General features: G+C 63.7%; 224 protein-coding genes, 2 tRNA genes, 2 pseudogenes and 2 riboswitches (1 of these 230 cut by a window edge). Of the genes and pseudogenes, 112 read left to right on the top strand and 116 right to left on the bottom strand.

Annotated features, from left to right (window positions below; translation table 11 throughout):
* The 3 genes from FN835_RS05570 to cysS all read right to left on the bottom strand — a co-directional run.
* Positions 1 to 717 (bottom strand): squalene/phytoene synthase family protein (locus FN835_RS05570; protein ID WP_142662226.1); only part of this gene is annotated, 717 nt, incomplete at its 3' end.
* Positions 714 to 2333 carry a citramalate synthase gene (cimA, locus tag FN835_RS05575; protein WP_142662227.1) on the bottom strand — a complete coding sequence of 540 codons (1620 nt, stop codon included), beginning with the start codon at positions 2331 to 2333 and terminating at the stop codon, positions 714 to 716. The genes FN835_RS05570 and cimA, both read right to left, overlap by 4 nt.
* Entirely contained in the window at positions 2330 to 3751 is a 1422-nt protein-coding gene (cysS, locus tag FN835_RS05580; RefSeq protein ID WP_142662228.1) for a cysteine--tRNA ligase, read from the bottom strand. The genes cimA and cysS overlap by 4 nt, the downstream gene beginning before the upstream one ends.
* A gap of 167 nt (positions 3752 to 3918) precedes the next feature.
* Between cysS and FN835_RS05585 the strand changes: the two genes are divergently transcribed.
* Positions 3919 to 4260 (top strand): MmcQ/YjbR family DNA-binding protein, encoded by a 342-nt coding sequence (locus FN835_RS05585; protein ID WP_142662229.1) that lies wholly within the window; start codon positions 3919 to 3921, stop codon positions 4258 to 4260.
* A gap of 89 nt (positions 4261 to 4349) precedes the next feature.
* On the opposite strand, the gene FN835_RS05590 is transcribed toward FN835_RS05585, so the two are convergent.
* The 5 genes from FN835_RS05590 to FN835_RS05610 all read right to left on the bottom strand — a co-directional run bounded on the left by FN835_RS05590 (position 4350) and on the right by FN835_RS05610 (position 9340).
* The gene (locus tag FN835_RS05590; RefSeq protein ID WP_142662230.1) at positions 4350 to 4808 is read right to left on the bottom strand and encodes a pore-forming ESAT-6 family protein; all 459 of its coding nucleotides are present in this window, start codon (positions 4806 to 4808) and stop codon (positions 4350 to 4352) included.
* Positions 4809 to 4915: 107 nt separating this feature from the next.
* Complete coding sequence (locus FN835_RS05595; protein WP_142662543.1) at positions 4916 to 6013, bottom strand: ABC transporter ATP-binding protein; 1098 nt, start codon at positions 6011 to 6013, stop codon at positions 4916 to 4918.
* Positions 6014 to 6063: 50 nt separating this feature from the next.
* Entirely contained in the window at positions 6064 to 6870 is an 807-nt protein-coding gene (locus tag FN835_RS05600; RefSeq protein ID WP_142662231.1) for an ABC transporter permease, read from the bottom strand.
* Positions 6867 to 7736 carry an ABC transporter permease gene (locus FN835_RS05605; protein ID WP_142662232.1) on the bottom strand — a complete coding sequence of 290 codons (870 nt, stop codon included), beginning with the start codon at positions 7734 to 7736 and terminating at the stop codon, positions 6867 to 6869. Before FN835_RS05605 ends, FN835_RS05600 begins: the two co-directional genes overlap by 4 nt.
* A 143-nt stretch (positions 7737 to 7879) precedes the next feature.
* Positions 7880 to 9340, bottom strand: a complete 1461-nt coding sequence (locus FN835_RS05610) for a DNA recombination protein RmuC (RefSeq protein WP_142662233.1) — start codon at positions 9338 to 9340, stop codon at positions 7880 to 7882.
* Between the two features lie 141 nt (positions 9341 to 9481).
* Here FN835_RS05610 and FN835_RS05615 point away from each other — a divergent pair, with 141 nt between their 5' ends.
* A complete protein-coding gene (locus tag FN835_RS05615; RefSeq protein WP_142662234.1) occupies positions 9482 to 10030 on the top strand; it encodes an NADPH-dependent FMN reductase in 549 nt (182 codons plus the stop codon).
* Positions 10031 to 10047: 17 nt separating this feature from the next.
* Here the strand turns inward: FN835_RS05615 and FN835_RS05620 are convergent, their stop codons facing one another.
* The 3 genes from FN835_RS05620 to dnaG form a co-directional block, all read right to left on the bottom strand.
* Complete coding sequence (locus tag FN835_RS05620) at positions 10048 to 10401, bottom strand: hypothetical protein (RefSeq protein ID WP_142662235.1); 354 nt, start codon at positions 10399 to 10401, stop codon at positions 10048 to 10050.
* On the bottom strand, positions 10398 to 12386 hold the full coding sequence (gene rpoD, locus FN835_RS05625) for an RNA polymerase sigma factor RpoD (protein ID WP_142662236.1): 1989 nt from the start codon (positions 12384 to 12386) through the stop codon (positions 10398 to 10400). Before rpoD ends, FN835_RS05620 begins: the two co-directional genes overlap by 4 nt.
* A gap of 157 nt (positions 12387 to 12543) precedes the next feature.
* Positions 12544 to 14463, bottom strand: coding sequence for a DNA primase (gene dnaG, locus FN835_RS05630; RefSeq protein WP_142662237.1), 1920 nt, complete (start codon positions 14461 to 14463; stop codon positions 12544 to 12546).
* Between the two features lie 184 nt (positions 14464 to 14647).
* Here dnaG and FN835_RS05635 point away from each other — a divergent pair, with 184 nt between their 5' ends.
* Together FN835_RS05635 and FN835_RS05640 are read left to right on the top strand one after the other, a co-directional pair.
* Entirely contained in the window at positions 14648 to 15001 is a 354-nt protein-coding gene (locus tag FN835_RS05635; protein WP_142662238.1) for a hypothetical protein, read from the top strand.
* A 22-nt stretch (positions 15002 to 15023) separates the two neighbouring features.
* The gene (locus FN835_RS05640; protein WP_142662239.1) at positions 15024 to 16187 is read left to right on the top strand and encodes an alpha-hydroxy acid oxidase; all 1164 of its coding nucleotides are present in this window, start codon (positions 15024 to 15026) and stop codon (positions 16185 to 16187) included.
* 39 nt (positions 16188 to 16226) lie between these two features.
* Here FN835_RS05640 and FN835_RS05645 read toward each other — a convergent pair whose 3' ends face one another.
* Positions 16227 to 17273, bottom strand: coding sequence for an acyltransferase family protein (locus FN835_RS05645; RefSeq protein ID WP_142662240.1), 1047 nt, complete (start codon positions 17271 to 17273; stop codon positions 16227 to 16229).
* A 177-nt stretch (positions 17274 to 17450) separates the two neighbouring features.
* On the opposite strand from FN835_RS05645, the gene FN835_RS05650 reads away from it, so the two are divergent.
* The 3 genes from FN835_RS05650 (at position 17451) to gluQRS (ending at position 20349) form a co-directional block, all read left to right on the top strand.
* On the top strand, positions 17451 to 18077 hold the full coding sequence (locus FN835_RS05650; protein WP_142662241.1) for a 50S ribosomal protein L25/general stress protein Ctc: 627 nt from the start codon (positions 17451 to 17453) through the stop codon (positions 18075 to 18077).
* A gap of 107 nt (positions 18078 to 18184) precedes the next feature.
* On the top strand, positions 18185 to 19522 hold the full coding sequence (trmFO, locus tag FN835_RS05655) for a methylenetetrahydrofolate--tRNA-(uracil(54)-C(5))-methyltransferase (FADH(2)-oxidizing) TrmFO (protein ID WP_142662242.1): 1338 nt from the start codon (positions 18185 to 18187) through the stop codon (positions 19520 to 19522).
* Complete coding sequence (gene gluQRS, locus FN835_RS05660) at positions 19504 to 20349, top strand: tRNA glutamyl-Q(34) synthetase GluQRS (RefSeq protein WP_142662243.1); 846 nt, start codon at positions 19504 to 19506, stop codon at positions 20347 to 20349. Before trmFO ends, gluQRS begins: the two co-directional genes overlap by 19 nt.
* Here the strand turns inward: gluQRS and hisI are convergent.
* Positions 20338 to 20697, bottom strand: coding sequence for a phosphoribosyl-AMP cyclohydrolase (gene hisI / locus FN835_RS05665; RefSeq protein ID WP_142662244.1), 360 nt, complete (start codon positions 20695 to 20697; stop codon positions 20338 to 20340). The genes gluQRS and hisI overlap by 12 nt on opposite strands.
* A 66-nt stretch (positions 20698 to 20763) precedes the next feature.
* Here hisI and FN835_RS05670 point away from each other — a divergent pair, with 66 nt between their 5' ends.
* Positions 20764 to 21201 (top strand): iron-sulfur cluster assembly scaffold protein, encoded by a 438-nt coding sequence (locus FN835_RS05670; protein WP_142662245.1) that lies wholly within the window; start codon positions 20764 to 20766, stop codon positions 21199 to 21201.
* Positions 21202 to 21624: 423 nt separating this feature from the next.
* On the opposite strand, the gene recG is transcribed toward FN835_RS05670, so the two are convergent.
* The 4 genes from recG to sciP all read right to left on the bottom strand — a co-directional run bounded on the left by recG (position 21625) and on the right by sciP (position 27310).
* Entirely contained in the window at positions 21625 to 23730 is a 2106-nt protein-coding gene (recG, locus tag FN835_RS05675; RefSeq protein ID WP_142662246.1) for an ATP-dependent DNA helicase RecG, read from the bottom strand.
* Positions 23709 to 26132, bottom strand: coding sequence for an NAD-dependent DNA ligase LigA (ligA, locus tag FN835_RS05680; RefSeq protein ID WP_185958597.1), 2424 nt, complete (start codon positions 26130 to 26132; stop codon positions 23709 to 23711). Before ligA ends, recG begins: the two co-directional genes overlap by 22 nt.
* Positions 26133 to 26227: 95 nt before the next feature.
* The gene (ctrA, locus tag FN835_RS05685) at positions 26228 to 26944 is read right to left on the bottom strand and encodes a response regulator transcription factor CtrA (RefSeq protein ID WP_142662248.1); all 717 of its coding nucleotides are present in this window, start codon (positions 26942 to 26944) and stop codon (positions 26228 to 26230) included.
* Between the two features lie 90 nt (positions 26945 to 27034).
* Positions 27035 to 27310 carry a CtrA inhibitor SciP gene (gene sciP, locus FN835_RS05690; RefSeq protein WP_142662544.1) on the bottom strand — a complete coding sequence of 92 codons (276 nt, stop codon included), beginning with the start codon at positions 27308 to 27310 and terminating at the stop codon, positions 27035 to 27037.
* 168 nt (positions 27311 to 27478) lie between these two features.
* Here sciP and mnmA point away from each other — a divergent pair, with 168 nt between their 5' ends.
* The gene (mnmA, locus tag FN835_RS05695; RefSeq protein WP_425467454.1) at positions 27479 to 28648 is read left to right on the top strand and encodes a tRNA 2-thiouridine(34) synthase MnmA; all 1170 of its coding nucleotides are present in this window, start codon (positions 27479 to 27481) and stop codon (positions 28646 to 28648) included.
* Here mnmA and FN835_RS05700 read toward each other — a convergent pair.
* On the bottom strand, positions 28628 to 29038 hold the full coding sequence (locus tag FN835_RS05700) for a SufE family protein (protein ID WP_142662249.1): 411 nt from the start codon (positions 29036 to 29038) through the stop codon (positions 28628 to 28630). The two genes, mnmA and FN835_RS05700, sit on opposite strands and share 21 nt — an antisense overlap.
* Before the next feature lie 126 nt (positions 29039 to 29164).
* On the opposite strand from FN835_RS05700, the gene FN835_RS05705 reads away from it, so the two are divergent.
* Positions 29165 to 29671, top strand: a complete 507-nt coding sequence (locus tag FN835_RS05705; RefSeq protein WP_142662250.1) for a hypothetical protein — start codon at positions 29165 to 29167, stop codon at positions 29669 to 29671.
* A 70-nt stretch (positions 29672 to 29741) separates the two neighbouring features.
* On the opposite strand, the gene FN835_RS05710 is transcribed toward FN835_RS05705, so the two are convergent.
* The 4 genes from FN835_RS05710 to miaB all read right to left on the bottom strand — a co-directional run bounded on the left by FN835_RS05710 (position 29742) and on the right by miaB (position 32575).
* Entirely contained in the window at positions 29742 to 30290 is a 549-nt protein-coding gene (locus FN835_RS05710; RefSeq protein WP_185958598.1) for a GNAT family N-acetyltransferase, read from the bottom strand.
* Between the two features lie 108 nt (positions 30291 to 30398).
* Complete coding sequence (rpmA, locus tag FN835_RS05715; protein WP_142662251.1) at positions 30399 to 30671, bottom strand: 50S ribosomal protein L27; 273 nt, start codon at positions 30669 to 30671, stop codon at positions 30399 to 30401.
* Between the two features lie 12 nt (positions 30672 to 30683).
* Positions 30684 to 31067: a 50S ribosomal protein L21 gene (gene rplU / locus FN835_RS05720; RefSeq protein ID WP_142662252.1), complete on the bottom strand. Its 384-nt coding sequence runs from the start codon at positions 31065 to 31067 to the stop codon at positions 30684 to 30686.
* A 179-nt stretch (positions 31068 to 31246) separates the two neighbouring features.
* Positions 31247 to 32575 carry a tRNA (N6-isopentenyl adenosine(37)-C2)-methylthiotransferase MiaB gene (gene miaB, locus FN835_RS05725; RefSeq protein WP_142662253.1) on the bottom strand — a complete coding sequence of 443 codons (1329 nt, stop codon included), beginning with the start codon at positions 32573 to 32575 and terminating at the stop codon, positions 31247 to 31249.
* A 66-nt stretch (positions 32576 to 32641) separates the two neighbouring features.
* Here miaB and FN835_RS05730 point away from each other — a divergent pair, with 66 nt between their 5' ends.
* Entirely contained in the window at positions 32642 to 32971 is a 330-nt protein-coding gene (locus FN835_RS05730; RefSeq protein ID WP_142662547.1) for a TfoX/Sxy family protein, read from the top strand.
* Here FN835_RS05730 and FN835_RS05735 read toward each other — a convergent pair.
* Positions 32959 to 33396, bottom strand: a complete 438-nt coding sequence (locus tag FN835_RS05735; protein ID WP_142662254.1) for a DUF2380 domain-containing protein — start codon at positions 33394 to 33396, stop codon at positions 32959 to 32961. The two genes, FN835_RS05730 and FN835_RS05735, sit on opposite strands and share 13 nt — an antisense overlap.
* A gap of 166 nt (positions 33397 to 33562) precedes the next feature.
* Here FN835_RS05735 and FN835_RS05740 point away from each other — a divergent pair, with 166 nt between their 5' ends.
* A complete protein-coding gene (locus FN835_RS05740; protein ID WP_142662255.1) occupies positions 33563 to 34924 on the top strand; it encodes an aminotransferase in 1362 nt (453 codons plus the stop codon).
* Positions 34925 to 34939: 15 nt separating this feature from the next.
* Here the strand turns inward: FN835_RS05740 and FN835_RS05745 are convergent, their stop codons facing one another.
* Entirely contained in the window at positions 34940 to 35209 is a 270-nt protein-coding gene (locus tag FN835_RS05745; protein ID WP_142662256.1) for a DUF3572 domain-containing protein, read from the bottom strand.
* 88 nt (positions 35210 to 35297) lie between these two features.
* Here FN835_RS05745 and FN835_RS05750 point away from each other — a divergent pair, with 88 nt between their 5' ends.
* From FN835_RS05750 to FN835_RS05760, 3 genes are all read left to right on the top strand, one after another.
* The gene (locus tag FN835_RS05750) at positions 35298 to 36677 is read left to right on the top strand and encodes a diguanylate cyclase (protein WP_142662257.1); all 1380 of its coding nucleotides are present in this window, start codon (positions 35298 to 35300) and stop codon (positions 36675 to 36677) included.
* Between the two features lie 80 nt (positions 36678 to 36757).
* Positions 36758 to 37159 (top strand): DUF983 domain-containing protein, encoded by a 402-nt coding sequence (locus FN835_RS05755; protein WP_142662258.1) that lies wholly within the window; start codon positions 36758 to 36760, stop codon positions 37157 to 37159.
* Positions 37156 to 37821 (top strand): NUDIX hydrolase, encoded by a 666-nt coding sequence (locus FN835_RS05760; RefSeq protein ID WP_246098659.1) that lies wholly within the window; start codon positions 37156 to 37158, stop codon positions 37819 to 37821. The genes FN835_RS05755 and FN835_RS05760 overlap by 4 nt, the downstream gene beginning before the upstream one ends.
* Here FN835_RS05760 and FN835_RS05765 read toward each other — a convergent pair.
* The 7 genes from FN835_RS05765 to FN835_RS05795 all read right to left on the bottom strand — a co-directional run bounded on the left by FN835_RS05765 (position 37818) and on the right by FN835_RS05795 (position 43610).
* The gene (locus tag FN835_RS05765) at positions 37818 to 38588 is read right to left on the bottom strand and encodes an enoyl-CoA hydratase-related protein (RefSeq protein WP_142662260.1); all 771 of its coding nucleotides are present in this window, start codon (positions 38586 to 38588) and stop codon (positions 37818 to 37820) included. The genes FN835_RS05760 and FN835_RS05765 overlap by 4 nt on opposite strands.
* Before the next feature lie 62 nt (positions 38589 to 38650).
* The gene (locus tag FN835_RS05770) at positions 38651 to 39112 is read right to left on the bottom strand and encodes a cytochrome c-type biogenesis protein (protein ID WP_142662261.1); all 462 of its coding nucleotides are present in this window, start codon (positions 39110 to 39112) and stop codon (positions 38651 to 38653) included.
* Between the two features lie 4 nt (positions 39113 to 39116).
* Positions 39117 to 41078 carry a heme lyase CcmF/NrfE family subunit gene (locus FN835_RS05775; protein WP_142662262.1) on the bottom strand — a complete coding sequence of 654 codons (1962 nt, stop codon included), beginning with the start codon at positions 41076 to 41078 and terminating at the stop codon, positions 39117 to 39119.
* A gap of 79 nt (positions 41079 to 41157) precedes the next feature.
* Entirely contained in the window at positions 41158 to 41658 is a 501-nt protein-coding gene (locus tag FN835_RS05780) for a holin family protein (RefSeq protein WP_185958599.1), read from the bottom strand.
* The gene (locus FN835_RS05785; RefSeq protein WP_142662263.1) at positions 41649 to 42260 is read right to left on the bottom strand and encodes a holin-associated N-acetylmuramidase; all 612 of its coding nucleotides are present in this window, start codon (positions 42258 to 42260) and stop codon (positions 41649 to 41651) included. Before FN835_RS05785 ends, FN835_RS05780 begins: the two co-directional genes overlap by 10 nt.
* Before the next feature lie 75 nt (positions 42261 to 42335).
* Positions 42336 to 42779 carry a cytochrome c maturation protein CcmE gene (gene ccmE, locus FN835_RS05790; RefSeq protein WP_142662264.1) on the bottom strand — a complete coding sequence of 148 codons (444 nt, stop codon included), beginning with the start codon at positions 42777 to 42779 and terminating at the stop codon, positions 42336 to 42338.
* Positions 42780 to 42797: 18 nt separating this feature from the next.
* Positions 42798 to 43610 carry a glutamate racemase gene (locus tag FN835_RS05795; protein ID WP_142662265.1) on the bottom strand — a complete coding sequence of 271 codons (813 nt, stop codon included), beginning with the start codon at positions 43608 to 43610 and terminating at the stop codon, positions 42798 to 42800.
* Between the two features lie 12 nt (positions 43611 to 43622).
* Here FN835_RS05795 and FN835_RS21870 point away from each other — a divergent pair.
* A pseudogene (locus FN835_RS21870) lies at positions 43623 to 43691 on the top strand (hypothetical protein); the annotation flags it as partial.
* Here FN835_RS21870 and FN835_RS05800 read toward each other — a convergent pair.
* Complete coding sequence (locus tag FN835_RS05800) at positions 43664 to 47062, bottom strand: indolepyruvate ferredoxin oxidoreductase family protein (protein WP_142662266.1); 3399 nt, start codon at positions 47060 to 47062, stop codon at positions 43664 to 43666. The pseudogene FN835_RS21870 and the gene FN835_RS05800 overlap by 28 nt on opposite strands.
* Positions 47063 to 47223: 161 nt before the next feature.
* Here FN835_RS05800 and FN835_RS05805 point away from each other — a divergent pair, with 161 nt between their 5' ends.
* The 3 genes from FN835_RS05805 (at position 47224) to FN835_RS05815 (ending at position 51551) form a co-directional block, all read left to right on the top strand.
* Complete coding sequence (locus FN835_RS05805; RefSeq protein ID WP_142662267.1) at positions 47224 to 48144, top strand: LysR family transcriptional regulator; 921 nt, start codon at positions 47224 to 47226, stop codon at positions 48142 to 48144.
* Between the two features lie 335 nt (positions 48145 to 48479).
* Positions 48480 to 50651: a phosphoribosylformylglycinamidine synthase subunit PurL gene (gene purL / locus FN835_RS05810; RefSeq protein WP_142662268.1), complete on the top strand. Its 2172-nt coding sequence runs from the start codon at positions 48480 to 48482 to the stop codon at positions 50649 to 50651.
* Positions 50652 to 50729: 78 nt separating this feature from the next.
* Positions 50730 to 51551, top strand: a complete 822-nt coding sequence (locus FN835_RS05815) for a GNAT family N-acetyltransferase (RefSeq protein ID WP_142662269.1) — start codon at positions 50730 to 50732, stop codon at positions 51549 to 51551.
* Here the strand turns inward: FN835_RS05815 and FN835_RS05820 are convergent.
* The 6 genes from FN835_RS05820 to alr form a co-directional block, all read right to left on the bottom strand.
* Complete coding sequence (locus FN835_RS05820; RefSeq protein ID WP_142662270.1) at positions 51548 to 52456, bottom strand: CBS domain-containing protein; 909 nt, start codon at positions 52454 to 52456, stop codon at positions 51548 to 51550. The two genes, FN835_RS05815 and FN835_RS05820, sit on opposite strands and share 4 nt — an antisense overlap.
* Positions 52453 to 52968: an rRNA maturation RNase YbeY gene (gene ybeY, locus FN835_RS05825; protein WP_142662271.1), complete on the bottom strand. Its 516-nt coding sequence runs from the start codon at positions 52966 to 52968 to the stop codon at positions 52453 to 52455. Before ybeY ends, FN835_RS05820 begins: the two co-directional genes overlap by 4 nt.
* Positions 52961 to 54055: a PhoH family protein gene (locus tag FN835_RS05830; protein WP_142662272.1), complete on the bottom strand. Its 1095-nt coding sequence runs from the start codon at positions 54053 to 54055 to the stop codon at positions 52961 to 52963. The genes ybeY and FN835_RS05830 overlap by 8 nt, the downstream gene beginning before the upstream one ends.
* A 117-nt stretch (positions 54056 to 54172) precedes the next feature.
* Positions 54173 to 54904 carry an ABC transporter ATP-binding protein gene (locus FN835_RS05835; protein WP_142662273.1) on the bottom strand — a complete coding sequence of 244 codons (732 nt, stop codon included), beginning with the start codon at positions 54902 to 54904 and terminating at the stop codon, positions 54173 to 54175.
* Positions 54901 to 55662, bottom strand: coding sequence for an MlaE family ABC transporter permease (locus tag FN835_RS05840; protein WP_142662274.1), 762 nt, complete (start codon positions 55660 to 55662; stop codon positions 54901 to 54903). The genes FN835_RS05835 and FN835_RS05840 overlap by 4 nt, the downstream gene beginning before the upstream one ends.
* Positions 55659 to 56678 carry an alanine racemase gene (gene alr / locus FN835_RS05845; protein ID WP_142662275.1) on the bottom strand — a complete coding sequence of 340 codons (1020 nt, stop codon included), beginning with the start codon at positions 56676 to 56678 and terminating at the stop codon, positions 55659 to 55661. The genes FN835_RS05840 and alr overlap by 4 nt, the downstream gene beginning before the upstream one ends.
* Before the next feature lie 156 nt (positions 56679 to 56834).
* Between alr and FN835_RS05850 the strand changes: the two genes are divergently transcribed.
* The 8 genes from FN835_RS05850 to FN835_RS05880 all read left to right on the top strand — a co-directional run bounded on the left by FN835_RS05850 (position 56835) and on the right by FN835_RS05880 (position 63265).
* Positions 56835 to 58367 carry an acyl-CoA carboxylase subunit beta gene (locus tag FN835_RS05850; RefSeq protein WP_142662276.1) on the top strand — a complete coding sequence of 511 codons (1533 nt, stop codon included), beginning with the start codon at positions 56835 to 56837 and terminating at the stop codon, positions 58365 to 58367.
* A 10-nt stretch (positions 58368 to 58377) separates the two neighbouring features.
* Complete coding sequence (locus tag FN835_RS05855; protein WP_142662277.1) at positions 58378 to 59031, top strand: DUF6497 family protein; 654 nt, start codon at positions 58378 to 58380, stop codon at positions 59029 to 59031.
* Between the two features lie 181 nt (positions 59032 to 59212).
* Positions 59213 to 59350: a hypothetical protein gene (locus FN835_RS21185; RefSeq protein ID WP_185958600.1), complete on the top strand. Its 138-nt coding sequence runs from the start codon at positions 59213 to 59215 to the stop codon at positions 59348 to 59350.
* Between the two features lie 93 nt (positions 59351 to 59443).
* Positions 59444 to 59857: a hypothetical protein gene (locus tag FN835_RS05860; RefSeq protein WP_142662278.1), complete on the top strand. Its 414-nt coding sequence runs from the start codon at positions 59444 to 59446 to the stop codon at positions 59855 to 59857.
* A 130-nt stretch (positions 59858 to 59987) separates the two neighbouring features.
* Positions 59988 to 60233 (top strand): hypothetical protein, encoded by a 246-nt coding sequence (locus tag FN835_RS05865; RefSeq protein WP_142662279.1) that lies wholly within the window; start codon positions 59988 to 59990, stop codon positions 60231 to 60233.
* Positions 60234 to 60299: 66 nt separating this feature from the next.
* Positions 60300 to 60512, top strand: a complete 213-nt coding sequence (locus tag FN835_RS05870; RefSeq protein WP_142662280.1) for a YMGG-like glycine zipper-containing protein — start codon at positions 60300 to 60302, stop codon at positions 60510 to 60512.
* Between the two features lie 96 nt (positions 60513 to 60608).
* The gene (locus FN835_RS05875; protein WP_142662281.1) at positions 60609 to 62606 is read left to right on the top strand and encodes an acetyl-CoA carboxylase biotin carboxylase subunit; all 1998 of its coding nucleotides are present in this window, start codon (positions 60609 to 60611) and stop codon (positions 62604 to 62606) included.
* A complete protein-coding gene (locus tag FN835_RS05880; RefSeq protein ID WP_142662282.1) occupies positions 62603 to 63265 on the top strand; it encodes a hypothetical protein in 663 nt (220 codons plus the stop codon). The genes FN835_RS05875 and FN835_RS05880 overlap by 4 nt, the downstream gene beginning before the upstream one ends.
* Here FN835_RS05880 and FN835_RS05885 read toward each other — a convergent pair.
* Together FN835_RS05885 and FN835_RS05890 are read right to left on the bottom strand one after the other, a co-directional pair.
* Complete coding sequence (locus tag FN835_RS05885; protein ID WP_142662283.1) at positions 63231 to 63416, bottom strand: hypothetical protein; 186 nt, start codon at positions 63414 to 63416, stop codon at positions 63231 to 63233. The two genes, FN835_RS05880 and FN835_RS05885, sit on opposite strands and share 35 nt — an antisense overlap.
* Before the next feature lie 99 nt (positions 63417 to 63515).
* The gene (locus FN835_RS05890) at positions 63516 to 64031 is read right to left on the bottom strand and encodes a DUF4174 domain-containing protein (RefSeq protein WP_142662284.1); all 516 of its coding nucleotides are present in this window, start codon (positions 64029 to 64031) and stop codon (positions 63516 to 63518) included.
* Positions 64032 to 64088: 57 nt separating this feature from the next.
* Here FN835_RS05890 and scpA point away from each other — a divergent pair, with 57 nt between their 5' ends.
* The 5 genes from scpA (at position 64089) to FN835_RS05915 (ending at position 69598) form a co-directional block, all read left to right on the top strand.
* Positions 64089 to 66233, top strand: coding sequence for a methylmalonyl-CoA mutase (scpA, locus tag FN835_RS05895; RefSeq protein WP_142662285.1), 2145 nt, complete (start codon positions 64089 to 64091; stop codon positions 66231 to 66233).
* Between the two features lie 97 nt (positions 66234 to 66330).
* Positions 66331 to 66819 (top strand): GNAT family N-acetyltransferase, encoded by a 489-nt coding sequence (locus FN835_RS05900; RefSeq protein WP_142662286.1) that lies wholly within the window; start codon positions 66331 to 66333, stop codon positions 66817 to 66819.
* Between the two features lie 54 nt (positions 66820 to 66873).
* Positions 66874 to 67698 carry a glycosyl transferase gene (locus FN835_RS05905; RefSeq protein ID WP_142662287.1) on the top strand — a complete coding sequence of 275 codons (825 nt, stop codon included), beginning with the start codon at positions 66874 to 66876 and terminating at the stop codon, positions 67696 to 67698.
* Positions 67686 to 68219: a hypothetical protein gene (locus FN835_RS05910; protein WP_142662288.1), complete on the top strand. Its 534-nt coding sequence runs from the start codon at positions 67686 to 67688 to the stop codon at positions 68217 to 68219. Before FN835_RS05905 ends, FN835_RS05910 begins: the two co-directional genes overlap by 13 nt.
* Positions 68220 to 68281: 62 nt before the next feature.
* Positions 68282 to 69598 (top strand): homoserine dehydrogenase, encoded by a 1317-nt coding sequence (locus FN835_RS05915; protein WP_142662289.1) that lies wholly within the window; start codon positions 68282 to 68284, stop codon positions 69596 to 69598.
* A gap of 30 nt (positions 69599 to 69628) precedes the next feature.
* Here FN835_RS05915 and FN835_RS05920 read toward each other — a convergent pair whose 3' ends face one another.
* Positions 69629 to 70279 (bottom strand): GntR family transcriptional regulator, encoded by a 651-nt coding sequence (locus tag FN835_RS05920; RefSeq protein ID WP_142662290.1) that lies wholly within the window; start codon positions 70277 to 70279, stop codon positions 69629 to 69631.
* Between the two features lie 31 nt (positions 70280 to 70310).
* A complete protein-coding gene (locus tag FN835_RS05925; protein WP_185958601.1) occupies positions 70311 to 71009 on the bottom strand; it encodes a M48 family metallopeptidase in 699 nt (232 codons plus the stop codon).
* Between the two features lie 140 nt (positions 71010 to 71149).
* Between FN835_RS05925 and FN835_RS05930 the strand changes: the two genes are divergently transcribed.
* A complete protein-coding gene (locus tag FN835_RS05930; protein WP_142662291.1) occupies positions 71150 to 71473 on the top strand; it encodes an FYDLN acid domain-containing protein in 324 nt (107 codons plus the stop codon).
* A 141-nt stretch (positions 71474 to 71614) separates the two neighbouring features.
* Here the strand turns inward: FN835_RS05930 and FN835_RS05935 are convergent, their stop codons facing one another.
* The 5 genes from FN835_RS05935 to FN835_RS05955 all read right to left on the bottom strand — a co-directional run bounded on the left by FN835_RS05935 (position 71615) and on the right by FN835_RS05955 (position 76838).
* Positions 71615 to 72124: a CarD family transcriptional regulator gene (locus FN835_RS05935; RefSeq protein ID WP_142662292.1), complete on the bottom strand. Its 510-nt coding sequence runs from the start codon at positions 72122 to 72124 to the stop codon at positions 71615 to 71617.
* Positions 72125 to 72460: 336 nt separating this feature from the next.
* Complete coding sequence (fdxA, locus tag FN835_RS05940; RefSeq protein ID WP_142662293.1) at positions 72461 to 72799, bottom strand: ferredoxin FdxA; 339 nt, start codon at positions 72797 to 72799, stop codon at positions 72461 to 72463.
* Positions 72800 to 72974: 175 nt separating this feature from the next.
* Entirely contained in the window at positions 72975 to 73250 is a 276-nt protein-coding gene (locus tag FN835_RS05945) for an RNA-binding S4 domain-containing protein (RefSeq protein ID WP_142662294.1), read from the bottom strand.
* Positions 73247 to 76216, bottom strand: coding sequence for a helicase-related protein (locus FN835_RS05950; protein WP_142662295.1), 2970 nt, complete (start codon positions 76214 to 76216; stop codon positions 73247 to 73249). Before FN835_RS05950 ends, FN835_RS05945 begins: the two co-directional genes overlap by 4 nt.
* Position 76217: 1 nt before the next feature.
* A complete protein-coding gene (locus FN835_RS05955) occupies positions 76218 to 76838 on the bottom strand; it encodes a tetratricopeptide repeat protein (protein ID WP_246098660.1) in 621 nt (206 codons plus the stop codon).
* Between the two features lie 187 nt (positions 76839 to 77025).
* Between FN835_RS05955 and FN835_RS05960 the strand changes: the two genes are divergently transcribed.
* The 8 genes from FN835_RS05960 to pdxA (FN835_RS05995) all read left to right on the top strand — a co-directional run bounded on the left by FN835_RS05960 (position 77026) and on the right by pdxA (FN835_RS05995) (position 85882).
* Entirely contained in the window at positions 77026 to 77310 is a 285-nt protein-coding gene (locus FN835_RS05960) for an SCP2 sterol-binding domain-containing protein (protein WP_142662297.1), read from the top strand.
* 5 nt (positions 77311 to 77315) lie between these two features.
* Positions 77316 to 78266 (top strand): alpha/beta fold hydrolase, encoded by a 951-nt coding sequence (locus FN835_RS05965; protein WP_142662298.1) that lies wholly within the window; start codon positions 77316 to 77318, stop codon positions 78264 to 78266.
* Between the two features lie 57 nt (positions 78267 to 78323).
* Positions 78324 to 80183 (top strand): M3 family oligoendopeptidase, encoded by a 1860-nt coding sequence (locus FN835_RS05970; protein ID WP_142662299.1) that lies wholly within the window; start codon positions 78324 to 78326, stop codon positions 80181 to 80183.
* Positions 80180 to 80680, top strand: coding sequence for a GNAT family N-acetyltransferase (locus FN835_RS05975; RefSeq protein WP_142662300.1), 501 nt, complete (start codon positions 80180 to 80182; stop codon positions 80678 to 80680). The genes FN835_RS05970 and FN835_RS05975 overlap by 4 nt, the downstream gene beginning before the upstream one ends.
* A gap of 27 nt (positions 80681 to 80707) precedes the next feature.
* On the top strand, positions 80708 to 81886 hold the full coding sequence (locus FN835_RS05980) for a dipeptidase (RefSeq protein ID WP_142662301.1): 1179 nt from the start codon (positions 80708 to 80710) through the stop codon (positions 81884 to 81886).
* Between the two features lie 9 nt (positions 81887 to 81895).
* Complete coding sequence (locus FN835_RS05985; RefSeq protein WP_142662302.1) at positions 81896 to 82555, top strand: glutathione S-transferase family protein; 660 nt, start codon at positions 81896 to 81898, stop codon at positions 82553 to 82555.
* Between the two features lie 102 nt (positions 82556 to 82657).
* Positions 82658 to 84628: a DNA topoisomerase IV subunit B gene (gene parE, locus FN835_RS05990; RefSeq protein WP_142662303.1), complete on the top strand. Its 1971-nt coding sequence runs from the start codon at positions 82658 to 82660 to the stop codon at positions 84626 to 84628.
* 300 nt (positions 84629 to 84928) lie between these two features.
* Positions 84929 to 85882, top strand: a complete 954-nt coding sequence (gene pdxA / locus FN835_RS05995; protein WP_142662304.1) for a 4-hydroxythreonine-4-phosphate dehydrogenase PdxA — start codon at positions 84929 to 84931, stop codon at positions 85880 to 85882.
* Positions 85883 to 86027: 145 nt separating this feature from the next.
* Here the strand turns inward: pdxA (FN835_RS05995) and FN835_RS06000 are convergent, their stop codons facing one another.
* The 3 genes from FN835_RS06000 to FN835_RS06010 form a co-directional block, all read right to left on the bottom strand.
* Positions 86028 to 87068 carry a four-carbon acid sugar kinase family protein gene (locus tag FN835_RS06000; protein WP_221930398.1) on the bottom strand — a complete coding sequence of 347 codons (1041 nt, stop codon included), beginning with the start codon at positions 87066 to 87068 and terminating at the stop codon, positions 86028 to 86030.
* Positions 87069 to 87221: 153 nt separating this feature from the next.
* On the bottom strand, positions 87222 to 87893 hold the full coding sequence (locus FN835_RS06005; RefSeq protein ID WP_142662306.1) for an ABC transporter ATP-binding protein: 672 nt from the start codon (positions 87891 to 87893) through the stop codon (positions 87222 to 87224).
* The gene (locus FN835_RS06010; protein WP_142662307.1) at positions 87886 to 89187 is read right to left on the bottom strand and encodes an ABC transporter permease; all 1302 of its coding nucleotides are present in this window, start codon (positions 89185 to 89187) and stop codon (positions 87886 to 87888) included. Before FN835_RS06010 ends, FN835_RS06005 begins: the two co-directional genes overlap by 8 nt.
* Positions 89188 to 89264: 77 nt before the next feature.
* Here FN835_RS06010 and FN835_RS06015 point away from each other — a divergent pair, with 77 nt between their 5' ends.
* Positions 89265 to 89699 (top strand): GNAT family N-acetyltransferase, encoded by a 435-nt coding sequence (locus FN835_RS06015; protein WP_221930399.1) that lies wholly within the window; start codon positions 89265 to 89267, stop codon positions 89697 to 89699.
* A 2-nt stretch (positions 89700 to 89701) separates the two neighbouring features.
* Here the strand turns inward: FN835_RS06015 and FN835_RS06020 are convergent, their stop codons facing one another.
* Both FN835_RS06020 and FN835_RS06025 read right to left on the bottom strand, forming a co-directional pair.
* Positions 89702 to 90154 carry an Lrp/AsnC family transcriptional regulator gene (locus FN835_RS06020; protein ID WP_142662308.1) on the bottom strand — a complete coding sequence of 151 codons (453 nt, stop codon included), beginning with the start codon at positions 90152 to 90154 and terminating at the stop codon, positions 89702 to 89704.
* Positions 90151 to 90606: an Lrp/AsnC family transcriptional regulator gene (locus FN835_RS06025; protein ID WP_142662309.1), complete on the bottom strand. Its 456-nt coding sequence runs from the start codon at positions 90604 to 90606 to the stop codon at positions 90151 to 90153. The genes FN835_RS06020 and FN835_RS06025 overlap by 4 nt, the downstream gene beginning before the upstream one ends.
* A gap of 127 nt (positions 90607 to 90733) precedes the next feature.
* Here FN835_RS06025 and ilvC point away from each other — a divergent pair, with 127 nt between their 5' ends.
* Together ilvC and FN835_RS06035 are read left to right on the top strand one after the other, a co-directional pair.
* Entirely contained in the window at positions 90734 to 91756 is a 1023-nt protein-coding gene (gene ilvC, locus FN835_RS06030; protein WP_142662310.1) for a ketol-acid reductoisomerase, read from the top strand.
* 265 nt (positions 91757 to 92021) lie between these two features.
* Entirely contained in the window at positions 92022 to 92312 is a 291-nt protein-coding gene (locus tag FN835_RS06035) for a hypothetical protein (RefSeq protein ID WP_142662311.1), read from the top strand.
* 147 nt (positions 92313 to 92459) lie between these two features.
* Here the strand turns inward: FN835_RS06035 and FN835_RS06040 are convergent, their stop codons facing one another.
* Together FN835_RS06040 and dnaE are read right to left on the bottom strand one after the other, a co-directional pair.
* Positions 92460 to 92861 carry a hypothetical protein gene (locus tag FN835_RS06040; RefSeq protein ID WP_142662312.1) on the bottom strand — a complete coding sequence of 134 codons (402 nt, stop codon included), beginning with the start codon at positions 92859 to 92861 and terminating at the stop codon, positions 92460 to 92462.
* A gap of 127 nt (positions 92862 to 92988) precedes the next feature.
* Entirely contained in the window at positions 92989 to 96462 is a 3474-nt protein-coding gene (gene dnaE, locus FN835_RS06045) for a DNA polymerase III subunit alpha (protein WP_142662313.1), read from the bottom strand.
* Between the two features lie 94 nt (positions 96463 to 96556).
* On the opposite strand from dnaE, the gene FN835_RS06050 reads away from it, so the two are divergent.
* The 4 genes from FN835_RS06050 to FN835_RS06065 are packed head-to-tail and all read left to right on the top strand — an operon-like array spanning position 96557 to position 101107.
* Positions 96557 to 98068 carry an ABC transporter ATP-binding protein gene (locus FN835_RS06050; RefSeq protein ID WP_142662314.1) on the top strand — a complete coding sequence of 504 codons (1512 nt, stop codon included), beginning with the start codon at positions 96557 to 96559 and terminating at the stop codon, positions 98066 to 98068.
* Positions 98055 to 99125, top strand: a complete 1071-nt coding sequence (locus FN835_RS06055) for an ABC transporter permease (protein WP_142662315.1) — start codon at positions 98055 to 98057, stop codon at positions 99123 to 99125. The genes FN835_RS06050 and FN835_RS06055 overlap by 14 nt, the downstream gene beginning before the upstream one ends.
* On the top strand, positions 99122 to 100009 hold the full coding sequence (locus FN835_RS06060) for an ABC transporter permease (RefSeq protein WP_142662316.1): 888 nt from the start codon (positions 99122 to 99124) through the stop codon (positions 100007 to 100009). The genes FN835_RS06055 and FN835_RS06060 overlap by 4 nt, the downstream gene beginning before the upstream one ends.
* A 21-nt stretch (positions 100010 to 100030) precedes the next feature.
* Complete coding sequence (locus tag FN835_RS06065) at positions 100031 to 101107, top strand: BMP family ABC transporter substrate-binding protein (protein ID WP_142662317.1); 1077 nt, start codon at positions 100031 to 100033, stop codon at positions 101105 to 101107.
* A gap of 60 nt (positions 101108 to 101167) precedes the next feature.
* Here the strand turns inward: FN835_RS06065 and dps are convergent, their stop codons facing one another.
* From dps to FN835_RS06090, 5 genes are all read right to left on the bottom strand, one after another.
* Positions 101168 to 101641, bottom strand: coding sequence for a DNA starvation/stationary phase protection protein Dps (dps, locus tag FN835_RS06070; RefSeq protein ID WP_142662318.1), 474 nt, complete (start codon positions 101639 to 101641; stop codon positions 101168 to 101170).
* A 150-nt stretch (positions 101642 to 101791) separates the two neighbouring features.
* Complete coding sequence (locus FN835_RS06075) at positions 101792 to 102025, bottom strand: acyl carrier protein (RefSeq protein ID WP_028720942.1); 234 nt, start codon at positions 102023 to 102025, stop codon at positions 101792 to 101794.
* Positions 102026 to 102161: 136 nt separating this feature from the next.
* The gene (gene fabG, locus FN835_RS06080; RefSeq protein WP_142662319.1) at positions 102162 to 102899 is read right to left on the bottom strand and encodes a 3-oxoacyl-ACP reductase FabG; all 738 of its coding nucleotides are present in this window, start codon (positions 102897 to 102899) and stop codon (positions 102162 to 102164) included.
* A gap of 58 nt (positions 102900 to 102957) precedes the next feature.
* Positions 102958 to 103884, bottom strand: coding sequence for an ACP S-malonyltransferase (gene fabD, locus FN835_RS06085; RefSeq protein ID WP_142662320.1), 927 nt, complete (start codon positions 103882 to 103884; stop codon positions 102958 to 102960).
* 73 nt (positions 103885 to 103957) lie between these two features.
* Complete coding sequence (locus FN835_RS06090) at positions 103958 to 105298, bottom strand: ATP-binding protein (protein ID WP_142662321.1); 1341 nt, start codon at positions 105296 to 105298, stop codon at positions 103958 to 103960.
* 55 nt (positions 105299 to 105353) lie between these two features.
* Here FN835_RS06090 and FN835_RS06095 point away from each other — a divergent pair, with 55 nt between their 5' ends.
* Complete coding sequence (locus FN835_RS06095) at positions 105354 to 106220, top strand: MBL fold metallo-hydrolase (protein ID WP_142662322.1); 867 nt, start codon at positions 105354 to 105356, stop codon at positions 106218 to 106220.
* Positions 106221 to 106320: 100 nt separating this feature from the next.
* Positions 106321 to 106395, top strand: a tRNA-Asn gene (locus FN835_RS06100).
* Positions 106396 to 106632: 237 nt separating this feature from the next.
* Here the strand turns inward: FN835_RS06100 and FN835_RS06105 are convergent.
* A complete protein-coding gene (locus FN835_RS06105) occupies positions 106633 to 107934 on the bottom strand; it encodes an NCS2 family permease (protein ID WP_142662323.1) in 1302 nt (433 codons plus the stop codon).
* Positions 107935 to 108153: 219 nt separating this feature from the next.
* Between FN835_RS06105 and puuE the strand changes: the two genes are divergently transcribed.
* Positions 108154 to 109560 carry an allantoinase PuuE gene (gene puuE / locus FN835_RS06110; protein WP_142662324.1) on the top strand — a complete coding sequence of 469 codons (1407 nt, stop codon included), beginning with the start codon at positions 108154 to 108156 and terminating at the stop codon, positions 109558 to 109560.
* Between the two features lie 11 nt (positions 109561 to 109571).
* Positions 109572 to 110393, top strand: a complete 822-nt coding sequence (locus FN835_RS06115) for a bifunctional allantoicase/(S)-ureidoglycine aminohydrolase (RefSeq protein ID WP_142662551.1) — start codon at positions 109572 to 109574, stop codon at positions 110391 to 110393.
* Here FN835_RS06115 and alkB read toward each other — a convergent pair.
* Complete coding sequence (gene alkB / locus FN835_RS06120) at positions 110390 to 111013, bottom strand: DNA oxidative demethylase AlkB (RefSeq protein ID WP_142662325.1); 624 nt, start codon at positions 111011 to 111013, stop codon at positions 110390 to 110392. The genes FN835_RS06115 and alkB overlap by 4 nt on opposite strands.
* A gap of 90 nt (positions 111014 to 111103) precedes the next feature.
* On the opposite strand from alkB, the gene FN835_RS06125 reads away from it, so the two are divergent.
* Positions 111104 to 111715, top strand: coding sequence for a DsbA family protein (locus tag FN835_RS06125; RefSeq protein ID WP_142662326.1), 612 nt, complete (start codon positions 111104 to 111106; stop codon positions 111713 to 111715).
* Positions 111716 to 111721: 6 nt separating this feature from the next.
* On the opposite strand, the gene FN835_RS06130 is transcribed toward FN835_RS06125, so the two are convergent.
* Together FN835_RS06130 and trpB are read right to left on the bottom strand one after the other, a co-directional pair.
* Complete coding sequence (locus FN835_RS06130; protein ID WP_142662327.1) at positions 111722 to 112075, bottom strand: hypothetical protein; 354 nt, start codon at positions 112073 to 112075, stop codon at positions 111722 to 111724.
* Between the two features lie 117 nt (positions 112076 to 112192).
* Complete coding sequence (trpB, locus tag FN835_RS06135; protein ID WP_142662328.1) at positions 112193 to 113425, bottom strand: tryptophan synthase subunit beta; 1233 nt, start codon at positions 113423 to 113425, stop codon at positions 112193 to 112195.
* Between the two features lie 144 nt (positions 113426 to 113569).
* Here trpB and FN835_RS06140 point away from each other — a divergent pair, with 144 nt between their 5' ends.
* The 5 genes from FN835_RS06140 (at position 113570) to FN835_RS06160 (ending at position 117884) form a co-directional block, all read left to right on the top strand.
* Positions 113570 to 114274 carry an SDR family oxidoreductase gene (locus FN835_RS06140; RefSeq protein WP_142662329.1) on the top strand — a complete coding sequence of 235 codons (705 nt, stop codon included), beginning with the start codon at positions 113570 to 113572 and terminating at the stop codon, positions 114272 to 114274.
* Between the two features lie 28 nt (positions 114275 to 114302).
* A riboswitch (cobalamin riboswitch) is annotated at positions 114303 to 114495 on the top strand.
* Between the two features lie 161 nt (positions 114496 to 114656).
* Positions 114657 to 115658, top strand: coding sequence for an ABC transporter substrate-binding protein (locus tag FN835_RS06145; protein WP_142662330.1), 1002 nt, complete (start codon positions 114657 to 114659; stop codon positions 115656 to 115658).
* Complete coding sequence (locus FN835_RS06150; RefSeq protein WP_142662331.1) at positions 115655 to 116701, top strand: FecCD family ABC transporter permease; 1047 nt, start codon at positions 115655 to 115657, stop codon at positions 116699 to 116701. The genes FN835_RS06145 and FN835_RS06150 overlap by 4 nt, the downstream gene beginning before the upstream one ends.
* Positions 116698 to 117471, top strand: a complete 774-nt coding sequence (locus FN835_RS06155; RefSeq protein ID WP_142662332.1) for an ABC transporter ATP-binding protein — start codon at positions 116698 to 116700, stop codon at positions 117469 to 117471. The genes FN835_RS06150 and FN835_RS06155 overlap by 4 nt, the downstream gene beginning before the upstream one ends.
* Positions 117468 to 117884: a pseudoazurin gene (locus FN835_RS06160; RefSeq protein ID WP_142662333.1), complete on the top strand. Its 417-nt coding sequence runs from the start codon at positions 117468 to 117470 to the stop codon at positions 117882 to 117884. The genes FN835_RS06155 and FN835_RS06160 overlap by 4 nt, the downstream gene beginning before the upstream one ends.
* A gap of 28 nt (positions 117885 to 117912) precedes the next feature.
* Here the strand turns inward: FN835_RS06160 and FN835_RS06165 are convergent, their stop codons facing one another.
* Positions 117913 to 119658: a calcium-binding protein gene (locus tag FN835_RS06165; RefSeq protein WP_142662334.1), complete on the bottom strand. Its 1746-nt coding sequence runs from the start codon at positions 119656 to 119658 to the stop codon at positions 117913 to 117915.
* Positions 119659 to 120137: 479 nt separating this feature from the next.
* Between FN835_RS06165 and FN835_RS06170 the strand changes: the two genes are divergently transcribed.
* Genes FN835_RS06170 through FN835_RS06185 form a run of 4 tightly spaced genes read left to right on the top strand, consistent with a single transcriptional unit; the run spans position 120138 to position 124235 of the window.
* A complete protein-coding gene (locus tag FN835_RS06170; RefSeq protein ID WP_142662335.1) occupies positions 120138 to 120596 on the top strand; it encodes a (2Fe-2S)-binding protein in 459 nt (152 codons plus the stop codon).
* A 3-nt stretch (positions 120597 to 120599) separates the two neighbouring features.
* The gene (locus FN835_RS06175) at positions 120600 to 122741 is read left to right on the top strand and encodes a xanthine dehydrogenase family protein molybdopterin-binding subunit (protein WP_142662336.1); all 2142 of its coding nucleotides are present in this window, start codon (positions 120600 to 120602) and stop codon (positions 122739 to 122741) included.
* Positions 122738 to 123331 carry an Isoquinoline 1-oxidoreductase subunit gene (locus tag FN835_RS06180; protein WP_142662337.1) on the top strand — a complete coding sequence of 198 codons (594 nt, stop codon included), beginning with the start codon at positions 122738 to 122740 and terminating at the stop codon, positions 123329 to 123331. Before FN835_RS06175 ends, FN835_RS06180 begins: the two co-directional genes overlap by 4 nt.
* Before the next feature lie 4 nt (positions 123332 to 123335).
* Positions 123336 to 124235 (top strand): XdhC family protein, encoded by a 900-nt coding sequence (locus FN835_RS06185; RefSeq protein ID WP_142662338.1) that lies wholly within the window; start codon positions 123336 to 123338, stop codon positions 124233 to 124235.
* Between the two features lie 86 nt (positions 124236 to 124321).
* On the opposite strand, the gene FN835_RS06190 is transcribed toward FN835_RS06185, so the two are convergent.
* The gene (locus FN835_RS06190) at positions 124322 to 126508 is read right to left on the bottom strand and encodes a heavy metal translocating P-type ATPase (RefSeq protein WP_142662339.1); all 2187 of its coding nucleotides are present in this window, start codon (positions 126506 to 126508) and stop codon (positions 124322 to 124324) included.
* A 75-nt stretch (positions 126509 to 126583) separates the two neighbouring features.
* Here FN835_RS06190 and FN835_RS06195 point away from each other — a divergent pair, with 75 nt between their 5' ends.
* Positions 126584 to 127009 carry a MerR family transcriptional regulator gene (locus FN835_RS06195; protein ID WP_142662340.1) on the top strand — a complete coding sequence of 142 codons (426 nt, stop codon included), beginning with the start codon at positions 126584 to 126586 and terminating at the stop codon, positions 127007 to 127009.
* Here FN835_RS06195 and FN835_RS06200 read toward each other — a convergent pair.
* The gene (locus FN835_RS06200; RefSeq protein WP_142662341.1) at positions 126991 to 127839 is read right to left on the bottom strand and encodes a LysR family transcriptional regulator; all 849 of its coding nucleotides are present in this window, start codon (positions 127837 to 127839) and stop codon (positions 126991 to 126993) included. The genes FN835_RS06195 and FN835_RS06200 overlap by 19 nt on opposite strands.
* Before the next feature lie 110 nt (positions 127840 to 127949).
* Here FN835_RS06200 and FN835_RS06205 point away from each other — a divergent pair, with 110 nt between their 5' ends.
* Both FN835_RS06205 and FN835_RS06210 read left to right on the top strand, forming a co-directional pair.
* Positions 127950 to 129320: an amidohydrolase family protein gene (locus FN835_RS06205; RefSeq protein ID WP_142662342.1), complete on the top strand. Its 1371-nt coding sequence runs from the start codon at positions 127950 to 127952 to the stop codon at positions 129318 to 129320.
* Positions 129321 to 129342: 22 nt separating this feature from the next.
* Entirely contained in the window at positions 129343 to 129765 is a 423-nt protein-coding gene (locus FN835_RS06210) for a nuclear transport factor 2 family protein (RefSeq protein ID WP_142662343.1), read from the top strand.
* Between the two features lie 3 nt (positions 129766 to 129768).
* Here the strand turns inward: FN835_RS06210 and FN835_RS06215 are convergent, their stop codons facing one another.
* Both FN835_RS06215 and FN835_RS06220 read right to left on the bottom strand, forming a co-directional pair.
* A complete protein-coding gene (locus FN835_RS06215) occupies positions 129769 to 131361 on the bottom strand; it encodes a GMC family oxidoreductase (protein ID WP_142662344.1) in 1593 nt (530 codons plus the stop codon).
* Positions 131362 to 131456: 95 nt separating this feature from the next.
* Positions 131457 to 132761: an MFS transporter gene (locus FN835_RS06220; protein WP_142662345.1), complete on the bottom strand. Its 1305-nt coding sequence runs from the start codon at positions 132759 to 132761 to the stop codon at positions 131457 to 131459.
* Positions 132762 to 132991: 230 nt separating this feature from the next.
* Here FN835_RS06220 and FN835_RS06225 point away from each other — a divergent pair, with 230 nt between their 5' ends.
* Complete coding sequence (locus FN835_RS06225; protein ID WP_142662346.1) at positions 132992 to 134242, top strand: Hsp70 family protein; 1251 nt, start codon at positions 132992 to 132994, stop codon at positions 134240 to 134242.
* Here FN835_RS06225 and FN835_RS06230 read toward each other — a convergent pair.
* Positions 134230 to 134874, bottom strand: coding sequence for a TenA family protein (locus FN835_RS06230; protein ID WP_142662347.1), 645 nt, complete (start codon positions 134872 to 134874; stop codon positions 134230 to 134232). The genes FN835_RS06225 and FN835_RS06230 overlap by 13 nt on opposite strands.
* Before the next feature lie 37 nt (positions 134875 to 134911).
* Positions 134912 to 135020, bottom strand: a riboswitch (TPP riboswitch).
* Positions 135021 to 135138: 118 nt separating this feature from the next.
* Between FN835_RS06230 and FN835_RS06235 the strand changes: the two genes are divergently transcribed.
* The 4 genes from FN835_RS06235 (at position 135139) to FN835_RS06250 (ending at position 143156) form a co-directional block, all read left to right on the top strand.
* Positions 135139 to 136308, top strand: a complete 1170-nt coding sequence (locus FN835_RS06235) for an AI-2E family transporter (protein WP_142662348.1) — start codon at positions 135139 to 135141, stop codon at positions 136306 to 136308.
* A gap of 115 nt (positions 136309 to 136423) precedes the next feature.
* A complete protein-coding gene (locus tag FN835_RS06240) occupies positions 136424 to 139750 on the top strand; it encodes a transglutaminase family protein (protein ID WP_142662349.1) in 3327 nt (1108 codons plus the stop codon).
* A gap of 17 nt (positions 139751 to 139767) precedes the next feature.
* A complete protein-coding gene (locus FN835_RS06245) occupies positions 139768 to 142167 on the top strand; it encodes a circularly permuted type 2 ATP-grasp protein (RefSeq protein ID WP_246098661.1) in 2400 nt (799 codons plus the stop codon).
* The gene (locus FN835_RS06250) at positions 142164 to 143156 is read left to right on the top strand and encodes a transglutaminase-like domain-containing protein (RefSeq protein WP_142662350.1); all 993 of its coding nucleotides are present in this window, start codon (positions 142164 to 142166) and stop codon (positions 143154 to 143156) included. Before FN835_RS06245 ends, FN835_RS06250 begins: the two co-directional genes overlap by 4 nt.
* A gap of 49 nt (positions 143157 to 143205) precedes the next feature.
* On the opposite strand, the gene hflC is transcribed toward FN835_RS06250, so the two are convergent.
* From hflC to rpiA, 4 genes are all read right to left on the bottom strand, one after another.
* Positions 143206 to 144303, bottom strand: coding sequence for a protease modulator HflC (hflC, locus tag FN835_RS06255; protein ID WP_142662351.1), 1098 nt, complete (start codon positions 144301 to 144303; stop codon positions 143206 to 143208).
* Positions 144303 to 145517 carry an FtsH protease activity modulator HflK gene (gene hflK / locus FN835_RS06260; protein WP_142662352.1) on the bottom strand — a complete coding sequence of 405 codons (1215 nt, stop codon included), beginning with the start codon at positions 145515 to 145517 and terminating at the stop codon, positions 144303 to 144305. Before hflK ends, hflC begins: the two co-directional genes overlap by 1 nt.
* Before the next feature lie 67 nt (positions 145518 to 145584).
* A complete protein-coding gene (gene gorA, locus FN835_RS06265; protein WP_142662353.1) occupies positions 145585 to 146982 on the bottom strand; it encodes a glutathione-disulfide reductase in 1398 nt (465 codons plus the stop codon).
* Complete coding sequence (gene rpiA / locus FN835_RS06270; RefSeq protein ID WP_142662354.1) at positions 146979 to 147704, bottom strand: ribose-5-phosphate isomerase RpiA; 726 nt, start codon at positions 147702 to 147704, stop codon at positions 146979 to 146981. The genes gorA and rpiA overlap by 4 nt, the downstream gene beginning before the upstream one ends.
* Before the next feature lie 163 nt (positions 147705 to 147867).
* Here rpiA and FN835_RS06275 point away from each other — a divergent pair, with 163 nt between their 5' ends.
* From FN835_RS06275 to FN835_RS06285, 3 genes are read left to right on the top strand one after another with little or no spacing between them, the layout of a single operon-like run.
* Positions 147868 to 149010: a bifunctional 2-C-methyl-D-erythritol 4-phosphate cytidylyltransferase/2-C-methyl-D-erythritol 2,4-cyclodiphosphate synthase gene (locus FN835_RS06275; RefSeq protein ID WP_142662355.1), complete on the top strand. Its 1143-nt coding sequence runs from the start codon at positions 147868 to 147870 to the stop codon at positions 149008 to 149010.
* Between the two features lie 4 nt (positions 149011 to 149014).
* Positions 149015 to 149506 (top strand): phosphatidylglycerophosphatase A family protein, encoded by a 492-nt coding sequence (locus FN835_RS06280; protein ID WP_142662356.1) that lies wholly within the window; start codon positions 149015 to 149017, stop codon positions 149504 to 149506.
* Positions 149506 to 149976 carry a CinA family protein gene (locus FN835_RS06285; protein WP_142662357.1) on the top strand — a complete coding sequence of 157 codons (471 nt, stop codon included), beginning with the start codon at positions 149506 to 149508 and terminating at the stop codon, positions 149974 to 149976. The genes FN835_RS06280 and FN835_RS06285 overlap by 1 nt, the downstream gene beginning before the upstream one ends.
* Here the strand turns inward: FN835_RS06285 and FN835_RS06290 are convergent.
* The 10 genes from FN835_RS06290 to FN835_RS06335 form a co-directional block, all read right to left on the bottom strand.
* Positions 149973 to 151004 carry a threonine aldolase family protein gene (locus tag FN835_RS06290; RefSeq protein WP_142662358.1) on the bottom strand — a complete coding sequence of 344 codons (1032 nt, stop codon included), beginning with the start codon at positions 151002 to 151004 and terminating at the stop codon, positions 149973 to 149975. The genes FN835_RS06285 and FN835_RS06290 overlap by 4 nt on opposite strands.
* Positions 151001 to 151441, bottom strand: a complete 441-nt coding sequence (locus tag FN835_RS06295; protein ID WP_142662359.1) for a YcgN family cysteine cluster protein — start codon at positions 151439 to 151441, stop codon at positions 151001 to 151003. The genes FN835_RS06290 and FN835_RS06295 overlap by 4 nt, the downstream gene beginning before the upstream one ends.
* Positions 151441 to 152370: a bifunctional riboflavin kinase/FAD synthetase gene (locus tag FN835_RS06300; protein ID WP_142662360.1), complete on the bottom strand. Its 930-nt coding sequence runs from the start codon at positions 152368 to 152370 to the stop codon at positions 151441 to 151443. Before FN835_RS06300 ends, FN835_RS06295 begins: the two co-directional genes overlap by 1 nt.
* Before the next feature lie 24 nt (positions 152371 to 152394).
* Positions 152395 to 152838, bottom strand: coding sequence for a MaoC family dehydratase (locus FN835_RS06305; protein WP_142662553.1), 444 nt, complete (start codon positions 152836 to 152838; stop codon positions 152395 to 152397).
* A gap of 92 nt (positions 152839 to 152930) precedes the next feature.
* Positions 152931 to 153800, bottom strand: coding sequence for a TIGR01459 family HAD-type hydrolase (locus FN835_RS06310; RefSeq protein ID WP_142662361.1), 870 nt, complete (start codon positions 153798 to 153800; stop codon positions 152931 to 152933).
* Between the two features lie 9 nt (positions 153801 to 153809).
* Positions 153810 to 154730 (bottom strand): manganese-dependent inorganic pyrophosphatase, encoded by a 921-nt coding sequence (locus FN835_RS06315; protein ID WP_142662362.1) that lies wholly within the window; start codon positions 154728 to 154730, stop codon positions 153810 to 153812.
* Positions 154731 to 154793: 63 nt separating this feature from the next.
* Positions 154794 to 155432, bottom strand: a complete 639-nt coding sequence (locus FN835_RS06320; RefSeq protein WP_142662363.1) for a DUF1345 domain-containing protein — start codon at positions 155430 to 155432, stop codon at positions 154794 to 154796.
* A complete protein-coding gene (locus tag FN835_RS06325) occupies positions 155429 to 155716 on the bottom strand; it encodes a nuclear transport factor 2 family protein (protein WP_246098662.1) in 288 nt (95 codons plus the stop codon). The genes FN835_RS06320 and FN835_RS06325 overlap by 4 nt, the downstream gene beginning before the upstream one ends.
* Positions 155717 to 155753: 37 nt before the next feature.
* Positions 155754 to 156782 (bottom strand): TraB/GumN family protein, encoded by a 1029-nt coding sequence (locus FN835_RS06330; RefSeq protein WP_142662364.1) that lies wholly within the window; start codon positions 156780 to 156782, stop codon positions 155754 to 155756.
* A gap of 57 nt (positions 156783 to 156839) precedes the next feature.
* Positions 156840 to 158138 (bottom strand): glycosyltransferase family 4 protein, encoded by a 1299-nt coding sequence (locus FN835_RS06335; protein WP_142662365.1) that lies wholly within the window; start codon positions 158136 to 158138, stop codon positions 156840 to 156842.
* A 194-nt stretch (positions 158139 to 158332) separates the two neighbouring features.
* Here FN835_RS06335 and FN835_RS06340 point away from each other — a divergent pair, with 194 nt between their 5' ends.
* Complete coding sequence (locus FN835_RS06340) at positions 158333 to 158620, top strand: co-chaperone GroES (RefSeq protein ID WP_142662366.1); 288 nt, start codon at positions 158333 to 158335, stop codon at positions 158618 to 158620.
* 38 nt (positions 158621 to 158658) lie between these two features.
* Positions 158659 to 160296 carry a chaperonin GroEL gene (gene groL / locus FN835_RS06345; protein WP_142662367.1) on the top strand — a complete coding sequence of 546 codons (1638 nt, stop codon included), beginning with the start codon at positions 158659 to 158661 and terminating at the stop codon, positions 160294 to 160296.
* Between the two features lie 113 nt (positions 160297 to 160409).
* On the opposite strand, the gene FN835_RS06350 is transcribed toward groL, so the two are convergent.
* The 3 genes from FN835_RS06350 to FN835_RS06360 form a co-directional block, all read right to left on the bottom strand.
* A complete protein-coding gene (locus FN835_RS06350; protein WP_142662368.1) occupies positions 160410 to 160790 on the bottom strand; it encodes a DUF1801 domain-containing protein in 381 nt (126 codons plus the stop codon).
* A 63-nt stretch (positions 160791 to 160853) separates the two neighbouring features.
* Positions 160854 to 162677, bottom strand: a complete 1824-nt coding sequence (locus tag FN835_RS06355) for an ABC-F family ATP-binding cassette domain-containing protein (RefSeq protein WP_142662369.1) — start codon at positions 162675 to 162677, stop codon at positions 160854 to 160856.
* 42 nt (positions 162678 to 162719) lie between these two features.
* Positions 162720 to 163688 (bottom strand): serine hydrolase domain-containing protein, encoded by a 969-nt coding sequence (locus FN835_RS06360; protein ID WP_142662370.1) that lies wholly within the window; start codon positions 163686 to 163688, stop codon positions 162720 to 162722.
* 133 nt (positions 163689 to 163821) lie between these two features.
* Here FN835_RS06360 and FN835_RS06365 point away from each other — a divergent pair, with 133 nt between their 5' ends.
* The 4 genes from FN835_RS06365 (at position 163822) to recR (ending at position 166897) form a co-directional block, all read left to right on the top strand.
* Positions 163822 to 164112 (top strand): DUF2218 domain-containing protein, encoded by a 291-nt coding sequence (locus FN835_RS06365; RefSeq protein ID WP_142662371.1) that lies wholly within the window; start codon positions 163822 to 163824, stop codon positions 164110 to 164112.
* A gap of 61 nt (positions 164113 to 164173) precedes the next feature.
* Complete coding sequence (locus tag FN835_RS06370) at positions 164174 to 165949, top strand: DNA polymerase III subunit gamma/tau (RefSeq protein WP_142662372.1); 1776 nt, start codon at positions 164174 to 164176, stop codon at positions 165947 to 165949.
* A 3-nt stretch (positions 165950 to 165952) separates the two neighbouring features.
* A complete protein-coding gene (locus FN835_RS06375; RefSeq protein WP_142662373.1) occupies positions 165953 to 166297 on the top strand; it encodes a YbaB/EbfC family nucleoid-associated protein in 345 nt (114 codons plus the stop codon).
* A complete protein-coding gene (gene recR / locus FN835_RS06380; RefSeq protein ID WP_142662374.1) occupies positions 166298 to 166897 on the top strand; it encodes a recombination mediator RecR in 600 nt (199 codons plus the stop codon).
* Between the two features lie 87 nt (positions 166898 to 166984).
* Here recR and FN835_RS06385 read toward each other — a convergent pair whose 3' ends face one another.
* The 4 genes from FN835_RS06385 to FN835_RS06400 form a co-directional block, all read right to left on the bottom strand.
* On the bottom strand, positions 166985 to 167431 hold the full coding sequence (locus FN835_RS06385; RefSeq protein WP_142662375.1) for an Hsp20 family protein: 447 nt from the start codon (positions 167429 to 167431) through the stop codon (positions 166985 to 166987).
* Positions 167432 to 167521: 90 nt separating this feature from the next.
* Positions 167522 to 168802: a glycolate oxidase subunit GlcF gene (gene glcF, locus FN835_RS06390; RefSeq protein ID WP_142662376.1), complete on the bottom strand. Its 1281-nt coding sequence runs from the start codon at positions 168800 to 168802 to the stop codon at positions 167522 to 167524.
* Entirely contained in the window at positions 168772 to 169812 is a 1041-nt protein-coding gene (locus FN835_RS06395; protein ID WP_142662377.1) for an FAD-binding protein, read from the bottom strand. The genes glcF and FN835_RS06395 overlap by 31 nt, the downstream gene beginning before the upstream one ends.
* The gene (locus FN835_RS06400) at positions 169802 to 171247 is read right to left on the bottom strand and encodes an FAD-linked oxidase C-terminal domain-containing protein (protein WP_142662378.1); all 1446 of its coding nucleotides are present in this window, start codon (positions 171245 to 171247) and stop codon (positions 169802 to 169804) included. The genes FN835_RS06395 and FN835_RS06400 overlap by 11 nt, the downstream gene beginning before the upstream one ends.
* Positions 171248 to 171365: 118 nt before the next feature.
* Here FN835_RS06400 and FN835_RS06405 point away from each other — a divergent pair, with 118 nt between their 5' ends.
* Positions 171366 to 172067: a DUF599 domain-containing protein gene (locus tag FN835_RS06405; protein ID WP_142662379.1), complete on the top strand. Its 702-nt coding sequence runs from the start codon at positions 171366 to 171368 to the stop codon at positions 172065 to 172067.
* On the opposite strand, the gene FN835_RS06410 is transcribed toward FN835_RS06405, so the two are convergent.
* The 4 genes from FN835_RS06410 to FN835_RS06425 all read right to left on the bottom strand — a co-directional run bounded on the left by FN835_RS06410 (position 172029) and on the right by FN835_RS06425 (position 174995).
* Positions 172029 to 173231 carry an MFS transporter gene (locus FN835_RS06410; protein WP_142662380.1) on the bottom strand — a complete coding sequence of 401 codons (1203 nt, stop codon included), beginning with the start codon at positions 173229 to 173231 and terminating at the stop codon, positions 172029 to 172031. The genes FN835_RS06405 and FN835_RS06410 overlap by 39 nt on opposite strands.
* A gap of 171 nt (positions 173232 to 173402) precedes the next feature.
* Complete coding sequence (locus FN835_RS06415) at positions 173403 to 174059, bottom strand: glutathione S-transferase family protein (RefSeq protein ID WP_142662381.1); 657 nt, start codon at positions 174057 to 174059, stop codon at positions 173403 to 173405.
* A gap of 19 nt (positions 174060 to 174078) precedes the next feature.
* Positions 174079 to 174516 carry a lysozyme inhibitor LprI family protein gene (locus FN835_RS06420; RefSeq protein WP_246098663.1) on the bottom strand — a complete coding sequence of 146 codons (438 nt, stop codon included), beginning with the start codon at positions 174514 to 174516 and terminating at the stop codon, positions 174079 to 174081.
* Entirely contained in the window at positions 174513 to 174995 is a 483-nt protein-coding gene (locus tag FN835_RS06425; RefSeq protein WP_142662382.1) for a lysozyme inhibitor LprI family protein, read from the bottom strand. The genes FN835_RS06420 and FN835_RS06425 overlap by 4 nt, the downstream gene beginning before the upstream one ends.
* A 154-nt stretch (positions 174996 to 175149) precedes the next feature.
* Between FN835_RS06425 and FN835_RS06430 the strand changes: the two genes are divergently transcribed.
* Together FN835_RS06430 and cbiB are read left to right on the top strand one after the other, a co-directional pair.
* A complete protein-coding gene (locus tag FN835_RS06430; RefSeq protein ID WP_142662383.1) occupies positions 175150 to 175695 on the top strand; it encodes a histidine phosphatase family protein in 546 nt (181 codons plus the stop codon).
* On the top strand, positions 175668 to 176621 hold the full coding sequence (gene cbiB, locus FN835_RS06435; RefSeq protein ID WP_425467458.1) for an adenosylcobinamide-phosphate synthase CbiB: 954 nt from the start codon (positions 175668 to 175670) through the stop codon (positions 176619 to 176621). The genes FN835_RS06430 and cbiB overlap by 28 nt, the downstream gene beginning before the upstream one ends.
* Here cbiB and hemC read toward each other — a convergent pair.
* Positions 176618 to 177559, bottom strand: a complete 942-nt coding sequence (hemC, locus tag FN835_RS06440) for a hydroxymethylbilane synthase (RefSeq protein ID WP_142662384.1) — start codon at positions 177557 to 177559, stop codon at positions 176618 to 176620. The two genes, cbiB and hemC, sit on opposite strands and share 4 nt — an antisense overlap.
* A gap of 75 nt (positions 177560 to 177634) precedes the next feature.
* Between hemC and hemE the strand changes: the two genes are divergently transcribed.
* Together hemE and FN835_RS06450 are read left to right on the top strand one after the other, a co-directional pair.
* Positions 177635 to 178663 carry a uroporphyrinogen decarboxylase gene (gene hemE / locus FN835_RS06445; RefSeq protein WP_142662556.1) on the top strand — a complete coding sequence of 343 codons (1029 nt, stop codon included), beginning with the start codon at positions 177635 to 177637 and terminating at the stop codon, positions 178661 to 178663.
* Between the two features lie 3 nt (positions 178664 to 178666).
* Positions 178667 to 179539 carry a DMT family transporter gene (locus tag FN835_RS06450; protein WP_142662385.1) on the top strand — a complete coding sequence of 291 codons (873 nt, stop codon included), beginning with the start codon at positions 178667 to 178669 and terminating at the stop codon, positions 179537 to 179539.
* Here FN835_RS06450 and FN835_RS06455 read toward each other — a convergent pair.
* Positions 179529 to 180119: a LysE family translocator gene (locus tag FN835_RS06455; RefSeq protein WP_142662386.1), complete on the bottom strand. Its 591-nt coding sequence runs from the start codon at positions 180117 to 180119 to the stop codon at positions 179529 to 179531. The two genes, FN835_RS06450 and FN835_RS06455, sit on opposite strands and share 11 nt — an antisense overlap.
* A gap of 81 nt (positions 180120 to 180200) precedes the next feature.
* Between FN835_RS06455 and FN835_RS06460 the strand changes: the two genes are divergently transcribed.
* Both FN835_RS06460 and FN835_RS06465 read left to right on the top strand, forming a co-directional pair.
* Positions 180201 to 180662 (top strand): Lrp/AsnC family transcriptional regulator, encoded by a 462-nt coding sequence (locus tag FN835_RS06460; protein ID WP_142662387.1) that lies wholly within the window; start codon positions 180201 to 180203, stop codon positions 180660 to 180662.
* Between the two features lie 79 nt (positions 180663 to 180741).
* On the top strand, positions 180742 to 182271 hold the full coding sequence (locus FN835_RS06465) for an ATP-dependent DNA helicase (RefSeq protein ID WP_142662388.1): 1530 nt from the start codon (positions 180742 to 180744) through the stop codon (positions 182269 to 182271).
* A gap of 69 nt (positions 182272 to 182340) precedes the next feature.
* On the opposite strand, the gene FN835_RS06470 is transcribed toward FN835_RS06465, so the two are convergent.
* Together FN835_RS06470 and FN835_RS06475 are read right to left on the bottom strand one after the other, a co-directional pair.
* Complete coding sequence (locus tag FN835_RS06470) at positions 182341 to 183162, bottom strand: EcsC family protein (protein WP_142662389.1); 822 nt, start codon at positions 183160 to 183162, stop codon at positions 182341 to 182343.
* Between the two features lie 107 nt (positions 183163 to 183269).
* Positions 183270 to 183860, bottom strand: coding sequence for a GNAT family N-acetyltransferase (locus FN835_RS06475; RefSeq protein ID WP_142662390.1), 591 nt, complete (start codon positions 183858 to 183860; stop codon positions 183270 to 183272).
* 232 nt (positions 183861 to 184092) lie between these two features.
* Here FN835_RS06475 and FN835_RS06480 point away from each other — a divergent pair, with 232 nt between their 5' ends.
* The 8 genes from FN835_RS06480 to FN835_RS06515 all read left to right on the top strand — a co-directional run bounded on the left by FN835_RS06480 (position 184093) and on the right by FN835_RS06515 (position 188979).
* Positions 184093 to 184686, top strand: coding sequence for a flavin reductase family protein (locus tag FN835_RS06480; RefSeq protein WP_142662391.1), 594 nt, complete (start codon positions 184093 to 184095; stop codon positions 184684 to 184686).
* The gene (locus FN835_RS06485; RefSeq protein ID WP_142662392.1) at positions 184686 to 185231 is read left to right on the top strand and encodes an adenine phosphoribosyltransferase; all 546 of its coding nucleotides are present in this window, start codon (positions 184686 to 184688) and stop codon (positions 185229 to 185231) included. Before FN835_RS06480 ends, FN835_RS06485 begins: the two co-directional genes overlap by 1 nt.
* Before the next feature lie 38 nt (positions 185232 to 185269).
* Complete coding sequence (gene ispH / locus FN835_RS06490; protein WP_142662393.1) at positions 185270 to 186220, top strand: 4-hydroxy-3-methylbut-2-enyl diphosphate reductase; 951 nt, start codon at positions 185270 to 185272, stop codon at positions 186218 to 186220.
* Positions 186221 to 186289: 69 nt separating this feature from the next.
* On the top strand, positions 186290 to 186616 hold the full coding sequence (locus FN835_RS06495) for a DUF1330 domain-containing protein (RefSeq protein WP_142662394.1): 327 nt from the start codon (positions 186290 to 186292) through the stop codon (positions 186614 to 186616).
* A 66-nt stretch (positions 186617 to 186682) separates the two neighbouring features.
* Positions 186683 to 187288, top strand: coding sequence for a glutathione S-transferase family protein (locus FN835_RS06500; RefSeq protein ID WP_142662395.1), 606 nt, complete (start codon positions 186683 to 186685; stop codon positions 187286 to 187288).
* On the top strand, positions 187285 to 187887 hold the full coding sequence (locus FN835_RS06505; RefSeq protein WP_142662396.1) for a LysE family translocator: 603 nt from the start codon (positions 187285 to 187287) through the stop codon (positions 187885 to 187887). Before FN835_RS06500 ends, FN835_RS06505 begins: the two co-directional genes overlap by 4 nt.
* Positions 187884 to 188360 carry a ribonuclease HI gene (gene rnhA, locus FN835_RS06510; protein WP_142662397.1) on the top strand — a complete coding sequence of 159 codons (477 nt, stop codon included), beginning with the start codon at positions 187884 to 187886 and terminating at the stop codon, positions 188358 to 188360. The genes FN835_RS06505 and rnhA overlap by 4 nt, the downstream gene beginning before the upstream one ends.
* Positions 188350 to 188979, top strand: a complete 630-nt coding sequence (locus FN835_RS06515; protein WP_142662398.1) for a trimeric intracellular cation channel family protein — start codon at positions 188350 to 188352, stop codon at positions 188977 to 188979. The genes rnhA and FN835_RS06515 overlap by 11 nt, the downstream gene beginning before the upstream one ends.
* Here FN835_RS06515 and FN835_RS06520 read toward each other — a convergent pair.
* Positions 188976 to 189299 carry a VOC family protein gene (locus FN835_RS06520; protein ID WP_142662399.1) on the bottom strand — a complete coding sequence of 108 codons (324 nt, stop codon included), beginning with the start codon at positions 189297 to 189299 and terminating at the stop codon, positions 188976 to 188978. The genes FN835_RS06515 and FN835_RS06520 overlap by 4 nt on opposite strands.
* 11 nt (positions 189300 to 189310) lie before the next feature.
* Complete coding sequence (locus FN835_RS06525) at positions 189311 to 189712, bottom strand: group III truncated hemoglobin (protein ID WP_142662557.1); 402 nt, start codon at positions 189710 to 189712, stop codon at positions 189311 to 189313.
* A gap of 224 nt (positions 189713 to 189936) precedes the next feature.
* On the opposite strand from FN835_RS06525, the gene ileS reads away from it, so the two are divergent.
* Positions 189937 to 192849: an isoleucine--tRNA ligase gene (ileS, locus tag FN835_RS06530; RefSeq protein ID WP_142662400.1), complete on the top strand. Its 2913-nt coding sequence runs from the start codon at positions 189937 to 189939 to the stop codon at positions 192847 to 192849.
* 38 nt (positions 192850 to 192887) lie between these two features.
* Here ileS and FN835_RS06535 read toward each other — a convergent pair whose 3' ends face one another.
* The 5 genes and pseudogenes from FN835_RS06535 to FN835_RS21875 form a co-directional block, all read right to left on the bottom strand.
* On the bottom strand, positions 192888 to 193892 hold the full coding sequence (locus tag FN835_RS06535; RefSeq protein ID WP_142662401.1) for a hypothetical protein: 1005 nt from the start codon (positions 193890 to 193892) through the stop codon (positions 192888 to 192890).
* A gap of 889 nt (positions 193893 to 194781) precedes the next feature.
* A complete protein-coding gene (locus FN835_RS06540) occupies positions 194782 to 195624 on the bottom strand; it encodes an ATP-binding protein (protein WP_142662402.1) in 843 nt (280 codons plus the stop codon).
* A complete protein-coding gene (gene tatC, locus FN835_RS06545; protein ID WP_142662403.1) occupies positions 195617 to 196498 on the bottom strand; it encodes a twin-arginine translocase subunit TatC in 882 nt (293 codons plus the stop codon). Before tatC ends, FN835_RS06540 begins: the two co-directional genes overlap by 8 nt.
* A gap of 21 nt (positions 196499 to 196519) precedes the next feature.
* The gene (tatB, locus tag FN835_RS06550; protein WP_142662404.1) at positions 196520 to 197029 is read right to left on the bottom strand and encodes a Sec-independent protein translocase protein TatB; all 510 of its coding nucleotides are present in this window, start codon (positions 197027 to 197029) and stop codon (positions 196520 to 196522) included.
* A 160-nt stretch (positions 197030 to 197189) separates the two neighbouring features.
* Positions 197190 to 197360, bottom strand: a pseudogene (locus FN835_RS21875) (twin-arginine translocase TatA/TatE family subunit); the annotation flags it as partial.
* 136 nt (positions 197361 to 197496) lie between these two features.
* Between FN835_RS21875 and FN835_RS06560 the strand changes: the two are divergent.
* A complete protein-coding gene (locus FN835_RS06560; protein ID WP_142662406.1) occupies positions 197497 to 198114 on the top strand; it encodes a MarC family protein in 618 nt (205 codons plus the stop codon).
* Positions 198115 to 198690 (top strand): retropepsin-like aspartic protease family protein, encoded by a 576-nt coding sequence (locus FN835_RS06565; protein ID WP_142662407.1) that lies wholly within the window; start codon positions 198115 to 198117, stop codon positions 198688 to 198690.
* 78 nt (positions 198691 to 198768) lie between these two features.
* Here the strand turns inward: FN835_RS06565 and FN835_RS06570 are convergent, their stop codons facing one another.
* Complete coding sequence (locus tag FN835_RS06570) at positions 198769 to 199218, bottom strand: DNA polymerase III subunit chi (RefSeq protein WP_142662408.1); 450 nt, start codon at positions 199216 to 199218, stop codon at positions 198769 to 198771.
* Entirely contained in the window at positions 199218 to 200696 is a 1479-nt protein-coding gene (locus FN835_RS06575) for a leucyl aminopeptidase (RefSeq protein WP_142662409.1), read from the bottom strand. Before FN835_RS06575 ends, FN835_RS06570 begins: the two co-directional genes overlap by 1 nt.
* A gap of 132 nt (positions 200697 to 200828) precedes the next feature.
* Here FN835_RS06575 and lptF point away from each other — a divergent pair, with 132 nt between their 5' ends.
* The 6 genes from lptF to rsmA all read left to right on the top strand — a co-directional run bounded on the left by lptF (position 200829) and on the right by rsmA (position 208685).
* Positions 200829 to 201959 (top strand): LPS export ABC transporter permease LptF, encoded by a 1131-nt coding sequence (lptF, locus tag FN835_RS06580; protein WP_142662410.1) that lies wholly within the window; start codon positions 200829 to 200831, stop codon positions 201957 to 201959.
* Positions 201956 to 203077 carry an LPS export ABC transporter permease LptG gene (gene lptG, locus FN835_RS06585; RefSeq protein ID WP_142662411.1) on the top strand — a complete coding sequence of 374 codons (1122 nt, stop codon included), beginning with the start codon at positions 201956 to 201958 and terminating at the stop codon, positions 203075 to 203077. The genes lptF and lptG overlap by 4 nt, the downstream gene beginning before the upstream one ends.
* Positions 203077 to 205473, top strand: coding sequence for an LPS-assembly protein LptD (locus tag FN835_RS06590; RefSeq protein ID WP_142662412.1), 2397 nt, complete (start codon positions 203077 to 203079; stop codon positions 205471 to 205473). The genes lptG and FN835_RS06590 overlap by 1 nt, the downstream gene beginning before the upstream one ends.
* A gap of 31 nt (positions 205474 to 205504) precedes the next feature.
* Positions 205505 to 206806 carry a peptidylprolyl isomerase gene (locus FN835_RS06595; protein WP_142662413.1) on the top strand — a complete coding sequence of 434 codons (1302 nt, stop codon included), beginning with the start codon at positions 205505 to 205507 and terminating at the stop codon, positions 206804 to 206806.
* A 71-nt stretch (positions 206807 to 206877) separates the two neighbouring features.
* Positions 206878 to 207840, top strand: coding sequence for a 4-hydroxythreonine-4-phosphate dehydrogenase PdxA (pdxA, locus tag FN835_RS06600; protein ID WP_185958603.1), 963 nt, complete (start codon positions 206878 to 206880; stop codon positions 207838 to 207840).
* Positions 207837 to 208685, top strand: a complete 849-nt coding sequence (gene rsmA / locus FN835_RS06605) for a 16S rRNA (adenine(1518)-N(6)/adenine(1519)-N(6))-dimethyltransferase RsmA (RefSeq protein WP_142662415.1) — start codon at positions 207837 to 207839, stop codon at positions 208683 to 208685. Before pdxA (FN835_RS06600) ends, rsmA begins: the two co-directional genes overlap by 4 nt.
* Before the next feature lie 4 nt (positions 208686 to 208689).
* Here the strand turns inward: rsmA and FN835_RS06610 are convergent, their stop codons facing one another.
* From FN835_RS06610 to FN835_RS06625, 4 genes are all read right to left on the bottom strand, one after another.
* On the bottom strand, positions 208690 to 209562 hold the full coding sequence (locus tag FN835_RS06610) for a DUF4167 domain-containing protein (RefSeq protein ID WP_142662416.1): 873 nt from the start codon (positions 209560 to 209562) through the stop codon (positions 208690 to 208692).
* 232 nt (positions 209563 to 209794) lie between these two features.
* On the bottom strand, positions 209795 to 210655 hold the full coding sequence (prmC, locus tag FN835_RS06615; RefSeq protein WP_142662417.1) for a peptide chain release factor N(5)-glutamine methyltransferase: 861 nt from the start codon (positions 210653 to 210655) through the stop codon (positions 209795 to 209797).
* Positions 210652 to 211707: a peptide chain release factor 1 gene (gene prfA / locus FN835_RS06620; RefSeq protein WP_142662418.1), complete on the bottom strand. Its 1056-nt coding sequence runs from the start codon at positions 211705 to 211707 to the stop codon at positions 210652 to 210654. Before prfA ends, prmC begins: the two co-directional genes overlap by 4 nt.
* Positions 211708 to 211801: 94 nt before the next feature.
* On the bottom strand, positions 211802 to 212386 hold the full coding sequence (locus FN835_RS06625; protein WP_142662419.1) for a YceI family protein: 585 nt from the start codon (positions 212384 to 212386) through the stop codon (positions 211802 to 211804).
* Between the two features lie 296 nt (positions 212387 to 212682).
* Between FN835_RS06625 and rpsF the strand changes: the two genes are divergently transcribed.
* The 4 genes from rpsF to FN835_RS06645 all read left to right on the top strand — a co-directional run bounded on the left by rpsF (position 212683) and on the right by FN835_RS06645 (position 214909).
* Entirely contained in the window at positions 212683 to 213117 is a 435-nt protein-coding gene (gene rpsF / locus FN835_RS06630; protein WP_142662420.1) for a 30S ribosomal protein S6, read from the top strand.
* Positions 213118 to 213135: 18 nt separating this feature from the next.
* Positions 213136 to 213363 (top strand): 30S ribosomal protein S18, encoded by a 228-nt coding sequence (gene rpsR / locus FN835_RS06635; protein WP_020949472.1) that lies wholly within the window; start codon positions 213136 to 213138, stop codon positions 213361 to 213363.
* A gap of 12 nt (positions 213364 to 213375) precedes the next feature.
* Complete coding sequence (gene rplI / locus FN835_RS06640; RefSeq protein ID WP_142662421.1) at positions 213376 to 213957, top strand: 50S ribosomal protein L9; 582 nt, start codon at positions 213376 to 213378, stop codon at positions 213955 to 213957.
* Between the two features lie 133 nt (positions 213958 to 214090).
* Positions 214091 to 214909 carry a hypothetical protein gene (locus tag FN835_RS06645; RefSeq protein WP_142662422.1) on the top strand — a complete coding sequence of 273 codons (819 nt, stop codon included), beginning with the start codon at positions 214091 to 214093 and terminating at the stop codon, positions 214907 to 214909.
* A gap of 4 nt (positions 214910 to 214913) precedes the next feature.
* Here the strand turns inward: FN835_RS06645 and FN835_RS06650 are convergent, their stop codons facing one another.
* Positions 214914 to 215273 (bottom strand): winged helix-turn-helix transcriptional regulator, encoded by a 360-nt coding sequence (locus FN835_RS06650; RefSeq protein ID WP_142662423.1) that lies wholly within the window; start codon positions 215271 to 215273, stop codon positions 214914 to 214916.
* A gap of 108 nt (positions 215274 to 215381) precedes the next feature.
* Between FN835_RS06650 and FN835_RS06655 the strand changes: the two genes are divergently transcribed.
* Entirely contained in the window at positions 215382 to 216101 is a 720-nt protein-coding gene (locus FN835_RS06655; RefSeq protein ID WP_142662424.1) for a glutathione S-transferase family protein, read from the top strand.
* Positions 216102 to 216158: 57 nt separating this feature from the next.
* Here FN835_RS06655 and FN835_RS06660 read toward each other — a convergent pair.
* Positions 216159 to 216234 (bottom strand) — tRNA-Ala (locus FN835_RS06660).
* Between the two features lie 389 nt (positions 216235 to 216623).
* On the opposite strand from FN835_RS06660, the gene tig reads away from it, so the two are divergent.
* The gene (tig, locus tag FN835_RS06665) at positions 216624 to 217958 is read left to right on the top strand and encodes a trigger factor (RefSeq protein ID WP_142662425.1); all 1335 of its coding nucleotides are present in this window, start codon (positions 216624 to 216626) and stop codon (positions 217956 to 217958) included.
* Between the two features lie 140 nt (positions 217959 to 218098).
* Here the strand turns inward: tig and FN835_RS06670 are convergent, their stop codons facing one another.
* Together FN835_RS06670 and FN835_RS06675 are read right to left on the bottom strand one after the other, a co-directional pair.
* Positions 218099 to 219274, bottom strand: a complete 1176-nt coding sequence (locus FN835_RS06670) for a calcium-binding protein (protein WP_185958604.1) — start codon at positions 219272 to 219274, stop codon at positions 218099 to 218101.
* A 380-nt stretch (positions 219275 to 219654) separates the two neighbouring features.
* Positions 219655 to 221175, bottom strand: coding sequence for an NAD(P)H-hydrate dehydratase (locus FN835_RS06675; RefSeq protein ID WP_142662427.1), 1521 nt, complete (start codon positions 221173 to 221175; stop codon positions 219655 to 219657).
* A gap of 153 nt (positions 221176 to 221328) precedes the next feature.
* Between FN835_RS06675 and FN835_RS06680 the strand changes: the two genes are divergently transcribed.
* Positions 221329 to 221667, top strand: a complete 339-nt coding sequence (locus tag FN835_RS06680; RefSeq protein WP_036760069.1) for a P-II family nitrogen regulator — start codon at positions 221329 to 221331, stop codon at positions 221665 to 221667.
* Positions 221668 to 221741: 74 nt separating this feature from the next.
* Entirely contained in the window at positions 221742 to 223148 is a 1407-nt protein-coding gene (gene glnA, locus FN835_RS06685) for a type I glutamate--ammonia ligase (protein ID WP_142662428.1), read from the top strand.
* A 49-nt stretch (positions 223149 to 223197) separates the two neighbouring features.
* On the opposite strand, the gene FN835_RS06690 is transcribed toward glnA, so the two are convergent.
* Positions 223198 to 224247 carry an alkene reductase gene (locus FN835_RS06690; RefSeq protein ID WP_142662429.1) on the bottom strand — a complete coding sequence of 350 codons (1050 nt, stop codon included), beginning with the start codon at positions 224245 to 224247 and terminating at the stop codon, positions 223198 to 223200.
* A gap of 129 nt (positions 224248 to 224376) precedes the next feature.
* Here FN835_RS06690 and purB point away from each other — a divergent pair, with 129 nt between their 5' ends.
* Positions 224377 to 225091 carry the 5' portion of an adenylosuccinate lyase gene (gene purB, locus FN835_RS06695; protein ID WP_142662430.1) on the top strand. 602 nt of this gene lie beyond the right edge of the window, so 715 of the gene's 1317 nt are visible here — the first part of the coding sequence; the start codon lies at positions 224377 to 224379; the stop codon falls past the right edge of the window.

Consider the following 225091-nt stretch of genomic DNA (forward strand, 5'->3'; position numbering starts at 1 on the left):
CTTGCGGAATTCCGAGGGTTGCACGGCATTCAGCGCCTCGATCCCCTTGGGCGCGGCAGCAAGGATCGGCTTGACGCCTGCGCCTGCGAACAGGATCGGGGCGACGCGCCGCGGAACCTGGCGGCGATGCGCCTTTGCCTCGGCCAGCTTGGCGCGTGCCATGCTGGCAAGCGTGGCCAGCGCTTCGGGCGAGGGATCCCAAAGCCCCAGCGCCAAGCCCTGAAGTGCCGGCAGACCCGCCAGCCAATTGGCAATCCCCGCCCCTTCGGCCTGCGCCTGAATGGCGGGCGTCGCCGCCTTCGGCCCATCATCAAGGGCCTCGGCGGCGAATAGCGCCAGCGGCACGGCAGTTGCCCGCACATATGCCGCGACGGCTTCCGGCCCGTCATGCGGCTCGCGCGCCGTGTCGCGGCGGCGGGGTTCGGCCAGCGCGGCAAAAGCCGCGGCACGTGGACCCCAGGCCTCGGCCAAAGGCGTCAGCAATTCATGCGATTGCGGCTTGCCCTGACCCAGATCCTCCAGCCGTTCGATCCACCATTGCAGCCGCATTTCTGCGATCAGCGGCTCGTTCGAGGCCAAGGGCGCGCGGGCAAGCTCAAGGTTCAGCGCGTAAAGCGTCAGCAGCTTCGGCCGCGCATCTGCAGGGGCCAGCAGGCAGATGCCGAAGCGGTCGGGATCGTGTTCGCGCAAGGTGTCGGCGCAAAGATCAAGGCTCATGCCGGGGTCACCTTGTCGCGGATCAGCTTCCAGCGGATCGCTTCGACCAGCGCCTCGAAACTGGCATCGACGATGTTCGGTGATACGCCCACGGTGGACCAGCGATGGCCCTGATGATCGGCGCTTTCGATATTGACGCGCGTGGTCGCCTCGACCCCCGCGCCGGTAATGCGGACGCGGAAATCGGTCAGGTGCATGTCGCTGATCGCCGTCTGATAAGGACCAAGATCCTTGGCCAGCGCCCGCCACAGCGCGTTGACCGGGCCCAGATCATCACCGTCCGGGCCGATGCTTTCGCTGACCGACAGCATCCGCTGCCCACCGATCTGCACCACGACCACCGCCTCGGACACCGAGATGCGGCGGCCGGCGGCATTCTTGCGCCGCTCGATCGTGACGCGGTAGCGGTCCACGTCGAAGAAATGCTGCATCCGGCCCAGTTCGGTCAGGGCCAGCAGCTCAAAGCTAGCCTGCGCGCCGTCATAGGCATAGCCCGCCTCCTCGCGCATTTTCACCAGATCAAGGATGCGCGACAGGGCCGGGTCGTCACGTTCAACGGCAATCCCGGCCTCGGCCAGCCTGGCGCGCAGGTTCGACTGGCCCGCCTGGTTCGACATCGGGATGATGCGTTCATTGCCGACCACGCCGGGGTCGATATGTTCGTAGGTGGCGGGGTTTTTCAGGATCGCGCTGGCATGAAGCCCAGCCTTGTGGGCAAAGGCCGACGTCCCGGCATAGGGCGCAGCGCGGGACGGCGCTCGGTTCAGGATTTCGTCCAACCGGCGCGAGATGCGGGTCAGCCCCGCCAGCGCGTCGCGGGTCAGACCGATTTCCAGCGTCGAGGCATAGGGCTTTTTCAGCACCAGCGTCGGCAGCAGCGTCGTCAGGCTGGCATTGCCGCAGCGTTCGCCCAGACCGTTCAGCGTGCCCTGGATCTGGCGCGCGCCCGCATCCACAGCGGCCAGCGTGCAGGCGACCGCATTGCCGGTGTCATCATGGCAATGGATGCCCAGATGATCGCCCGGAATACCTGCCGCGATGACCGCCCGCGTCACTTGGCCCACGCGACCCGGCAAGGTGCCGCCATTGGTGTCGCACAGCACGATCCACCGCGCGCCCGCATCCAGCGCGGCCCGCAGGCAGGCAACGGCATAAGCCGAATCATCGGCATAGCCGTCAAAGAAATGCTCGGCATCAAACAGCGCCTCGCGGCCTGACGCGACCAGATGTGCGATCGAGGCGCGGATGTTTTCAAGGTTTTCGTCCAGCGTGATCCCCAGCGCCTCACGCACGTGAAAGGGATGGGTCTTGCCGACCAGACAGACCGAGGACGTGCCCGCATTCATCACCGCCGCCAGCACTTCGTCGTTTTCCGCCGACCGCCCGCTGCGCTTGGTCATGCCGAACGCCGTCATCGTGGCGCGGGTCGCGGGTGCGGTTGCGAAGAATTCGCTGTCCGTCGGATTGGCACCGGGCCATCCGCCTTCGATGTAATCGACACCAAGCTGGTCCAGCATCAGCGCAATCTCGACCTTTTCGGCGGCCGAAAACTGAACACCCTGCGTCTGCTGCCCGTCGCGCAGCGTCGTGTCATAGATATAAAGCCGTTCGGTCACAGCAAAGCCCCCAGGGCGGCGGCATCAAGGCGCGGGCCCGCAAGCAATTCGATGCCGGTTTTCGACATCCGCACCTCGACCCCGGCATCGGTCAACGCGGTTTTCAACGCGTCCACGCCGGAAAAGTCCTTGCTGGCCATCGCCGCCGCGCGCAGGTCAGTCAGCTTTGCAGTCAGGCTTTCCAGCGCATCCTTGACCGAGAAGTTCACATTCTCGATGCGGCCCAGATCGTGGCGCATCCAATCGCCCATATCCGGCAGCAACAGCCCCATGAACTGCGCCGAGGCCAGCAGCCGTGCCGGATCGTCCTTAAGGCTGTAAAGCACGGCGATCGCGCCTGCGGTGTTCAGGTCATCGGCCAATGCCTCGATCACGCGCGGATCGGGGGTCGAAGGTGTGACGCCCTTGGTCAGCACCCGCCAGTCCCACAAGGTATCCTCGGCGGTTTGCGCCTTGTCCGAGGTCCAGTCCATCGGCTTGCGGTAATGTGTGGACAGCAGGACAAACCGAATGACCTCTCCCGGAACGCGCTTTTCCAGAAGGTCGCGGACGGTGAAGAAATTGCCCAGCGATTTGGACATCTTCTTGCCTTCGACCTGCAGCATTTCATTATGCAGCCAGATACGGGCGAATTCGCCATGCGGATGGGCGCAGCAGCTTTGCGCGATCTCATTCTCATGGTGCGGAAATTGCAGGTCGATGCCGCCCGCGTGGATGTCGAAACTGTCGCCCAGCAGTTCATGCGACATGGCCGAGCACTCGATATGCCAGCCGGGCCGCCCCCGGCCCCAAGGGCTGTCCCAGCCGGGAAGCTCGGCATCCGAGGGCTTCCACAGCACGAAATCCATCGGGTCTTCCTTGAAGGGCGCGACCTCGACCCGCGCACCCGCGATCATGTCATCGACCGAGCGGCCCGAAAGACGGCCGTATTCCGCGAAAGAGCGCACGCGGAACAGCACATGGCCGTCCTTCGCATAGGCATGGCCGCCGTCGATCAGGCTTTCGATCATCGCGATCATCTGCGGGATGTAGTCGGTGGCGCGCGGCTCATGGTCCGGGCGCAGCGCCCCCAGCGCATCCATGTCGGCGTGATACCAGGCGATCGTTTCGGCGGTGCGTTCGCGGATCAGATCCTCAAGCGAGCCGGGGACGCCTGCTTTCTGGCGCTGCAGGGCGGTCGCGTTGATCTTGTCATCGACATCGGTGAAATTGCGCACATAGGTCACGCGATCCGCGCCATAGACGTGGTGCAAAAGCCGCACCAGCATGTCGATCACCACCACGGGACGGGCATTGCCCAGATGGGCGCGGTCATAGACCGTCGGGCCGCACAGATAGATGCGCAGGTTTTCGGGGTCGATGGGCTGGAAAACCTGTTTCCCGCGCGTCTTGGTATTCGTCAGTCTGATCTCGACCATGGCTTCCCTCGGACTTTGCCCCTGATGCGGGCGCATTGGTCACGAAGGAACGCCCGCCTGAATTTTCAGCCGGTAATGATGCAGCGGATGGTGGCGGCGTCGAACTTCATGCATCCGCCATAAACCATCGCCTTGCCTCTGCCAAGAGACGCTGCAACAGTGATCGGATGAGCCGTGAATTGGTCAATGAAATCTGCGCTGCACAGCCGGGGGCCGAATGGTCCGACCCGTGGGGTGGCGGGCATGATTGCTGGAAAGTCGGCGGCAAGATATTTGCCGTGATCGGAACGGTTGGCACGCATGTTTCAGTCAAGACCGACAGCGTGGAACTGGCCGCGTTGCTAATTGAAACCGGGGTCGCGGAACGCGCAGCCTATATGCATGGAAGCTGGGTCGCGCTGCCGCTGGATTCCGCGCCCGATGAATTGGCGCATCGGCTGCGTCACAGCTATCGTCTGATCCGCAGCGCCTTGCCGCGCAAGACGCAGGCCGGATTGCCGCCACTGTGATCGGGCACGAAAAAGCCGACCCCGCATGACGCGGGATCGGCCCTTTGAGCCGGGCGGCGGTCCAGCCGCCCTGCCCCATGGAAAGCGGATCAGGCCGGAACTTGCGTCGCAAGCTGCTGAAGCAGCGCGTCCATCTGTTTGCACAGCGCATCTTCGGTGGTCTGCTGTTCGGTCGCGGCATCAGCCAGCGAACGCTCGACCCCCATGGCCGAAACGGTGCCTTCCTTGCCCTTGGCTTCGGCAGCATCGCCCTTGGCGGTGTCGCCTGCGGGGATCATGGTCAGCAGCTTGGTCTGCGTCTCGACCGCTTTGCCGTCGATGAAGCCTTTGTCCTGGCAATAGCTCAGGACGCCCAGCTGGTTGCGGGCGCTTTCATAGGCCGCGCCGCTGTCCTGCATGGCGGCGGCAGGAGCCTCGCCCTGGGCCTGAGCTTCGGCGGCGGGCGCTGCCGGGGCGGCAGGCGCAGCTTCCTGGGCAAAGGCGAAACCGGCGGTCAGCGTCGAGGCGGCGACGGCCAGTGCAGGAAGGATGGCGGAACGTGCGATCATCTTGGATCTCCGTCTGTTGCAGTATGGACGGAAGGTGGCACGTCATGCGCGGCTCCGCAAATCGGCCACGGCAAGATTTTGCTGAATCATACGGAAATCAGCGGAAATCAGCGAAACAGGACCAAAGACCCCGGAGACCAGCTCACATTCGTGCGCGTGCCGACATCCTGCACCTCGCGACCAAAGACGTTGCGCATCGCGATGCGGACCGGACGCGCCCGTCCGTCCGCGCTGGCCGAACCGTCCAGCCGCACGTCGTAATAGGTCATGTCGCCATAATAGACGACCTCGTCGATGACACCCGCCGTCGCGCGGCTTTGCTGCGGCTGACCGGGGGCGACCAGCGACACGGCCTCGGGGCGGAAACCAACGGTCGGGCCTTCGTCGCCGGGATCGGATTTGCTGACATTCGACATGGGAATCTCGACGCGGCCAAGGCCGGGCACGTCAACCTCGACCCCGCTTGCGGTTTCGCCCAGCACATGCGCGGGCAGGAAGTTCATCACGCCGATGAAATTCGCCACGCGACGGCTGGTCGGACGGGCATACAGCGCCTCGGGGCCGTCAAGCTGGGCGATCTGGCCATCGAACATGACGGCAATGCGGTCGGACATGACCAGCGCCTCCTCCTGATCGTGGGTGACCAGAACGAAGGTGATGCCGACCTGACGCTGCAGCTTGATCAATTCAACCTGCATCTGTTCGCGCATCTTGCGGTCCAGCGCCGATAGCGGCTCATCCAGCAGCAGCACCTTGGGTTTCAGGATCAGGGCGCGGGCCAAAGCGACCCGCTGGCGCTGGCCGCCCGACAGCGCATGGCTGGCACGGGCGCCGTAACCCTTAAGGCCGACCATGGCCAAGGCTTCCTCGACCGCCGCGGCCTTTTCGGCCTTGCTGCGCGGATCACGGCGCAGGCCGAAGCCCACGTTCTCGGCCACGGTCAGATGCGGAAAGATCGCATAAGACTGGAACACCATATTTGTCGGGCGGCGGTTTGCAGGCACATCCTGCATATCCTGCCCGTCGATCAGCACGACGCCCGAGGAAATATCCTCAAACCCAGCAATCGTGCGCAAAAGCGTGGTCTTGCCGCAACCCGAGGGGCCGAGCAGCGAGAAGAATTCGCTTTCCCGTATCGTCAGGTCGATGCCCCGCAGCGCGTGATAATCGCCGTAATATTTCTGCACGTTCCGACATTCGATCATCGGCTTTGCAGTGGCGGTGCGCGCGCGGTGTTCTGCGGTGCTGGTCGTCGTCACAGGAAGCCTCCGGTATCCTTGGCGCCGGTCTTCGCGATACCGCGACGGCGGAAATATTCGGCAATGGTCAGCAGGATGATCGACATCACCACCAACACCGTCCCCAGTGCCATGATCATCGGGATCTGCTTGGGGAAACGCAGCTGGCTGAAGATATAGGTCGGCAGCGTCGGTTCGTTTCCGGCCAGGAAGAAAGCGATGATGAATTCGTCCAGGCTGATCGTAAAGCTCATCAGCAGGGACGAGATGATGCCCGGCATGACCAGCGGCAGGATGACCAGCCGGAACGCGCTCCACTTCGTTTCGCCCAGATCATAGGCCGCTTCCTCAAGCGAACGGTCGAGCGAGTTGAAGGCCGTGGACAGGATCACCGTGGCATAGGGCATGCAGATCAGCGTATGGCCAAGGATCACCGTCAGGATGTTCAACTGCACCCCGATCGACAGCAACACCACCAGAAGCGAGATCGAGACGATGATCTCGGGCAGGACCAGCGGCAGCATGATCAGGCCCATGATCGGACCCTTGCCCGGAAATTCGAACCGGGTCGAGGCGCGGGCCGCGAACACCCCCAGACAGGTCGCAAAGACCGAAGATGACACCGCGATGATCAACGAATTCGTCAGCGCGCGCCGCAACGAGGCATTCTCGAACATCTGGCCGAACCAGTCGGTCGTGAACCCTTTCAGCGGAAAGGCGATGATCGTGCCGGAATTGAACGCAAAGATCGGCAGCAGGATGATCGGCGCGTAAAGGAACAGCAGATAAAGGATCGCATAGATCCGCAGACCGCCGCCCTTCATTGCTTCACCCTCAGGAAGCGTCGGTTCAGCGCGACGAAGATCAGCGACATGATCGCCACGATCAGCATTGCGGTCACCGCCAGCGCCGAACCCATTGGCCGGTTATCCAGATCCAGCATCTGCGCCTGTATCATATTGGCGATCATCGGGATCTTGCCCCCACCTATCAGGGCGGGCGTCACATAGTCCCCGATGGTCGGGATAAAGACGATCAGCGCCGCGGCGACCACGCCCGGCATCGCCAAGGGCAACGTCACACGCCAGAATGTCATGATGCGGCTTTCACCCAGATCGCGCCCCGCTTCCAGCAACGAGCGGTCGATCTTTTCCAGCGCGATGAAGATCGGCAGGATCGCAAAGGGCGCATAGGCATGTGCCAGCGTGATGACCATCGAATTGACGTTATACAGGATGAAGGTCAGCGGCTGTTCGATGATGCCCAGCGATTTCAGCCCGGAATTGATCACACCATTATAGCCGAGGATCACCTTCCACAGGAAAACCCGGATCAGGTAGCTGGTCCAGAACGGTATGGTGATCAGGAAAAGCCACATCGACTTTTTCCTGGGATCGACCACGAAGCTTAGGAAATAGGCAACCGGGAAGGCCAGAACCACCGTCACCAGCGTGACCAGCGCGGCCACGCCCAGCGAACGCAGCATGATCTTGTGAAAGATCGGGTCGCCCCAGACCGTGCGGTAATTGTCGAAGGTGAATTCGCGAATGACCGTCAGGTAGCCGTCCTTGAGAAAGGAATAGGCCAGGATCGTCAGCAATGGCGCGGCCATGACAAGGACCGCATACCCCAAGGGGGGTGCAATCAGGCCAAGCCCTTGCGTTTTCTGCGATCGGTTTCCTGATGCCATGCCGCCGCCCTTGCCGCCCAGTTATCCGGCCCGAATGTGCCTGCCCGTGTCAGGCCTAGTTTCCACAAAGGGCCGAAAAGGAAAAGCAGTTTTCCGCGTATCCCGCCCTATGGCCGTCAATTTCTTTGCTATTGCGAAATCGGTTATTCGGCTGCCTCACTTGGTGGCGGCAGGCTGTCCGCATCATGATCCAGCGCAAGGCTTTTCTGCGTGCGCGCACCCAGTTCGCGCAGCATCTCGGCCTGCCGGATGACATTGCCCGACCCGCGGGTCAGCCGGTCCATCGCCGTCGCATGGCTTTTCTGCGCCTTGTCCAGTGCGACCCCCACATCCTCGATTGATGAGACGAAGCCGTGCAACTTGTCATAAAGCTGGCCCGCGCGGGAAGCGATCTGCATGGCATTGCTTTCGCGCCGCTCGACCGTCCAGATGTGATCGACGGTGCGCAGGGTCAGCATCAACGTGGTCGGCGTCGCCAGCCCCACGCGGTTTTCCATCGCGAAACGGGCCAGATCGGGATCGACCCGCAGGGCTTCGGAAAACGCGCCTTCGACCGGGATGAACATCAGGACGTAATCCACCGAACCTTCGTCCAGCGCCTGATAGCCCTTGGCGGCAAGCTGCTGCACATGGCCGCGAACCGATTGCACGTGGCGGCGCAGCGCAGCTTCGCGCAGCACGCCGTCCTCAAGGTTCACCGCCTCCTCATAGGCGTTCAGCGACACCTTGCTGTCGATCACCAGCAGCTTGCGCTGGGGCATCTTGACGATCACGTCCGGGCGCCACAGCTTGCCATCGCCGTCGCGATGACTGGTCTGAGTCAGGTAATGCGTGCCCGAGATCAGGCCGGAATCCTCAAGAATACGCTCAAGGATCATCTCTCCCCATGCGCCGCGCTTCTGGCTGTCGCCTTTCAGCGCGCGGGTCAGCGCCACCGCTTCCTGAGAGATCTGCTCGGATCTTTTGTGCAGATATTCGATCTGTTCCTTGAGCCGCGCGCGTTCTTCGTCGGTGGCCTTGTTGCGCGCCTGCAATTCGGTCTGGAACCGGTTCACCTGCTCGCGAAAGGGATTAAGCAATGCGTGCAACTGATCGCCATGCGCCTTTTGCATCTCGACGCCCTGCGACTTCAGCGTCTCATTCGCCATCAGTCGGAAATGGCCCGTCATCTCCTCGCGCAGTTCGCGCAGGGTGGCGATGTCGCGTTCAGCGGCCTCGCGGTCCTTTTCGGCCGCAAGGCGCGTTTCGGCCAGTTGGCGTTGGGTTGTGGACAGGGATTGCCGCTCCCGATGCAGCGCATCGGTCAGGCCGTCCCGTTCCTCCAGCAACTCCTGCATCCGCTGGGTGATCGACTCGGCCCGCGTCTCAAGCCGGCTGACGGCAAGCAACTGATCGCGCAGCTTGTGCGATTCGCCTTCAAGCTGCGCGCGCCAATCCGCCTCTCGCCCAGCGTGATCACCCCGCGCCAGTTCCTGCGAACGCCGTGTTCGCCACAGGGAAACAAGGCACAGCGCCAGCGCCAGCGCCAGCAGCCCGGCCAGAAGTTGCAGATTTCCCGCATCCCCAAGCCATGCCTGAATTTTTCCCGTCACGTCCTGCGGCATCCGGTTTTCCCGAGTTCTGACTGTTTTATGCTCTGCGCGCGACTGTTCACCTTTTACCCCGGAATTGCAAGCAAAAGCCCCCTTTGAAGCCGGGCATTATCTGCCTAGCTTTTTATCGAACGCGGTAATCAGGAGATGACCATGACCAAGACCGTTGCGCTTCTCGTCGGCTCGCTTCGCAAGGATTCGATCAACCGCCGCCTTGCCAAGGCGCTGGAAAAGCTGGCCGAAGGCAAGCTGACCTTTACCGAGGTCAATATCGGCGCACTGCCCCATTACAACGAGGATCTGTGGGAAAACGTCCCTGCCTCGGTCACCGAACTCAAGCAGACAGTCGAGGCCGCCGATGCGGTGCTGGTCGTCACGCCGGAATACAACCGCAGCTTTCCGGGCGTGATCAAGAACGCGATGGACTGGGCCAGCCGCCCCTATGGCAAGAATTCATGGTCGGGCAAGCCCGCTGCCGCGACCGGAACCTCGGGCGGCGCGATCGCCTCGGCTGTGGCGCAGTCGCATCTGAAAAGCGAGCTGCTGAACCAGAACATGGTCGTGATGCACCAGCCCGAAGCCTATGTGCAGTGGAAGGAGGAGGCATTCGCAGCAGATGGCAGCATCACAGACGAAAGCATCCGGAAGTTCCTGCAGGCATATGTCGATGCCTTTGCGCGGTTTGTCGAAAAGCACGGCTGACGGTCCTGGACGGTGGGTCAGCGGCCCATCGTCCAATCCCACACCGCCTGCGCTTGGGATTCGTCGGACAGGCGCAGCTTGACCTCGCCCTTGTCCTTCCACCGTGCGTCGGGGAATGCGTCCAGCATTGCGGCCGGGTCCACAAGACCTGCGCGAATGGCGGGGCGGCGGCTATACCACAGCACCCAGCCCTGATTCATCACTGCCGAAAACATCCAGTCGTCGCCGTGATAGAACCTCAGATCGTGCTGGATAAAGCCGTTTTCGGTCAGATCACGCCGCCAGCCCGCAGGCAGGGCCACGCTTTGCAAGCAATCCCAAGCGGCACGGGCACCATCCAAGGCGCCCGCAGCAGGTGAAACATCACTCATTGGTCAAGAAACGACCGCAGCTTGCGCGACCGCGACGGATGTTTCAGCTTTCGCAGCGCCTTCGCCTCGATCTGGCGGATACGTTCGCGGGTCACGCTGAACTGCTGGCCGACTTCCTCAAGCGTGTGATCGGTGTTCATGCCGATGCCGAAACGCATCCGCAGCACACGTTCCTCGCGCGGGGTCAGGCTGGCCAGCACCCGCGTGGTGGTTTCCTTGAGGTTTTCCTGAATGGCGCTGTCCAAAGGCAGCACGGCATTCTTGTCCTCGATGAAATCGCCAAGCTGGCTGTCTTCCTCGTCCCCGATCGGGGTTTCCAGCGAAATCGGTTCCTTGGCGATCTTCATCACCTTGCGGACCTTTTCCAGCGGCATCTGCAGCTTTTCGGCCAGTTCCTCGGGCGTCGGCTCGCGGCCGATTTCGTGCAGCATCTGGCGGCCGGTGCGGACCAGCTTGTTGATCGTCTCGATCATGTGGACCGGGATGCGGATCGTGCGGGCCTGATCGGCGATGCTGCGCGTGATCGCCTGACGGATCCACCACGTCGCATAAGTCGAGAACTTGTAGCCGCGCCGATACTCGAACTTATCCACGGCCTTCATCAGACCGATATTGCCTTCCTGAATAAGATCAAGGAATTGCAGGCCACGGTTCGTGTATTTTTTAGCAATCGAGATCACCAGACGCAGGTTGGCCTCGACCATTTCCTTTTTCGCCTGACGCGCTTCTTTCTCGCCGCGCTGGACCTGGTTCACGATGCGGCGGAATTCTTCGATATCCACGCCGACGTGCTGACCGACCATCGCCATGTCACCGCGCAGGTTTTCGACCTGCGGCCGCGATTTTTCGAACAGGGTCTGCCAACCGCGACCCTTGTTGCCCGCCATGCGGTCAACCCAGGTCGGGTCAAGCTCGGACCCGCGATAGGCGTCGATGAATTCACGGCGGTTGATGCGCGCGGCATCGGCCAGCTTCACCATGCCTGAATCGATGGTCACGATACGGCGGTTGATGCCGTAGATCTGATCGACCAGCGCCTCGATGCGGTTGTTGTGCAGGTGCAGTTCATTCACCAGCGCCACGATGCGCGAACGCAGGTGCTGATAGGCGATCTCTTGAGCGGCCGAGAAGGTGCCATCCTCGTTCAGCGTGGCGGACATGCGGTTGTCCTGCATATGCGCCAGTTCTTCGTAGCCCTGCGCAATGGCTTCCAGCGTCTCAAGCACCTTGGGCTTCAGCGATGCTTCCATGGCCGAAAGCGACAGGTTCTGGCCGTCCTCGTCGTCTTCGTCATCCTCGCCACGGCCCATGGGGTTGCCGTCGGCGTCCAGTTCCTCGTCTTCGCGCTGTGCCGAATTGCCTGCGGGACGCGGGTTCTCTTCTTCGGGCAGGACTTCCTCATCCTCGCCCTCTTCGTCCATCGAGCGGCCGAAGGTGGTTTCCAGATCGATCACGTCGCGCAGCAGGATGTCTTCGTCCAGAAGCTCCTGCCGCCACATGGTGATGGCCTTGAAGGTCAGCGGGCTTTCGCAAAGACCCGCGATCATCGTGTTGCGCCCGGCCTCGATCCGCTTGGCGATGGCGATCTCGCCCTCACGCGACAGCAGCTCGACGCTGCCCATCTCGCGCAGATACATGCGGACCGGATCGTCGGTGCGGTCCAGCTTTTCGGTTTCGGTCGTGGCAATGGCGACTTCGCGCGAATTGGAACTGGTCGTCGCCAGTTCGCCCGCGCTTTCGCCTTCGTCCGCTTCCTCATCCGTTTCGACGACGCGAATGTCCATTTCGGACAGCATCGACATCACATCCTCGATCTGGTCGGAACTGACCTGTTCGGGGGGCAGAACGGCATTTAGCTGGTCATAGGTGATGAAGCCGCGTTCACGCCCTTCGGCGATCATGCGTTTCACCGCCGCTTGGCTCATGTCCAGCGAGTGATCGTCGTCCTTGGTGTCGGGCTTCTGGTCGTCGTCGTTGGCTGCCATGCTGGCTCCCTTGAAGCGTTGATTCGCGAATCAGCGAATCGGGATCGGCTATCGGGCGTTTCTAATCGAGTTTGCTGGCAGTTTCAAAGCCTGCAGCCCGCAAAAAAGGCCCATATGATTCGGGGCAGAAGGCCGATTCGTCTGCCCCCTGCCCGGTTCAGCGGCGCGGTTTGCGCCAGATTTCGTTTTGAAGCGCCGCGCGCAGACCTGCCGCAAGCGCCTCCCGGTCCTCGCCCAGATCGGACAGGTCGGCCAATGACGGGCTGTCGGCTTGTTGCCGGGCGCGGGCCGATTGCGCCACGCGCCAGGTCAGCCCCTCATCGGCCAGTCCTTCGATCTCGGCGACGGCGCGGGCAATTTCTTCGCGTGCAATGCGCCGCGCCTCGATGCGATCCAGAGCATTGGCCAGAATTTCCGCTGCCGCATCGCCATCCTGCGGTCGCAGGATCGCCGGAGCCGCTTTGACATGGGGCTCGGCCATGATGCTTTCAAGGGCGCGTTGACCCGCCTGCGACTGCGATCCGGCCAGCAGATCATGGACCAGTTGCGCGCGGTCGCCGTCACCCGGCTCCAGCCTTTCAAGACGCGGCTCGACCGGACCGATCAGATGGGGATGGGTGGCGCAGATCGCAAGGATCATCGCCTCGATCATCTCCTCGGCGGCGCGCTCATTCGCCTCGGGCGAGGAAAGCCGCGATGCGCGGGTGGACGCGACCGGGGCCACGGGCACGACCCCGCGCATCCCTTTGGGTTGCCAGACCTGCTGCGGACGCGGCGCGACATCGCGGCGGCGGTTGGAAAAAAGCTCCCATTTCAGGTTCTTCAGCGCCTGAAAATAATGGTCGCGCGTGTCCTTGTCGGCAATCCTGGCGATAGCGTCGCCAAGCGACTTGTCCAGCGCCGCCTTGCGTTCGGGGCTGTCGAAAACCTTGCCCTCGGTTTCGCGTTTCCACAGCAGATCGACCAAGGGCCGCGCGTCTTCCAGCACGCCAGACATCGCAGGCGCACCCTTGGCACGGATCAGATCGTCCGGGTCTTGCCCCTCAGGCAGAAAGGCGAAGCGAAGGGCCTGCCCCGGCGCGGTCATCGGCAGCGCCAGATCAATCAGGCGCATCGCGGCGCGCAGGCCCGCCGTATCGCCATCCAGCGCAATCACCGGCTCGGGCGAGATACGCCACATCAGCCGCAGCTGATCTTCGGTGATCGCGGTGCCAAGGGGGGCGACAGCGCCGTCGAAGCCCGCGCGCACCAGCGCAATCACGTCCATGTAACCTTCGGCCACGATCAGCGGCCTGCCTTTGGCGACCGCCGCGCGGGCCGGACCGATATTATAAAGGTTGCGGCCCTTGTCGAACAAAGGCGTTTCCGGGCTGTTGAGATATTTCGCCCGCGCATTCGGGTCCATCGCCCGCCCGCCAAAAGCGATGCAGCGCCCCCGCGCATCGCGGATCGGGAACATGATGCGACCCCGGAACCGGTCGAACGGCGCACCCCCGTCATCGGGCTTGGCGCAAAGCCCTGCCTCGACGATCAGCGCCTCGGCAATGCCTTTGCTGCGCAGCGCGTTGAACAGGCCCTGCCGCTGATCGGGCGCATAGCCGATGCCGAACTGCTCGGCCGCCGCCCCGTCCAGCCCGCGCCGCTTCAGATAGGCCCGCGCGTCTTCGGCAACGCCCATGCCAAGCTGCATCCGATACCAGCGCACGGCCTGTTCCATCACCTCGACCAGTTCGGTGCGGCGGTCGGCGCGTTCCACCGCGCGCGGGTCGCGTTCGGGCATTTGCAGGCCTGCCTCGGACGCCATCAGCTCAACCGCATCCATGAAGCTCATGCCCTCGGCCTCGCGCAGAAAGGTCAGCGCGTCGCCTTTGGCGTGGCAGCCAAAGCAGTAGTAAAATCCCTTTTGGTCATCGACGTGAAAGGATGCGGTCTTTTCGCCATGGAATGGGCAAGGCGCCCACCAATCCCCCTTGGCCTGATTCGAGCGGCGCTGATCCCAGACCACCTTGCGCCCGATGACGCGCGACAATGGCACGCGGGCGCGGATTTCATCAAGGAACTGGGGTGGCAGGCTCATGCTGTCTTATATCGTAATCGAATGCGGTGAGGAAAAGGGATTTCGGGTCTGGATCGCGCCCAAGACCGGATTGCAGTAAATAACGACAATCCGCGCAGCGTCCAGACGCAGCCTTTATAGCGCATCTTGCCCAGACCTTGACCAAGCGCCTATGGTTCCGACGATTTCCAAGAAGGGCTGGGACATGAACGCTAAGCTGATCGGATATGCGGCGACGCTTTTGCTGCTGGCTGGCTGTGGCGACCGCATGGGCGATTACCCGGCACTGATGCCCACCGACCAGCTTTTGGCCGAACCGACGCTGCCGGAACATGCGCAGGATGCGGCGACCGATCCGACCGCAACCGATGCCGCTTTGCAGGGCCGTGCCGCCGGGTTGTCGGGCCGGTCGGGCGCAACCCCGGCCAACAGCGCCGATCTGAAGCGCCGCGCTGATGCGCTGCGCGCCCGTGCCAGCGCATTGGCCAAGACCTCGCTGGACGAATGCCCGGAAGGCGATACCAGCTGCACGCCGCCGCAAGACGGCGCAACAGAATAACAATGGGAGGAGAGGACCGCACATGCCCGTGATTACCAGCATCGACGACCTGAAGGCCATTTATCGCCGCAGGGTTCCGAAGATGTTTTACGACTATGCGGAAAGCGGCAGCTATACCGAAAGCACCTTCCGCGACAACACGACCGATTTCGCGCGCATCAAGCTGCGCCAAAAGGTCGCCGTGGACATGACGGGCCGCACCACCGAAAGCACCATGGCGGGCGAAAAGGTCGCGATGCCGGTGGGGCTTGCCCCGGTCGGCATGACCGGGATGCAATCTGCGGATGGTGAGATCAAGGCGGCACTGGCGGCCAAGAAATTCGGCGTGCCCTTTACCCTCTCCACCATGTCCATCTGCTCGATCGAGGATGTCGCTGCGGCCACGCAGTCGCCGTTCTGGTTCCAGCTTTACGTCATGCGCGACCAGGAATTCCTTGAGGCGATCATCGAACGCGCCAAGCGGGCGAATTGCTCGGCGCTGGTGCTGACGCTGGATCTGCAAATTCTGGGCCAGCGCCACAAGGATCTGAAAAACGGCCTGTCCGCCCCGCCCAAGATGACGCTGCCGGTGATGATGGATCTGGCGACCAAATGGCGCTGGGGGCTTGAGATGCTGCAGACCAAGCGCCGCTTCTTTGGCAACATCGTGGGACATGCCAAGGGCGTCGGCGACACCTCATCGCTGATGAGCTGGACTGCAGAACAATTCGACCCGCAGCTTGACTGGGTAAAGATCGCCCGCATCCGCGATCTTTGGGGCGGCAAGCTGATCCTGAAAGGCATCAACGACCCCGAGGACGCCCGCATCGCCGCTGATTTCGGCGCGGACGCGATCATCGTCAGCAATCACGGCGGTCGGCAGCTGGACGGCGCGGCCAGTTCGATCCGTATGCTGCCCGACATCGTCGAGGCAGTGGGCGACCGCATCGAGGTGCATCTGGATAGTGGCATCCGCTCGGGTCAGGACGTGTTGAAGGCTTTGGCGATGGGCGCACATGGCACCTATATCGGCCGCGCCTTCATCTACGGCCTTGGCGCGATGGGAGAGGCCGGCGTGACCAAGGCGCTTGAGGTGATCCACAAGGAGCTGGACATCACCATGGCACTTTGCGGTGAACGTGATGTGAAAAACATCGGGCGGCATAACGTGATGATCCCGCGCGATTTTCTTGAGCCCTACCTGTAAGCACGATCATTTGCCTGCAGCCTTGACCCGGCTGCAGGTTCACGGCTCGGCAATGGTGATGGCGGCAGCGACGGCTGCGGCCACAGGCGCGGCCTGCCCCAGACCCGGCGCGATGATCGCGGACTTCTTGCGCACGCGCCGACCCATGCGCGCGACCAGAACGCTGTAAAGCAGCGCGACCAGCGTCGGGACCAGCACGCCAAACGCCATCAGCCCCAGCAGATCATGCACGCCGAAATAATCGGCCAGGCGGAACGCCCAGATATGCAGGAAATAGATCGTGGCCGATACCAGCCCCAGATCGACCGGCTGCGGCGGCATTTCGACCTGTAGCGCCAACATGAACATCGCAGGCACCGCCAGATAGGTCGCCAGCGGAACCTCGATCAGCACGCTTGTTCCCAGATGGGCCTGAACGAACCAAGCTTCGGCCGCCAGCAGCAGGACGCCAAGCGCTGCGAACGCAATGGCCTGACGGCGCGGCGGCATGGCGCCCCAACCCTCGGCCTCGATCCGGGAACGGATCAGAAAGCCCATGGCCACAAAGGGGAAGCACATGAAAAATCCGTTGCGATACCGCTGCACCGAAATATGCGCCAACCCAGTAAGGTCGGCATATTGCATCGCAACGCCCATGATCCCCAGAACAACGGCTGGCAGGATGATGAACCAGTGCGCGTGCGACGGTGCAATCCGGCGCCCCAGCCAGTTCAGCGCGATCACCCCCAGCCCGCCGAAAAACAGGCCGATCAGAAACCAAAGGTGAAAGAAACCCCAGAACATCGAGGTGGCAAACGACCAGACCCCCGTCACCTGCCCCTGCCAGATCGGCAGATAGGCCAGCATCCAGAACAGATACAGCGCCATCACGCGCTGCAGCCATTTGCCCGCTTTACCGCGCACGATTGCAACTTGCAGGAAATAGCCCGCAATGATGCAGAACAGCGGCACGACAATCCGCATCAGACCGTTGCCCAGCACGAAAATTCCGGGGCTCAGGTGATTCTGCATCCAGTTCGTATGTGCAAGCACGACGAAAAGTGCCAGAAGGGTTTTGAGATAATCGAGTGAGTGAAAACGGCGCAACTTATGAAACTCCGACTACATTGACGGATTTGCGCCGATCCACAGATTCTGGCAAGCGATTTTGTGCCGAAAGCTGCAAATTTTAGCTTCACAAGGCAGACGCGCCACGTTATACGCGCGCCTTCGACCACGCACCCTTGGAGGATGGTCGAGTAACCTATGAAAAGGAATAAAATTATGGCCAAAGAGATCCCAGATCTGGTGGCCGAGGCACGCGCGGGGACAGGCAAGGGGGCCGCCCGCCAAGCTCGCCGCGAAGGCAAGGTGCCCGGTATCGTTTATGGTGACGGTAAAGACCCGTCCCCGATCGCCCTCGAATTCAACTATCTGCTGACCAAGCTGCGTGCTGGCCGCTTCCTTTCCACGCTGTGGAACCTGAAAGTGGAAGGCCAGGAAGACGTTCGCGTCGTCTGCCGCGGCGTTCAGCGCGATGTGGTGAAAGACCTGCCGACGCATATCGATTTCATGCGCCTGCACCGCAACACCCGCGTGAACCTGTTCATCCACGTCGATTTCGTCAACCATGACGAAGCCCCCGGCCTGAAGCGCGGCGGCACTCTGGTTGTCGTGCGTCCCGAAGTTGAACTGATGGTTACCGCCTCGGACATCCCCGATCACATTACGGTTGACCTGACCGGCAAGCAGATCGGCGATACCATCCACATCGAAGACATCGTGCTGCCCAAAGGCGTCAAACCGACGATCGACCGTAACTTCGTCATTGCGAACATCGCCGCGCCCTCGGGCCTGCGTTCGGAAGACAATGCCGAAGCCGCAGCCGAAGGCGAAGCCGCCGAGGCCTGATCTCGGGCTTCAAGCTGACAGTATCGGGCGGCATCCCCAGCGGATGCCGCCCTTTCTCATGGTGCGGCGTGATGCTATGACCCGCGCCTGACGCGAAGGGGAATGCGATGGAACCAGTTCACATCATCGGTGCCGGTCTGGCCGGATCCGAGGCCGCATGGCAGATCGCGCAGGCGGGCGTGCCCGTCGTGCTGCACGAAATGCGACCCACCGTCGAAACCTTTGCCCATCGCACCGGCGATTGCGCGGAAATGGTCTGCTCGAACAGCTTCCGCTCGGACGACGACCAGATGAACGCCGTGGGCCAGTTGCATTGGGAAATGCGCGCGGCGGACGGGCTGATCATGGCCATGGCCGACAAACACCGCCTGCCCGCAGGCGGCGCGCTGGCCGTGGACCGCGATGCCTTTTCGGCGGCGGTCACAGCTGTGCTGCAGGGTCACCCGTTGGTCAGCTTCGCCCCCGGAGAGATCACCGACCTGCCCACGGAAGGCCGCTGGATCGTCGCAACCGGGCCCCTGACCTCGGCGGCCCTGGGCCAGTCCATCCTGCAGGCGACGGGCGAAGGCGCGCTGGCCTTTTTCGACGCCATCGCCCCCATCGTCCATGCCGACAGCATCGACATGCAGGTCTGCTGGCTGCAAAGCCGCTACGACAAGGGCGAGACCGAGGAAGAACGCACCGCCTATATCAACTGCCCGATGACCAAGGCCGATTACGAAGGCTTCATCGACGCGCTGCTGGCCGCCGACAAGGCCGAGTTCCGCGAAGGCGAGACGGCTGGCTATTTCGACGGCTGCCTGCCGATCGAGGTCATGGCCGAACGCGGCCGTGAAACCCTGCGCCACGGCCCGATGAAGCCCGTGGGCCTGACCAACGCCCACAACCCCACGGAAAAAGCCTATGCCGTGGTCCAGCTTCGCCGCGATAACGCATTGGGGACGCTGTATAATATCGTGGGCTTCCAGACCAAGATGAAATACGGTGCCCAGACCGAGGTGTTCCGCCGCATCCCCGGCCTGCAAAATGCCAGCTTCGCGCGGTTGGGCGGCATCCACCGCAACACCTTCCTGAACTCACCCTTGCTGATCGACGACCGGCTGCGGCTGCGCGCCCGCCCCAACCTGCGCTTTGCAGGTCAGGTTACCGGGGTCGAGGGCTATGTCGAATCCGCCGCCATGGGTCTGCTGGCAGGCCGCATGGCCGCTGCCGAGGCGCTGGGGCGCGACCTGCCCCCGCCCTCGCCCGCCACATCCATGGGCGCGCTGGTCAACCACATCACCGGCGGCGCGGATGCCAAGACCTTCCAGCCGATGAACGTGAATTTCGGTCTTTACCCGCCGCTTGATGACATCCGCGGCGGTCGGCGCGGCCGCAAGGACCGCTACCCGGCCTATACCGATCGCGCCAAGGCGGATTTCCGGGCATGGCTGGCCACACAGTAACGCGCTTCGCGCCCTCGCCCACCGGGCCGCTGCATCTGGGGCACGCCTTCGCGGCGCTGACGGCGGCGCGGCTGGCCTCGCCCGGCGGGTTCCTGCTGCGGATCGAGGATATTGACCAAAGCCGCAGCCGCCCGGAATACGAGGCGCAGATCGCCACCGACCTGCACTGGCTGGGGCTGGACTGGCCGGAGCCCGTCATGCGCCAGTCGGACCGCCTGCCCGCCTATCAATCGGCGCTGGACCGTCTGGCGGCGCTGGACCTGCTGTATCCCTGTGACTGCAACCGTGCCGACATCCGCGCCGCGTTGTCGGCCCCGCAGGAAGGTGCACCGATCATCGGACCCGACGGTCCGGTCTATCCCGGCACCTGCCGTCATCGTCCCATGGCCGAGGCTAACCCGCACGACGCGATCCGCCTGAACGCAGACCGCGCGTTTCATCACCTGCGCCTCGGCACGCTTGGCTTCCACGACGAAACCATGTCGCATCCAATGCATATGTCGCACACCGATTTTCTAACGAAAATCGGCGATGTGGTCTTGGCCCGGCGCGGCATGGGGACCAGCTATCACCTGTCTGTGGTGGTCGATGATGCGGCCCAAGGCATCACGCTGGTCACCCGCGGCACGGATCTGCTGGAAAGCACCCATATCCACATCCTGCTGCAACGCCTGCTGGGTCTGCCGACGCCGCGCTATCACCATCACCGCCTGATCCGCGACGATGACGGCAAGCGGCTGGCCAAGCGCGACGATGCCCGCGCCTTGCAGCTTTATCGGGACCAAGGCGTGTCGCCCACGCAGATCCGGGTCATGCTAGGCCTCTGAAGGCGCCATGATCACGACCTCAGCCCCGTCGCGCACGGCGGTGTAAAAGCAACTGCGCCGGTTGGTATGACAGGCAGGCCCCGTCTGATCGACCAGCACAAGCAAGCAATCACGGTCGCAATCCACCCTCAGTTCGACCAGTTTCTGCACATGACCCGAGCTTTCGCCCTTGATCCAGAAGGCCTGCCGCGACCGCGACCAATAGGTCACACGCCCAGACGCCAGTGTTTGCGTCACGGCCTCGGCGTTCATCCACGCGACCATCAGCACCTCATGCGAAGCATGATCCTGCGCCACAACGGGGATCAGACCGTTGGCGTCATATTTCAAGCTGGCGGGATCGAACATCGGCTTTCCTTTCGGCATTGCCGCACCTATCTAGTCGGGACGCGCTCCCAGGGAAAGCCCAAGGCCATGTCCGCAACCTCCGACAGCGATCTGATGCAGCTTTATTCGCGGCGCATTCTGGCACTGGCCACGGACATCCCGCATCTGGGCAAGCTGGAGAATGCGACCGGCAGTGCCCATCGCCGTTCCCCGCAATGCGGATCATCGGTGACGGCGCATGTCCGGATGGAAAACGGCCGCATAGCGGATTTCGCGCAAGAGGTGCGGGCCTGCGCGCTTGGTCAAGCCTCGGCGGGTGTGCTGGGCCAGCAGGTTATTGGCCGCAGCCGCGATGAAATCGCCCGCGCCCGCGACGAATTGGCAGCGATGCTGAAAACGGACGGACCCGCCCCGCAAGCCCCGTTCGAGGCATTGGAGACCCTGCTTCCCGCCCGCGAATTTCCCAATCGCCACGCCTCGATTCTGTTGGCATGGGACGCGACGCTGGGCGCGATCGACGCCTGATTTCTCGGTTCTTCAAATACCCCCGCCGGAGGCGTTCTTACGGCACTTTCGGAATAAGCTGAAACCGACATGAAAAAGCCGGCCCCCTGCGGGACCGGCAGTTACGCGCATTCTGCGACCGGGGGACGGTCACGGCTTACCAGGCGATAAAGCCGCCAAAGCGCGGGGCAGGGAAAATTCAAGAAATCAGGGCTTCACGCCGCAGTCAGGATCGGTGTGACCGCAGGCATGGAAAACAGGATGATGGCCGTCACCGAAATCGCAACGACGCCCACCAGATCGGCCAGAGTTTCGCGAGTCATGTCAGTCTCCACGGTTTGTTTATCCTTTGTTCTCATCGCGAGCCGATTCTGTAAAGAACTTTTTAGGAACATTTGCTGAAAACTTAACGCGGCGCGTTCTTCTGCAACGCGGAACAAAAGTTCAACCGGCCGAGATCAGGCGGATCGCGCGGTCCTGTTCCATCAGCCACAACAGCAGACGGACCGCATGGCCCCGCTCGCTTTCCATCGCTGGATCGCGCTCAAGAAATGCCTGCGCGTCCTTCCGGGCCAGCGCCATCAATCCCGCCTGCCGTTCCAGATCGGCGATGCGGAAACGCGGCAGACCGGATTGCGCCGTTCCGATCACGTCGCCCGCGCCGCGCATGGCCAGATCCTCCTCCGAGATGCGGAAGCCATCTTCCGTCTCGCGCAGGATCCCCAGACGCCGTCGCCCGGTCTCCGACAGCGGTTCGTGATACATCAGCAGACAGCTCGACGACGCCTTGCCGCGCCCGACCCGCCCCCGCAATTGATGCAGCTGCGCAAGACCAAAACTTTCCGCCCGTTCGATGACGATGATCGTCGCTTCGGGCACGTCCACGCCCACCTCGATCACCGTGGTCGCGACCAGAATACGCGCCTCACCGCTGGCAAAGGCGGACATGGCGGCATCACGTTCCTCGGCCGGCATCTGGCCATGAACCATGCGAACATCGGCTCCGAACCGGGCGCGCAGCGCCTTGAACCGCTCTTCGGCGGCGGTCAGGTCCACCGCCTCGCTTTCCTCAACCAGCGGACAGACCCAATAGGCGCGCGCGCCACCCTCCAATGCGCGGGCCAGACCGTCAACGACCTCGGCCAGCCGCTGGTCCGAGATCACGGTCGTTCTGATCGGCTGCCGTCCGGCAGGCTTTTCGTCCAGCACCGACAGGTCCATGTCACCAAACTGCGCCAACGCAAGCGAGCGTGGAATCGGTGTCGCGGTCATCACCAGCATGTCGGGCGGCAGGTGGTTGCCCTTGGTTCCCAGCTCCATCCGCTGGTTCACGCCAAAGCGGTGCTGCTCATCGATGATCGCCAGCCGCAGGTCGTGAAATTCGACCGTTTTCTGGATCACGGCATGGGTGCCCACCAGAATATCGATCCGCCCCTCGGCCAGATCGGTCAGTATATTGGCGCGGGCATCGCCCTTGTCGCGCCCGGTCAGCGCCTCAAGCCGAATGCCTGCAAGCCGCGCCAAGGGCTCAAGCGCACGGAAATGCTGACGGGCAAGGATTTCGGTTGGCGCCATCAGCACACCCTGCCCACCCGCCTCGACCGCGACCAGCAGCGACATAAAGGCGACCAGCGTCTTGCCCGCGCCCACATCGCCCTGAAGCAGCCGGTTCATGCGGCGCGGCGCGGCCATATCGCCGGCGATTTCCGCCACGGCGCGCCGCTGCGCCCCGGTCGGCGGCCACGGCAGACCCGCCAGAACCTTGTCACGCAGGCGGTCGTCGCCCTGCGTCTGTATGCCCGCCTGCCTGCGCCGGTCACGCCGCAACAGCGCCAAGGTCATCTGATGCGCGAACAATTCATCATAGGCCAGCCGTGCCCGCGCCGGATCGGTGGGCGAAAGGTTGGCCACCCCCTGCGGCGCATGGGCCTGCGCCAAAGCATCGGCAAATGCGGGCCAGCCTTCGCGCTGCAGGACGGAAGGATCGATCCACTCGGCCATCTCGGGCAGGCGCGTCATCGCCGCCCGCGCAGCTTTCTGGACCACGCCCTGCGTCAACCGACCCGAAAGCGGATAGACCGGCTCAAACTCGGGCAAAGGCGGCGCTTGCTCGGGCGCCACGTGGTCGGGATGGACCATCTGTGCCGTGCCATCGAAAAGCTCGATCTTGCCCGAGATGACGCGGCGCGCACTCACGGGTAACTGCGCCTCGATCCACTCTTTCCGGGCGTGAAAGAACACCAGCTGCAGGTCCGATTTCCCGTCGCTGCAATAGACGCGCCAAGGCCGACCCTTGCCGGTCGGCGGTTGATGGCGCTCGACAGTCAGCGTTATCGTGACGATTTCAGGCGGCTGCGCCTCGGCCAGACGCGCGATGGGACGGCGGCGAATGCCCGAATGCGGCAGGGTCAGGACAAGATCACGGGGACGGCTCACGCCCATCTGCGCGAACGCTTCGGCGGCTTTCGGGCCGATGCCGGGCAGCGTTTCCAGCCCCGCGAACAGGGGGAAAAGCGCGGGAGGGCGACCTATTGCGCGATCGCCAGCCATTCGTCCTCAGAAATCACCTTGATCCCCAATTCTGCCGCTTTTTTTGCCTTGGATCCTGCACCCGGCCCCGCAATCAGCAGATCCGTCTTGGCCGAAACCGAACCCGCGACATGGGCCCCCAACGCCTCGGCCCGCGCCTTGGCTTCGGCCCGCGTCATCTTTTCCAGCGTGCCGGTAAAGACCAGCGTTTTCCCGGTGATCTGGCTGTCCGTCGCACGTTTCTCGGGCGGCAGGATTTTGGTCAGGGCAGCCGTCAGACGGTCGATGGCCTGACGTTCGCGCGGATTTTCGAACGCATCGGACAGCGACATCGCCAGAACCGGACCGATACCATCGGCAGCTATCAGATCCGCCCATGCGGCCTGCGCGGCTGCAGGAATTTCGGCCTTGGCCAGTGCCGCAGCCCGCGCCTCGCTTATCCGGGGGCGGCGGTTTTCGGCAGCAGCCCTTTTGCGTTCCTCCAGGACGGCCAGATCAGCTACGCGATGCGCCTCGGCCGCGGGATGGGCTGCATCAAGTGCCGCGACCAACGGATCCCAACCACCGTAATGGCGGGCCAGATCATTCGCCGCCACCTCGCCCACATGGCGGATACCAAGCGAGAAAAGCAGGCGTCCCATGGATATTTCGCGCTTGCGTTCGATCGCCTGAAACAGATTGCGCGTGCTGGTTTCGCCCCATCCCTTGATCTCGGCCAAGGGTTTTGCGGACAGCCGCTCCAATTCCTTCGGCAGATTGCCGGACGCGAGGCTAAGCGGATCGACGCCCGATTGCGTCATCAATTCGCGATAGGCGTCGGCGATTTCTTCGCCCCGTTCGGTCCAATGCGCACCCAGAAAATCTTTGGCACGTGCGGCCAGCATCTTGCGACCTTCCGCATCGCGTTTCTCAAGGTCGAATATGTCGGCAGGCTGTGCGATCCAATTCAGCCGGTGGAACAACTCGACCTGCTTCGCGCCCAGTCCCTCGATATCGAATGCGGCACGCGAAACGAAGTGACGCAGCTTTTCGACGGCCTGCGCGGGGCAGATCAGCCCACCGGTGCAACGCCGGACCGAGTCCCCCTCCTCGCGGATCGCGGGAGAGCCGCATTCCGGGCAGGTTGCCGGAAAATGATAGGGCGCGCTGTCCACGGGCCGCTTGTTCAGATCCACCTCGGCGACCTTGGGGATCACATCGCCCGCACGATAGATTTCGACCCAATCGCCGATGCGAATATCCTTGCCACCGCGGATTTCGTGCCCATCGGCCCCGCGTCCGGCGATATAATCTTCATTGTGCAGCGTTGCATTTGACACGACCACACCGCCCACCGTCACCGGCGCAAGCCGCGCGACCGGGCTAAGCGCGCCCGTGCGCCCGACCTGAATGTCGATCGCCTCAAGCCGGGTCCATGCACGTTCTGCCGGAAATTTATGCGCCAAAGCCCAACGCGGCGTGGTGGACCGCATTCCCAACCGCGACTGCCAGCCCAGATCGTTGACCTTGTAGACGACGCCGTCGATGTCATAGCCCAAGGTCGCGCGCTTCTGTTCAATACCGGCCCAAACGGCGATCATCTCCTCGACCGATTTGCACAGTTTCATCAGCGGGTTCACCTGAAACCCCAGATCCGCCATACGCATCACGGCACCCATCTGTGTATCGGCCAAAGGCGCGCTGACCTCCCCCCAGGCATAGGCGAAAAAGCGCAGCGGGCGTGCCGCCGTTACCGCCGGATCAAGCTGGCGCAATGACCCAGCCGCCGCATTGCGCGGATTGGCAAAGACGCGGCCCGTATCAGATTGGTTAAGTTTTTCGAAATCCTCATGCGACATGTAGCATTCGCCGCGAATTTCCACGATTTTCGGCACATTATCGCCCGCCAGACGCTGAGGGATGTCGGCAATCGTGCGGGCATTGGCCGTCACATTTTCGCCCACCGCGCCATCGCCACGGGTCGATGCCAGCACAAGCTCACCACCCTCGTAACGCAGAGACAGCGACAGGCCGTCGATCTTGGGTTCTGCCGTCACATCAAGCGCTTGATCGCCTAGGCTTAAGAACAAGCGAACGCGCTGGACAAAGGCCGTGACGTCATCATCGTCAAACGCATTTTCCAGCGACAGCATCGGCAAACGATGCGCAACCTTGGCAAAGCGGCTGTCAGGTGCCGCCCCAACCTTGGAGGTGGGGCTGTCCAGCGGCTGAAGTTCGGGGAACCGCGCTTCGATTGCGGCAAGGCGCAGCTTTCTGGCGTCATATTCTGCGTCGGAAATAAACGGCGCATCGTCAGTGTGATAGGCTTGGTTGGCACGCTGCAATTCATCGGCAAGCGCCGCAACCTCATCGGCGGCCTGCGCGGCGTCCAATTCCTCGACCGGCAACGCACCTTTGGGCTGATCGCTGTTTTCCTGGGCCATATGCGTCTCCGCCATCTTCTGGCCCGGTCAAGGGGCCGATCTTCCGGGCCAGAGTGATAGCGGCGGACGCGCGCCCTTGTCCAGCGGTCAGCGCGTCAGGCGCGCAGTGCCATGCGTTCCGCGCTTTGCCCATCGACGACCGGATCGCGCAAAACATAGCCGCGCCCCCAGACCGTTTCGATGTGACTTTCACCATTCAGAACTGCCGCCAGTTTCTTGCGCAGCTTACAGACGAAAACGTCGATGATCTTCAGTTCGGGTTCATCCATGCCGCCATAAAGATGGTTCAGGAACATCTCTTTGGTCAGCGTGGTTCCCTTGCGCAGGCTGAGCAGCTCCAGAATCTGGTATTCCTTGCCGGTAAGATTGACCGCGCGCCCCGCCACCTCGACCGAACGGGCGTCAAGGTTCACGATCATGTCGCCGGTGCGGATGACCGATTGGCTGTGACCTTTGGACCGTCGAATGATCGCCTGAATGCGGGCAACCAGTTCGTCGCGGTTAAAGGGCTTGGTCATGTAGTCATCCGCCCCGAAGCCAAAGCCCTTCAGCTTGCTTTCAGTGTCATCCGAACCCGTCAGGATAAGAATAGGGGTATCGACGCGCGACATACGGATCTGGCGCAGCACTTCCATCCCGTGCATGTCGGGAAGGTCCAGATCCAGCAGGATCAGATCGTAATCATATAGCTTGGCAAGATCGATGCCTTCTTCGCCCATATCCGTTCGGTAGGTGTTGTAATTCGCATGGTTCAGCATCAGTTCGATGCTGCGCGCGGTTGTCGGATCATCCTCGACAAGAAGGATTCGCATGTTGATAGCCCCTGATTGACGGTCACGCGCATTGGTCACACGGAATAGTTAATATCACGTTACTGGCTTGTGATGGATAGACAAAACAATTCAAAGTTGTCTAAATTTCTGAAGCTTCGTGATTTTCAAAGCATTGCTGCCGTGACGCGCAAAGGCACTTGTCCATGCCTCAAATTCCTCTTCGCTGAGGTCATAACGGGCAATTGCGTCCTCGCGGGCCAGAAGGCCATGCTGGACCGCTGCCACCACCATCGCCTTGCGCCGCGCAACCCAACGCACCCCTGCGGGCGGCAGATCGGCCAGCGTAAGGATCGTTCCATCGGGCAGCATGGCCGTACGCGGGCCTGTGGTCTTTTTCAGAAACATGGGCGAAATCCTGTCTTTCTTGGCCCTGTTCTGCCCAAAACTTCTTAATTCACCGTGAAACGTGACCGCTTTCACCGGGTCCTGCCCTTGAGAATTCCGCATTTTTTCTTATAAATGTAATGAACTCCGGCGGGGCCCATGGCCCGCAGGCAGCACCAAGGACGATCCATGACAGCCCCGACCTCTATCCTGCGCGATGAAGCGCGCGACATGCCATTGAATTCGCTGGGTTTTGCGAAACCTCCGGCGCAGACACGCGTGGTCGTGGCCATGTCGGGCGGTGTGGACAGTTCGGTTGTGGCCGCGATGCTGGCCGCCGAAGGTTATGACGTCATCGGCGTGACCTTGCAGCTTTACGATCACGGCGCGGCTTTGGCCAAAAAAGGCGCTTGCTGCGCGGGTCAGGACATCCATGACGCGCGCCGCGTGGCGGAACGGATCGGTTTTCCGCACTATGTCCTTGATTACGAAAACAAGTTCCGTGAATCCGTGATCGAGGAATTCGCCGACGCCTATCTGGCGGGCGCGACCCCCGTCCCCTGCATCCGCTGCAATGAGCGCGTGAAGTTCCGCGATCTGCTGCAAACCGCACGCGAACTGGATGCCGACTGCATGGCGACAGGTCATTACATCCGCCGTTTCGAAGGTGCGGCGGGGCCTGAACTGCACATGGCTGCCGACGCGAACCGCGATCAAAGCTATTTCCTGTTCTCGACCACGGATGAGCAGTTGGATTTCCTGCGCTTTCCGCTGGGCGGGCTGCAAAGCAAGGCCGAAACCCGTGAGCTGGCGCAGAAATTCGGCCTTGCCGTGGCGGACAAGCCCGACAGTCAGGACATCTGCTTCGTGCCGAACGGCAACTATGCCAGCGTGATCGAAAAGCTGCGTCCCGGTGCGGCCGATCCCGGCGAGATCGTGGATATGGACGGCAACGTGCTGGGCCAGCATCGCGGCGTCATCCATTACACCATCGGCCAGCGGCGCGGTCTGGGCATCGGCGGCCTTGGCGATCCGCTGTTCGTCGTGCGGCTGGAGCCGGACACGCGCCGCGTGGTCGTTGGCCCGAAACAGGCGCTGGCGACCCGCATCGTGCCGGTGACCGAGGTGAACTGGCTGGGCGATGAGCCCTTCGAAGGCGAGATCGCGATCACCGCGCGCATCCGCTCGACCCGTCCGCCGCGCCCGGCGATCCTGCGCCCGACCGGCCCTAACCGCGCCGAAATCGAGCTTCTGGATGCCGAGGAGGGCGTCAGTCCGGGTCAGGCCTGCGTGTTCTACGCGACCGAAGGGACGCGGGTTCTGGGCGGCGGCTGGATTTCACACCGCCGCGGCAGCTAACAGGCGGATACGTTCCACCATCGCGCGCAACCCGTTCGAGCGTTGGGCCGACAGATGCTCCTCCAGCCCCAGCCGGCGCAGCTCGGCGGGGGCGTCGATCGCGCTGACCTGCCCGACCGGCACACCGGAATAAAGCGCGTGCAAAATGGCGATCAGACCGCGCACGATCAGGGCATCGCTTTCCCCGTCAAAGTCGAAAACCCCACCCTCGATCCGCGGCATGATCCAGACCTGACTGGCGCAACCGTCCACCTTGGTCGCGGGCACCTGCAGCGCGGGATCAAGCGGCGGCATCGCCTTGCCCAGTTCGATGACATGGCGATAACGCTCCTCCCAGTCCTCAAGGAAATCGAAGGTTTCGGCGATCTCTTCAAAGGCGGGCGTGGCCATCGGGGCATCCTTTCGCAGCGGGCGTCCTGCCATAGCGCGCGCCGCGCATAAGGTCAAAGAGGCTTTCGCGCCCCGGCGCTTTGCCTTATCAACGGGCGGGACAAGGACAGGGACAGGACGGCGGACATGCGCTTCAGAACATTGGGCTATATCTGCGTTGCGGCGCTGGTGCTGGCCGGATGCGGACGCTTTGGCAGCGATAGCGGCCTGAACCCGATGCGCTGGTTCGGCGGCAATGAACCGCCGCCGACGCTGGAGCCGGAAGGCGGCTACCAGGCCGTCGCGCAAGACCTGCGCTCGCCCCTGGCGCAAGTCACCGGCGCGCGGTGGGAACCGCTTTACGAAGGCCGCATGCTGGTCGTGACCGGCCTGCCCGCGACCAAAGGCTGGTGGGATGTCGCGCTGGTGACCGAGGTTGCCATGCCCAGCGGACGTATTCGCCCCGATGAAAACGGAGTGCTGCGGCTGCGGCTGGTCGGCAACCCGCCCGATCCCAGCAGCGCGACGGCGCGTCTTGCAGTCAATCCGGCCAGCGATACCGTGACCGTCGCCATGACCCTGTCGCATGAGGCGCTGGCAGGTCTGACCCAAGTGGTCATCACCGGCGGCAATGCCGTGACGCTACGCCCCTGAAAACGACACAACCGCAAACAAAAAGGGCGCCGAACGGGGCGCCCTTTGTCATTCGGGATTGTCGCGACCCTCAGGCCATCTTGCGCAGATAGGTCCAGGTGGACACGCGGGAATTGCGCGCGACCGACCAGCTTTCAGCATCGCCCAGATATTCAAAGCCGCAATTGGTCAGCACACGGGCCGAGCCGGGATTGTCCTGAAACGCCTCGGCGAACAGGGTGCGCGAGCCATGCGGGTTCGCTGCGACCAGCGCCTGCACTGCCTCGGTCGCGAAGCCCGTGTTCCAGAAGCCCGCACCGACCCAGAAGCCCAGTTCGGACTGATCGCTTTCCAGCCGGGTCAGGGACACGACGCCCAGCAGCTCGGCCAGCTTGTTCGCAGACCCGTCGATCGCCCAGACGTCTTCGTCCCGCTCAGCGGCCATGGCGCGTTTGACATAGCTGTCGGTCGCGCCCGGCGGCAACGGATGGGGGATGGACCGCGTGCCTTCGGCGACGCGGCGGTCTTCGGTGTAATGGGCAATCAGCCCGGCATCCGATACGCGCAGGGGGCGCAGCACGAAACGTTCGGTCGCGATCACTGCCTGTGCATTCATACCCGGTGCGATCAGGTTATTCATTTTTGTCTCCTCCCACCTACTCGGAAACATATGTGGACGATCTCCGAAATGTCGAAGGGGACCGGCTCGCGCCGATCCCCTTTTTTAACACCGGAGTGTAAAATCGGCTTACTCGGCAGCCTCAAGATTTGCGGGCAGCACGGAAATGAAGGTACGGCCCTTGAGGCCCTTCTTGAAGGTCACGACGCCATCGGTCAGCGCGAACAGCGTGTGGTCGCGGCCCATGCCGACATTTGCACCGGCCCACCAGGTGGTGCCGCGCTGACGGACAAGGATGTTGCCTGCGACAGCCGATTGGCCGCCATACAGTTTCACGCCAAGACGACGACCAGCCGAATCGCGACCGTTGCGGGACGAACCGCCTGCTTTTTTATGTGCCATGGGTCAGTCTCCTCAGTTGGCGGTTTCGGTGTGGGCTTCGCGGCGCGCGATGCGCGAACCAACGGCAGCCTTGACGTCGGACTTGTCGGCGCCGCTTTCCAGCAGGTCGGTGACGCGCAGCAGGGTCAGTTGCTGACGGTGACCACGGGTGCGCTGCGACGAATGCTTCCGGCGGCGTTTCACATAGGTGATGACCTTGTCAGCCTTGATGGTGTCGATGACTTCGGCCTGAACAGCCGCGCCCGAAACCAGCGGCGCACCGATGGTCGAGCCGATCATCAGCACTTCGTTGAACTGCACCTTGTCGCCGGCTTCTGCATCCAGCTTTTCAACGCGCAGCACGTCACCGGATTGAACCCGGTATTGCTTGCCGCCCGTCTTGAGAACTGCGAACATTCGCATCTTCCTTTTCTGCCGCATCCTGTGGCCCCTGCTTGCGCAGGTGTTCCGGGTTAAAACCCGCCTTCGGACAGCGCACCCTTGATCTGGGTGAGATTAAAAATAACGACCGGCAACGAGCGTAGGCCCGGCCGGTCGCAGTCATATGGGGGATTCGCGCCCCAAAGTCAACGAAATTAGGCGATCAGCTCACCCGCCAACGAGTTGGACGAACTGGCCTTGATGCGGACGCGGACCAGATCACCGACCTTGGCATCGGGCGCATCGACAAAGACCGCATGCAGATAATCGGACTTGCCCACCATCTGGCCCGGCAGACGGCCCGGTTTTTCGAACAGCACGCCCATTTCGCGCCCGACCATGCCTTCCTGTGTGGCTTTCTGCTGGCGGGTCAGCAGCGCCTGAAGTTCCTGCAGGCGCGCATCGGCCAGGGCGCTGTCCACCTCGGGGCGGTCATAGGCGGGCGTGCCGGGGCGCGGCGAATACTTGAAGCTATAGGCCATGCCGAAGCCCACTTTTTCCACCAGATCCAGCGTATCGCGGTGGTCCTGGTCGGTCTCGCCCGGAAAGCCCACGATAAAATCGCTGGTCATCACGATGTCGGGACGCGCATCGCGGATGCGGTCGATCAGGCGCAGGTAATGCTCGGCGGTATGCTTGCGGTTCATCGCCTTGAGAATGCGGTCACTGCCCGATTGCACCGGCAGATGCAGATATGGCATCAGCTTGGGTTCGGCCCGATGCGCCTCGATCAGGTCATCGGCCATGTCATTGGGATGGCTGGTCGTATATCGGATGCGGTCCAGCCCGTCGATTTCGGCAATCGCGCGGATCAGGCGGCCAAAGCCCCATTCGCCGCCCTGCCCCTCGCCGTGCCAACCGTTGACGTTCTGGCCCAGCAACGTGATTTCGCGCACGCCGCGCGCCACCAGATCGCGGGCCTCGGCCAGAATGCGCGACACCGGACGGCTGACCTCGGCCCCGCGGGTATAGGGCACGACGCAAAAGGCGCAGAACTTGTCGCAACCTTCCTGCACCGTCAGGAACGCGGCAGGCGCGCGACGGGTGGCGGGCGATTTCGGCAGATGCTCGAACTTGTCTTCGGCGGGAAATTCCGTGTCCACGCCCCGGCCCGCACGCGCCATGGCAGGCAGGCGGTGATAGGCCTGTGGCCCCACGACCAGATCGACGATGGGCATCCGGCGCTGGATCTCTTCGCCCTCGGCCTGTGCGACGCAACCCGCGACGCCGATCTTCAGATCGGGCCGTTCGGCTTTCAGCGGCTTCAGGCGGCCAAGGTCGGAATACAGCTTTTCGGCCGCCTTTTCGCGGATGTGGCAGGTGTTCAGCAGCACCATATCGGCTTCGGACTGGTCTTCGGTCAGGACATAGCCTTCGGCGCCCATGGCCTCGGCCATGCGCTGACTGTCATAGACGTTCATCTGGCAGCCATAGGTCTTGATGAAAAGCTTCTTTGCTGCCTGCGATGTGGCTTGGTCGGTCATACCGTGCTGTCCTTGAGGTTCCGGCGCTGATACAGGAATTGTGCTGAGTTGAAAAGTCTGGGCGAGATGACGGACCTGACCACCATCCCCACCATCGGCCCCGCCACCGCCAAGGCGCTGATCGCCGCAGGCGTGCCCGATGCCGAAACGCTGCGCGGCATGGGCGCGCATGAGGCATATCGTGCTTTGCTGGTCGCGGGCGGCAAGCCGCATTTCATCTGGTATTACGTGCTGGAGATGGCCCTGCAGGGTCGCCCCTGGAACGACTGCCGGGGCGAGGAAAAGGCCATGCTGCGACGCCGATTTGATACGCTGGTGGCGGAAACGCGCGGCGCCCCCAGCGGGATAGATGCGGCTTTGCGCGAAATCGGCCTGCTGCCGCCTCAGCGCAGTTGACGGGCCATGAAGCGACCAGCGCGGCGCCACGCCTCGTCATTGTCGCCGCGAAAGTTCAGTTCGCGATGGGTCAGCAGCTTTTCCGCCCGAACATCGACGACGCTGGCAAAGACCTGCAGGATCAGCGTGCTGGATTTCTGCACCACCACGAACAGCCCGCGATCCGCGCCCTGCTGGCGCAGCAGCCCGATCAGACAGTCCTGCGTCTCGCGCGGGCAGGCTTGTGCAACCGCCTCGGGCAAGACCGGCGCGCCGCCCATGTCGCGGGCCAGCGCCTCGGCCATCAGGCCCAGCCGCCGGGCGTGATCGCCGCTTTGGTCCCGCACCTCATGCGAGGTGTCCAGCAGCTTGATCGGCAATACCGCCAAGCCCTCGGCCAGGACCGGGCCGGGTAATAGCGCAAGGATCAGGGCAATTCGGCGCATAGCCCAAGGCTGCGCCCATCGCGGCTGGCAGACAAGCCGGACAAACGTCGCGTCGCCCTGGCATTCCGCCCGCATCGCCCGCTTTTTCCGGCATTCTGCCCCATTGAACGCCCCTGCCCGCCCGGCTAGCTTTCAGATAAATATTCCATAAGCAAAGGGTAAGCCCATGAACAAACCGCAAAGCTGGGAAGCGCGCGCCGAGGAATTTTCCCTTTACGGCTTTACCGACATGCCTTCGGTGCATGAACGCGGCACCGTCGTCGTCACCCATGGCGAAGGCCCCTATGTCGTCGATACCAATGGCCGCCGCTATCTGGATGCCAATTCCGGTCTGTGGAACATGGTCGCCGGTTTCGACCACAAGGGCATGATCGAGGCCGCCAAGACGCAATACGAACGCTTTCCCGGCTATCACGCCTTTTTCGGGCGCATGTCCGACCAGACCGTGATGCTGTCGGAAAAGCTGGTCGAGGTGTCGCCGTTCACCAGCGGCAAGGTGTTCTATACGAATTCGGGTTCCGAGGCGAACGACACCATGGTCAAGATGCTGTGGTTCCTGCACGCCGCAGAAGGCAAGCCGCAGAAACGCAAGATCCTGACGCGCTGGAATGCCTATCACGGCGTCACGGCGGTGTCGGCCTCGATGACCGGCAAGCCCTACAACTCGGTCTTCGGCCTGCCGATGGAAGGCTTCATCCACCTGACCTGCCCGCATTACTGGCGCTTTGGCGAGGAAGGCGAGACCGAAGAACAATTCGTCGCCCGCCTTGCCCGCGAGCTTGAAGAAACCATTCAGCGCGAAGGTGCCGACACCATCGCCGGTTTCTTTGCCGAACCCGTGCAGGGCGCAGGCGGCGTCATCCCGCCCGCCAAGGGTTACTTTCAGGCGATGCTGCCGATCCTGAAGAAATACGACATCCCGATGATCTCGGATGAGGTCATCACCGGCTTTGGCCGCACCGGCAACACCTGGGGCGCGGAAACCTATGACTTCACGCCCGACGCCATCATTTCGTCCAAGAACCTGACGGCGGGCTTTTTCCCGATGGGCGCGGTGATCCTTGGGCCGGAACTTTCGGCCCGTGTCAGCGCCGCCGTCGAAGCGATCGAGGAATTCCCGCATGGCTTCACCGCCTCGGGCCACCCCGTCGGCTGCGCCATCGCGCTGAAAGCCATCGACGTGGTGATGAACGAGGGGCTTGCCCAGAATGTCCGCGACCTTGCCCCCCGGTTTGAGGCCGGGCTGCAACGCCTGGCCCAGAAGCCCAATATCGGCGAATATCGCGGCGTGGGCTTCATGTGGGCGCTGGAGGCGGTCAAGGACAAAGCCACCAAGACGCCTTTCGACGGCAAGCTGTCGGTCAGCGAACGCATCGCCAATACCTGCACCGATCTGGGCCTGATCTGCCGTCCCTTGGGTCAGTCGGTGGTGCTGGCCCCGCCCTTCATCCTGACCGAAAGCCAGATGGACGAGATGTTCGAAAAGCTGGAAACGGCGCTGGACAAGGTTTTCGCTGAAGTGGCCTGAATGATTGGCGGCCCCTTACCAGGGGTCGCCTCCGCCAAGGATCGCGCGGGCCATCTGGACCCGTTCGGGACGGATGCCCGCGTCTGCGGCGAAATCCAGCACGCGCTGATCCTGCTCCAGCAGAAAGTCCAGCACGAATTGCGCGAATTCCGGGCGCTGCGTCATCGCGCGCAGCCCTGCGACGTCGCTGCCCGATTGCGCCAGCAACGCCTCGATCAGGTCGGAATTCCCGGCGATATGGCTGAAACCTGCATCGGCAATATCTCGGGCTTCGTTCGGGGTCATTGCGTCCTCATCATCCGGCAACGGTTTTTTAACCATTTTGCGCGCAAGATGCGGATGTGGTCAGTGGGTGTAAAGCAGACAAATGAACATGGCAGGGCGCATTTTGGTCGTGGACAGCGTTCCAACCAACCGCATCACCATGAAGGTCAGGCTGACGGCGGCCTGTTACGATGTGACGCCCGCCGCTTCGGGGCAGGATGCCTTGCGGCTGGCGCAGCTTGTCCACCCGCAGATCGTGCTGATCGGGACCAGCATTTCGGACATGACAGCCCCTGATCTTTGCGCGGCATTGCGGGCGCAACCGCGTGGCGCGGAACTGCCGATCCTGATCCATGCTCTGGATGCGGGCGCGCGAATCGATGCGCTGCGTGCTGGGGCATCGGCGCTGATCGATGCCCGCGGTGACGATCTGACGCTGCTTGCCCGCATCCGCGGCCTGATGCGCGAAGATGCCCAGGTCAGCGGCATGGCCGAGGCGCAGGCGGGCTTTCAGCATGACGACCGTCCCCGCGCCGTGTTCATTGCAGACCAGCCCGCCACCGCGCTTTCCTGGCGTCACGCACTGCAAACACGGCTGAATTTCGCGATCACCGTGAACGAACCCGACAGGGCACTTGCCGATGCCGCGCGCGGTCGGGTGCCGGACCTGTATCTGCTGGCCGCCGACATCAGGCAGTCGGGTGACGGGCTGCGGCTTTTGTCGGAACTCCGCTCTCGTCCGTTGTCGCGGGATGCGGGCTTCGTGATCGTGCTGCGCGATGATCGGGCCGAGATGACATCGGTCGCACTGGACCTTGGTGCGGGCGACGTGCTGACGGCCGAGCTGACCTCGGTCACGGGCGCCACCGAAGCCGCAATCCGACTTGAGGCGCAGCTTTCCCGTAAACGAGAGGCGGACCGGCGCCGGCAGGAAACCCAGCGCAACGTCGCGCTGGCCATGACCGATCCGCTGACCGGGCTGCACAATCGCCGCTATGCCATGCCGCGACTGGCCGAGCTGTTCGATGCCGCATGTCAGGACGGCGATGATCTGGCGCTGATCGTGCTGGATCTGGATCGCTTCAAGCTGGTCAACGATAATCACGGACATGCGGCGGGCGATGCGGTGCTGACCGCCATCGCCGCCCGCCTGCGCGCCTGCGTGCCCCCCGAAGCCGTGCTTGCCCGGATGGGAGGAGAGGAGTTTTTGGCGGTCCTGCCCGGCTACAGCGCCCAAAGCGCCCATATGATCGCCGAGGAGATCCGCCACAGCGTGATGGCCACCCCGGTGCCTTTGCCCAAAGGATGCGCCGCTGACACATTGAGCGTCACCGTTTCGGCGGGGATCGCGGCAATGGACGCCAGCCAGCCTTCGGGCACGGCGCCCGACGCGGACCATTTGCTGACGCGTGCCGACAAGGCCCTGTTGCGTGCCAAGACCTCGGGGCGCAACTGCATCGTGTTGGCAAGCCCGGCGATCGCGGCCTGACGGGCTGCGACATTCGGCGCGCTTTCTTTTTCGCGGGTCGCTGCCTACATACAGGGCAAGACACTCCCAAGGAGCGTGCGATGCCCCGATCCGACGACCCCGCCGACCGGCCGCTGAAGCCGGCGATGCTGCGCGGTGCGATGCGCCGCTGTCCATCCTGCGGACAGGGTGCGCTGTTTCACGGCTATCTGACGGTCCGCGACCAGTGCGACCACTGCGGCGAAGATATGTCGCATCAGCGTGCGGATGACGGCCCTGCCTATCTGACGATCCTGCTGGTATCCCATCTGGGCGCGCCGCTGCTGCTGGCGGTCTATATGGCGTGGCGTCCTTCGGCCATGTCGATGCTGATCGGTTTCAGCCTTGGCGCGGTGATCCTGTCGCTGCTGCTTTTGCCGCTGATCAAAGGTGCCTTCGTAGGCTTCCAATGGGCGCGGCGGATGCACGGATTCGGCGCGGCGCCCCGGACTTTGTCCGCATGAACGACGTGCCGATCCGCGACGCGGCAACCGTCATCGTGCTGGACCGCGATGCTGCTGACGGCCCTTCGGTGCTGATGGGGCAGCGTGGGGCGGCGGCAGCCTTCATGCCGTCGAAATACGTCTTTCCCGGCGGCGCGGTCGATCCCGAGGATGCGGATGCGGGACTTGCCCCGCTGCCCCCACGCCTGCACCAGCTTTTGTCAGCCGAACCCCGCGAAGGTGGCATCGCCACACCCGAGGCACTGGTGGCCGCAGCCCTGCGCGAACTGGCCGAGGAAACCGGCCTGCTGACCGGCCAGCCCGGCCCCGCACCTGCTGGTTGGGGCCATTACGCGGCGGCGGGTCTGACGCCCGATCCTATCGGCCTGACCTACCTGTTTCGCGCCATCACGCCGCCGGGCCGGACACGCCGTTTCGATGCGCGTTTCCTGCTGCTGGATGCCGCGCGGATCAACGGTGACCGCAACGACTTCAGCGCCGCCTGCGATGAACTTTCGCACCTGCACTGGGTTCCGATAGCCCAGGCCCGGAAACTGGACCTGCCATTCATCACCGAGGTGGTGCTTGCCGAAATCGCCCGTATCGCCGAAGGCGTCACGCCCGACTCGGTCCCGTTTTTCGACAATCGCGCAGCCGAGCCGCGTTTTATCAGGATCGCCTAGAACCCGGTAAAGCGCGCATGCCGCTTTTCCAGAAATGCCGTCACCCCTTCGGTGAAATCCGAGGTGCGGGCCATTTCACCCTGAAGCCGCGCCTCCAGCGCAAGCTGTGCTTGCATGTCGTTGCCGCCGGACGCAGCCAACGCCTCGCGGATGGCAAGATAGGCGCGCGTCGGCCCCTGCGCCAATGTCTGCGCGCGGGCAGTCGCAACCGCCTCGAATTCGGCATCGGGGGCGGTTTCCCAGATCATGCCCCAATTCGCAGCCTGTCGCGCCGTGACGGGTTCGGCGAACAGCATCATCCCCATCGCACGCGCTGCCCCCACGGAACGCGGAATGATATGCGTGCCGCCCGCATCGGGGATCAGGCCGATCCGGCTGAAAGCCTGTAAAAAAACCGCACTTTCGGCGGCAATCACCACATCGGCTGCCAGCGCCAGATTGGCACCGGCACCGGCAGCGACCCCGTTCACCGCCGCAATGACCGGGACCGGCGCGCCCGTGATTGCGGCCAGCATCGGCTCATACTCATCGCGCAGGATGCGTTCGACATCCAGACCCGCGCGGGCATCCGTCAGATCCTGACCCGAGCAGAACGCCCGCCCCGTCCCGGTCAGCACGATGCAACGGCACCCCGCACCCGGATCGGAAAATGCTGCGGTAATCTCGGCGCGCATGACGCTGTTCAGCGCGTTCATCACCTCGGGTCGGTTCAGCGCGATACGGGTGATGCCGTCCTGATGCGAAACGGCGATGGTCTGATGGCTCATGGCTCCCCCCATTTGGCGCCATCCTGCCCGCCCGCGCCCGGTCCTAAAAGCGCGACCTCGCGTCAGTCGCGCATGATGCGGTCCAGCCGGGCCTTTTCGTCATCGGTCAGCGTCTCGGCCTGCTGCGCGGCGGGCTGTTCGGCAATCGCGCGCGAGCGGATGAATTGCCAGCCAATGACGACCCCCAGCAGCGCCATCAGCGGGCCGGCCAGATACAGCAGCCAGTTGATGCCCTTTGCCCTCGGCTCGAACAGGACGTATTCCCCGAAGCGGTCCACCACGGCATCGACGGCCTGATCGTCGCTGTCGCCCGCGACCAGACGTTCGCGCAGATAAAGCCGCAGATCGCGGCTGATCGGCGCGTTGGATTCGTCGATCGTCTCGCCCTGACAGACTGGGCAGCGCAGGATCTTAGAGATGTCGCGCGCCCGCGCCTCAAGCGCGGGATCGGACAGCACCTCATCGGGTTGGACGGCAAGCGCGGGTCCGGCAAGCAGCATCAGGCATAATAGCAGATAGCGCATCGGGTCACTCGGCCGGTTGTGCAAGCGGCGCGGGTTGACGCGCGCCCGCAGCCACGCGGTAACGCCGATCCGAAAGGCTGATCATGCCCCCCAGGGCCATCAGCGCGCAGCCCAGCCAGATCCAGTTGGCAAAGGGCTTGATATAGCTGCGCACGGCCCAGCCGCCGCCCTGCTGCGGATCGCCGATCACCAGATAGATGTCGCGGAAAAAGCCGTTCTGGATCGCAGCTTCGGTCGTGGGCATGCCTTGCACCGTATAGACGCGCTTTTCGGGATGCAGCAGCGCGACCTGCCGACCGTCCTTGTCTACGCGCATCGTCGCCACGGTCGCATCATAGTTCGGGCCAGGGCGTTCCTGCACATCTTCCAGCGTGATGTGATAGCCCGCCACGTCGAATCCCTGCCCGACTTGCGCAACGCGAATATCTTCGACCTGCCATGCCATCAGCAGGCTGACCCCGATAAAGGTCACGCCCAGACCGCCATGCGACACCGCCTTGCCCCAATCGGCACGCGGCAGACGGCGCAGGCGCGACCAGCCCGAATTGCCAGTGCGCAGCCACAGATCGACGACCGATCCCGCGATCAGCCACGCGCCCAGTCCCGCGCCGATCACCGCCAGCGCCGAATGGCCGGTGGATATGGCAAAGACCAGCGCCATGATCGCAGCCGCAAAAAGCAGCGCCCCGCGCAGCGGTGCTGCGACACGGCGCAGCTGGCCACGTTTCCAGGGGATGATCGCGCCCAAAGGCAACACGATCGCGGTCACGATCATAAAGGGCGTAAAGGCTTTTTCGAAGAAAGGCGGGCCGACCGACAGCTTGCGGTCCCACAGCATCTCGGCGATCAGCGGCCAGACTGTGCCGATAAAGACGACAAAGCATGACACGGCCAGCAGGATATTGTTCAGCACCAGCCCGCCTTCGCGCGATACCGGCGCGAACACCCCCTTGGCCTGCATCGATGTGGCGCGGATCGTGTAAAGCACCAGCGCGCCACCCACGAACACCCCAAGGATCGCAAGAATAAACACGCCGCGTTCCGGGTCAGAGGCAAAGCTGTGGACCGAGGTGATGATCCCCGACCGCACGATGAACGTGCCGATCAGCGAAAAGGCAAAGGCCATGATCGCCAGAAGGATGGTCCAGCTTTTCAGCACCTCGCGCTTTTCGACGACGATTGCGGAATGCAGCAGCGCGGCGGCGATCAGCCATGGCATGAAGCTGGCGTTTTCCACCGGATCCCAGAACCAGAAGCCGCCCCAGCCCAGTTCATAATAGGCCCACCACGACCCCAGCGCGATACCGATGGTCAGAAAAACCCATGCCGCCAGCGTCCAGGGCCGGACCCAACGCGCCCATGCGGCATCCACGCGCCCCTCGATCAGGGCTGCCACGGCAAAGCTGAACGCCATGCTTAGCCCCACGTAACCAAGATAAAGGAACGGCGGGTGGAACGCCAAACCGGGGTCTTGCAGCAGCGGGTTCAGGTCACGCCCGTTAAAGGGCGCATTCTCCAACCGCCAGAACGGGTTTGAGGTGAACAGGATGAAGGCCAGAAACGCCACGCCGATCGCGCCCTGAACCGACAGCACCCGCGCGCGCAGGCTGGGTGGCAGATTCGCGTCGAACACCGCCGCCGCCGCGCCGAACAGCGCAAGGATCAGCACCCATAGCAGCATCGAACCTTCGTGGTTCCCCCAGACGCCCGAAATCTTGTAGATCAGCGGCTTGGCGGTATGCGAATTCTCATAGACCAGCTTCAGCGAGAAATCCGAGGTCACAAAGGCCACAGTCAGCGCCGCAAACGACACCGCGATCAGGCCGAATTGCGCGATTGCAGCGGGACGGGCGCTGTCGATCCAGCCGCTCCACCCTTTTGTTGCGCCGATCATCGGCACGATCATCTGGAAAATGGCCACCGCAAAGGCGAGTATCAGTGCAAAATGGCCTATTTCCGCGATCATTGGCTTGTTCCTGGCTAGCTGGAGCCAGAGAATAGCGGCGGAACGAAGGGCAAGCCAGCCCTCCGAACCGCTTAGCTGGTCACATTCCGTCGCGCTCGGCCCGATCAGCGGCCCAGTCGCGCAATGCGGGGTTGTCGTCGAACCCCGGCGCGGCTGGCTTTTCCGCAGCGGGTGCAAAACGCGGACGCGCACGGAAATAATGCGCCTCGCGCGCGCCGAAATAGAAGCTGATGATCGCACCCAGCAGCCACCAAAGCGGTTCGGGCACAAGGTTCAGGTTTTCCATCCGCAGACCGAAGCCAATGGGTTCGACCATCGCATAGACGAACAATCCCATCGTGCCCAACGTCAGCAAAGGGCGCGGCAGGCGGTTCATCCCGTTCATCAGCCCGTCGAACCAGCCCCGCGGCTGGGCTGCAAATTCGCCCGACATCTGCATCATGGCGCGGGCATAGGCTTCCCCGTCCAGCTCCATGCGCCGGGTCGAGTTTTCGCGGAACACCTCGGCCATGCCGGTCGCCGCGTTGGCGACGGTGGTGACGGCGCTACCCGCGCCCAGAAAGCGGCCCATCATCCCCATGCCGCTGTCCTTTCGCGATGTTGCGCCGCAGACAGGTGATAGCGGGCCGAGATGAACTCCTCGGCCCGCGTGATCCAGCCGCCCTTGCCGCCCGCGCGGGTGCGGGCATATTTGCGGCTGGCCGGGCGGGCATCGCCCAATGCGTAGTAATAGTTGCGCCGCGCAATGCCGTAGGCATCGGCGAAATATCCCTGTGCCGCCGCCTCAGCCTGCTGCGCGGCCAGAATCGTGCGCGGCCCGATCAGCCCGTCATCGCTGGCCGCAAAGCCCATGCGCGTGCAAAGCCTTTGCAGGATTTTCACCGCATTGGTTCCGGCATTGACATACATGTCGAAAACCGACGCCTGAATCGGGATGGGAAGTTCGGCCAGACGCGGTTTGCGGAAATAATGTTCGACGAAGATGCGTTGCGCGTCGGCGCGGGTCAGCGCCCGGATGTCCGCCACGTCAATTCGCCCGTCCCCGGTCCTGTCGATGCCCAGCCGCTGCAAGGTCGCCAGTGTCACGCCGTAATTCGTGGCCCCCCCCGGATCGTCGGGGTCGTTGACGTAACCCCCTTCACGCGCGACGATTTCCGCCGCGATCTGTTCCACTGTCTTCATGCCGGCCCCCGTTCTTGATGCGGGTCAAGGCTGGCTCCGGGCGGTTAACGTATTCTTAAGCAACCGGGCGTTGCGTCAGGAGTTCGGGTCTTCGTAAACGCCCTGCGCCTTGAGCGAGTCGATCACCTCGCGCGGCATGTAGTTTTCGTCGTGCTTGGCAAGGACTTCGCGGGCGACAAAGATCTGTCCCTGCATCTGGCCGGTGGCGATCATGCCCTGACCCTCTCCGAACAGGTCGGGCAAGACGCCGGTGAATTGCACCGGGATCGTCGCGCCTCCGTCGGTGACGCGGAAACTGACGGTTTCACCCACGCCGCGGATCAGGCTGCCATCTTCGACCAAGCCGCCCAGCCGAAAAACCTCGCCCGAAGCCGGCGGATTCTCAGCCATCTGGCTGGGCGAGCGATACAGGTTGATGCCGTCGCGGAAACCGTATCCGATCAGCGCCACGGCCAGAAACAGCGCGACCGAAGCCGCGACGATGATCTGGATGCGACGTTTTTTCTTCAACGATTTCATAATTTAATCCTTAGCTATTCAGGCACTTTCGAACCTGATCGAGTGGCGCAGGAATTGCGTAGCCTTGCCCGATACGCGCTCGGGGTCGCCGGTGGTCAGATAACGCGATTGCGTTCCCTCGCCCAGAAACTCGGGGCGGCGTTTCAGATAGTCCTCAAGGCTTTCGGCCACAAGCTGCGCCTGCGAATAGACTTTCACATCAGGCCCCAAAGCTTTCTGGAAAGCAGCCTGGACCAAAGGATAATGCGTGCAGCCCAAGATCGCGGCCTCGGGATGCGGCATCCGCCGCTTCAGCGCCTCGACATGGCTGGCGACCAGCGCCTCGGCCAATATCTCGTCGCCCTGCTCGATCGCATCGACGACGCCGCCGCAAGGCTGCGCTTCGACATCGACGCCGATGGCGCGGAACGCCAGTTCGCGCTGGAACGCCCGGCTGGCGACGGTCGCGGGGGTGGCGAACAGCGCCACATGCTTCACCTCGACCTCGCGGGGGGGGGAATTGTCGCCCCAGCGGCGTTCGGTCAGCGCCTCGATCATGGGAACGAAGACGCCCAGAACGCGCTTGTCCTTGGGCAGCCACGTTTCCTGCATCCGTTTCAACGCCGCAGCGGATGCCGTGTTGCAGGCCAGGATCACCAGATCGCAGCCTTCCTCCCACAGCCGTGTCACGCCTGCGCAGGTCAGATTGAAGATGTCGTCTGCATCGCGCACGCCATAGGGCGTGTGCTTGTTATCGCCCAGATAGACCAGCGGCAGTTCGGGGCTATGGGCGGCAATGGCGTCAAGCACCGTCAGCCCACCAAGACCCGAATCGAATACGCCTACTGCCATGACTAGCCCTTTCTGCTCGCAACGCGCCTTTTTATAGCGCGCTGCGGGGGTTGTCACTCCGCCGCTTGCAGCAAAGGCGCGCCGCCCTTGCGAAAGGCATCCAGCAGATATTCGCGCCGCGCCGCAGCCTTATCGGCAGCGGCATCCTTGACAAGACCGTAGCCCCGCACCTCCAGCGGCAGCTCGGCCAGTTCCCGAGCGATGGGAAGCGTTTGCGGCGTGACGGCGGCCAGCACCTCGCGCATATCGCTTTCGTATTGCGCGATGGCGGCGCGTTCGGCGCGACGTTCAGGCATCCAGCCAAACGGGTCCAGCACCGTGCCCCGAAGCCGCTTCATCCCGGCCAGAAAACGGAATGCAGGCAGCACCCAAGCCCCGAATTCCCGTTTCAGCGGACGGCCATCGGGATCGCGCCCCGGCAGGATCGGCGGTGCCAGATGGAAGCTCAGCTTGGCGCCCGACTCGAACTCATCGGCGATTTTCTGGGCGCTGGTCAGATGAAGCCGCGCGACCTCATATTCATCCTTATAGGCCAGCAGCTTGTAATATCCGCGCGCCACGCTGTCGCGCAGATCGCGCGGGGCAAGCGCGACCAGTTCGCGAAAACGCTGGGCCAGCGCCTGATCCTGATATTCGACCAGCCGCGCCGCGCGGTATTCGACCGGATCGACGGGGAGCGCAGTGACATCCGGCCCTGCCACAATCTTTGCCGCAGCGGCCGGATCGGTGACCGCCCAGCGACCGATCTGGAAGGCGCGCTGGTTTTCCGCGATCTTGGCCCCGTTCAGTTCGATCGCGCGCAGGATCGCAGCCTCGGTCAGCGGGATCAGGCCCTGCTGCCAAGCCGCGCCCAGCACTAGCATGTTGGAATAGAGCGAGTCGCCCAGCAGCCGCAGCGCCAGCGTCGATGCGTCAAAGAACGCCACCCGATCGCCCAGCCGCGCTTGCAGCGACACACGAAGCCGATCCGCCGGGATCTGGAAATCACGGTTCTTGGTGAACTCTCCGGTGACGATTTCGTGTTCGTTGACTACGGCCCCGGTGCGGCCCTTGGTCATCAGCCCGATGGTCTTGGCCCCTGCGGTCACGACCAGATCGCCGCCGATGATGCAATCCGCCTCGCCCACTGCGACACGGATGGCGCTGATGTCCTCGGGGCGGTCGGCCAGACGCAGGTGGATATGGACCGCGCCGCCCTTTTGGGCCAGCCCGGCCATCTCCATCATGCCCGCGCCTTTGCCGTCGATATGCGCGGCCTGCGCCAGAACCGCGCCGATGGTGACGACACCCGTGCCGCCGACGCCGGTGATGACAAGGTTATGCGTGCCGCGGATCGAGGGCAGCGTGGGCTGGGGCATATCAGGCAGATCCAGCGCCTGCGCCTGCGCACGCTTCAGCTTGGCCCCACGGACCGAGACGAAGCTGGGGCAGAACCCTTTGACGCAGCTGTAATCCTTGTTGCAGCTGGATTGGTCGATGGCGCGCTTGCGGCCCAGTTCGGTATCCTTCGGCACGATCGACACGCAATTGGATTGAATCCCGCAATCGCCGCAACCTTCGCAGACCTCGGGATTGATCCAGATGCGACGGTCGGGATCGGCGAACTTGCCGCGTTTGCGGCGGCGGCGCTTTTCGGCGGCGCAGGTCTGGATATAGACGATGGCGCTGACGCCCGTGACCTGCTCCAGTTCCTTCTGCACGGCCAGCATGGCGGCGCGTTCTTCGAACCGCAAACCATCTGGAAACTGCGTCCGGTCGATCTCCTCTTTCTCGTCATAAACCGCGATGACGGGCGACACGCCCATCGCCTGCAATTCGCGCACGATCTGCGGCGCGGTCAGCCCACCTTCGTTCGGCTGGCCGCCCGTCATGGCGACGGCATCGTTGAACAGCACCTTATAGGTGATATTCGCCCCCGCAGCGATGGCCGCCCGGATGGCCAAAGAACCAGAATGGTTATAGGTTCCGTCCCCAAGATTTTGGAAAACATGAGGTCTTTTGCTGAACGGCCCTTCGCCGATCCAGTTCGCGCCTTCGCCGCCCATATGGGTGAAGCCCACGGTGTCGCGGTCCATCCATTGCACCATGTAATGGCACCCGATCCCGGCATAAGCACGCGCGCCTTCGGGCAGCCGGGTCGAGGTATTGTGCGGACAACCCGAACAGAACCAAGGGGTTCTGACGGCTATCTCGGGTGCATTGTCATTCCGCCGCACCTCGGTCAGACGATCCAGTCCGGCCTTCAGCGCCTCGGTGCCGCGCCCTTCCTCGATCAGGATGCCGCCCAGTTTCTGCGCGATCATCACCGGGTCCAGCGCGTAGCGTGTTGGAAAAAGCTCTTCGCCGGTGCGGTCATGCTTCCAGCCCAGCACGCGGCGACCGTGACGATTGTCGAAGATGGCTTCCTTGACCTGAATTTCGATCAGCTTGCGCTTTTCTTCGACGACGACGATCACCTCCAGCTTTTCGGACCACTCCTGAAAGCTGCGCATATCCATCGGCCAGGTCTGGCCCACCTTATAGGTCGAGATGCCCAGCCGATCCGCCTCGGCCCGGTCGATGCCCAGCAGGGACAGCGCATGGACCAGATCCAGCCAGTTCTTGCCCGCAGCGACAAAGCCGATCTTGGCGGTCGGCTTGTCCCAGACGGGATGGTCGATCCGGTTCGCCCGCGAAAAAGCCTCGGCTGCGAAGCGTTTATGGTCGATCATCCGCGCTTCCTGCACGACAGGGGTATCGCCCAGCCGAATGTTCAGCCCGCCCTGCGGCATGGTGAAATCAGGGATGACGAATTTCATGCGCAACGGATCACCATCGACGACGCTGGTCGCCTCGATCGTGTCCTTCATGGTCTTGAGGCCCGTCCACACGCCCGCAAAACGCGACAGCGCAAAGCCGTAAAGGCCGAAATCCAGAATCTCCTGTACACCTGCGGGCGACAGCACCGGGATATAGGCGTCCACCATCGCCCAATCCGACTGATGCAGCACGGTCGAGGATTCGCCCGTATGGTCGTCCCCCATCGCCATGACGACCCCGCCAAATCGCGACGACCCCGCCATATTGGCGTGGCGCATCACGTCGCCCGTGCGGTCCACCCCCGGCCCCTTGCCATACCAAAGCGCGAAAACGCCGTCATGCTTGCCTTCTCCGCGCAACTCGGCCTGTTGGCTGCCCCAGATGGCGGTAGCGGCAAGGTCTTCGTTCAGGCCCGGCTGGAACAGCACCTGCGCGGCGGTCAACTCACGCTTCGACTTCATCATCTGCAGATCCACGCCGCCAAGCGGCGATCCGCGATAGCCGGTGACCAAACCCGCCGTATCAAGCCCTGCCGCTTTGTCGCGGGCAGCCTGCATCAGCATCAGGCGCACCAAGGCCTGTGTCCCGTTCAGCAGCACATGGCGTTTCGTCAGGTCGAAACGGTCCGACAGGGAAAAATCCTGCACACTCATCTGGCTCCTCCCAAAGCTGGACGACTGGTATGGTGGCATTATAGGTCAGAAACGCTGACTGACGAAGGAATTTTTCTTCGCGGGCTTGTGTCTTCGCCGCTTGCGATTATGTGCTAAGGGTTGCAAAAATTGCATGGCTGATAAGGCAAGAAAGCTCTAACATGGACTGGGACAAACTAAGAATATTTCACGCTGTCGCGGATGCGGGGTCGCTGACCCACGCGGGCGATGTGCTGCACCTGTCCCAATCGGCCGTCAGTCGTCAGATCCGCGCCCTTGAAGATTCGCTTGGAACCACGCTTTTCCACCGCCACGCCCGCGGCCTGATTCTGACCGAGCAGGGCGAATTACTGTTTGAGGCCACGTCCTCGATGGTGCGCAAGCTGGACACGACCGCCGCCCGTATAAAGGACAGCGAGGAACATGTCTTCGGCGAATTGAAGGTCACGACCACCACCGGCTTTGGGACCATGTGGCTGGTGCCGCGTCTGGCCAAGCTTTACGAACGCTATCCCGACCTGAAAATCGACCTTATGCTTGAGGAGCGGGTGCTGGACCTCCCCATGCGCGAAGCCGACGTGGCGATCCGCATGAAAGAGCCTAGCCAGCAGGATCTGATCCGCCGCAGGCTGCTGAACATCCGTATGCGCCTTTATGCCACGCCCGAATATCTGGCCAAGGCCGGCACACCGATGACTGTCGAGGAATTGGGCCCCCATCGCCTGATCTGTCAGGCACCGCAGACGCCGCAGGTCAGTTCGGGCGCGGTGCTGTCGCAGATGCTTCTGGCGCAAAACATGACCTCGACCCTGCTGGTGAACAACTATTTCGGGGTTCTGCAGGGCGTGCTGAGCCATGTGGGTCTTGGCGTGCTGCCCGATTATCTGACGGCGGATTTTCCAAACCTTGTGCGGGTGCTGCCTGACATCGAAAGCGGCGAAGTGCCCGTTTTTCTGGCATTCCCGGAAGAATTGCGCACATCGCGCCGGGTCGCCGCTTTCCGCGATTTCGTGCTTGAGGAGATTCAGGCGATCCGCAAGAACCAATCCGAAAGCGACGGTGCAATCAGCATTCGCGGCTAATTGCACAGGCCATTCATCGCGCAGATGCAGCATGGAAATCCAAGCCATTCCGCCACAGCATATCTGCCATGATAATCATTTTCGCTTTCATCCTTGAACCGTTCGCAAACTGCACATATTTCGGACTGCGAAGGAGATGAGTTGAGGAAACTCGCATCACCTTCAACCTCCCTGTTGGACTTAGGCCGGGCTTCATGCCCGGCTTTTTTTTGCCCTGCGACCGGCCAGATGCTGCGTTGCGGCGCAAGCAATCCGTGCAGTGCTGCGTGCGCCCCCTTTTCTTGCGCCCCGCCGACCCTTAAAAGGCCCCGAAAACCGGGGAAAAGGGCGCAAGCATGACCGAACCGCAGATCACCACCGACCTGATTGCCGCGCATGGCCTGAAGCCCGACGAATATCAGCGCATTCTGGACATCATCGGGCGCGAGCCGACCTTTACCGAGCTGGGCATCTTCAGCGCGATGTGGAATGAGCATTGCTCCTATAAGTCGTCCAAGAAATGGCTGCGCACGCTGCCCACCACCGGCCCGCAAGTGATCTGCGGCCCCGGTGAGAATGCGGGCGTCGTGGATATTGGGGATGGTCAGGCTGTCGTCTTCAAGATGGAAAGCCACAACCACCCGTCCTATATCGAACCGCATCAGGGCGCGGCGACCGGCGTGGGCGGCATTCTGCGCGATGTGTTCACCATGGGCGCGCGCCCCATTGCCGCGATGGACGCGCTGTCCTTTGGCCTGCCCGACCACCCCAAGACGGCGCATCTGGTCAAGGGCGTCGTCGAAGGCATCGGCGCTTACGGCAACGCCTTTGGCGTTCCGAATGTCGGCGGCGAAGTGCGTTTCCATGCCAGCTATAACGGCAACTGTCTTGTGAACGCCTTTGCGGCGGGTCTGGCCGATAGCGACAAGATCTTCTACTCGGCCGCGTCGGGTGTCGGGATGCCCGTCGTTTATCTGGGCGCAAAGACCGGGCGCGACGGCGTTGGCGGCGCGACCATGGCCTCGGCCGAGTTCGACGACACGATTGAGGAAAAGCGCCCCACCGTTCAGGTCGGCGACCCCTTTACCGAAAAATGCCTGCTGGAAGCCTGCCTTGAGCTGATGCAGACCGATAGCGTGATCTCGATTCAGGACATGGGTGCGGCGGGCCTGACCTGCTCTGCCGTGGAAATGGGCGACAAGGGCGGTCTGGGCATCAAGCTGGTTCTGGACAACGTGCCGCAGCGTGAAAGCGCGATGACCGCATATGAAATGATGCTGTCGGAATCGCAGGAACGCATGTTGATGGTGCTGAAGCCCGAGAAAGAGGCCGAAGCCCGCGCGATCTTTGAAAAATGGGATCTGGACTTCGCCATCGTCGGTGAGACCATTGCCGAAGACCGCTTCCTGATCGTGCATGGCGATCAGGTCAAGGCCGACCTGCCGCTGTCCAAACTGTCCTCCAGCGCGCCGGAATACGACCGTCCGTGGGTGGAAACGCCGGCCGCGGCAGCAATGCCCGACCTGCCCGCGATCACGCCCATTGATGCGCTCAAATCGCTGATCGGCAGCCCCAGCTATGCGCATAAGGGCTGGGTCTGGGAACAATACGACACGCAGGTCGGCGCGGACACTGTTCGCCGCCCCGGTCTGGGTGCTGGCGTCGTGCGTGTCCATGGCACCGACAAGGCACTGGCCTTTACCAGCGACGTGACCCCCCGCTATGTCAAGGCGAACCCCTTTGAGGGCGGCAAGCAGGCCGTGGCCGAAGCCTATCGCAACCTGTCCGCCTGTGGCGCACTGCCCTTGGCCACGACCGACAACCTGAACTTCGGCAACCCCGAAAAGCCCGAGATCATGGGCCAGCTTGTCGGCGCGATCAAAGGTATCGGCGAGGCCTGCGCCGCGCTGGACTTCCCCATCGTGTCGGGCAACGTGTCGCTTTACAACGAAACCGATGGCAAGGGCATCATGCCCACCCCGACCATCGGCGGCGTTGGCCTGATCGCAAGCCTTGACGATCTGATCGCGGGGCTGCCGGGCGAAGGCGATCTGGCGCTGGTCATCGGCGCGACCGCCGGTCATCTGGGCCAGTCGGCGCTGGCCGCCGAGGCTTTCGGGATTGAGGCGGGCGATGCCCCGCATGTCGATCTGGCGGCGGAACGCAAGCATGGCGAGTTCCTGCGCGCCAATCGCAAACTGTTCGCGGCGGCCTCCGACCTGTCGGATGGCGGTCTGGCGCTGGCGGCGTTCGAGATGGCCGAGGCCGCTGGGCTGGGGCTGACGCTGGACAGCAGCGACATTGCGCAACTGTTCGGCGAAGATCAGGCGCGTTATCTGGTCGCCTGCTCGGCCGACGATGCCGCGAAACTGGCGGACGCGGCGCAAGCCGCAGGCGTGCCACTGTCAGCCGTGGGTCGTTTCGGCGGGGCGCAGGTCAGCCTTGGCGGCGACAGCGCCGATCTGGCAGGGCTGTCCGCGACCTATCGCAACGCCTTTGTTGACTCGCTGGCGCTTGGCATCGCCTGATCGTCGCAAGACATGCACAGAATGGCTGGCAGCGCCCAAGCGGCGCTGCTAGCCTGCCCCCATTCTAGGGAGAGCAGAATGAGCGGCTGCGCCTGCGGGCATCATCACCACCATCACGACGATCACGATCACGACCATCAGGAAGGTCGCCCGATCCAGCTTGCGAAGCCCTTGGTCGCGCTGTCGGGCCGTCTGATCTGTCACGACATGCCGCAGATGCTGCTGGCGCTGGATCTGCTGCCCGAACATGTCGCGCTTAGCCGGGCGGAACCGGGCAACCTGCGCTTTGATCTGGCCCAGACCGATGACCCGATGATCTGGCGCCTGAATGAGCTTTTCGCGGATGACACCGCATTCGCCGCGCATCAGGCCCGCACCAAGGCCAGCCGCTGGGGCGTGGAAAGCACCGCGATCCAGCGGGATTTCCAGCGGCGCGAGGCTTTACCGCATCTGCGCCCGGAAAAAACCCGCGATGCACAGGCGATCAGCAATTTGCTGGAACTGGCTTTCGATGGCAGGGCCGAGGCTGCGCTGGTCAATGATCTGCGCCGCGATGGTGATCTGGCCTTGTCGATGGTGGCCGAGGTATCGGGCATCATCGTCGCCCATCTGGCGCTGTCGCCCTTGCGCGCCGATGGTCCGGCGCTGGCCCTGGCCCCTGTTGCGGTGCATCCCGCATTGCAGGGACGCGGCATCGGTTCGGCCATGATCCACGCCGTGCTGGCAGAGCTTGCCGATCATACGGTGGTCGTGCTGGGCGATCCGGGCTTTTACACGGGTCTGGGATTTGCGCCGGTTGAGCTGGCCTCGCCCTATGCCGGGCCGCATCTGATGGGTTTTGGCCCGACGCTGCCCAAAGGCAGCGCCATTCATCATGCAAAGGCGTTCGCCGCGCTTTAGATCTCGGTTGCGCTTTCCGGCACCGGCAGGCGCAGCCGCACCCGTTTGACGCGGCGGGGATCGGCCTCGATCACCTCGAACTCGGCACCGCTTTCATGCGGCACGATCTCGCCCTGAACCGGCACACGCCCTGTCAGCATGAAGATCAGGCCGCCCAGCGTGTCGATCTCATCTTCATCCTCGGCGGTCAGGCGCAGGCCCGTCTCACGCTCGACCGCTTCCAGCGGGACGCGGGACTGCATCAGCCACTGGCCGGGCTTTTCAAGGATCATCAGGCCGTCTTCGATCTCGTCATGCTCGTCCTCGATCTCACCGATGACCTGCTCGATCAGATCCTCGATGGTCACAAGCCCGTCCACCCCGCCATATTCGTCGATGACCATCGCCATGTGGATGCGCTTTTGCTGCATCTGCTGCAGCAAGACGCCGATCGGCATCGACGGCGGCACGTAAAGCAGGGGCCGCAGCATCGGACGCAGCATGAATTGCGGCGCGTCCGAGCCGAAGCCGTGTTTCAGCGCCAGATCTTTCAGGTGGATCAGCCCCAGCGGACTGTCCAGCGTGCCGCGAAACACCGGGATGCGCGAAAAACCGTGCTCGCGGAACATCTCGACGATTTCGGGCAGCGTCGCATTGATCGGTGCCGCAACGATTTCCGCCTTTGGGATCGCCACATCATCGACGCGCATACGCCGCAGGTTGACCATGCCAAGCGCAGGCCCGGCCCGCTCTCCGTCCCGCTGGGCCGTGTCACCGGCCTCGCTCTCGCCGCCGCCAAAGGCGCCCAGAATGCGCCCCAGAAAGCCACGAGATTGCGGGATGTCCCGCCCGTCCCCGCTGGTTCCATCCGCCCACGAGGCAGGTTCGGCAGACACGGACGTGTCGGGACTTCGGTCGTTTGTCATGTTTCCAGTTCCAGATAGGGATCGGGGATGCCCAGCTTGCCAAGGATCGAGCGTTCCGCATCCTCCATGGTCTCGGCGTCCTGATCGTCGATGTGATCGTAACCCGCAAGGTGCAGTATGGCATGCACCAAAAGATGGGTGGCGTGATCGGCAAAGGGTTTGCCCTGCGCTTCGGCTTCGCGCAGGCAGGTGTCATAGGAAATGGCAATGTCGCCCAATTCCTCGACATCGGGCAGGTCGGGTGCTGCGCCGGGGGCGCGGGCGTCGAATTCGATGGCAGGCCAGCTCAGGACGTTCGTAGCCTTGGGCTTGCCGCGAAATTCGGCGTTCAGCCCCGCGATACGTTCGTCATCGCAGCCCATGACCACGACCTGAAAGCCGGTCAGGCCCAGCCACTCGCCCACGCCCTGCGCGGCGCGTTCGGACATGCCCAGCAGATCGGCGTCGTCCCATCGCTCATCCTCGATCACCAGATCGACGATACCCGCGTGTTCGTCATCCGATTCAGGCATCGCTGCCACCCGAGGCCAGACGCGGTTCCCGGCGCGGGATGCGTTGGCCGCGTTCGTCAAACACCTCGCCGCGCGCCAAGGCCGCTTCCGCCTCGGCGTCATAGGCTTCGATGATGCGGGCGACCAGCGGGTGACGCACGACGTCCTTGGCGGTGAAATAGCTGAAGCTGATGCCCTTGACCCCTGCCAGGATTTTTTCGGCATCGGTCAGACCGGAATGGATGCCGCGCGGCAGGTCGATCTGGGTGCGGTCGCCGGTGATGACCATGCGCGACCCCTCGCCCAGACGGGTCAGGAACATCTTCATCTGCATGGTGGTGGCGTTCTGCGCCTCGTCCAGCACGACGAAGGCGTTGGCCAGTGTCCGCCCGCGCATGAAGGCCAGCGGTGCGATTTCGATGCGCTTTTCCTCCATCAGCTTCTGCATCTGCTTGCTGGGCAGGAAGTCGTTCAGCGCGTCGTAAAGCGGCTGCATGTAGGGATCGACTTTTTCCTTCATGTCGCCGGGCAGAAAACCCAGCCGCTCACCCGCCTCGACGGCGGGACGCGACAGGATGATCTTGTCGACATGGCCGCCGATCAGCATCGTCACGCCAACCGCGACCGCCAGATAGGTCTTGCCGGTGCCCGCAGGCCCGATGCCAAAGGCCAGTTCATTGGCGAACAGGTTGCGGACATATTCCTTTTGCGCGTCGGTGCGCGGCTCGACCGTTTTCTTGCGGGTGCGCAGCTCGATATGGCCGGTCTGGAACATTTCCAGCTGTTCGGCGGGCGACATCGGCTCCTGCGCCGTCTCGACCCCCATGCGAAGCGCGGCTTCGACTTCGGGCATCTCGACGTGGCGGCCCTGTTCAAGCCGGGCGTAAAGCCCGTTCAGGACTTGCGCCGCCTCGGCCTGCGCATCGGCGGGGCCGACGACGGAAAGCAGGTTGCCCCGGCGCAGGACATGGACTTTCAACGCCTCCTCGATCCGGGCGAGGTGACGGTCATGCGGGCCGCAGAGGTCGATCAGCAGCCTGTTGTCGGGGAATTCCAGCAGGGTTTCGCCGGGGTTCGCGGTCTCGGGTGTGTTTGGGGACAGGCCCAAATTCTTCTCCGGTCAGGTCGAAATTACGGGTTTATCGTCGCAACTGCGCGGGATTCGCACAAGAGGGTCCGACCACGTGGCGCGGATTTGCGCAAAGCATGGTGCAAATATATGCATTCAGCCCCCGGCATACGAGAGGCGTGCCCGCCCCGCGATAAAATCCTGAAGGTATTGGTCGGGCGCCGCGTCCATTTCCGCGACTGTTCCCTGCCAACGGATGCGCCCCCGGTCCAGCAGCGCCACCCGATCGCCAATGGCGCGGACCGAGGTCATGTCATGCGTGATCGTGATGGCCGTCGCGCCGGTTTCATCCACGATCTCGCGGATCAGGGCGTTGATCGCGGCGGCGCGGATCGGGTCCAGCCCCGTCGTCGGTTCGTCGAAAAAGATCACGCGCGGATCGTCGGCGATGGCGCGGGCCAGACCCGCGCGCTTGCGCATCCCGCCCGACAGGGCCGCAGGGTATAGATCGGCCACCTCGGGTCCAAGGCCGACGCGGGCGAGTTTCGCCACCGCCACATCGCGCGCCTGCCCCTTGGGCATGCGGCGTAGCAGGCGAAAGGCCACGTTGCGCCAGATCGGCAGGCTGTCGAACAAAGCCGCGTTCTGAAACAGCATCCCGAAACCCTGCATGAAGGCATCGCGCTGCTTTGCCAAAGGCGCGCCGCGCCACATGATCTGGCCTGCATCCGGCGTCTCCAGCCCCAGAATGCAGCGCAGCAGCACTGATTTCCCTGTCCCCGAACCGCCGATGACGACAAGACTTTCGCCCTCGGCCAAGGTCAGGTCGATGCCGTCCAGCACCTGCTTGGAGCCAAAAGATTTCGACAGGCCGCGCAGCTCGATCATCTGAAAAACAGCCCCGTCAGCAGGAAATTCGCAGCCAGAATGCCCACGGATGCCGCGACCACGGCACTGGTCGTTGCGCGCCCCACGCCTGCCGCGCCGTTGCCCGCATTCATGCCGAACCAGCAGCCCGACAGCGCGACGATGGCACCGAAAAAGCCACCCTTGACCAGCCCCGACACCACGTCCCATCTTTCCAGATAGGCCCAGCTGTTCGCGATATAGGTGGCCGAGTTGAACCCAAGCGCGTTCACCCCAACCAGCCAGCCGCCCATGATGCCGATCACATCGCCCACGCCGACCAGCACAGGCACGCACAGGATCGCGGCCCACAGGCGCGGTGATACCAGCCAGCGCATCGGGTCGGTCGAAAGCGTCACCAGCGCGTCGATCTGTTCGGTGACGCGCATCGTGCCCAGTTCCGCCGCGATGGCCGATGCCACGCGCGCCGCAACCATCAGCCCGCCCAGCACCGGGCCAAGTTCGCGAGCCATGCCGATGGCGACGATGGCCGGAACCACGTCCGACGCCTGAAACCGTGCGCCGCCGGAATGGATCTGCAAGGCCAGCGCCGCGCCGGTGAACAGCGCGGTCAGCCCCACGACCGGCAAGGACAGCCAACCGATATGCAGGATCTGCCGCGCCAGCTCAGCAGGATGGCTGCCCACCCCCACCAGACCGCGCGCGGCAAAGATCGACACCCGGCCCAGATTTCGGGTCAGCGCGATGCTGGCCCGTCCGATCAGCCGGATGGGGTTCACAGATAAGTCCGCGGGTAGCGTTGCCCCAACGAGGTCAGGATTTCATAGCCGATGGTGCCCGACCGCTCGGCCAGCGCATCGACGCCCTGCCGCGCGTTCAGGATTTCCAGCGATACCGGGATGTCGGGCAGGTCGGTCACATCGACCGTGATCAGGTCCATCGAGATGCGACCGATCACCGGGCAGGCCCGATCCCCCGCCCAAAGCTGCAGATCGCCGCCGCGTGCCAACGCGCGTGCCAGCCCGTCGGCATAGCCCGCAGCAACCGTGGCCACCCGCGACGGGCGCGTCGCGGTCCAGCTATAGCCGTAGCCCACCGATTCACCGACCCGCACCTCGCGCGTCTGGATAATGGGCAGGGCCAGCGTGACAACGGGCTGCGCATCCGCAAAGGGCAGACCGCCATACATGCCGACACCCAGCCGCACGAGGTCAAAGTGATAATCCACCCCCAGCAGCGTGCCGCCCGTGGCTGCCAGCGAAAGCGGCGCGGTCACGCCTTGGGTCATGGTGCGGAACGCGGCAAGCTGGCCCGCATTTGCCGCATGTTCGGGTTCGTCGGCGCAGGCCAGATGCGACATGACCAGCAAAGGCTCCGCGGCCAGCGCCTCGGTCCGCACGGCGGCCCATTCGCCCGGCTCAAAGCCCAAACGGTTCATGCCGCTGTCAAGCTGGATGCCGAACGGCCCGCGTGGCCGCAATGCGCGGTCACGGAAGAATTGCGCGGGGCTGTTCAGCAACGGGATCAGCCCGGTCAGATCTTCGCCCTCCATATGCCCCGACAGCACGAAAATTTGCGCATCATCGGGCAGATGCTGGCGGATCGTGCGCCCTTCGGACGCAAGCGCCACGAAGAAATCGCGCGCGCCCGCCTGATACAGCGCAGGTGCCACGCGCACCGCACCCAGACCGTAGGCGTCGGCCTTGACCACGGCCCCCGGACGCGCATCGGGTGCGCGCTCTGCAAGGGTCTTGAAATTGGCCTGAATGGCCGAAAGATCGATGATGAGTCCCATGCCCAGCGGCATGGCCCCTGCCCCGGCTTTCGTCAAGAGCTTTGCAGTTTTGCCATTTGCAGCAATTTGCGATTGCGGTGTTTGCAAATTTTCGCATTTCCGCTTTCCGCGCTGCAGCGCGCGCTTTAACCTGCACCAAACGCTGGAGGAGACCACATGAAGGACATCCTTGGAGAACTTGAAGCCCGCCGCCGCGACGCACGTCTGGGTGGAGGGCAGCGTCGCATCGACGCCCAGCACGCCCGCGGCAAACTGACAGCGCGCGAACGGCTGGAGCTTTTGCTGGACGAAGGTTCCTTCGAGGAATTCGACATGTTCGTGCGCCACCGCTCGACCGATTTCGGGATCGATGCGGACCGGCCCTATGGCGACGGCGTGGTGACCGGCTGGGGCACGATCAACGGGCGTCTGGTCTATGTGTTTTCGCAGGATTTCACCGTATTCGGCGGGTCATTGTCCGAAACCCACGCGCAGAAAATCTGCAAGATCATGGACATGGCACTGCAAAACGGAGCGCCGGTCATCGGCCTGAACGATTCGGGCGGCGCACGCATTCAGGAAGGCGTGGCTTCGCTTGCAGGTTATGCCGATGTGTTCCAGCGCAACGTGCTGGCATCCGGCGTGGTGCCGCAGATTTCGGTCATCATGGGGCCATGCGCCGGCGGCGCGGTCTATTCGCCCGCCATGACCGACTTCATCTTTATGGTGAAAGACAGCAGCTATATGTTCGTGACCGGCCCCGATGTGGTCAAGACGGTGACGAACGAGGTGGTGACGGCGGAACAATTGGGCGGCGCGTCCACGCATACGAAGAAATCCTCGGTTGCGGATGGCGCGTTCGAAAACGACGTTGAGGCGATGACCGAGGTGCGCCGTCTGGTCGATCTGCTGCCGCTGAACAACCGCGAAAAGGCCCCGACCCGGCCATTCTTTGACGATCCGCAGCGGGTGGAACCCAGTCTTGATACGCTGATCCCCGATAACCCCAACCAGCCCTATGACATGAAGGAACTGATCCTGAAGGTCGCGGATGAAGGCGATTTCTACGAGATCCAAAAGGATTTCGCTGCCAACATCATCACCGGCTTCATCCGGCTGGAGGGTCAGACCGTTGGCGTCGTCGCGAACCAGCCCATGGTGCTGGCGGGCTGTCTGGACATCGATTCCAGCCGCAAAGCCGCGCGGTTCGTGCGCTTCTGCGATGCGTTCGAAATTCCGATCCTGACGCTGGTCGATGTGCCGGGCTTCCTGCCGGGGACCGATCAGGAATATGGCGGCGTCATCAAGCACGGCGCGAAACTGCTGTTTGCCTATGGCGAGGCGACGGTCCCCAAGGTCACGGTCATCACCCGCAAGGCCTATGGCGGGGCGTATGACGTGATGTCGTCGAAACATTTGCGCGGTGATTTCAACTATGCGTGGCCCACGGCGGAAATCGCAGTGATGGGGGCCAAGGGCGCGGTCGAAATCCTTTATCGCAGCGAACTTGGCGATGCCGAAAAGATCGCCGCCCGCACCAAGGATTATGAAAATCGCTTTGCCAACCCCTTCGTCGCTGCCGAAAAGGGCTTCATCGATGAGGTGATCCAGCCCCGCTCGACCCGCCGCCGCGTGGCGCGCGCTTTCGCCAGCCTGCGCGGCAAGCGTCTGACGAACCCATGGAAAAAACACGATAATATCCCGCTTTGATCATTGACCCATGCCCGACATCCGCCTGTCCGCCGCATTCCTGACCCTGAGCTGCCTTGCCCCGCCCGCCGGGGCCGAGGTTGTCGTGGGCATGGCGATCAAACTGCCCTCGGGGGCAGAGGCGCAATGGATCGAGACGCGGCAGGACGATTCCGGCGGCAACGGACTGACCTATCGGTTTCGCTTCGTGATGCCCGATCTGGCGCAGCGCGTGCCTTCGACCAGCGGCCCTGCATCCGAGACGGACGATGTGCTTGAGGAAGGTGGTTCGGTCGATATCGACACAGAAACCGGCGACGTGACGATCAGCGGCGCGCCCGCTGCCGTCGAACCCGATGCCGACGTCACGATCTCGACCAGCGATGCAGGCGATGCCGAAGCGGATGCCGACGAAGCCGAGGCGGATGCGATGCTGGACGACCCGGCCCTGCCCGCCGCGCCCGATGTTCTGGCCAAGGATCCCGTTCACGAAGATGTGGTCTGGCTATGCGAAAACTGGGTGCTGCCGCGCGTCGTTGGCGGCACGCCCCGCCCCGGCCAGATCGTCATCAGCATATCGGATAAGGAAGTGCCCTTTGGCGCCTATGACCCCGATGCGCTTCAGCTTTTCGAGGCGTTTCGCCTGCCCGCCGATCGCGACAGCTGCCAATGGGAGCCTTGGTGATGGCAGAATTCCGCGCTGATGCAAGGCTGCCACAGGCAAGGACGGGCCGCAGCCGCGCAGGCGGGGTTGCCTGTGCCATTTCTGCCCGTATGTCTATGATTTCGCCTCGGTCGCATAACGCGGCCGAATCTCAACCGAGCAGTCGGGACTTTGCAGTCCCGTCCCACAGGAGCACGACACAATGTCGAAGAAACTCGCCCTCGCACTCGTCCTCGTCGGCCTCGCAGCAGCTTGCGCCAAGAAAGAACCGGAAGTCGTCGCCCCGGCTCCGGTCGTTTCGCCCGAACCCGTCTTCCAAGGCAAATACGGCGCCAACTAAGCCGTTTGCCGAGCGCGGGCTGCGTGGCGGCCCGCGCCCATCGCGCCCGCCCCGACCCGCGCTTGAACACTGCATTCAAGAACGGGGCACGACATGCTGAAGCATCGCGGCTTTCCGGGCCGCCTTCCCGGAACAGATTTCCAATTCACCATCCGCCGCGCCAATAAAAAGGGCGCCACACCTATCGTCAGACGCGAGCGCTTTCGCGACCGCAAGGCCCCCGACAAGCGCGCCGATGCAGGCTTCATGGCGGCCCTGATCCAGTGCTTCGGCGATGAGCCGTTCGAGCGCGGCAATCTTGACGCCGGACGGCTGTCCTGGCTGATCGGCCGCGAGGTCCAGCCGGTCGGAAAACTGAACCCCACCGATTACGAACAGATGTTGCGCGTGGACATGAAACGCGCCGAGGCAAGCTTTCCCGAACTCTTTGCCGCAGAGCCCGAACAATTCGACTGGGACGATGTCGATTGGGGCGATGACGACGACTGGGACGAGGACGAAGATTGATGGGCGGATTGCCGCGTAGCCTTGCATTTTCACATCGTTGTCAGTTTCTTCTGACAAATCACCGTGCAATATTGCCTGCATCGTCACAACTCGCGGCCCGTCTGCGGGCGCATAAAACAGGCAAAGAGCTATGCAAAAATCCGTCATCCTCCGTCTCTCTGGCGCCGTCCTTCTGGTCGCTGGCCTTGCCGCTTGTGAAAGCAACGGCTACGGCGGCTCGACCCTGTCGCCGGACGCGCAACGCGCAGCTGGCGGCGCGCTGGCAGGTGCGGCTGTCGCCAAGATCATCGACGGCGATGTGGGCACCGGTGCCCTTATCGGTGCGGCTGGCGGCGCCCTGTGCGACGACGCCGGCGTTTGCCAGCGTCGCTACTGATCCCTGCAACCGGATCGACCGTCGCGCGTTTCAACCGCAGATGGTCGATCATAAGGAAATCGCAAGATGTCCAAGAAGCTTATCCTTGTTCTGGGCCTCGGGCTCACCGGCCTTGCAGGCTGCACCCAAGGCATCAACCCGACCGACACCGACCGCGCGCTTATCGGTGCGGGCACGGGTGCGGTCATCGCTGACCTGTCGGGCCACAGCGCCATCAAAGGCGCAGCCGTCGGCGCTGCCGCTGGCGCGCTTTGCAACGACGTGCGTCTGTGCCAGTGATCTGACCGGCGCATCACGCGCGGTCACGTCTTCAAGCCGTCCCGGTCATGCACCGGGGCGGTTTTTTCATGTCTGAATAGCTATGGAGGAAGCAGCTTGTTCCAGAAGATCCTGATCGCCAATCGCGGCGAAATCGCCTGCCGCGTCATCAAGACCGCCCGCAAGATGGGGATCAGGACCGTCGCCGTCTATTCCGACGCCGACCGGAACGCGCTGCATGTTAAAATGGCCGATGAGGCGGTCCATATCGGGGCCGCGCCTGCCAGCCAGTCCTATATCGTGATCGACAAGATCATGGACGCGATCCGCCAGACCGGCGCGCAGGCAGTTCATCCCGGCTATGGTTTCCTGTCCGAAAACATGAAATTCGCCGAGGCGCTGGAACGCGAAGGCGTGGCCTTTATCGGTCCGCCTTCACCCGCGATCGAGGCGATGGGCGACAAGATCACCTCGAAAAAGCTGGCTCAGGCGGCAGGTGTCAGCACGGTTCCCGGCTATATGGGCCTTATCGCCGACGCCGAGGAAGCTGTCCGCATCTCGAACCAGATCGGCTATCCGGTGATGATCAAGGCCAGCGCGGGCGGCGGCGGCAAAGGGATGCGCATCGCCTGGACCGATCAGGAAGCGCGCGAGGGTTTCCAGTCGTCCAAGAACGAAGCGGCAGCGAGCTTTGGCGACGACCGCATATTCATTGAGAAATTCGTGACCCAGCCGCGCCATATCGAAATTCAGGTGCTGGCCGACAGTCATGGCAATTGCGTCTATCTGCATGAACGCGAATGCTCGATCCAGCGCCGGAACCAGAAGGTGATCGAAGAAGCCCCCTCGCCGTTTCTGGACGAGGCGACGCGGCGCGCAATGGGCGAACAGGCCTGCGCGCTGGCCCGCGCCGTGGGCTATACCAGCGCAGGCACCGTGGAATTCATCGTCGATGGCGACCGGAATTTCTATTTCCTTGAGATGAACACCCGGCTGCAGGTCGAACATCCCGTGACCGAGCTGATCACCGGCATTGATCTGGTCGAACAGATGATCCGCGTCGCCAATGGCGAGGCACTGCCCTTTGCCCAGTCCGATCTGAAGATCAACGGCTGGGCGATGGAAAGCCGCCTTTACGCCGAAGACCCCTATCGCAACTTCCTGCCCTCGATCGGGCGGCTGACGCGCTATCGCCCGCCTGCCGAGGTCGCGGCCCCCACGCATGTCGTGCGCAACGATACCGGCGTCTATGAAGGCGGCGAGATCAGCATGTATTACGATCCGATGATCGCCAAGCTATGCACATGGGCCCCCACGCGCGGCGATGCCATCGAACGGATGCGGCAGGCGCTGGACGAATTCGAGGTCGAGGGGATCGGGCACAACCTACCCTTCCTGTCGGCGGTGATGGATCATCCCAAATTCGTGTCGGGCGAGATTTCCACGGCCTTCATCGCCGAGGAATATCCCGAAGGTTTCATGGGCGCGACCCCGCCCGATACGCAGCTTGCCCGCATCGCGGCGGCGGCAGCGGCCATGCATCGCGTGGCCGAAATCCGGCGGGCGCGCATCTCGGGGCGGCTGGACAATCACGAACGCCACGTGGGCGAACATTGGATGGTGACGGTCGCAGGGCGCGAAATCCCGGTGCGGATCACGGCCGATCGCCAAGGCTCCACCGTCGAGTTGCAGGACGCCAAGCTGCGCGTCGAAAGCGACTGGCTGCCGGGTCAGACGCTGGCGCGGCTGTCGGTCGATGGCACGCCCTTGGTGATGAAGGTGGACCGCCTGCCATCAGGCTTTCGGCTGCGGCTGCGGGGGGCGGACCTGAAATGCTATGTCCGCCGTCCGCGCGCGGCGGAACTGGCACGGCTGATGCCGGAAAAGCTGCCGCCCGATACCTCGAAATTCCTGCTATGCCCGATGCCCGGCCTTGTCGTGTGCATAAACGTCGCTGCTGGCGACGAGGTGCAGGAAGGTCAGGCGTTGGCCACAGTCGAGGCGATGAAGATGGAAAACATCCTGCGCGCCGAGAAAAGGGCCGTCGTGAAATCCGTGAATGCCGAGCCGGGCGCCAGTCTGAAGGTCGATGACGTCATTATCGAGTTCGAATGACCCCCTATCTGGACAGTTTCCTCAGCCCGCATGCGCAGCAGGGCATCATCGCGGGCCTGTTCATCGCCGTGGGCTGGATCGTGGCCGCGCGTCAGAACCGCAACCGCGAGGGCAAGCAGCGCGGCGAGCGCAGCCGCGACATCCAGCGCGCACTGCTGGCCGAAATCCGGGCGCATGTCGCGACGCTAGAGGCGCAGCGCATGGACGAGGCCGCGCTGCGCACCATTCTGGCGGGCGACCATGTGCCGGTGATCCCGAAGCAGGCAAACGACCGCATCTATGTCACCGTCCTGAAGGATGTGCACCTGCTGCCCGAGCTGATCATCGACCCGGTCGTTACCTATTATCGCCAGATCGCGATGATGGGCGCTTTCGCCGAAGCGCTGGAGAAACAGGCCGAAAAGGACCGCGCGCGCGCGATCGGCATGTTCGTGGACTATCTGGAGATGACCGAGGCGGCGCGGGAAAGCGGCCAAGAGGCGATGCGCCTGCTTATGACCAGCGTGTTTCTGGGCGAGGAAGCGCTGCGCCAGGCGCATGAAAAGGAGCGTGAGGCGCTGCTGGCCGATATTGCGCGACTGCCTGCGACCCTGCCCGCCGAACTGGCGGAACTGCGTGACAGACTTAATAGGCGATCTTCGGGCCGGAGCGACCCTTGATGGGCTTCAACCCGACAATCAGCGCCATTTCATTGGCCGTCCGGGCGGCGCGCAGGCGTTCTACCAACTGCTCTGTGGCCCGGTCCAGCGGGCGCGGCTTCGACATGGCCGAGGGTTCGGTCACGGGCGCGGACTGCGATTTACTGGACATGACGGACCTCCGTGGATGCGGGCGGCACGACCACCCTGCCTTAAAGATAGTGTGCCGCAGGCCGCGCCGCAATGAAACTGTGGCAATTCGCGACAGAATTTACGGCAGCCGTGCCCGCCCGATTTCCTGCAAGCGCAGCGGGAACTTGTCGATGGCGCGCGAAATCTCTCGGACCGACCACGGCGCAGGCTTGCGTTGCTTGACCTGCCCGTCCTTGTCCAGCAGCACCAGCGAAAAGCCCTCGGGGCGCAATTGCCGTCGCCAGACGGTATTCGCGGCGGGATCGCTGTCGGTCACCACCACCACGTCGCGCAGGTTCAGCGCCACGCTGTCGCGTTCCAACATGCGGATCTGGTCCGAAAATGCCGGATCGGCTGCAGAATCGGCAAACACCACGACGGGCCGCGCCTGCCACAGGAATTCCTGCGGATCGGCCTCGGACGCGGGCAGGATACGCAATTCGCGCGCGTTGCCCGCATCACTGGGACTGTTGTCGGAACGCGCCGCCGGAACCTCGCCACGCACATATGGCTGGTGGCCGTCGCCCTCGGGGCGTGCGCCCATGGCTGCGACCAGCGGCACCATTGCAAGAAAGATCAACCGTTTCAGTTTCATCGCTCCCCCGTCTATGCCTTCATATAGGGGCGAAGCGGCCATGCGAAAGGATGCAAAATGAACGAACGCACCAAAGCCGGCTTTGAAACATGGCAAAAGCTTGCCAGCCGTGAGCTGAAAGGCGCATCCCCCGACACCCTGAACTGGCAGACGCTGGAGGGGATCGAGGTGAAGCCCTTGTATACCGAGGCCGATGTGGCAGACCTGCCCCATCTTGGCAGCCTGCCGGGGATCGAGCCCTATACCCGCGGCCCCCGCGCCACGATGTATGCGGGCAGACCGTGGACAATCCGGCAATATGCGGGCTTTTCGACCGCCGAGGAATCGAATGCCTTTTATCGCCGCGCACTTGCGGCGGGACAGCAGGGCGTTTCCGTGGCCTTCGATCTGGCGACGCATCGCGGCTATGACAGCGACCACCCCCGCGTCGAAGGCGATGTCGGCAAGGCAGGCGTGGCCATCGACAGCGTCGAGGACATGAAGATCCTGTTCGACGGCATTCCGCTGGATCAAGTTTCCGTGTCCATGACGATGAACGGCGCAGTGATCCCTATTCTGGCCAATTTCATCGTCACGGGCGAAGAACAGGGCCATGACCGTTCCGTGCTGTCGGGCACGATCCAGAACGACATCCTGAAGGAATTCATGGTGCGGAACACCTATATCTATCCGCCCGAACCTTCGATGCGCATCATCGCGGACATCATCGAATATACCAGCAATGAGATGCCCAAGTTCAATTCGATCTCGATCTCGGGCTATCACATGCAGGAGGCGGGCGCGAACCTCGTCCAGGAACTTGCCTATACCTTGGCGGATGGGCGCGAATATGTCCGCGCGGCGCTGAAGGCCGGGATGGACGTGGACCAGTTCGCGGGCCGTCTGTCGTTTTTCTTTGCCATCGGCATGAATTTCTTCATGGAGGCCGCGAAGCTGCGCGCCGCGCGTCTGCTGTGGACGCGGATCATGCGCGAATTCAACCCGCAGAAGCCCGGCAGCCTGATGCTGCGCACGCATTGCCAGACCTCGGGCGTGTCACTGCAAGAACAGGATCCCTATAACAACGTCATCCGCACCGCCTATGAGGCGATGGCGGCGGCGCTGGGGGGCACGCAATCGCTGCACACCAATGCGCTGGACGAGGCGATTGCCCTGCCCACCGAATTCAGCGCCCGGATCGCGCGGAACACCCAGCTGATCCTGCAGGAAGAAACCGGCATCACCCATGTCGTCGATCCGCTGGCGGGTTCCTATTACGTCGAAAGCCTGACGCACGAACTGGCCGAAAAGGCCTGGGCGCTGATCGAGGAAGTCGAGGAGATGGGCGGCATGACCAAGGCCGTCGCATCCGGTATGCCCAAGCTGCGGATCGAGGAGACGGCAGCGCGGCGTCAGGCCCAGATCGACCGGGGCGAGGATGTGATCGTCGGCGTCAACAAATACAAGCTGGCGCAGCAGGATCCGATCGACATTCTGGACATCGACAATTTCGCGGTGCGCGATGCCCAGATCGCCCGGCTGAAACATATCCGCGCGACCCGCGACCAAGTGGCCTGCGACGCGGCACTGCTAGAACTGGGGCGGCGCACGGTCGAGGGCGGCAACCTGCTGGAAGCGGCGGTCGAATGCGCCCGCGCCCGCGCCAGCGTCGGTGAGATCAGTCTGGCGATGGAAGGCACGTTCGGGCGTCACAGGGCAGAGGTGAAGACCTTGGCAGGAGTTTACGGCAGCGCCTATGAGGGCGATGAGGAATTCGCGCAGATCCAGCGCGACGTCGAGGCTTTCGCCGAGGAGGAAGGCCGCCGTCCCCGGATGCTGGTCGTCAAGATGGGTCAGGACGGTCATGATCGCGGTGCCAAGGTCATTGCCACCGCATTTGCCGATATAGGCTTTGACGTGGATGTGGGCCCGCTGTTCCAGACACCCGAGGAAGCCGCGCAGGACGCGGTGGACAATGACGTGCACGTGGTGGGCATCTCATCGCAGGCGGCAGGTCACAAGACGCTGGCGCCAAAGCTGATCGCCGCACTGAAGGAACAGGGTGCCGGGGAAATACTGGTGATCTGCGGCGGTGTCATTCCGCAGCAGGATTATGAGTTCCTGAAGAAAGCCGGGGTCAAGGCGATCTTTGGACCGGGGACCAATATCCCTTCGGCGGCGCGCGACATCCTGACCCTGATCCGCGCAGCGCGTCCGGTTTGATCGCCGCTCTTGCGGTTGGCCTTGCATGGGTATTTGAAGAACTGAGAAATCATCTGCCGCGCGGGGAACCGGGCGGCTTTTCCGGGAAGAAACCACCATGCTGATCCGCCCTGCCGCACCCGCTGATATTCCGGCCATTCTGGAATTCTGGAACCCGATCATCCGCGAGACGACGATCATATTCTCCAGCGAGGAGCGCACGGTCGAAAGCCTTGGCGCGATGATCGACACGCGCCGCGCCGCCGGGCGCGAGATGCTGGTGGCAGAGCATGCAGGCGAGATTCTGGGCATTGCCACATATGACCAGTTTCGGGGCGGAAACGGCTATCGTCACGCGATGGAGCATACCGTGTTGCTGGCCCCTGCGGCGCGCGGCAAGGGCACAGGCCGGGTGCTGATGGACGCGATCTGCGTCCATGCACGGAATGCGGGGGCGCATACGATGGTCGCGGCAGTCGCCTCGGAAAACGGCGGCGGCATCGCGTTTCATGAGGCTATCGGCTTTCAGCGCGTGGGTCTGTTGCCGCAATCGGGGCGCAAGTTCGAGCGCTGGCTGGATCTGGTGCTGCTGCAGAAGACCCTGTGAGCCTTGTCACCGGCAGGGCCGCGTGACAGTCTTGCGCCAAAAGACGAGGACGGCATGAACGACGGGCGCAACGGCACGATCAAGCAGATCATCTGCATCAAATGGGGCACGAAATTCGGGCCGGAATTCGTGAACCGGCTGCATGGAATGGTGGCGCGCAACATCACACCGCCGTTCCGGCTGTTTTGCTTTACCGATGACGGCGCGGGGCTGCATCCCGACATCGCCGTTCGCCCTCTGCCCGAGTTCGAATATCAGGCCCCGCAGCGCACCAAGGGCAAATGGCCCAAATCCCGGCTTTGGGGTGATCTGGGCGATGTGACGGGCGTGGTGCTGTTTCTGGATCTGGATGTGATCGTGACCGGCAGCCTTGACGATTTCTTTACGCTGGGCGACCCGGACGATACTTATGTCGGTCTGAACCCGAATACGCCGCTGGAGAAGATGGGCCAGACCTCGGTCTATCGGATGCGGGTCGGCAAGCTGAAGCCTTTGCAGAATATTTTCCGCGCCGATCCGCAGGGCGCGGCGGACAAGTTCAAATACGAACAGCGTTTCGTCACCCGCAATGCCCCCGGCGGCGTCAAGTTCTGGCCCAAGGGGTGGCTGGCACATTTCCGGATGCATTGCGTGCCGAATTTCCCTTTTAACTATTTCCGCGACGCGCGCATTCCCGATGGCACCAAGATCGTGATCTTTCCGGGCAACCTGAATCCGCCCGATGCGATCGAGGGGCGCTGGGACGAAAAGGATACCCATCGCGCGCCCATGGATCACCTGCGCGCGACCTTTGACGGGCGGCGGCGTGAAAGCCTTGGCAAGCATCTGCGCCATTATCTGCGCCCGGTGCCATGGGTCAAAGACCTGTGGCGCGAATAGGCCCCCCACCCGAGACGCATTACGACCTGCCCACCGATTTCGCGGCGATGCTGGGGCAATGCGTGGCCAGTTTCGGCTGGCTGGAGGAAATCCTGAAGCGTGCGATTTTCGCGCTGGATCGTGCGCGGTTGGCCGATGATCTGACACCGCAGGAATTGCAGGTCTGGTTGCTGCGCATGGGCACGATCGCCGACGATTCCATGGGCACGCTGATCGAACGGCTGGACAGCTCGATACGCCGACATCCCGGTCTGGGCGACCGCGACGCCATTACCGATCAGCTGCATATGGTCAAACGGCACCGCAACCACCTGTGCCACGCCTCATGGCGTCCCACTGCCGATAAGGAGCTGTGGCATCCTGCATTCGTCAACACGCGCGGCGAGCCTTTCGACCATGCGCTGAGCATTGGCGATCTGCAGGCGATCCTGCGTGAAACGGTCGAAATCGGGCAGCGCGTCATCGGCGTCATGCGCGCCACCGGCATTCAGGGCTATTGGGCGGGCGACGATCAGGCCTAAGCCGCGTTGCAACGCAGACCGGCATCCGCTAACACGCCTTGACGCATAAGAATGAGCTTCACATGAACGCCCAGAATAAGGGGCAAGACGCCTCTCCGCTTCGTCTCGGCATCGCTGGCCTTGGGACGGTCGGCACCGGCACCGTCAAGATCATCCAGAAACACGCGGCGACGCTTTCGATGCGCGCCGGGCGGCCTGTCACCATCACCGCCGTCAGCGCCCGTGACAAGATGAAGAACCGCGACATGGACCTGTCGGCCTATGGCTGGGAACAGGATGCGCGGGCGCTGGCCGTGCGCGACGATATCGACGTGTTCGTGGAACTGGTCGGCGGCGATGAAGGTATCGCCCGCGAAGCCGTGACTGCCGCGCTGAAGGCGGGCAAGGATGTCGTGACAGCGAACAAGGCACTGCTGGCGATCCATGGTCAGGAACTGGCCGAGTTGGCCGAGGCCAATGGCTGCGTGCTGCGTTTCGAAGCCGCAGTCGCAGGCGGCATTCCCGTCATCAAGGCGATGACCGAGTCGCTGGCCGGGAATGAGATTCGCCGCGTCATGGGCGTGATGAACGGCACCTGCAACTATATCCTGACCCGCATGGAAAGCGCGGGCCTGCCCTATGAAACCGTCTTCGAGGAAGCCCGCCAGCTTGGCTATCTGGAGGCGGACCCGACGCTGGACGTGGGCGGCATCGACGCTAGCCACAAGCTGGCCATCCTGTCCTCGATCGCATTCGGCACGCGGCCTGCCTTTGATGCCGTTGAGATTGAGGGGATCGAGCGGGTCAGCATCGACGACATCCGCCGCGCCGCCGATATGGGTTACCGCATCAAGCTGCTGGGCGTCGCGCAGATGACGGGCCGGGGCCTGGAACAGCGCATGTCGCCCTGTCTGGTGCCTGCCGACAGCCCGCTTGGGCAGTTGCAGGGCGGCACGAACATGGTGGTGATCGAGGGCGACTCGGTCGGCCAGATCGTGCTGCGCGGCGCAGGTGCGGGCGAAGGCCCGACCGCCAGCGCCGTCATGTCCGACATCGTGGAAATCGCCCGCGGCGTGCGGATGCCCAGCTTTGGCCAGCCCGCGACGGAACTGATGCAGGCGCAGGCCGCGCGGACCGCTGTGCCCGCCGCCTATTACATCCGCCTGCAACTGACCGACAAACCGGGCGCATTGGCCAAGGTCGCGACGGTGTTGGGCGATTCCGGCATCTCGATCGACCGGATGCGGCAATATGGCCATCAGCAGACGCAAGGCATCGCGCCGGTCCTGATCGTTACGCACAAGACCACGCCCGAGGCCATAGACCACGCCATCGCGGAACTGCCCCGCACCGGCGTCATCGCAGGCGAGCCGGTCGAACTGCGCATCGAAGAAGTCTAAGACACCTAAGGCCCGCGCCAGTCGCGGGCCTTAGCCTTGGGCCAGATGCCGTAGCCCATGCGTCACATCTGCCCTGACCGCCAGCCGCAGCCCCGGCTCATCCCCCGCCCGCAACGAGGCAAGGATCATACGGTGATGGCGCGGCGGCTCCTGCCGCTTTACGCGACCGTAAAGCGCGCGCATGGTCGGGCCAAGCTGCAACCAGACGGTTTCCAGAATCGCCAGCATCGCGGGGGCCTGCGCGCGAAGATACAGCGTGCGGTGAAATTCCAGATTGGTGCGGATATAGGCGACGGCGTCATGCGCCTCGGCCGCCTCGCCGATCGAGGCGTTGATCAGCGCCAGACGTTCGATCAGCGCCTGATGGGCACGGGGCAGTGCGCGGGTAGCCAGTTCCGGCTCGATCAAGGCACGCAGCGCGGCCAGTTCCTCGATCCGTTCGACCGACAGTTCCGGGGTGGTGATGCGTCCCGACGACGACACGGTAAGCGCACCCTCGGCGGCAAGGCGGCGCACTGCCTCGCGCGCGGGGGTCATCGAGACGCGATGTTCGGTGGCAAGCCCACGCAGCGTCAGCGCCTGTCCGGGGGGCAGTTCGCCCAGCATGATCCGCCCGCGCAGATGACGATAAAGCCGTTCATGCGCGGGAGCTTCGGTGGTGCGGGGGGATGCAATGTTCATCCCGTCTCTGTGATCACAAAACCCGCTGTCGTCAATCCGTCATTTCGCGGAACCGCCACGCCATCAGTTCATGCCCGTGCTGCTTCAGCCATGCGCGGTGGCGCTGGTATTCAGGCACCAGCCGCCCTGTCGCGGCCCAGAAAGCGGCGGAGTGGTCCATATGTGCCAGATGCGCGACTTCATGCGCGGCGACGTAATCCAGCACCTCGGGCGGGGCCATTGCCAGCCGCCACGAAAACATCAGCTTGCCGTCATGCGTGCAACTGCCCCAGCGCGAGCGCGTGTCGCGCAGGCTGATCGCCGCAAAGCTGCGCCCCAGACCTGCGGCGTGGCGGTCGCAGGCGGCCACCAGGCGCGCATGGGCCAGCTGACGCAGCCATGTCTGCACCACCGTCCCCACGGGCCGGGATTGCGGGACCAGCAGCGCATCCCCCTCGACCCGAGTGGCGCGCAGGGCAGCAGAGGTGACGCGCAAAAGCCGACCTTCGACCGGCAGCAGGACGCCATGGGCAACGACGCTGGGCGGCGGCATCGCAGCCCGCATCCGGCGCAGCCATTCCACCCGAGATTCGGCAAAAGCGCGCCCCTCGCTCAGGCTGGCGCGCAGCGGCAGGGTCAGCACCACCTGCCCTTCGGCCCGCGTCACGCGAAGGACCATGCGGCGCGCGCGCCCCGAACGACGCAACCGCACCGGAATGTCGCCATCGACCAGAATGCTTTCCACGCTCATGCGTCTTGAACCCGCCCCCGTCATCGCCTAACTATTCGGCCCGACCGCGCCTTGCCCGCAAGGGGAAAAGGCTTTGACAGCCCCCGCCACCTGTGGCAGGGGTCAGCGGATTTATCTAACTGTGGCGGAAAGAGAAGACCATGCCCAAAGAGGAATGGGGCACCAAGCGCCTGTGCCCCCATTGCGCGACCCGCTTCTACGACCTGACGAACGACCCGATGACCTGCCCGGCTTGCGGCAATCAGTTCACGCTGGAAAGCCTGACCAACGGTCGTTCGCGCTCGCTGATCTCGGAAAAGACGGCAGCGCGTGACGACGATCAGAACGATCTGGTCGATGACGAGGATCTGGATCAGGACACCGATGGCGGTGATCTGGACGACGATCTGCTGGATGATGACGATGATGACGGCGATGTTTCGCTGGACGAAATCGCCGATGTGCCGGATTCGGACGACGACTGATCCCGGACCCGTCCGACGCCACGAAAACGCCCCGGCCGCAGATACGCGACCGGGGCGTCTTCATCTTCGGGCCATGCTGATCGCAGCCATGAAAAAGGGCGCCACTATGGGCGCCCGATCATCGCTAAGACTGCCGCCCAGTCAGGCCGCGCGGTTCACCAGGGCCGCATCGACCTTTTTCTGGGCACCGGTTTCGTCCATGCCACCGACAGCCGCCACTTCGCGGGTCAGGCGGTCAAGGGCCGCTTCGTAAAGCTGACGCTCGGAATAGGATTGCTCGCGCTGATCGTCGTTGCGATGCAGGTCGCGCACGACCTCGGCAATCGACATCAGATCGCCCGAATTGATCTTTTGCTCATATTCCTGTGCACGGCGCGACCACATGGCACGCTTGACGCGGGCTTTGCCCTTCAGCGTCTCAAGCGCGCGGTCCACCAGATCGGGGGTCGAAAGCCCACGCATACCGATTTCAGACGCACGTGCGGTCGGCACGCGCAAAGTCATCTTGTCTTTCTCAAACGAGATCACGAACATCTCAAGGCGCAGGCCCGCGATCTCCTGCTCCTCGATGGAAACGATGCGCCCCACGCCATGGGTCGGATAGACCACGAAATCATCGGGACGGAATTCGGTCTTCTTGGTTTTCGACATAGAGCTTCCTTCACAGTGACGCCTTTACGGGGCGCAAAAAGCCCCAAGGCGGGTTAAAACCCGACCTTATGGGCCACCATTTTTGTTCTTGCGTCCGGGCCGGGCAGTCGGTCAGGACAGGGGCAGCATTCATCACAGGGCCGCAAATGCAGCCTTATGGACGTATTGTGTCACGAAGCTATCACATTTTTCGCCCGAAATCAAAGCAGATGCCATGCGATTGCTGCATGGCCTGCATGCAATGGGGAATATTTTGCGATCAGCACGTTAGCCCCGTGCTGCAAGCGCAAATCCGCCTGCTGCACTGCACGAATCACTTGCCCGAAATGGCGCGGATCAATCGCCCTCGCCCGGCGCTTCTGAAAAGTATTTCTCAAGCTTGCCGGTCTGCCCGTCCATCTCTTGATAGCCGGGCATCGGATCTTTCTTCCGGGTGATGACCGGCCATTGTTCCGAGTATTTCCGGTTGAACTCGACCCATTGCTCCATGTCCGGTTCGGTATCGGGGCGGATCGCGTCAGCCGGGCATTCCGGTTCGCAAACGCCGCAATCGATACATTCGTCGGGATGGATGACCAGCGTGTTCTCGCCCTCGTAGAAGCAATCCACGGGACACACCTCGACGCAATCGGTGTATTTGCACATGATGCAGTTATCGGTGACTACGTAGGTCATGGGTAAAGTTCCTGCTTCCTGGCCGGCTAGTTACGCTTGGCTGAGGTCTCAATCAAGGCCGGCAGGATCGAAAAGACGCGCATCCGATGAGCCGGCCAGCCACGCGGACGCTTGTTCCAAATCTTTGGCCTTCGGCGAAACGCTTTCCTGCCCCAACCGCCGCATGATCCAAGAATCAGTGCGTCAGTTCGTCGTAAAGCGTCGCAGCCTCGGTCGCGGGGCCACGTCTTTCGCCCAGATCGACCACGCGCAAGACCCGGACCCTGCCATGCGCCGACACGGTGACGGTATCACCGCCGCGCACGTTCTGGGCTGGCTTGCGACAGGGATTGCCGTTCAGGCGGATGCCGCCCGCGCTGATCGCATCCGCGGCAAGCGTGCGGGTGCGAAACAGCCGGGCGTGATGCAGCCAGCGATCCAGACGGATGCCGGCTGCGCCCCCCTCGCTCACGACTTGTTCTTGAGCGAGGCGAGAATTGCGAAGGGACTATCCGGGTCCATCGGCTTTTCTGCGCGGGGCGGACGTGCCTCGAAGCTTTTGGGGCTTTCGTGGCGCGGTTTACCCTTGCCATCATGGCGCGGCTTGCCTTTCGGCCCGCGTTCCTGACGCTCGCCGCGTTCGCCACGGTTTTCGTCACGACGCTTGCCTTCGAAACGCGGCTTGCCTTCGCCCTGAGGCTGCCCGCCTTGCGCATCGCGATCGCGGCGCGGGCCACGTTCGCCCTGCGGACGCGGGCCGCGTTCGGCACGTTCGCCACCACCGCTGCGTTCGCCACGCTGCTGATCGCCGCCACGTTCGGGACGGCGGTTGCCACGCGGACGCGGTGCCCAGGTGAAGGTATAGAACACCTCAACCTCGGGGGCAGATTCTTCGCCCTCGGCTTCGGGGGCAGCGCCTTCCTCGGCTTCGGCGGCCTTGCGGGCCGCTTGCTCGGCTTCCCATTTGGCGCGCGTTTCGGCGGCCAGAACGCTTTCTTCCTCGGTCAGCGGGTGTTCACCATCGCCAGCCTCGGCAGCGGGTGCGGGTGCAGCGACCGCTTCGGCGCGCGCCTTCGGACGCTCGGCCTTTTCGGCACGATAGCCCAGACCTTCCATCAGGCCCGAGAACTGCTCCAGCGTCATGCCGGTGATCGACAGCATGTCCGGCGTCGCCTCAAAGCCCGCGCGGCTGTCCTGACCGCGCAGCATGTCGGCAAGACGTTCCAGCATGTCGATGCGAATCGCGCGGTCGCCCGCCGGGTGATAGCCCGACAGAGTGTAATAGCCTTTCGGCACGTCGGGCAGATTTGGAATCGTCACCAGACCCGGCGGCGGGCTTTCCGGGAATTCGCCCAGACCCTGATCCAGACCCCACAGCACCAGCCGCAGCCGGGTCGGCGCGGGCTTCAGCAGCGCGGGCTGGAAGATGGTGAACTGACCGAAACGAACGCCATGCTTGCGCAGCAATCCGCGCGAATCCTGATCCAGTTCCTTGACCTCATTCGCCACGCCTTCGCGGGGGATGACGCCAAGCGCCTCGACCAGACGGAATGCGAAGCCGCGGGCCAGACCCGTCAGCGTTTCGTCGTTCTTCAGCGCCAGCAGCGGTTCGAATGCGGTCGCAACCTTACGATCAATGAAGTGTTGCAGGCGGCGGCGCACTTTTTCGGCGATGTCCGGCCCTGCCTCTTCGTCAACGAAAGGCTCGACGCCGGGTTTCAGCGCCTCGGCGCCTTTCACCAGCTTGCCCACGGCCGAGCTGCCCCACATCAGGCCGCCCTGCTCGGTAAAGTCCAGCTCGGTATCAGGCGCGTTATAGAACCTGTCGGCCCGCAGATGGAATTCGGGTTTCAGCGCCTCGTAGGCGGCGCGAGACAGCATACGCGCCTCGTCCCCGGTCGCATTCGGATCGGCGCGGAAGCGGAATCCCTCCAGACGGCCGGCGAATTCGCCTTCGACCGTCACTTCACCCTTGTCGTTCACCTCGGCCAAAAGGCTCTCCTTCTGTTTGAGCCGGCGCAGAAGCACAGAAGTGCGCCGGTCCACGAATCTTTGCGTCAATGCGGCATGCAGCGCATCCGACAAGCGATCTTCTACAGCGCGCGTCTCTGCCCGCCAATGGCTTTCGTCCGAAACCCAACCCGTGCGCTGCGCCACATAGGTCCAAGTGCGTATATATGCCAAACGTTTCGACAAAGTGTCGATATCGCCCTGCACTTTGTCGATCCGCTGGATCTGACCCGCCAACCAGTCGCCCGGAACACAGCCATCTTGCAGGAAACCATAGATGCGCGCCAGCAGCGTCGAGTGTTCGGCAGGCGAGATCGAGCGGAAATCGGGAATCCGGCACACATCCCAAAGCAGCCGCACATCCTTGGGGTGGGTCACGCGGTCCCGAATCTCGGGCATCGAGACCAGCGCTTTCAGCGCGCGCAGATCATCCGCTTCGCGACCACGCGACAGCCATTCGCTTTCGGGCGAGGTCTCAAGGCTTTGGATCAACCGATCCACCGTGCCGTATTCCAGATTGGCATTGCGCCACATCAGCCGGGAAATCGGCTGGAAGCGGTGGTTCTCGATCGCCTCGATCAGCCCCTCGTCCAAGGGGCTGGCATCACCGGTGACGCCGAAGGTGCCCGGCTCGGTGTGCCGACCTGCCCGTCCGGCGATCTGGCCCAGTTCATGCGGGAACAGCGGACGATAGCGGCGACCGTCGAATTTTTCCGTCCCCGAAAAGGCGACGTGGCGAATATCAAGGTTCAAGCCCATGCCGATGGCGTCGGTCGCGACCAGATAATCCACCTCTCCGGCCTGATACATGGCGACCTGCGCATTGCGTGTGCGCGGCGACAGTGCGCCCATGACCACGGCGCAGCCGCCCTTTTGCCGCCGGATCAGTTCCGCGGTGGCATAAACCTCATCGACCGAGAAGCTGACGATGGCCGAACGCGGCGGCATCCGGCTGATTTTCTTTGATCCCGCCCAGGACAGCGTGGAAAACCGCTCGCGGCGCATGAATTGCACGCCGGGCACCAGCGCGGCGATGGCCGGGCGCATCGTGTCGCTGCCCAGAAACAGCGTCTCGTGCAGGCCGCGTGAATGCAGCAGGCGGTCGGTAAAGACGTGGCCGCGTTCGGGATCGGCGCAAAGCTGGATTTCGTCGATGGCGACGAAATCCGCGCCGACCTCGGGCATGGCTTCGGTGGTGGCGACCCAATATTGCACACGGTCGGGAATGATGCGTTCTTCGCCCGTGACCAAGGCCACGACGCTGGGGCCGCGCGCCTTGACGATGCGGTCATAGACCTCGCGCGCCAGCAGGCGCAGCGGCAGGCCGATGACCCCGGTGCGATGCGCCAGCATCCGTTCGATCGCGTAATGCGTCTTGCCAGTATTGGTCGGGCCGAGGACGGCCGTAACCCTTGATCTGTCCTGCATTTCAGGCGTCCGTGCCTTCGTTCTTTTCTTGCAGCCGTGTCACGGCATCCGCCGCATCCTGCTGATGGGGGTGGATCTTAAGGCTGGCGCGATAGGCATCCATCGCACGTTTGTCGTCGCCCAGTTCTTCGAACATGACGCCCAGCTGGGTCAAGGCGCCGAAATGGCGCGGCTCAAGCTTCAGGGTTTCGGCCATATCGGCGATTGCAGGGCCGAAATCGCCTTCCAGATAAAAAGCCACGCCGCGCAGATACCAGCCGCCCGCAAAATCCGGGGCGTGATCGGTCAACGCCGTCAGATGGCCGATCGCACTGCCGGTATCGCCCGCGTCCAGCGCCGCTTCGCCGCGTTTGTAAAGCATGTCCATCGCGGCAGAGCCCGAACGCGACCATATCCGCAGAATATCGGTTTCGGCGCGCGACCAGCTTTCGCCTTCGGGCTGGGCCAGTTCGGCGAACAGGCCGTCCAGATCCTCACGCTCGCGCAGGCGGGCCTGCGCCGTCGGCTCGGACGGCTCAGTGGGCGTCGTTACCGGATCATCCAGCGGCACGGCGGGCGAATCATCAGGGGCAGCTTCGCCCTCGGGTGGAGGGGCAGCTTCGGGCGCCGCATTGTCCTGCACGTTTAGCACGTTGGGAACAGGCGGAATTTCCTGCGCAGCAGCGATAGCGGGGGATAACACCTGCGTCATCGGCCCCAGGAATAACCCTGCCGCTACGGCAATGTGGAAATGGGGGACTGGCCAACGCATAAGCACTATGTAACTGTCCACCCAACCCATTTCCAGACACAGTCAGGGGAGAATTCAGATGAGCAAAGTGGTTGACGCCGCCGTGGCCGCGCTGGACCCGAAAGCCAAGGGCTTTGACGGCACCGCCAAATTCGTCATCGAAGGCGAAGGCGCCGTCTATATCGACGTCAACGGCGCGCGCGCTGCCGATGACGAAGCGGACGTGACCCTGACCGCCAGCCGCGAAACCTTCGAAGGGCTGCTGTCGGGCGATGTGAACCCGACCACCGCGTTCATGACCGGCAAGCTCAAGGTCGATGGCTCGATGGGCACGGCCATGAAGCTGGGTTCGATCCTGGGATAACGGGCATGACGCCCGCGCCGTTCAACACGCTGCCGGGTGATGCCCCGCCCTCGGCCCGCACCTTTTGGCTGCAGGCCGAGGATGGCGTGAAACTGCGCGCCGCCCATTGGGCAAGCGGCGCGGCGGAAATTGCGGGCACGGTCCTGCTGTTCCCCGGCCGCACCGAATATATCGAGAAATATCGCCTTGTCGCCGATGACCTGAACGCGGCGGGCTTTCATGTGATCGCCATGGACTGGCGCGGACAGGGGATGTCGGACCGCCTGCTGCCCGACCGCCGCCCCGGCCATGTCGGGCGCTTTGCCGATTACCAGCTTGACGTGATCGAGCTGGTCGTCGCAGCGCAGGAACTGGACCTGCCGCGGCCCTGGCACCTGCTGGCCCATTCGATGGGCGGGGCCATCGGGCTTGCGGCGGTGCTAGACGGTCTTCCGGTCGAAACCGCCGTATTCTCGGCACCGATGTGGGGGCTGAAGCTGTCGCCCATGGTGCTGCGGCTGGCGCGCGGGTTGTCGGCAGGCGCGGGCGCAATCGGGCGCGGCGACATCCCGGCCATCGGATCGGGTGGTTACGACCCCTTTGTCCTGAAGATGAGCTTTGCGGAAAACATGCTGACTTCGGACGGGCCGCGCTGGGGCAGGATGGTGGCCGAGGCCGCGACATGGCCGGAAAACTGCATCGGCGGCGTCACCAACCATTGGCTGCGCGCGGCACTGGCGGAATGCGACCGTCTGGCCGAAGCCGTGTCGCCGCCCCTGCCCATGCTGGTGGCGCTTGGCGGGCAGGAAAAGATCGTCTCGCCGCAGGCCATCCGGCACCGTGTCGCGGCATGGCCCGGCGCGCGCCTGCTGGAACTTCCCGACAGCCGACACGAACCGATGATGGAACGCGACGTCATCCGTCAGGCTTTTCTTGAAGCCGCGGTTGCCCATTTCCGCGACAGCCAACCGGCCTGATGGGGTTGCAGCCCGCGGACCAAACGGTCAAATCTGGCTCAACCGAAAGGAATGACCATGACGACCTCCCCCGCGAATCGCCTTTTGAACCGCCGCGAAATCCTGCGCGACGACAACTCCGCACTGCCCGCCAGCAAGCCCGCCGTCGATCTGGGCGATCTGCCCGAATGGGATCTGACAGACCTTTACGCCGCCCCTGACGCACCCGATCTGGCGGCCGACCTTGCTACGCTAGGCAAGGCTTGCACCCAGTTCGCGCGCGATTACGAAGGCCGTCTGGCCGCGCTGGAAGCCAGCAAGATGCTGGAATGCATCGAACGTTATCAGGAAATCGACATTCTGGCCGGTCGCATCATGTCCTATGCGGGGCTGCGCTATTACCAGAACACCACCGATGCCGCGCGCGCCAAGTTCATGGGCGATCTGCAGGACAAGATCACCGAGGACACGACCAAGCTTGTGTTCTTCAGCCTTGAATTCAACCGCATTCCCGATGCCCGCTACGCCGAGGTGTTCAGCGCCGAAGCTGGCCCGGCACGCTACAAACCCGTGTTCGACCGGATGCGTGCCCTGCGCCCCTATCAGCTTTCCGATGAGCTTGAGCGTTTCCTGCATGACAATTCGGTCGTCGGTGCCGCTGCGTGGAACCGACTGTTTGACGAAACCACCGCCGGTCTGACCTTTGACATCGACGGCGAGGAGACGGGCATCGAAGGTACGCTGAACCTGCTGTCGGATCATGACCGAAGCAAGCGCGAGGCAGGTGCCAAGGCGCTGGCCGAAACCTTCGGCAAGAACATCAAGCTGTTTGCCCGCATCACCAACACGCTGGCCAAGGAAAAGGCCATCGAGGACAAATGGCGCAAAATGCCCACGCCCCAGACGGCGCGGCACCTGTCGAACCATGTCGAGCCCGAGGTCGTCGAGGCGCTGCGCAATGCCGTCACCGCCGCCTATCCGCGCCTGTCCCATCGCTATTATCGGCTCAAGGCCAAGTGGATGGGTCTGGACAAGCTGCAGGTCTGGGACCGCAACGCCCCCCTGCCGACCGAGGATCAGCGCCTGATCGCGTGGCCCGAGGCGCAGGCGACCGTGCTGGACGCCTATGCCGGGTTCTCACCCAAGCTGGCGGAACTGGCGCAGCCGTTCTTTGACAAGGGTTGGATCGACGCTGGCGTGAAAGCTGGCAAGGCTCCGGGCGCATTCGCCCATCCGACCGTCACCACCGTCCATCCCTATGTGCTGCTGAACTATCTGGGCAAACCGCGCGACGTGATGACGCTGGCGCATGAACTGGGCCACGGCGTCCACCAGCGTCTGGCAGCGGCACAGGGGGAATTGCTGGCCTCGACCCCGCTGACGCTGGCCGAGACGGCAAGCGTCTTTGGCGAGATGCTGACCTTCCGCGCGCTGCTGGCCAAGACCTCGGACCCCGTGCAGCGCAAGGCGCTGATCGCCGGCAAGGTCGAGGACATGATCAACACGGTGGTGCGCCAGATCGCGTTCTACGACTTTGAATGCAAGCTGCACGCCGCCCGTGCGCAGGGTGAGCTGACACCCGACGACATCAACGCGCTATGGATGTCGGTGCAGGGCGAAAGCCTTGGCGATGCGTTCGAATTCATGCCGGGCTATGAGACCTTCTGGACTTATATCCCGCATTTCATCCACTCGCCCTTCTACGTCTATGCCTATGCGTTTGGCGACGGGTTGGTGAACGCGCTTTACGCGGCCTATGAAGACGGTTTGCCCGATTTTCAGGACAAGTATTTCGCGCTCCTCTCGGCTGGTGGTTCGCAGCATCACAAGGAATTGCTGGCACCCTTTGGCCTTGACGCCTCGGACCCGGCATTCTGGGACAAGGGCCTGTCGATGATCGAAAAGCTGATCGACGAGCTTGAGGCGATGGAGGCATGATCGCACTTGCGCCGCTTGGTCGCCACGAAATCGACCGGGTGGCGCATATCTCGGTCGCGCCCGAGCAAGAGCAGTTCTGCGGCTCGATCCCCTATCACTTCGCGCTGGATGAGCCGGAATGCGATTTCCACATCGTCCTGCGCGACGATCGCGTGGTCGGTTTCTTCAAGATCGACCCTGCCTTTGCCAGTCGCTACGGTTTTGCCACCCCCGATGAGGTCGGATTGCGCGGCATGATGATCGATCAGGCAGAACAAGGGCGCGGCACGGGCAAGGCGGCAATGTCGGCCCTGCGCCCCTATCTGGCGGCGCGCTATGACGCGCCGACCTGTGTGCTGACCGTCAATGTGGTGAACCCTGCCGCCCGCGCGATCTATCTTTCTGGCGGCTTTTATGACGAAGGCGCGCTGTATCACGGCGGCAGGATCGGGCCTCAGCACATTCTTCGGTTGAATTTGCATCAAAAACCCATCGCTCGGGGCGGTGAACTGGCCTAACCTGCGGCGCAAAGCATGGGGGACGGGATGCGGTTTCTGCGACGGTTGTTTCTGATGATCCTGACATTGGCAATTCTGGCTGCCGCCATCGTGGCGATCTTTGGTCCCGCCTTCATGGAACGGCGTCTGAACCACATGACCGGACCCGCCGAGGGCTGGCCCGTCACCCCCGAAGCGCAGGCATTGCACGACCGTCTGGTGATCGGCGACTGGCATTCCGACGCGCTGCTGTGGGACCGCAACCTGCTCAAGCGCGTCGATCGCGGCCATACCGACATTCCGCGCCTGATCGAAGGCAATGTGGCCGTGCAGGTCTTCACCACCGTCACGAAAAGCCCGCGCGGCCAGAATTACAGCCACAATTCGACCGAGGCGCCGGACAACATCACCCCGCTGTTCATCGGCCAGCTTCGCCCGATCCCCAGTTGGTTCAGCCTCAAGGAACGCGCGCTGGTGCAGGCCGCAGCCCTTGAGCGCGCCGCCGAACGTGCGCCGGATCAGTTGCGCATCATCCGCTCGGCCCAGGATTTGCAGGAATTGCTGGATGCCCGGCGCAGCGGCGCGAAAACCGTTGGCGCGATCCTTGGATCCGAAGGCGGCCACCCCCTAGAGGGCGATCTGGCCAATCTGCGCGTGCTATATGGCGCGGGCTTTCGCCTGATTGGGCTGACGCATTTCTTTGACAATGAATTGGGCGGCAGCCTGCACGGCGAAGGCGGCACGGCATCCGGTCTTAGCGAATTCGGGCAGCAGGTGGTGCGCGAAATGCAGGAACGCCGCATGATCATCGATCTGGCCCATGCCAGCCCGCAGATGGTGCGCGACGTTCTGGCCATGCCCGGCACGCGGCCGATCCTGTCGCATACCGGCATTCACGGCCAATGCGCCAGCCCGCGCAACCTAAGCGACGATCTGGTCAAGGCGATTGCGGCCAAGGGCGGCGTGATCGGCATCGGCTATTGGAGCGATGTGAACTGCGGATCGACCCCGGCTGACATCGCGAAATCCATTCAGGCGGCGATTGTTCTGGTGGGGGAAGATCACGTCTCATTGGGTTCGGATTACGACGGCTCGGTCGATGCGCCCTTCGATGCGGCGCATCTGTCGTCGCTGACGCAGGCACTGATGGATGCGGGCCTGTCCGACGATCAGATCGCCAAGGTCATGGGCGAAAATATGATGCGCTATCTTGCTGAAATGCTTTAGGGAAATATCATGCTTGAAATCCACGGCGTCACTCGCTCGCGCGCCTCGCGCATTGTTTGGCTTTGCCATGAGCTGGACCTGCCCTTTCGTCAGATCCCGGTGATCCAAGCCTATCGCCTGCCCGATCCCGACGCGCCCGACGCGCCCCCGAACACACGCTCGCCTGAGTTTCTGGCGCTGTCGCCTGCTGGTGCGATCCCCGTCATCCGTGACGGCGATCTTGTGCTGACGGAATCGCTGGCCTGCAACCTGCATATCGCGCGCCAGCATGGTGGCGTGATGGCCCCGGAAAATGCCGCCGAAGACGCGCTGATGCAGCAATGGTCGCTATATGCCGCGACCGCGATCGAACCCGACGCGCTGCAGGTTCTGTATCTGCACAAGCCCGGTCAGGCCCAACCCGGCGAGGTTCAGGCACAGGTCGCCAACGCCGCCGAACGCCTGATCCGGCCGCTGCGCGTCATCGACCAGCATCTGGCGCAGCACAGCCACATGGTCGGCGACCGCTTTACCGTGGCCGATATAAACGTGGCGGAAATCATCCGCTATGCGCAGGGGCATCACGAACTGATGTCGCAATTCCCCGCCATCCGCGCGTGGCTGGAACGCTGCCAGTCCCGCCCGGCATTCGCAAAAATGTGGCAAGAGCGTCTGGCCGAGCCGGAATAAGCCACAATCCATAGTGCCGGGCGTGGGTGCGAACGCTTCCCCTTGCCCCGGCCTGCCCCGGCATGAGATAACGCCGGATCAGAAGAACAAGACGAGCAGAGCATGGCCGACGATCTTTTCCCCGTCACGGATACCGCGACCGAAAGCTATTCGGCGGCCTCGATCGAGGTGCTGGAGGGGTTGGAGCCCGTCCGCAAGCGCCCCGGTATGTATATCGGTGGCACCGACGAACGCGCCCTGCATCACCTTGTCGCCGAAATTCTGGACAACTCGATGGACGAAGCGGTGGCGGGCCATGCCAACCGCATCGAGGTCGAGCTGATGGCCGATTATTCGGTCGTCATCCGTGACAACGGGCGCGGCATTCCGATCGACCCGCACCCGAAATTCCCCGGCAAATCCGCGCTGGAGGTGATCCTTTGCACGCTACATGCGGGCGGCAAGTTCTCGGGCGATGCCTACCAGACCTCGGGCGGCTTGCACGGCGTCGGCGCATCGGTCGTGAATGCGCTGTCGGACACGATGATCGTGCAGGTGGCGCGCAGCAAGGAATTGTTCGAACAGCGTTTCTCGCGCGGGGTGCCGCTTGGCCCGGTCGTCAAGATCGGCGCGGCCCCGAACCGGCGCGGCACCACCGTCACCTTCCATGCCGACGAAGACATCTTCGGCCATCACCGCTTCAAGCCGGCACGGCTGATCAAGATGGTCAAGTCCAAGGCCTATCTGTTCTCGGGCGTGGAAATCCGCTGGAAATCGGAAATCGATGACGGCGAAACGCCGGTCGAGGCGGTATTTCATTTCCCCGGCGGTCTGGCCGATTACCTGACCGAGACCTTGGGCAATTCCAGCACCTATGCCGACCGCCCCTTTGCCGGCAATGTGGATTTCAAGGAGAAGTTCAACGTTCCGGGCAAGGTCGATTGGGCGATCAACTGGACGCCGTCGCGTGACGGTTTCATCCAGTCCTATTGCAACACCGTGCCCACCCCCGAAGGCGGCACACATGAAGCAGGCTTCTGGGCCGCGATCCTCAAGGGCATCCGCGGCTATGGCGAGCTGATCAACAACAAGAAAGCTGCGCAGATCACGCGCGACGATCTGGTGACCGGCGGCTGTGCGCTGGTCAGTTGCTTTATCCGCGAACCGGAATTCGTCGGTCAGACCAAGGACCGCCTTGCCACGGTCGAGGCCGCGCGCCTGGTCGAAGGCGCCGTGCGCGACCATTTCGACAACTGGCTGGCAGCGGATACCAAGTCGGCGGGCGCGATCCTTGATTTCCTTGTCCTGCGCGCCGAGGAACGGCTGCGCCGCAGGCAGGAAAAGGAAACCGCCCGCAAGACCGCCACGAAAAAGCTGCGCCTGCCCGGCAAGCTGGTCGATTGTTCGGCCACCAACCGCGAAGGGACCGAGCTTTTCATCGTCGAGGGCGACTCGGCAGGTGGTTCGGCCAAGATGGCGCGCGAAAGAAACAAGCAGGCGCTGCTGCCCCTGCGTGGCAAGATCCTGAACGTGTTGGGGGCGGCGTCGTCCAAATTGGGTCAGAACCAGGAAATCAACGATCTTTGCCAAGCGCTTGGCGTCGGCATGGGGTCGCGTTTCAACGTCGATGACCTGCGTTACGACAAGATCATCATCATGACCGACGCCGATGTGGACGGCGCGCATATCGCATCACTGCTGATGACGTTTTTCTTTACCCAGATGCGCCCGCTGATCGACAAGGGGCATCTGTATCTGGCCTGCCCGCCTTTGTATCGCCTGACCCAAGGCGCGCATCGCATCTATGTCGCCGATGATGCAGAAAAGGAATTCATGCTTGCCAAGGGTCTGGGGGGCAAGGGCAAGATCGACGTGCAGCGGTTCAAGGGTCTGGGCGAAATGGATGCCAAAGACCTGAAGGACACCACGATGAATCCTCTGACGCGCAAGCTGATCCGCGTCTCGATCGATGAGGATGAGGGCGGCGAAACCGGCGATCTGGTCGAGCGGCTGATGGGCAAGAAGCCCGAGCTGCGCTTTCAGTTCATTCAGGAAAACGCCCGCTTCGCCGATGCCGCCGAACTGGACGTATAACGGGGGACGACGATCCCCGTTTTCTTCCATCGTTTCTAACCGTGCTGAGGTTTCATCTGGCCGGTTTTGGTCATGTGGGTGACCGGCGGAACAGCAGCATCACCTGCCCTCTTGCCTCGCGTTATGGACAGTTGACCAAAGGTGGTCGCGTCGGATCGCGTGTCTGACATAGGCGCTTGGCTGAACCTGAACGATTCACGTGATGGCCGCAAAGCAGCCGTCTTGCCTATGGCATCTGCGTGGCCCGGATGGCAGCTTGCACATGACGCGCGGCGGACCCGACAAGCCAAGGAAACTGACATGAGCGACATCATCGGCATCACCATGGGCGACCCGGCGGGTGTCGGGCCCGAAATCAGCGTCAAGGCGCTGCGCGAAATGTCCCCTGCCGATCGCGACCGCACCATGATCTATGGCAACCGCGCCACGCTTGAGGCAGCCAAGACCGCTGTCGGTGCGGATGTGGACCTTGAGGGCCGCGTCGTTGACCTGCACATCGACGGCGCCCCCCTGCCATGGGGCCAGCTTTCCCCGATCGCGGGCGACGCGGCCTTTCGTTTCATCGAAAAAGCGGTGCGCGATGCCGAAGCGGGCAAGATCGGCTGCATCGTCACCGCCCCCATCAACAAAGAGGCGTTGAACGCCGCAGGTCATCACTATGACGGACATACCGGGATGCTGCGCAGCCTGACCGGCGCGCAGGCCGCCTATATGCTGCTGGCTTCGGAACGGTTGAAGGTCATCCATGTCTCGACCCATGTTTCCCTGAACGAGGCAATCCAGCGCGCCACGACCAAGCGTGTGCTGGCGACGATCCGTGCCGGTCATGCCCATCTGCAACGTATCGGCATCGCCAAACCACGTATCGCGGTGGCGGGCATCAACCCGCATTGCGGTGAAAACGGGTTGTTCGGAACCGAGGATGACGCCCGGATTGCCCCCGCCGTCGCCGCCGCCCGCGCCGAAGGCATCGACGCCCATGGCCCCATCTCGGCGGATACGGTGTTCCACCGTGCCTATTGCGGGGCTTTCGATCTGGTGGTCGCGCAATATCACGATCAGGGGCATATCCCGATCAAGCTGGTGGCCTTTGACACGGCGGTGAACGTCTCGGTCGAACTGCCCATTGACCGCACCTCGGTCGATCACGGCACGGCATTCGACATCGCGGGCAAGGGCATCGCCAACCACAACAACCTGCACGAAGCCATCGCTTATGCCCGCAAGCTGGTCGCCGGCAGAAAAAGGGTATGAGCATCGCGCAGACATCGCCCTGCGCCTGCCCAAACTTCGGAAAATCCGCACGGACGTGAATCGCATCAATCATTGGAGCAAAGCGCCTTTGATCACATGCAAGATGCGGTCAGAATGGTTGTCGGCAATTCTTTTGACAGCATGATCATTTCAGGGCGCAGGCTGATTCCCCGATCATGGCCGCGACATGCGCCAGGCATTCCCGTTCACCAAAGCCGCCGGATTTCGTGACGAATGTCAGCCCCTCTGCTTCAGCGACGACCAGTCCGGGCAGACATTCGCCCCGCAGACGAAGAATGCCGATCCCCAGATAGCGGATCACTGCCTCAGCGCTGGCCCCGCCCGTCAGCAATACCGTGCCAAAGCCCGGACGCAAAAGCGGCGCGGCGGCGCGCGCAAGGTTCGCCGCAACGACATCCCCGCTTGTGGGCACATCGCCGGGCAAGGCCTGCAGGATTATCCGAAAAGCATCGGGCAATTGCCCTGCCGCGCCATTCGGTGCGGCGACATGCGCGATACCGGGGCGGCTGCGCAGGTCCGCGACCTGATCCAACGTGATCGGATCCGTTGATCCGACAAGGAACAGCCCACGCGGCCCCGGCAGCGCGACGCGCGGCACCATATCCCGCCGCGTTAAATGCCGGGCCAGCGCATCGGCCAGCCCGCGTGCGCCAATCAGCAGATCATCTTGCGATGCCGCAAGGACCGCCTGCATCTGGGCCACGCTGGCCACATCGGGGATTGTGCTGCGGGTCGCGTTCGGTCCCAGACATGCCACAACCGGGATTGGAATATCGACGCCGAAGCCCTGCACATGCCCATCGCGCACCACGCGCCCGAATTCGGGAATGGCCGGAGCCATCAGCGCGCTGTTGAAATCCAGCACGGAAATTTCTGCTGCGATGTTTCCTTTCAGCCGCGAGTCGATCTTCTTGAAGATACGGACCGGCGGCAAAGCATCGACCACCCGGCGCATCCGGCCCGCCGCAGCATCCGCCGAAATCTCGCGACCGGCGGTGGTGACGGCGATGATGTCCGGTCGCAGGGCCAGTGCCGCAGGCAGATGTTCGGCCCCCAGTGCAAAGGCCACGTCAAGGCCACGCCCGGCAAAGGGCGCGGCCGCATCCAGCGCCCCGGTCAGATCATCCGCGATGATCGCCAGTGCCAGCGTTCCCTTTTCCGACAATCCGCCCCTCCGAACTCCCAAGGACAGGAGGATGCGCATCTGCCGGTCGGTTGTCAAATTCGGGGCGCAACCCAGGATGAAGATCGGTTAATCACGTGAAATGCTTCACGAACCAAAGATCAGGTATGCGGCAGAAGCGGCGCAATTGCCCCGTCAGCCCTGCCGCACGTCCAGTTGGATCACCCGGTCCATCCGTGCCGCCAGTTCCGGGTTATGCGTTGCAATCAGCGCCGCAAGGCCCGTATCGCGCACCAGCCCCATGAGAACGTCGAACACCCGGTCCGAGGTCGCCGGATCAAGGTTCCCCGTCGGTTCATCCGCCAGCAGCAGCTTCGGCCCATTCGCCAAGGCGCGGCAGAACGCCACGCGCTGCTGTTCCCCGCCCGAAAGCTGGGCCGGGCGGTGTTCGGCGCGGTGGCTTAGTCCCACCCGTTCCAGCAGGTCGCGGGCGCGGGCATGGGCGGCGTTACCCGCAACGCCATTCGCAAGCTGCGGCAGCACGATGTTTTCGATGGCCGAGAATTCGGGCAGCAGGTGATGGAACTGATAGACAAAGCCAAGCGCCTCGCGCCGCGCCTCGGTCCGGGCCTTGTCGGACTGGCCGGTCATGTCTTGTCCGTCCAGCAGCACGCGGCCGGTATCGGGCGTGTCCAGCAGCCCCGCGATATGGAGCAGCGTCGATTTGCCCGCCCCCGAAGGCGCGACCAGTGCCACCACCTCGCCACGGCCCACGCGCAGCGACAGGTCCGACAGCACCGGGACAGGCGCAGGGCCGCCCTTGCCATAGGTCTTGGAGATCGCTTCCAGCAGCAGGACATCACTCATAGCGCAGCGCCTCAACGGGGTTCATGCGGGCCGCGCGACGCGCGGGAAAGATCGTGACGATAAAGGACAGCGCCAGGGACAGCGCCACCGCACGGAAAATGTCCCATGCCCGCAGATCGGCGGTCAGTTGATAGATGCCGCGCACCTCGGGCTGCCAGGCATTGCCGCCGGTCAGCGCATTCAGGCCGGCCATGATGTGATCGACATTCAGCGACAGCGCCACGCCCAGCACCACCCCGGCAATCGTGCCCAAGACGCCCGTAAAAGCACCGCACAGGAAAAAGACCCGCAGGATCGCGCCCTCGGTCAGGCCCATCGTGCGCAGGATGCCGATGTCGCGTCCCTTGTTCTTGACCAGCATGATAAGCCCGGAAGTGATGTTCATCGACGCGATCAGCACAAGGATCGACAGGATGATGAACATGACGTCATCCTCCATATCCAGCGCCGCAAGGAACGACCCCGAGGCGTCGCGCCATGTCCAGATCTGCGCCCCCTCGCCCGCCGCCGCCATCAACTGGGGCGTCCAGCGATCGATCCGCTCGGGGTCATCGACATAGACCTGAATCTCATCGGCGACGCCGTCGCGGTTGAAATAGTTCTGCGCCTCGGCGAAGGGCATGAAGATGCGGGCTTGATCGATGTCATAGCGCCCGGCCGAAAAGATATAGGTGACCTCATAGGTCTCGATCCGGGGATTGGTGCCGAAGGCGGTCTTGGCCCCGTCCGGCGCCACAAGCTGCACCTTGTCGCCGACGCCCACGCCCAGTTCGCGCGCAAGGCCGATCCCCAGGGCGATGCCTTTGTCGAAATTCGCCAGATCGCCCATCGAGGTGTCGGGATTCACGATCCCCGGCATGGATTTCAGTGCGTCCAGCGTGATGCCATAGACATCGCCAAGGCCCGCCGCGTCGCCCTGTTTCGCCATGACCTTGCCGCGCACCGCCGGATAGGCATGGGTCACGCCGGGGATGTCCGCGATCTTCGCGGTCACCGCATCGTAATCCTGCACCTTGCCCGGAGAGATGTAGGTCTCTTCGGTCAGTTCGTTGTAAAAGCTGGTGGGGCTGTAATAGACGGTGCTATGGGCATTCGCGCCCAGTATCGTATCGACGAAATCCGCCCGGAACCCGGCCCGCACCGCCAGCGTGGCAATCAGCGCCATGACGCCAAGGGTGATGCCGATCAGGCTGATCCATGTCATCACGCTGACCCCGCCCTCGGCCCGGCGGGCACGCAGATAGCGCCATGCGATCAGGAATTCATAGCGTGAGAAAGGGCGCGGACTGGCCATTGGTCACCTTGATTTTGTTCGCGACTGCTTGGCGTGTATGACGCAAACATGCAAGCCAACAAGCATGTGAGGGTTTCTTGATCATCCGTCCCGCCACGCCCGCCGACCTGCCCGGAATCCGCGCCATCGCCGAGGCCGCCTATCGCCCCTATGTCGCCCGCAACGGGTTGGAGCCCGCGCCACTGAACGAAGATTACGCCGCCTGCCTGCCCCGGACGTGGGTGCTGGACGAAGACGGGCCGCAGGGATTTGTCGTGCTGATCGACCAGCCCGATCATATGTTGCTGGACAACGTGGCTGTCGGTCCCGGCGCGCAGGGCAAGGGTTACGGGCGCGCGTTGATGGACTTCGCCGAAGGCCACGCACGCGCGGCCCACCTGCCCGCCATCCGGCTTTATACGCAAGAGATCATGGTCGAAAACCTCGCGATCTATACCCGGCGCGGCTATGTCGAGACGCACCGGGCCACCGAAGATGGCCTGCCCCGCGTCTTCATGGAAAAACGGCTTTAGCGTCACAAGGGGCCGGGGCGGCGTTCTTCGGACAGCATCACGTTCGCCTCGACCTGCCCCACGCCGGGCAGTGTCATGATGCGGCGGCGCAGGATGCGTTCGAAATCCGCGATGTCGCGGGCATGAATGCGCAGGCGGTAATCGAACTGGCCAAGCACATGCTGGACGGTCTGCACCTCGGGGATCGCGGTCACCGCGCGTTCGAATTCCTCAAGACTGGTGCGGCCTTTTGCGGCAAGGCGGATGCCCAGAAAGACGGTGACGCCGAAGCCCAAAGCTGCCGCATCGACCACCACGCGCCGCCCGGCGATCACGCCCGCATCGGTGAGCCGCTTGATACGGCGCCACGCAGCGGGCTGGGTCAGGCCGATCTCTCGGCCCACCTCGGCGGCGCTCAGGTTCGCGTCGCCCGCCAACAGGCGCAGAATGGCAAGATCGGTCGCATCGGGGGTCACAGCGGCAGCTCCTGCACGTCTTTGATTGTGGACACCAGCATGAGCGCGTCGCTGTCGGACACATGCGGCAGGGTCAGGATGCTTTCGCGATAGATCTGCTGCCAATGCGCCATGTCGCGCGCGATGACCGAAAGTCGCAGATCGACCGAGCCAAGGAAGGTCTGAATCTCCGTCACTTCGGGAACACGGCGGGCGGCGGTCATGAAATCGTCAAAGGCGCGCGGCTCGGTCTTGTCCAGGGTGAAGCGCAGACTGACCTGCACCTCATAGCCCAGCTTACGCCAGTCGATGCGGGTCTCCGTGGCGCGTATGACGCCGCTTTCGCGCAACCGCTCAAGCCTGCGCCACAGGCTGGCGGGTGTTACCCCCGCCCGCAGCGCAAGTTCGGCATTGCCGATCTGCGGATCGGCCAGAAGTTGGCGAAGTATGCGCCGGTCAGTCGCGTCAGGCATGATTTTTTCACTATGATAAGCGATTACTTATTAACATCGCGAATATTTGCCTGAAAGTGCGAAAAATGCACAGAACTGGTCGCGCAGCCCTGTTACAAAACCGCAATCGGATTTGAGGAGAGACCAAATGCGCGTTTACTATGATCGCGACTGCGATGTGAACCTGATCAAGGACAAGAAAATCGCCATGCTGGGCTATGGCTCGCAAGGTCACGCCCATGCGCTGAACCTGCGCGACTCGGGCGCCAAGAACCTGGTCGTGGCTCTGCGCGAAGGCTCGGCCTCGGCCAAGAAAGCCGAAGCCGAGGGCCTGAAGGTCATGGGCATTGCCGAAGCCGCCGCCTGGGCCGATCTGGTCATGTTCACCATGCCCGACGAGCTGCAGGCCGAAACCTATAAGAAATACGTCCATGACAATATCCGCGAAGGCGCGGCGATCGCTTTTGCGCACGGCCTGAACGTGCATTTCGGCCTGATCGAGCCGAAAAAAGGCGTGGACGTCATCATGATGGCGCCGAAAGGTCCGGGCCACACCGTTCGCGGCGAATACACCAAAGGCGGCGGCGTGCCCTGCCTGGTGGCCGTGCATCACGATGCGACCGGCAAGGCCATGGACATCGGCCTGAGCTATTGCTCAGCCATCGGTGGCGGCCGTTCGGGCATCATCGAGACCAACTTCCGTCAGGAATGCGAAACCGACCTGTTCGGCGAACAGGCCGTTCTGTGCGGTGGCCTGGTCGAACTGATCCGCATGGGCTTTGAAACCCTGGTCGAAGCCGGTTACGAGCCGGAAATGGCCTATTTCGAATGCCTGCACGAAGTGAAGCTGATCGTGGACCTGATCTACGAAGGCGGCATCGCTAACATGAACTACTCGATCTCGAACACCGCCGAATATGGCGAATATGTCTCGGGCCCGCGCATCCTGCCCTATGAGGAAACCAAGGCCCGCATGAAAGCGGTGCTGTCGGACATCCAGACCGGCAAATTCGTGCGCGACTTCATGACCGAGAACGCCGTGGGCCAGCCCTTCTTCAAGGCGACCCGCCGCATCAATGACGAGCACGAGATCGAAAAGGTCGGCGAGAAGCTGCGCGCCATGATGCCCTGGATTTCCAAGGGCAAAATGGTCGACAAGGACCGGAACTGATCCCGGCTCGTAAGATTGGAAAAGCCCCGCATATGCGGGGCTTTTTCATTGGATTGGCGGTAAGTTACTGAGCTTTTCAGCCATCAGACGTCACGTCTATTATACATAGCGAAGACGCGGGAAAGTGAGGCCATCTTGAGTCGAAGAGAATACCGCGCATCGGTTCTTCTGGCATTCGTCCTGGGCCTGTTTTCATTCCATATTTATGACCGCCTTTCTGTCATACTGTCTATTAGTGGGATTTGGGTTAAGACCTATTGTAACGATGAGACAGGCCTGCCTGTATGCCCGCTTTGAACGGGAAGGCGGCATAGGCTATTCGCAGTTCGTCTATTTCTTTGCCACGGAGGAAGCTGCCCGAGATGGCCGCTTGAGCCATCAGAATGTGGGCTGCGAGGCTGCATATCGCATTTCTGTCTCATGGACCGACGCATCGAATGCGGTTGTAGACGGACCGGCAGGATGTGAGATCGAAGGCTATATGGGACCGAAAAAATTCACCGTTGAGCAAATCAGCAGCTATCGAACGGCAATTGCCATTCGCAACAAGCGATGACCGATTCGAGATGACGACAACCGTCCACCGCTGCCCGCCCTAATTACCCGCAGCGTCTGACGGGGGGCGTTGATTCAGACGGCGCTTCGCAGGGTGCGCGCGGAAATTCAGGACGATGCTCAAGCAAGCGCGTCTATGCATCACCATTTACGTCATAGGATGCGATGGTCTGGATAATATCTCTGCGATCCACGGATCGGTATGTTCCTTGACCGGATTGTCGGAGCGGTCGCGTTTCCTGTGGTACTCACCTGCATCATATGCCGAGAATATCTCATAAAACGGTTCAGGCACCGCCCGGCCACGACTTTCAAGGCTTTCAAGCCACGCCCACCACAAATCATTCATTATTCCGTCGCAAACCTGATAGCTGAGGACGCCCGCCGCGTATTTTTCAGCGACCATAAGGGCTATCACGTTGTAGAACTGATGGTTTGCCAGATCGCCTGCCCATTCCTCGACTTGCTCGGGCGCGATACGCCGCCGGGGATCAGCGCGCGCAATCTCGACCATTTCGGCCAGTCGGCATTCCAGCGCCTGACCATCCAACAATTTTCCAGACACAGCCAAGGATCCGCCCCTAATTATAAACCCGCGCCATTCCCAGACATTGGCGCGGGCATTTCCTTACATTCGCATGTGTCTCGTCAAGGCCTGCTTCAGGCACCCACACCCCCTACTCCTCCAGCACCTCCAGCACCCCCGGAATGACCCGCAGCGCCTGGCGGGCGGGGGTGGTCAGGGGGGCGTCCTCGGTAATCTCGATATCCACAAGATCGTCGCCGTCCTTCAGGCGCAGCGAGATCGGGCCGCGCGCGCGGGATGGCGCGTTGATTTCGGCCTGGATGCGCGCCAAGGCCTGGGCGATGGCGGGCACCGCGTCCAGCCCGCTGATCTCGACCGCCAGACGGTTCGCGCCCGCGTCCGCCACTGCTTGTTCCAGCGGCGTCACCGACCGGGCCAGCAGCTTGACCTGATCGCCGGACGGTTCGACCTGCACCTGCAGCACGACGTTTTCGCCCGGCTCCAGATGCTGCCTGTGGGCGTCCAGCGTATCGGAAAACACCGTCACCTCGTATAGCCCGGTCGGATCGGACAGACCTACGAAGGCAAAGCGTGTGCCGCGGGCGGATTTCTTTTCCTGCCGGAAGGCCACGGTCCCAGCCAGCGATGCGACAAGGGCACCGTCCATAGCTGCCTGCGTCACCTCGGCCAGCGTCTGCACGTTCTTGCGCCGCAGCGCGGGCAGGTAATCGTCCAAGGGATGCCCCGAGAGATAAAAGCCCACCGCGGCATGTTCCTCGCCCAGTTTTTCGGCGGGCATCCAGACCGGCGCGGTCACGGCACGCGGCGGGGGCAGATCCTCACCCCCCCCGAAAAGCGAGGATTGCGATGACGCCGCAGCCTCTTGCACCGCTTGCGACCACGCGACCAAACCATCAAGAGATTTCAGAACCTTGGAGCGGCTTTCCTCCAAAACATCGAAGGCGCCGGCACGGGCCAGCATCTCAAGCGGACGCTTGCCCACCCGGCGCATATCCACCCGGCGGGCGAAGTCCTGCATGTTCTTGAAGGGCTGGTCGCCACGCGCCTGCACGATCAGGTTCATCGCCTCGACCCCCACGCCCTTCAACGCGCCAAGGGCATAGTGGATGCGGCCTTCGCGGACGCTGAACGTCGCGATCGAACGGTTGACGCAGGGCGGAATCGTCTCGATCCCCATGCGGTCGGCTTCACGCTTATAGACAGCCAGCTTGTCGGTCAGGTGAATATCGCAGTTCATCACCGCGGCCATGAACTCGACCGGATGGTTCGCCTTCAGCCATGCGGTCTGGTAACTGACGACGGCATAGGCGGCAGCGTGCGATTTGTTGAAGCCGTAATTCGCGAACTTCTCAAGAAGGTCAAAGACTTCCCCGGCTTTCTTTCCGTCGATTCCCTGCGCCTTGCAGCCCTCGACGAATTTGGGCCGTTCCTTGGCCATTTCCTCGGCGATCTTCTTGCCCATCGCGCGGCGCAGCAGGTCGGCACCGCCAAGCGAATAGCCCGCCATGACCTGCGCGATCTGCATCACCTGTTCCTGATAGACGATGATGCCCTGCGTTTCCGCCAGGATCGGGTCGATGGTCGGGTGCAGCGATTCCAGCGGACGAAGGCCGTTCTTCACCTCGCAATAGGTGGGAATATTCTCCATCGGGCCGGGGCGATACAATGCCACCAGTGCCACGATGTCCTCGATGCAGGTGGGTTTCATGCGCCGCAGCGCGTCCATCATACCGCTGGATTCCACCTGAAACACCGCAACGGTGCGGGCGCTGGCGAACAGGTCATAGCTGGGCTTGTCGTCCAGCGGAATCGCGTTGATCTGGTTTTCCGCGCCATCGGCGGGCGTATAAAGCGTGCGCCCATCTGCCGCGACATGCAGCGGGCGCCCGCCACCATTGACCAGATCCACGGCATTCTGGATCACCGTCAGGGTTTTCAGGCCCAGAAAGTCGAATTTGACCAGCCCTGCCGCCTCGACCCACTTCATGTTGAACTGGGTCGCGGGCATGTCCGATGCCGGATCGCGATACAAAGGCACCAGATGGTGCAGCGGCCTGTCCCCGATCACCACCCCCGCCGCGTGGGTCGATGCGTTGCGCAGCAGCCCCTCGATCTTGGCGGCATAATCCAGCAGGCGGCCCACGACTTCCTCTTTGGCGGCTTCGCGCAGGCGGGGTTCGTCGGCCAAGGCCTTGGTGACGCTGACAGGCTTGACCCCCTCGACCGGGATCATCTTGGACAGGCGATCTACCTGACCGAATGGCAGTTGCAGCACGCGGCCCACGTCGCGCACGGCGGCCTTGGACAGCAACGCGCCGAAGGTGATGATCTGGCCCACCTTGTCGCGGCCATATTTCTCCTGAACGTAGCGGATCACTTCCTCTCGCCGGTCCATGCAAAAGTCGATGTCGAAGTCGGGCATCGAAACCCGTTCCGGGTTCAGGAAGCGTTCGAACAGCAGGCTGTAGCGCAGCGGATCAAGGTCGGTGATCGTCAGCGCATAGGCCACAAGCGAGCCCGCGCCCGACCCCCGGCCTGGACCGACCGGGATGCCCTGATCCTTGGCCCATTTGATGAAATCGGCAACGATCAGGAAATAACCCGGAAAGCCCATCTGTTCGATGATGCCCAGTTCGAACCGCAGCCGCTCCTCATATTCCTCAAGCGGCACGGCATGGGGGATGATGGCAAGCCGGGCGCGCAGACCGTCCCACGCCTGACGGCGCAGCTCCTCGACCTCATCATCGGCAAAGCGCGGCAGGATCGGGGCGTGCTTTTTCACGGCAAAGGCGCAGCGTTTCGCAATCTCGACCGTGTTGTCGATCGCTTCGGGCAGGTCGGCGAACAGCGTCGCCATTTCCGCTGCCGATTTGAAGTAATGCTGCGGGGTCAGCCGACGGCGCGGCGCGGTCTGATCGACATAGGCCCGGTCCGAGATGCAGATCAGCGCGTCATGCGCATCGAAAAGGTCCGGCTTCGGGAAATACACGTCATTCGTCGCGACCAGCGGCAAATCCAGCGCATAGGCGATGTCGATCATGCCGCCTTCGCTTGCGGCTTCGGCGGCCATGGGCTTGCCGGATTCGTCGCGGTGGCGCTGCAATTCGACGTAAAGCCGGGTCGGGAAACCTTCGGCAAGCTGCTGGGTCAGATCGCGGGCATCGGTCAGACGCCCCAGCGCGACCAGTTGCCCCACCGGCCCGCCAGCCCCGCCGGTCAGGCAGATCAGCCCTTCGGCATGGGCCAGCAATTCGTCCACGGTCACGTGCGGCAAGGCGCTGCCTTCACGCAGGTACAGGCAGGTTGAAAGCGCCATCAGGTTCAACCAGCCCGCCGCATTCTGCGCAAGCACCACGACCGGCCCCGTGGTGGCTACGGCCTGCACCGTCACCTGACATCCCACGATTGGCTGGACGCCTGCGTCCTGTGCCTTGACCGAAAACTCCAGCGCGGCGAACAGGGCGTTGCTGTCGGTCAGCGCGACGGCAGGCATCCCGTTGGACGCGGCAAGGTCCGCAAGTTTCTTGACCGGAATCGCACCTTCCAGAAGCGAGTGTTCGGAATGCGTGCGCAGATGAATGAATCGGGGCGAATTTTCAGGCATGGCGCCAATCTAGGCGCGACCTGTCCATCTGTGCAATTGCCCATCGGCCGAAATCCGCTAAGAGGAGTGCTGAATAATCCAGCGGGGCGGCCGAGTGACTGACGTTTTCCGGGCAGAGAGCCTGGGCAAAACCTATCCCGGCGTGCGCGCCAATGAAGATGTCAGCTTTTCGGTGGCGCCCGGCGAAATCCACGCGCTTCTGGGCGAAAACGGCGCGGGCAAATCCACACTGGTCAAGATGATCTATGGTCTGGTCAAACCCGATGACGGTCACATGACGCTGATGGGATCGGTCCATGCGCCCGCCGATCCGCGTGCGGCACGCGCGGCGGGCGTCGCGATGGTGTTTCAGCATTTCAGCCTGTTCGACGCGCTGACCGTGGCCGAGAATATTGCTTTGGGAATGGAAAACCCGCCGAAATCCCGCGAATTGTCCCAGCGCATAGCTGAACTTTCGCAAAGCTATGGCCTGCCGTTGAACCCGGCGCGGCGCGTGGCCAGCCTGTCGGCAGGTGAACGGCAGCGGGTGGAAATCCTGCGCTGCCTGCTGCAGTCTCCGCGCCTGCTGATCATGGACGAACCCACCAGCGTCCTGACCCCGCAAGAGGCCGAGATTTTGTTTGCCACCCTGCGTCAATTGGCGGCAGGCGGCACGGCGATCCTGTATATCAGCCACAAGCTGGACGAAATCCGCAGCCATTGCGACCGCGCCACGATCCTGCGCCACGGGCGCGTCGTGAACACCGTCGATCCGCGCGCCCACACCGCCCGCGAACTGGCCGCGATGATGGTCGGCGCGGAAATGCGCGTCATCGACCGTTCAGGCCGCAAGCCGGGGGCCGAGGTGCTGCGCGTGGCGGGCCTTGCCACTGCCTCGGACGGAATGGCGCTGAAGGACGTTGCCCTGACCCTGCGCGCTGGTGAAATTCTGGGCATCGGCGGCGTGGCCGGAAACGGACAAGAGGAACTGCTATCTGCCCTGTCTGGTGAGATTGCGACACGGCCCGGCACGATCACGCTGGATGGCGTGGACCTGTCGCGCACCCCGCCCGAGGCGCGGCGCAAGGCGGGCCTGCTGGCCGCGCCCGAGGATCGGCTGGGCCATGCCGCAGTGCCCGAATTCTCGTTGGCCGAAAACACGCTGCTGACCGCAGGCTCGCGTCAGGGGCTGATCCGGGGCGGGCTGATCGACCATTCCGCCGCGCAAGCCTTTGCGCAGGCCGTCATCGCCGCCTTCGACGTGCGCACGCCCGGCCCGCAAACGGCGGCGGGCGCTTTGTCCGGCGGCAACCTGCAGAAATTCGTCATCGGACGCGAAGTGCTGGGCAAACCGCGCGTGCTGGTGGTCAACCAACCGACATGGGGTGTCGATGCCGGTGCCGCCGCGCAGGTGCGTCAGGCGCTTCTGGACCTTGCCGCAAAGGGCGCGGGGATCATCGTCATCTCGCAGGATCTGGATGAGCTTTTGGAACTGTCCGACCGCTTCTGTGCACTGAACGACGGGCGGCTATCCGCCCCCCGCCCGACCGAGGGGCTGAGCATTGATGAGATCGGCCTGATGTTGGGCGGCGCGCATGGGATGGAGGTCGCACATGTTCCGGCTTGAACCCCGCGCCAGCGCACCGCTTGCCTGGCAGCTGGCCACGCCGGTTCTGGCGGTGCTTGCGACCATGATCACGGGCGGCATCCTGTTCGCGGCACTTGGCTTTGATCCCGTGGCCTCGATCCGCACGATCTTCTGGGATCCGCTGTTCGGGCCTGCCGCCAGCTATTCGCGCCCGCAACTGCTGGTCAAGGCAGGGCCGCTGATCCTGATCGCCAGTGGCCTTGCATTGGGTTTCCGCGCCGGCATCTGGAACATCGGCGCCGAGGGCCAGTATATCATCGGCGCGATCTGCGGCGCAGCCGTGGCACTGGCCGCCTATCCGACCGAGGCATTCTGGATTTTCCCTGCCATGATCCTTGCCGGTGCGCTTGGCGGCTGCGCTTGGGGCATGATCCCCGCCATGCTGCGCAACTGGTTCGGCGCGTCCGAAATCCTTGTTTCGCTGATGCTGGTCTATGTCGCGCAAAAGGTCGCGGCATGGATGGCATTCGGGCCAATGAAGAACCCCGAGGGGTTCAATTTTCCCGGTTCGCGCAACCTGCAACAATATCCCGCCGCCTCGAACCCTGAAATCATTGCGAATACCGGTTTGCATTGGGGCGTCATCGCGGCAGGCATTGCGCTGGTCGTGACGTGGTTCGTCATGTCGCGCCATGTGCTGGGCTTTCACATCCGCACCGCAGGCGCCGCGCCCCGCGCCGCGCGCTTTGCCGGCGTGCGCCCGCAGCGGCTGGTCGCGCTGTGCCTTGGCGTGTCCGGCGCCTTGGCCGGAGTCGCGGGCCTGTTCGAGGTCGCGGGACCGGCGGGCCAGATCACCGAAAGCTTCGGCTCGGGCTATGGCTTCACGGCGATCATCGTGGCCTTCCTGGGCCGCTTGCACCCCTTGGGCATCCTGTTTGCGGGCCTTTTGATGGCACTGACCTATATCGGGGGCGAATTGGCGCAGATGATGCTGCAACTGCCCGCCGCGACCGTGCAGGTCTTTCAAGGGATGCTGCTGTTCTTTCTGCTGGGTTTCGACATCCTGACCCGCTACCGCATCCGGAGGCGCGCATGATCGACCCCATCGCCGTTTTCATCCTGCTGCTGGGCGCGGCCACGCCGATCCTGTTCGCAGCATTGGGCGAATTGGTCACCGAACGCGCGGGTGTTCTGAATTTGGGCGTCGAGGGTATGATGATCGGGGGCGCTTTGGCCGGTTTCGCCGCCGCACATGCGACCGGCAGTCCCGCGCTTGGCTTTGCTGCCGCGGCCATCGCAGGGGTGGTTCTGTCGATGATCTTTGCCGCGCTGACCCAGTTCCTGCTGTCCAACCAGGTCGCAACGGGCCTTGCGCTGACGCTGTTCGGGCTGGGTCTGACCGCGATGTTCGGCAAACCCTATGAAGGCGTCAAGGCCCCGACGATGATGGCGGGGCCGCTGGGGCTGAACCCGATGATCTGGCTGGGTCTGCTGATGGTTCCGGCGGTCTGGTGGGGGCTGAACCGTTCGCGCCCCGGCCTGATCCTGCGTGCCGTCGGCGAAAACCACGACGCCGCCCATGCGCTTGGCTATCCGGTCCGGGCAGTGCGGATCGCCGCCATCGCCTTTGGCGGCGCAATGGCCGGAATGGGCGGGGCCTACATCTCGATCGCGACGGTGCTGCAATGGACCGAGGGCATGACCGCAGGCGCGGGCTGGATCGCATTGGCCATCGTCGTATTCGCGCAGTGGAACCCTTGGGGCGTCTTGGCCGGGGCATGGCTTTTCGGCGGTGTCACGGTGCTGCAATTGCGTCTGCAGGCGGCAGGCGTCGCGGTTCCCGTGCAGTTGCTGACCATGGCGCCCTATCTGGCGACGATCATCGTGCTGGTGCTGATCTCGGCCCGGCAGAAATACGGCCGTTCAGGCGGGGGATCGGCCCCCGGCTCGCTTGGCAAACCCTTCCATGCGCTGCGATAGCGCCCACCTGAGGAGACCTTGATGAAACGCAGAACCCTTCTTGGCAGCGCCGCCGCGCTGATGGCCATGTCCGCCATGCCCGCCTTTGCCCAGGACGAGAAGCTGAAGATCGGCTTCATCTATGTCGGCCCCGTGGGCGATGGCGGCTGGACCTATCAGCACGATCTGGCCCGTCAGGCGCTGGAAAAGGAATATGGCGACAAGATCGAAACCACCTTCATCGAGTCTGTCCCCGAAGGCGCAGATGCCGAACGCGCACTGACCCAGCTTGCCCTGTCCGGCAACAAGATGATCTTTGCGACCAGCTTTGGTTTCATGGACGCCACGATCAACGTCGCCAAGAAATTCCCCGACATCAAGTTCGAGCACGCGACCGGCTACAAACGCGCCGAAAACGTCGCGACCTATGACGCCCGCTTTTACGAAGGACGCGCCGTCATCGGCACCATCGCGGGTCGCATGACCAAATCGAACAAGATCGGCTATATCGGCTCGTTCCCGATCCCCGAGGTCATCCAAGGCATCAACTCGGCCTATATCCACGCCAAAAAGGTGAACCCGGATGTCGAGATGAAGGTGGTCTGGGTCTATAGCTGGTTCGACCCCGCCAAAGAGGCAGACGCGGCAGCCGCCCTGATCGCCGAAGGCGTGGACGTGTTCATGCAGCACACCGATTCCACCGCACCGCTGGCAAAAGCGCAGGAAGCCGGGGCCCTTGGCTTTGGTCAGGCATCCGACATGGCGGCATTTGCGCCCTCGCCGCGCATCGCGTCGATCATTGACGACTGGTCGCCCTATTACATCAAGCGCGTGGGTCAGGTTCTGGACGGCACCTGGAAATCCGAGGGCACATGGGCCGGTATCGGCGATGGCGAGGTCGTGATCGGTGAGATCACCGAAGTCGTCCCCGCCGAAGTGAAAGCCGAAGCCGAGGCGCTGAAAGCCGCCATCGCATCGGGCGAACATCACCCCTTTACCGGGCCGCTGAAAAAGCAGGACGGCAGCGACTGGCTGGCCGAAGGGCAAAAGGCCACCGACGAGGAGTTGTCGGGCATGAATTTCTATGTCGAGGGCATCACCGCCCCGATGCCGAAATAAGCTGGCCTGAAAATGAAAAACCGGGGCGAAATGCCCCGGTTTTGCTTTTGTGAAACGCCGTTATTCCAAATGGCTTTCCATGAACCACAGATCCTTGTCGGCCGTGCGCGATGCTGCGGTGAACAGGTCGGCCGTGTCGGCATCGCCCGCCTCATCGGTCGAGTCGATCGACTCGCGCACCTTGGCACCGTAATCGCGCATCCGTTCCGACAATGCCTTGATGTGGTCTTCGGCCTTGGTCAGATCGGTCGGATATTCCTTGATGCTGCTGGCCTTGGCGACCTTTTCGACCGTGCCGACGGCCACGCCGTCCAGCTGCTGCACACGCTCGGCCATCTCATCGACATGGACCTGCAGATTGGCAAAGACCTGATCGAACAGTTCATGCACCGCGATGAAGTTGCGGCCCTTGACGTTCCAATGCGCTTGCTTGATCGCCGCCGACAGCGCGACGGCATCGGCCAGTCGGGCGTTCAGTTCGGCGATGGCGGTCTTGCGGGCGTTGTCGGTCAGACCTTGCAGATTGACTGCCATGACAGTCCTCCTTTTCGTTCGGGTTCGGTCTTAAAACCCATCTGAGGACTAAGGGTTCCATTCACAAGAGGCGGTAAACAAAAAGAAAAAGGCGGTGCTTTCCGTCAGGAAAAGCACCGCCCCATTCGCCGAAAAATGCGAAGGCTTGGATCAGACCGCGCCCTGGATGAACTTCACCGCGTCGCCAAAGGTCTGGATGGTTTCGGCAGCGTCGTCCGGGATTTCGATCCCGAATTCTTCTTCGAAAGCCATGACCAGCTCAACAGTGTCCAGAGAGTCGGCGCCCAGATCGTCGATGAAGGAGGCGCTTTCGGTCACCTTGTCTTCGTCAACACCCAGATGCTCGACGACAATTTTCTTCACGCGATCAGCAATATCGCTCATGTCTCTTCCTCATTTTCACGGGCATCCGCCCAAGATGTGCCGGCCATGACCGACGACAGCCCAGGGCGGTTCCCCTGTAGCCTTATTCGCGGGATATAGCACGGGAACGTGATCTTGCAACCGGATAAACCGAAGATCACAGCATCGCCATACCACCGTTGACGTGCAGCGTGGCGCCGGTCACATAACCGGCTTCCGCGCTGGACAGATACAGCACCGAGGCGGCGATTTCTTGTGCAGAGCCCATGCGGCCCGCCGGAATCTGCGCCAGAATGCGACCTTTCTGGTCATCGTTCAGCTTGTCGGTCATCGCGGTCTCGATAAAGCCGGGGGCCACGCAATTGACGGTGATGCCGCGCGATGCGACCTCATAGGCCAGGCTTTTCGACATGCCGACCAGACCGGCCTTGGCCGCGGCGTAGTTGCCCTGCCCCGGATTGCCCGTTGCCCCCACGACCGAGGTGATATTGACGATGCGGCCCCAGCGCGCCTTCATCATGCCGCGCAGGACACCCCGGCACAGACGAAAGCTGGACGTCAGGTTCACGTCCAGCACCTGTGCCCATTCCTCGTCCGACATGCGCATGAACAGGTTGTCGCGGGTGATCCCGGCATTGTTCACCAAGATGTCTACGCTGCCCATCGCCTCGGCTGCGGCTTTCGGCAGCGCCTCGACCGCCTCGGCATCGCCAAGGTTCGCGGTGACGACATGGGCGCGGCTGCCCAGCTTTTCGGCCAGTTCCTTCAACGGTGCTTCGCGGGTGCCCGAAAGCGCGACGGTGGCACCGGCGGCGTGCAGCGCCTCGGCGATTGCGCCACCGATCCCGCCCGAGGCGCCGGTGACCAAAGCATTTTTGCCTGTCAGATCAAACATCACATATTCCTTATTTTTGGTGCCCGCCGGTATCCTGCGGGGATTGGGGCCAAGCCCTCTAAGCCTTCAGCGCCGCAATATCGGCTGGCGTGCCTACATTGCGCGCCACTGCATCCTTCGAGATACGCTTGATCATCCCGGTCAGCGCCTTGCCCGCGCCGATTTCCCAGAACTCGGTGACGCCCGCAGCGGTCAGGAACTCGACCGACTCGCGCCAACGGACCGAGCCGGTGACCTGTTCGACCAGCAGGCGGCGGATTTCAGCGGGATCGGTGACGGTGCTGGCACGCACATTGGCGACCAACGGCACGGCGGGGGCGACGATCTCGACACCGGCCAGCGCCTCGGCCATGACGGCGGCGGCGGGCTGCATCAGCGCCGAATGGAACGGTGCCGAAACCGGGAGCATCAGCGCACGTTTCGCGCCGCGTTCCTTGGCCAGGGCGGCGGCGCGTTCGACTGCGCCCTTGTGGCCCGACACGACGACCTGCGCCGGGTCGTTGTCATTGGCGGCCTGACAGACCTCACCCTCGGCCGCGTCGCGTGCAAGCTGGTCCACGGCGGCGAAATCAAGGCCAAGGATCGCGGCCATCGCGCCGATGCCCACCGGCACGGCTTCCTGCATCGCCTGACCGCGCAGACGCAAAAGCCGCGCCGTGTCGGCAAGGCTCAGCGCCCCTGCCGCGCATAGCGCCGAATATTCGCCAAGGCTGTGGCCCGCGACGAAATCCGCATCCTTGATGCCGAACCCTTCGGCCTCAAGCGCGCGCAGCGCCGCGATCGAAGTCGCCATCAGCGCGGGTTGCGCGTTCTGAGTCAGGGTCAGCGTTTCTATATCGCCGTTCCAGATCAGATCCGACAGATTTTCGGAAAGCGCCTCATCGACCTCGGCAAACACCTCGCGCGCGGCTGGATAGGCATCGGCCAGTTCGCGCCCCATGCCGATGACCTGAGCGCCCTGACCCGGAAATACGAATGCCCGCATCATGCAGTTCCCTCTGCTTTCTATATTGCAGCAAGCCTTAGCCGTTGCGCGGGCTTACGGCAACCGCGAGGGTTCAGCGCGGAATGACGATCTCGGCCCGCAATCCGCCCAGCCGGTTGCCATCGACCAGCCGCAACTGACCGCCATGCGCCCGCGCAATGTCGGTGGCAATTGCCAGCCCCAGCCCGACGCCCTGCCCCCGGTTCTGGTTGCGGGCGGCATCAAGCCGGGTAAAGGGCTTCAACGCCTCGTCGCGCTGTTCGGGCGGGATGCCCGGCCCGTCATCCTCGACCGAGATGCGGAAATAGCTGGGCCCAAGCGCCGCATCGACCTCGGCCCTGTCGCCATAGCGCACGGCATTGCCGATCAGGTTTTCCACCGCGCGGCGCAGACTGTCGGCGCGGAAGGTGGCGCGGCCGTTCAGTTCGCCCACCATCGGCCCCATCGTCACGGCCTGCCCGCCGCGCTGTGCATCGGCCACGATCCCGCGCACGAATGCCAGCGCAGGCACTGCGGTCGGCGGTGCGTCCTGCGCCGCATCGCGGGCATGATCCAGAAACGCATCGACCATCGTGCCCATCGCCGCCACATCGCTTTCCAGTGCCGCGATCTCGTCCTTTTCGGGCGGCAGGTCTGGGGTCAGCATCGACAGACCCAACCGCAGCCGGGTCAGGGGCGTGCGCAGATCGTGGCTGACGCCCGAAAGCATCTGCTTGCGCTGTTCGTTCTGCCGCTCGATCCTTGCGCGCATCTCAAGGAATGCCGTGCCTGCGCTGCGGATCTCGGACGCGCCGCCGGGGCGATAGGGGATAATGCGGCCCTTGCCATATTCCTCGGCGGCACGGGCCAGCCGCTTGATGGGCCGAAGCTGGTTGCGCAGAAAAATCGTGGCAATCGCCGTCATCAAAAGAGATGTGCCCACCATCAGCACCAGCAGCTGATGCGGGTTCGAGGCGCTGACCCGCGCCCGCTGAAACACCAGCTGATAGGGACCGAAGCGGCCATCGAGTGTCACACGCACTTCGCGCCGGTGGCTAAGATCGACACCCGTGACCTGCGGCACCCGCTCATGGAATTCGGAAATGACCACCCGCCCCGACAGATCATAGAACACGCGCCAGTCCTGCGCCGGTTCGCTGGCAGGCAGCACCAGTTCCAGTTCCAGCGGCACGGCCTCACGCGTGGCGGCCTGACGGGCCGTGTCGATGTCGGGCGCCTCGTCGATGCGTTCGGCGACCAGCCCGATTTCGCGGGTCATGCCAAAGGTCATCTGCCGCGTCACATCCTCGAAATGGCGTTGCAGGAACATGACGGTCACGACGATTGTGACGGCGAAGACCGGCAGGAACAGGATCAGCGCCGCCCGCCCATAAAGCCCTCGTGGCCCGACATGTTTCAGCCATTCGAAATTCATCGCCCATCTCTCCTGCCCCTTTCGCTTTCGGGGCTGCGCGGTCTAGGTTAGCGCCATGAGTGATGCCTCGGAACCCCTGCGGGTCGTGACCGCCGACAATCCTTCGCCCTTGACCGGGCCGGGGACGAATTCCTTTTTGATCGGGCGCGGCAGCGTCGCAGTGATCGACCCCGGCCCCGACCTGCCCGGCCACCGCGCGGCGCTGATCAAGGCCGCGCATCCGGGCCGTATCACGCATATCTTTGTCACCCACGCCCATCGGGACCATTCCGAAGGCGCGCGGGCACTGGCCGATGCCACGGGGGCACAGGTCTACGGCTTTGGCCCCGCAACTGCCGGACGGTCGCCCCTTATGCAGCGCCTTGCAGCCGAAGGCGGACTGGACGGAGGCGAGGGTCTGGACCACGATTTCCGCCCCGACATGCGCCTGCTGGACCGTCAGACCATCGAAACCGACGAATGGTCGCTGACCGCTCTGCATACGCCGGGCCATTTCGCGGGCCATCTGAGCTTTCAGATGGGCACGCAGATTTTCTGCGGCGATGTGGTGATGGGCTGGTCGTCTACGCTGATTTCGCCGCCCGATGGCGACCTGTTCGACTATTTCCGCTCGCTCGAACGGTTGGAGCTGGCGGGTGCGCATCGCCTTTTGCCCGCGCATGGCGATCCGATCACCGATCCCGCGGCCCGCCTGGCCGAGCTTGGCACCCATCGCCGCGCCCGCACCGCGCAGATTCTGGCGGCCTTGCGCGACGGTCCAGCCACCGCGATGGATCTGGTGCGACGAATCTATGACATTCCCCAACACCTGCACCACGCGGCGTCCCGAAATGTGTTGGCGCATCTGATTGCATTGGCCGAGATCGGCGCGATCGAAGTGCCGGACGGACTGAATGCCGGGGCTGTTTTCAAAGGCTTGTAGTTATTTCCTAGAATATTCCGCATGATGCGATTTTTCTGTGAAAAAAATGCGAATGCCCACTGGACGACCTGAAACACCACCGCTATACACCCCCTCGTGTTCCGGCGTAGCTCAGCGGTAGAGCAGTTGACTGTTAATCAATTGGTCGTAGGTTCGATCCCTACCGCCGGAGCCAAACTTCAATAAAATCTTGATGTTGTTTGGCAATCCACCTGCGGGTGGGTTAAAAGCACAATAGTATCACACGCATGGCTATGGGCTTGTCGCGCCACTGATAATCTGGTTGAGCGCGCACAACCCGTTCGGCGGACATCGACAAGTCACCACAGCGTTCCGCCATTCACGGCCCCCTGCACCGCCAAACGAAAAAGGGCCGCAGCTGCGGCCCTTGGCGTTTTGAAGGATGCTTGGTTCACTCCATGAAGAATGCAAAGCGGATCACGAATAGCCCCGCGACAACCCAAGTGGCCAGATGCACGTCCCGCGCGCGGCCCGTCGCCAGCTTGATCGCCGCATAGCTGACAAAGCCGAAGGCAAGACCATTCGCGATGGAATAGGTGAACGGCATCATCAGCGCGGTCAGCACCGCAGGCGCGCTTTCGGTCACGTCGCCCCAGGTGATGTCCTCAAACTCACGCACCATCAGGCAGGCCACGTAAAGCAGCGCGGGCGCCGTGGCATAGGCGGGAACCGAACCTGCCAGCGGGGCGAAGAACATCGCAAGCAGGAACAGGCCCGCGACAACCAGCGCGGTCAGGCCCGTGCGCCCGCCCGCCTGCACGCCAGACGCGCTTTCGACATAAGCCGTGGTCGAGCTGGTGCCCAGAACCGAGCCCGCCAGAATCGCAGTCGAATCCGCCATCAGCGCGCGGCCAAGGCCTTTGTTCTGATGGGTCGGCCCCTCGGTCAGCAGGCCCGCGCGTTTGGCCACGCCGATCAGCGTGCCGGTGGCATCGAACACCTCGACCAGCACCATGACCAGAATGACGTGGAAAATGCCCACGGTCAGCGCACCCGCCACGTCCAGCTGCATGAAGGTCGGCATGATCGACGGGGGCATCGACATCACGCCGCCGAACTCGCTGGCACCCAGCAGGATCGAGACCACCGTGACCAGCAGAATGCCGATCAGGATGGCACCGCGGACCTTCATCGCATCCAGTGCCGCGATGGTGAAAAAGCCCAGGACAGCCAGCAGCGTTCCGGTGGCGGTCAGATCGCCCAAGCCCACCAGCGTCGCGGGGTTATCGACCACGATGCCCGCATTCTTCAGTGCGATCAGGCCAAGAAACATCCCGATCCCTGCCGCAATCGCGCTGCGCATTGATGTGGGGATGCCCGCGATCAGCCAGCGCCGGATGCCCGTCACCGACAAGAACAGGAACACAAGGCCCGAGATGAACACCGCCCCCAGCGCCTGCTGCCATGTGAACCCAAGCGCACCCACGACCGTAAAGGCAAAGAATGCGTTCAGCCCCATACCGGGCGCCATGCCGATGGGCCAGTTTGCCCAAAGCGCCATGATTGCCGAACCCAATGCGGCGGCAAGGCAGGTGGCCACGAAGACCGCATTGCGGTCCATGCCCGTGGTTGACAGAATGTCGGGGTTCACGAAAATAATATAAGCCATGGTCAGGAAAGTCGTGATCCCGGCGATCACTTCGGTCCTGATGCTGGTGCCGTTGGCCTTCAGGCCGAACTGTCTGTCTAGCAATCTTACCTCCCACTGGCGGTTGGCCCGCCGTGACAGCCACACTAGAACCAGCTAACCTGATCGGAAAATGCAGGCTCTGGCGAGAGAGTTTCAACGCTTCCTGTAGAAAGCGGATTTTCAACGGAAGCCGATTTCTGTTTTTAACTTTTCGCGACTTGCCGCTGCGGCATCCCGCGTGATGACTGCCAGTCAGCCAGAAAACATAAAAGGACGCAAGCGATGCGATACAGCCGCGACATGATCGGATATGGCGAACACGCGCCGGATGCCCGCTGGCCGGGCAATGCCAAGATCGCGGTGCAGATCGTCGTCAACTACGAAGAGGGCGGCGAAAACAGCATCGAACACGGCGATGCCGCATCCGAAGCGTTCCTGTCCGAGATCATCGGCGCACAGCCCTGGCCGGGCAAGCGTCACTGGAACATGGAATCGATCTATGACTACGGCGCCCGTGCCGGGTTCTGGCGGCTTTACCGGATGCTGTCGGATATTCCCGTCACCGTCTACGGCGTCGCCACCGCGCTAGAGCGCGCGCCCGAACAGGTCGCCGCCATGCAGCGCGCGGGCTGGGAAATCGCCACGCATGGTCTGAAATGGATCGATTATCGTGACATCCCCGCCGAGGTCGAAGCCGACCACATCGCCAAAGCGGTCGAGCTGCACACCCGCGTCACCGGGCAGCGGCCTTATGGGTTCTATCAGGGCCGCACCTCGATGAACACGGTGGCGCTGGGATGCGAGGAAGGCGGCTTCGAATATCTGGCCGACACCATCGCGGACGACCTGCCCTATTGGCACGTGCACAAGGGCAAGCCGCAGCTGATGGTGCCCTATACGATGGACGCCAACGACATGCGCTTTTCCTCGGGTCAGGGGTTCGGAACTGGGGTCGAGTTCTTTGACTATCTGCGCGACAGCTTTGACGTGCTTTATGCCGAAGGTCAGGCGGGCGCGCCCAAGATGATGTCGATCGGGCTGCATTGCCGCCTTGCGGGCCGTCCGGGCCGCGCATTGGCGATCCAGCGCTTTATCGACCATTGCCGCGCGCATGAGGGGGTCTGGTTCGCCAGCCGTCTGGACATCGCGCGGCACTGGGCCAAAGAACATCCCTATCAGCCGCGCCAGCGCCCCTCGCAGATGGGCCGCGACGAATTCGTCCAGAAATTCGGGGGCATCTATGAACATTCGCCGTTTATCGCGGAACGCACGTTCGACGGCGAAATGGGCGCGATCCATGACACGGCGGGCGGTCTGGCCCTGCGCATGGCGCAGGTTTTCCGCAGCGCGTCCGACGATGAACGGCTGGGCGTCCTGAACGCGCACCCCGATCTGGCGGGCAAGCTGGCTGCCGCCAAGCAACTGACGGCCGACAGCACCTCCGAGCAGGCCAGCGCGGGCCTTGACGCGCTGACCGATGCCGAACGGGCCGAGTTCCAGCGCGTGAACACGGCCTATGTCGAAAAGCACGGCTTTCCGTTCATCATCGCCGTGCGCGACCACGACAAGCCCGGTATCATGGCGGCGATGAATGCCCGCCTTGCCAATGACACGAAAACCGAACGCGCCGAGGCCGAACGTCAGGTCGCGCGCATCGCCACCCTTCGTCTGCAAGAGGCGCTGAAATGAAGGACAAGACCATGACCCAGCCCCGCTATGCCGGACCCTTTGCGGGCCTGCCGCCGCAGACCGACCTGACGACCGATACCGCCGTCTTCACCGAGGCATATGCCGTCATTCCCGCCAGCACGATGCGCGACATCGTGACCAGCTTCCTGCCGGGCTGGACGGGAATGCGGATGTGGGTCATCGCCCGCCCGCTTTCCGGTTTTGCTGAAACGTTCAGCCAATACATCGTCGAATTGCAGCCGAATGGCGGGTCCCGGCATCCCGAAACGGACGAAGGCGTGCAGGCCGCGATCTTTGTCACCGATGGCGGGCTGACCCTGACCATCGCAGGTGAAACCCATGAGCTGACCCCCGGCGGTTTCGCCTATATCCCAGCGGGCACGGAATGGTCGGTGGCGAACGGCGCCGAAACCAGCCGCTTCCACTGGTGGCGCAAGCGTTGGCAGGCCGCCCCCGGCATCGACAAGCCCGACGTCATTATCGCCAATGAACGCGACATCGACCCGATCCCGATGCCCGACACGGGCGGAAGCTGGGCCACGACCCGCTTTATCGACCCGACCGACATGCGCCACGACATGCATATCACCATCGTGACCCTGACCCCCGGCGGCACCATTCCCTTTGCGGAAACGCATGTGATGGAGCACGGTCTGTTCGTGATCGAGGGCAAGGCTGTCTATCGCCTCAACCGCGACTGGGTCGAGGTGGGTCCGGGCGATTTCATGTGGCTGCGCGCCTTCTGCCCGCAATGCTGCTATGCGGGCGGGCCGGGGAATTTCCGCTATCTGCTTTACAAGGACGTCAACCGCCACGCGCCGCTGTGGCGCTAAGCCGCCTTTCGAAACGTCAGATTGATGCGCGCGCGTCCGGTTTCCGGGTGCGCGCCGTCTTTTAGGGTCAGGACGCCGTGCCATGCCAGCCGCGCGGGCCCGCCCCAGACCACCACATCGCCATGGTCCAGCGGATGGCGCACCACCGGGTCGCGGCGATCGGTGCCGCCGAACTGGAACGTCGCAGGCAGTCCCAGCGAAACCGACACGATGGGCGCGCCCATATCCCCCTCGTCCCGGTCCTGATGCAGCCCCATCTTGATCCCCGGCACATAGCGGTTGATCAGGCAGGCATCGGGCGCGAAATCCGCAAAACCCGCCCGCGCCGCTGCATCCCGCGCCAGTTCCCGGAACGCCTGCGGCATCCGGGGCCAAGGCCGGTCGGTCAGCGGGTCGTGGGGTTCATAGCGATAGCCGCGCCGGTCGCTGACCCAGCCCAAAGCGCCGCAATTCGTCATCTCGACCCCGATCTGGCGCCCTCCGGGCGTTTGGAAATGCCGAAACGGCGCGGCGTCGGACACCTGCCCCACATCCGCCACAAGGCCAAGGTCCAGCGCGAAGCCGCGCAGGATCATCGCCCCGGTCGCAATAGGCTCGTTCCGCTGTCCGAACAGGTCCATGGCTGCCCCTTGCACGCGATTGTCATGGCATCGGGCTTGACCAAAGCCGCCCGGAATGGCTTTCCAAAGCTGATCCTAAAGGAGTTCGCCATGCGCCGCCATCTTGCCGCCCTTGCCCTTTGTCTGCTGCCCCTTGCCGCTGCGGCGCAGGATCACACCCCGGCCCAGATCGCCGAGATCAAGAATCAGGTCTTCAACGGCGCGGGCCTGCCCGTCATGGGCAACCCGCAGGGCGACGTGACGCTGGTCGAATTTTCGGATTACAATTGCGGCTTCTGCCGCAAGGCCGCGCCCGAAGTGGCTGCATTCGTGAAATCCGATCCCGGCGTGCGGCTGGTGATCCACGAAATCCCGATCTTTGGCGAAGGCTCGCATTATGCGGCAAGGGCTGCGCTGGCGTCCCAAAATCAGGGGAAATACGGCGAACTCCATCAGGCGCTGCTGTCGATGCGGGGCAAGGCCGAAAAGGCATCGGTCCTGCGTGTCGCGCGGCAGGTCGGGCTGGACGTGGCGCGGCTGGAACGCGACATGGACGCGCCCGAGATCACGGCGCGGATCGAACAATCGCTGGAGCTTGCGGATGAAATCGGGCTGGTCGGCACGCCCAGCTTTGTCGCGGGCGAACGCGCCAGCTTTGGCGCGCTGCCGCGAGAGGATCTGGCCGACCTGATCGCCGAAGCGCGGGCCAGCCAGAAAAAGTAACGCCGCTTAATTCATATCGCCAGCCGAGCCGCGCCCCGACATCGCGTCTTTCTGCGTGTCGGCCAGCAGCGCGGGCTTGCCGTTCACCTCCAGCAGGCGACCGCTGGCATTGTCATAGCGCAGGGTGATCTGTTCCCCCTGACGTTCGCCCTGCACGTCGATCCGGTCACCCGTACGGTTCAGCGCCACATCGGTAAAGCCCTGACGGCTAAGCTGCTCCTTCAGCGCCGCATCGGCCCGTTCTTCGTTCTGGGCTGTGGGATACTGCTTCAGCACCGTGACCGAGGCAGCCATCGCGCCCCCCGCGGACATCAGCGGCAGCGCAGCGACTAGGGCGATTTTCAGCGGTTTGAGAAACATGATTGGCCTCCTTCGTGCCAAACGGGATCGGCTTTGCGATCTCGTGGCCCGAACGAAACAGGCGACCGTGCGGTTGCCCCCGGTCGCCTTCTCGTCATCGCAAGTGTGAGGCCGTGATCAGACCTTCATCTCGACGCCCAGATGCTTGGCGACCGCGAAGATGTCCTTGTCGCCCCGGCCCGACAGGTTCATCACCATAATGTGGTCGCGCGGCAATGTCGGTGCCAGCTTGATGACATGGGCCAGCGCATGGCTGGGCTCAAGCGCGGGGATGATGCCTTCGGTCCGGCACAGCACCTGAAACGCGTCAAGCGCCTCGGTATCGGTCACGCTGACATATTCGGCGCGGCCCTGTTCCTTGAGCCAGGCATGTTCCGGCCCGATGCCGGGATAATCCAGACCTGCGCTGATCGAATGGCCTTCCAGAATCTGCCCCTCGGCATCCTGCAGCAGATAGGTGCGGTTGCCATGCAGGACGCCGGGACGACCGCCGGTCAGGCTGGCGCAATGCTCCATCCGGTCATCGACGCCCTTGCCGCCAGCCTCGACACCGATGATGCGGACCGACGGATCGTCAAGGAACTCGTGGAACAGGCCCATGGCGTTGGAGCCGCCGCCAATGGCTGCGATCACGCTGTCGGGCAGACGGCCCGCGCCCTCCTGCTCGGCCAGTTGCCAGCGGGTTTCGCGCCCGATGATAGCCTGAAAATCGCGCACCATCGCCGGATAGGGATGCGGACCCGCGACCGTGCCGATGCAATAGAAGGTGTCGCGCACATTGGTCACCCAGTCGCGCAGCGCGTCGTTCATCGCATCCTTCAGCGTGCCACGACCCGAGGTGACCGGCACCACCTCGGCCCCCAGCAGCCGCATACGGAATACGTTCGGGGCCTGACGTTCCACGTCATGCGCGCCCATATAGACCACGCATTTCAGCCCGAAACGCGCGCAGACCGTGGCCGTCGCCACGCCATGCTGACCTGCGCCGGTTTCGGCGATGATGCGCGACTTGCCCATGCGGCGCGCCAGCAGAATCTGGCCCAGCACGTTGTTGATCTTGTGGCTGCCGGTGTGGTTCAGTTCTTCGCGTTTCAGGTAGATCTTCGCGCCGCCCAGCTCTTCGGTCAGACGGGGTGCGTAATACAGCGGGCTGGGGCGGCCCACGTAATGCGCCCACATATCGTCCATCTCGGCGCGGAATTCAGGGTCGTGCCTGGCGCGGTTATATTCCGCTTCAAGGTCAAGGATCAGTGGCATCAGTGTTTCACTGACGAAACGGCCGCCGAAGATGCCGAAGCGGCCCTGTTCGTCCGGGCCGTTCATGTAACTGTTGATCAGATCTTCGGCCATGGCTTCCCTCCGCGCGGTTAGAGGGCATTCATATATCCGTTATGCGACACGGTAAAGCCGAGCATCGGCCAATCGCGCGGCTCTTGTGTCGCAGGTCGGCATGGCGTCAGGTAGCCGTAGCCTTGTTAAGCAAAGGGGATGGATATGTCCGATCAGAAAGTGGCCATCGTGACGGCGGGCGGCAGCGGCATGGGCGCGGCATCGGCCCGGCGTCTGGCGGCAGACGGGTTCCATATCGCCGTGCTGTCGTCATCGGGCAAGGGCGAGGCGCTGGCGAATGAACTTGGCGGCTTTGGCGTCACGGGCTCCAACCAGTCGCAGGACGATCTGCAACGGCTGGTCGATGGCACGCTGGACCGCTGGGGCCGGATCGACGTGCTGGTCAACAGCGCAGGCCACGGCCCTCGCGCCCAGATCCTTGAGATCAGCGATGCCGATTGGCACGCGGGGCTGGACACCTATTTCCTGAACGTGGTGCGCCCGACGCGGCTGGTGACGCCGGTGATGCAGCGGCAGAAATCCGGGGTCATCATCAACATCTCGACCGCATGGGCGTTCGAGCCGACCGAGATGTTCCCGACTTCGGCCATGGCACGGGCGGGGCTCGCGACCTTCACAAAAATATTTGCCGACACCTATGCCGCCGAAAACATCCGCATGAACAATGTCCAGCCCGGATGGATCGACAGCCTGCCCGCGACCGAGGCGCGCCGCGACAGCGTGCCCATGCGCCGCTATGGCACAAGCGAGGAGGTGGCCGCGACCGTGGCCTTTCTGGCGTCGGACGGGGCGGGCTATATCACCGGGCAGAATATCCGGGTCGATGGCGGCGTCACCCGCTCGGTCTGACAAGCGGCTTGCGCGTGACGCGCGCGCAAGCTAAGCCCCGAGGGCCGGTTTCCGAAAGGAATTGAAAGGGAATCCGTCGGGCTGATGCCCCAAACGGAACTGCCCCCGCAACTGTAGGCGCTGAGCAGGATGCGATACGCCACTGTGGCCCCGTGCCATGGGAAGGCCGCATCCCGCGATGACCCGCCAGTCAGGAGACCTGCCGGCCTGTGTAAACCAACGCGATCCGGGCGGGGTGTCCGGGGAGGTGCCTGATGATGATTGCAGCCTGCGCCAAGCCCAGGCCATGTCCCTACGCCATAATGTCCGGCACCAGTCCGGGCACGGTCAGGCCATGGCCCATCCCCATCCCTTCCGGTCCCATCCCGATCGGAGCGATGCGATGACGTTTCCCAAGACACTGGCAGCCCTTTTCCTTGCACTACCCCTGCCCCTTCACGCGGCGGATTATCCGCTGAAGCTGCAAAACTGCGGCGTCGATCTGACCTTTGACAAGGCCCCCGACAGTGCCGTGACCGTGGGTCAGGCGACGACCGAGATGCTTTATGCGCTGGGGTTGGCGGATAAGGTGCGCGGCACCTCGGTCTGGTTCAGCGATGTGCTGCCCGAATATGCTGAAGCCAATGCCGCGATCGAGCGGCTGGCCGACAACGACCCCAGTTTCGAAAGCGTCGTGGCCAAGCGCCCCGGTCTGGTTACCGTGCAATATGAATGGCATGTCGGCCCGCAGGGGATCGTGGCCACGCGCGAGCAGTTTGCCGATCTGGGCATCCCCACCTATGTCCTGCCCTCGGATTGCGTGGGCAAGGACAATACCTCCGGGTCGGACGGCACGCGCACGGCGATGTATGCGATGGACAGCATCTATCAGGGTGTGACTGAACTAGGCCAGATCTTCGACGTGGACGACCGCGCGCGGGCTTTGGTCACCGACCTGAAATCGCGCGAGGCGAAGGCCGTCGAAAAGGCGCAGGCGCTGGGACTCAAGGACGCATCGGCCGTATTCTGGTTCTCCTCGGCCGAGATGGACATCGACCCCTATGTCGCCGGTCGCAAGGGGCCGCCGGGCTACATGATGCAGGCGCTGGGGCTTCGCAACGTGATCGAAAGCGACGAGGAATGGCCCGTGGTCAGCTGGGAGACCGTCGCCCGCGCCAACCCCTCGGTCATCGTCATAGCCAAGATGGACCGTCGCCGGTTCGAGGCGGATGACTACCAGAAAAAGCTGGAATTCCTGAAATCCGATCCTGTGACCAGCCAGATGGATGCCGTCAGAAACGGGCGCATCGTCATCATGGATGCTCATGCCATGGACCCCTCGATCCGCAATGTCGCGGCGCTTGAGGTGCTGGCCGATGCCCTGCCCGCCTTCGACCTGAAATGACCGAAAGCGCCATCCCCGTTGGCCGCGCAAGCCGGCGCCTGCTGATCCCCCGCGTCGCGATGGGTCTGGGTCTGCTGCTTGCTGCGGTTCTGGCTGGGGTGGTGATCGGTGAAACGCCGCTGCCGCCGGGACAGGTCGCGAATGTGCTGGCGCATAAGCTGTTCGGGGCCAGCCTGCTGGTCGATCCGATCGACGCGGGCATCATCTGGAACTATCGCCTGCCGCGCACGCTGGTTGCAGCGGGCTGCGGCACGGCGCTGGCCCTTTCGGGGCTGGTGCTGCAGACGCTGGTCAGGAACGCGCTGGCCGATCCGTATCTGCTGGGCGTGTCGGCGGGTGCCTCGACCGGGGCGGTTGCCGTGACCATCATGGGGCTGGGCGCAGGTGCGATCGGCATTTCCGCAGGTGCCTTCATGGGGGCCGCGATGGCATTCGGGCTGGTCGCGACGCTGGCACGCGCGGCGGGCGGCGGTTCGGCGCAGCTGGTTCTGGCAGGCATCGCCGGGTCGCAACTGTTCAACGCGCTGACCAGCTTTTTCATCGCGAAATCCGCCAATGCCGAACAGGCCCGCGGGATCATGTTCTGGCTTTTGGGCAACCTGTCGGGCGTGCGCTGGCCGGACGTGACGCTGGCGCTGCCTGCGGCCTGCATGGGGCTGGTGGCATGCCTTTGGCACGCACGGTCCATGGATGCCTTCAGCTTTGGCGCGGCATCGGCGGCATCGCTGGGCGTCTCGGTCAGGCGGGTGACGCTGGTGCTGCTGGGTGCGGTGACGCTGATGACGGCCATCATGGTCAGCCTTGTCGGAGCCATCGGCTTTGTCGGGCTGGTTGTGCCCCATGCCATGCGCTTTATCGCAGGCACGCGGCATCGGGCGCTGATCCCTGCGACGGCGCTGGCGGGCGCGGTGTTCATGATCGCCGCCGACATCACATCGCGCATGATGATCCCCGGACAGGTCGTGCCCATCGGCGTGGTGACCGCACTGGTCGGCGCACCGGGCTTTGCGCTGATCATGATCCGCAACCGGGGCCGCAGATGAAGCTACGGGCCGAAAACCTGTCCCTGACCGCGCAGGGCCGTGCCATTCTGGACGGCGTGTCGCTGGACATCCCCACAGGCGTCAGCTTCGGCCTGATCGGGCCGAACGGTTCGGGCAAATCGACGCTGCTGCGCCTGCTGGCCGGGCTTGAGCCGCGCGCACAGGGCCATGTCATGCTGGACGATACCCGCCTGCGCGATCTGCCCCGCCGCGAGATCGCGCGCCGCATCGCGCTGGTCGAACAGCAGGCCGATACCGGAGACGCCCTTTCCGCGCGCGAGGTGGTTGAGCTGGGCCGCACGCCCTGGCTGGCTGCCCTGCAGCCCTTTGGGCCCGAAGATCACCACATCGTCGATCAGACGCTGGCCGCCGTCGGCATGACCGAACTGGCCGCGCGGCACTGGTCCACCCTGTCGGGAGGCGAGCGCCAGCGCCTGCAAATCGCCCGCGCCCTTGCACAGCGCCCGCAAGTGCTGCTGCTGGACGAACCGACGAACCATCTGGACATCCACCATCAGCTTGCCCTGCTGCGGCTGGTGTCGCGCCTGCAGGTCACGGTCGTCATGGCCCTGCACGATCTGAATCAGGCGCTGGAATGCGACCTTCTGGGTGTCATGTCGGGCGGCAGGCTGATCGCCTGCGGCCCCCCCGCAACCGTGCTGACGCCCGAGCGTCTGCGCCAGATTTTCCGCATCCGCAGCACTTCGCTGCGCGACCCCAGTGACGATGCGCAGATCCTGCGTTTCCACTGCCTTGAGGATGAAAGATGAAAGCCTTTGCCCTGCCCCTGCTGCTTCTGACCGCACTACCCGCATGGGCCGAAACGCATGAGGTGCATATGCTGAACCGGGGCGAAACCGGCCCCATGGTCTACGAACCCGCCTATCTGAACATCGCACCGGGCGACACCGTGCGCTTTTTGCCGACCCAGCCCAGCCACAATGCCGCGACCATCGACGGCATGACCCCCGAAGGGGCCGAGCCCTTCCGCTCGCGCATCAACGAACCGTTCGAGGTGACGCTGACCGCGCCCGGAACCTATGGAATCAAATGCTCGCCCCATTTCGCCATGGGTATGGTCATGCTGATCCAGGTCGGCGCACCGGGCGAAATCAGCCTGCCCGACGATCTGCCCAAGCGCGCCCGCGACCGGATGGAAAAGATCGTGGCGGAACGGGGCTGATCCCCGGCCCGCCACGGATCGAACAGGATCAAAAGATGAAATCCGACAGGCCGATTTCGGATCGGTCGGTATCGGCCAGCCGGATCGTGGCGTTGGGGCCAAGCGTCAGGATAGTGTCGCCGCCTACCTCGCGTGCATTGGCGATGACCGAACGGACCTGTGCATAGCTCATGTCCACGATCTGGAACCGATCCAGCCCGTTTTCGAAATCGGTGATCAGATCGGCCCCGGTCGTGCGGCTGAAGATGAATACATCTGCACCCTGTCCGCCCGTCAAAGTATCCGCGCCGCCATTGCCCATCAGCACATCCCCGCCAATGTCGCCGAACAGGCGGTCATTGCCGTTATGCCCCTCAAGCGTGTCGCGCCCGACGCCGCCGCGCAACGTATCGTTGCCAAGCCCGCCGTTCAGACGATCATTGCCGCGATTGCCCCAGATCGCGTCGTTGCCACCTTGACCCTCGATCCGGTCATGCACGAAACTGCCCATGACGCTGTTGTTGCCCGCCCCAAGGCGCTGAACCGGCAAAACGTAATCGCGCTGTACGATCAGCACGTCTTCGTCATCGTCATAGTTGATCTCGGACGAGAAGGTCGAAACGATCTGGCCCCAGATGTTGATGATCGTGTTGCCACCGCCCATCTCGTAATAAGGCGCGCCTTCGCTGATCATGAATGAGGCGGTGATCGCCTGCCCCGCGGCGTTGAAGACGCGGCCCAGCAATTGCCCACCGTCAAAGATGTCGTCGATCGCATCGGGGATCTGGTTGAAATAGGTGACCAGCGTGCGCCCGCCGCCCAGATCGACTATATCCTGCATGTACTGATCGCCCGCGCGCCGGTCCGAGTTCACCATCACCGCTTGCGTCTGCCCGGCGGCAAATCGGTCCAGCAGGCGGAAATACACGTCGCCGTCCAGGCTGTCGGGCTGATCGCGGTTCCAGCCAAGCGCGAAGCCGCCGACGTTGCGTGCGACGATATGGCCATTCGTCTGGTCCAGACCCAGGGTTTCCTGCGGATGATAGGTCACCGGCGCCACGTTGCGCGCCGGACCGATCGCCACGCCGTCATTGCGGAAAAGCCGCGTCCAGACCGCGTAACCGATCAAGCCGTCGGCCTGATGGGTTTCCTGGTGCCAGGCGATGGCATAGGTGCCGTTGACCTGCGCCGCGACACTGGGATCGATATAGCCCGCGCCGGTGATGCTGTTGACAAAGGTTTCCGCGTCGTCGACCAGACGCACCGCAGGCCCGACCTGCTGTCCCGCAGCGGTATGGCGATAAGCCAGAATGTCGTAATCGCCGGCGCCTTCGTATCGGGCCACCAGCGTCAGCGCCTGCCCATTCGACAGCGTCACCATCTGCGCGACGTAATGGTCATCTTGCGTGTTGGGCGTGATCTGGATGGCGGGACCGCGCGTGGTGCCATCGGCATTGTAAAAGCGGATATATGTATCATACCAAGCATCGTCCGTGCCGTTGATCGCGGACGGCCCCTTGCTTTCGAAGGCCACCGCCCAGCCGCCATTCGCGAAGGCGGTGCCTTTAGGGTTGTGCTGGATATCCTCGGTCAGCGTATTGATGCGTGCATCGGTGGGCGAAACCGCCCCCATATCGCCGCGCCAGATCCGGCCATAGACCCCATAGGTTCCGCCGACGCCGGGATCGGGATAGAGGTCGGACCAGACGCCCAAAATATCCCCTCCCCGAAGCTGGATCAGATAGGGATCGACTTGCTGGCTATTGCGGTTCGCGGAAAGATAGTAGGTGGGCATCGGGCAGGCACCTTTGCAACTTATTTTCCTGCCTGCGATCCTAAAAGGGAATCGCAAGTCGAGGCAATTCAGCGGAGGTGGCGCCCCAATTGCACCGCGCGACCTGCATGCCACCGCAATTCGCTGACCGCACAGTCAAACCCTTAGGAAATATAAGAAATATGGGCGTCTGATCGTCCGGCCGCCGATCCGCGAAGTTCCGCCCATGCGCCATTTCCCGATATGCGCGATCAACTTCCGCATCATCCGCTGAACATCACGCTGCGCTAAGGTTGATGTTCGACCCACACGGCAGATACCGCCTGCAACCCGTTGCAGCGCAAGACCTTAGCGCACCAAACGTTCGGAAATGCGTTCTGCACCAAGGGGAATAACGGGCGCCGTGAGGGCAAATAGAACCTGTATGGAAGGAAATTTTCCCTTGACCCTTCCGGTTCACGGTTCATCATACACGGGGCACCCAGCTTATGAGGCCAGGTATGACAGCTTTCACCGTAAATGGTCGGGACTACGATCTCGACATAGATCCCGAAACCCCGCTGCTTTGGGTGCTGCGCGATGAGCTGCGGCTGACCGGCACCAAGTTCGGCTGCGGCATCGCGCAATGCGGGGCCTGCACCGTCATGCTGGACGGAATGCCCCGCCGGTCCTGCGTCACGCCCATCGGCATGATCGAAGGCAGCGAGATCACCACGATCGAGGGCATGGAAGGCCCCGAGATCGCCGCCGTCCAATCCGCATGGACTGCCATCGACGTGCCGCAGTGCGGCTGGTGCCAGTCGGGCCAGATCATGTCCGCGACAGCGCTGTTGCAGCAGGTGCCCAAGCCCTCGGACGAAGACATCAACAACGCCATGGCCGGGAATGTCTGCCGCTGCGCGACCTATGTGCGCATCCGTCAGGCGATCCACGATGCCGCCAAGACGCTGGAGGGCTAGGCCATGAGCGTGCAGACAACCCGCCGCGGTTTCCTGGCAGGCGGCGCGGGGCTGATGCTGGCCCTGACCCTGCCCCTGGACCGCGCCCGTGCGCAGGCCGTGATCAGCGGCCCCTTTGCCCCGAATGCTTTCATCCGCATCGGCACCGACGATCTGGTGACGGTGATGATCAAGCATATCGAGATGGGTCAGGGCCCCTATACCGGCCTTGCCACGCTGGTGGCCGAGGAACTGGACGCTGACTGGTCGCAGATGCGGGCCGAAGGCGCGCCCGCCGATGACAAGCTTTACGCCAACCTTGCCTTCGGGGCGCAGGGCACCGGCGGCTCGACCGCGATGGCCAACAGCTTCATGCAGATGCGCAAGGCGGGCGCTGCCGCCCGCGCCATGCTGGTCGGTGCCGCCGCCGCCGAATGGGGCGTCCCGGCCGAAGAAATCACCGTGAAGGCGGGGGTCGTCGCGCATGCGGCATCGGGCAAAAGCTCGGGCTTCGGGGCGCTTTCTGCCGCAGCCGCAAGCCAGCCGGTCCCCGAGGATCCGCCGGTCAAGTCCGCCGCCGACTTCGTGCTGATCGGCAAGGACCGCCCCAAGCTGGACACCGTGGCCAAGACCAACGGCACGGCGCAATTCACCATGGATGTCTATCGCGACGGCATGCTGACCGTGGTGGTGGCACATCCGCCCAAATTCGGCGCGACCGTCACAAGCTTTGACGACAAGGCCGCGCTGGCCGTCAAGGGCGTCGAGATGGTGCGGCAGATCAGTTCGGGCGTGGCGGTCTATGCGACCAACACCTATGCCGCGCTGAAGGGTCGCGACGCGCTGGCCGTCCAATGGGATGACAGCGCCGCCGAAACCCGCGGCAGCGCCGAGATGTTTGACGCATATGTGAAAGCCGCGACCGAAGGCGGCATCACCGTCGAAGAACAGGGCGACATGCCCGACATGGCCGGTGCGGCCAAAGTGCTGGAAGCCGAATACCGCTTCCCCTATCTGGCCCATGCCCCGATGGAGCCGCTGGATGCGGTGATCGAGGTCAAGGATGGCCGGGCCGAAATGTGGTTCGGCAGCCAGTTCCCCACCTTCGACAAACCCACCGTCGCCAAGGCGCTTGGCATCGCGCCCGAAAACGTGGCGATCAATGTGCTGCTTGCGGGCGGGTCTTTCGGGCGGCGCGCCCAAGGCTCGGCCCATCTGGCCGCCGAGGCGGGCGAAGTCGCCAAGGCCGCCGGTCGCGACGGCGCCTTCAAGCTGGTCTGGACGCGCGAGGATGATCTGAAAGGCGGCTATTACCGCCCCATGACCGTCCACAAGTTCCGCGCCGGGATCGACGCCGATGGCAAGATCATCGGCTGGGAAAACACCGTCGCCAACCAGTCGATCATGATGGGCACGCCGATGGAGGCGATGCTGAAAGGCGGGCCCGACAACACTTCGTATGAGGGCTCGACGAACCTGCCCTATCAGTTCGGCGCGCGCCGCATCGGTTGGGCGCGGATGGAAAGCCCGGTCAGCGTCCTTTGGTGGCGCTCGGTCGGGCATACACACACCGCCTATGCGGTCGAAACCTTTCTGGACGAGGTGCTGGAGGCTGCGGGCAAGGATCCCGTGCAGGGCCGGCTGGACCTGCTGCCGCCAGATGCCACGCGCGAACGCGGGGTGATCGAAAAGGTCGCGGAAATCTCGGGCTGGGCCGGGCCGGTGCGCGACGGCAAGGGCTATGGCATCGCTTATACCAAAAGCTTCAACACCTATGTCGCCGAGGTGGTCGAGGTCGAGGATCGCGGCGGCGTGCCGCATGTCACCCGCGTCTGGTGCGCCGTCGATTGCGGCATCGCCGTGAACCCCAACGTGATCCGCGCCCAGATGGAGGGCGGCATCGGCTACGCACTTGGCACGGCGCTGCACAACCACATCACCTTTGCACCGGGCGGCGAGGTCGAGCAGTCGAATTTCCACGACTACCCGATGCTGCGCATCCATGAAATGCCCGCGGTCGAGGTGGCGATCATCGCCTCGGATGCCGACCCGACCGGGGTTGGCGAACCCGGCGTGCCACCCCTTGCACCCGCCATGGCCAACGCATGGCGGGCGGTCAGCGGCGCGCGCCAGTATCAACTGCCCTTTGGCGGAGCGATTTCATGAGACGACTGACCATCGCAATTGCCGCCGCATTTCTGGCGGTGCCCGCGTTTGCGCAAGACCTGTCCGGTCCAGACGCTTTCGCGGACATCGCCGATGAAACCGAACGCTCGGTCGCGCTATTTGACGAGATGGGCAAGGTTCTGACCCATCCGCGCTGCCTGAACTGTCACCCCGTGACGGGCGGTCCGACGCAGGGCGACGACATGCACCCGCATTCGCCCCCGGTCGTGCGCGGAGATGCCGATTTCGGTGCGCCGGGCATGAATTGCAGCACCTGCCACGGCACGGCGAACATGACGCTGACCGATGGGCATGGCAGCATTCCGGGGCATGAACCATGGTCGCTTGCCCCGGTCAGCATGGGCTGGCAGGGCAAGTCGCTTGCAGAAATCTGCGCACAGATCAAAGACCCCGAACGCAATGGCGGCAAATCGCTGGAACAGCTTTACGAACATAACGCCCATGACGGTCTGGTCGGCTGGGGCTGGGATCCCGGTCAGGGCCGTGCACCCGCGCCGGGCAGTCAGGAAATCTTCGGCCAATTGACCCGCGCATGGATCGACACGGGCGCGGCCTGTCCGGCGGGGTGACGCCATGACGCGGGCCAGCTTCGATTTCCCGGTGGCGGGCGACAAGCGCCACAGCGTCACCATCTGCGAAAGCGACGTGCCGCTTGGCCCTGCGCTTGCGCGAAACGCGGCGCTGGCGGTCATCACCGGGATCGAGGGCGCATCCTATCGTCCCATCGGCGCAGTCATGGCAATCGACGCAACCGGCCACAGCTGGGGCAGCCTGTCATCGGGCTGCATCGAACGCGACGTGATCATGCACGCACAAGCCGCGCTGGCGGACAGCCAACCCCGCCGCCTGCGCTATGGCAGGGGCTCACCCTTCATCGACCTGACCCTGCCCTGCGGCGGTGGACTGGACGTGCTGATCCTGCCCCGACCGGACCGCCGCGCACTTGGCCATGCCGCCACGGCGCTGGCCGAACGCCGCCCCGCCAGCCTGACGCTGGGCGATACCATCACCCTGCATATCCAGCCCGAACTGCGCCTGCTGGTCTTCGGCAAGGGCCCCGAGGCACCGTGCTTTGCCGCCCTGGCCACCGCCGCAGGCTACCCGACCGAACTCCACACCCCCGACAACGAAACGCGCCAAGGACTGGCCCAAGCCCATCCCATGCCCGCGCCGCGCTGGCCGACCGATCTGCGCATCGATGCCCGCACCGCCGTCACGCTATTCTTCCACGACCATGATTGGGAACCCCCGCTTCTGGCCTACGCCCTGAAATCACCCGCGCTATATGTCGGCGCGCAAGGCAGCCTGCGCGCCCATCGCGCCCGCATAGCCGCCCTGACCGCGATGGGACTATCGCAGGCGCAGACCGATCGCCTCGCCTCGCCCTTCGGCCTGATCCCCTCGGTCCGCGACCCGCGCAGCCTCGCCGCCTCAGTGCTGGCCCAGGTGCTAGAACGCGCGCGGCTGTCCTGAGGCGACGCGCGACGCACCCCTTCCGGCTTCTCGGTTCCCCAAATACCCCGGGGGTGAGGCGCGCAGCGCCGAGGGGGCAGCGCCCCCTACTTCGCACCGTGGGCAGCAACCGGATCATAGCCCAGCAGACGCAGCGCATTCAGCGTCACCAGAACCGTCGCCCCGGTATCGGCCAGAATCGCGATCCAAAGCCCGGTGATCCCAAGGACCGAGGTGACCAGAAACACCGCCTTCAGCCCCAACGCGATCGCCATGTTCTGACGGATATTGCCCATGGCAGTCCGCGCCAGACGGATCAGCGCGGGCACATCGGTCAGCCGGTCGCGCAGGATCGCGGCATCGGCCGTCTCAAGCGCCACATCTGTCCCCGACCCCATCGCAACGCCCACACCCGCCTGTTTCAGCGCGGGGGCGTCGTTGATGCCGTCGCCGATCATCATCACGCCGCCCAAGGCCTGCATCTCGCGGATCGCCACCAGCTTATCCTCGGGCAGCATCTCGGCGCGGTGACCGATGCCCAGATCACCCGCAATAGCCGCAGCCGTCCGGGCATTGTCGCCGGTCAGCATCGTCGTCTGCAGGCCCATATCGCCAAGCTGGCGAATGGCGTCGCGCACATCTTCGCGCGGCTCATCGCGCATCGCGATCAGGCCAAGCGGGCGGGCTTCGCGGAAAACGGCCACGACGGTCTTGCCCTCGGCCTCCAGCATCGCGGCCATGCCGGGATCGGACAGCCCGCCAAGGCCCGACGCATGGCGCGGTGACGCGACAAACGCCAAAGCGTCCCCGACCACCGCCTGCACCCCCTTTCCTGCCAGTGCCCGACTATCGCGCGTGGGGGGCAGCGCCATCCCCTCGGCGCGTTTCAGGATCGCCAGCGCCAGTGGATGACTCGATCCGGTTTCGACGGCGGCGGCGACGGTCAGCAGTTCCGCCTCGGTCACGCCTGCGGCAGGGCGCAGATCGGTCACGACGGGGCGGCCATGCGTCAGCGTGCCGGTCTTGTCAAAGGCGACGTGGCGCAAGCCCGCCGCCGCCTCGATCACGGCGCCGCCCTTCATCAGCAGGCCGCGCTTTGCCCCCGCCGACAGTGCTGATGCGATGGATGCCGGGACCGAGATCACCAGCGCACAGGGACAGCCGATCAGCAAAAGCGCCAATCCGCGATAGATCCATGTGCCCCAATCCCCACCCGCGAACAGCGGCGGGATCAGCACGACCAGCGCGGCCAGCGCCACGATGGCGGGCATATACCAGCGGCTGAAACGGTCGATAAAGCGTTCGGTCGGCGCACGGGCCTCCTCGGCCTCTTCGACCAGCCGGATGATGCGCGATATGGTATTGTCGGCTGCGGCTTTGGTCACGGCAACGCGCAAGGCAGCTTCGGTATTGATCGAGCCGGCAAAGACCGCCTCGCCCGGACCGCGCGAACGCGGGATGCTTTCCCCGGTCACCGGGCTTTCGTCAACGCCTGAAACGCCCTCGACAATCTCTCCGTCCGCCGGGATGCGGTCGCCCGGACGGACCAGAACCGTCTGGCCGATGCGCAGGCTTTCGGCAGGAACCTCGCGTGTGGTGCCCCCGGTTTCCAGCAGCGCGGTCTTGGGGACCAGCGCGGCAAGGGCGCGAATGCCTTCGCGGGCGCGGCCTGCTGCGACACCCTCCAGCACCTCGCCCACGGCGAACAGAAAGACGACCAGCGCCGCTTCTTCGGCGGCACCGATCACCAGCGCGCCGGTGGCCGCGATCGTCATCAGGCTTTCGATGGTAAAGGGCTGGCCCATGCGCAGCGCAGCCCATGCGCGGCGCGCAACCGGCGCGACCCCGATCAGGCAGGCCGCGACAAACGCCCAATATCCGATGGCGGCAGAGGTGGTCAGTTCCACCAGCCAAGCCAGCGCCAGCAATGCGCCGGTCAGGATGACCAGACGCCCCTTGCCGGTGCGATACCAGCTTTTGCCGCGATCCGCCGGGTCGTCATGGCTGTGCCCATGGCCCGAATGATCGTGGCCCGCATGATCGTCATGGTCGTGGTCATGCGCCGCCTGTCCGGCATCCTCGCCACGCGCTGCGATGCCATAACCAAGGCTGCGCACCGTGCCCTCGACATCCTCGGGCCTGCCGTCCTGGGTCAGTGTCACGCTGAGCTTTTCGCTCATCAATGCCACGCTGACCTGACTGATGCCGGGCAAGCGTTCGACGGCCCGCGTGACCTTCAGCGAACAGGACGCGCAATCCATCCCCGTCACCGTCCATTCCTGCCGCCTGTCCATTCCTGTCTCCGGGACTTGTCACCATCGAATCGGAAACCTAATTGCTCTAGCAACTATAGCTTCAAGAGGTTTCTCATGCTGACCATCGGAAAACTCAGCAAGGCAACCGGGGTGAAGATCCCGACGATCCGCTATTACGAACAGATCGGGTTGCTGGCGTCCCCCGTGCGCAGTTCCGGCAACCAGCGCCATTACGACCACGCCGCGCAGGAACGGCTGGCCTTTATCAGCCATGCCCGCGACCTTGGCTTTCCGCTGGACGCGATCCGAGAGCTGCTTAGCCTGTCGGACCGCGACGAACATGCCTGCGCCACCGCCGACGACATCGCGCGCCGCCAGCTCGCGGCGGTCAAGGCCCGGATCGCACGGCTGAATGCGCTGCAGGTGGAATTACAGCGGATGCTGGATCATTGCCACGGTGGCAGCCTGTCGGATTGCCGCGTCATTCAGGTGCTTGGGGATCACGGCCTTTGCCGTCACGATCACGGACGCGCGGCCTGACGCTGCGCCAACGCCTCGCGCATGGCGGCGATCAGCGGGGCCGCGGGGCCGCCCGCCTCCCATGCATAAAGCGACACCCGCATGGCAGGTTCGACCCCGAACGGCTGATACCGGCGCACCGCCCGCCCCACCACCGCCGCCTGCGGCAAAAGCGAGACGCCAAGCCCCGCCTCGATCGCGGTCAGGACGCTGGGCAGGCTGTTGCCCGCAAATGCCACATACCAGCGCAGATTTTCCGCCTCGGCGCGGCGGAACATGTCGTCGCGGTAAAGCCCGCCGGGTGGAAACGTGACCAGAGGCAAGGGATCGGCCCAATCGGGCGCATTCAGGCTTTCGAACCAACCGATGGGTTCGGGAAAGCTGGCGCGGCAGTCCGGCCCTGCCTCGGGTTCCTTGACGACGATCAGGTCAAATTCGCCTTGACGGTAACGTGCGGACAGATCGCGGCTTAGTCCTGCCGTCACGTCCAGGCGGATACGCCGGTTCTGGGCAGTGAAGTCCGCAAATATCCGCGCGGTCGGCAGGGTGAAAATGTCTTCGGCCAGACCGATGCGCAGCGATTGCGTGCCTGCCGGATCGCGCAGCGCGCGGTCTGCTTCGTCCTGAAGCGACAGGATGCGGCGGGCATAACCGATCAATCGCTCGCCTGCCGGGGTCAGGCCGACGGGGCGCTGTTCGCGGTCGATCAGCGCGTGGCCAAGCTGTTCCTCAAGCCGGCCGATCTGCTGGCTGATGGTTGATTGCGTCATGTGCAGCCGCTCGGCCGCGCGGGTGAAGCTGGCATCGTCGATCACGCCGACAAAAGCGCGCAGCAGGCGTGGATCAAGCATGAAGATTCATCCATTTTGTGAATGGAAACTATTGCATGATTTAATTTCCGAATGAACCCGCACGTTGATAACCTTGCGAACATCACGAAACAAAAACAGGGGATCGCCAGATGTCACAGTCGCAAGGTCACAGCCGCAGGGAATTCCTGTGCCGCAGCGGGGCGCTGGCCACCGCCTCGGCTGCCATGTTCACCGGAACCGCAGCCGTGGCCCAAGCCGCGCCCGATGCCGTCAGCGCGATTGCCGACAAGCATTACTTTCTGCGCGACGTGCGGCTGGAGATCGGCTTTACCCGCGACGGCGATGTGGTGACGGGCACGGAAACCGCGCTGCACACGCTGGAAATCCGCGACGGACGCATCGCCGCGATCCTTGCCGCCGATGCAGCCCCGGTGGCTGGCGTGCCGCAATACAGCGCAGGCGGAATGCTGGCGCTGCCGCCGATGCGCGACATGCATATCCATCTGGACAAGACCTTTTACGGCGGCCCGTGGCAGGCCCCGCTGCCGCGCAAGGGCAAGACGATCATGGACATGATCGCGCGCGAACAGGTGCTGCTGCCGCAGCTTTTGCCCAGCTCGCAGGAACGGGCGGACATGCTGATCGACCTGCTGCTGGCCCACGGCACGACCACGGCGCGCAGTCATTGCAATATTGATCCGGTCAGCGGGCTGAAAAGCCTTGAGCATCTGAACCTGGCGCTGGCCGCCCGCAAAGACGATTTTGCCTGTGAGATCGTGGCCTTTCCCCAGCACGGGCTGCTGCATTCCAAGGTCGATGGCCTGATGCGGGAATCAATGGATCTGGGCGTCACCCATGTCGGCGGGCTGGACCCGACCAATGTGGACGGTGCGATGGAGGCATCGCTGGACGCGATGTTCCAGATTGCGCTGGACCATGACAAGGCGGTGGACATCCATATCCACGAATCCACCCCGGCAGGTATCGCGGCCCTGCGCTACATGGTCGATACGGTCGAGGCGAACGCGGCCCTGAAAGACCGCGTGACCTTCAGCCACGCCTTCGCGCTTGCCAAGCTGGACGAGGGTGAACTGGACGAATTGGGCGGGCGCATGGCCGCGCAGGGGATCAGCGTGGCCTCCAGCGTGCCGATCGGGAAATCGGTCATGCCGCTGCAAGCCCTGCGCGACAAGGGCGTGACGATCATGGCCGGGACCGACAGCGTGATCGACCACTGGTCGCCCTTTGGCAGTGGCGACATGATGGACAAGGCCAATCTATATGCCCAGCTTTACGCCGGCAGCGACGAGGCGAGCCTGTCCCGCTCGCTTTGGATCGCCACGGGCGACGTGCTGCCGCTGGACGATCAGGGCCAGCAGGTCTGGCCGAAGGCAGGTGATGCGGCGGGCTTTGTGCTGACCGACGCAAGCTGTTCGGCCGAAACGGTGGCGCGTTGTTCGCCCCGCCGCGCAACCTTCCATGCCGGACGTCTGGTCTATGGCCAGATCGCCCAAGGCTGATACCGCATAAGGAACCATGGACATGAACCAGCAATCGGAACGCGACCTGTCGGCGGTCAAGGAATATCTGGACGCCACGATGGCCCCCGACCCGCAACGCGCGGCCAAGGTCGTGGCGCCGGGCTTTGTCTGCCGCTTTACGGGCAACCGTAAATTCGACGCGCCGGACGGCCCGACAGGCTTTAATGCCGCCCGCTATAAATGGGTCAAGAAACGCATCGAGCGTTATGATGTCGTCCCCGGAGATCGGCAGACCATCATCTACAGCCTCGGCTATCTTTACGGCGAATGGCCCGATGGCACGGCGTTTGACAATAACCGCTATGTCGATCGCTTCGTGGTCCAGGACGGGCTTATCCTTGAAACCGATGTCTGGAATGACAGCGCCGAATGGATCCTTGATCCCGACTGCGCAACAGCTGGCCAGTCCCGCGCGGCGGAATAAGCGTTAGCCGCGCGCGTCCTCAAGCATCATGCGCGCGGCCTTTTCCGCGATCATCAGCGTCGGCGCATTGGTGTTGCCGCTGGTGATCGTCGGCATGACCGAGGCATCCGCGATCCGCAGCCGCCCCAAGGCCCGCAGCCGCAAGCGCGGGTCCACGACCGAGGCATCATCACTGCCCATGCGGCAGGTGCCGACCGGATGAAAGATCGTCGTGCCGATGTCGCCCGCCGCCCGCGCCAGATCGTCGCCATAGCTGGGGCCGGGCTTGTGTTCCTGCGGCAGCAACCGCGCAAAGGCGGGCTGCGACACGATATGCCGGGTCAGGCGGATGGAACGGGCGGCCACCTCGCGGTCGCCCTCGGTCGCCAGATAGTTCGGGCGGATCGCCGGATGGGCGCGGAAATCCGGCCCCTTGGCATGAACCGATCCCCGGCTTTCGGGGCGCAGGTTGCAGACCGAGGCCGTCATGGCGGGGAATGCGTGGATCGGGTCGCCGAACTTGTCCAGACTGACCGGCTGAACATGATATTCCAGATCGGCTGTCTCCTTTTCGGGGCCGGATCGGGTGAAGATGCCGACCTGACTGGGCGCCATCGACATCGGCCCTGAGCGACGCCAAGCGTATTCCAGCCCGATCGCCGCCTTGCCCATCAGGCGCGAAGCCTTTTCGTTCAGCGTAGGCACGCCCGTCACCTTGTAGACCATGCGCAATTGCAGATGGTCCTGCAGATTTTCACCGACGCCTGGCACCTCGGCCAGCGGCGCGATGCCCGCCGCCTGCAAGGCCGATCCGCGCCCGATGCCCGACAGCTCCAGCAGGTGGGGCGAGCCTATGGCCCCGGCGCATAGCACCGTCTCGCGCGTGGCACACGCCTCGATCCGCTGGCCTTGGTGATGAAAGACGACGCCGCGCACCTCGCCCGCCTTGATGATCAGGTGTTCGGCCTGCGCCCCGGTCAGGACGCACAGGTTCGCCCGCCCCTTGGCCGGACGCAGAAACGCCTTCGAGGTGTTCCAGCGAATCCCGGACCGCTGGTTCACGTCGAAATATCCGCCGCCTTCGTTGTCGCCGGTGTTGAAATCGGCGACGCGCGGAATACCCGCCTGTTCTGCCGCATCCAGAAACGCATCCAGCACGTCCCAGCGCACGCGGGCCTTTTCCACCCGCCATTCGCCGCCCGCGCCATGCAGGTCGGACGCGCCGCGATGGTGATCCTCATGCGCGATGAACAGCGGCAGCACGTCATCCCAGCCCCAGCCGGCGCAACCCATTTGCCGCCACTGGTCGTAATCGCGCGCCTGCCCACGCATATAGATCATGCCGTTGATCGAGGAACATCCGCCCAGCACGCGCCCACGCGGATAGATCAGGGCGCGCCCGTTCAGCCCGGCCTCTGGCTCGGTCGTGAAACCCCAGTCGGTGCGTGGATTGCCGATGCAGTAAAGATAGCCGACCGGAATATGGATCCAGTGGTAGTTGTCGCGCCCGCCCGCCTCAAGCAGCAGCACGCGATTGCGGGTATCGGCACTTAGCCGGTTCGCCATGACGCAGCCTGCGCTGCCCGCCCCGATGACGATGTAATCGTAATTGTCCATGCCCGTCCCCCCATCAGGCAGGATGAAAGCAATCGCGCGCCAGCACAAGGCGCGGCATGGGCGAAGGCGACGCATGGCCGCCCCCGCCTGATTTATCAGACTTCCTCGCGACCCGAGGCGATGATGCAGATCAGCGTCACCACCGATGCAGCCAGCATGTAATAGCCGACATGGCCAAGGCCATAGGTCTGCTGCAGCCACGTCGCGGCGTAAGGCGCCAGCGATGCGCCGAAGATGCCCGCGAAGTTGAAGGTGATCGACGACCCGGTATAGCGCACGCGCGTCGGGAAGGGTGCGGCAAGGGCTGCACCGATCACGCCATAGGTCAGGCCCATCAGGAACATGCCGATGGTGACGAACAGGTAGATGTTGCCCTCGCTTTCGGCCCCGCTCATCAGCGGTGCCAGCAGGAAGCTGAACGCGCCGATCAGGATGGTGACCACGATCAGGAACGGACGACGACCGGTGCGATCCGCAACCTTGCCCGCAAACGGAATGGCAAGACCGAAGACGACCGACCCGAAGATCTGAATCTTCAGCGCGTCAAGGAACGGGATCTGCAGCACCTTGACGTTATAGGACAACAGCCAGGCCGAGCAGATGTAGAACAGCACGAACGTCACCAGCGCGACGAAAGTGCCCAGAAACAGGCTGCGCTTGTGATTGCGGAACAGTTCCACGACGGGGACTTCGACCCGCTCATGCTTCTTGATGGCTTCGGCGAATTCCGGCGTCTCGGTGATCGACAGGCGGACCCAAAGGCCCAGCACGATCAGCACGATGGACGCCAGGAACGGCAGACGCCAGCCCCATGCCAGCAGGTCGTCCTGCGACATGAAATGCAGCAGCACCCAGAAAAAGCCCGAGGACAGGAACAACCCGACCGGAGCGCCCAGTTGCGGGAACATCCCATACCAGCTGCGCTTGCCTTCGGGGGCGTTTTCCGTGGCCAGCAGCACCGCGCCTCCCCATTCGCCGCCAAGACCGAAGCCCTGCCCAAAGCGGCACAGCGCCAACAGCGCCGGGGCCGCGACGCCGATCTGGGCATAGGTCGGCAAAAGGCCGATGATGACGGTGGACACGCCCATGGTCAGCAGTGCCGCCACCAGCGTGGCCTTGCGCCCGATGCGGTCACCGAAATGGCCGAAGACCACTGCGCCCAGCGGTCGCGCAAAGAACGCGATCGAGAAGGTCGCGAAAGACGCAAGCAGCGCCGTTGTCGCATCCTCACCGGGGAAAAACAGGGTCGGAAAGACCAGCACGGCGGCAGTCGCATAGACATAGAAGTCGAAGAACTCGATCGTCGTGCCGATCAGGCTTGCCAGCAGGACACGCGCGGGGGAATTGCGCCGCGTCCCGCCTTGCGCCGCATAGGACGCATTGAGGTTCTGATCAGTCATTGTTTTCTTGGCTTTTTGAAGGTCCGCATAGTTGCCCTGGCATCGGATGCGATGTCGGGAACGGCTCGCGCTAACGCATTTTGCAAAGAAGATGAATGCCTGACGTATAAATAATTGCGAAAACATGACGGATTTGCGCAACGGCGTTACCTTTTCGCCGTTCCACTTGCCCCTTTTGCGGATTGCGGCTATCTGCCCGGACCTTCCAATCACGCTTCCGGGGCCGGTTCATGCAGGACGCCATCATCGCCATCGACTTCGGCACGTCGAACAGCGCCGCCGCCATGCTGGACGGTGGCCGCATCCGCCGCATCCCCATCGAGGACGGGGCCGAAACCCTGCCGACTGCAGTGTTTTTTCCCATCCGCAAGGGCGGCATGAAGATCGGCGCCGCTGCGGCCGAAGCCCTGATCGACGGCGAGGAAGGCCGCTATATGCGGGCGCTGAAAAGCGTGCTTGGCACGTCCCTTGTCCATGAGGAACGCCTGATCGGCGGCAAGCGCCGCACGGTTGCCAGCATCGTCACCGAATTTCTGATCGAACTAAAATCCCGCGCCGAGGCCGCGACCGGCCACCGCTTTACCCGCGTGCTGTCGGGCCGGCCAGTGCACTTCCATACCAGAAATCCCGATCGCGATGCGCAGGCAGAAGCGGACCTGCGCGGCTGCTATCTGGCCGCGGGCTTCACCGATGTCGATTTTCTGGTCGAGCCGGAGGCAGCAGCGCTGGCCTCGCACGGATTGGCCGATGCAGGGCTGGGGCTGATCGTGGACATCGGCGGCGGCACCTCGGATTTTTCGGTCTTCCGCAGCGGTGCGGATGGGGTTGATATTCTGGCCAATCACGGCATCCGACTGGGCGGCACGGATTTCGACCATGCGGTGTCGATGGCCCATGCCATGCCAGCGTTGGGCCATGGCGGCACGCTGAAGCGTGAGATGGGCACGGGCCTGCTACCTGTGCCGAACGCGGTCTATTCCGATCTGGCGACATGGGCGCGCATTCCATTTCTTTACGTCCCTGAAACCCGGCGCATGGCACAGGACATGGCGAAACTTGCCACCGACCGCACCGCAATGAAGCGCCTTGTCACCGTGCTGGACGAAGAGCTGGGCCATGAGCTGGCCTTTGCCGTCGAACGCGGCAAGATCGCGGCGAATGGCGGTGATGGCGGCATGATCGGCATGGGCTTTATCGAACCCGGCCTGAAACGCCCGGTCACGCCCGAAACGTTGGACGCGGCGCTGATGAGCTATCGCGCCGATCTGCTGGACGCCGCGCGCGAGACGCTGGCCATGGCCGGGGTCACGCCCGACCGGATCGGCAGCGTGGTTCTGGTCGGCGGCTCCAGCTTGATGGGTCTGGTTTCCAGCGCCGCAACCGAGCTTTGCCCGACTGCGGCGCTGAAACGTTCGGACGCCTTTACCGCCGTGGTGGACGGTTTGGCGCTGGGAACCGCGCGGCTGGCTCAGCCTGCATAGGCCGCGTCGAAGAACGCGCGTTCTAGTGCCACGGCGCGGCGGAAAAAGTCATGCGCCTGTGCCGGGGCATCCGGCCCCACCCGGTCCAGTTCCGCACGCAGGAACGCCACGAAATCGCGAAAGAACGGATTGTCGTGCAGTGTGATCCATTCGGCATGGACGAAATTCCGGGGCAAGGGCCGGGGCGCACGGGATGCCCAGTCCAGATACAGCCATTCCGCCACGCACAGCACGGAAAGCACGGCGGGGTATGACCGCGTTGCCGCCGCTTCGCGCATGATCGCCTGAAAGCCTGCCGTGGGCGCGGTATCGGGGATGGCCGCCCGCGCTGCTGTGCTGATCCCCAGCGCATTGAAGCTGCGCAGAAAATAGTCGTTCTCATCGCCCGAGACCATGCCCGCGAATTGCCCGAATCGCAGACGCGAGGTGAAACGGTCTGAGGATGCGATGGCCCCGCCCAGCAATGTCAGGAACGCATCCAGAAAGCGGTGATCCTGCACCAGATAGGCGCCCATCACGGCGTCGGGCACCGTGCCGTCGCATAATTCACGCACAAAGCGATGATTGGCAGCGGCCGACCAGTCGGGTTCGCTGGCAAGGCGCAGGGTGTCGGTAAAGCGTGTTTCGGTCATCCGTCGTTTCCTTTCGACATGACAACCGGCGTCAGGCAGGTCTGATATGTCCCGTCCCTTCGCCGGCATGATCCGGTTCAGGTTCAAAGGGTCACCGCGCATTCATCGGTTTCTCAGCCCCTTGCGGGACTCCCCTCGGAAACACAAAGGCTAGGCGGGCGTCACGCAGATGTCACGCCCGCATCGCACAGGGAAACGGTATTCCATGCTTGCAGCCCGGCGCGTTCTGCTATGTGTTTGAAGCGCGCATCCTGGACGAGGACGATGACGACCACCGAGGCCACAGACCGCCAGACCGATCCCACCAAGCCCGGCATCCGTGCAACGGGCCTGAGGGCACACCGACAACCGCTGTTGACCAATATCTCGGCGGCGCGCTGGCTGCTTCTGGCGATCGTGCTGGCCTCGATCTATTTCTTCCACGGCTTTCTGGTGCCGGTGCTGGCTGCGACCGTTATCGCGCTGGCAAGCTGGCCCTTGCGCGAACGCAGCGTGCATCAGGCCGGACTGGGACGCACGATGACGGCGACGTTCATGGTGCTGGTGCTGGTCTGCTTTATCGTCATTCCGATCACCATGGCGCTGGCCTATGCCTTCCGCGAGCTGAAGGACTGGATCAACTGGGCGATTCTGGTGAACGCGGCGGGTGCGCCGACGCCGGCATGGATGGTCGATCTGCCGCAGATCGGCGATTGGCTGGATCAGAACTGGCAGACCTATATCGGTCATCCCGGCGGTATCAGTGAAATCGTTCAGGCGGTATCGGGGTCCAACATCGGCACGATCTATCGCGGGGCGCTGACGGCCGGGTCGCTGGCGTTTCACCTGTTCCTGACGCTGCTGTTCCTGCTGATCACGCTGTTCGTGCTGTATCGCGACGGCGACCGGATCGTGGCGCAGATGGACCGCGTGGGCGCCCGCATCCTTCCCGATCGCTGGGACAGGCTGTCGCGCGTCGTGCCCGCCACCATCAGTTCGACCGTGACCGGCATGACGCTGATCGCGATCGGCGAAGGCTTCATCCTTGGCATCGCTTATTGGATCGCGGGCGTGCCTTCGCCCGTCACGTTCGGGGTCATCACCGGCTTCATGGCGCTGATCCCCGGCGGCGCGCCTTTGTCGTTCACTCTGGTTTCCGTCTATCTGGCGGCCAGCGGCTCGCCCCTGGCGGGGCTGGGGTTGTTCCTGTGGGGCTCGATCGAGCTGTTCATCGTGGACAAGACCATCCGCCCGCTGCTGGTCGGCGGCCCGGTCAAGCTGCCGTTCCTGCCCACGTTCTTTGGGCTGGTCGGAGGGGTCAAGACCATGGGCATCGTCGGGCTGTTCGTCGGCCCGGTGCTGATGGCGCTGCTGGTCTCGATCTGGCGTGAATGGCAGCGCGAGATTTCCGAGGATGAATTGAAGCGCGCAGACATGCCCGTGGTCCGCGAATAGCTTTGCCTGTTTTTACGGCAGACACTCGCTTTCATCCGCGACGGGTTCGGACGCTGTTCCCAACCGCCACACTGCGCTGTTAGTCAGTAAAGACAGGTAAACGGGGAAACGTGACATGTCGATCAAGGCCAGCATCCATCACCTGACCCATTACGTTTACGACAATCCGGTCATCCTTGGCCCCCAGGTGATCCGGCTGCGCCCTGCCCCCTATTCCCGCACGCGCGTCATCTCTCACAGCCTCAAGGTCAGTCCGGGCGGGCATTTCGTGAACCACCAGCTGGATCCTTTCGGCAACTGGCTGGCGCGTTTCGTTTTTCCCGATCCGGTGCGCGAATTGAAGATCGAGGTCGATCTGGTCGCGGACATGACCGTCTACAATCCCTTCGACTTCTTCACCGAGGAAAGCGCCGAACACTGGCCCTTTGACTATCCGCCGGAATTGGTCGAGGAGTTGGTGATCTATCGCCAGCCTGAACCCGCCGGGCCGCGCCTGACCGCGCTTTTGGCCAGCATCCCGCGCGACCGCATGCGGACCACCGATTTCATCGTCGCCCTGAACGCCCGCATCGCGCATGAGGTGGGCTATACCATCCGCCTTGAACCCGGCGTCCAGACCCCCGAGGAGACGTTGGCAACCGCATCGGGTTCTTGCCGCGACAGCAGTTGGCTGCTGGTGCAGGCGCTGCGGCATCTGGGCTTTGCGGCGCGGTTCGTGTCGGGCTACCTGATCCAGTTGAAGCCGGACCTCAAGGCGCTGGACGGGCCTTCGGGGACGGAACACGACTTCACCGACCTGCACGCCTGGGCCGAGGTCTATATTCCGGGCGCAGGCTGGATCGGGCTGGACCCCACTTCGGGGCTGCTGACCGGGGAAAGCCATATCCCGCTGGCCGCGACCCCGCATTACCGCAACGCCGCGCCGATCAGCGGCGGCTATATCGGGCAGGCGCAGACGGAATTCCATTTCGACATGCAGGTGCGCCGCGTGGCGGAACATCCGCGCATAACCAAGCCGTTCAGCGACGATGCGTGGGACGAATTGAACGCGCTTGGCGAAAAGGTCGACCGGGCGCTGGCGGACGGCGACGTGCGCCTGACCATGGGGGGGGAGCCGACCTTTGTGTCCATCGACGATTTTGAAAGCGCCGAATGGAACACCGCCGCCGTCGGTCCCGTGAAACGCCAGCTTGCCGATACGCTGATCCGGCGGCTGCGCAACCGCTTCGCGCCGGGCGGTTTCCTGCATTACGGACAGGGCAAGTGGTATCCCGGCGAAACACTGCCGCGCTGGACATTCTCGCTTTACTGGCGGCGCGACGGCCAACCCATCTGGCAAAACCCTGCCCTCATCGCCTCCGAGGGGCAGGACCATCAGGCCACACCCCTGCAATCGCAGGAATTGCTGCGCGAAATTGCCGCCGAACTGGACCTGCCCGCGGGCAATATCATCCCGGCCTATGAAGATCCCGGCGAATGGCTGCTGCGCGAAGCGAAGCTGCCCGACAATGTGACGCCGGAAAACAACCGCCTGAAAGACCCCGAGGAACGCCACCGCATCGCCACGGTCTTTGGTCGCGGGCTGACCGAACCCGTGGGTTTCGTGCTGCCCGTCCAACCTTGGCAGGCCCGCGACGGCGGCAGCAATTGGCAGTCCGAGGCGTGGCGGCTGCGGCGCGGCCATATGTATCTGGTGCCGGGCGACAGTGCCCTTGGCTATCGCCTGCCCTTGGGCAGCCTGCCCTGGCTCAGCCCTGCGGAATACCCCTATGTCAACGAAATGGACCCGACCATCGCGCGGCCCGATCTGCCCAAGCCCCAGCCGCTGGACGCGATCCGCAAGACGCAACCCGTCGCCAGCTTTACCGCCGGCGGCCCGCGTCAGGACATTCAGGACCAGACCACGGACGAGGTGCAAGGGCTGGTGCGCACGGCATTGGCGGTCGAGCCGCGGGATGGGCGGCTTTGCGTCTTCATGCCCCCGGTCACCCGGCTTGAGGATTATCTGGACCTGCTGCAAGCCGCCGAATCCGCCGCCCTGCGCCTTGGGCTGAAAATCCACGTCGAAGGTTACGCCCCGCCGCATGACCCGCGCCTGAACGTGATCCGCGTGGCCCCCGATCCCGGCGTGATCGAGGTGAACATCCACCCCGCGCAAAGCTGGGCCGATTGCGTGTCGATCACACAGGGCGTCTATGACGAGGCGCGGCAGTCACGCCTTGGCGCCGATAAGTTCATGATCGACGGCAAGCATACCGGCACCGGCGGCGGCAACCATGTCGTCGTGGGTGGGGCCACGACGATGGACAGCCCCTTTCTGCGGCGCCCCGACCTGCTGGCCAGCCTGATCCTGCACTGGAACCGCCACCCCTCGCTGTCCTATCTGTTCTCGGGGCTGTTCATCGGGCCGACCAGTCAGGCGCCACGCATGGATGAAGCGCGCCATGACGCGCTTTACGAAATGGAGATCGCGCTGTCGCAGATCCCCGCGCCGGACAAGGGCGCAAGCCCGCCACCCTGGCTGGTGGACCGGCTGCTGCGCAACATGCTGACCGATGTGACGGGCAACACGCATCGCGCCGAAATCTGCATCGACAAGCTGTATTCCCCCGACGGTCCCACCGGACGTCTGGGTCTGGTCGAATTCCGCGGCTTCGAAATGCCGCCCGATCCCCGCATGAGCCTTGCGCAGCAATTGCTGATCCGGGCGCTGATCGCACGGTTCTGGGCCAGCCCTGCTACCGGCGATCTGACCCGCTGGGGCACCGCGCTGCATGACCGCTTCATGCTGCCGCATTACCTGTGGCAGGATTTCCGCGACGTTCTGGCCGATCTGGCTGCCCACGGTTTTGCGCTGCGCGAGGACTGGTTTCAGGCCAGCCACGAATTCCGCTTCCCCTTCTGCGGCGAGGTCGAGGCGATGGGCGCGCATCTGGAACTGCGTCAGGCGTTGGAGCCATGGCACGTGCTGGGCGAAACCGGGGCCATCGGCGGCACGGTGCGCTATACCGACAGCTCGACCGAGCGGTTGCAGGTGAAACTTGCGACCGCCGATCCGACCCGCTTCAGCGTGCTGTGCAATGGCCGCAAGCTGCCCATGCAGGACATCGGCGGCGGCGAGGCGGTGGCGGGCCTGCGCTACAAGGCGTGGCAACCCGCCTCGGCCATGCACCCGGCGCTGCCGGTCGATACGCCCCTGACCTTCGACATCTGGGACAACTGGTCCGGTCGGGCGGTCGGCGGCTGCACCTATCACGTGGCCCATCCCGGCGGGCGCAGCTATGACACATTCCCCGTCAATGGAAATGAGGCCGAGGCCCGCCGCCTTGCCCGCTTCCAGCCCTTCGGCCACAGCCCCGGCCATGACTTCAAGCCACAGTCCGAGCGAATCTCACGGGAATTTCCCATGACGCTTGACCTGCGCAGGCCGCTGGGCGTCTAGTCCGCCGCATGGAACCTATGGCTGCAAGCACCGGCCCTTTGCCCCGGACCATGCCCGATGGTCTGGGCCTTGACGCTTATCGCGCGCTTCCCGGCACCCCGGACGAGATGATCGGCCCGGACGGCAAGATCCGCCCGATCTGGCGTCCGCTGCTGGATCATCTGCGCGGCATGACCCCCGAGGAAATCTCGATCGCACTGGCACGTGCCGACCAGTATCTGCACGATTCCGGGGTGTTTTATCGCCAATACGGCACCGGCACCTCGACCGAGCGGCCTTGGCCGCTTAGCCACATCCCCGTTCTGATCGACGAAACCGACTGGGAACAGGTCAGCGCAGCCCTGATCCAGCGCGCCGATCTGCTGGAAGCGGTGATGGCCGATCTTTATGGGCAGAACCGGCTGATCGCCTCGGGGCAATTGCCGCCTGCGCTGGTGGCGGCCAATCCGCATTGGCTGCGTCCGATGGTCGGCGTGACGCCCCGTCTGGGCCATTACCTGCATTTCATTGCGTTCGAAATCGGGCGGGGACCGGACGGCAAGTGGTGGGTGCTGTCGGATCGGACCGAGGCGCCTTCGGGCGCGGGCTATGCGCTGGAAAACCGCGTCGCCACCTCGCGCGCGTTTGCCGATGTCTATGCGGGGCAGAACATCCATCGCCTCGCCGGGTTTTTTCGCGATTTCCGCGACAGGCTGATGCAGGCCCGTGCCGACCGCGACGCCCGCGCGGCGATCCTGACGCCCGGCCCGCTGAACGAAACCTATTACGAACATGCCTGGATCGCCCGCTATCTGGGCTTCATGCTGGTGCAGGGCGACGATCTGTCGGTGCAGGACGGGCGGCTGATGGTGCGCACCGTCGCAGGCTTGCAGCCCATCGACATGCTGTGGCGGCGCATGGACGGCGAATATACCGACCCGTTGGAGCTTGCGCCCAATTCCCAGATTGGCACGCCCGGCATGGTGTCGGCACTGCGGCGCGGCGGGCTGATGATGCTGAACGCGCTGGGGTCCGGCGTGCTGGAAGCCCGTGCGATGATGGCATTCCTGCCCAAGCTGGCCGAGCAGTTGACCGGCGCGCCCCTGCTGATGCCCAACATCGCGACATGGTGGCTGGGCGGTGCCGCAGAACGTGCCGCCGTGCTGGAAACCCCCGAACGCATGATCCTAAGTTCCGCGCTGGAAACCGGGCTGCCCTTTGACCGCGACCCGCCCCCGGTCATGGCGGCTAAGCTTGGGCCGGACGAACTGGCGCGGCGTCTGGCGCGCGAAGGCGCGGGGATGGTCGCGCAGGAAACCGTGACGCTCTCGACCACGCCTGCGCTGGTCGAAGGCCGCATCCAGCCCCGCCCGCTTAGCCTGCGCGTCTTTCTGGCACGCACCGCGCAGGGCTGGCAGGTCATGCCCGGCGGCTTTGCCCGCATCGGCGCGACGGGCGATCCGACCGCGCTGGCCATGCAAAAGGGCGGCGGCGCATCGGATGTCTGGATCGTCAGCCGCGACGATGTGCCTGCCGTCACCATGGCCCCCGCACCGCGCGGCCCCTTTCGCCGCTCGGCCCCCGGCACCTTGCCATCGCGCGCCGCCGACAACCTGTTCTGGATGGGGCGCTATGTCGAACGGACCGAGGGGATCGTCCGCATCCTGCGCGCCCGCCACATCCGCCAGGCCGAAAGCGGGCGCGGTGCGGAACCGCTGCAGGAGGCTATCGACGCGCTGCTGGAGACCTATGGCATCGACCCCGCGAGCCCGATTCCGCAGGGGTTGATCGACGCGATCTCGGCCGCCGTGCAAAGCGCCGGACAGGTGCGCGACCGTTTTTCGACCGATGGCTGGTCCGCCCTGACCGATCTGGAGAAATCCGCCCGCCGCATGGCCCCGCGCGTCACCGCAGGCGACGACGCCGCCCGCGCATTGTCGGCGCTGCTGCGCAAGCTGGCGGGGTTTTCGGGACTGGTGCATGAAAACATGTATCGCTTTTTTGGTTGGCGTTTCCTGACCATCGGGCGGATGCACGAACGCGCGCTGGGGATGACAGGCATCGTCGCCTCGCTTGCCGATCCCGATGCACCGGACGGCGCGCTGGATCTGTGCGTCGAATTGGGCGACAGCGTGCTGACACACAGGCGGCGCTTTTCCGTCTCGACCTCGCGCGAGACGGTGATTGATCTTCTGGTGCTGGACCCGCTGAACCCGCGTTCGGTCCGCAACCAGCTTGAACACATGATGACCCAGATCGAACATCTGCCGGGTGCTGCGGATCACGGCCAATATTCTGCGCTGGGGCGCGCCATGCTGCGCCTGACGACGGATGTCGCGACCTATCCGCCGGAAACACTGGACAGTGCGGAACTGCAGGCCCTTTATGCCCGTATCGCGTCGCTGTCGGATCTGATCACCGAAGGTTACCTGCGATGACCGTCTATTCGATGCAGGTGGCGTTTCATTATGAATTCGACCGCCCCTCGGGCGCAGGTCGGCAATTGTTCCGCATCCTGCCCGCCGAGATACCGGGCCGCCAGAACCTGCTGCATGCCGAAATCCGTATCGAACCGGACCCGGCCGAGACAGCCGAGTTCACCGATTTCCACGGGATGCGCGTAATCGAGATGATCATGCCACCCGGCCTGACACAGCTTGAATTCGTGCTGGAGGCCGAGGTCGAACGCATCGCCCATGACATCGGGCTGGATATTTCGACGCCGCTTGGGGTTCTGCCCGCCGAGATCGCGGCTTATCGCAGCATCGACCCCCATGCGCCGCACCATTTCCTTGCGCCGACGCCGCGCATTCCGGCGATGCCCAAGGTCGCCGAATATGCCGCCCGCGTGACCCGCAAAGCCGTCACCACCCGCGAATCGGTCGAGGCATTGGGACGGGCGCTGCATCGCGACATGGCATTTCAGGCGGGCGCGACCGATGTGAACACGCCCCCTGCGCAGGCATTCGCACAGCGGCGGGGCGTCTGTCAGGATTTTGCGCAGATCATGGTGGGGGGGCTGCGCAGCCTTGGTATCCCTGCGGCCTATGTGGGCGGCTATCTGCGCACCCTACCCCCGCCCGGACAACCGCGACTGGTCGGCGCGGATGCGACCCATGCCTGGGTTCGGGGCTGGTGCGGCACGGAAACCGGCTGGGTCGATTACGATCCGACCAATGGCTGCTTCGCGCTTGGCGACCACATCGAAATCGGTTTTGGCCGCGATTACGACGACGTGGCCCCGGTGACCGGGATGCTGCGGCTGGATGGCCAGCAAACCGGCAGCCATAGCGTCGATATCGAGGAGGCGCCGCTGACGCCCCATGCGGGCGGCGTCTGGACGCCTGCGCTGGACCTGCCCAGCCGTCCCCGCCGGATCGAACCGCCCGAGGATGACCCGCTGCACGACGCCAGCCAGCGCATATGAAAAGGGGCGAAGCCGCAGCTCCGCCCCTGTATCTGTCGCAAGGCTTGCCTTAGTTGGCAGGTGCCGGTGCGGGCACGGCGCTTTCGTCCTGCGGCGGGCTGGACAGCGATTCCGGCATCGGCGTCAGCGTCACCCCGGCATTTTCACCCAAGGGCTGGCCTTCGCGGTTCGTCTCGGACGGCGGCACGACATCCTGTTGGCCGTTTTCCGTCGAAGCCGCGCCTGTGACGACATCTGCCGCAGCACTGGACGCCACCGGAACCGGGTTCGCCCGTTCTGCGCCATCGCTGCGCAGATAGTCAAAGAACTCACCTTCGGGCTTGATGATCAGCGAGCTGTTTTCGCCTTTCAGCGACCGCTCATAGGACGTCATCGAGCGGGTGAACGCGAAGAATTCCGGGTCGCGGCCAAAGGCCGAGGCATAGATCGCGTTGCGGCGGGCATCGGCTTCACCGCGGACGATCTCGGATTTCTTGCGCGCTTCCGAGGTCAGTTCCACCACGGTCCGGTCGGCGGCAGCGCGGACACGCTGGGCCGCTTCGTTACCGCGGGCGATTTCGTCTGCCGCTTCACGCTGACGTTCTGCACGCATCCGGGCATAGGTCGCGTCAAGGTTCTGTTCGGGCAGATCGGTGCGCGTCAGCCGCACGTCGATGATGCGAACGCCCAGCGATTCCGCCTCGGCCCGCGCCCCGTCGCGGATGCGGTTCATCAGCTGCGTGCGGTCATCCGACAGCACCATGGTAGAGGGAACGGAACCCAGCACGCGGCGGATCACGTCGTTGATGATCGAATCCAGACGTTCCTGCGCGCGCGGCAGGCCACGGCCTTCGGTCGCCTGATAAAGCTGCTGGGCGTCCATCACCTGCCAGCGGGCAAAGGCGTCCACGACCAGACGGCGATCGTCCAGCGGCGTGACCTCCATCGGCTGCGTGGGCAGGCCAAGGATACGCGCGTCAAAGCGCACGATGCTATCGACGAAGGGCACTTTCAGGCCGATGCCGGGGTTTTCACGAACCTCGACCACCTGACCGAAACGCAGCACCAGCACACGTTCGCGAACATCGACGATATAGACCGACGCCATGACGACCACGGCGACGACGACAAGGAAAGGCAGCGCCAGAACCGAGATAAAGCGACCCATCACTGGTTCCCCCCATTGCCAGACGCATTGCCGGACGGGGTTCCGCCGCTGCGCAGTTGATCCAGCGGCAGATAGGGCACGACGCCCTGACCACCATCGCCATCAAGGATGACCTTGTTCACCTGCCCCAGCACGCGCTCCATCGTTTCCAGATACATACGGCGCCGCGTCACGTCGGGCGCCTTGACATATTCGTCATAGACCGAGTTGAAACGCGCGGCCTCACCCTCGGCGGTGTTGATCGCTTCGGCCCGGTAGGCTTCCGAGCGTTCGATCACGGCGGCGGCTTCACCGCGCGCGCTGGCCAGAACGCGGTTGGCATAGGCGTCGGCCTCTTTCTCAAGGCGGTCGCGTTCCTGCTGCGCGGCCTGCACTTCGCGGAAGCTGTCGATCACCTCGGCGGGCGGGTCTGCGCGGGCAAGGTTGACGCGCACGACGTTGATGCCCGCATCATAGCTGTCCAGCGTTTCCTGCACTGCCCGCTCAAGCTCGGCGCGGACCTGTTCGCGGTCGCGGTTCAGAAGCGGCGCCAGTTCCGAACGCGCCACGATGTCGCGCATCGCGGATTCGGACACGGCGCGGATCGTGCCTTCGGCATCGGCCAGATTGAACAGGAAGCGTTCGGGGTCCGACACGTTCCAGACCACCTGATAGGCCATATCGACGATGTTCTGGTCGCGCGTCAGCATCAGGCCGCTGTCCATCGGACCGGCGCGGCCCGTGCCGATTTCGGTCACGCGCTCACCGGTGAACTGCACAACTTCCTTGGTGATGACCGGCCACGGGGCAAAGTTCAGACCGGGCGTGCCGATCGAATGCGGCTTGCCGAACAGCAGTTCCACCGAACGCTGGCCTTCGTTCACGGTATAGAAGGACATGAAGGCCCAGACTGCCACCGCACCAAGGCCGACCAGACCCCAAGTGCCGCGAGTCATCTGGAATTGCGGACCCTGCGGACGGCGCGGGCCACCCGGACCGCCGCGACCGCCATTGCCCGTTCCCTTGCCGCCCATCAGGACGCGCAGGCGGTCCTGGCCCTTGCGCACCAGATCCTCGATCTCGGGGCGCTGGTCGCCGCGTTGCGGACCTTGCGGCCGCTGACCATTGCCCTGATTACCCCCGGCATTGCCCCAGGGCCGCTGGCCCCCCGGTGGCTTGTCGCCACCGCCCTTGCCGTCATCTCCTCCGCTGCCCCAAGGGCCTTGTCCTGCCATGCGTCTCGTGCCTCGTTCCTGCTGTCGCGTCTGTCTTAGGTCGTAACTGGGGCCAAATGCCCGAAAATCAAGCCGAACCAACGGTTTTGTCAGCCACCTTGCCGCCGATATGGCGCGAAGGCTTGCGCATCGTCACCAGTTCCTCGGCCAGGGTGGGGTGGACGGCGATGGCGGCGTCGAATTGCGCCTTGGTGGCGCCCATGCCCATGGGGATGGCGACAAGCTGGATCATCTCGCCGGCTTCGGGGCCAAAGATGTGGCAGCCCACGACTTTTTGGCTTTCCGCCTCGACGATCAGCTTCATCACCGCCCGCGCGTCCGAACCTGCAAACAACGAGCGCATGGGCCGGAAGCTGGCGGCATAGACGTCGTGCGGGCCACGTTCGGCGGCTTCTTCCTCGGTCAGGCCGATGCTGGCCAATTCGTGCGGGCGGACATAGACCGCCGCGCCGTAAAGGCTGTGATCGACGGTCCGGGGTTTCGCGCCGAACACCGTGTCGGCAAAGCTGTGGCCTTCGCGGATCGCCACCGGGGTCAGGTTCACGCGGTCGGTCACATCGCCCACCGCAAAGATCGACGGAACCGAGGTCTGGCTGTATTCGTCCACCACGATCTCGCCCTTGTCGCCCAGCTTGACGCCCACCTGCTCAAGGCCCAGCCCCTTGGTGTAAGGGGCGCGGCCCGTGGCGAACATCACGGCGTCAAACGTCTCGGGGCCTTCGTCCAGATGGGCGCGAACACGGTCGCCGTCCTTTTCCAGCTTAAGGTTCTTCTGGTTCAGGCGCAGCTCTACGCCCACGGCGCGCAACTGCTCGGTCACGTGGCGGCGCATTTCCATGTCAAAGCCGCGCAGGACCGCATCCCCGCGATAAGCCAGCGTCGTCTTGGCCCCCAACCCCTGCAGGATCGTCGCGAATTCGCAGGCGATAAAGCCACCGCCGACGACCAGCACATTGCCCGGCATCTTGTCCATCACGAACAGATCGTCCGAGATCATCGCCAGCTCTTCGCCCTCGAAGCCCGGCAGCTGCGGACGACCGCCCACGGCGATCAGGATATGCTTGGCGGTCAGGCGCTGGCCATCGGCCAGTTCCACAGTATGCGCGTCATGCAGCTTCGCGCGCTGCTTGTGGATGTCCACGTTGGCTGCAGTCAGACCGCCGGTATAGGCGCCCTCAAGCCGGGTCAGTTCGCTGTCCAGCTTGGCGCGGAACGCCTGCCAGTCAAAATTGCCCGCCTGCGCCTCGGACCAGCCATAGCCCCGCGCTTCGGCAGCGTAAGCCTCGGCCTGCGAGGCGAAGATCATCAGCTTTTTGGGAACGCAGCCGCGGATGACGCAGGTGCCGCCCATACGGCTTTCCTCGGCCAGGCCCACGCGCGCGCCGTATTCGCCCGCAGCGATGCGCGCGGCACGCACCCCGCCCGAGCCGCCACCGATGACGAAAAGGTCATAGTCGAAAGTCATTCGATATCCTCACGCAGCAATTCCACGACCGTGCCGTCCGGCCGGCCAATGATCGCAAGCTGGCAGATATTCAGAAATAGCCCGTGTTCAACCACCCCGGCGATGGCATTCAGCGCGCGGGCCAGACGCGGCGCGTCGTGGATTTCCTCCAGCGCGAGGTCGAGGATGTAATTCGCCTCGTCGGTGATGACGGGTTTGCCGTCCTTCTGGCGCAGGACGACCGGGCGCCCCTCCATCCCCAGATCGGTCAGCACGCGCTCGATATGGGTGCGGGTAGATTCCCAGCCAAAGGGAATCACCTCGACCGGCAGCTTGAATTTACCCAGCATATCAACGACTTTTCCGCCATCAGCCACGACGACCATGCGATCCGACGCGGTTGCCACGATCTTTTCGCGCAGATGCGCCGCGCCGCCGCCCTTGATCAGGTTCAGATCGGGGTCCACTTCGTCCGCGCCGTCGATGGTCAGGTCCAACCAGCCCAGATCGTCCAGCTCCTCGACCACCAGACCCAAGGCGCGGGCCTGATCCGCCGTCGCCTTCGACGTCGAGGCAAGGCGCAGATCCATCCCTTCGGCATGGACCCGTTCGGCCAGACGATCCACGAAAATCTTGGCGGTCGAGCCGGTGCCCAGTCCCAGCTTCATGCCGTTTTCCACCAGCGCCACGGCGGCGCGGGCGGCGGCGTCCTTGGCGGGATCGACGGGGGTGGGATCGGTCATGGCAGCAGCTCCGGTTCTTGTCACATGCCCCGTTTGCAGGGGTTCGCCATCTTATACGCAGAAAGCGCCGGGATGGGCTACCTGCGGCGGCGGGAAAAATGTCGCGGCGGGGGGCGCCTGGGCCAGATTGCCCAAGGGCTGCGGATCGCCTAAACCTGCGGCCATGCAGATACCTTCGACATATGCCGCGATCATCACCGCAGCCGGGCGCGGCACCCGCGCAGGCGGCGACATTCCCAAGCAATGGCGTGATCTTGACGGCCAAAGCGTCATCGCCCGGTCCATCGCCGCCTTCGACGGGTTTGCCCGCATCGTCGTCACGCTGTCGCCCGACGACATGGCGCGCGGCATCGCCGAGCTTGCCGGCCCCGTCACGCTGGTCGCAGGTGGCGACACCCGCAGCGCCAGCATCCGCGCCGCGCTTGAAGTTCTGGAGGGCAGCGGGATCACCCATGTCCTGATCCATGACGGGGCACGCCCCCTTGTGTCGCAAGATGTGATCACGGGCGTCGTCGCGGCGCTGCAAAGCGGCGCAACCGCCGCAGCGCCTGCGCTGCCCGTGACCGATGCGTTGTGGCGGGCCAAGGCGGGCCATGTCACCGCCCCCGCCCCGCGCGACGGGCTGTATCGCGCCCAGACCCCACAGGGCTTCGCGCTGGACGCAATCCTGGCCGCCCATCGCGCCCATCCCGAAGGGGCGGCGGACGATGTGGAACTGGCGATCCGTGCGGGCATCCCAGTCACGGTGACGCAGGGCGACGAGGACAATCTGAAACTGACCTACCCGCCGGATTTCGCGCGGGCCGAACGCATTCTGGGGAGCGCGATGGATATTCGTCTTGGAAACGGCTTTGACGTTCACGCCTTTACGGCGGGCGATCACGTCTGGCTTTGCGGCGTCAAGATTGCGCATGACAAAGCGCTGCTGGGCCATTCCGATGCCGATGTGGGGATGCACGCCCTGACCGACGCGATCTATGGCGCATTGGCGCAAGGCGACATCGGGCGGCATTTCCCGCCCTCGGACCCGCAATGGAAGGGGGCGGCAAGCCATATCTTCCTGCGCCACGCCGCTGAACTGGCGCGCAATATGGGCTATGTCATCTCGAACACCGATGTGACGCTGATCTGCGAACGCCCCAAGGTCGGGCCCCATGCAGGCGCGATGCAGTTGCGCCTGTCCGAGATCATGGGCGTCGAACATGACCGCGTCAGCGTCAAGGCGACCACCTCGGAGCAACTTGGCTTCACCGGGCGCGAGGAAGGCATTGCTGCCATCGCCACCGCCACTTTGGTCAAAGGGTAAGCCCATGGACAAGCAGATCGCCACACTGTTCGGCATCGGCCATATGCGCCCCGGCCCCGGCACATGGGGCTCGGCCGCCGCGATCCTTGTGGGCGTGGCGCTGCACCGGATCGGGCATTTCCCGCTGCTAGCCATCGCCACCGTCATCGCCATCATCGCGGGCTATTGGGCGGTCGGACGCTATACCGCCGACATGACCGAAAAGGACCGCCCCGAAATCGTCATCGACGAGGTGGCGGGCCAGTGGATCGCGCTGATGTTCCCCTCGGCCGGGTTCTTTTTCATGGGGCTGCCCGCGTCGATGTTCCCCTATCCTGGTTGGATCGCCGCTTTCGCGTTTTTCCGGTTGTTCGACATCTGGAAGCCGTGGATCATCGGACGTGCCGACCGGCGCGGCGATGCGCATGGCGTCATGCTGGACGACATCCTTGCCGGTATCTTCGCAGGCATCGCCACGATGGTCGCGGCGGGCATCGCACACGGGATATTCATGTAATGACGACCGCCGCCGAAGTGCTTGAACTGGCCCGCGCCCGCGGCGTGATGATTGCCACCGCCGAAAGCTGCACAGGCGGGCTGATCGTGGGACGGCTGACCGATGTGCCGGGGTCGTCGGACGCGGTGGACCGGGGCTTTGTCACCTATTCCAACGCCGCCAAGATCGAGATGCTGGGCATCCGCCCCGAAACGCTGGAGGCCCACGGCGCAGTCAGCGAAGAGATCGCGGCTGAGATGGCCAAGGGCGCGCTGGCGCGTTCAGCCGCAGGCATCGCCGTGGCCGTCACCGGCATCGCCGGACCCGGAGGTTCGGAACACAAGCCCGAAGGCCGCGTCTGTTTCGGCATCGCAAATGCATGGGGCGTCAGGACGGAAACCGTCGAATTCGGCCCGCTGGGCCGCGCACAGGTCCGCGCCGCGACCGTCGATCACGCGCTGGAACTGCTGGCAGAAAGCCTGCGCGCCTAGCGGATCAGGTCCAGAAAGCGGGTCACATCCTCATCCGGGGTGGCCCAGCTGGTGACCAGACGCACCGTCACGGGTTCGCCCTGCACCGGCGGCGTGTCCTGCCAGACATGATAAGCCGCTCCATGCGCGCGCGCACGTTCATGCGCGCCAAAGGGGATGGTGGCAAAGACTTCATTGGCCTGAACCGGGGCGATCAGCGAACCGCCCGCCTGCGTGACGCCCTGCCCCAGACGGGTCGCTGCGGCATTGGCGTGGCGCGCAAGGTCCAGCCACAGCCCATCCGTCGCCAAAGCCAGCATCTGCGCCGCCAGATAGCGTTGCTTGGAAAAGACATGCCCCGATTGCTTGCGGCGATAGTCGAAGCCCTTGGCATGGGCCGGATCGAAAAAGATCACCGCCTCGGCGGCCAGCGCGCCGTTCTTGGTCCCGCCAAAGCACAACGCATCAACGCCCGCGACCAAATCGCGTGGATCGCAGTCCAGCCCCGCGACGGCATTGGCGAACCGCGCCCCATCCATATGCAGGGGCAGACCCGCATCATGGGCGACGCGCGCCAGCGCCGCGACCTCGGCCGGGGCATAGCAGGTGCCCCATTCGGTCGCATTTGTGATTGAGACCATGGCATTCGCGCCGTCGTTCAGGCTGCCCGCCGCGCCAAAGCGGATCGCCTGATCCAGCGCATCCGGGGTGATCTTGCCATCCGCGCCCATGATCGGGACCAGTTTGGCGCCGTGCGAAAAGAATTCGGGCGCAGCGCATTCGTCGCGGTGGATATGCGCGGTGTCGTGGCAATAGATGCGCCCGAAACTGGGCGACAGCTGCGCGCAGACCAGCGCATTCGCCCCCGTGCCCGTGGCCACGAAACGCACGACCGCCTCTGGCGCATCCAGCAATTCGCGATAGACCGCTTCGGCGCGCGCGGTCACGGGATCGGCACCATAGGATCCCATGGCACCTTCGTTGCAATCCGCCAGCGCCTGCAGAACCTTGGGATGCACGCCCCACGCGTTGTCCGATGCGAATTTCATGCCAGATCCTCGATTATGTAGTCGTCCCAATCATCTTCGGTGACGCTCGCCTCGCTGATGGTCCAGCCCTGAACGCTGGCACCTGCGCGGTGGATGGTGTCGCGGTCACCCGAAATCAGATGGTGCCATTCGTAAAGCGGCTTGCCTTCGGATCGCAGGCGATAGGCGCAGGTGGCAGGCAGCCACCACGCGATCTCCTTGAGTTTCTTGGGCGTCAGCACGATGCAGTCGGGCACGTAATCATGCCGGTTGGGATAGCTGGAACACTGGCAGGTCTGACCATCCAGCAGTCGGCAGGCCACGCGGGTAAAGGCCAGCTCGTTCGTGTCTTCATATTCGATCTTGTTCAGGCAACATTTGCCGCAGCCGTCGCAAAGCGCCTCCCATTCATCGGGTTTCAGCGATTTCAACGGCAGTTCCCAGAAACGGTCGCGCATCACCGCGCCGCCAAAATCTCGCGCGCCTGGGCACTGTCTCGGTCCATCTGGTCGATCAGTTCCTGAAGGCTGGCGAATTTCAGTTCCGGGCGCAGGAATTCCACCAGCGCGACCGAGACATGCTGGCCGTATAGATCACCTTTGAAATCAAAGATGTGCGTTTCAAAGTTCGGAACATTCTCACCGAACATCGGGCGGACGCCAAGGTTGGCGACACCCTTGTAGCTGCCGCGTTCGTCGCCCGTCAGCACGTCGATCATCACGGCATAGACGCCCATGCGCGGCAGATGCAGCCCCGTGACGGCCATATTTGCGGTGGGGTAGCCCAGATCGCGACCGCGCTTGTCGCCGTGCAGAACCTCGCCGTCGATGCGGTGGAAATGACCCAGCATCTTTTCGGCATCGTGCATCCGCCCTTCTGCCAGCGCCTTGCGGATCGCGGTCGAGCTGAACTGCTTCTCTCCGTCGCCGATCAAGGGGGCGATGGTGACGCCAAAGCCCAGTTCCGCCCCCAGTTGGGTCAGCGTCTGCGCATTGCCGGAACGCTTGCGGCCAAAACAGAAATCCTGCCCCACGGTGACATGCCGCACGCCCAGACCTTCGACCAATACCTGCTGCGCAAAATCCGCCGGGGCCAGGCCTGCCAGCACGGTGTCGAACGGCAGTTCGTAAAGATGTTCGACCCCCAGTCGCGCCAGCCGGTTCGCCCGCGATTCCGCATTCATCAGCCGGAAATCCGGCGCGTCGGATTGAAAGAATTCACGCGGATGCGGCTCGAACGTGATAATGCCCAGCGGCGCATCGGCGGCCGCACGTGCCGCGTCGATGACAGAACGGTGGCCCAGATGGATGCCATCGAAATTGCCCATGGCGACCGTCGCCCCGCGGGCATCGAGCGGCAGAGCCTTCCAGTCGTGATGGATGCGCAATCAGGCCCCCACGGGCCGAAGCCCTTAGTCGAATTTACGGCTTGGGGCCAGAACGACCGCCTCACCTTTCAGGACGACCGTATCACCGACAAGGCAGCGGGTTGCAAGGGTCACGCGGCGTTTCGCATGGTCGATCGCCTCGACCGTCACTTCGGCGCGCACGGTGTCGCCGGGACGGACAGGTGCCATGAATTTAAGCGTCTGGCCCAGATAGACCGTGCCATGACCGGGCAACTGTTCCCCGATCACCGCCGAAATCAGCCCAGCCGTCAGCATCCCATGCGCGATGCGTCCTTCGAAGATGGTGTCGCGGGCATAATCGTCATCCAGATGCACCGGATTGCGGTCGGTCGATACCTGCGCGAACATCTGGATATCCTCATCCGTCACCTGTTTTTGCAGGTGACGGGTCATGCCCAGCTCAAGATCCTCGATGACGATTGTGCCGCGTGGCAGGTTGTCGAGCATCATTCAATGCCTCCGGTTGATCCTTGCTGCATAGCAGCAAAACAACCGTTACGCAAGAAAATAACTTCAAACTGCCAAACGGCGAATATATATTACCGAAGCCTGCCGATGCTGTATCGCGGAGCTTCGCTGCGCATCGACAGCCATTCTTCCAGCTTTTCGCGGACGGGGTTTTCCACATCAGCGCCGAATTGGTCGAATGCCAGACCGCCGGTCACGAACAGCGCGTCGATGCCTTGCGCACGTGCGCCGGGAATGTCGGTCGGGATACCGTCGCCCACGGCAAGGATGCGCGCATCTTCGGCAAGGTCCAGACGCTTGCGCGCAAGTTCATAGATCGGGGCGTGGGGCTTGCCGAAATACAGCGACTGCCCGCCCAGATCTTCATAGAACTCGGCCAGCGCACCGGCGCAGTAAAGCCGCTTTTCACCCAGATCGACGATCACGTCGGGATTGGCGCAAAGCAGTTTCATGCCGCGTTCCTGCGCCGTGGTCAGCCATGCGCGGTAATCTTCCGGGGTCTCGGTCTCATCGTCGAACAGGCCGCAGCAGACGATGCCCTCGGCCTCCTCCAGCGAGACGCGCTCTATCGCGGGGGCGTGCTGCCATTCGGGCGGCACATCGGCAAAGAAGCCTTGGTCCTTGTCCATCGCGATGGCCCAGACCTTGCGGCCCACAGCACCGGCGAACATCGCGTCCTGCGCCGCATCGCCCGAACTGACGATCACGTCCCAGGCGTCTTTGGGCACGCCCATGCGGTCAAGCTGGGCGGCCACGTATTTCCACGGGCGCGGTGCGTTGGTCAGCAGGACGACCTGACCGCCTTTGGCCCGGAAGGCCTGCAAGGCGGCGACCGCGGCAGGATAGGCCGCGACGCCGTTATGCAGGCAACCCCACAGGTCGCAGAACAGCACGTCGTAATCGGCCGAAACCTCGGCCAGCGAATTGATGATCTGCGTCATGTGGACCCCTTAGATCGCCAAAGCCGGAATGATCTGCTTTTTGCGCGACATGATGCCGGGCAGCACAACGCTGTCGCCGGTCACGGTGGCGTTGAAGCTTTTTTCGGCAACGTTTTTCACGAAGTCGTTGGGGATCAGCAGCGTCGCCTCTTCGTTCAGGATGTCGATGACGAACAGCAGCACCTCCTCGGCCCCGTCGGCGGCGGCAACTGCGGGCATGGCGGCCATCAGCGCGGCCTTGCGGTCCAGCAGCACTTGCGGAGCGGTGGTTTCCAGAACCGAGACGCGCAGCTGCTTGCCGCCCAACTCGTATTCCTTGCTGTCCATGCGCAGCAGCGCCTCCTCGGAAAAGGCCGAGACATCGGATTTCGCGGCAAACATCTCGGCGGCATAGGCCGGGATCGAGATGCCCAGATCACGCGCCAGCTTTTCCGCAACAAAGCGGTCATGCGGGGTCGTGGTGGGGCTGCGGAATTCCAGCGTATCGGACAGGATGCAGGTCAGCATCGCGCCCTTGATCGCTTTGGGGGCGCGGGCCAGATCCTCGTCGCCGATCAGGTCGTGCATGATCGTGGCGGTGCAGGCCAGCGGACGGATGGTGATGTTGATGGGCAGGCGCGTCTTGATGCCGCCGGCCAGCAGGTGGTGGTCGATGATCTCGATCACCTCGGCATCGTTGATGGATGCGGGCAGTTCGGCGGGGTTGTTCGTATCGACGATGACGCATTTGTCGCCCGCCGCCACGTCGGTGATGAATTCCGGCATGGGCAGATCCCATTTGGCCAGCATCCACGCGGCTTCGGTATTCGGCTCGCCTTGCAGGACCGCGATGGCGGGCTCTTTGCGGACTTCAGACAGATACCACGCCCAGATGATGGGCGAGCCGGTCGAGTCGGTGTCGGGAGCCTTATGGCCGAAAACCTTGATCATGGAATACCCCTTGCAAGCTGCGGGAAAAGTCGCGCGACTTATAGGGCCGGGGGGTGGAAATGTCTATTGACCCAAAGACATTCCGGCATTCACCGCCAAGGCCAGCAGCACGGTGTTATAGTAGAATGAAAACCCTGAATGCAGCAGCGTGATGCGCCGTGCCCGCGCATCCAGTGTCGTCACATCCGCTGTCTGCGCCGCCATCCCAAGGGTAAAGCTGTAATAAAGGAAATCCCATATCCCGGCATCGCCTTTCAGCCCCGGAAAGCCCAGATTGCGCGCCTCGTGCCCATGCCCGTCGCGGGCATACCAGATGCGGGCATAGTGGAACGCCATGACGGTATGGATCATTGCCCAGCCCAGCGGCACCGACAGCAGCGCCAGCACGGGCCGCATCGCCAGCCCGGAATGCGGGTCGCGGATGGTCATCAGGATCGCACCAAGGCTGATTGCGACCGAGCCGGTGGCGATCAGCACGATAAAGGGCATGCCTTCGTCATCCAGATCGGCGCGCTTGCGCAGGAAATCGGCCGTGACGTGCCGCATCATCGCTGCCGTCATGCCCAGATAGGTCAGGCTGAAGGTGAACGAAAACAGCAGCAGCCGATCCACCACCGGAACCCACCAGACACCAAGTCCCGCCAGCAGGCCCAGCCCGAACGCCGCCAGAAAGCGCAGATGGTGCCGCAGGTCGGGGATCATACCGGCGTTTGCTGATGCTGGATGATGCGCCAATCGCCCTCGCGCCGCCGCCAAGTCGTCGTGCAAAGCGCGCGATAAGTGTCGGCCCCTGCCCGCCGGGCCGTCGCGCGATAGGCCAGCACGCAGACCTCGTTCGTTTCGACCACGGCGCGGTCGGTCATCGTGACTTCCTGCCAGCGGGGGGCGGCGGTCAGCATCTCGACCACGCGCCTTCGGGTCAGAATGCCGGTCGGGCCAAAGGCCATCAGGCAGCCTTCGTCCAGCTTGCGCATCGCCTCGGCCACGCCAAGGGTCCAGAATTAGCGTTCATCGCGCCAAAGTTCATCCGCCATTCGCTCCCTCCGGTTCGATCGGGGTGATGGTCCAGCCCCGGTTCTGCAATAGCGACAGAACGCCCTTTTCGCCCGGCAGGTGCAAAGCCCCGAACCCCGCGACAACACCCTGCGCACCCGCCCTGGACGCGGCTTGTTCGATGGGGGCGATCCATGCTTGATTGCGTTCGTCCATCAGCTTTTCCTGCGCGCGGTCCATCTGGTAATCGACCTCGGCGCGGGTCATGCCGGAATTGTCATAGGCATCAAAGCGGCCGAATTCCCAGATCAGCCAGCTATCGCCGCTGAAATAGGCGTCGGTCAGCGTCACCGTGTAATCGTCGGCATATTCCGCGGCAGGCATACTGGCGCGGATCATGTCGATTTCCTCCTGCGGCGTCATGCCTTGGAACAGAGTGAAAACCGTGTCCCACGGCTCCAGCGCCTTGACGGGCACATCCGCCGCCTCGGCCCGTTCGATCAGCTGGTGATCCAGCCCGCCGGTATCGCCGTTACCCTTGACTTGCGCCATCATGCAGGGCGAAATCCCCAGCATCATCGACACATACCAAGGCCGCATCCGGCTGGTGACGACGGCAGGCAGGCCGCGCAGCTCCATCGCCTTCCACAGCGTGTCCCATTCCTCCTTTCCCAGCCGTTCGGGCAGGGTCGGGCCGGTGGCATCGACGATCAGCGCCGGGTTTTCGGCCATCGCCTTGCCCAGCCTGTCCTCCTCCTCGGGTCCGGCCTCGACCAGCAGCGCTGCCGCCTTGTCGATCAGCGGCCCGAATTGCGCCATGGTTGCGGCATGGCGCGGATCATCAAAATGATAGGTTCCCAGCAGCGTCACCACCTGATCGCCTTTGGTCGCGCGCCAGAACAGACCTTGGTGAAAGGGAACATCCTGCGTGGCCGCATGAAGCTGGCTCAGCCGTTCGGAGGGCATGTCTTCGAACAGGTTGCGCCCCACGCATTCCTGCGCCGCGACCGGCAGGGCAAGACAAAGCGTGGCGAGGGCAGAGGCAAGGGTCAGGCGCATGAAGGTCCATCCGTGATTTGACCGACAGGATGGCACGACCCGCGCCGTCATGCCAGATCAGCGGCGGCGCGGCAGTTCCTGCGGCAACGGCCCACCCTTCAGGATGCCCTGCCAGATGCGTTCGACCTGCGCGGCCTTGGCGGTCCATGTGAAATCGCGCATCACCCGCGCCTGCGCCGCCTGCGCCATGCCCGGCAGCACGCCGGGGTCCGCAGCAATCGCCTGCAGTTGCGCACGCAGGCCCGCGACGATGCCCGCGCGGCTGGACAGCGGCACGCGGAACCCCGTCGCGTCATCGACCAGTTCGCCCGGTCCGGCGTAATCGACGATCACCGGCACGACGCCAAGCGCCATCGCCTCCAGCACCACGCCGCCGCCGAATTCGCGCACCGAGGGGAAGACCAGCATCTGCGCCTGTGCCGCGACCGACTGCACCTGCTTGTGTTCCAACCAGCCATGCAGCGTCACGGCATCTTCCACACCCTCGCGCGTGATCAGCGCCCGGAGGTCATCGGCCTGCGGCCCGTCGCCAATGATGTCCAGATGCAGCAAGCCGTCGCGCAGCAGCGGCAGCGCCGCCTCGATCGCCATATCGGCGCCCTTGTAGGGGACCAGCCGCCCGATGAAGCAGCCGCGCAGGGGCAAGGTGCCCGGCTGCGGCGCGGTCAGGCTGAAGCGCGCAGGATCAATGGCATTTTCCGGCAGCCAGACCGTCTTGGCGTGATATTTCGCCGGGATCTCGCTGAAGGTATGTTCCGAGCCGCAGATGATCGCGGTCGCCGCCCCCAAGGACGCCCCCCGCCCCGGCATCGCCTTATAGGCGCCGCGGATATAGGACAGCCATTCCTTTTCCCGCCGCCGTTCGGAATCGAAACCCTTGGGCCACGGCACGCCCCCGTTCAGCGGCCCCATGACGAAGGGAACCCCTGCCCGCTTAGCCCGCGCCCCGATCAGGCTGTTCGCCGTCGGCGTCAGCGGCGTGACGCGGTGAACGATGTCATATTCCTTGGCTTGAATGGCGGGGCCGAACTTCTTCCAGACCAGCCGCTCGAAATAGCCGTATCCCAGTGTGGTGACGGCGGTTTTCATGGTCCAGCCGACGCCCTTGCCCATGCTGAGCTTGTCGGCCAGCTTCCACAAAGGCGCGGCCAGCTTTTCGCTGTCGATGGCGGTGAAGTCGCGCCCCTCGACCAAACCGGCGCGCAGGAACGCGTCGCGGTTGCGGATCTGCGTCACGATATGGACATCGGCCACCTCGCGCAGCGCCGAGGCCAGCGACCAGCCGACCAGCGGCACGGACACCCATTCGGGGTTCGCCGCCTCGGCAATGACAAGGGCCTTGATCCGCCGTTCCATCAGCCGCCTCCGCTTTGGATACAGGGCTTTGCGTAGCCGCGCACGCGAAAGCCCGTCAAGCGGATTTCCGCGCAAAATTTCCGCACCACCTCCCGTTGACAGGAATCGTTACGCTGCCTAGATGGTTCCGCACTGGCACTCAGCAAGCCTGAGTGCCAACAACATACAGCAACCTGTAACACCGGAGTGTTCACATGGCTTTCAAACCGCTGCACGACCGCGTTCTGGTCCGTCGCGTCCAATCGGACGAGAAAACCAAGGGCGGCCTGATCATCCCCGACAGCGCCAAAGAAAAACCCGCCGAAGGCGAGATCGTTTCGGTCGGCGAAGGCGCACGTAAGGACTCGGGCGAGCTGATCGCACCGTCGGTCAAAGCTGGCGACCGCGTCCTGTTCGGCAAATGGTCGGGCACCGAAGTCACGGTCGATGGCGAAGAGCTGCTGATCATGAAGGAAAGCGACATCCTGGGCATCATCGCCTGATCGTCACCTTTCCCTAATCTTTTCAAGGAGAACAGCAAATGGCTGCCAAGGAAGTCAAGTTCAACACCGACGCCCGCGACCGCATGCTGAAAGGCGTGAACATCCTCGCGGATGCCGTCAAGGTTACCCTCGGCCCGAAAGGCCGTAACGTCGTCATCGACAAATCGTTCGGTGCGCCCCGCATCACCAAGGACGGTGTGTCGGTCGCCAAGGAAATCGAACTGTCGGACAAGTTCGAAAACATGGGCGCCCAGATGGTCCGCGAAGTCGCTTCGCGCACCAATGACGAAGCTGGCGACGGCACCACCACCGCCACCGTTCTGGCCCAGGCCATCATCAAAGAAGGCATGAAGTCGGTTGCGGCTGGCCTGAACCCGATGGACCTGAAGCGCGGCATCGACCTGGCCACCGCCAAAGTCGTCGAAGCGATCAAATCGGCTTCGCGCCCGGTCAACGACTCGGCTGAAGTTGCGCAAGTCGGCACCATCTCGGCCAACGGCGAAGCCTTCATCGGCCAGCAGATCGCCGAAGCCATGCAGCGCGTTGGCAACGAGGGTGTGATCACCGTCGAAGAAAACAAAGGCATGGAGACGGAAGTCGAAGTCGTCGAAGGCATGCAGTTCGACCGCGGCTACCTGTCGCCCTATTTCGTCACCAACGCCGACAAGATGATTGCCGAGCTGGAAGACGCCTACATCCTGCTGCACGAGAAAAAACTGTCGTCGCTGCAGCCGATGGTCCCGCTGCTGGAAGCTGTCATCCAGTCGCAAAAGCCGCTGATCATCGTCGCTGAAGACGTCGAAGGCGAGGCTCTGGCCACGCTGGTCGTCAACAAGCTGCGCGGCGGTCTGAAAATCGCTGCTGTCAAAGCTCCGGGCTTCGGTGATCGCCGCAAGGCCATGCTGCAGGACATCGCGATCCTGACCGGCGGTCAGGTCATCTCGGAAGACCTGGGCATGAAGCTGGAAAACGTCACGGTCGACATGCTGGGCCGCGCGAAGAAAGTTTCGATCAACAAGGACAACACCACCATCGTTGACGGTGCCGGTGACAAGCCCGAGATCGAAGCCCGCGTTTCGCAGATCCGTCAGCAGATCGAGGAAACCACCTCGGACTACGACCGCGAAAAACTGCAAGAGCGCGTTGCCAAACTGGCCGGTGGCGTTGCCGTCATCCGCGTCGGCGGCATGACCGAAATCGAAGTCAAAGAGCGCAAAGACCGCGTTGACGATGCGCTGAACGCGACCCGTGCGGCCGTGCAAGAGGGCGTTGTCGTCGGTGGCGGCGTGGCTCTGGTTCAGGGCGGCAAGGCTCTGGACGGTCTGACCGGCCAGAACTCGGATCAGGACGCAGGCATCGCCATCGTCCGCCGCGCGCTGGAAGCTCCGATGCGCCAGATCGCTGAAAACGCCGGTGTTGACGGCGCTGTCGTCGCTGGCAAAGTCCGCGAATCGACCGACAAGGCTTTCGGCTTCAACGCCCAGACCGAAGAATATGGCGACATGTTCAAGTTCGGCGTCATCGACCCGGCCAAAGTCGTCCGCACCGCGCTGGAAGACGCAGCCTCGGTCGCTGGTCTGCTGATCACCACCGAAGCCATGATCGCTGAAAAGCCCGAGCCCAAAGCTCCGGCTGGCGGTATGCCCGACATGGGCGGCATGGGCGGCATGATGTAATCATCGCCCCTTGGCGTGAAATTGGGCCGTCCCTTTTGGGGCGGCCTTTTTCGTTTGGGCCGTCGATCGGCAAGCCGTCAGCCGCTTTGCATGGATTGAAAGTAAAGCCCGCCTTACTTCCGCTTTTTCGCCCGGTTCAGCGCCACCGCCTCGGCAATCAGTGCGGCAAAGGCTTTCTCATCCACCGCGTCGCCTTGGAACAGGTCGATGGCACGCCGGGCATTGCCGTCAAGGCTGGCGTTGAACAGCCCCGCCGGGTCGGGCAGCGACGCACCCTTGGCGAAGGTCAGCTTGATCTTGTCCTTGTAGCTTTCGCCCGTGCAGATGATGCCGTGGTCGGACCAGACAGGCGTTCCGCGCCATTTGACCTCCTCGACCGCATCAGGGGCCGCTTTCAGGATCAGGGCGCGCATATGGGCAAGCGTATCAGCGCGCCAATCGCCCAGGCTGGCGATCTTCGCGTCGATCAGCTCGGATGCTTTCGGTTCTTCCATGGCCGTTCCTCATGCGCTGGTGGGCATAGCCTATGCGCCAAGACGGCCTTGGTCGAGGCCCTGTCAGGCCCCGTCCTTTTCGGCCAGTTCCAGCCATTCTTCCTCGGCCGCGGCAAGCGCAGTCTGGCGTTCGGTCAGCCCTTCTGTCGCCTTGGCGAATTTCGCAGGCGCGGCGCTGAACAGGTTCGGCTGGGCCAGGAATTCCTCAAGCTTGGCGATCTCGGCCTGCAAGCGGTCCATGACGCCGGGGAGCGATTCCAGCCGCTTCTTTTCGGTAAAGCTCAGGCCCGATTTTGCGGGCGTGGCGACCGGCGCGGACACCGGCTTGGCAGAGGGCTTGGCATCGACCGAGGCGCCGACGGCGAAGACCGCCCCCGTCTCCTCGCGCTGCGCACGGTAGTCGGACCAACCGCCGGGATAGATCACGGCGCGACCGTCCCCTTCCATCGCCACGGTGGTCGTCGCCACGCGGTCGATGAAGTCACGGTCGTGGCTGACCAGCAGCACCGTGCCGTCATACTCGCCCAGAATATCCTGCAAAAGGTCCAGCGTTTCCACGTCCAGATCGTTGGTCGGTTCGTCCAGCACCAGCACGTTCGACGGATGCGCCATGATCCGCGCCAGCAAAAGCCGCGCTTTTTCACCGCCCGACAGGCTGCCTACGGGCGCGCGGGCCTGCGCCTCGTCGAACAGGAAGTCTTTCAGGTAAGCCACGACATGCTTGGGATTGCCACGCACCATCACCTGATCGGACCGACCCGACACGCGCATCGACGGATCGCCGGTCAGCGCGTCCCACAGGCTGACCTTTTCGTCGATGGCCGAACGCGCCTGATCGAATACCGCGATGTCCAGATTGGTGCCGTGCTTCACCTCACCCGTATCCGGGGCGATTTCGCCGGTCAGCATCTTGATGACTGTGGTTTTGCCCGCGCCGTTCGGCCCGACAAAGGCCACGCGGTCGCCGCGCAGCACGCGCAGATCAAAGGGTTGCAGAATGGTGCGGTCGCCAAAGACCTTGCTGATCCCCTTGGCGTCGATCACCCGCTTGCCCGAGGTCTGGCCAGACTCCAGCTCTAGCATCGCCGTGCCCTGACGCCGGATCTGGCTGCTGCGTTCGGCGCGCAGATCGGCCAGCGCACGGACGCGGCCCTGATTGCGCTTGCGCCGGGCGCTGATGCCTTCGACGGCCCATTTGGCCTCGGCCTTGATCTTGCGGTCCAGCTTGTGGCGCGCCTCGTCCTCGGCGGCCCAGGTGGTTTCGCGCCAATCCTCGAAATGCTCAAAACCGCGTTCCTGACGGCGCACGTCGCCCCGGTCGATCCACAGGGTCGCGCGGGTCAGCGCGCGCAAGAAAGCGCGGTCGTGCGAAATCAGCACGAAGCCGGCGCGCGTGGTGGAAAGCTGTTCCTCAAGCCAGCCGATGGCTTCGATGTCCAGATGGTTGGTCGGCTCGTCCAGCAGCATCAGTTCGGGCGCTTCGGCCAGCAGACGGGCCAAGGCGGCGCGGCGACGTTCCCCGCCCGAGGCGGTGGCGACGATGCGGTCGGGGTCGAATTTCAGCCCTTCGGCCGCCATTTCGACGCGGTAGCCTTCGCTGTCATCAAGGCTTGCGCGGGCGAAATCGCCCAGCGTGGCGAAACCGGACAGATCCGGCTCTTGCTCCATATAGCCGACCTTGACGCCGGCGGGGGTGATGACCTGTCCTGCGTCAGGTTCGACCAGCCCGGCCATGACCTTCATCAGCGTGGATTTCCCCGAGCCGTTGCGGCCCACAAGGGCGACCCGGTCGCCCTGTTGGACGGTCAGGCTTAGCCCGTCGAAAACGGGGTTGCCGCCGAAGGTCAGCGAAATATCGGTAAGTTGCAAAAGGGGTGCGCGTGCCATGACGCGCAGATATGCTGCACTTGCGCCATGGTCAACGGGTCGTCACAGCCCTTGCACCAGTTCCCCGGCCAGCGCGTGCAGCGTTTCGCGATAACCCGATCGCGCCGAAGGCAGATCCGGGTCCGATGTCATGGCGATGGCCACCGGATTCTGGCCCGGAAAGACATAGATCATCTGCCCGCCATAGCCCCAGCCATAGCGCACCGGGCGGCCGCCGATCCGGCTGATGAACCAGCCATAGCCATATTCCTCGCCGTTGAAGAACGACCGCGTGCGGGGGCGCCAGCTTGCCGCGATCCAGTCGCGGGGGATGACGCCCTGCCCCTCGGCTGCATAGGCGGCACCGAAGGCCAGCAGGCTGCGTGTGGACATGGCCATCTGGTTGCCGCCCAGATAGATGCCCTGCGGGTCACGCTCCCATGCGGTGATCTGAAATCCCGGCAGCGCCAGCCATTCCCGCGCCAAAGCCAGCGTGGATTTGCCGCCAACCTTGGTCAGCATGGCCGACACCAGATGGGTCGAGGCGGTGGAGTATAGCATCCGCCCGCCCGGATCGGTTTCGAACGGCACATCCAGCGCGGCACGGACCCAATTGCGGCTGCTGACCCAGCGCCCGTAATTCGGCCCGGATTGCCGCTGCAATCCGGCCTGCATCGACAGCAGATGGCCCAGCGTCAGGTCCGCCATGCGCGGGTCGGGATTTGCGGGCAGATCGTCGCGCAGCACCTCGGCCACGCGCTGATCGGGGCCGGTGAAAAGCCCCCTGGCAATCGCGATCCCCGCCAAGGCCGAAACGATGCTTTTCGATGCGGATTTGATATTCGTGGCCCGGTCCGGGGTAAAGCCGCCATATCCCCGCGCCGCGATCTCGCGCCCCTGCCAGATGGCGATGGCGCGAAGCTGCGGCAGACGGGCTGCATCCGACAAGGCGGTATCCGTCGCCGCGCGGGCAAAGCGCGGGGCGGCGAAAGGCAGGGCGGCAAGGCCCGCAAGGATTGAACGACGCTGCATCTGGTTTATATGGTGGACAGGTGGCGACGGGTTAGCGACATTCACGGCTTCGTGACACGCAAACCTATGTATCTGCCCGATTTCCTGCCAGCCCCATGCCAGCCGGGAAGCAACAATGCGCAAGGAATGACCAATGACCCTGACCACGACCCGCTGCGATGTCGCGACCACCCATGGCAGCCGTTACCTGCAACAATTAGCCAAGCACTGGGCGCATAAGTTCGAGGTCAGCTACGACGCGCAACAGGCCCGCATTGGGATGCCCGACGACCGCGTGATCGAACTGACCGCCGGGGCGGACATGCTGGCGATCCGCCTGACTGCACCCACGGATGCGATGGCGCATCTGCAAAAGGTTACCGACAGCCACATCGCCCGCTTCGCCTTTCGCGAAGAACTGATCTTTGACTGGCAGGCGGCCTAGATCGGCGGTTGTCGGCTCCGCCCCCTGCGGCTAATCTGCGCGCCAGCAACAAGGCCGGGACATGACCGACAGCGACAAGACCTATCAAGTGCTGGCGCGGAAATACCGCCCCGAGACCTTTGCCGATCTGGTCGGGCAGGATGCGATGGTGCGGACGTTGAAGAACGCCTTTGCCGCCGACCGCATCGCGCAGGCCTTCATCATGACGGGCATTCGTGGCACGGGCAAAACCACCACCGCCCGCATCATCGCCAAGGGTCTTAACTGCATCGGCCCCGACGGCGCGGGCGGCCCCACGACGGAACCCTGCGGTGTCTGCGAACATTGCGTGGCGATTTCCGAAGGCCGCCATGTCGATGTCATGGAGATGGACGCCGCATCCCGCACCGGCGTGAACGACATCCGTGAGATCATTGAATCGGTCCACTACCGGGCGGCCTCGGCCCGCTACAAGATCTACATCATCGACGAAGTTCACATGCTGTCCACCAGCGCCTTCAACGCGCTGCTGAAGACCCTTGAGGAACCGCCGCCGCATGTGAAGTTCATCTTTGCCACCACCGAGATCCGCAAGGTGCCGGTGACGGTCCTGTCGCGCTGCCAGCGTTTCGACCTGCGCCGGATCGAGCCCGAGGTGATGATCGCACTTTTGCGCAAGATCGCCGAGCGTGAGGGGGCGCAGATCACCGATGACGCGCTGGCGCTGGTCACGCGCGCCGCCGAAGGCTCGGCCCGCGACGCGACCAGCCTGCTGGATCAGGCGATCAGCCATGGCGCGGGCGAAACCACCGCGCCGCAGGTCCGCGCCATGCTGGGTCTGGCGGATCGCGGGCGCGTGCTGGACCTGTTCGACATGATCCTGCGCGGCGCTGCGGCGCAGGCGCTTGCAGAACTGCAGGCGCAATATGCCGATGGCGCCGACCCCATGGCCGTGCTGCGCGATCTGGCCGAGATCACGCATTGGATCAGCATCGTCAAAATCACCCCCGAGGCGCTGGACGATCCCACCATCGGCCCCGATGAACGCGCCCGTGGACAGGACATATCCGAACGCATCCCCATGCGTGCCCTGACGCGGCTGTGGCAGATGCTGCTGAAATCGCTTGAGGAAGTGGGCGCAGCGCCGAACGCCATGATGGCCGCCGAAATGGCAATCATCCGGCTGACCCATGTGGCCGACCTGCCCGACCCCGAAGCGCTGATCCGCAAGGTCCAGGCCTCGGTCGCGGCGGGCGAGTTCAGCCAACGCGCAGCCCCCGCCGCCACCCAACGCGATGCCCCCCGCGCGGCTGCCCCACGCGCGCCCATCGCCATGCAGCCCAATGGCAGCGCAGCGGCGATTGCGGTGTCACCCGACGCGCTGGCCGCCTATCCCGATTTCGCCGCAGTGATCGAACTGATCCGGCGCATGCGCGACATGAAGCTGCTTCTGGATGTCGAAGACCATCTGCGTCTGGTCCGCTACGCGCCGGGCCGGATCGAATTCAACCCGACCGACAATGCCCCCCGCGATTTCGCCCAACGTCTGGCCGAACGGCTGCGCGGCTGGACCGGCGGGCAACGCTGGGCGGTGGTCGTCGTCTCCGAACCCGGCCAGCCCACAGTGACCGAACAGCGCCTTGCGCGCGAAGCGGCCGTGCGCGCCCGCGTCATGGACAATCCGGCGGTGCAGGCGATCTTCGCGGCCTTTCCGGCGGCGAAAATCACCAAAATCCGCCCCGTTCCTGCCCCCTTGGCGGTTGAAAAGCCTGCGGGCGAGGATACATCCCCGCATGACCTGACCGAAGGCCCCGTGGCCGAGGTCGAGGAATGGGACCCCTTCGAGGACGAGGAATAGACGATGTTCAAAGGATTGGGCGGCTTCGGCGATCTGTCGAAAATGATGGAAACCGCACAGCAGATGCAAACCAAAATGGCCGAGATGCAGGACGGTCTGGCCAAACTGACCGTCACTGGCGAATCCGGCGCGGGTCTGGTCAAGGCCACCGCAACCGCCAAGGGCGAGCTGACGGCGCTGGACATCGACCCGTCGATCTTCGTCGCCTCGGAAAAGGAAGTGGTCGAGGATCTGATCCTTGCCGCGATCAAGGACGCGCAGCGCCGCGCGACAGACAAGGCGCAGGAAGAAATGGCCCGCCTCTCGCGCGAATTGGGCCTGCCCGCCGATATGAAGATGCCATTCTGAATGGCCGCCTCCGGCGATGAGATCGAGACGCTGATCGCCACCATGGCGCGACTGCCGGGCCTTGGCCCGCGCTCAGCCCGCCGGGTAGTGCTGCACCTGATCCGCCGCCGGACCGGACAAATGGCCCAACTTGCCAGCCTGATGGCCAGCGTCGCGGAAAACGCCCGCGAATGTCTGGTCTGCGGCAATGTCACCGGCAGCGACATCTGCCCGATCTGCACAGACCCCGCCCGCGCCACCGGTGAAATCTGCGTCGTGACCGAGGTGGCCGATCTTTGGGCGCTGGAACGCGGCCGGGCCTTCCGGGGCCGCTACCATGTCCTGGGCGGCAGCCTGTCCGCGCTGGACGAAATCGGCCCCGATGATCTGCGTATCCCGCAACTCCTCGAACGCCTCAGTGACGAACGCATCACCGAGGTAATCCTCGCGCTTTCCGCCACCGTCGAGGGCCAGACCACCGCCCATTACATCGCAGAAGCGCTGGCACCCAGCGGCGTCGCCGTCACCGGCCTTGCCCAAGGCGTGCCCATCGGCGGCGAACTCGACTATCTCGACGACGGCACCATCACCGCAGCCCTGCGCGCGCGGCGCAAACTATAAAGGACGCCGCAACCGGCGCCCTTTTCGACTTCTCTGTTCTGAAAATACCTCGGGGGTGCGGGGGCAGCGCCCCCGCGACGCCAGCGATCAGGCGTCCAGTTTCTCGACCGATTTCACCGATTTGGCGATCTCGACGCGGCGCGGCTTCAGCGCCTCGGGGATCTCGCGCAACAGGTCGATGTTCAGCATCCCGTCCACATGGCTCGCGCCATCGACGCGGACGTGATCGGCCAAAGTAAACCGACGCTCAAAGGCGCGGGTGGCGATGCCGCGATGCAGGAAGGTCCGGCCCTCATCCTCGGGCGCCTTGCGGCCCGACACGATGACGGCGCCGTCACGCACTTCGACATTCAGGTCATCGGCACCAAAGCCCGCCACGGCGATCGAGATGCGATAGGCATTCTCGCCGGTCTTTTCGATATTATAGGGGGGATAGCTGGCAATATCGGCGCTCAGCGCGCGGTCCATGACATCGGCCATACGGTCGAAGCCGACCGAAGCACGATACAGCGGGGTCAAATCAAAATTACGCATGTTCGCATCCTTTTGCAAAGCGATACAAAGGCTTGCCCCCCTGCAGCGGGCGGGCAGGTCCATCGGCGCCCTTGGGCCCTCCGACACCGCTTAGTTGGGAATGCCGCCCACCGCTTTCAAGGCCGGGGGCTGCGGACCACCCGTCGCCCAGTCCAGCAACTCGACGGTATGGACCACCGGCACGCCGGTTCCCGCGCCGATCTGCATCATGCAGCCGATATTGCCCGCCGCGATCACCTGCGGCCCCACTGCCTCCAGCGCGGCAACCTTGCGGCGCTTCAATTCGCCCGACAGTTCGGGTTGCAGCAGGTTGTATGTCCCGGCCGATCCGCAGCACAGATGGGGGTTCTCCGGCTCGAGCACCGTAAAGCCAGCCCGCGTCAGTAGCGATTTCGGTGTGGTCTTGATCTGCTGCCCATGTTGCAGCGAACAGGCCGAGTGATAGGCCACACGCAGCGCCTGCCCCGTGCCTTCGGGCAGTCCGTGCTGATCCAGAAACTCGGTCACATCGCGGGCCAGCCCGGCCACGCGGGCGGCATCGGCATCGCCGGGAAAGATTTTGCCGTAATCCTTGATCGTGGTCCCACAACCCGATGTGTTGATGATGATCGCATCCAGCGGCCCCGCGTCCAGAAACGCCCGGATCGTGGCGCGTGCGGAATGATGCGCGTCATCTTCGCGCCCCATGTGATGGGTCAGCGCCCCGCAGCAGCCAAAGGATTGCGGCACCACCACCTCGCAACCCGCCCGTTGCAGCAGACGGATGGTGGCGGCGTTGATGTCGGTGTTCAGCGCCCGCTGCGCACATCCGGGCATCAGCGCCACCCGCGCCCGCTTTGCCCCGATGGGGGCATGCACCCCGTCCTCTCGCACAGGCTTCGGCAGGGATTTCGGCGCCATCTCCAGCATCGCGCGCAGCCGCGCGTCGGGCATCAGCCCCGCGAAAGGCCGCGCCAGCTTCGCGCCCCACAGCGCCAGCCGGAAACGCCCCTGATACGGCAGCACCCGCGCCAGCATCCAGCGCAATGCCCGGTCGCGCCACGGGCGGCGATAGGTCTTTTCCACATGCAACCGCGCATGGTCGATCAAATGCATGTAATCCACGCCCGAGGGGCAGGTCGTCATGCAGGACAGGCAACCAAGACAGCGATCCAGATGCTTGACGGTCTTTTCATCCGCATCCCGGCCGTTTTCCAGCATGTCCTTGATCAGGTAAATCCGCCCGCGCGGGCTGTCCAATTCATCGCCCAGAACCTGATAGGTCGGGCAGGTCGCGGTGCAAAACCCGCAATGCACGCAGGCACGCAGGATCTTGTTCGACCTTGCGGTCAGCGGGTCTTTCAGCTGCTCAGGCGAGAAGTTTGTCTGCATGTTCCGTCGCTGGCAAAGATGGCGCGCGGGTCGAACCGCTCGCGAAGGCTGGCGTTCAGGCGCGAAACCACCGGGTTCGGCGCGGGGATGGTCAGGGGCGCATCGCCCGTGACGCGGCTGGCATGGCCCGACCATGCGGGCAGGTTTGGGGTTTCCCCCGCAGGCAGCGCCACCCAGATCAGCGCGCCGCCCCAATCCATCGCGATTGGCTGCGGCAGGGCGGCCAGCAGGCGCGGCGCCTCGGACGGGCGGCAGATGATGCGCCACAGATCGCCCGATGCCGCGCGCGGCACTGTGGCCCAATCGGCTTGGGTCACTTCCGCCCCCAGCTTTTCGGCCAGGGCCTTGCTGCGGATGGCGACCGAGCCTTCCAGCCCCTCGATCCGCACCAACGCGCCCTGCCCCGGCAGCCAAGCGGCGCCGGAAATGTCGTATGGTCCGGTCAGCGCCTGCGTCAGCACCGCGACCGCATCCGTCGCCGTCCCCGGCACGGCCAGCGTGGCGGTGACCGGCGGTTTCGGCGCGGTTTTCAACGCCACCTCGGTCAGCACGCCCAGTTGCCCGCGCGATCCGGCCATCAGCTTCACAAGATCATAGCCGGTGACGTTCTTCATCACGCGGCCGCCATTGGCGATGACCTCGCCCTGCCCATCGACAAAGCGCACGCCCAGCAGCGCGTCCCGACACGCCCCCACCTGCACCCGGCGCGCGCCCGAGGCATTGGCCGCAACCACCCCGCCGATGGTCGATCCTTCGCGCTCATCGGGTTCAAAGGCCAGCATCTGCCCTTCGGCAGCCAGCGCGGCCTGCAATTCGGCCAATGGCGTGCCCGCGCGCGCCACCACCGTCAGCGCGGCGGGTTCATACAGCGTGATGCCCGACAACCCGCTGACATCCAGCGGGGCCACGCCTTCGCCCGGTCGCAGCCGGGTGCCGCCACCGATGGGCGACAAGGTGGCGCGGGACGTGCGGATGATCTCGGCCAGTTCAGCCTCGGTCTCAGGCCGCATTGCGCAGCCCCTCGCGACGCGGGGCCGAAACGGCCAGCGGGAACACCTTGGCCGCGTTCAGCAGCCATTGCGGGTCGAACACGTCCTTGACCTGCATCTGCGCCTCAAGATCGGCCTGCGAGAACTGGGTCAGCATCAGCTCACGCTTTTCGACGCCGACGCCATGCTCGCCGGTCAGGCAACCGCCGACCTGAACGCACAGCTTCAGGATTTCCGCGCCCAAGGCCTCGCACCGTTCCAGATCGCCGGGGGTGTTGGCGTTATACAAGATCAGCGGGTGCATATTGCCGTCGCCCGCATGGAAGACATTGGCCACGTCCAGCCCGTATTCGCCCGACAGCCGCGCGATGCCCGCCAGAACCTGCGGCAGCGTCGAGACCGGGATCGTGCCGTCCAGACACATGTAATCGTTGATCTGGCCCATCGCGCCAAAGGCCGATTTGCGGCCCAGCCAGATACGGCGGGATTCATCCTCGGATCGGCTTTCGCGGAACTCGACCGGGGCGAACCCGTCGGCAATACCCCGGATCAGCGCCAGTTGTTCGTCGATTTCCGGGGGCGAGCCCTCGACCTCGATGATCAACAGCGCCTCGCAATCGGGGTAACCTGCGCCGGCGAATTCCTCGGTCGCGCGGATGCAGGGGCGGTCCATGAATTCGATGGCGACGGGCAGGACGCCCGCGCGGATGATCGCGGCGACGCAGGCCCCGGCGGTTTCGGAAGCGTCAAAGCCCACCAGCACGGGCCGCGCGCCCACGGGTTTGGGCAGGATGCGCAAGGTCGCCTCGGTCACGATGCCAAGCTGACCTTCGGACCCGCAGATAACGCCCAGCAGGTCAAGGCCGGGGGCTTCGCCCATCGGGCCGCCCAGTTCGACCACGCTGCCATCCATCAGGACCACGGTGACGCCCAGCAGATTGTTCGTCGTCACGCCGTATTTCAGGCAATGCGCCCCGCCCGAGTTCATGCCGATATTGCCGCCGATCGCACAGGCCAACTGGCTTGAGGGATCGGGCGCATAAAAGAACCCCGCCCCCTCGACAGCACCGGATACCGACAGGTTCGTGCGCCCCGCCTGCACCCGGATGAAACGGTCCGCCAGATCGGTTTCCAGAACCGCGTTCATACGCGCCAGCCCCACCACGACCGCATCTGCCGTAGGCATGGACCCGCCCGCAAGACTGGTCCCGGCGCCACGCGGCACTACCGGCACGCGTTCGTCGTGACAGATGCGCAGGATCGCCGCGACTTCCTCGGTGGTGCGGGGCAGCACCACGGCCAGGGGAGGGCAGCGATAGGCCGAAAGAGCATCGCATTCATAGGCGCGGGTTTCCATCGGATCGTCGATCACCGCGCCAGGCACCGCATGGGCCAGCCGGGCCGCAATCGCCGCGCGACGCGCGATAACCCCTTGATCGGGCGCGGGCATCTGCATTACAGCATCCCCCCTGCTGGTGCCATTTTGCATCCTCCCCGAAACAAGCTGACCTTACTTGGATAGCCCCCGCGCGGGACGCTGGCAACCTTTCTGCGTCACAGCTAAAATCAACGGCATGAACACGATATTTGCCCTGCCCGGTTCCTTTACCACTGCCGACATGCTGGCGGTGGTCTGGCTGTTTCTAAGCTGGTTCGTCATCGGCTGGGTGATCGAACATCCGCCCAAGGACTGGCCATCCGTCTCGATCCTGATGAAAGAACATCGGCGCGAATGGATGCGGCAATTCGTGACACGATCACCGCGAATCTTCGACGCGAATATCCTGACCACCCTACGCGAGGGCACGGCATTCTTTGCCTCGGCCTGTCTGATCGCGATCGGGGGCGGGCTGGCGCTGATCGGCAAGACGGATCAGCTTGCGGGCGTCGCGCGGCAATTCGACATGGACCACATCCCGGCGCTGATGTGGGAAATCAAGATCGTCGTCGTGCTGTTCTTCGTGGCGAATGCGCTGCTGCGGTTCATCTGGTCACACCGGCTGTTCGGCTATTGCGCGATCCTGATGGGCGCGGTGCCCAATGACATCACCGACCCGATGGCCGTCCCCAAGGCGCTGCAAGCCGCCGAGATCAATATCACGGCGGCCAAAAGCTTCAATTCGGGGCTGCGCTGCGTCTATTTCGCGCTGGGTGCGCTGGGATGGCTGGCGGGGCCGCTTTGGCTGTTCATCGCCACCACCGCCGTCGTCGGCATGAATATCCGGCGGGAATTCGGCTCAGGCTCGCGCAGGGCGATCCTGCACCGGCTGAACTGAGCCAGAGGCGCGGGCCTGCCACCAGCACAGCGCCAGTGCCAGCAGACCGGCAAACGACAGCGCCACGCCGACCAACCCCGAGGAACGCCAGCCCCAGCCTGCCGCCAGCGCCATGCCCGCAAGCCAAGGGCCAAGCGCGTTCGCGGCGTTAAAGGCGGCGTGGTTCATCGCGGCAGCCATTGACTGCGCCTCTCCGGCGACGTCCATCAGGCGGGTCTGCAAGGGCACGACCATGCCCGACCCCAGCCCCAGCAGGAAGGATGATACGATCATGATGGCCCAGTCGCCCACCGCGTAGGAGGCAAAGGCCTGCGTCGCCGCCATGAACAGGATCAGCACCAGCGCGGACGGGAAATTGCCCATGCGAATCGCCAGACGGGCGGACAGGATGCTGCCCAGCGTGCCGCCCACGCCGAACGCGGCCAGCAGCACGGTCAGCGCCCATGCGGGCGGCGTCGTCGTGGCCAGCATCGCGGCAGAGAGGAACGAATAGACCGCGAACAACCCGCCAAAGCCCACCGTTCCCACCAGCAGCGTCAGCAACACGGCAGGGTTCCCCAGGGCACGCAGCTCGGCCATGGGGCGGGCATTCGGATTGGCGCCCACGCGCGGCGCAATGCGCAGGATCAGCCACCCCGCCAGCAGCGCCAAGACGCCCGGCAGCGCAAAACCCCAGCGCCAGCCAAGCGTCTGCCCCAGCGCACCCGCAATCGGCACGCCGACGATATTGGCGATGGTCAGCCCCAGCAGCACCTGCGTCACGCCCTTGGCCCGCTGTTCGCGGGGCATGGCGTCGGCGGCAAACAGCATCGCCACGCCCAGATAGCCGCCATGCGGCAGACCGGCCAGAAAGCGCGTGATGACCAATGTGCCGTAACCCGGCAGGACCGCCGCGGCCAGGTTCATCACCCCGAAGATCGCGATCAGCGCCGCAAGGTAACGGCGGCGCGGCAGCTTGGCCCCAAGGATCGACGTGATCGGCGCACCGACCACCACGCCCAACGCATAGGCGCTGACCACGTGACCAGCCTGCGGATCGGTCAGCAGCAGGTCATCGCGATACCAGGGCAGCAGCCCCATCGCGGCAAATTCCGAGGTGCCGATGGCGAATGCGCCAAGGCCGAGCGCCAGAATGGCAAGCTTGAGATTGGGCTGGTGCGACATGCTTCAGCTTTCGGTCGATCTGGGGTGGAATGGGGTATGTTCGCGATAACAGATCGTGCGAATTTCCACCAGTCGCAAGCAGGAGAAGTGCAGCCATGCGCCCAGCGCAAGGCTTATGTCATTTCGATACGTGATGCGCCTTTGCAAACAGTTGCTTGGACGCCCGGACCATCAGGCAGGAAGTTCGTAGAAATCCCGCTGATAAAGCAGCGTCGTGCCGGGTCGCGGCAAAGCGCGCTGAAAAGCCGGTCGCGCGGCGCAGCGGTCGCGATAGGCGGCCAAGGCCGGGCGGTCGTCAAAACGCACGAAACGGCTGGCGATCCAGACCGAGAAGCCGACCTGACAATCCACGCCGGAAAATTCGTTCATCAGCCAGTCATTCCCCTCAAGCCATTGCTCGACAAGGTTCAGTGCCCGCGACAGCCGCGCGGTTTCCAGCTTCATCACCGTGGGCGAACGCTGCCAGTCCTCGCGCAGGAAGACATGCGCCTGCGTCAGGTTCGCGACATGCTGGGCCAGCGTTTCGCCGTAATGCAGCCAGTCCAGCCACGCCAGCCGCCCCGGACTGCCCGGCGCACGCCACAGATGCGGCGCCCGCGTTTCGCACAGCCATTCGGTCATGGCACCGGATTCGTGAACCGTGACGTCTCCGTCGCGCAAGGCGGGCACGCGCCCCACCGGATGGATCACATCATAGGGCGGCCGCCGCATCGAGCCGTCGGTCATATCCATCTCGACCAGCTCATAATCGCAGCCGATTTCCTCAAGCAGCCACAGAATCCGCATTGAGCGTGATTGCGGCACGTGCCAAAGCGTCAGGTCAGCCATTTCCCTCCCTTTCCTGTGTTCAGCTGCTTTCGGACAGCGACATCAGCAGCGCCGTCTGTCTTGCGGTTTCATCCCGCACGCAGCGCGCTTGGGCCAGATCGCCGTCCGACAGGGCACAAAGTGCGTCGCGATAGGTGATCCAGTCGCGCTCGGCCTTACGCAGCGGTTCGGCGGGCAGGCGGTTCAGCGCATCCTGATATGTCGCGGTCAGCTTCGCCTCCCATGCCTGATGCGAGGCGTCCAGGCAGTTCGACATCGGAAAGTCCGGGTCGTCGCCTTTGTATTTCGCTGATGCGTAATCCAGACAGGCCTGCATCCCGGTATCGGCGCAATCGGCCTTGGCCCCTTGCGTTTCCGCCGCGCCAAGGCATTGGTCGATCGCCGCCGGGTCAAAGCCGGAACTGTCCCCGGCATAGACCGGGGAAGCCAGCAGCAGCATAAGCAGCGCGCGCTTCACCGCGTCTCGCCGATCATGCTGCCAAGGCGCAGGGCCTGTTCGCCGGTCAGGGTCATCACGCACACCTCGGCTGCGGGACCGGCTGCGGTGCCCCCCTGAAACTGCGATGCGGCGAATTTGCAGCTAGAGTCGCGAAAGGTGATCCAGTCGCGCTGCATCTTTTGCAGCATGGGCAGGGTCGGCTGTGCGCCGTTCGCGGCGTCATTCTCTTTCGCTTTGGAAACCAGCTTGCCGTAATTGTCGTTCAGCAGCCTGTCCCAGTCGTCGCGTTCATGGTTCACGCAGCTTGTCATGCCGACAGTGCTGTAGCCCCCCGGCGCATCCATGCAGGTGGTCGAAGCCTGACCGATACAGGCATGGCGCGCGCCGTCATCCGCAGCCGCCGTCAGGCAAGCATTCACCGCCTTGTCGTCATAGGTTACGTCATCCTGCGCAAAAGCCGGAGTGGCAAGCAGAAGAAGGATCGGGATGAAACGCATGGGCTAGCTCCTTGGGTTGTCGCCTTAGGAAACACCCGGCCGTATCGGATGTTCCTTTTGCCCCTTTGTTTACCAGCTTCGCGCCTTGGAACAGATCCCTCACCATTCTTTCGTCGCCCACACGGCGTTGACAGGACATCAGGCGCGGTTATCCATGCCCCGCATGAGCCAAGCCCGCATCCTAATCGCCCGCCATGCCCCCTTGTCCCAGCCGGGACTGGCAGGACGGCGCGACGTGGCGGCAGATTGCAGCGACCAACCGGCATTGGATTGGCTGCGCGGGCAGTTGCTGGGCGCGGATGTTCTGCTGTGCAGCCCCGCCCTGCGCTGTCGCCAGACCTGCGATGCGATGGACCTGCATCCCCGCCTGAACGCAGCGCTGTGGGAACAGGACTTCGGCATCTGGGAAGATGGACCTGTCCCCGATCTTGGTCCCTTGTCCCATGCAGAACTGGCCAGCCATCGGCCGGACAAAGGTGAAAGCTTTCTGGATATGGCGGCCCGCGTGCAGCCCTTGTTAAAGGGTCTTGGCGGAACCGCCGCAATCGTCGCCCATGCCGGAACCGTTCGGGCGGCACTTGCGCTGGCTGTGGGTCCGGCGGCACTGGCGTTTTCCGTAGCCCCCCTGTCTCTGACCGTCCTGACCCGCCACTCGGACAACTGGGCCGTTGAATGCGTCAACCGGACCGCGCCATGCTAAGCGCCGAGACGCTGACAATCGCGCTGACGGCCCTGCTTGCGGATGCAGCCTTTGGCTGGCCTGACAGGCTTTATCGCCGCATCTCGCATCCTGTGGTGTGGATCGGACGGCTGATCGCGGCGCTGGATACGCGCTGGAACCGCGGTGGGCGTCGCATCCTGCGCGGAGGGCTGGCGGTTCTGGTCGTGGTGGTGGCAGCGGTCCTGCCTGCATGGGCGCTGACCGTTTTGCTGCGTCCCCTGCCGGGATCGGGGGTGCTGCTGGGATTGCTGGCATGGCCGCTTGTCGCCAGCCGTTCGTTGCACGATCACGTCGCGGCGGTGGCCCAGCCCCTGACGGCTGGCAATATCGCGGGTGCGAAACAGGCCGTCGCGATGATCGTCGGGCGCGACCTGTCGGACGATCCCGCCCCCATCGCGCGGGCCGCGTTGGAAAGTCTGGCGGAAAACACCTCGGACGGGATCACCGCGCCCGTGCTGTGGGCCGCGATTGGCGGTCTGCCGGGGATCGCCGCCTATAAGGCGATCAACACGCTTGATTCGATGATCGGTCATCGCAGCCCGCGCCATCTGCTGTTCGGGCGGATCGCGGCGCGGCTGGACGATGTGGTCAACCTGCCCGCGTCACGGCTGACGGGGCTTTTGTTCGTGGCGGCGGCGTGGTCGGCGCAAGCATGGCGCGTGATGCGCCGCGATGCGCGTCATCACCGTTCGCCCAATGCCGGCTGGCCCGAGGCCGCGATGGCAGGCGCGCTTGGCATCCGCCTGTCGGGCCCGCGCAGCTATCACGGGGTATCCACCCCCGAGCCTTGGCTGAACGCCGCTGCCCGCGATCCCGGCCCGCAGGACTTGCTGCGAGGCCTGACGCTGTATCGCCGCAGCATGGCGCTGCTGGCCCTGGGCCTGCTGGTCGCGCTGGCGGCTTAGGCCCAGTCGAAGAAATCGCCGGGCGCCCGCCTGCGCAGTTCTGCCGCCAGATCGTCACCCATCGCAGCACCGTCGCTGGCAAGGCCGATACGTTCGCCTGCAATCACCTCGGTCCCGTCAGGGCGCAGGATTTCACCGCGAATGCGCAGCCTGTCGCCGTCCAGTTCGGCTAGCCCGGCGATCGGCGTCTGGCAGGAACCGTCCAGCCGGGCCAGAAACGCCCGCTCGGCCACAACGCGCAGCAAGCTTTGGGCATGGTTGATCGCGGCCAGCATCTGGGCCACGCGCAGATCGTCTGCCCGGCGTTCGACCCCGATGCAGCCCTGCGCGACGGCGGGCAACATCTCGGCGGGCTCGACCGCGCCACGCGCCACATGGGTCATGCCCAGCCGCGACAGGCCCGCCATCGCCAGAAAGCTGGCAACAGCCACGCCGTCTTCCAGCTTTTTCAGCCGGGTCTGCACATTTCCGCGAAACTCGATCAGTTGCAGATCCGGCCTGCGCACCAATAGCTGCGCCCGACGCCGCAAGCTGGAGGAGCCGACCACTGCCCCCTTTGGCAGCTGCGAAATCCCCGCAAAATGCGGTGACACGAACGCATCACGCACATCCTCGCGCGGCAGATAGCAGTCGATCAGCAGACCGTCGGGCTGCGCGACGGGCATGTCCTTCATCGAATGCACCGCGATGTCGATGTCGCCCGCGATCAGCGCATCCTCGATCTCGCGGGTGAACAGGCCCTTGCCCCCGATTTCCTTAAGCGCGCGGTCCTGCACGCGGTCGCCTGTCGTCTTGATCGGCACGATCTGGAACGCATCGGCCGTCAGGCCATGCGCCGCCATCAGCCGGTCACGGGTTTCATGCGCCTGCGCCAGCGCCAGCGCCGAGCCGCGCGTGCCGATGCGAATGGGGGTCGAAGGTGTGGGCATCTGGGTCATCTGCCCCGATTAGCGCCCCCCCGCGCCCTTGACAACGGGGACGCGCGCGCCATGAAGAACCGCAACGAGGTGAACATGACCCAGAAAACCATTCTGCGCGCGCTTTCAGGCGAACGCCTGCCCACCCCTCCGGTCTGGATGATGCGTCAGGCGGGACGCTATTTGCCGGAATATCGCGCCACACGGGCGCAGGCGGGCGATTTCCTGTCGCTGTGTTATAATCCCGAACTGGCAGCCGAGGTGACGCTGCAACCGATCCGCCGCTACGCATTCGACGCGGCGATCCTGTTTGCGGACATCCTGCTGATCCCGCAGGCGCTGGGGCTGGATCTGTGGTTCGCGACCGGCGAAGGGCCGCGCCTGTCCACCGTGACCAGCGCCAATCAGGTAGCCGCGCTGCGCAGCACCGATGCGATCCACGACACGCTGAACCCGATCTATGAAACCGTGCGCATCCTGTCGCGCGAACTGCCGCGCGAAACGACGCTGATCGGCTTTGCGGGCGCACCATGGACGGTCGCGACCTATATGATCGCGGGACGCGGCACACCCGATCAGGGTCCGGCCCATGCCTTCAAGGCCGCCGACCGCGCGGCATTCTCGGCGCTGATCGACAAGATCACGGATGCGACCATCGAATACCTCTCGGCCCAGATCAACGCCGGGGCCGAGGTGGTGAAGCTGTTCGATAGCTGGGCAGGCTCGCTCAAGGGGCAGGATTTCGACGATTTCGCGCTGACCCCGGCGAAACGCATCATCGCGGCGCTGAAGGCCCGCCATCCGGCAACGCCGGTCATCGCCTTCCCGCGCGAGGCGGGGGCGCGTTACGCGGGCTTTGCCCGTGCGGTCGGGGCCGATTGCGTGGCGTTGGACAATTCCGTCAGCGCCGACTGGGCGGCGGGCAATGTCCAGACCGATGGCTGCGTGCAGGGCAACCTTGATCCCCGCCTGCTGGTCACCGGCGGCGACACGCTGGAGACCGAGACCCGCCGCATCGTCACCGCATTTTCCGGCGGCGCGCATATCTTCAACCTGGGCCATGGCATCACCCCTGACGCCGATCCCGACAACGTGACGCGGATGCTGGCCGCCATTCGCGGCTAAGCCATGTGGATCATCGCGACCCTGATCGCCGCTGCAGCACAAACCGCCCGTAACGCGGCGCAGCGCGGTCTGACGGCAGAGATCGGCACGATGGGCGCGACCGCCGTGCGGTTCCTGTTCGGCCTGCCCTTTGCCCTGCTGTTTCTGGGCATCTGGGCCATGGGCCACACGATCCCCATCCCTGATATGCGGGTGGTCGGCTGGACGCTTATGGGCAGCCTTGCCCAGATCGCCGCCACCGCGCTGATGCTGGTCACGATGAAATCGCGCGGCTTCGGCGTCACCACCGCGCTGCTGAAGACCGAGCCTGTGACGCTGGCCGTCATCGGCGCGGTGCTGCTGGCCGAACCGCTTGGGCCTGCCCGCATGGCGGCCATCGCCACGGCCACGCTGGGCGTCGTGTTGATGTCGGGGGTGAACTGGCGCAGCGGCGGCTGGCGCGCGGCGGGTCTGGGCGTTATGGCGGGCGCGCTGTTCGGATTGTCGGCCATCGGCTTTCGCGGCGGTATCCTTGCGCTGCCGGATGGCGGCTATGTCACCCGCTCGGCCACGGTGCTGGCGCTAAGCCTTGGGATACAATCGGCGCTGATGCTGGCATGGCTGGGCGCGGCGGACCGTCCGGCGCTTTTGGGCATCGCACGGCACTGGCGCGGGTCGATGAAAGCCGGGTTTTTGGGGGCCTTCGCCTCGCTTTTCTGGTTCATGGGCTTTGCGCTTACCGCAGCAGCCAATGTCCGCACGCTGGCCTTGGTCGAGGTGGTCATGGCACAGATCGTATCGGGGCGCGTCTTTCGCGAAGGCGCTGGCCCGCGTCAGCTGGCTGGCATGGCGCTGATCGTTCTGGGCGTGGCGGCACTGATCTGGATCAGTGCCTGAGCACCGGCACCATCGAGCCGATCAACAGCAGCGCCATCGCCCAGTTGAACAGCCGCAGCCGCAGCGGATCCTGCAAGAAGCCGCGCATCCCCTGCCCCATCGCCGCCCAGACCGCGACCGATGGCAGGTTGATCAGCGTGAACACCAGCGCCACCCCAATCACGCCACCCGCCCCGGCCGAATAGGCGGAAAGCGCCCCCAGGGCCATCATCCACGCCTTGGGATTGACCCATTGGAAAGCGCAGGCGGCAAGAAAGGTCATGGGGCGGGCAGCGGCCCCCTTGCGCCCCTGCGGCGCGTCCGAGCGGGCGATTTTCCATGCCAGCCAAAGCACATAGATAAAACTCAGCCATTTCAACCCTTGCGCGACAAGGGGGGAACGGGCGATGATCTGGTCCAGGCCCAGCCCCACCAGACCCACCATCGCGCCGAATCCCAGCGCCACGCCCAGCATATGCGGCAAAGTCCGCCGCATTCCGAAATTTGCGCCCGATGCCATCAGCATCAGGTTGTTCGGACCGGGCGTGATCGACGTGACAAGGGCAAAGGTGGCAAGGGCCAGAACGATGTGCTGCGACATGGGTTTATCCGTTGATTTCGGACAATAATATTCCAATCCCTGCGCAATTTCTGATTTATGTTGTTATAAGGAGCTGAAAGTTTGCAACCCACACCCGAGAAAGACCCGATCTCTGCGCGGATATTGCAAATTCTTGCGCAGAACGGTCGCATCCCGAATCAACAGCTGGCTGCCGAGATCGGCCTTTCGCCGTCCGCCTGCCTGCGCCGGGTGCAGGAACTTGAACGCCGGGGGGCCATCGTGGGCTATCGCGCGGTCATCCATCCCGCCGCTCGTGAGGCGGGCTTTACCGCCTATGTCACGGTCGGCCTGTCGCGCCACTCGAACGAGGCGCAGCAATCCTTTGAGCGTGCCTGCATGGCCGCGCCACAGGTGCGCGAATGCCACAACATCACCGGCTCGATCGAATATCTGCTGCGGGTCGAGGTGCGCGATCTGGAATCCTATCGCCGCTTCCACACCGAGGTGCTGGGGGCGTTTCCGCAGATTTCGACCATTACCACGCATGTCGTGATGAACTCGCCCAAGGACGACCGCGCCTGAACCTGTCCGACACCCGTTTTGCAGCACCCCTTGCCGGAACGCCCTTCCGGCCCCGGTCGATGCGGGCTAACAAGACGCCATGACCCTGCCCACCCTTTCCCCCGATCAGGCCGAAGCCTGGGATGCCATCGCCGCCGCCCTTGAGGATGCAGGTGTCGATCTGGTCTCTGAGGAGGTCCGCCCCCCGGTCGAGGGCAAGGGCCGCGTCATGGCCGTCATCGGCAAAGCGGGTTCGGGCAAGACGCTGCTGCTGGCGCAGCTATACACGGCGCTGAAGGCGGCGGGGGTCGAAATCGTCTCGGGGGATTACGAAGGCAAGAAGCGCAAGGAACGCCGCACCGCCGCCATTCTTGCGCCGACGAACAAGGCGGCTTTCGTGCTGCGCACCCGTGGCGTGCCCGCAACGACCATCCACCGCATCCTTTACACCCCGGTATATGACCCCGATTACGAACGTATCGCCGATTGGCTGACCGGCGCGGGCGAACGCCCCGTGGTCGAGGGCGTGATCGAAGGGCTGACGGACGCCGCGCTGGACCGCGCCAAGGCGTTTTACGACCAACATGCCTCGATCCCCGGCGCGCTGGCGGCGGCGGGGCTGCGTGGATCGGATTTTATTCGCGGCTGGAAACGACGCGAGGACGGGCTGGATATCGGGCTGATCGACGAATCCTCGATGCTGGACGAAAAGCAATTCGAGGATCTGCGCGAGATTTTCCCGGTGCTGATCTTATTTGGCGATCCCGCGCAGCTGGCCCCCGTCGGGCAATCGGGCGAAATGGTGTTCGACAAGCTTGCCCCGTCGCAGCGGCTGATGCTGAACCGCATTCACCGCCAGACGAATGACAGCCCGATTCTGGATCTGGCCCATGCGCTGGCCGATCCCGCGGTGGATTTTCAGGCATTCGAGCGACTGGTGCAGGACGCCGCCCGCCGCGATGAACGTGTCGTCTGGGCCGAACGGGTGGAATCCGACCTGATGGCGCAAAGCCCGGTGCTGGTCTGGCGCAACGCGACCCGCATCAAGCTGATTCAGGCGTTCCGCACCGCCTATGGCGCACCGGGCGACGCGCTGCTGCCCGGTGAGCCGCTGATCTGCGACGGTCTGGAACTGCCGCTGAAACACCGCAAGAAACGCATCGACCTTGAGGCGCGCGGGCTGATCAAGGGGGCGCAGGTCGTCTATCTTGGCCCCGGTCGCAAGCCCGGCTTTTCGCGTCTGCATGTCGTGGGGGCAGAAGATCCGCGCCTTTCCGCCGCCAGCATCGTCAAGATCGAGATGCCGGATGTCGACGAGCCTTTCATTCCTTACGCGGCACGCATGGGGGCGACATTCCTGCACGGGGCGGCGGTGACGATCCACAAGGCGCAGGGTTCGCAATGGCCCGATGTGCAGGTCTTTGCCCCCGATATTTCCGCCGCCGCATGGTCTAACCGCACCGAGGCCGGCGTGCCGTTGTGGAAACGCCTGACCTATGTCGCGATCACGCGGGCGCAGGAGCGGCTTTTGTGGATCGTGCGGTCGCGGCTGGCACGGCCATCGGCCCCGCTGGGAATCGAGCATCTGGAAACCGCCAGCGCCCCGTTGGAACTGGCGGCCGAGGAATAGGCGTTGCGACCGGGGCGCTGCCCCGGACCCCGGGGTATTTGGGGAACCAAGAAGCCGGAAGGGGCCGCCTTAGCCGTTGCGCCGCAGGCTTTTGCGGGCCGAGCCGGGGCGGCGTTGTTCCATGCGCAGGACCAGCGCCTCGACCAGTGCTTCGCGCGGCAGGCCGGTTTCGTGCGACAGGCGCAGCAGGCCGAACTGGACGCGGGCGATTTCCTGATAATAGCGCGTGAAGTTGTAGTTGATCGCGGCCCCGGCCAGAGCGCCGAGGATCGGCACGGCCTGCGCCGCGAGCTTCTGGGCAAGCGAGGCCGAGAGTTTCGGCGCGACCTTGGCGATCAGCGTCTGGACGGTTTGGCCCGTGATGGTCATCCGCGCGGCCAGCAGACCCAGATCGGCGCCCTCATCCTCGGCCAGGGGCCCGGCGGAGGCGAAGACATGCAGCGCCTCGCGGCGGGCCAGTTCGCTGTTCGGATCGAACCCGTGTTCGGCGGCGATGTCCATGATCGCGCGCAGAAGCAGCGTCACCGTCACCGGCATTTCCAGAGTGGCGCCCGCGATGCCCGCAAAGCCGCCTGCCGCACCCGATGCCGTCGAAAGCGCGCGATTGAACCAGTCGCCACGATCGCTGACCAGCCCGCGCGAGCGTGAGGCCGCATCGAAGGCACGGTTCAGCGCCGCATGGGTGATCCGGTCGAGCCTGCCGCGCACGGGCTTGGGCAGGCGTTCGATCAAGCCTTCGGCTTTGCCGCCAACCGCGTTCATCAGTTCCATCGCGATGCCGCCCGCGTTCAGATAGCGCAGGGCGAGCCGGTCGATTTCGGCGTGGATCGTCGGATCGCTGATCGGCGGCAGCACCGATTGGCGGGCGGGGATCTGCGAATGCTCGGTCATCCCTTGGATACCTTGGCCTTTCCTTTGTCACCGCAGGGATGCGGCGCTGATGAAACACAGATAGGAAGCGGCGGGTTCCTTGTCAGGGGCCGGTGGCGAGAATGATCCTAGCGTTCGCGGATGATCGCGCGGGCCTCGGGGTCGTAATCCACCTGACGCTGGCTTTTGGGGGGATCGCGGCGCATTTCGACCAAGCCCGCGGCCACATCGCCGCCGGTTTCGCGCATCACGTCGCCCGTGACGCCCGACCATGCGTCATCGTCCAGCTCCAGTGCCAGAACGCGGTCGGGATTGGTGGGCGGCGGCATCACCACGCCGTCGACCTTCCAAAAGCCGAAGCGCTGGTAATAGGGCAGATCGCCCACCAGCATCACCCGCGCCCAGCCCAGCTCATCCGCCCGCGTCAGGCTTTCGCGCATCAGAAGCGCCCCCAGGCCTTCGCCCTGCGTCGTCGGATGGACGGCGACCGGGCCAAGCAGCAGGACAGGCTTGCCGCCCACGCGCACCGGCCAGTATCGGATCGCCCCCAGCAGCACCCCGGATGCATCGCGCAGCACCAGACACAGCGGCAGCACGGGCGACACGCCATCGCGCAGCCGATAGGAGGACAGCGCCGTGCGGCCCGGCGCAAAGCACAGATCCATCAGCGCCTCGACTTCGGGCGTATCGGCGGGGGTTTCCGGGGAAAGGTGATACATCCTGCCTCAAATCAGTCGGGGGTCAAAGCGGGTGCGTCGGTAAGAAGCGCGGCCCCCCTAACATCAATGCGCGGGCACGAAAACATCCGATCTTGCCCTTGCGCGCAAATTTATCGCAAGCCGCCGCATCCGGGGCGGTGGCGCTTGACGGGGAACGGTCTGGCGGGCAGATCGTTCCCTGACAAGCGGCGTGGAAAATCCGCGCCCGGCAATCGGATAGAAGGGAAAGCATATGTTCTACCGACCCGAGACCGGCCACGGCCTGCCGCATAACCCGCTGAACGCTCTTGTAGCGCCGCGTCCCATTGCGTGGGTCTCGACGCGGGGCGCGCTGGGGGACAACCTTGCGCCGCATTCGTTCTTTAACCTGACAGCCTATGTGCCGCCGCAGGTGATGTTCTGTTCGACCAGCGGCAAGGCGGATCGGCCGGGGACCAAGGACAGCGTGGCGCAGATCGCCGAAAGCCGCGTCTTTTGCATCAATATCGCCGACGGCGCGATGAAGGATCAGATGAACGCCACATCCGCCGCCCTGCCCGCAGGCGTCAGCGAGTTTGAGGCGGCGGGTGTCGCCTCGACGCCCTGCGAGACCATTGACTGCCTGCGCGTGACCGACGCTGCCGCATCGCTGGAATGCCGCATGACCCGCATCGTGCGACTGGCGGGCGAGGCGAATATCATGGTCATGGGGGTCGTCACCGGCATCCATATCCGCCCCGACTGTCTGGTCGATGGCCGTTTCGTGCCCGCCACCGGCTGGCTGTCGCGGCTGGGCTACAAGGATTATACCATCACCACCGACACGTTCGAGATGGAGCGCCCCTGATGCCGCCGCGCGATACCCGCACCGTCAAGGACTACATCCGCACCATCGTGGATTTCCCGCATGAGGGTATCCTGTTTCGCGATGTGACCACGCTTTTTGCCGATGCGCGCGGTTTCCGCATGGCCGTGGACCAGTTGCTGACGCCCTATGCCGGCGAACGCATCAGCAAGGTCGTGGGCCTTGAGGCGCGGGGCTTTATCCTTGGCGGCGCGGTGGCCCATCAGCTTTCCGTGGGCTTCGTGCCGATCCGCAAGAAAGGCAAGCTGCCCGGCGCGGTCGTGTCCGAAGCCTATGCGCTGGAATATGGCGAGGCCGTGATGGAACTGCATGACGACGCCCTTGCCCCCGGCGAGCGCGTGCTGATCGTCGATGACCTGCTGGCCACCGGCGGCACGGCGGCGGCGGCGATCAAACTGTGCGAACGTCTGGGCGCGGAAATCGTCGGTTGCGCATTCGTGATCGACCTGCCCGAGCTTGGCGGGCGCAAACTGCTTGAGGGGCTGGGCCATGACGTCCATGCCCTGACCGAATTCGAAGGCGCCTGAGCCTTGCAGCAGGCCGGTCGGAACGCTAGGTGATGGGCATGAGCATCAAACCGCCCCTGACCCTGTATCTGGCAGCCCCGCGCGGCTTTTGCGCGGGCGTGGACCGCGCGATCAAGATCGTGGAAATGGCGCTGCAGAAATGGGGCGCCCCGGTCTATGTCCGGCACGAAATCGTGCATAACAAATTCGTCGTGGACGGGTTGCGCGACAAGGGCGCCGTCTTTGTCGAGGAACTGGACGAATGCCCCGATGACCGCCCGGTGATCTTCTCGGCCCATGGCGTGCCAAAGGCCGTGCCCGCCGAGGCGCGTCGGCGCGAGATGGTCTTTGTGGATGCCACCTGCCCGCTTGTCAGCAAGGTCCATGTCGAGGCCGAGCGTCACCACGCCGCGGGCCTGCAGATGGTGATGATCGGCCATGAAGGCCACCCCGAGGTGCTGGGCACGATGGGCCAGCTTCCCGATGGCGAGGTCTTGCTGGTCGAAACCGTGGATGACGTGGCGGGGATCACACCGCGCGACCCGTCGCGGCTGGCCTTTATCACCCAGACCACGCTGTCGGTCGATGACACCGCGGCCATTGTCGCCGCCTTGCAGGCGCGGTTCCCGGCCATCGTCGGTCCGGCCAAGGAAGACATCTGCTACGCCACCACGAACCGTCAGGCCTCGGTCAAGGCGATTGCCGACCGGATCGACGCGCTGTTCGTGATCGGTGCGCCCAACAGCTCGAACTCGCGCCGTCTGGTCGAGGTGGGGCGTGCGGCGGGCTGCGCCTATTCCCAGCTTGTGATGCGGGCCGATCAGATCGACTGGCGCGCGATCGAAGGCGCGCGGTCGGTCGGCGTCACCGCAGGCGCATCCGCCCCCGAGGTGCTGGTCAATGAAGTGATCGACGCCTTCCGCGAACGCTATGACGTGACCGTGGACATGATCGAGACCGCACGCGAAAACGTGGAATTCAAGGTGCCGCGCGTCCTGCGCGAAGCCTGAACGTCGCGATTGCCGGAACGCCTCTGCCGCCGCTATGCTGGCGGCAGTTTCGTTTTGGGAGGGACGTAAATGACCGCATTCCTGATTGCCGAAGTGAAGGTCACCGATGACGCATGGGTGCCCGATTACGCCGCCCGCGTGCATGACATCGCCGCCAAGCACGGTGGCCGCTACCTGTCGCGCAGCGGCAATATCGACACGCTGGAAGGCCAGCCAACGGATGAGACGCTGATCGCCCTGATCCAGTTTCCCGACCGCGCCAGCGCCCATGCCTTCGCCAACGACCCGGAATATGCCCCCTTTGGCAAGGCCCGGCAGGATGGTTCCGTCAGCCATTTCCGCGTGATCGATGATACCGATCTGGCGGGTGCGATCCCCTATCTGCCCAAACCCTGATCGCGGCTTTCCGGCCCCGGCATTCGCGCCTATACTGCCGCATTGAACCATAAGGCAGGTAAGAAAATGCGTCTATATTCAATGCCCTCGTCGGGAAACAGCTACAAGGTGCGACTGCTTTTGTCGCTTTTGGGGCGCGACGTTCAGACGGTGGACGTGGAATATCAGACGCAGGCGCTGGACAGCGCCAAGGCCGAAGGGCACATGCCCTTTGGCAAGGCGCCGGTGCTGGAACTGGATGATGGCCGCCTGCTGCCGGAATCGAACGCGATCCTGTGCTGGCTGGGCGAAGGGACGGATTTCATCCCCGCCGATCCCTTTCACCGGGCCGAGATGCTAAGCTGGATGTTCTGGGAACAGAACCAGCACGAAGGCGTCGTGGCCGTCCGCGCCGCGCTGCAATACTATCCCCACCGCCGCGCTCAGGCCACGCCCGAGCGGATGGCGGCCCTGCTGGAAAGCGGTCATGCGCTGCTGCAGATCATGGATGATCATCTGTCATCGCGCGAATGGCTGGTCGGCGGTGCGGTCAGCCTGGCCGACATATGCCTTTACGGCTACACGCACACGGCGGGCGAACGCGGCGGCTTTGACATGGCGCGTTTTCCGGCAGTGAATGGCTGGCTGGCCCGCGTGGCGGCCCTGCCCGGCTATAAGGGGCTGACGGCGTGAGCTGGGATTACCTGCTGACCAGCCTGATCGTCTGCATCTCTCCGGGGATCGGCGTGATCTATACCTTGTCGGCCACGCTGGGCGGCGGAATGCGGGCCGGCTTTTGGGCCTCGGTCGGCTGCACGCTGGCGACCGTCCTGCATATGCTGATCGCCATGGCCGGACTTGCCGCAGTGCTGCATACCAGCGCGATGCTGTTTCAGGCGGTGAAATTCGCGGGCGTCGCCTATCTGCTGTGGATGGCATGGGCGGTGCTGAAGGATCGCGGCGGCATGTCGGTCGCGCCCTCGGCCCCCGGCCCCGCCATGCGGATCATCCGGCGGGCGGTGCTGCTGAACCTGCTGAACCCCAAGCTGCCGCTGTTCTTCATGGCTTTCCTGCCACAGGTCATGCCGCAAGGCGCGGGTCTGGCGATGTTGACCAAGTTGGGCCTGACCTTTTCCGCGATCACCTTTCTGACCTTTCTGGGCTATGCCGTGTTGGCCGCCAGCGGGCGCGATGCGCTGCTGGCATCGGACACGGTGATGCGCTGGCTGAAACGCGCCTTTGCCGCCAGCTTCGCGGCGCTGGGGCTGAAACTGGCGATGGCACGGGCATGACCGAACTTTACGCATGGACCGACGGCGCGTGCAGCGGCAATCCCGGCCCCGGCGGCTGGGGCGTGTTGATGCGCGCAATGGATGGCGACAGCATCGTCAAGGAACGCACCCTGCAAGGCGGCGAGGCCGACACCACCAACAACCGCATGGAGCTGATGGCTGCGATCTCTGCTCTGGAAACCCTGACGCGGCCCAGCCAGATCACCGTGACGACCGACAGTGCCTATGTCAAAAACGGCGTCACGCAATGGATCCACGGCTGGAAGCGCAATGGCTGGCGCACCGCCGACCGCAAGCCCGTCAAGAATGCCGAGCTGTGGCAGCGTCTGGACACGGCGCAGGCGCGCCACACGGTGCGCTGGGAATGGATCAAAGGCCATGCCGGGCATCCCGAAAACGAACGTGCGGACGAATTGGCCCGCGCCGGAATGGCCCCCTACAAGCCCGCAAAGGTGAAAGCCCTTGAGCCTTAGCATCCTGCTGCCATGGCTGGACTATGCCAGCGTGCTGGTCTTTGCGCTGACCGGGGCGCTGGTCGCCAGCCGGGGGCAATTGGACGTGGTGGGTTTCATATTCTTCGCCACGCTCACCGGCATCGGCGGCGGCACGCTGCGCGACCTGCTGCTGGGCCGCACCCCCATCTGGATGGAGCGGTCGGAACTGCTGCTGCTGACCTCGGGCGCGGCAATTCTGGTGTTCTTCACCGCGCATCTGCTGGAAAGCCGCTATCGTGTGCTGTTGTGGCTGGACGCCTTTGCGCTGGCCGTGGCGATCCCTGCGGGCGTCGGCGTGGCCATGACCTCGGGGGCGGATCCGATCGTGACGGTCGCCATGGGCGTCATCACCGGCACATTGGGCGGCATCATGCGCGATGTGGTCGGCAACGAAGTGCCGCTGGTCCTGAAACAGGGAGAGCTTTACATCACAGCAGCCTTTGGCGGCGCGTTGGTGGCGGTGATCCTGATCTTCGTTGGCTTTCCGCGCCCGATGGCGCTGATCTTTTGCGGCATGGTCGTGCTGGCGCTGCGGGCGGGCAGCATGGCGCTGGGATGGCGTCTGCCCACCTATCGCGCCCGACCGCCCCGGCTTTAACGGTCGGACCAGACCGCCATTTCGGTCCCGCCGGGTTCGCGAAACTGGAACCGCCGCCCGCCGGGAAATTCAAAGATCGGCCGCGTGATCCTGGCCCCCGCCTTGGTCACACACGCCAGCGCTGCTTCCAGATCATCGGTGCGCAGGATGATCAGCGGCGGCGCCAGCGGCCCTTGGGCAATCCCGCCAGACACGCCCGCATCGGCCAGTTCTTGATAATCTGGGCCGTAATCGTTGAAGCTCCAGCCAAAGGCATCGGCAAAGAACCTCCGGGTCGCCCCAAGATCGGGCGAGTTGAATTCCACGTAATCGATCTTCATCGCAAGTCTCCTTAGCGCAGAACCGGGGGCTGGGCGGCGTCACGGTGCAGCCCCTCGACACCCATGCGCAAGCCTGCACCGATGCGATGGGCAAGTGCCGACCATGCCCGCGCCGTCTCCTCGGGCAAGGTGCGGCGCAGGGTTTCGTCAAACAGCATCAGCCAATCGGGGAAATGAACCGCGCGGACATTTCCGGCCTGCATATGGGCGCGCATCGGACTGCCGTCATAGCTGCGTTCGTAAAGGATCGCATTGCGCCAGAATGCGGCGATCTTCGCCTCATGCGCGGGCCAGTCGGTGATATGGGCGGCAAAGATCGGGCCCAGCACTTCATGCCGCCGGATCGCGCCATAGAAGGTGGCGACGACGCGGTCGATCTGTTCAGGGGTGACGGGGATGCGCGGCGGGATCATATGGGGGATATGGCCCCCGCGTGCGGCACGCGCAAGGCCCGGTTCAGGGGCGGCCCCATGCCCACAGCACCGCAAGCCGTGCTTGCAGCCTTGCGGGGGGTTTTCTATAACCGCCTCCATGTTCAGCACGGGTCGGATCATTCGAATTACCCGCCCGGCGGCTTAGGGGTTCCTTCGCCGTCGGGTTACGCACGCCTGCCCTGCCACCGAAGGATCCCCGCCAGATGAGCGATACCGCCGAAAACGCGACCGACTACCGCGACACCGTATTCCTGCCCCAGACCGATTTCCCCATGCGCGCGGGCCTGCCCCAGCGCGAACCGGAATGGCTGGACCGCTGGGAACGCATGGGCATCTATGACCGCCTGCGGACGAAACAGGGTCGCACGCCCTTTATCCTGCATGACGGCCCCCCCTATGCGAACGGCCATCTGCATATCGGGCACGCGCTGAACAAGGTGCTGAAGGATTTCATCACCCGGTCCCAGCAGATGATGGGCCGCGACGCGCGCTATGTTCCGGGCTGGGACTGCCACGGACTGCCGATCGAATGGAAGATCGAGGAGCAGTATCGCCAGAAACAGCAGAACAAGGACGATGTCGACATCGTCGAGTTCCGCCAGGAATGCCGCGCCTTCGCCCAGGGTTGGGTCGAAACCCAGCGCGAGGAATTCAAGCGTCTTGGCATCATCGGCAAGTGGGAAGACCCCTATCTGACCATGAACTATCACGCCGAGGCGGTGATCGCGGCCGAGTTCATGAAGCTGCTGATGAACGGCGCGCTGTATCAGGGCTCGAAGCCGGTGATGTGGTCGCCGGTCGAAAAGACCGCGCTGGCCGAAGCCGAGGTGGAATATCACGACCATACCAGCCACACGATCTGGGTGCGGTTCGGGGTGCAGGCGTCGCAGGGTATTTGGGGAACTGAGAAGCCGGTAAGCGTCGTGATCTGGACCACGACGCCGTGGACCATCCCGCAGAACCGTGCCGTCGCCTATAACCCGACCATTGCATACGGTCTTTATCGCGTCGGCGAGGTGGCGGAAAACGCCACCGCGAAGACAGGTGAATTGCTGGTGCTGGCCGATGCGCTGGCCGAAGGCGTGATGAAATCCGCCAAGGTCGCCGATTTTGAGCGGGTTCGCGACGTGACGGCGTCCGAGATGGAGGGCATCGTGCTGGCCCATCCTTTCCGTGGCGTCGAGGGCGGCGCGGGCGAATGGGACTATGACGTGCCGCTGTTGCCGGGCGATCATGTGACCGACGACGCTGGCACGGGGTTCGTGCATACCGCGCCGAGCCATGGCGATGACGACTATCAGCTGGGGCTGCGTTTCAACCTGCCCATGACCTATAACGTCGAGCCGGATGGCAGCTATCGCGCCGATCTGCCGATCTTTGGCGGTCAGGCGATCCTGACGCCCGAGGGTGCGGAAGGCCCGGCCAATGTCAGCGTCATCAAGCAGCTGGCCTATGCGGGCGCGCTACTTGCCAAGGGCAAGATCAAGCATAGCTACCCCCATAGCTGGCGGTCAAAGGCGCCGCTGATCTATCGCAACACGCCGCAATGGTTCGCCGCCATCGACCGCAAGCTGGATGACGGTATGGGCGAATATGGCGACACGATCCGCACCCGCGCGCTGACCAGCATCGACAAGCTGGTGCGCTGGACGCCGCAGACCGGGCGCAACCGCCTGTATTCGATGATCGAGAACCGCCCGGACTGGGTGCTGTCGCGTCAACGCGCCTGGGGCGTGCCGCTGACCTGTTTTGTCAAGCGCGGCACCCGACCTGACGATGCCGACTTCCTGCTGCGCGACCAGCGCGTCAATGACCGCATCATCGAAGCTTTCGAGAAAGATGGCGCAGACATTTGGTATCACGCTGATTTCAAGGTGCGGATGCTGGAAGGGGTGGCTGATCCTGATGCTTACGATCAGGTCATGGACGTGCTGGATGTGTGGTTCGACTCTGGCTCGACCCATGCTTTCGTGATCCGCGATCGGGCCGACGGCAGCCCCGATGGCATCGCCGATCTGTATCTGGAAGGCACCGACCAGCATCGCGGCTGGTTCCATTCGTCCCTGCTGCAAGCCAGCGCGACCAAGGGCCGCGCGCCCTATAAGGGCGTGCTGACGCATGGCTTTACGCTGGACGAAAAGGGCATGAAAATGTCCAAGTCGCTGGGCAATACCACCGCGCCCGCCGATGTCATCAAGGAATACGGCGCCGACATCCTGCGGCTTTGGGTGGCGCAGTCGGATTACACCGCCGATCTTCGCATCGGGAAAGAAATCCTGAAGGGCACCGCCGACAGCTATCGCCGGTTGCGTAACACGCTGCGCTTCGTTCTGGGCAACCTTGACGGCTTTACCGAGGCCGAGCGCGTCCGACCCGCCGACATGCCCGAGTTGGAACAGTGGGTGCTGCATCGCCTTGCGCAGATCGACCATCATCTGCGCAAGGGTTACGACGCCTATGACTTTCAGGGCGTGTTCCAGACGGTGTTCCAGTTCGCGACCGTGGACCTGTCGGCCTTTTATTTCGACATCCGCAAGGACGCGCTTTATTGCGACGCGCCCGACAGCCCGAACCGCCGCGCCGCGCGGACCGTGCTGGACATTCTGTTCCACCGTTTGGTGACGTGGCTGGCCCCGGTCCTGCCCTTCACCATGGAGGATGTGTGGCTAAGCCGATTCCCGTCCGAGGATGACAGCGTGCATCTGCACGACTTCCCGGTGACGCCCGCCGACTGGCTGAACGAGCCCCTGGCCCGCAAATGGGATGGTATCCGCCGCACCCGTCGCGCCGTGACGGCTGCGCTGGAAATCAAGCGGACCGACAAGACCATCGGCGCCAGTCTTGAAGCCGCGCCCGTGGTGCATGTCGAGGATGCCGAGGTGCTGGAGGCGCTGAAATCGGTCGATTTCGCCGATATATGCATCACCTCGGGGCTAAGTCTGACGGCCGATCCTGCCCCGTCCGAGGCCTTCCGCCTGCCGGACGTGGCGGGTGTCGGCGTGGTCTTCGAGGCGGCCGAGGGCGAGAAGTGCCAGCGTTGCTGGAAGATCCTGCCCGATGTGGGCAGCCATGCGCATCCGGGCACCTGCGCCCGCTGCGACGCCGCGCTAAGCTGAAACGAAAAGGCCCCGGAGCAATCCGGGGCCTTGTCCTTTCATCGGAACCACAATCCTGCGCGCTTAAGTTTTTGCCGGATCGGCTGCTCCTGCAAATTCGCGGCACCTGCAAACATCGGGCGCACGACCGACCGACCTTCGCCACCGCCGACAAGACGCTGCGCACCTTCATCGGCCGCAAACATCGCGGCGATGCCTTGATCGCGCATCAGATGTTCCAGCAGGTCCAGCACCGGCTCGGCCTCGCGGGCATATAGCAGCGACAGGTTGCGGTAATGGCAGGTCACGCTGCCGTCCAGATCGTCAAGCTCCGGCCCCGGCCGTCCGCCGCCAAGCGAATGGATGACCAGAGGCAGAACGACCTGATCCAGCCATGGATCAAGGCTTTGACATGCCAGTGCCTCGCCCGGATCGGCACGGACGGCCAGCGCCAGTTCCAGAAAGCGGCGGCCAAAATCCTGCGGATCAGCCCCGAAGAACCAGCCCGCATTGAAATAAAGGTAACGTTCCCAGTGCTCATCCGGTTGGTTCAGGTCCAGCGAGCTTGCGAAATTCAACCCGAACCGATCGTAAAGCGATTTCCAGATCGCTGTGTAGCCCGGCCCGTAAAGTGGCGGCAGCGGCCAGCTTGCACTACGCCGCATGGACGCGGAAGGACGGTCAAAGTCGAAAGCGACCCGATCCAGCGGCCCTGTCACCAGTGTATCGGTGTCGAAGAAGACAAAGGGCTGGCCCGCAGGTAGCAGGGAAAGCGCCTCGATCTTGTTGCCATAAGGGTATGAACGCCCGAAATATTGCGCGGAAAAGGGCGTAACCTCGGCGCCGAACCGGCCCAGCAATGCGCGGCTATGGGGATCAAGCGTCGTCGCCACCCCCTGCCACGCCCCCTCCTCGCGTGGCTCTGCGACAATCAGACGGCCCTGCCAATCCGGCGCATTCAAGCGCAGGCTTGCAGCAAAAAGTGCTGCTTCGGCAGCCAAGCGCCCCTTCTGAGCGACGATCAGGATGTTGAAATTACGACTGTTTCCCGTTGGTTCAGCCATGCCCCGCGATGCTATGGCGACGGTCGAAGCAATCGGCGGAGGCGCAATCGGCGGAGGCGCAACTTCGGATGTAGCGTCATCGCGGGATGCCTTTCGCGCCTGACGCTCAGCGATGCGCGCCTGCTTTCGTGCGTCACGCGCAGCCTGATTGGCTTGCTGACGCAGCGCGCGTGCTTCTGCGTTACCCTGAGTTGCAGTTGCCGCTATCTCTTTCACCTCGGGGAGATTTTTCTCCTTGCCCGTTTTCGTCACCTTCGATACCTCGGTGTGAAGCGTCCCGGAATCGGCCCCTGCAAGGGCCATTTCCCCAAGACATACGCGACTTGCGCGAAATCAGCTACCCCAGTGATTTAGCTTAGCCAATCATAGACAATTTTTAGTTGAGAACTGCGAAAGCGGGGAAAAATAATCGCATGAGGCTCGCTTTTAGCGCGTAAAAACGGGAAAAAATATTGCCAAAAAGTCAGCTTTTACCACTACGACTTTCCGGGCACTCTCGTTGCGAGCCGTTTTAACGATTTCCTCTTTTGCATGTACGGCCAGGCCGGGTGAGGCTGGGCACTGTTCTCACCCGGTCGCGACTTTCCGAAATATTCCAGACCGTCACACAACTGTCGATAAATATCGCAGGAACACGGCGTCAATTCGCCGAACGATGCAGTTTTACGGTTTTCTTAAAAGTCGCGGCGCGGAAACACTGACAAATTCTTGCGACAATTCAGCGCACTGGTTGTTCTTGCTGAAATTATACGCATAAAAGCGGAGATTCCGAATTACTGCCACAAACATGAATGCAAAATCATTCTGCGCAGTCTTCGAAACAGCTCCCGCGATTCGAGTTCAGTATGCAGGCTACGAGCGGAATTGACCGTATACTGCGCGGTGTTGATCAGACATTGATACCTTGTCGGCCAGCCAGATCGGTAAAGAACTGCCATGCCACGCGACCCGATCTTGAACCGCGCGTTGCTTGCCATTCAATGGCCTCGGCCCGTAGCTGTTCTTCGGGAACGGTCACACCATAAGCGTTGCAATAACCCTCGACCATCGAAAGATATTCATCTTGCGAACAGGGGTGAAAACCCAGCCAAAGGCCGAAGCGATCGGATAGCGACACCTTTTCCTCGACCGCTTCGCCGGGATGGATCGCGGTCGAGCGTTCATTGTCGATCATATCGCGCGGCATCAGATGGCGACGGTTGGACGTGGCATAAAGGATCACGTTCGACGGACGCCCGGCGATACCGCCATCCAGCACAGCTTTCAGCGATTTATACTGTGTATCGTCGTGGCTGAACGAAAGATCGTCCGAAAACAGCACGAAACGCCGGTCCTTGGCGTGACCCAAAATCGCCAGCAGGCGGCTGACCGAACCCAGATCCTCGCGCGCGATTTCGACAAGCACCAATGGCAGGCCCTGGCTCAGCGCCTCGGCATGGACTGCCTTGACCAGCGAGGATTTCCCCATCCCGCGCGAACCCCATAGCAGCGCGTTATTCGCCGCATGTCCCCGCGCGAATTGCAGCGTATTGGCCAGCAGCGTGTCGCGGGCGCGGTCGATGCCGATCAGTTGCACCAGATCGACGCGGGCCACATCGGCCACAGGCTCCAGCCGATCGGGATCGGGATGCCAGACATAGGCGCTGGCCTCGGTAAAGCTGGGGCGCTTGTCAGGCGCGGGGGCCATACGCTCCAACGCCTCGGCAATGCGGATCAGGACCTTTTTACTCATCGGCGTCGGCATCTTCTTGTTCGCGTTTCCGCTCGATGCGGCGCACCAGCAGGATCGAAACCTCGTAAAGCCCATATATGACCGTGAACAGCACGATCTGGCTGATGACATCAGGCGGCGTCACCATCGCGGCCAGCACAAGGATGACGATCACGGCATAGCGGCGCACGCTCGCCAGGCCCTCCGACGATACCAGCCCCGCCTTGCCCATCAACGTCAGCGCGACCGGAAGCTGGAAGCTAAGCCCGAAGGCGAGGATGAATTTCGTGGTCAGCGCCAGATATTCCTCGACCGAACCTTGGAAGACGATGCCGGCCCAAGGCTGCTGCTCGCCGGCCGCAACAGGTGCGGCGACCTGCCCCGCCGCCTGTGTCGCAGTCCCAGCCGCATCCGACGGCAGGCCCAGCGGCCCCTGCTGGAAGCCCAGGAAGAAGTCGAAAGCCCATGGCAGAATGACGTAATAGGCAAAGCCCGCACCGATGATGAACATCACAGGTGATGCGACAAGAAACGGCAGCAAGGCGTTCTTTTCGCTACGATAAAGTCCCGGCGCAACAAAGCGCCACAATTGATAGCCCACGATCGGGAAGGCCAGCACGAAGCCTCCGAAGAACGCGATGCGCATGGCCACGAAAAAGCCTTCCTGCAGCTTCAGCAGGATCAGGCCGCAGGTCTGGCCACGCTTTTCAAGCGCATAGCAGATGGGCTGCGTCAGAAAGTCGAAGATCGGATTCCAGACGAAATAGCACAGCACCATCGCGATCACGAATGCCAGCACCGACCAGATCAGGCGGGTGCGCAATTCGGCCAGATGCGAGATCAGGGGCGCAGAGCTATCGTCAATGTCATCCGGCTTGGCAGATTTGGTCGCCACGACGCAGCCTTTCCTTAGTCGTTATTGCTCGCGGTCCTGGCGCCTGACGGCGTGCAGACGGCGGCGTCCATTGGCGTTGTCGGCACCCGCGTCGTCCTGGACCGGCGGGGCCGCGATACCGGGCGGCGGGGGCAAGGCATCGGTGACAGGCGCGGGCGTTTCGGCCAATGCCGCAGCGACCGGCGGCGCGGGCGCTGCCGGATCGGGAACGGGGGCTTTGTTCTTGGCTTCCTCGCGCGGGTTCATCGGGTCCCACTTCTCAAAGCGTTCGGCAGCCCGGTCCAGTGCATCCAGCCCCAACGCCTTTTTCGAGGTCAGCTTGTTCACATCGCGCAGCGCCTTGCCCGCTTCGTCCAGACCCGAGCTTTTGGCCGCGTCCTCCATCGCATTGGTGAATTCACGTGCCATTCCGCGGGCGCGCGCAGTGATGCGGCCCAGCGTATGAAACAGCTTGGGAAGATCTTCGGGCCCGATGACGATCAGCGCAACGACGCCAATCAGCAGAAGCTCGCTCCAGCCGACGTCCAACATCCTGGGACCGCGCCCCGGATCAGAGCTTGTTCTGGTCGGTCGGCGTCACGTCGCGCAGACCGGCATCGGTGGTCATGCGGGCGCGCTCGGCGTCCAGTTTGGCGCGTTCGGCGGCCAGTTCGGCGCGTGCCTTGGCGATATCGTCGGGCGAGTTCAGCTCAAGTTCCTTGGGTTCCGCCTTGTCTTCTTCGGCGCCGTCCTTGACGCCTTTCTTGAAGGCGGTGATTCCCTTGCCAACCTCGCCCATCAGGGACGAGACCTTGCCGCGTCCGAAAAGAACCAGCACGACGATTGCGATAAGCAAAAGTGCCATGGGGGAAGGTGCGTGCATCTGTGTACTCCGTTACGGCATTCAGAGCCGCGTATCTCTTGGGACTGTTCCTGATATAGACCCCGCAGGGCCATGGTGAAACCCCCAAATCCGTGATCGCTTCCCTATGCCGCGCGCGCGCGGCATAGTGGCGCCAATGGATAGCACGCAGATCATCAGCGCCTTCGTCACGCTTTTCGTGGTCATCGACCCGGTGGGTCTGGCCCCGATCTTCATCGCGCTGACGCGCGGGATGCCGCATCCTCAGCGCCGCCGCGTGGGCTGGCGCGCAATCGTCATCGCCGCGATCCTGATGACGCTGTTCGGCCTTGCGGGCGAAGCGATCCTTGCCGGCATCGGCATCTCGCTGCCCGCATTCCGCATCGCGGGCGGCATATTGCTGTTCCTGACCGCGCTGGACATGCTGTTCGAACGCCGCACCGAACGGCGCGAGGGGCAGACCGACGATCACCACGGTCAGGACGACCCGTCGGTCTTTCCGCTGGCGACGCCGCTGCTGGCCGGGCCCGGCGCGCTTGCCACGATGATCCTGCTGGTCAATCAGGATCAAAGTCTTGCGCATACGTTGATGATCCATCTGGTGATGCTGGCGGTTCTGGGCATCGTCGCGGCGCTTTTCGCGCTGGCGGGACCGATTGCGCATCTTCTGGGCCGGACGGGAACCATGGTGGTCACACGACTGTTCGGGATGCTGTTGGCGGCGCTTTCGATCCAGTTCGTGATCGACGGCCTGAAGGGATCGGGGCTGTTCTGAATGGATGAGGATTTCGGCCGCCTGGCCTATCTGGTGCTGCTGCTGGTGGCCGTAGGTGGCTATCTGGTGGTCGAGATGCGCGCACGCCCCGGCAAGACCCTGCGCTTTGCAGCCGCTTGGGGGATGATCTTTCTGGGCGCAATCGCGATTGCGGGCATGTGGGGCGACATCCGCAACACCGTCGCTCCGCAGGCCCGCGTGCTGGAAGGTGGCCGGATCGAGGTGCCCTTGGGCGATGACGGCCATTACCATCTGACCGCGCAGGTGAACGGCAAACCCTTGCGCTTCATCGTCGATACCGGGGCCACCACTATCGCCCTCGGCGAAGACGACGCCCGCAAGATCGGCATCGACACCGACCGCCTCGGCTATACCGGAGAGGCGCAGACCGCCAATGGCCCAGTCGAGACGGCGACCGTCATGCTCGACAGCGTGGCGATCGGCGACATCCATGACGAAAGCGTGCCCGCCCTGATCCTGCGCTCGGAACTCGGTGTGTCGCTGATGGGCATGTCCTATCTGTCGCGCTTCGCCCGCGTCAGCATCGAAGGCAATCGTCTCATCCTCGAACGCTAAGCCCTTCCAGCTTCTCGGTTCCTGAAATACCCTGGGGGAGTCCCGCAGGGACGGGGGCAGCGCCCCCCGACGCAGGAACTACTGTTTGCGCTCCCAGCGGCCATCCGCCTCTGACCAGTATTCCGCCGTGACTCCGGCGGCTTTCAGTGTCCGCCATTGCGCACGGGCACGGTCCAGCGCATCCGGGTCATTGCCGTCAAAGACGATGCAGGCCCGCTCCAATGCCGCGCATTCGGCGCCCTGCACCTCGGCCCCATCGACCGCGATCAGGCAGCGCGGCTGATTGCCCGCGTCCTGCCCCTCGACCGTCAGCAAAACGGGCTGGCGCGCGTCATGCGGCCCTCCGGCCAGCCCATGGGGCAAAAACCCCTCGGCCAGCCAAAGGGTTTCGTCCAGCCCGACCTGACGGGCACGGTCCCTGCCCCGGACCTCGACCCGCCATCCGGCCTGCAGGCTTTTGCCAAGCAAAGTCTGCAATAGCTGCGCCGGACCTGAACGGGTCAGGTGATAGAACAGGGCTGAACCCATCAGCCCTTGGCCTCGTATTGGTCGCGCACAAGCCGGTCCAGCGCCATGACGCCCCAGCCGCTTGCGCCCTTGGGGGCCAGCGTGGTTTCGCCCGGTGGCAAGGCCACACCCGCAATATCAAGATGGATCCAGGGTGTGCCGTCCTTGACGAAGCAATGCAGGAATTCAGCCGCAGTGATCGAACCCGCCGCACGGCCGCCCGTGTTCTTGATGTCGGCCAGCCGTGACTTGATCAGTTCCTTGTAGCCCGCCCCAAGCGGCAGACGCCAGGCGCCCTCGCCCTCGGCCCTGGATGCGGCAAGGAATTGATCGGCAAAGGCGTCGTCATTGGAAAACACGCCCGCATTGTCATGCCCCAGCGCGATGATGACCGCCCCGGTCAGGGTGGCCAGATCCACCACTGCCTTGGGTTGGAAGCGTTCCTGCGCATACCAAAGCACGTCTGCCAGAACCAGACGCCCCTCGGCATCGGTATTGATGACCTCGATCGTGTCGCCCTTCATGGATTTCACGATGTCGCCGGGACGCTGCGCCTTGCCGTCGGGCATGTTTTCGACCAGACCGACCAGACCGACGACATTCGCCCGCGCCCGGCGCAGCGCCAGCGTGCGCATGACGCCCGCGACGACGCCCGCGCCACCCATGTCCATCGTCATCTCCTCCATGCCCGCAGCGGGCTTGATGGAAATACCGCCGGTATCGAACACGACGCCCTTGCCGACCAGCGCCAGCGGCGCTTCGTCGCCGCCGCCGTTCCAGCGCATGACGACGACCTTGGACGGGCTTTCCGAACCCTGCCCGACGCCCAGCAGCGCGCGCATCCCCAGCTTGGCCAGCTGGTCTTCCTCCAGCACCTCGACCTCAAGCCCGATTTCCTGCATCGCCAGCAGGCGGTCGGCAAAATCGCTGGTCGTCAGCACATTCGCAGGTTCGCTGACCAGATCGCGGGTAAAGAACACACCTTCGGCCAGCGCCGCGCCGCCCCTGGCGTCGCGTGCAAGCGTTTCGGGGTCTTTGTGCATGAAGGTGACGCGACCGCGTGCGGGACGGTCATCCTCATCCTCGGGCTTGGATTTATAGGCCGAGAAATCATAGGCCCGCAGCGCCAGACCCAGCGCCACATCGGCGCCAAGACGGTGATCGCCCGCCAGAACCGTCACGCCGGACTTGCCCAGCTTCGCCCCGATGGCGGCACCAGCCTTGCGCGCGGTCTGCGCATCGGTGCGGCGCGGCAGCAGCACCAGTTGCAGCGCCTCGGCCTCGATCCCGGCGGGGAATGCCAGTTCCAGGGCCTTGCCCGGCTTCAGCGCTTTCCACGCATCCGATTCCAAGGCACGCTGCATCGCCTCGCGCGTCGGACGCGGCAGGCCGCCGGGCAGACGCGCGGTTTCGTTGACAAGGATCGCGATGCGGCCCTTGCGGGCGGAAAGCCCCTCGGTCTCGGTTGCGACGAATTGGATTTCGACCGGCTGGGTCATGATCACGAGGCTCCGCTTTGATACGTTTCGGCAAAAACTAGTCATGCAACCGCCGCTTGACCAGAGCCGGGGCTTTCGCAAATGCCACGCAGGCGATAAGCAAGCCATAACCAGCCCTTGGCGAAAGCGCCCATGCCCCGGATCGACCGCTACATCCTGTCGCAATTCCTGACATTGTTCGGGTTCTTTGCGCTGGTCCTTGTTTCGGTCTACTGGATCAACCGCGCAGTATCGCTGTTTGAGCAATTGATCTCGGACGGGCAGACGGCGCTGGTGGTGCTGGAATTCACCGCGCTGACGCTGCCATTGGTGATTTCGGTGGTGCTACCTATCGCCGCATTCGCCGCCAGCGCCTATGGCACGAACCGGCTGTCATCCGAATCCGAACTGGTCGCGATGCAGGCCGCAGGCATGTCGCCCTGGCGGCTGGCGCGGCCCGTGCTGGTCTTTGGTGTTGTCGTGGCGCTGATGGTGGCGCTGTTGGTCCATGCGTTGGTGCCGCTGGCCCGTGCCCGCCTGACCGACCGTCAGGCCGAAATCGCGCAGAACGTCACCGCCCAGTTCCTGCGCGCGGGCACGTTCCAATATCCCATCGACGGCGTGACGCTTTACATCCGCGACATCGCCCCCGATGGGCGGTTGCTGGACTTTTTCCTTGAAGATGCGCGCAACGTCACCAACCAGACCACCTATACCGCAGCCGAGGCGCTGGTGGTCAGGACCGAGGACGGCCCCCGTCTGGTGATGATGCAGGGCATGGCGCAAAACCTGCGCGGCGCAGACGGACAACAACGGCTTTCGGTGACGCGGTTTGACGAATTGGCCTATGACATGGGCACGCTGGTCGATCCAGGCCGCACCCGCAAACGCGACCTGCGCGCCTATTCGACGCTGCGCCTGCTAAGCCCGGATGCAGAATTGCTGGCCGCAACCGGCTCGACCCTCGACAAAGCGCGGGCCGAGGCGCATGAGCGGCTGGCCAAGCCGTTCCAGGCGCCCGTCGCGGCACTGCTGGGCTTTTCCTTGCTGCTTCTGGGCGGGTTCAGCCGCTTTGGCGTCTGGCGTCAGGTGATCTGGGCGGTCATGGCGCTGATATTCGTGCAATTCCTGCAAACTGCCGCGGAAAATCAGGTGGCGCAGGACGCATCGCGCTGGCCGCTGATCTATCTGCCCTCGATTATCGGCGGGCTGATCTGTGCATTCGTGCTTTGGCTTTCCGCACGCCCAAGACGGCTGCGCAACAAGGCGGAGGTCGCCGCATGATCCTGTCGGCCTATGTCGCGCGGCGTTTTTTGCGGATGCTGGTGATGATCGCCGCGATCTTTGCCGCCATCCTGTTCCTGATCGACATCGTGGAACAGATCCGCCGCTTCTCGGACGAAGGCATAGGGCTGACCGGCGCTGCGGGTCTTTCGGCGCTGAACATCACCAGCAGCTTTTATTCGATCCTGCCACTGATCACCGTGCTGTCGGGGATCGCGCTGTTTCTGAACCTGTCGCGCAGTTCGGAACTTGTGGCCATCCGCGCCTCGGGGCGGTCGGGGCTGCGGGTTCTGGCAGCGCCAGCGGTTGCGGCGGCGCTTGCGGGCGCGGTCTGTGTCGCGGTGCTGAACCCGATGGTCGCCGCCACCGCCAAACGCTATGACGCCGCCGTGGCCCGCATTCAAAGCGACAGCGGCCAGACCATCAGCCTTGGCGAAGATGCGGTCTGGCTGCGTCAGGCATTGCCGACGCGCGACGCGGACGGGGCCGAGACATCCGGGCAGGTCGTGATCCGCGCCAGCCGCACCAGCCCGGACGCGACCACGCTTTATGACGCCACCTTCATGATCTTCGCCCCGAAAGAGGGACCGACCCGACGCATCGACGCCGCCGAGGCGCGGCTCAGCGATGGCTCGTGGAACCTGTCGCGCGTCAAGGAATGGCCCCTGACCGAGGTGAACCCCGAAGCCATGGCCCAGACCTATGACCAGCTTGAACTGCCGACCGACCTGACGGCGGCGCGGATCCGTGACAGCTTTGGCCGCCCCGAAGCAATCCCGATCTGGCAATTGCCGACCTTTATCCAGGGGCTGGAACGTGCGGGCTTTTCGGCGCAACGCCACAAGGTCTGGCTTCAGATGGAGCTGGCGCGTCCGCTGCTGATGGCGGCGATGGTGGCGATCGCGGCGGCCTTTACCATGCGCCATATGCGGGGGCGCAAGATGGGGATGCTGGTGCTGGGGGCGTTCGGCTGTGGCATCGGACTGTTTTTCCTGCGCAATCTGGCGCAGGTCTTGGGCGACAACGGCGGCATCCCCCCGGCACTGGCCGGTTGGGCGCCGCCCATCGTGGCGCTGCTTTTCGCGCTTGGCGCATTGCTGCGACTGGAGGACGGCTGATGGCTGCGCGCGACGGAAAACACTTGGGCCGGGCGGCAGCATGGCTTTTGGCCGCGACCGCGCTGATTGCGCCCGCCGGCGTTCTGGCCCAAAGCCTGACGGCCGATGGCCAGACCCTGCCCGTCTATGATGTGGGTGATGCCTTCCTGTCCGGCGCAGAAGAGGCCCCGGCTCTGGCGCCAACCGAAACGCCCGATGGCAACCAGCGTTTCGCTGACGGAACCGAGGCATCGCATACCCCCGCCGTCGCGGGCGGCAGCCCGTCCCCCACCGTCCGCATTGCCCCCAGTAATTCCGACCAGTCGGACCGGGGCAGCCCCGCGACTTTGCTGGCCGATCAGGTCACGCTGTCGGCGGATGAAAAGCTGACCGCCTCGGGTGGGGTGGTGATCTGGTATCAGGGCGCGCGGCTGATCGCATCCCGCGTGATCTATGACAACAAGACCGGCGGCGCGGTGATCGAAGGGCCGATCCACCTGACCGAGCCTGCGACCCGCGGGACCCGCAACGAAACCATCGTCATCGCCGACAGCGCCCAGTTGCAGCCGAATCTGCAAGACGGGATCCTGCGCGGTGCGCGGCTGGTTCTGGCACGCGAGATGCAACTTGCCGCGCGGCAGATGGAGCGCAGCGACAACGGCCGCATCACCACGATGCAGAACGTCGTGGCCTCAAGCTGTCAGGTCTGCGCCAGCGACCCTGTGCCACTGTGGGAAATCCGGGCACGCAGCATCACCCATGACGCCGACAAGCGGCAATTGCATTTCGACCAGCCGCAGCTTCGCGCCTTTGGCGTGCCGATTGCCAGCCTGCCGTGGCTGACCGCGCCCGACCCGACGGTCGATCGGATGACGGGCTTTCTGCGCCCGCAGTTCCGCACCACGTCGGGGTTGGGGTTCGGCATCAAGCTGCCCTATTTCATCACGCTGGGCGATCACGCCGACCTGACGGTGACGCCCTATGTCTCGGCCTCGCGCACGCGGACGCTGGAGCTGCGCTATCGGCAAGCATTTTCCAACGGCGCGATGGAATGGAACGGCGCACTTAGCCGCGACGACATCGAGCCGGGCGAAACACGCGGCTATCTGTTCGGCGCGGCGCGGTTCGAACTGCCGCGCGGCTATCAACTGGGCATTCAGCTGCAGATGGCCACCAACCGCGCCTATCTGCTGGATTACGACGTCACCGATGCCGACCGGCTATGGAGCGGGGTGACACTGGACCGCGTGCGCCGCGACCGGATGCTGACCGCACGGATCGGCAATTACGAATCCCTGCGCGACGACGAACCCGATGACATCACGCCCTCGATCGTGGCGGATGCGCTGTGGCAGCGCCGCTGGACGCCCGACCGCATCGGGGGCATCGCGCAGCTTGAATGGTCGCTGCACGCGCATCGCCGGTCATCAGGTCAGGACGTGCTGGGGCGCGACATGGTGCGCGGTTCGGTCGCGATGGGCTGGCGGCGCAGCGAAGTTCTGCCCTTGGGCATGGTCGGCGCGGTCGAAACGCGGCTGGATGCGGATTTCTACAACATAAATCAGGACAGCAATTACGAAGATTGGGTCGCCCGTGCCGATCCGACCTTTGCCACCGAATTGCGCTGGCCCTTTGCGCGCCATGCCAATGGCGTCACGCAGATCATCGAACCCGTCGTGCAGGTCATCTGGTCGCCCGAGCGGGACGACGATGACGAGGTGCCGAACGAAGACAGCTACCTGATCGAATTTGACGAAGGGAACCTGTATTCGCTGAACCGTTTTCCCGGCTGGGACGCCCGAGAATCGGGGCTTCGTGCCAATATCGGCATGGGCTGGACCCGGATCGATCCGGCAGGTTGGTCCATCGGCCTGACGGCGGGACGTGTTCTGCGGTCGCGCACCGACAGCGCGTTCGGCGATAGCGGGCCTTTGGCGGGCAAAAGCTCGGACTGGCTGCTTTCGGCCAATTATCAGGGCTCGAACGGGCTGGCGATCGTGAACCGGGCGCTGTTTGACGACAGCTTTTCGATCAGCCGCAACGAATTGCGCATGGGCTGGCTGAAACCGGGACTGCAACTTTCCGCAGGCTACCTGTGGCTGGATTCCGATGAAAGCGAAGAGCGGCCCGAGAATGTCTCGGAGCTGACGACCACCGCTGGCTGGCAGATCCGCGACGGTTGGTGGGCCACGGCGGAAACCCGCTACGACTTTGCAGCCGACCGGGCGCAAAAGGCCGAACTTGGGCTGGAATATCGCAATGAATGCGTGACGGTCGAAATGGCCGTGAAACGCCGCTTCAGCGATTCCGAAAGCCTGCGTGCGGATACTAGTTTCGATCTGGGCATCCGATTGGGCGGGTTTGGCAGGCAAGACTCTGCTCGGGGAACGGTGGCGCGGCGCGCCTGCCTGCGCTAATCTCCGGCGAAACGAAAAGACGAGGACGTTGATGCGGCGAATTCTTCTGGGGGCGGCAATGGCCGCAATGCTGGCAGGCACGGCAATGGGTCCGCTTCCGGGTCTGGGCTTTGCAGCCATGGCACAGGGCGCGGGCAATCCCTTCCAGCCGCTGCTTTACGTCAACGATTCGGCCGTGACCCGCTATGAGGTGGATCAGCGCGTCCGCTTTCTGCAACTGCTGCGTGCGCCCGAAACCGATCTGGCTGCCGCCGAACAGGCGCTGATCGACGACCGGCTGCGCAATTTCGCGGCCAAGCAGGCAGGCATTACCGCCAGCGACGAACAGATCAATGCCGGGCTTGAGGAATTCGCGTCACGCGGCAACATGGGCGTCGAGCAATTCGAACAGGTCCTGCGCAGCAATGGCGTGGACCGCGAGACATTCCGCGACTTCGTGACCTCGGGAATTGTCTGGCGTGAATTCGTGCGTCAGCGTGTGCTGGGTCAGGCCCGCGTTACCGACGCCGAAGTCGATCAGGAAATGAAAAAGATCATCGAGACGCCGCGCATCACCAGCGTATCGCTGTCCGAACTGATCATTCCCGCGCCGCAGGGGCAGGAAGCGCGGGCCATGGCGCTGGCCGAAGATATCGTAAGCCGCACCCGGACCGAAGGTGATTTCGCCAGCTTCGCGCGGCAATATTCGGCCACGCCCTCGGCGCAGAACGGCGGGCGCCTGCCCACCGCGCCGTTGGCGAACCTGCCGCCGACGCTGCGCCCGATCCTTTTGCAGATGCAGCCGGGGCAGATCAGCCAACCCTTGCCCGTGCAGGGCGCGGTGGTGCTGTTCTTCCTGCGCGATACGCAAGGCACGTTGCGCCCCGGTGCGCGTGAACAGGATCTGGATTACATGCGCGTGCGCCTTGGCTCGACAGCCGAGGCGGCGCGGTTGCAGGCCGTAGTCAATACCTGCGACGACCTGCTGGCCCAGACAAGCAACCTGCCCGCCGAGCAGGTGATGCGCCAGACCGTGTCGCAGGGACAGGTGCCCGTAGGCGATGGCATCCGGCTGGCCGTGCTGGACGATAACGAAACCACGGTGGTCAGCTATGGCGGTGCGGTCGATCTGCTGATGCTGTGCAAACGCAGCCCGGCCCTGCTGACGAACCCGCCCGCCCAAGCCCCCGTCGCAACCAGCGCCGAACAGGACGGGCAGCCCGCACAGCCCAACCCCGATGCGCTGCCCGAGCGCGAGGCGGTCCGCAACCAGCTTTTCAACCGCAAGGTCGGCGAAGCAGCGGACAACTATCTGGCTGAACTGCGTGCGAACGCGATCATCCGCAGGCCCTGACGTTTAAGGTAGCCGGGGGCGCTTCGCCCCCCGGACCCCCCGAGGGTATTTTGAGAACCGAGAAAATGACCATGCCTCGCCCCATCATCCTGACCTGCGGCGAGCCTGCCGGTATTGGCCCGGAACTAGCACCAAAGGCGCTGGCCTCAGGCGTGCCATTCGTGTTTCTGGGCGATCCGCGTCATTTGCCCGACGGCACTCTTTGGGCCGAGGTGACGGCCCTTGGCGATTCCGTCCCGGTGGGCACGCTGCCCGTACTGCGCCACGATTTCCCCGCGCCTGCCGTGCCGGGACGGCCCGATCCGGCCAATGCGCAGGCGGTGATTGATGTGATCGCCCGCGCGGTGGATCTGGCGCAAACGGGTCAGGCGGGCGGCATCTGCACCCTGCCGATCAACAAGGAAGCCTTGAAGCGCGGAGCCGGTTTCGGCTTTCCGGGTCACACCGAATATCTGGCGCATCTGGCGGGGGATGTGCCGGTGGTGATGATGCTGGCCTCGACCAATGTTCAGCCGCCCTGCCGGGTGGTGCCGGTGACGATTCATGTGGCCATTGCCGATGTGCCGCGGCTGTTGACGCCCGCGTTGCTGGAACAGGCGATCCGCATCACGGACGCCGCATTGCGCCGCGATTTCGGGCTGGACGCACCGCGCATCGCCATTGCTGGCTTGAACCCCCATGCCGGGGAAAATGGCGTCATGGGGCATGAGGAGCTGGATTGGATCGCGCCGCTTGTCGCACGTCTGCGGGATCAGGGGTTTGCGCTGAGCGGGCCGCTGCCCGCAGATACAATGTTCCATCCCGGCGCGCGGGCGCGTTATGACGCGGCGCTTTGCGCCTATCACGATCAGGCACTGATCCCGATCAAAACGCTGGATTTCGCAGGTGGGGTGAACGTGACACTGGGCCTGCCATTCGTGCGAACCTCGCCCGATCATGGCACGGCATTCGATATTGCGGGCCAAGGCATCGCAGACGCGGAAAGCGTCATTGCGGCGCTGCGCATGGCCTTTGACATGGCAGGAAAAAGATGAGTGCGATTGACGGCCTTCCGCCCCTGCGCGAAGTGATCGCGCGTCACGATCTGCGGGCGAAGAAGCAACTGGGCCAGAACTTTCTGCTGGACCTGAACCTGACCGCCAAGATCGCGCGGGCGGCGGGCGATCTGACCGGCTGTGACGTGATCGAGGTCGGCCCCGGTCCGGGTGGGTTGACCCGTGGCCTGCTGGCCGAAGGCGCCCGCCACGTGCTGGCCATCGAAAAGGACGCCCGAGCCCTGCCTGCCCTGGCCGAGATTTCCGAATTCTATCCGGGGCGGCTGCATGTCATCAACGGCGACGCGCTGGAGATCGACCCGCTGGCGCATCTGACCCCGCCAATCCGCATCGTCGCCAACCTACCCTATAACGTCGGGACGGAACTGCTGATCCGCTGGCTGACGCCTGCCGAATGGCCGCCCTTCTGGCAGTCGCTGACGCTGATGTTCCAAAAGGAAGTGGCCGAGCGGATCGTCGCAAAACCGGGCGGCAAGGCCTATGGCCGCCTTGCGGTGCTGGCGCAGTGGCGCACCGACGCCAGGATCGTGATGACACTGCCGCCCGAGGCATTCGTGCCCGCGCCAAAGATCCATTCGGCCGTGGTGCATCTGACCGCCCTGCCCGAGCCGCGTTTTCCGGCCGATCCCAAGGTGCTGAACCGCGTCGTCGCCGCGGGCTTCAACCAGCGGCGCAAGATGCTGCGTGCGTCCTTGAAAGGGCTGCATCCGCAGATCGAGGATCTGCTGAACGCGGCGGGGATTTCGCCGACCGCGCGGGCCGAGGAAATCGGACTTGAGGAATTCTGCGCGCTGGCGCGGCTTTTGGCAGCCGCGCCGCGCTAAGTTTTTATTCGCCCGAGGCTTTTTCCGCAGCCTTGTCGCCTTCGGCGGCGGGCTTGCGGCGGGTGCGCGGCGTGGTGCTGCGCGGGGTCGTGCTGCGCGGCGCGCGGCGACGCGGTGCCGGTGCTTCCTCGGCGGCATCGCCTTCGGGGGCGGTCGCGACCTCGGGGGCCGGGGTGGCTGCGGGTGCAGGCGCGGGTTCGGGCGCAGGCGCGGCAAAGGGCAGTTCGGGCGAAGCGGTGCTGCTGCTTTCCGGGGTTTCGACCGGGCCGGCCTCAACGGCGGGTTCCTCGGCGATGACCGGCGGCAGACCCTGATCTTGCGTCACAGGCTCGGACGTTTGCGGGCGATCATCGCGACGTTCGCTGCGGTCATCGCGGCGGTTGTCGCGATTGTCGTCGCGACGATTGTCTTCACGGCGGTTGTCGTCGCGGCGATTATCGCGATTGTCACGGTCGCGGCGGTTTTCACCACGGTTGTCGTTGCGGTTCTCGCCCCGATTCTCGTCGCGGTCATGGCGGTGGCCGTTCTGGCCGCCCTGCTGACCATTGCCGCCTTCGGCATGTTGGCCATTGCCATCTTCGCGGTCATCATCGCGCGAAAAACCGTTCTGGTGCTGTTGGCGTTCGGCCTGTTCGCGCTGCGCCTCGCCCAGCAGGCGTGTGTAATGCTCGGCGTGTTGCAGGAAGCTTTGTTCTGCCACGCGATCATTGGAAAGCTGCGCATCGCGGGCCAGCGTCAGATATTTTTCAATGATCTGCTGCGGAGTGCCGCGCACCTTACCCTCGGGGCCCGAGGAATCGAAGACGCGGTTGACGATATTACCCAGCGTGCGCTGGCGGTTCGACTTGTTGCGCGAACGGGATTTGGATGATCTCATCAGCTTGTTGTCAATTCATGGTCCGGCAAATGCCCGGCTTGGGTTAGGGTCATGTCTTGCAGCGGGTGCCAGTTGGGGAGCGGCGAAAAACGCCCTGATCCCGTGTTACCAGTTGAAGGCTGAGTGTAACTGACCCGTGCGTGGGCGGCTTCGCCCCCGTCACAACTGTCACTAAGCATCCCCCGCGCGCCCTGACAAGGGGAAAGTTAGCATATGACAGGGAAACGCGCGATTATGCGCCTTTCGTGACCGGATTCCGGCCCCAGACGACACGATCCCGCCCATCAAGGTCTTTCAGCACCGTTGGATCGGTCAAACCGGCCCCGCGCATCAGGTCGGATACGTCATGCGCCTGTGTGGGACCGATTTCCACCATCAGCCGTCCACCGGGCTTCAGGTGATCGGGCGCACCGGCGCAGATCGCGCGATAGGCGGCAAGCCCGTCGCCTTCGTCGGTCAGCGCCATGCGGGGTTCCCAATCGCGCACTTCGGGCGCCAGCCCGGACATTTCGTCCAGCGCGATGTAAGGCGGGTTCGAGACAATCAGCGCAAAGCGTTCATTTATTTCGGAAAACCAGTCCGACGAAATGAACTCTGCTGCGACACCGATCATATGGGCATTGCCTTGCGCAACCTCAAGGGCTGCGGGCGACAGATCGGTAGCGACCCCCCGGATGCCCGGACGTTCGGACAGGATCGAAATCAGGATCGCGCCAGTCCCCGTGCCCATATCCAGCACCGAGTCGAAGCTTTCGCCAAGCGCCGCCTCGACCAGCAATTCGGTTTCCGGGCGTGGGTCCAAAGTGTCCGCGGTCACGCGAAAATCATGCTTCCAGAACGCCCTGCGGCCCGTGATCTGACTGACCGGCTGACGTCCTGCGCGTGCAGCAATGGCCACGGCGTAAGCCTGCGCCACTGCAGGCGCGACATCGGCGGCCAGATGTTCGCGCAGGGCGTGGCGGGGAAGCGCCTGCCCCGTGACCTGACGCAGCACGTGCCAAAACAGGACCTGAGCATCCCCGGCGGCTGAGGCGACGCCTGCCGCGGCAAGCTGTGCCTCGGCGGTCTGGCACAGCGCCCTTCCGGTGGTCATGCGCCCTCGGCGGCCAGACGCGCGGCCTGATCATGGGCGATCAGCGCATCGGTGATCTCGGCCAGATCGCCCGCGATGATGCGGTCCAGCGCGTAAAGCGTCAGGCCGATGCGGTGATCGGTCATGCGGCCTTGCGGAAAATTATAGGTGCGGATGCGCTCGGACCGATCGCCCGAGCCGACCTGCGATTTCCGGTCGGCGGCGCGTTCGGCATCCGCACGCGAGCGTTCCATGTCATAAAGCCGCGCCCGCAGAACGGCCATGGCATTGGCGCGGTTCTGGTGCTGCGACTTTTCCGAGCTGGTCACGATGATCCCGGTCGGCAGGTGGGTGATCCGCACCGCCGAATCAGTCGTGTTGACGTGCTGACCGCCCGCGCCCGACGCGCGCATCGTGTCGATGCGGATGTCGCTCGCGGGAATGTCTATATCGACCTCGGCCGCTTCGGGCAGGACGGCGACGGTCGCGGCGCTGGTATGGATGCGACCGCCGGATTCGGTTTCGGGCACGCGCTGGACGCGATGCACGCCGGATTCGTATTTCAGCCGGGCAAAGACACCCTCGCCCTCGATCCGGGCCATGGCTTCGCGCACGCCGCCCAATTCGGATTCCGACAGCTCCAGCAACTGGAACGTCCAGCCGCGCGATTCGGCAAAGCGACGATACATCGACAGCAGATCACCCGCGAACAGCGCCGCCTCATCCCCGCCGGTGCCGGGACGGATCTCAAGGATGGCGGGCCGGGCATCGGCAGCATCCTTGGGCAGCAGCGCGATGCGCAGCTGGTGTTCCAGATCGGGCTGGGCGGCACGCAGGCGGGCCAGCTCATCCTCGGCCAGTTCGCGCATCTCGGGATCGGCCAGCATGGCCTGCGCTTCGTGGATGGCATCCTGCGCGGCACGCCATTCGCCAATCTGCGTCACCACGGGTTTCAGGTCCGCATATTCGCGGCTGATCGCGGCGATTTCATCGGCGGCGGGACCGGCATTCAACCGCGCTTCGAGAAACTCGAAACGCTGGACGATCTGGGAAAGACGCTCTTGAGGCAGCATGTTCGCGGAATTAGCCGCGAAGTGGCCGTCCCGCAAGGCGCAGAAACGCAAAGGGCCCCGCAAAGGGGGCCCAGAACGTCGGATGAATACCCGATTACTCGGCCTTGATGGCTTCGACCGAGATGTTGATCTCGACTTCGTCGCTGACCGCCGGGGCGAATTGGCCCAGGTTGAATTCCGAACGCTTGATTTCGGTTTCGGCGTCAAAGCCCGCGACTTCCTTGCCGCTCATCGGGTGATTGGCGATCTGCTTCAGGTCCACGTCCAGCACGATGGTCTTGGTCACGCCGTTCAGCGTCAGATCGCCGGTGACCTTGGCTTCGTCCTGATCATCGTCAACCTCGACCGCGGTCGATTTGAAGGTGGCGACGGCTTCGGCCTTGTTGGCGTTGAAGAAGTCCTTGCCGAACAGGTGTTCGTCCAGTTCAGCCGCGACGCTGTGCAGGCCCGACATCGGAATGGTCGCTTCGACCGTCGAGGCCGAGGGATTTTCGCGGTCCAGCACCAGCTTGCCGGTCACGCCGTTGATGATGCCCGTGCTGGTCGAAAAACCCATGTGCTGATAGTCGAAAACGACCTGGCTGTGCGACGGATCGAAATCGTAGCTTACGGGTGCAGCGATTGCCGCAGTCGCGGACAGGGCGGTGATGACGGCGAAGGGGGCAAGAACGGTTTTCATGCGGAGGACTCCTGATTGAAATTGTCGTTGATGGAGTTGTGGTCATGAAATGCGACAGCATCAATAAACCTTTCCAATGTTTTAGCTGACAATTTCGTGTTTCGCCGCAGCGCGGAAACACCTTCGCCGCCACGGCGAAACTGGGCGCTTTCATCCCAGTTTTGGCTTGCAATCGGGGGGAATGCCGCTATAAGTCCGCATCCTTCCGCATAAGCGAAACCGGCGCAGCCTCTCGTGGCGGGGCGCGGAAGGTGTTGTCCCGCCGTTGAAATGCGCCCCGAAGAAAAGGTGCAGACATGCCGCTTTATGAGCATGTGCTGATCGCCCGTCAGGACCTGTCGAACACGCAGGCCGAAGGGCTGATCGAACATTTCTCGACCGTTCTTGCCGACAATGGTGGCAAGGTCGTCGAAAACGAATACTGGGGTGTGCGCACCCTGGCCTACAAAATCAACAAGAACCGCAAAGGCCACTACGCCTTCCTGCGTTCGGATGCGCCTTCGGCCGCCGTGCAGGAAATGGAGCGTCTGGCCCGTCTGCATGACGATGTGATGCGCGTCCTGACCGTCCGCGTGGACGAGCACAAGGAAGGCCCGTCGGTCCAGATGCAGAAGCGCGACGAGCGTGAGCGTGGTGACCGCGGCGACCGTGGTGATCGTGGCGAACGCCGTGACCGCGATGGTGATCGTGGCGAACGCCGCGAGCGTCGCGACCGCGACGACCGGAACTAAGGGATAGGAACCAGTATCATGGCAAACAAACCCTTCTTCCGCCGCCGGAAAGTCTGCCCGTTCTCGGGCGAGAACGCTCCTGCGATCGACTATAAAGATACGCGCCTGCTGCAGCGTTACATTTCGGAACGCGGCAAGATCGTGCCGTCGCGCATCACCGCCGTCTCGGCCAAGAAGCAGCGTGAACTGGCCCGCGCCATCAAGCGCGCCCGCTTCCTCGCCCTGCTCCCCTACGCCGTGAAGTAAGGAGAGACGAACATGCAAGTCATCCTGCTGGAACGTGTGGCCAAGCTGGGCCAGATGGGCGAAGTCGTCAAAGTCAAAGACGGCTTTGCACGCAACTTCCTTCTGCCGCAAGGCAAGGCGATGCGCGCCTCGGACGCCAATATCAAGGCATTCGAAGAGCGTAAGGCCGAGCTGGCAACCCGCAACGACGAGACCCGCGTCGAAGCCGAACAAGCGGCTGAGAAGCTGAACGGTCAGTCGTTCGTCATCATCCGCTCGGCATCGGACGCCGGCGCGCTTTACGGTTCGGTCACCCCGCGTGACGCAGCCGACGCCGCCAACGCCGAAGGTTTCGCGGTCGAGCGTCGTCAGGTCGTCCTGACCGCCCCGATCAAGGAACTGGGCCTGCACGAAGTGCGCGTCCACCTGCACCCGGAAGTCGATGCGACGATCACGCTGAACGTCGCCCGCTCGACCGAAGAAGCCGAGCTGCAAGCCTCGGGCAAGTCGATCCAGGAACTGGCTGCGGAAGAAGAAGCCGCTGCCGAGTTCGAGATCGCGGAACTGTTCGACGAAATCGGCCAGGCCGGTCGCGACGACGACGAAGCGAACTGATCTGCTTTGCAGAAGTCATGAAAACGCGCCGGTTTTCCGGCGCGTTTTTCATTTGGCGACCCGCGCGGCCTTGCGGAACATTCGCAGCAGTTGGGGGTTTAAGGTCCGAAGCTTCGCGAAAGGACCAGACCCGATGAGCCACCACGAAGACGACCGCGAGCAAACCTATCCTGACGCGCCCCTGACCGATGCGGATGTGACCAGCGAAACCCGCTTTGGTCCCCGCCCCGTCCCCGAAGGGCATCGCCGCCCGCATGAACACCATGATCATCGCCGCATCCCGCCACATGGCGATGTGTCGCCGGATGGCAGCCGCGTCTGGCCCCGGCCCTCGGCCTCGGCCCGATGGCTGGTCTGGGGCGGCACGGCCTTGGCCGTCGCAGGTGCGACCGCAGGCGCGGTGATTGCCGCGCGCCACATTGCGCAGGCATTGGGCGATGATGACAAACCCCGCCGCCCCGCCCAGCCGCGCGGCTTTGCCGATACCGGCGCCCGCATGGCCCCGCCCGGCCCGCCGCCCTCCAGCGGCAAGCCTTGGCATGACGAACCGCACGGCCGCCGCGGCCCGCGTCGCCGGCCCCGCCTGATGGATGAGGTTCAAGACAATGCCGCATCGCTAAGCGGCAGCGTGGACGGGATGATGCGTTCGCTGACCACGGCGCTGTCGGGCTTTCGCACTGTCGCGGGTCAGGCGGGCGCGATCATGCGCGAATTCGGCGATGCCGCCGATCTGGTGCGCGGCGTGATGGGCCATGACGATGGCGACAAACCGCGCCGTCATCGCAAGGCCGCGCACCGCAGACCCTCGCATCCCGCGCCCAAGGATCCGACGGCCTATGCCGACCGTCACGGCACGCATATGCCTGATCTCCACAACGATCCGCTGACCGACGATCCCACGGATGAACGCGACTATCGCCGTCCCACCGATCCGCGGATGCACCGCCTGTAGGACTTCAGGACATCGCAGCCCGCTCGGTCCCTGCCGGGCGGGATTCTTCGTTGGCCCCGGCCACGTCATCCCACCAATCGCCAAGCGCGTCGATCAGCGGCACCAGCCTTTGACCCGCCGGCGTCAGGTCATATTCGACCCGCAGGGGATAGCCGCCGAATTCGGTGCGCTGGACGATCCCCACCTCCTCCAGCTTGCGCAGTTCCAACGCCAGCATCTTGTGCGAGATGGTGGGATTATCGCGGCGCAGATCGCTGAACCGCTTGGTGCCGTCCTGCAGGTAATAGATCAGCAGCGTGGGCCAGCGCCCGCCCAAGACCTGCATGACCTCTTCGATCGGGCAACGAGAGACGAGTTCCTTCATCCTCGGACCTCATGGTTACAAAAAGGTGCGTAATTTACCTGTCCGCGCCAGCCGTTAGATTGGGCCACGCTGCGCAGCGTCTTCTATCCAATCACGGGAGAAACGCAGTTGGAACCGATTTTGATCTATGGCTACCCCTCGGGCAGTTCGATGGCGCTTGTGGCGGCGCTGGAATGGCTGGGCCAACCCTATCGGCTGTGCCGCGTGGATATGCTGGGCGAAATGCGCGATCCGGCCTATCGGCGGCTGAACCCGCGCGTGGAAACGCCGGTGCTGATAACGGATGATGGTCGCGTCGTCACAGAGACCATGGCCATCGCGCTGTGGCTTGAGGCCCGCGACGATGCCCGCCGCATCAGCTTTGCCCCGCGCAGCGCGCAGACGGACCGGATGCATCAGTTGATGGGCTTCGTGAACACGGGTTTTACTGGCGCATTCACCTCCCTGTGGGCCGCGCTTGAGATGCAGACCCCCGACCCAGCCCGGCAAGCACTGCTGCGCGACATCGGCAAGGACCAGGTCACCGAACGCCATGACCGGCTGGAGGAGATGATCGGCCCCGGCCCCTATCTTGTCGGCGACCGCCCCAGTCTGGCCGATGCGCTGCTGATCGGCGTGGCCCGCTGGGCCGCGTATCATCAGATCACCGAAGCCTCGGGCTGGCCCCGCCTGACGGCCTTGCGCAAGCGGCTGGAAGACGACCCCGCCGTGCAATATGCCACCGCGCTTGAAACGGGCGAGCCCGCCACCGGGAATGGCGCGTGCCGGGGCCATGTCGCGCTGCAAGACCTGATCACACGATTTGGCGCACAACTGGAAACTGCATGATGAAAACGAAATAGCCGCCTGAAAAGGCGGCTTATTTTCGTATATCTGAAAAATATTTGGTGGAGCCAAGGGGAGTCGAACCCCTGACCTCTTGAATGCCATTCAAGCGCTCTACCAACTGAGCTATGGCCCCACCGGAGGTCCAGATGACGTTTCCGCCGTCTGCGTGGGGCGTCGTATATGGGGGGTGCCGGATGGGCGCAAGCAGAAAAAACATCCGTGAATAAGAAATTTCGTCACAACCGTTTCGAGGCGCCGAAACGGCCTGATTTCGCGGCTGCCCGCCGTCCCCGCCCCGCTTGCCGCGGGCTGCGCGGCAGTCCGGGCTTCAAGTCTTGCATCCCAGCGCGACAGCCCCATGACAAACACCGCCGGGAGACATGGCAAACCGGCCTTCCTCCTTGCTATGGGCGTCAAAATCCCATAGCTAGCGCGCTGAAACACGGCGGGGAGGCCCGGTCTGGCCCGGCTTTCGGGACGTCCGCGTCCCACCCCGCGGAACGGATGGATGAAGGAACGCATATGCAGGTCAAGGAAACCCAGAACGAAGGGCTGAAGCGCGGCTATCAGTTCACCCTGCCCGCAGCCGATCTGGCGACGCAGGTGGAAGCGAAGCTGAAAGAGGCCCAGCCCGAAGTCGAAATGAAGGGCTTCCGCAAGGGCAAGGTGCCGATGGCGCTGCTGAAAAAGCAATTCGGCCCGCGCGTCATGGGCGATGCGATGCAGGAAGCCATCGACACCGCGCTGAAAAGCCATCTGGAAGCCTCGGGCGACCGCCCCGCGCTGCAGCCGAAGGTCGAGATGGTCGGCGGCGAAAACTGGAAAGAAGGCGACGATCTGGTCGTTGACGTGACCTATGAAGCCCTGCCCGCGATCCCGGAAGCCGATCTTTCGGGCGTCGAGCTGGAGCGTCTGGTCGTTTCCGCCAGCGACGAGCAAGTGACCGAAGCGCTGGAAAATCTTGCCAAGAACGCCCAGTCGTTCGAAGACCGCAAGAAAGGCACCAAGTCGAAGGACGGCGATCAGCTCGTGATCGACTTCAAAGGCTCGGTCGATGGCGAATTGTTCGACGGCGGCACCGCCGAGGACTATCCGCTGGTGCTTGGCTCGAACAGCTTCATTCCGGGCTTCGAAGCCCAGCTGGTCGGCGCGAAAGCCGGTGACGAAATCAAGGTGGAAGTTAAATTCCCCGAGGATTACGGCCACCCGGCTTTGGCTGGCAAGGATGCCGTGTTCGAGACGACCGTGAAAGCCGTCAAGGCGCCGAAAGCCGCCGAGCTGGACGACGAACTGGCCAAGAAATTCGGCGCCGACGATCTGGAAGCCCTGAAGGGTCAGATCCGCGAGCGTCTGGAAGCCGAGTATCAAGGTGCGTCGCGCCAGATCCTCAAGCGTGCGCTGCTGGACAAGCTGGACACGCTGGTCAGCTTCGACCTGCCCGATTCGCTGGTCGAGGCCGAAGCCGGCCAGATCGCGCATCAGCTGTGGCACGAAGAAAACCCGGAAGATCACGGCCATAACCATGGCGAGATCGAGCCGACCGACGAGCACAAGAAACTTGCCGAGCGCCGCGTCCGTCTGGGTCTGCTGCTGGCCGAAATCGGTCAGAAGAATGAAATCACCGTCTCGGATCAGGAAATGACCCAGGCCGTGCTGCGTCAGGCCCGCCAGTATCCGGGTCAGGAACGCGCGTTCTTCGAATTCATCCAGCAAAACCCGCAAGCACAGCAGCAACTGCGCGCGCCGATCTTCGAAGACAAGGTCGTTGACCACATCGTCGAAGGTGCCAAGGTTTCGGAAAAATCCGTGACCAAGGAAGAGCTGGAAAAAGCCATCGAGGCGCTGGATCAGCTTTGATCCCGGCTCATCGCGAATGATCGGGGCCGCTCAGCCGAGCGGCCCTTTTCATTTGCCACTGCCTGCGCATGAAAAAAGGGCCGCGTCGTGATGACGCGGCCCTTTGCCTTTTCGATCACACCCCAAAGCGGGGTGATGGATCAGATGTAGTCGAAGACATGCGCCAGCAGGATCGAGTCGTTGCCAGCGGTCAGCAGCGTGCCCTGCGAGTTTTCGACGACGTTGTAGTGACGACCACCCAGATCCAGCACGTCCAGCCCACCGTCAAAGCCCAGCACGGTGTCCTGACCGTGGCCGGTGCGGAAGATCAGCGTGTCGCGGTCGCCATCGCCCGGCGCCCACGAGTTGTAGTAGTCGCCATTGGCCGAGATCAGGTCATTGCCACGACCACCGGTGATGGTGTCACGGCCTTCGCCGCCTTCCAGCGTGTCGTTGCCGTTCGAACCCAGGATCTTGTCGTCGCCCCAACGGCCATTGCCGTGGAAGCCTGCGCCGCTGCTGCCGATCGTGGCTTTCGAGCCATCAATGGTGTCGCGGCCCTCATGGGTCCAAAGCTGCTCGATCTGCGAATATTGCAGCGTCGAACGCGCTCCGCCGATGGTCGTCGCCGAATTGCCTGCAAAGGAACCGGCATTGTCGATCGAGGTGATGTTGACCTGAACGCCAGCCGAGTTTTCGTAGCCACCCTTGATCCATGCGTTCAGCAGATCGTCGCCTGCACCGCCAAGGATGGTGTCGTTGCCGACGATCTCGGCAAAGTCGCCCTGACCCCAGCGGATGTTGTCATTGCCAGCGCCGCCGTCAATATAGTCGTTGCCGGTCGAGGACTGGATGAAATCGTGGCCCGCACCGGCAAAGATGCGGTCATTGCCAGCGCCACCGTCCAGCACGTCATTTTCGATCGTGCCGATGATGCTGTCGTTGCCAGCGCCCGCATAAACGGTCAGGCCGTGGACCGGGGTGCCATCATGTGCCTTTTCGATGGTCGCGCGGCTGCCATCGATGGTGTCGTTGCCGTTGCCAAGATGCAGGCGCTCGACGCCCGTGAACTTCAGCGTGCGGCCGCCCGAAGTGGCGGTGCCGTCTTCGGTCGTGGTGAAGGTGACTTTCACCGCCGCATTGGTCACGACATGAAGCTGGTCGCCCCCGGTGCGGTCCATATAGGGGTTGGGGTCATAGGCTTCGCGGGTGTCGCCACCGTTGAAAGTTGCCGAACCGATGTTCGGTCTCCAATAGAACTGGTCTGCACCGCCAGCGGCATTCACTACCTGGTTGGCGGATGTGTGCTGCAGGACATCGTTGTTCTGAGTCGGCATACATATTCTCCGTGATGGGAAGCGACCGGCACGGCGCATCAGGCCCGTGCGATTTTGGTCGCGGGAGGTCAGCCCTGATCAGCGGATCAAGGAGGATGAAGTTTGCAAGCTAGCTGAAAAAGAACGATAAACCCGTTATGTGTGACCAAAGGTCACAGAACTCGACTCCGTGCGGCATCCGATCCCCCGTCGAGGATCAGCCATCAGGACGCAAACGTCCCTATGGTGCGAGCGGACAGGCCGAAAAACCCCACGCTTTACAGCGTCAGAACCCAAGGCCACACCCGCCATGCCTAACCGGGCGCCCGGCCACAGATGTCCGCAGCGTCTTAGCAAACGCCTAATATGCACGCGAGTAGCAAAATGGCTGAGGTGGGGGATTATGCCGATAAGGCACGGAATACGGCGGAAAACTGCCCGGACAAGTCTTCTGAGATGAGGCCGGGGCCAAAGTTTCGTGCAGACGCAGCATGAAACCACGCTGCAGTTGCAGCAGCGTCCAGCGGCTCCCATTCGCGGGCCAGAAGCCCGGTGATGATCCCCGCCAGCACATCGCCCGAACCCGCCGTCGCAAGCCACGGCGCGGCCTGATCTCCGGTCGCATCAGCGATTCTGCTCTGGCCGTCCGGGGCGGCGATCACCGTGTCCGGCCCTTTCAGCAAAACGACCGCCCCCGAACGTGCCGCTGCCGATCGCGCGGCATCCAACCGCGAAAAGGCCGGGCCTTTGGCCGGATCGTCGCGCAACCGCCGTGCCAGATCGGGAAACAGCCGCGCAAACTCCCCGTCATGCGGCGTCAGCACGCAGCGGTCGTGCAGATTGGCGAACAACGTGTCGGGGTTATCGGCAAAACAGCTTAGCGCATCCGCATCAAGAACGGTCGCGCGCGGCATCTGCAGCGCCGCGGGCACCAGCGCCCTTGCCCGCGTCACCCCCAACCCCGGACCAAGGCAAAGCGCGTTCAGGCGCGGATCGCGCAGTCTCGCTGTCAGATCGGCGGGCTCATCGACCGTTTGCAGCATGACTGCATCCAGCCTTGCGGCATTTTCAGGCAGTGCCGTTGCCGGGCATCCCAACGTCACCAGACCCGCGCCGATGCGCAGCGCAGCCGTTGCCGCCAGTCGTGCCGCGCCACCCTGACCCGGCCCACCGGCCAGGACAAGTGCGTGACCATGGCTGTATTTATGCCCCGCCTGTTTCAGCAGCGCAGCCGAAGCACCGGCCAGCGTTACGCAATCGCCTGCCGCCTGCTGCCACGGCTCAAGCCCGATGTCGCACGTGACGACACTGCCGCAAAGCTGGCCGCCATCCGACAGGATATGACCCAGCTTGCGGCGATGAAACGTCACCGTAAGCCCAGCGTCCGGCAGGCGTGTTCCGCCCAGTATGCGACCGCTATCGCCACAGATGCCGCTTGGCAGATCCAGCGCGGCAATCGGCACCCCGGCCGATGAAATCCCACGCAAAAGCCCTGCGATCTCGGGGGCAAGTGCACGAGTCAACCCGGTGCCGAACAACGCATCGACGCAAAGCGCCAGCTCCTCGCCCAAGGGCGCAGCGGGGGCGCCAAAGGTCACGACCTCGCCATCCCAGGCGGCGGCCATCTCACGCGCCTCGGGACTGACGGGCGGTGCCAACGCCACGATCCGGGGCTGCCAGCCCATCCTGGACAGGTGCCGCGCGACGACATATCCGTCGCCGCCATTATTGCCCGGACCGCACAGGATCAGCACACGCAGCGCCTGCGCGCCACCCTTGGGCCAACGTGCGGCAATCGCCTGCGCAGCCGAAGCGCCTGCCCGTTCCATCAGTTGCGTCGCGGTGACCATTCCACTGGCAATCGCTGCCTTTTCGATGGCGCGCATCTGCCGAGTCGTCAGGACTTCGCCATGAGCAGCCATATTATTTGCACATCCTTTGGGCTTCATGCACAATTTATGCGCATATAATTTGCTTTCACCGCTTCCATGCCGCTTTCCCCGCCATACCGCATGGACGCGCCGCATCAAACCCGCCAATCAGGTCGCAGGCAAGTCGCGAGGAAGGATCAGGCGATGAAGAAAGTCGAAGCCATCATCAAGCCCTTCAAACTGGATGATGTGAAAGAAGCGCTTCAAGAAGTTGGCGTCCAAGGCCTGTCGGTCACCGAAGTCAAAGGCTTTGGCCGTCAGAAAGGTCATACGGAGCTTTATCGCGGCGCCGAATATGTCGTCGATTTCCTGCCCAAGGTTAAGATCGAGATGGTTCTGCCCGACGATCTGGTCGAAGCAGCAGTCGATGCCATCATTTCGGCCGCGCGGACCGAGAAAATCGGTGATGGCAAAATCTTTATCATCCCCGTCGAACAGGCTATTCGCATCCGTACCGGTGAAACCGGCGACGACGCCGTCTGATCCTGACGATACGTGCAAGATTTAAACATCCCGGCCGCGGCGGCCGGGGCTGACTGACTGGAGGAAGGACCCCAATGAAAGTCAAGGAAGTTCTCGATCTGATGAAGGACGAGGACGTCGAATATGTCGACATCCGCTTCACCGATCCCAAAGGCAAGCTTCAGCACGTCACGCTGGTCGCCGATCTGGTCGACGAAGACTTCTTCGAAGAAGGCTTCATGTTCGACGGCTCCTCGATCGCTGGCTGGAAATCCATCGACCAGTCCGACATGAAGCTGATCCTCGATCCGGCGTCGGTCTATATCGACCCCTTCTATGCCGAAAAAACCCTTTGCGTGCACTGCAACGTGGTCGAGCCGGACACCGGCGAAGCCTATTCGCGCGACCCGCGCGGCACTGCCGTCAAGGCCGAAGCCTACCTGAAATCCTCGGGCATCGGCGATGCTGCCTATTTCGGGCCGGAAGCTGAATTCTTCCTGTTCGACGACGTGAAATATGCAATCACGCCGCAGAAAGTCTCGTTCGAGATCGACGCAGCAGACGCCGCATGGAACACCGACACGGTGTATGAAGACGGCAACCTTGGCCACCGTGCAGCCCACAAGGGCGGCTATTTCCCGGTGAACCCGATCGATGCCGCGCAAGACATCCGCGGCGAGATGCTGTCCACCATGAAGCGCATGGGCATCAAGGTTGACAAGCACCACCACGAAGTGGCGACCGCCCAGCACGAGCTTGGCATGATCTTCGGTGGTCTGGTCCAGCAAGCCGACAACATCCAGAAATACAAATACGTCATCCACAACGTGGCTGCCGCATATGGCAAATCGGCGACCTTCATGCCGAAGCCGATGAAGGGCGACAACGGTTCGGGCATGCACGTGAACATGTCGATCTGGAAAGACGGCAAGCCGCTGTTTGCAGGCGACAAATATGCCGACCTGTCGCAGGAGGCGCTGTATTTCATCGGCGGCATCCTGAAGCACGCGAAAGCTCTGAACGCGCTGACCAACCCGGCGACCAACAGCTACAAGCGTCTGATCCCCGGTTTCGAAGCCCCCGTTCTGCGCGCTTATTCGGCCCGCAACCGCTCGGGCTGCGTGCGTATTCCGTGGACGGAATCGCCCAAAGCCAAGCGCGTCGAAGCCCGCTTCCCCGATCCGGCGGCCAACCCCTACCTGGCTTTCGCAGCATTGCTGATGGCCGGTCTGGACGGCATCAAGAACAAGATCGATCCCGGCCCGGCTTCGGACAAGGATCTGTATGATCTGCCGCCCGAAGAACTGGCGGAAATCCCGACCGTCTGCGGTTCGCTGCGCGAAGCTCTGGAAGAGCTGGAAAAGGACATGGACTTCCTGCTGGCAGGCGACGTGTTCACCCGCGACCAGCTGGAAGGCTACATCAAGCTGAAGTGGGAAGAGGTCTACGCCTACGAACACACCCCGCACCCGATCGAATACGCGATGTATTACAGCTGCTGATCGGCAGGGACGAATTGGGAAAGGGCGCCGCAGAGGCGCCCTTTTTCATTCAGGCAAAGGGATAGTCGGTATATCCCTTCTCGGCCCCGACATAGAAGGTCGAGGAATCAACCGCATTCAACGCCAGCCCCTTGGCAAAGCGTTCCGGCAGGTCGGGATTGGCGATAAAGTCCTTGCCGAATGCGCAGGCATCCGCGCGTCCGGCCACAACCAACGCCGCAGCGCTTTCCTGCGTCAGCCCTTCGTTTGCGATGACCAAGCCACCGAAGGCGGCCTTGATGTCATCCATCACGCTGTCCGCGCCCAGATGCTCGCGCAGACCGATAAATGCGATGCCGCGCGCCTTCATCTGCTGCGCGACATAGGTGAACAGCGCCTTGGGATCGCTGTCGCCCATGTCGTGATCGTCACCACGCGGCGACAGGTGCAGGCCCACGCGGTCCGCACCCCACACGCTTGCCACTGCATCGACCACCTCGCAGACCAGCCGCACGCGGTTTTCGATGCTACCGCCATAGGCATCGCTGCGCTGGTTGGTGCTGTCTTGCAGGAACTGGTCCAGCAGATAGCCGTTCGCCGAATGGACCTCGACCCCGTCAAAGCCCGCTGCCTTGGCGTTGAGCGCGGCTTGGCGATAGGTCTCGATCAGGGCGGGGATCTCATGGATCTCCAGCGCACGAGGGGTAACGTAGTCCTGTTTGGGACGCACCAGACTGACATGGCCCGCAGGCCGGACCGCACTGGGGGCCACCGGCAAGGCACCATCCAGAAACATCGGGGCCGAGATGCGCCCCACATGCCAGAGCTGGCAAAAGATCACCCCGCCCGCGCCATGCACCGCATCGGTGACACCGCGCCAGCCCGCAACCTGTTCCTGATTCCAGATGCCCGGCGTGCCCGCATATCCCACGCCCATCGGCGTGACCGAAGTGGCCTCGGTCAGGATCATGCCCGCCCCGGCCCGCTGGCGGTAATACTCCGCGACCAGCGCATCGGGCGCCCGCGCCTCGCCGCTGCGCGAGCGGGTCAGGGGGGCCATGACGATGCGGTTTTTCAGGGTCAGCGGCCCCAGTTCCAACGGGTCGAACAGCGTGGGCATGTGATGCTCCTTGGGTTTGTGATGGAAGATTTGCGACATGTGCGCGTCCCCCGCGGCATCATGTATCCCCCGCGCAGTTGCGGGCAAGGGGTCTTGCCGCTAGAACCCCCGCAAACACAGGAGTTTCCGATGATCCCGCGCTATTCCCGCCCCGAAATGGTCGCCATCTGGTCGCCCGAGACCAAGTTCAAGATCTGGTATGAGATCGAGGCATATGCCTGCGATGCGCAGGCCGATCTGGGCGTGATCCCGCGCGAAAATGCCGAAGCCGTCTGGAAGGCCAAGGATGTCGAATTCGACGTCGCCCGCATCGACGAAATCGAGGCGGTGACCAAGCATGACGTCATCGCCTTTCTGACCCATCTGGCCGAACATATCGGCAGCGATCAGGCGCGGTTCGTGCATCAGGGCATGACTTCGTCGGACGTGCTGGACACCACGCTGAACGTGCAACTGGTCCGCGCTGCCGACATCCTGCTGGCCGATATGGACCGCCTGCTGGCCGCGCTGAAGACCCGCGCGCTTGAGCACAAGGACACGGTTCGCATCGGTCGCAGCCATGGCATTCATGCCGAACCGACTACGATGGGCCTGACCTTCGCCCGCTTCTATGCCGAAATGGACCGCAACCGCACCCGTCTGCAGGCCGCCCGCGAAGAAGTGGCGACCGGCGCAATTTCGGGCGCTGTCGGCACCTTCGCCAATATCGACCCGGCGGTCGAGGAACATGTCTGCGCGAAACTGGGCCTGCGCCCGGAGCCGATCAGCACGCAGGTCATCCCGCGCGACCGTCACGCGATGTTCTTTGCCACGCTGGGCGTGATCGCATCGTCCATCGAAAACG

This window comes from Paracoccus laeviglucosivorans, from assembly GCF_900182695.1.
GTDB classification, from domain to species: Bacteria; Pseudomonadota; Alphaproteobacteria; order Rhodobacterales; family Rhodobacteraceae; genus Paracoccus; species Paracoccus laeviglucosivorans.

Bases quoted from the DNA above. Each gene is read 5' to 3' on its own strand.
- lptG (WP_142662411.1), top strand. From the start codon at position 201,956: ATGATCCTGTCGGCCTATGTCGCGCGGCGTTTTTTGCGGATGCTGGTG.
- FN835_RS06625 (WP_142662419.1), bottom strand. From the start codon at position 212,386: ATGAAAACCGTTCTTGCCCCCTTCGCCGTCATCACCGCCCTGTCCGCG.
- tatB (WP_142662404.1), bottom strand. From the start codon at position 197,029: ATGTTGGACGTCGGCTGGAGCGAGCTTCTGCTGATTGGCGTCGTTGCG.
- FN835_RS05935 (WP_142662292.1), bottom strand. From the start codon at position 72,124: ATGTCGAAAACCAAGAAGACCGAATTCCGTCCCGATGATTTCGTGGTC.
- rpiA (WP_142662354.1), bottom strand. From the start codon at position 147,704: ATGACCGATCCCACCCCCGTCGATCCCGCCAAGGACGCCGCCGCCCGC.
- FN835_RS06210 (WP_142662343.1), top strand. From the start codon at position 129,343: ATGAACCAGCAATCGGAACGCGACCTGTCGGCGGTCAAGGAATATCTG.
- cbiB (WP_425467458.1), top strand. From the start codon at position 175,668: ATGCGTCAACCGGACCGCGCCATGCTAAGCGCCGAGACGCTGACAATC.
- FN835_RS06575 (WP_142662409.1), bottom strand. From the start codon at position 200,696: ATGACCCAGCCGGTCGAAATCCAATTCGTCGCAACCGAGACCGAGGGG.
- rplI (WP_142662421.1), top strand. From the start codon at position 213,376: ATGCAAGTCATCCTGCTGGAACGTGTGGCCAAGCTGGGCCAGATGGGC.
- dps (WP_142662318.1), bottom strand. From the start codon at position 101,641: ATGGCAGTCAATCTGCAAGGTCTGACCGACAACGCCCGCAAGACCGCC.
- miaB (WP_142662253.1), bottom strand. From the start codon at position 32,575: ATGACCGACCAAGCCACATCGCAGGCAGCAAAGAAGCTTTTCATCAAG.
- ctrA (WP_142662248.1), bottom strand. From the start codon at position 26,944: ATGCGAATCCTTCTTGTCGAGGATGATCCGACAACCGCGCGCAGCATC.
- FN835_RS05770 (WP_142662261.1), bottom strand. From the start codon at position 39,112: ATGCGCTATCTGCTATTATGCCTGATGCTGCTTGCCGGACCCGCGCTT.
- FN835_RS06355 (WP_142662369.1), bottom strand. From the start codon at position 162,677: ATGGCACGCGCACCCCTTTTGCAACTTACCGATATTTCGCTGACCTTC.
- FN835_RS06090 (WP_142662321.1), bottom strand. From the start codon at position 105,298: ATGAATTTCGAATGGCTGAAACATGTCGGGCCACGAGGGCTTTATGGG.
- prmC (WP_142662417.1), bottom strand. From the start codon at position 210,655: ATGACCACCGGAAGGGCGCTGTGCCAGACCGCCGAGGCACAGCTTGCC.
- puuE (WP_142662324.1), top strand. From the start codon at position 108,154: ATGCGATACAGCCGCGACATGATCGGATATGGCGAACACGCGCCGGAT.
- FN835_RS06570 (WP_142662408.1), bottom strand. From the start codon at position 199,218: ATGGGTTCAGCCCTGTTCTATCACCTGACCCGTTCAGGTCCGGCGCAG.
- FN835_RS06185 (WP_142662338.1), top strand. From the start codon at position 123,336: ATGACGCGGGCCAGCTTCGATTTCCCGGTGGCGGGCGACAAGCGCCAC.
- FN835_RS06095 (WP_142662322.1), top strand. From the start codon at position 105,354: ATGAGTGATGCCTCGGAACCCCTGCGGGTCGTGACCGCCGACAATCCT.
- FN835_RS06405 (WP_142662379.1), top strand. From the start codon at position 171,366: ATGAACACGATATTTGCCCTGCCCGGTTCCTTTACCACTGCCGACATG.
- FN835_RS05980 (WP_142662301.1), top strand. From the start codon at position 80,708: ATGCGGTTTCTGCGACGGTTGTTTCTGATGATCCTGACATTGGCAATT.
- FN835_RS06675 (WP_142662427.1), bottom strand. From the start codon at position 221,175: ATGGCTGCTCATGGCGAAGTCCTGACGACTCGGCAGATGCGCGCCATC.
- FN835_RS06125 (WP_142662326.1), top strand. From the start codon at position 111,104: ATGCGCCGCCATCTTGCCGCCCTTGCCCTTTGTCTGCTGCCCCTTGCC.
- FN835_RS05710 (WP_185958598.1), bottom strand. From the start codon at position 30,290: ATGAATAACCTGATCGCACCGGGTATGAATGCACAGGCAGTGATCGCG.
- FN835_RS06385 (WP_142662375.1), bottom strand. From the start codon at position 167,431: ATGCGTAATTTTGATTTGACCCCGCTGTATCGTGCTTCGGTCGGCTTC.
- FN835_RS06680 (WP_036760069.1), top strand. From the start codon at position 221,329: ATGAAGAAAGTCGAAGCCATCATCAAGCCCTTCAAACTGGATGATGTG.
- FN835_RS06240 (WP_142662349.1), top strand. From the start codon at position 136,424: ATGTCGATCAAGGCCAGCATCCATCACCTGACCCATTACGTTTACGAC.
- FN835_RS06200 (WP_142662341.1), bottom strand. From the start codon at position 127,839: ATGCTTGATCCACGCCTGCTGCGCGCTTTTGTCGGCGTGATCGACGAT.
- parE (WP_142662303.1), top strand. From the start codon at position 82,658: ATGGCCGACGATCTTTTCCCCGTCACGGATACCGCGACCGAAAGCTAT.
- FN835_RS06155 (WP_142662332.1), top strand. From the start codon at position 116,698: ATGAAGCTACGGGCCGAAAACCTGTCCCTGACCGCGCAGGGCCGTGCC.
- FN835_RS06330 (WP_142662364.1), bottom strand. From the start codon at position 156,782: ATGCGCCTGACCCTTGCCTCTGCCCTCGCCACGCTTTGTCTTGCCCTG.
- FN835_RS05620 (WP_142662235.1), bottom strand. From the start codon at position 10,401: ATGAGTGATGTTTCACCTGCTGCGGGCGCCTTGGATGGTGCCCGTGCC.
- FN835_RS06360 (WP_142662370.1), bottom strand. From the start codon at position 163,688: ATGCAGCGTCGTTCAATCCTTGCGGGCCTTGCCGCCCTGCCTTTCGCC.
- FN835_RS05740 (WP_142662255.1), top strand. From the start codon at position 33,563: ATGAACAAACCGCAAAGCTGGGAAGCGCGCGCCGAGGAATTTTCCCTT.
- FN835_RS05820 (WP_142662270.1), bottom strand. From the start codon at position 52,456: ATGACAAACGACCGAAGTCCCGACACGTCCGTGTCTGCCGAACCTGCC.
- FN835_RS06560 (WP_142662406.1), top strand. From the start codon at position 197,497: ATGGATAGCACGCAGATCATCAGCGCCTTCGTCACGCTTTTCGTGGTC.
- FN835_RS06525 (WP_142662557.1), bottom strand. From the start codon at position 189,712: ATGATCCCGCCGCGCATCCCCGTCACCCCTGAACAGATCGACCGCGTC.
- FN835_RS06235 (WP_142662348.1), top strand. From the start codon at position 135,139: ATGACGACCACCGAGGCCACAGACCGCCAGACCGATCCCACCAAGCCC.
- FN835_RS06285 (WP_142662357.1), top strand. From the start codon at position 149,506: ATGACGACCGCCGCCGAAGTGCTTGAACTGGCCCGCGCCCGCGGCGTG.
- FN835_RS06225 (WP_142662346.1), top strand. From the start codon at position 132,992: ATGCAGGACGCCATCATCGCCATCGACTTCGGCACGTCGAACAGCGCC.
- FN835_RS06115 (WP_142662551.1), top strand. From the start codon at position 109,572: ATGACCCAGCCCCGCTATGCCGGACCCTTTGCGGGCCTGCCGCCGCAG.
- recR (WP_142662374.1), top strand. From the start codon at position 166,298: ATGGCCGCCTCCGGCGATGAGATCGAGACGCTGATCGCCACCATGGCG.
- sciP (WP_142662544.1), bottom strand. From the start codon at position 27,310: ATGTTTCTGAAAAAGACCACAGGCCCGCGTACGGCCATGCTGCCCGAT.
- dnaG (WP_142662237.1), bottom strand. From the start codon at position 14,463: ATGAGCCTGCCACCCCAGTTCCTTGATGAAATCCGCGCCCGCGTGCCA.
- FN835_RS06250 (WP_142662350.1), top strand. From the start codon at position 142,164: ATGACCGTCTATTCGATGCAGGTGGCGTTTCATTATGAATTCGACCGC.
- hflC (WP_142662351.1), bottom strand. From the start codon at position 144,303: ATGGGTCGCTTTATCTCGGTTCTGGCGCTGCCTTTCCTTGTCGTCGTC.
- FN835_RS06180 (WP_142662337.1), top strand. From the start codon at position 122,738: ATGAGACGACTGACCATCGCAATTGCCGCCGCATTTCTGGCGGTGCCC.
- FN835_RS05605 (WP_142662232.1), bottom strand. From the start codon at position 7,736: ATGGCATCAGGAAACCGATCGCAGAAAACGCAAGGGCTTGGCCTGATT.
- gluQRS (WP_142662243.1), top strand. From the start codon at position 19,504: ATGGCTGGCCACACAGTAACGCGCTTCGCGCCCTCGCCCACCGGGCCG.
- FN835_RS06145 (WP_142662330.1), top strand. From the start codon at position 114,657: ATGACGTTTCCCAAGACACTGGCAGCCCTTTTCCTTGCACTACCCCTG.
- FN835_RS06365 (WP_142662371.1), top strand. From the start codon at position 163,822: ATGACCCTGACCACGACCCGCTGCGATGTCGCGACCACCCATGGCAGC.
- FN835_RS06430 (WP_142662383.1), top strand. From the start codon at position 175,150: ATGCCCCGCATGAGCCAAGCCCGCATCCTAATCGCCCGCCATGCCCCC.
- FN835_RS06320 (WP_142662363.1), bottom strand. From the start codon at position 155,432: ATGATCCCCGACCTGCGGCACCATCTGCGCTTTCTGGCGGCGTTCGGG.
- FN835_RS06645 (WP_142662422.1), top strand. From the start codon at position 214,091: ATGAGCCACCACGAAGACGACCGCGAGCAAACCTATCCTGACGCGCCC.
- recG (WP_142662246.1), bottom strand. From the start codon at position 23,730: ATGGCTGGCGATCGCGCAATAGGTCGCCCTCCCGCGCTTTTCCCCCTG.
- FN835_RS05900 (WP_142662286.1), top strand. From the start codon at position 66,331: ATGCTGATCCGCCCTGCCGCACCCGCTGATATTCCGGCCATTCTGGAA.
- ilvC (WP_142662310.1), top strand. From the start codon at position 90,734: ATGCGCGTTTACTATGATCGCGACTGCGATGTGAACCTGATCAAGGAC.
- FN835_RS06310 (WP_142662361.1), bottom strand. From the start codon at position 153,800: ATGACGCAGATCATCAATTCGCTGGCCGAGGTTTCGGCCGATTACGAC.
- FN835_RS06565 (WP_142662407.1), top strand. From the start codon at position 198,115: ATGGATGAGGATTTCGGCCGCCTGGCCTATCTGGTGCTGCTGCTGGTG.
- FN835_RS05835 (WP_142662273.1), bottom strand. From the start codon at position 54,904: ATGATCGAGCTGCGCGGCCTGTCGAAATCTTTTGGCTCCAAGCAGGTG.
- FN835_RS06495 (WP_142662394.1), top strand. From the start codon at position 186,290: ATGACCGCATTCCTGATTGCCGAAGTGAAGGTCACCGATGACGCATGG.
- FN835_RS05915 (WP_142662289.1), top strand. From the start codon at position 68,282: ATGAACGCCCAGAATAAGGGGCAAGACGCCTCTCCGCTTCGTCTCGGC.
- FN835_RS06535 (WP_142662401.1), bottom strand. From the start codon at position 193,892: ATGGCTGAACCAACGGGAAACAGTCGTAATTTCAACATCCTGATCGTC.
- FN835_RS06280 (WP_142662356.1), top strand. From the start codon at position 149,015: ATGGACAAGCAGATCGCCACACTGTTCGGCATCGGCCATATGCGCCCC.
- FN835_RS06160 (WP_142662333.1), top strand. From the start codon at position 117,468: ATGAAAGCCTTTGCCCTGCCCCTGCTGCTTCTGACCGCACTACCCGCA.
- cysS (WP_142662228.1), bottom strand. From the start codon at position 3,751: ATGGTCGAGATCAGACTGACGAATACCAAGACGCGCGGGAAACAGGTT.
- FN835_RS06590 (WP_142662412.1), top strand. From the start codon at position 203,077: ATGGCTGCGCGCGACGGAAAACACTTGGGCCGGGCGGCAGCATGGCTT.
- ileS (WP_142662400.1), top strand. From the start codon at position 189,937: ATGAGCGATACCGCCGAAAACGCGACCGACTACCGCGACACCGTATTC.
- FN835_RS06520 (WP_142662399.1), bottom strand. From the start codon at position 189,299: ATGAAGATCGATTACGTGGAATTCAACTCGCCCGATCTTGGGGCGACC.
- FN835_RS05870 (WP_142662280.1), top strand. From the start codon at position 60,300: ATGTCCAAGAAGCTTATCCTTGTTCTGGGCCTCGGGCTCACCGGCCTT.
- fdxA (WP_142662293.1), bottom strand. From the start codon at position 72,799: ATGACCTACGTAGTCACCGATAACTGCATCATGTGCAAATACACCGAT.
- FN835_RS05705 (WP_142662250.1), top strand. From the start codon at position 29,165: ATGCGCTTCAGAACATTGGGCTATATCTGCGTTGCGGCGCTGGTGCTG.
- FN835_RS05905 (WP_142662287.1), top strand. From the start codon at position 66,874: ATGAACGACGGGCGCAACGGCACGATCAAGCAGATCATCTGCATCAAA.
- FN835_RS06055 (WP_142662315.1), top strand. From the start codon at position 98,055: ATGTTCCGGCTTGAACCCCGCGCCAGCGCACCGCTTGCCTGGCAGCTG.
- FN835_RS05965 (WP_142662298.1), top strand. From the start codon at position 77,316: ATGACGCCCGCGCCGTTCAACACGCTGCCGGGTGATGCCCCGCCCTCG.
- FN835_RS05950 (WP_142662295.1), bottom strand. From the start codon at position 76,216: ATGCAGGACAGATCAAGGGTTACGGCCGTCCTCGGCCCGACCAATACT.
- FN835_RS05610 (WP_142662233.1), bottom strand. From the start codon at position 9,340: ATGCCGCAGGACGTGACGGGAAAAATTCAGGCATGGCTTGGGGATGCG.
- FN835_RS05780 (WP_185958599.1), bottom strand. From the start codon at position 41,658: ATGGGGATGATGGGCCGCTTTCTGGGCGCGGGTAGCGCCGTCACCACC.
- FN835_RS05700 (WP_142662249.1), bottom strand. From the start codon at position 29,038: ATGGCCACGCCCGCCTTTGAAGAGATCGCCGAAACCTTCGATTTCCTT.
- FN835_RS06315 (WP_142662362.1), bottom strand. From the start codon at position 154,730: ATGATCAAGGTTTTCGGCCATAAGGCTCCCGACACCGACTCGACCGGC.
- FN835_RS06195 (WP_142662340.1), top strand. From the start codon at position 126,584: ATGCTGACCATCGGAAAACTCAGCAAGGCAACCGGGGTGAAGATCCCG.
- FN835_RS06480 (WP_142662391.1), top strand. From the start codon at position 184,093: ATGTTCTACCGACCCGAGACCGGCCACGGCCTGCCGCATAACCCGCTG.
- groL (WP_142662367.1), top strand. From the start codon at position 158,659: ATGGCTGCCAAGGAAGTCAAGTTCAACACCGACGCCCGCGACCGCATG.
- FN835_RS06035 (WP_142662311.1), top strand. From the start codon at position 92,022: ATGAGACAGGCCTGCCTGTATGCCCGCTTTGAACGGGAAGGCGGCATA.
- rpmA (WP_142662251.1), bottom strand. From the start codon at position 30,671: ATGGCACATAAAAAAGCAGGCGGTTCGTCCCGCAACGGTCGCGATTCG.
- FN835_RS06290 (WP_142662358.1), bottom strand. From the start codon at position 151,004: ATGAAATTCGCATCGGACAACGCGTGGGGCGTGCATCCCAAGGTTCTG.
- FN835_RS21185 (WP_185958600.1), top strand. From the start codon at position 59,213: ATGTCGAAGAAACTCGCCCTCGCACTCGTCCTCGTCGGCCTCGCAGCA.
- FN835_RS05985 (WP_142662302.1), top strand. From the start codon at position 81,896: ATGCTTGAAATCCACGGCGTCACTCGCTCGCGCGCCTCGCGCATTGTT.
- FN835_RS05930 (WP_142662291.1), top strand. From the start codon at position 71,150: ATGCCCAAAGAGGAATGGGGCACCAAGCGCCTGTGCCCCCATTGCGCG.
- FN835_RS05805 (WP_142662267.1), top strand. From the start codon at position 47,224: ATGGACTGGGACAAACTAAGAATATTTCACGCTGTCGCGGATGCGGGG.
- gorA (WP_142662353.1), bottom strand. From the start codon at position 146,982: ATGACTTTCGACTATGACCTTTTCGTCATCGGTGGCGGCTCGGGCGGG.
- FN835_RS05885 (WP_142662283.1), bottom strand. From the start codon at position 63,416: ATGTCCAGTAAATCGCAGTCCGCGCCCGTGACCGAACCCTCGGCCATG.
- FN835_RS06175 (WP_142662336.1), top strand. From the start codon at position 120,600: ATGAGCGTGCAGACAACCCGCCGCGGTTTCCTGGCAGGCGGCGCGGGG.
- FN835_RS06415 (WP_142662381.1), bottom strand. From the start codon at position 174,059: ATGGCTGACCTGACGCTTTGGCACGTGCCGCAATCACGCTCAATGCGG.
- FN835_RS05670 (WP_142662245.1), top strand. From the start codon at position 20,764: ATGTCCGCAACCTCCGACAGCGATCTGATGCAGCTTTATTCGCGGCGC.
- FN835_RS06340 (WP_142662366.1), top strand. From the start codon at position 158,333: ATGGCTTTCAAACCGCTGCACGACCGCGTTCTGGTCCGTCGCGTCCAA.
- hisI (WP_142662244.1), bottom strand. From the start codon at position 20,697: ATGTTCGATCCCGCCAGCTTGAAATATGACGCCAACGGTCTGATCCCC.
- rpoD (WP_142662236.1), bottom strand. From the start codon at position 12,386: ATGGCAGCCAACGACGACGACCAGAAGCCCGACACCAAGGACGACGAT.
- FN835_RS05960 (WP_142662297.1), top strand. From the start codon at position 77,026: ATGAGCAAAGTGGTTGACGCCGCCGTGGCCGCGCTGGACCCGAAAGCC.
- FN835_RS05795 (WP_142662265.1), bottom strand. From the start codon at position 43,610: ATGGCAGTAGGCGTATTCGATTCGGGTCTTGGTGGGCTGACGGTGCTT.
- FN835_RS05755 (WP_142662258.1), top strand. From the start codon at position 36,758: ATGCCCCGATCCGACGACCCCGCCGACCGGCCGCTGAAGCCGGCGATG.
- glcF (WP_142662376.1), bottom strand. From the start codon at position 168,802: ATGCAGACAAACTTCTCGCCTGAGCAGCTGAAAGACCCGCTGACCGCA.
- FN835_RS05590 (WP_142662230.1), bottom strand. From the start codon at position 4,808: ATGATCGCACGTTCCGCCATCCTTCCTGCACTGGCCGTCGCCGCCTCG.
- FN835_RS06500 (WP_142662395.1), top strand. From the start codon at position 186,683: ATGCGTCTATATTCAATGCCCTCGTCGGGAAACAGCTACAAGGTGCGA.
- FN835_RS06005 (WP_142662306.1), bottom strand. From the start codon at position 87,893: ATGAGTGATGTCCTGCTGCTGGAAGCGATCTCCAAGACCTATGGCAAG.
- FN835_RS06190 (WP_142662339.1), bottom strand. From the start codon at position 126,508: ATGGACAGGCGGCAGGAATGGACGGTGACGGGGATGGATTGCGCGTCC.
- lptF (WP_142662410.1), top strand. From the start codon at position 200,829: ATGCCCCGGATCGACCGCTACATCCTGTCGCAATTCCTGACATTGTTC.
- purL (WP_142662268.1), top strand. From the start codon at position 48,480: ATGACCGAACCGCAGATCACCACCGACCTGATTGCCGCGCATGGCCTG.
- trmFO (WP_142662242.1), top strand. From the start codon at position 18,185: ATGGAACCAGTTCACATCATCGGTGCCGGTCTGGCCGGATCCGAGGCC.
- ccmE (WP_142662264.1), bottom strand. From the start codon at position 42,779: ATGAAATCGTTGAAGAAAAAACGTCGCATCCAGATCATCGTCGCGGCT.
- FN835_RS06425 (WP_142662382.1), bottom strand. From the start codon at position 174,995: ATGCGTTTCATCCCGATCCTTCTTCTGCTTGCCACTCCGGCTTTTGCG.
- FN835_RS06410 (WP_142662380.1), bottom strand. From the start codon at position 173,231: ATGTCGCACCAGCCCAATCTCAAGCTTGCCATTCTGGCGCTCGGCCTT.
- FN835_RS06130 (WP_142662327.1), bottom strand. From the start codon at position 112,075: ATGTTTCTCAAACCGCTGAAAATCGCCCTAGTCGCTGCGCTGCCGCTG.
- ligA (WP_185958597.1), bottom strand. From the start codon at position 26,132: ATGGCCCAGGAAAACAGCGATCAGCCCAAAGGTGCGTTGCCGGTCGAG.
- pdxA (WP_142662304.1), top strand. From the start codon at position 84,929: ATGAGCGACATCATCGGCATCACCATGGGCGACCCGGCGGGTGTCGGG.
- pdxA (WP_185958603.1), top strand. From the start codon at position 206,878: ATGCCTCGCCCCATCATCCTGACCTGCGGCGAGCCTGCCGGTATTGGC.
- FN835_RS05585 (WP_142662229.1), top strand. From the start codon at position 3,919: ATGAGCCGTGAATTGGTCAATGAAATCTGCGCTGCACAGCCGGGGGCC.
- FN835_RS06455 (WP_142662386.1), bottom strand. From the start codon at position 180,119: ATGTCGCAGCACATCGTTCTGGCCCTTGCCACCTTTGCCCTTGTCACG.
- FN835_RS05975 (WP_142662300.1), top strand. From the start codon at position 80,180: ATGATCGCACTTGCGCCGCTTGGTCGCCACGAAATCGACCGGGTGGCG.
- FN835_RS06595 (WP_142662413.1), top strand. From the start codon at position 205,505: ATGCGGCGAATTCTTCTGGGGGCGGCAATGGCCGCAATGCTGGCAGGC.
- FN835_RS05800 (WP_142662266.1), bottom strand. From the start codon at position 47,062: ATGAGTGTGCAGGATTTTTCCCTGTCGGACCGTTTCGACCTGACGAAA.
- FN835_RS05890 (WP_142662284.1), bottom strand. From the start codon at position 64,031: ATGAAACTGAAACGGTTGATCTTTCTTGCAATGGTGCCGCTGGTCGCA.
- FN835_RS05735 (WP_142662254.1), bottom strand. From the start codon at position 33,396: ATGCGCCGAATTGCCCTGATCCTTGCGCTATTACCCGGCCCGGTCCTG.
- FN835_RS06305 (WP_142662553.1), bottom strand. From the start codon at position 152,838: ATGCTCGACAACCTGCCACGCGGCACAATCGTCATCGAGGATCTTGAG.
- FN835_RS06450 (WP_142662385.1), top strand. From the start codon at position 178,667: ATGTGGATCATCGCGACCCTGATCGCCGCTGCAGCACAAACCGCCCGT.
- FN835_RS06275 (WP_142662355.1), top strand. From the start codon at position 147,868: ATGCAGATACCTTCGACATATGCCGCGATCATCACCGCAGCCGGGCGC.
- FN835_RS06350 (WP_142662368.1), bottom strand. From the start codon at position 160,790: ATGGAAGAACCGAAAGCATCCGAGCTGATCGACGCGAAGATCGCCAGC.
- alkB (WP_142662325.1), bottom strand. From the start codon at position 111,013: ATGGACCTGTTCGGACAGCGGAACGAGCCTATTGCGACCGGGGCGATG.
- FN835_RS05760 (WP_246098659.1), top strand. From the start codon at position 37,156: ATGAACGACGTGCCGATCCGCGACGCGGCAACCGTCATCGTGCTGGAC.
- glnA (WP_142662428.1), top strand. From the start codon at position 221,742: ATGAAAGTCAAGGAAGTTCTCGATCTGATGAAGGACGAGGACGTCGAA.
- FN835_RS05730 (WP_142662547.1), top strand. From the start codon at position 32,642: ATGACGGACCTGACCACCATCCCCACCATCGGCCCCGCCACCGCCAAG.
- FN835_RS06245 (WP_246098661.1), top strand. From the start codon at position 139,768: ATGGCTGCAAGCACCGGCCCTTTGCCCCGGACCATGCCCGATGGTCTG.
- rnhA (WP_142662397.1), top strand. From the start codon at position 187,884: ATGACCGAACTTTACGCATGGACCGACGGCGCGTGCAGCGGCAATCCC.
- FN835_RS06485 (WP_142662392.1), top strand. From the start codon at position 184,686: ATGCCGCCGCGCGATACCCGCACCGTCAAGGACTACATCCGCACCATC.
- FN835_RS06400 (WP_142662378.1), bottom strand. From the start codon at position 171,247: ATGCAGATGCCCGCGCCCGATCAAGGGGTTATCGCGCGTCGCGCGGCG.
- FN835_RS05595 (WP_142662543.1), bottom strand. From the start codon at position 6,013: ATGATCGAATGTCGGAACGTGCAGAAATATTACGGCGATTATCACGCG.
- hemE (WP_142662556.1), top strand. From the start codon at position 177,635: ATGACCCAGAAAACCATTCTGCGCGCGCTTTCAGGCGAACGCCTGCCC.
- FN835_RS05650 (WP_142662241.1), top strand. From the start codon at position 17,451: ATGGCCAAAGAGATCCCAGATCTGGTGGCCGAGGCACGCGCGGGGACA.
- hflK (WP_142662352.1), bottom strand. From the start codon at position 145,517: ATGGCAGGACAAGGCCCTTGGGGCAGCGGAGGAGATGACGGCAAGGGC.
- FN835_RS06690 (WP_142662429.1), bottom strand. From the start codon at position 224,247: ATGCCCACGCTGTTCGACCCGTTGGAACTGGGGCCGCTGACCCTGAAA.
- FN835_RS06205 (WP_142662342.1), top strand. From the start codon at position 127,950: ATGTCACAGTCGCAAGGTCACAGCCGCAGGGAATTCCTGTGCCGCAGC.
- FN835_RS06065 (WP_142662317.1), top strand. From the start codon at position 100,031: ATGAAACGCAGAACCCTTCTTGGCAGCGCCGCCGCGCTGATGGCCATG.
- FN835_RS06670 (WP_185958604.1), bottom strand. From the start codon at position 219,274: ATGCCGACTCAGAACAACGATGTCCTGCAGCACACATCCGCCAACCAG.
- trpB (WP_142662328.1), bottom strand. From the start codon at position 113,425: ATGGCCGAAGATCTGATCAACAGTTACATGAACGGCCCGGACGAACAG.
- FN835_RS05600 (WP_142662231.1), bottom strand. From the start codon at position 6,870: ATGAAGGGCGGCGGTCTGCGGATCTATGCGATCCTTTATCTGCTGTTC.
- FN835_RS06540 (WP_142662402.1), bottom strand. From the start codon at position 195,624: ATGAGTAAAAAGGTCCTGATCCGCATTGCCGAGGCGTTGGAGCGTATG.
- rpsR (WP_020949472.1), top strand. From the start codon at position 213,136: ATGGCAAACAAACCCTTCTTCCGCCGCCGGAAAGTCTGCCCGTTCTCG.
- rpsF (WP_142662420.1), top strand. From the start codon at position 212,683: ATGCCGCTTTATGAGCATGTGCTGATCGCCCGTCAGGACCTGTCGAAC.
- FN835_RS05860 (WP_142662278.1), top strand. From the start codon at position 59,444: ATGCTGAAGCATCGCGGCTTTCCGGGCCGCCTTCCCGGAACAGATTTC.
- FN835_RS05925 (WP_185958601.1), bottom strand. From the start codon at position 71,009: ATGAGCGTGGAAAGCATTCTGGTCGATGGCGACATTCCGGTGCGGTTG.
- fabD (WP_142662320.1), bottom strand. From the start codon at position 103,884: ATGCGGGCATTCGTATTTCCGGGTCAGGGCGCTCAGGTCATCGGCATG.
- FN835_RS06025 (WP_142662309.1), bottom strand. From the start codon at position 90,606: ATGCCTGACGCGACTGACCGGCGCATACTTCGCCAACTTCTGGCCGAT.
- FN835_RS06335 (WP_142662365.1), bottom strand. From the start codon at position 158,138: ATGGAACGGCGGATCAAGGCCCTTGTCATTGCCGAGGCGGCGAACCCC.
- dnaE (WP_142662313.1), bottom strand. From the start codon at position 96,462: ATGCCTGAAAATTCGCCCCGATTCATTCATCTGCGCACGCATTCCGAA.
- FN835_RS06230 (WP_142662347.1), bottom strand. From the start codon at position 134,874: ATGACCGAAACACGCTTTACCGACACCCTGCGCCTTGCCAGCGAACCC.
- FN835_RS06150 (WP_142662331.1), top strand. From the start codon at position 115,655: ATGACCGAAAGCGCCATCCCCGTTGGCCGCGCAAGCCGGCGCCTGCTG.
- FN835_RS05880 (WP_142662282.1), top strand. From the start codon at position 62,603: ATGACCCCCTATCTGGACAGTTTCCTCAGCCCGCATGCGCAGCAGGGC.
- FN835_RS06650 (WP_142662423.1), bottom strand. From the start codon at position 215,273: ATGAAGGAACTCGTCTCTCGTTGCCCGATCGAAGAGGTCATGCAGGTC.
- FN835_RS05815 (WP_142662269.1), top strand. From the start codon at position 50,730: ATGAGCGGCTGCGCCTGCGGGCATCATCACCACCATCACGACGATCAC.
- FN835_RS06140 (WP_142662329.1), top strand. From the start codon at position 113,570: ATGTCCGATCAGAAAGTGGCCATCGTGACGGCGGGCGGCAGCGGCATG.
- FN835_RS05865 (WP_142662279.1), top strand. From the start codon at position 59,988: ATGCAAAAATCCGTCATCCTCCGTCTCTCTGGCGCCGTCCTTCTGGTC.
- FN835_RS05635 (WP_142662238.1), top strand. From the start codon at position 14,648: ATGAACGCTAAGCTGATCGGATATGCGGCGACGCTTTTGCTGCTGGCT.
- FN835_RS05745 (WP_142662256.1), bottom strand. From the start codon at position 35,209: ATGACCCCGAACGAAGCCCGAGATATTGCCGATGCAGGTTTCAGCCAT.
- FN835_RS06060 (WP_142662316.1), top strand. From the start codon at position 99,122: ATGATCGACCCCATCGCCGTTTTCATCCTGCTGCTGGGCGCGGCCACG.
- hemC (WP_142662384.1), bottom strand. From the start codon at position 177,559: ATGACCCAGATGCCCACACCTTCGACCCCCATTCGCATCGGCACGCGC.
- tig (WP_142662425.1), top strand. From the start codon at position 216,624: ATGCAGGTCAAGGAAACCCAGAACGAAGGGCTGAAGCGCGGCTATCAG.
- fabG (WP_142662319.1), bottom strand. From the start codon at position 102,899: ATGTTTGATCTGACAGGCAAAAATGCTTTGGTCACCGGCGCCTCGGGC.
- FN835_RS06370 (WP_142662372.1), top strand. From the start codon at position 164,174: ATGACCGACAGCGACAAGACCTATCAAGTGCTGGCGCGGAAATACCGC.
- alr (WP_142662275.1), bottom strand. From the start codon at position 56,678: ATGGGACTCATCATCGATCTTTCGGCCATTCAGGCCAATTTCAAGACC.
- FN835_RS05615 (WP_142662234.1), top strand. From the start codon at position 9,482: ATGACCAAGACCGTTGCGCTTCTCGTCGGCTCGCTTCGCAAGGATTCG.
- FN835_RS06375 (WP_142662373.1), top strand. From the start codon at position 165,953: ATGTTCAAAGGATTGGGCGGCTTCGGCGATCTGTCGAAAATGATGGAA.
- mnmA (WP_425467454.1), top strand. From the start codon at position 27,479: ATGACAGCCCCGACCTCTATCCTGCGCGATGAAGCGCGCGACATGCCA.
- FN835_RS05850 (WP_142662276.1), top strand. From the start codon at position 56,835: ATGAAGGACATCCTTGGAGAACTTGAAGCCCGCCGCCGCGACGCACGT.
- FN835_RS06220 (WP_142662345.1), bottom strand. From the start codon at position 132,761: ATGACTGATCAGAACCTCAATGCGTCCTATGCGGCGCAAGGCGGGACG.
- rsmA (WP_142662415.1), top strand. From the start codon at position 207,837: ATGAGTGCGATTGACGGCCTTCCGCCCCTGCGCGAAGTGATCGCGCGT.
- prfA (WP_142662418.1), bottom strand. From the start codon at position 211,707: ATGCTGCCTCAAGAGCGTCTTTCCCAGATCGTCCAGCGTTTCGAGTTT.
- FN835_RS06075 (WP_028720942.1), bottom strand. From the start codon at position 102,025: ATGAGCGATATTGCTGATCGCGTGAAGAAAATTGTCGTCGAGCATCTG.
- FN835_RS05775 (WP_142662262.1), bottom strand. From the start codon at position 41,078: ATGATCGCGGAAATAGGCCATTTTGCACTGATACTCGCCTTTGCGGTG.
- FN835_RS06165 (WP_142662334.1), bottom strand. From the start codon at position 119,658: ATGCCCACCTACTATCTTTCCGCGAACCGCAATAGCCAGCAAGTCGAT.
- scpA (WP_142662285.1), top strand. From the start codon at position 64,089: ATGAACGAACGCACCAAAGCCGGCTTTGAAACATGGCAAAAGCTTGCC.
- FN835_RS06170 (WP_142662335.1), top strand. From the start codon at position 120,138: ATGACAGCTTTCACCGTAAATGGTCGGGACTACGATCTCGACATAGAT.
- ybeY (WP_142662271.1), bottom strand. From the start codon at position 52,968: ATGCCTGAATCGGATGACGAACACGCGGGTATCGTCGATCTGGTGATC.
- FN835_RS05920 (WP_142662290.1), bottom strand. From the start codon at position 70,279: ATGAACATTGCATCCCCCCGCACCACCGAAGCTCCCGCGCATGAACGG.
- FN835_RS06010 (WP_142662307.1), bottom strand. From the start codon at position 89,187: ATGGCCAGTCCGCGCCCTTTCTCACGCTATGAATTCCTGATCGCATGG.
- FN835_RS06475 (WP_142662390.1), bottom strand. From the start codon at position 183,860: ATGTATCACCTTTCCCCGGAAACCCCCGCCGATACGCCCGAAGTCGAG.
- rplU (WP_142662252.1), bottom strand. From the start codon at position 31,067: ATGTTCGCAGTTCTCAAGACGGGCGGCAAGCAATACCGGGTTCAATCC.
- FN835_RS06295 (WP_142662359.1), bottom strand. From the start codon at position 151,441: ATGCGCGACCGTTTCTGGGAACTGCCGTTGAAATCGCTGAAACCCGAT.
- ispH (WP_142662393.1), top strand. From the start codon at position 185,270: ATGAGCATCAAACCGCCCCTGACCCTGTATCTGGCAGCCCCGCGCGGC.
- FN835_RS05640 (WP_142662239.1), top strand. From the start codon at position 15,024: ATGCCCGTGATTACCAGCATCGACGACCTGAAGGCCATTTATCGCCGC.
- FN835_RS06395 (WP_142662377.1), bottom strand. From the start codon at position 169,812: ATGCGGCCTGAGACCGAGGCTGAACTGGCCGAGATCATCCGCACGTCC.
- FN835_RS06610 (WP_142662416.1), bottom strand. From the start codon at position 209,562: ATGAGATCATCCAAATCCCGTTCGCGCAACAAGTCGAACCGCCAGCGC.
- FN835_RS06465 (WP_142662388.1), top strand. From the start codon at position 180,742: ATGACCCTGCCCACCCTTTCCCCCGATCAGGCCGAAGCCTGGGATGCC.
- FN835_RS05785 (WP_142662263.1), bottom strand. From the start codon at position 42,260: ATGAAGACAGTGGAACAGATCGCGGCGGAAATCGTCGCGCGTGAAGGG.
- FN835_RS05750 (WP_142662257.1), top strand. From the start codon at position 35,298: ATGGCAGGGCGCATTTTGGTCGTGGACAGCGTTCCAACCAACCGCATC.
- FN835_RS06215 (WP_142662344.1), bottom strand. From the start codon at position 131,361: ATGGACAATTACGATTACATCGTCATCGGGGCGGGCAGCGCAGGCTGC.
- FN835_RS05855 (WP_142662277.1), top strand. From the start codon at position 58,378: ATGCCCGACATCCGCCTGTCCGCCGCATTCCTGACCCTGAGCTGCCTT.
- FN835_RS05765 (WP_142662260.1), bottom strand. From the start codon at position 38,588: ATGAGCCATCAGACCATCGCCGTTTCGCATCAGGACGGCATCACCCGT.
- FN835_RS06470 (WP_142662389.1), bottom strand. From the start codon at position 183,162: ATGACCGAGCATTCGCAGATCCCCGCCCGCCAATCGGTGCTGCCGCCG.
- FN835_RS05970 (WP_142662299.1), top strand. From the start codon at position 78,324: ATGACGACCTCCCCCGCGAATCGCCTTTTGAACCGCCGCGAAATCCTG.